Raw genomic sequence first — 230,686 nt, forward strand, 5'->3', positions numbered from 1 at the left:
TCGGGTGAACTATGGTTAAGGAACTCGGCAAAATGCCCCCGTAACTTCGGGAGAAGGGGGGCCATTTCTGGTGATCCGATTTACTCGGTGAGCTGGGGGTGGCCGCAGAGACCAGCGAGAAGCGACTGTTTACTAAAAACACAGGTCCGTGCGAAGCCGTAAGGCGATGTATACGGACTGACGCCTGCCCGGTGCTGGAACGTTAAGGGGACCGGTTAGTCACATTTCGGTGTGGCGAAGCTGAGAACTTAAGCGCCAGTAAACGGCGGTGGTAACTATAACCATCCTAAGGTAGCGAAATTCCTTGTCGGGTAAGTTCCGACCTGCACGAATGGCGTAACGACTTCTCGACTGTCTCAACCATAGGCCCGGTGAAATTGCACTACGAGTAAAGATGCTCGTTTCGCGCAGAAGGACGGAAAGACCCCGGGACCTTTACTACAGTTTGATATTGGTGTTCGGTTCGGCTTGTGTAGGATAGGTGGGAGACTTTGAAGCGGCCACGCCAGTGGTTGTGGAGTCGTCGTTGAAATACCACTCTGGTCGTGCTGGATGTCTAACCTCGGTCCGTGATCCGGATCAGGGACAGTGTCTGATGGGTAGTTTAACTGGGGCGGTTGCCTCCTAAAGAGTAACGGAGGCGCCCAAAGGTTCCCTCAGCCTGGTTGGCAATCAGGTGTTGAGTGTAAGTGCACAAGGGAGCTTGACTGTGAGACCGACGGGTCGAGCAGGGACGAAAGTCGGGACTAGTGATCCGGCAGTGGCTTGTGGAAGCGCTGTCGCTCAACGGATAAAAGGTACCCCGGGGATAACAGGCTGATCTTCCCCAAGAGTCCATATCGACGGGATGGTTTGGCACCTCGATGTCGGCTCGTCGCATCCTGGGGCTGGAGTCGGTCCCAAGGGTTGGGCTGTTCGCCCATTAAAGCGGTACGCGAGCTGGGTTTAGAACGTCGTGAGACAGTTCGGTCCCTATCCTCTGCGCGCGTAGGAATATTGAGAAGGGCTGTCCCTAGTACGAGAGGACCGGGACGGACGAACCTCTGGTGTGCCAGTTGTCCTGCCAAGGGCATGGCTGGTTGGCTACGTTCGGAAAGGATAACCGCTGAAAGCATCTAAGCGGGAAGCCTGCTTCGAGATGAGTATTCCCACCCCCTTTGAGGGGTTAAGGCTCCCAGTAGACGACTGGGTTGATAGGCCAGATGTGGAAGCCCGGTAACGGGTGGAGCTGACTGGTACTAATAGGCCGAGGGCTTGTCCTCAGTTGCTCGCGTCCACTGTGTTAGTTCTGAAATAACGAACGACCGTGTTGTATCCGGTGTTGGTTAATTTCATAGTGTTTCGGTGGTCATTGCGTTAGGGAAACGCCCGGTTACATTCCGAACCCGGAAGCTAAGCCTTTCAGCGCCGATGGTACTGCAGGGGGGACCCTGTGGGAGAGTAGGACGCCGCCGAACAATTTTTAGCCTCAGTCCCGGACCGTTATGGTCCGGGACTGAGGCATTTTTGCGTTCAGATGCTGTCCGGGGCCCTTACCGCTGCCCCTGTGACTTGGCCGGCGGCCGCTGAGGGTAAGGTCAGGGAGCATCGTTCGTACGTTCCTCACAGGAGGCCCCCGGGTGGAGGTCCAGGAGACCCGTGTTCAGACGGACCGGGTACTCACCATCCCCAACATCCTCAGCATGGCCCGCCTGGTCGGTGTGCCCGTTTTCCTGTGGTTGATTCTCCGACCCGAGTTCGGCGGGCCAAAGAGCGATGGCTGGGCGTTGCTCGTGCTCATGCTCAGTGGCATCAGCGATTATCTCGACGGCAAGCTTGCCCGCCGCTGGAACCAGATCAGCAACCTGGGGCGGCTGCTGGACCCCGCCGCGGACCGTCTCTTCATTCTCTCCACCCTGGTCGGTCTGACCTGGCGGGAGATTCTGCCGATTTGGTTGACCGCCGCACTGCTGGCCCGTGAGCTGATGCTTCTGGTCATGGTGGGGATCCTGCGCCGGCACGGCTATCCGCCGCCCCAGGTGAACTTTCTGGGCAAGGCGGCTACCTTCAACTTGATGTACGCGTTCCCGTTGCTCCTGCTCAGCGACGGCAGCGGCTGGCTGAGCACCCTGGCGTCGATTCTCGGATGGGCGTTCGCAGGGTGGGGTACAACGCTCTATTGGTGGGCAGGAATCCTGTATGTAGTACAAGTCCGCCGACTCGTGAAGGCGGACGTAGCAGCCGATTGAACTCGTCGATGCGCACCGTGCAGCGTGGCCGGATTGCGTATGACGCCCGAGTGTCATCACCGGACGGGTGAAGTCGGCTGAACTGTCGACATCTCCAAGGAGGGCGCTTCCGACATGAAGGCCGTCGTGATGGCTGGTGGCGAAGGCACACGTCTTCGTCCAATGACCTCGAGTATGCCCAAGCCGCTCCTGCCGGTCGTCAACCGACCAATCATGGAACACGTGCTGCGGTTGTTGAAGCGGCACGGGCTCAGTGAAACCGTCGTCACCGTGCAGTTCCTGGCATCCCTCGTCAAGAATTACTTCGGCGACGGTGAAGAGCTCGGCATGGAGCTTACGTATGCCAATGAGGAGAAGCCGCTCGGCACGGCGGGAAGCGTCAAGAATGCGGAAGAGGCACTGAAGGACGACACCTTTCTGGTGATCTCCGGAGATGCGCTCACCGACTTCGATCTGACCGACCTCATCAATTTCCACAAGGAGAAGGGCGCACTCGTCACGGTGTGCCTGACTCGGGTACCGAATCCTCTGGAGTTCGGTATCACCATCGTGGACGAAGAAGGAAAGGTCGAGCGCTTCCTGGAGAAGCCGACGTGGGGGCAGGTCTTCTCGGACACGGTGAACACGGGCATCTATGTCATGGAGCCCGAGGTCTTCAATTACGTCGAAGCAGACGTATCGGTCGACTGGTCAGGCGATGTCTTCCCTCAGCTCATGAAGGAGGGGAAGCCGGTCTACGGCTACATCGCCGAGGGCTACTGGGAGGACGTGGGCACACACGAGAGTTATGTGAAGGCCCAGGCGGACGTCCTCGAGGGCAAGGTCGAGGTGGACATCGACGGCTTCGAGATCTCTCCCGGTGTATGGGTCGCCGAGGGCGCCGAGGTGCACCCCGACGCCGTGCTCAGGGGGCCGCTCTACATCGGCGACTACGCCAAGGTGGAAGAGGGCGTGGAGATCCGGGAACACACCGTCGTCGGGTCCAACGTGGTCGTCAAGACCGGAGCCTTCCTGCACAAGGCTGTCGTGCACGACAACGTGTACATCGGGCAGCAGTGCAACCTGCGTGGCTGTGTGATCGGGAAGAACACCGACATCATGCGTGCGGCGCGCATCGAGGACGGCGCCGTCATCGGTGACGAGTGCCTCGTCGGTGAGGAATCCATCATCCAGGGCAACGTCCGGGTGTATCCGTTCAAGACCATCGAGGCCGGTGCTTTCGTCAACACCTCGGTGATCTGGGAATCCCGTGGACAGGCGCACCTCTTCGGCGCACGTGGAGTCTCCGGGATCCTGAACGTCGAAATCACCCCGGAACTGGCGGTCCGGCTGGCCGGTGCCTACGCCACCACGCTCAAGAAGGGCTCCACCGTCACGACCGCGCGTGACCACTCGCGTGGTGCACGTGCCCTGAAACGGGCTGTGATCTCCGCCCTTCAGGCCAGCGCCATCGATGTACGTGACCTGGAGAATGTGCCGCTCCCGGTGGCCAGGCAGCAGACGGCCCGCGGCAGCGCCGGCGGCATCATGATCCGGACATCGCCCGGCGTACCCGACTCCGTGGACATCATGTTCTTCGACGAGCGCGGGGCTGATCTCTCCCAGGGCAGGCAGCGCAAGCTGGACCGGGTGTACGCGCGACAGGAGTACCGGCGTGCCTTCCCCGGTGAGATCGGGGACCTGCACTTCCCGGCGAGCGTCTTCGATTCGTACACCGGGTCCCTGCTTCGCAACGTGGACACCACGGGTATCGCCGAAGCCGGGCTGAAGGTCGTGGTCGACGCGTCCAACGGCAGTGCCGGACTCGTTCTTCCCAGCCTGCTGGGGCGGCTCGGTGTGGACGCGCTTGTCATCAACCCCGGCCTCGACGAGTCGAGGCCGACCGAGACCGCGGACACCCGGCGCTCCGGACTCGTCAGGCTCGGCGAGATCGTCGCATCGGCGAGGGCGGCCTTCGGAGTCCGCTTCGACCCGGTCGGCGAGAGGCTCTCCCTCGTTGACGAGCGGGGACGGATCATCGAGGACGACCGGGCGCTTCTCGTCATGCTGGACCTGATCGCCGCCGAGCGGCGCAGCGGGCGCGTCGCGCTCCCGGTGACGACCACGAGGATCGCCGAGCAGGTCGCCGCGTATCACGGGACGCAGGTCGAGTGGACGACCACGTCGCCCGACGACCTGACACGGGTCGGCCGCGACGAGTCCACCATCTTCGGCGGTGACGGGCGCGGGGGATTCATCATCCCGGAGTCCAGCAGCGTCTTCGACGGTACCGCGGCGTTCGTCAGGCTCATCGGGCTTGTCTCACGTACGCAGTTGACGCTCAGTCAGATCGACGCACGCATCCCGAGCGCCCATGTGCTCCGCCGCGACCTTGCGACCCCTTGGGCGGTCAAGGGACTGGTGATGCGCCGTGTGGTGGAAGCGGCCGCCGACAGGGCCGTGGACACCACGGACGGCGTGCGGGTGGTCGAATCCGACGGTCGTTGGGTGATGGTGCTGCCGGCCCCGGCCGAAGCGGTCACTCATCTGTGGGCGGAAGGACCGGACGACGCGTCCGCGCAGGTACTGCTCGACGAGTGGTCGTCGATCGTTGACGGCGCAGGTCAGTGAGGTCGTAGTGGTGTGCCGGGCGGCATGATCGCGAGCCGCCCGGCACACGGACGGGGCCATTGGGAGCAGGGGCCCGCGGCGTGCGACGATGTGCGGCATGCCGAAGCAGCCCCCCGATCGGAGCGCAGCCTCCCCACCCTCGCGCCCCGATGCGTCGATGTCGCTGCTGAACAACGTGATGGAGCACAGCCTCGACGACGGCTACGCCGAGGCGACCGCCCGGCGCAAGGCCGATGGCAGTGCGGGTATGCCCCGGTCACTCCGGGCCAAGATCGGCCTCGCCGCCGGTCTGGTGCTGGCCGCGGTCGTGGTCACGGTCGGTGCGGCGCAGGCCAGAGTGACGGCGCCGGTGGCCGCGAAGGAACGCCAGGAACTCATCGACCGTATCGACTCGGAGACTTCGTCCGCGGACACGGAGCAGAAGAAGGTCGACGGACTGCGCGACGCGGTCGGTGAGCAGCAGAGCAGGGCCCTGCAGAAGCACGGCGGCGATCAGGGGGGACTTGTGGCGCTGCTGTCCGGTGCGACAGCGGTGCACGGCCCCGGAGTGAAGCTGGTCATCGACGACGCCAAGGACAGCGACCAGAACGACGGCGGCGGACCGCGCGAGAGCCCCGGATTCTCCGACACGGGGCGGGTGCGGGACCGCGACATGCAGCAGTTCGTCAACGCGCTGTGGCAGTCGGGCGCCGAAGCGATCGCCATCAACGGGCAGCGTCTGACGGCTCTGTCGGCGATCCGCGCCGCCGGTGACGCCATACTGGTCGACAACAGGCCGCTGGTGCCGCCGTACACGGTCCTGGCGGTGGGGGACGGGAAGAACTTGCTCAGCCAATTCCAGGACAGCGTCGGCGGGCAGTATCTGAAGGTGCTGAAGGACAGCTACTCCATCCGCACCAGCAGTTCGGACCAGGCCGACGTACGTCTTCCTGCGGCCGCGAGCCTGATCGTACGCACAGCAAAGCCGAAGGCCGCCGGAACCGACCCGAGCGCGGCCGACACAGGGAAGGGCACATCGTGATCGCCGTACTGGGCCTCGTCGTGGGAGTGGTGGTCGGACTGTTGGTCCGGCCGGAAGTGCCGGCGATGGTCGAGCCCTACCTGCCCATTGCTGTCGTGGCTGCCCTGGACGCGGTCTTCGGCGGCCTGCGGGCCATGCTCGACGGTATTTTCGTCGACAAGGTCTTCGTCGTGTCCTTCCTTTCCAACGTGGTGGTGGCCGCGTTGATCGTGTTCCTCGGTGACAAGCTCGGGGTCGGCGCGCAGTTGTCCACCGGCGTCGTCGTCGTCTTCGGTATCCGTATCTTCTCCAACGCCGCGGCCATTCGCCGGCATGTGTTCCGGGCGTGAGGCCGATGGGTGACGAGCCGATGAGCAACGAAGAGAAGCCACCGCTGGGTCCCGCTGCCACGCCGGGCGGGCGTCCCGGCAGACTGCCTGACGAGGAGCCCGCGAAGCCACCGCGCGAAGAGCCTTCAGGGGCGACGCCCGCCGTGCAGCCGAAGCCGGCCGGCCGGCAGCGTCTCATCGCAGCCCTCTGGCCGCCGCGTGTCACCAGAGCGCAACTCGTCGTGGCCCTGCTGCTGTTCGTGCTGGGGCTGGGACTCGCCATCCAGGTTCGCTCCAACAGCGACAACAGTCCGCTGCGGGGTGCACGCCAGGAGGACCTGGTGCGGATCCTCGACGAGCTCGACAACCGCACGCAGCGCCTCGACGACGAGAAGCAGCGCCTGCAGAGCCAGCGCACCGAGCTGGAGAGCAGCTCGGACCAGGCCGAGGAGGCGCGCAAGCAGACGGACGAGAAGGCACGTCAGCTCGGCATCCTGGCCGGGACGGTGGCCGCCCAGGGGCCGGGCATCACCCTCCTCATCAACGACCCGCACCGGGCGGTCAAGTCGGACATGCTGCTCGACACGATCCAGGAGCTGCGGGCGGCCGGAGCCGAGGCGATTCAGGTCAACGGTGTCCGTGTGGTGGGGGACACGTACTTCTCCGACGAGGGCGGCGGGATCCGGGTGGACACGGAGAAGATCAGCGCGCCGTACACCTTCAAGGTGATCGGGAAGCCCGCCGACTTGGAGCCTGCGCTGAATATTCCGGGCGGAGTGGTGCAGACTCTTGAGAAGGAGCAGGCCACAGCCACTGTGACGCCTGCACAGAAGATCGTTGTGGACGCCTTGCGACCGGCGAAGCGGCCTGACTACGCTCGGTCCTCCTCGCAGTGAGGCGGGGGAGTGCGAGGGGCGCGGGACACGGCCATGAGGTTGCGGGGGGTCGGCGCAGCGATAGCGGGGTGCGTGGTGGAAACTGTCTGGGGGATACGGACGTTGTAAGGATGTCCGGTTCGGCAGGTGTGTTCATCGAGAGTTCGTCCTGCCCCACGGGCGGGTCTGTTTCGGTCAAGGGGAATCGCCCGTGAAGTTGTTTGGGAAGTTGTTCGGCAAGAGTGCACGTGAGGACAGCGCACGGCACCGCGCCCCACGTCATGTGGAGGGCGAGGACCAGGGCGGTGACCGCCCGCTGTTCCGGGACGAGGTGGGTCGGCCCGGTCGCGACATTTCGGGTGATCAGGGTGCGTCATCTGTTGACCCCGCGGGTCAGGGCCGCATAGGTTTTGGGGAAGCGTCAACCTCAAGTTCGGGTCGAGGGTTGTCCTCCGATCCGTACGCAACCAACGCTCACGCAGGGCAGTCGCGGCAGGAGGATGTGTCCATGCCGGTTTGCACGAGGTGCGGCCACCGCAATGCCGAGGACAGCCGGTTCTGCTCCAACTGCGGAGCGCCGCTGCGGGCCGGAGTGCCCGAACGGCCCTCGGAGACCACTTCGACGATCTCCATCTCCGGCCTTGAGGCGTACGAGGCGGAGGCGACCGGTCAGACCGCTTCGCCCTCGCTCTCCCCCGAGGCACAGGCGGCCGTCGATGCCCTGCCCCTCGGCTCGGCGCTCCTCGTGGTCAGGCGCGGTCCGAACTCGGGAAGCCGCTTCCTGCTGGACGGCGATCTGACCACAGCCGGCCGTCATCCGCAGAGCGACATCTTCCTCGACGACGTCACCGTGTCGAGGCGCCATGTGGAGTTCCGCAGGGGCGCCGACGGCGGTTTCACCGTCTCGGACGTCGGCAGCCTGAACGGTACGTACGTCAACCGTGAGCGCATCGACGCCGTCGTGCTCTCGAACGGTGACGAGGTGCAGATCGGGAAGTACCGGCTGGTCTTCTACGCGAGCCAGCGGGGCGTGTGACCCTTCAGGGAAGATCCATGCTGCAATCATCGACGGGCGGTGCCGGCGACGGCACCGCCACCGAGGACGACCGGCTGGTCAGCATCGGCACGGTCCTGAATCTGCTCCGGGAAGAGTTCCCCGAGGTCACGATCTCCAAGATCCGTTTCCTGGAGGCCGAAGGCCTTGTCGAGCCGCAGCGCACGTCGTCCGGCTACCGGAAGTTCGGTGCCGCGGACGTCGAGCGCCTCGCTCAGGTCCTGAGGATGCAGCGTGACCACTATCTGCCGTTGAAGGTCATCAGGGACCACCTTGAAGCGCTGGGCCGCGGGGAGCAGATCCAGCTCCCCGCACCCGGTGGCCTCCGCGAGTCCGCGGAGGGGGCGCCGGACGGGGACGCCGATGGCCCGACGGCGTCTAGGGTGGGCCGCGACGAGCTCCTGGCGGCCGCCGGGATCACCGCGGAGGACCTCGCCGAGTGGGAGTCCTACGGGCTGCTCTCGGCGCTCCCGGAGGGCGGGTACGACGCCGAGGCCGTGAATGTGGCGGGTCTGGTGGCGGACCTGGGCCGGTTCGGCCTGGAGCCCAGGCATCTGCGCGCCATGAAAGCGGCCGCCGATCGTGAGTCCGGGCTCATCGAACAGGTCGTCGCCCCCCTTCGGCTGAACCGTAACCCGCAGACCAGAGCGGATGCGGATACGACCACGAAGGACCTGGCAGCGCTGACTGTGCGGCTGCACGCGGCGCTCGTTCAGACCTCCCTGCGGGTCCGGTTGTACTGATCAAGGGGGTGCCCGACTACCCAAACCTGCCGGGCACGTCCTAGGGTTGCTGTGTGAACGAGCTCGACGTTGTGGGTGTCCGGGTGGAAATGCCCTCCAACCAGCCGATCGTGCTCCTGCGTGAAGTGGGAGGCGACCGGTATCTCCCTATCTGGATCGGCCCTGGTGAAGCGACTGCGATCGCCTTCGCCCAGCAGGGCATGGCTCCGGCCAGGCCGCTGACCCATGACCTCTTCAAGGATGTCCTCGAAGCGGTCGGCCAGGAGCTCACGGAAGTACGCATCACCGACCTGCGCGACGGGGTCTTCTTCGCGGAGCTGGTCTTCGCGAGCGGGGTCGAGGTGAGTGCCAGGCCGTCCGACGCCATAGCGCTCGCCCTGCGCACCGGGACTCCGATCTACGGCAGTGACGGGGTGCTCGACGATGCGGGAATCGCCATCCCGGACGAGCAGGAGGACGAGGTGGAGAAGTTCCGCGAGTTCCTCGACCAGATCTCCCCGGAGGACTTCGGGACGAACAGCCAGTGACGCTCCGGCCGACGGCGTCAGCGCATCCGGCAAGCCTTTCCCCGGTGAGAGGTGCGCGAAACCACTCTTAGGGTGATTATCACTCGGCGTGCCGAGTGTGGCGATCGTTGACGCACCTCAAGTGACTGCCTACCGTCGAGTGGGCAGTTCAAGGACGGAGGTCGGCGTGAGAAGCACCGGCGAAGATATGGCAGGGGATCTCCCCGGACTGGTTCCGGGGGACGGCATGCCGTATCCGCTTCACGGCTCAACGGCCGAACCATCGACCGACACCGTCGGCTACCGGGGGCCGACCGCCTGCGCGGCGGCCGGCATCACCTACCGGCAGCTCGACTACTGGGCGCGTACGGGGCTGGTCGAGCCGAGTGTGCGGCCCGCGCAGGGCTCCGGCACCCAGCGCCTCTACAGCTTCCGGGACGTCGTCGTCCTCAAGATCGTCAAGCGGTTCCTGGACACCGGTGTGGCGCTGCAGAACATCCGGACGGCGGTCCACCACCTCAGAGACCGCGGAGCCCGCGATCTCGACCGCATGACGCTGATGAGCGACGGAGCGACGGTGTACGAGTGCACCTCGCCCGACGAGGTGGTCGGACTCCTGCAGGGAGGCCAGGGGATCTTCGGCATCGCCGTGGGAGTCGTGTGGCGTGACGTGGAGCGCGCCCTCTCGCAGCTGCACGGCGAGCGGATCGACACCGGCGAAACCCTGGTGGGGCACAACCCCGCTGACGAGCTGGCCCGGCGGCGGAACCGCGCCGTCTGACGGGGCCCAGCGCCGCAGGGCCCGATTGTCAGTGCGGTGAGGCAGCATCGGTGGTGTGAGAGCTGCGCCCACCATCCTGCATCTGGACATGGATGCCTTCTTCGCCGCCGCGGAACAGGCGGCGAAGCCGAGCCTGCGCGGGAAGCCGGTGGTGGTCGGCGGTCTCGGGCCGCGCGGAGTGGTGTCGACGGCCTCGTACGAGGCCCGGCGGTTCGGGATCCATTCGGCGATGCCGATGGCGCAGGCCCGGAGGCTCTGTCCGAACGCCGCGTACCTCGTACCGCGCTTCGCTCTCTATCGCGAGGTGAGCCTCCAGGTCATGGAGCTGCTCGGGAGGCTCTCGCCGCTGATGGAGCCACTGAGCCTGGACGAGGCCTTCGTGGACCTGGAGGCGGGCGGGGTGGCCGACGGCACCCGGTCGGCCCGGCGCGCCGGTGAGCGGCTGCGCAGGGACATCCGTGAGGTCACCGGGCTCAGCGGGTCGGTGGGGCTCGCCGGCTCCAAGATGCTCGCGAAGATCGGCTCGGAGCGGGCCAAACCGGACGGTCTCGTCCTGATCGAGCCGGGGACCGAGCGAGAGCTCCTGGCGCCGCTCTCCGTACGGACACTGCCCGGTGTGGGGCCCGCGACGGGTGAGCATCTGCGCAGAGCCGGGATGACCACGGTGTCCCATCTGGCCGAGGCCGGTGAGGACGAGCTCGTCCGGCTGCTGGGCAAGGCGCACGGCGCCTCCCTCCACCGGATGGCACTCGGGCACGACGACCGGCCGGTCGTCGCCGAGCGGGACGCCAAATCGGTCTCGGTGGAGGACACCTTCGATGTGGACCTGCACGACCGGGTGCGGGTGCGGGCGGAAGTGGTGCGGCTGGCCGGGCGCTGCGTGGAGCGGCTGCGGGCCGCCGGCCGGTCCGGCCGGACCGTGGTGCTGAAGGTACGGCGCTACGACTTCTCGACGCTGACCCGCTCCGAGACGCTCCGGGGACCCACGGACGACCCGGAGGTCGTACGGGAGGCCGCAGGCAGGCTGCTGGAGTCCGTGGACACCACCGGCGGGGTGAGGCTCCTCGGGGTGGGCGTCACTGGCCTGGCGGACTTCACGCAGGAGGACCTCTTCGCGCAGGCGGCCACCGAGCGGGCCGCAGCCGTGCTGGAGTCATCGGCGGACGAGGCGCCGCCCGAACCTGTGGCGGTACCGGCGGACGAGGCGCACGTCGTGCCCGGCGGACGCCGCTGGCTCGCCGGGCACGACGTGCGCCACGACGAGTACGGCGCCGGATGGGTGCAGGGAAGTGGCATCGGCCGGGTCACCGTGCGGTTCGAGGATCCGTACGCGACGGAGCCCGGCCGGGTGCGGACCTTCAGCGTCGACGATCCCGCACTGGAGCCGGCGGACCCGCTGCCACTGGTCCGGGCGGCCGGGTCTGGACCGGACGTGACGGACGGGCGACAGGAGCACGGCACCGGCGGACACACCGCGGAAGCGGGCCGGGCAGGGGAGGCGGATCCGGGCGGGGAGGGGCCGGATGCTCAGGTGCGTTCCTCGTCGCCCGCGAGCCGGCCGAAGTCCCGGTCGGGGGGCGGAGGCGCGGGGGCCGAGATGCCGAGCCCGTAGTGGTGGTAGAGCTGGAGCTCCTGCTCGGGCGAGAGATGACGGCCGACACCGAAGTCCGGAGCCTCTTTGATCAGAGTGCGGTCGAACGGCACCAGCAGGGTCTCCCGGACCACTTCGCTCGGCTTCAGGGGAACGAACGCATCCCGGCTGAACAGCCCGGTGCGTACCGCGGCCCACTCAGGCACCCCGGTGGCGTCGTCGAGGTAGACCTCGTCGACCGTGCCTATCTTGTGGCCGTTGCGGTCGAACGCCTTGCGGCCTATCAGGCTGCGCGGATCGATGTCGCTCTGCACGGTCCCTCCAACTGATCCCAGCGAATCACGACGTATCCGCCCCTGCGAAGGTCTCTCCCCCCACAGAAGTGCAGAACCGCGGCATCGGCCACTCGAACGCCGTGCCAAGTGGCTCGCTGGTACGCTGGCCCGTGGCTGCTGACCCCGCGCGGGAGAGCCCTTCGGACAGGTGTCCGGGGGCGCCGAAGGAGCAAATCCTCCCCGGAATCTCTCAGGCACACGTACCGCGCGGACGAGGTCACTCTGGAAAGCAGGGCGGGCGTCGGGCGGGCACGCCCGGATCCCTTCCTCACCGACGGTGCAAGCCGGTGCGTCGAGCAGACGGACCGGTGAAGCTCTCAGGTTGAGATGACAGAGGGGGAGGCCGTCCGGGTACCCGTGCCGTGGTACCCCTCGCAGGTCGCATCGACCAGGAGGCCTCTGCCATGACCGCCCACCGCATTCCGCTCTCCCAGCTGGAGCGTGGCACCCCCTTCGAGCAGCGCCACATCGGGCCCGACGCCGGGGCGCAGGCCAAGATGCTCGCCCACGTCGGTTACGGCTCGCTGGACGAGCTCACCTCGGCCGCCGTGCCCGAGGTGATCAAGAGTGCCGGGGCGCTGAACCTCCCGGAGGCGCGCTCCGAGGCCGAGGTCCTCGCCGAGCTGCGGACGCTCGCCGACCGCAACCAGGTCCTGGCGCCGATGATCGGGCTCGGCTACTACGGCACGTTCACCCCGCCGGTCATCCTCCGCAACGTCATGGAGAATCCCGCCTGGTACACGGCGTACACGCCCTACCAGCCGGAGATCTCCCAGGGGCGCCTGGAGGCGCTGCTGAACTTCCAGACCGTTGTCGCCGACCTGACGGGCCTGCCCACATCGGGCGCTTCGCTGCTCGACGAGGGCACCGCGGCAGCCGAGGCGATGTCTCTCGCCCGCCGGGTCGGGAAGGTCAAGAACGGTGTCTTCCTGGTCGACGCCGACGCCCTTCCGCAGACCGTCGCGGTGATCGAGACGCGTGCCGAGCCCGCGGGCGTCGAGGTCGTCGTAGCCGATCTCAGCGACGGCATCCCGGCCGAGGTGGCCGAGCGCGGCGTCTTCGGCGTACTGCTCCAGTACCCGGGCGCCTCCGGACGGGTGCGGAACATCGCCCCCGTCATCGAGCAGGCGCACGAGCTGGGTGCGATCGTCACGGTGGCCGCCGACCTGCTGGCGCTGACGCTGCTCACCTCACCCGGCGAACTGGGCGCGGACATCGCGGTCGGCACGACCCAGCGGTTCGGCGTCCCGATGGGCTTCGGCGGCCCGCACGCCGGTTTCATGGCCGTACGCGAGAAGTTCGCGCGCAGCCTTCCGGGGCGGCTCGTCGGCGTATCCGTCGACGCCGACGGCAACAAGGCGTACCGGCTGGCCCTCCAGACACGTGAACAGCACATCCGCCGTGAGAAGGCCACCAGCAACATCTGCACCGCCCAGGTGCTCCTCGCCGTGATGGCCGGTATGTACGCCGTCTACCACGGCCCGGACGGCCTGCGCGAGATCGCCCGGCGCACCCACCGGTACGCGGCTGTACTGGCCGCGGGGCTGCGCGCCGCGGGCGTCGACGTCGTGCACGGCGAGTACTTCGACACGCTCACCGTCCGGACCGCGGGGAAGGCCGCCGAGGCCGTCGCCGCCGCACGTGAGGGCGGGGTGAACCTGCACCAGGTCGACGCGGACCTGGTCTCCGTCTCCTGCGACGAGACGACCACGCGCACCCAGCTGGCCGCCGTCTGGGCCGCGTTCGGCGCCGACGGCGACGTCGACGCCCTCGACGAGCGGACCCCCGACGCGCTGCCCGGAGCGCTGCTGCGCGAGGACAGCGTCCTCACCCACCCGGTCTTCCACCAGCACCGGTCCGAGACCGCGATGCTGCGCTACCTGCGCAAGCTCGCCGACCGTGACTACGCGCTGGACCGCGGCATGATCCCGCTCGGCTCCTGCACCATGAAGCTCAACGCGACCACCGAGATGGAGCCGGTCACCTGGCCCGAGTTCGGCGCGATCCACCCCTTCGCCCCGGTCGAGCAGGCGCAGGGCTATCTGACGCTCATCCATGAGCTGGAGGACCAGCTCGCCGAGGTCACCGGCTACGACAAGGTCTCGCTCCAGCCCAACGCCGGCTCGCAGGGCGAGCTGGCCGGTCTGCTGGCCGTACGCGCCTACCACCGGGCCAACGGCGACACCGCGCGCACCGTCTGCCTCATCCCCTCCTCCGCTCACGGCACCAACGCTGCCAGCGCCGTGATGGCCGGTATGAAGGTCGTCGTCGTGAAGACCCGCGAGGACGGCGACGTCGACGTCGAGGACCTGAACGCCAAGATCGAGCAGTACCGCGACGAGCTGTCCGTGCTGATGGTCACCTACCCCTCGACCCACGGTGTCTTCGAGGAGCACATCACCGACATCTGCGCCGCCGTGCACGACGCGGGCGGGCAGGTGTACGTGGACGGCGCGAACCTGAACGCGCTCGTCGGGCTCGCCAAGCCCGGCAAGTTCGGCTCGGACGTCTCGCACCTCAACCTGCACAAGACGTTCTGCATCCCGCACGGCGGCGGCGGCCCCGGCGTCGGTCCTGTCGGCGTACGGGCCCATCTGGCGCCGTACCTCCCCAACCACCCGCTCCAGCCGAGCGCCGGCCCCGCGACGGGCGTCGGCCCGGTGTCGGCCGCGCCGTGGGGCTCGGCCGGGATCCTGCCGATCTCCTGGGCGTACGTACGTCTCATGGGTGGCGAGGGGCTGAAGCGGGCGACGCAGGTGGCCGTGCTGGCCGCCAACTACATCGCCAAGCGTCTCGAACCTCACTACCCCGTGCTGTACACCGGCCCCCACGGGCTGGTCGCCCACGAGTGCATCGTCGATCTGCGGCCGCTCTCGAAGGCGACGGGCGTGACCGTCGATGACATCGCCAAGCGCCTCATCGACTACGGCTTCCACGCGCCGACGATGTCCTTCCCGGTGGCCGGCACGCTGATGATCGAGCCCACCGAGAGCGAGGACCTGGCGGAACTCGACCGGTTCTGCGACACGATGATCGCGATCCGCGCGGAGATCGAGAAGGTCGCCGCGGGTGAATGGGCGGCGGACGACAACCCGCTGTGCAACGCGCCGCACACCGCGGCCGCACTGGGCGGTGACTGGGACCACGCGTACACCCGCGAGGAAGCCGTCTTCCCGGCCGGTGTCTCGTCCGCCGACAAGTACTGGCCGCCGGTGCGCCGGATCGACGGCGCCTTCGGTGACCGCAACCTCGTCTGCTCCTGCCCGCCACTGGACGCGTACGACAGCTGACGGACATGCGGGAGGGCCGGTTCGGGGAGATCACCCGGGCCGGCCCTTCGTCGTCTGTGCCAGATCTTCCGGTCAGGACCGTCGGCCTGTAGCGCCGATTCGTTCCGCCGGTCTTCGGAGCGGAGTGTCCCGGTGCGGTCGGCACCGGAACCGGGATCAGGCGGCGGTCGCCAGCCCGGAACCCAACGGGCGGTGCGGAGCGATGATCTGTCCGTCGGGCAGCAGTTCACCGGTGTCCTCGAAGGCGAGAACGCCGTTGCACAGCAGACTCCAGCCCTGCTCCGGGTGGTGCGCCACGAGGAGCGCGGCCTCCCGGTCGGCGGAGGCGGCTGACGGACAGGATGGCTGGTGCTGGCACATGGATGCGTTCTTTCGCTGCGTTGTAGTGAGTGTCCTGCGGCTCGGTGCGGACTTCATGGCCGCCCCCCGTATCAGTCGGTGATCCCAGTGTTGCCCCACGGACGTCGATCCGCAGGGATTTCACGGCAGCACTTGCTACAGCATAAGGACGCATCACCCGTGCGGGCGGTTCACTTCAACTTGACTGTCCCTTCGGGTGGTTCGGGGATGGCCCGGCCGGGCTAGGCCGGAAGGGGGAGAGCGCGCCGCGCCCCGTGACCTGAGTACGGTCACGGGGCACGCGATGCCGGTGTACGCGGTTCGTCAGGCGGGAGAGCCCAGCAGTGGGGGAGAGAGCCGCATCGTCATCACCGGCAGCAGATCCGCAACCCGGTGCGGCCGGTGCGCGGCGATTCCGGGCGGCGCGGGGGCCAGCGGCACGAGCAGGTCGGTGGGGGCCGGCATCGTGCCGGACACCGAGGCGTCGGCCTCGGTGTCACCGTGCAGCCACAGCGTCAGCATGTAGAGCTCCGGCACGGACAGCAGCCGTGGCTGGAACGGCGTGTTCATCGCCTCCGCGTGGCGCAGCGCGCGTCCGGTGGAGGTGAGGTACGGACCCTCGAAGAAGTGCGAGAAGGTCCAGCCGTCGGGGGTGAGCGCCGTGTCCGCGCCGGCCACGACGCGGTCGCCGCTGCGGATCAGGAAGCGCCAGCCGGTGAGCCGGGTGCGGGGGGTTCCGCCGCTCGGCACGATCTGGTCCAGGACGTGGACGGGAAGGGCCAGTTCCGGGGTGAGCGGACCTGAGGCGGCGCGGAGAGCAGGGGTTCGGGCCTCGCGTACGGCAGTGGGGGAGCCGAGGGCCGCGAGGACGCTGCGCAGGGCCGGCGCGGGAGCCGGAGGGACAAACAGCGGCATGATATGGGTCGCCTCTCACTTCGGAGACACGTTGATGCGTGGGCGGTGCGGACGGCGCTGTCAGCAGGCAGGCGCGGAGGGGGCCATGGGGCGTGGAGGGTGCTGCACTCTCCGGGGGCCGGGGCGCCAACTCTCTGCCTCGTTTGCGGAGTTTATACGACACGTGTTCACACGATGTTTCAGCTAGCTGACGCGGATATTGCGATCAAGTCGGTATTCGGTCTTTCTCCTGCGGAGATTATCCCGATTTATCGCGCGCGCGGCCCTGTGGCCTCGCAGACCTCCGCTTGAACGGTCGGCCGAAATTCGCCGTTCCTTTTCACCGCGTCCACAGAGCTGAACGGGAGCTGGAAACTGCTTCAGGCGTCATGCCTGGTGAATGTGCCACACGACACCTTCGGTCACCCTACTCGCTCCGGACTCCGGGTGGGGAGTTACGGATCACTCAGTCTGGGCATTATCGACCGTGACCCGAGCGGCAGCAGTGGCGGCCGCGCAGTCGTGGAGGGGCGCATCGATGGGTGAGAAGGTCGAGGCAGACGGAATTGGCCCGTCCGGTCGGCAGATGCACCGGAGGAAGCTCCAGCGGTGTCTGGAGGGGCTGGAGCGACTGCTGGAGGAGAAGAGGTTCGACCGGCCGAGGAATCTGATGGGGATGGAGATCGAACTCAATCTCGCGGGTGCCGACGGCATGCCGCGGATGATGAATGCGGAGGTTCTCGACCGGATCGCGAGCCGCGATTTCCAGATGGAACTCGGAATGTTCAATCTGGAAGTGAATATTATCCCGCACCGGCTGGGCGGCCGGGTCTTCGATCAGCTGGCCGAGGAGCTGCGTACGGGTCTCGCGTACGCGCACAGAAAGGCCACCGAAGTCGACGCGGGGATCGTGATGATCGGAATCCTGCCGACACTTGCCCAGCAGGACCTGGTCACATCGAACCTTTCCGCGGCCGACCGCTACACCCTGCTCAACGACGAGATGCGCGCGGCCCGCGGGGAGGACTTCGACCTCGACATCGACGGCGTGGAGCGTCTGACCTGCACGTCCGCCTCGATCGCGCCCGAAGCGGCCTGCACTTCGGTGCAGTTGCACCTTCAGGTCACACCGTCGCGTTTCGCCGATGTGTGGAACGCGGCGCAGGCGGTCTCCGCGGTGCAGGTCGCTCTCGGGGCCAACTCGCCCTTCCTGTTCGGCAAGGAGCTGTGGCGGGAGTCGAGGCCGCCGCTCTTCCTCCAGGCGACCGATGTGCGTCCGCCCGAGTTCCGGACCCAGGGGGTGCGGCCGCGGACCTGGTTCGGGGAGCGCTGGATCGACTCGGCGTACGACCTCTTCGAGGAGAACGTCCGCTACTTCCCACCTCTGCTGCCGCTGTGCGACGACGAGGACCCGTTCCGGGTGCTCGACGAAGGTGGAGTGCCGGGCCTTCCGGAGCTGGTCCTGCACAACGGCACCGTCTACCGCTGGAACCGGCCGGTCTACGACGTGGCCGGCGGGGTGCCGCATCTGCGGGTGGAGAACAGGGTGCTGCCCGCCGGACCCACCGTGACGGATGTGATGGCCAACGCGGCCCTGTACTACGGCCTTGTGCGGGCGCTCGCCGACGATCCCCGTCCGGTGTGGAAGCGGCTGCCCTTCGAAGCCGCGGCGCGCAACTTCGACACGGCCTGCCGGTACGGAATCGACGCCGAGCTGGAGTGGCCCAGGGCGGGGCGTTCCGGGGGTGTCGCGAGAGTGCCCGCGGTGCGGCTCGTCAGGGACGAGCTGCTGCCGCTGGCCGCCGCGGGGCTCGACGCGTGGGGGATCGACCCCGCCGACCGTGACCACTACCTCGGGGTCATCGAGGACCGGTGCAGGCGCCGGACGAACGGCGCCTCCTGGCAGGTGGACACGTTTCACCGGGCACTCGGCACGGGGCTCGGCCGGCATGAGGCGCTCGCGCTCACCACCCGGCGCTATGCCGAACTCATGGTGAGCGGCGAACCGGTGCACTCCTGGCCGGAGGGCATTCCTGCGGTCGCGACTGCCCGGAGGCCGTGAACGTACGGACGCGCGGTTCCTCCCGGGGTGCGCTCCGGGAGGCCGTAACCGCACCTTCGGCGGCCACCCCGGGCACGGTCTCAGAGTCGAGCAGGCAACGGCCGCAACCCGCCGGACCACCGACGGCGTCACATCCGCCGCGGCGATCCTAGCCCTGGCCCACGCCCACGGCGTGGAGATGCCGATCACGGGAGTGGTCTCGGCCCTGCTGAGCGAGAAGGTCCCCCTCGAACAGGCCGCGGGCAGGGTGCGTCGGACCTGTCGTGGTTCATATGGAATGCCACGTACATCCGAAACGCATCGGGCCCCGGCTCGCATCGGTCGTCGGCTCGCATCGGTCGTCGGGCCGAATCGTCGGTCACCGTCAGCCGTGCCCTCGCCCGCCGCCACTCCGCGGTCGAGAACGGAGGCGATGGCGGCCGTACGGCGACGCCTTGCGCCGGAACGGGGCCGGGTGACAGATGGCGCGAGGTCATCGGGCAAGCTGTGACGTCCCAGGCGATGGTGCCCCTCCCTTGAAGGGTGAACAAGGACAAGGGGGAGCGTGCCATCGGATTGGCGGCCGTCCCCCGGCCTGTCGTGCGCGATCTTCGTACCTGTATTCGAGACCCTGGCGGCACGGTGGTGGGCATGAGATGCGATTGGCCAACTGGAGGCAGGTGTGCAGACGGAGAGCGAACGCGTGGCTGATTCTCTTCCCGCAGCGGGGGGTTCGCAGCGGTTCTTGCGGTCCGAAACGGTGCTGGTACTCGCGCTCTCGCTCGGCGCGAGCGGCGTTTCGGCGCTGATCAGCTTTGTCGGGTCACTGACGAAACCAGGAGGGCTCAAGCACCAGGCCGCGAATCTCAACGGGTCGTACGCGCCGGGGCGGCCATGGCTGGATCTCGCCTGGCAGCTCTTCGGTATCGCGACCGCTCTGGTTCCGGTCGCGCTGGTGGTGCATCTGCTGCTGCGCGAGGGTTCCGGCTTGCGGGCGCTCGGGCTCGACCGGACGCGGCTGCGGGCCGACGCGGGGCGTGGGGTGCTGGTCGCCGCCGGCATCGGCAGTGTGGGCCTCGCCTTCTATCTGGGCGCTCGGGCCACCGGTTTCAACTTGACCGTGGTGCCCGAATCGCTGCCCGACGTGTGGTGGAAGATCCCGGTGCTGATCCTCTCGGCGGTGCAGAACGCCGTCCTGGAGGAAGTCATCGTCGTCGGGTATCTGCTGCGCAGACTGGGGCAGTTCGGCTGGTCCCCGATGGCGGCCCTGGCGGCGAGCGCGGTGCTGCGCGGCTCGTACCACCTGTATCAGGGGGTCGGCGGGTTCATCGGGAACGTCGCGATGGGTGTGGTGTTCGTGCTTCTCTACCGGCGGTGGGGGCGGGTCGGGCCGCTCGTCGTGGCGCACTCCCTGCTCGACATCGGCGCGTTCGTCGGATACGCGCTGCTGGCCGGGAAGGTGGGGTGGCTGCCCACCGGGTGAGTGTCGGCCGGTGGAGTGCTGGGGCTGCCCCGGGCAGGGGGCGTACGGGACCGCCGTACGCCCCCTGCCCGGGGCCCTGTTCTCCTCAGGCGAGCAGTTCGCCGTCGATGACGGTGACCGCGCTGCCGGTGAGCAGGGTGCGATCACCGCGCAACGACGTGTGGACCAGACCGGAGCGGGCCGATGCCTGGAGGCCCGTCAGGTCGTCGCGGCCCAGGCGGGCGGACCAGAACGGGGCCAGTGCGGTGTGGGCGCTGCCGGTCACCGGGTCCTCGTCGATGCCGACGCCGGGGAAGAAGCAGCGTGACACGTAGTCGTAGCCGAGTGAGGGGTCCTCGGCCTCGGCCGTCGCGATGACGCCCCTCCGGGAGTGGGCCTTCAGCGCCGCCAGGTCGGGTGAGAGCGAGCGGACCGTCCGTTCGTCGGCGACCTCGACGAGCAGGTCGCCGATGTGCGGCCCGGTGCCCAGGACCCCGGTGACCGTGGTGCCCAGAGCCTCGCCGAGCCCCGCGGGTACGGCCTCCTCCGTGAGCGGGGATGTGGGGAAGTCGAGGGTGATCGCACCGCACTTCCCGGCTGTCGCACTGAGGAGCCCGCAGCGCGCCGCGAAGCGGATCGTGCCCGTGGACGCACCCGTCGTGTGCAGCACGTGGGCGGTGGCGAGGGTGGCATGGCCGCACATGTCGACCTCCGTGGCCGGGGTGAACCAGCGCAGCGCCCAGTCCGCCTCGCCACCGGGGGGCAGCGGGTGGGCGAAGGCGGTCTCGGAGAGGTTGACCTCCGTCGCCACGCTCTGGAGCCATCCGTCGTCCGGGAAGGACGGGGACGAGTCGAGGAGCAGGACCCCGGCCGGGTTGCCCTTGAAGGGGCGGTCGGTGAAGGCGTCGACGATTCGTATGCGCATGGCTCCGACCGTAGGTGCGAGACAACGCCGCAGGCCAAGGCCACTTTGACGGACGTGGCCGTGGAAAGGATTGCCAAACGAACAGTACCGATATATCGTTGACGCATCGCGACAGATCAACGATGGAAGGAAGTGAGTGCGATGCGCACCCATGGATATGGACACGGACGAGGACATGGCGGCCCGGGGCGGCCCGGCGGGGGAGACTTCGAGGAGCGTCGGGGTGCATTCGGCTCGTTCGGCCCTCCGTTCGGCGGCCCGTTCGGCGGGCGCGGCGGCAGAGGCGGACCACGGGGGAGGGCGCGCCGCGGCGACGTACGCGCGTCGATCCTGGCGCTGCTCAAGGATCGCCCGATGCACGGCTACGAAATGATCCAGGAGATCGGTGAGCGCAGCGGTGGGGCCTGGAGTCCCAGCCCCGGCTCCGTCTACCCGACCCTCCAGCTCCTGGAGGACGAGGGCTTGATCGTCAGCCAGAGTGAAGGCGGCAAGAAGCTGTTCACGCTCACCGAACCGGGCCGTACGGCCGCCGACGAGGGGCCTGACGCCCCTTGGGAGGAAGCCGGGCGGGGCGGGGACTGGGAGACGATGAACGAGATCCGGCAGGCCGGCTTCGGTCTGATGGAAGCGTTCAGCCAGGTGTGGCGGACCGGTACGCCGGACCAGCGGAAGAAGGCGGTCGCCACGATCGGCGAGGCCCGGAAGAAGCTCTATCTCATCCTGGCCGACGAGGACTGAGGTCCTGGTACGGCGGCGGCGCCCCCAACGGATATCCGTTGGGGGCGCCGCCGCCGTACCAGGAACCTTCAGGCCACCAGGCCGGCGAGTCTGCGCAGGGACTCCTGGAGTGCGGCGGTCGCCGAGTCCTTGAGCTTGCCGGCCATCAGTGACACGGCTGCACCCGTGAACTCCCCGTCGATGCGGGCCACGGTGGCATCGCCGTCCGGGGTGAGCGAATAGCGCATCGCGAGGCTGACCCCCATGGGGCCCTTGCCGCGGGTGATCAGGAGGGCTCCCGGAGTGAGCTCGTCGACCGTCCAGTTCACCTCCGCGGGGAAGCCCATGAGCTTCATGTTCTCCTCGAAGGTGGCTCCTACGGCGAGCGTGGCGGGGCCGCCCTCGGGGAAGCTGGTGTGGGTCGCGTTCCACTCGCCGTACGCGCTGAAGTCGGTCAGCTGGGACCAGACCTTCTCGGCCGGTGCTGCGATCCGAGCCTCGGCGCTGACTTCGGCCATGCGACCACCCCTTCTCGTCGGGTTGTGACGTCGCGGAACGTAGCTCCTGGACCGTGAACATTCAATACTGATGAACCGTCAGGTCGCGTGCGGCCCGCATTCCGGCAGTCGGTGGGAGCCGGGGTGCCCGGCCGCGTGCGGAGGGTGGGCGATGGTTGCCCGGGGGAGCGCGTGCAGGAGGGTGTGCCCGTTTCGGGTGCAATCACCGTCTCATCCGTAAGGAGGAGGACCCGGCCGGGTGTGCCCACCTTCCGTCGGACGGGTAAATGCTCCCCGCCGGGGATGTTCCGGGCGTGCGTGGCTGATGAGCTGGGAGATGTGCGAAGCCCTACCCAGCCGGACGGCCGGCCCGCCCCGTCGCGTGCGGACATCGAAGCCAGGCTCACCGTGGAGCTGGCGACGGTCGTGGCGGGCGCGCGCCGGCGTGCATTGCGCGACGGCGACCGCCAGATCGACACGGCCCATCTGCTCCACTCGGTGATCGAGACGGATCCTGAGGTGCGGGCGGCCTTCGGCGACGGTCCTCAGGTCGCCAAGGTGCTCGGTTATCTCGTCCAGCGGAGCATCGGCTACGGACTGCGCTGGCAGGGCTCGGTGGAGGACTCGGGGGCCGTGCCGGTGGTGACCGAGTCCGGCGTGGCCGGCTGGTCGCCCGCCGCGGTCACGGCCATGGAAGGCGCTCTGGAACGAGCGGTGCAGCGCGGGAACCGCAGGGCGAGCGGGCTCGACCTGCTGGCAGCACTCGCACGCGACCGTGAATGCCGCGCGGTGGAGGTGCTCGGCCGCGCAGGGGCCGACGCGGAGCTCCTCGCGAGGCGTCTGGAGGCCGGTACCTGACAGGCCCGTCGGTGGTGAAGCCCCTGACGCCACCTGTCATGATGTGCCGATGCATGCGTCTCGGGTGAAGAGCGTCGGCCTGGGACTCGCCCTGGTGTCGGCCTTCGCGTTCGGTGGATCAGGGGTCGCGGCCAAGCCGCTGATCGAGGCGGGGCTCGACCCGCTGCACGTGGTCTGGCTGAGGGTGGCCGGCGCCGCCCTGGTGATGCTGCCCGTCGCCTGGCGGCACCGCGGCCTCGTACGGCGCAGACCCGCGCTGCTCCTCGGCTTCGGGCTGTTCGCCGTCGCGGGCGTCCAGGCCTGCTACTTCGCGGCACTCTCCCGTATCCCCGTCGGTGTAGCCCTGCTGATCGAGTACCTCGCCCCCGCGCTCGTGCTGTGCTGGGTCCGGTTCGTGCAGCGCAGGGCGGTGACGCGTGCGGCGGCGGTCGGCGTCGTGCTCGCCGCCGGGGGTCTCGCCTGCGTGGTCGAGGTCTGGTCCGGGCTCAGCTTCGACGCTTTCGGCCTGCTGCTCGCGCTGGGCGCCGCCTGCTGCCAGGTCGGCTACTTCGTCCTGGCCGACCACGGCGGCGGCGACGGCGCCGACCGTCCCGACCCGCTGGGTGTCATCGCGTACGGGCTGCTCGTCGGGACCGCCCTGCTGACGGTCGTCGCACGGCCATGGCGGATGGACTGGTCGCTGCTCGCGGGCCAGGCGGAGATGAACGGGACACAGGTACCCGCCTGGCTGCTGCTCGGCTGGATCGTGCTGATCGCCACCGTCGTCGCGTACGTCTTCGGGGTGGTCTCGGTCCGCAGGCTCTCCCCGCAGGTGGCCGGGGTGGTCGCCTGTCTCGAAGCGGTCATCGCGACCGTGCTCGCCTGGGTGCTTCTCGGGGAGCACCTCTCCGCACCGCAGATCGCGGGCGGAGCTGTCGTGCTGTTCGGCGCGTTCGTCGCCCAGTCGTCGGCGCCGAAGCCGCCGTCCGGCCCGGTGGCGGGCGCGACTCCGCCCGTCGCGGCAGAGCTGCCCGCCGGACGGACCGCGACCTGACGAGTGGCGCAAGGGCGGTCCCTTCCCCGGGCGGGCGCACGACGGGACAGCCGCTGTGTCTCGCCGCGCTGCCGGAACTCCCGGGCGCATCCAGCCGGCGAATGTCCCTCCGCCTTGCGGCGCACCGCATCCGGGCCGTGCGCCGATGAACAGGGGCTGCAGGACTGCCCGTAGACTCCGGGCATGCATCTCACCGTACTGCCGCCCCCCGCTGCGTAACGCGGGCGGCCGCACCCCCTGACGGAGACCGGGCTCGGGATGTTCCCGAGCGGCTCGTCGCTGCCCGCGCACGGAGTTCAGCGACCACCCTTCCCTGTCTTCCTCATGGAGAAGCACGTGACGTATGCGCCGAACCCTGCCGCCGGGCTGTCCGTCCGCCGGAGTCTCGTCCAGCTGGCCGTAGCCGGCGCCGCATGGGGCACCGCCGGTGCCGCGGCCTCGCTGCTCTACCTGGCCAGTGATCTGGGCCCTGTCTCCCTCACCTTCTGGCGCTGCGCCGGCGGCCTCGTGCTGCTGCTCGCCGCGCAGGCCGTGCGCCGCCCGCGCCGCGAGGGCCGCCCCGCCGAGCCACGCGCACGCCGGGCGCTGCGGATCGCTGCCACCGGCGTCGCGTTCACGGTCTTCCAGGCCGCCTACTTCGCCGCCGTCCAGCTCACCGGCCTCGCGGTGGCCACCGTCGTCACTCTCGGCGCCGGGCCGGTACTCATCGCGGTCGGCGCCCGGCTGGCCATGGGGGAGCGGCTGGGCGCGGGCGGGATCGCCGCCGTCGCCGGGGCTCCGGTTGGCCTCGTGGTGCTCGTGTTCGGCAGCGGCGGGGGCGCGGTGCGCCCCGCGGGCATCGGCTGGGCGCTGGTCTCCGCCGCCGGATACGCGGCGATGACGCTGCTGACCCGGTGGCTCGGCCGGGACGGCGGGGGTGACCCGCTGTCGACGACTGCCTGGTCCCTCGCCGTCGGCACCGTCTGCCTGCTGCCCTTCGCCGCGGTCGAGGGGCTCCTGCCGCACACCGTTCACCTGGCCTGGGTGGTGGGCCTGCTGACCTATGTGGCCCTGGTGCCCACGGCGCTCGCCTACGTCCTGTACTTCGCGGGCGCCGCGGTGGTCCGTTCCGCCACGGTCTCGGTGATCATGCTGCTCGAACCGGTGAGCGCCGCGGTCATCGCCGTCGTACTGCTCGGCGAGCGGCTCACCACGGCCACGGTCCTCGGGACGCTTCTGCTGCTCGCGGCCGTCATCGGTCTCGTGTACGGGGAGCTGCGGGCTGCGGCTGCCCGACGCCGGCCGGTACCGGTCTGAGCGGGCCGAAGAGCGCGGAACCGCTCCCGTCCCTCCACCGGCCGCCGGCGCCCGGTCCCGCTGCCTCAGAGTTCCGCGAGGTATCCGGGCAGGGCGACGGCCGGGTCGAGATCGTCCGATGCGACCGGCGCGCCGTATCCGCGGGTCAGCGGTACGACACCCGACCAGTAGGGCAGGGCGAGGTCCTCGGGATCGTCGCTGGGGCCGCCGGTACGGACCTTGGCGGACACCTCTTCGAGTTCCAGACGCACCACGGCGGTCGCCGCCAGTTCCTTGGGGCTGGCCGGGCGGGAGTCGTGCGACCGGCCCGGCACGACGTGTTCGACTATCGCGTCGAGCGCGGTGCGCCGCTCGTCGGCGCCGGTGACCTGACGGGCTGTGCCGTGCACCACCACCGAGCGGTAGTTGATCGAGTGGTGGAAGGCCGACCGGGCGAGGACCAGTCCGTCGACATGGGTGACCGTCAGGCAGACGGGGATGCCGGGGTCCGTCTCCCCTGCTGCCCGCAGGGGGCGGGAGCCCGTCGAGCCGTGGATGTAGAGGCGCTCGCCGATCCGGGCGTACAGCGTCGGCAGCACGACGGGCGCGCCGTCGCGGACGAATCCGAGATGGCAGACGTACCCCTCGTCGAGCACCGAGTGCACCAGCTCGCGGTCGTACGAGGCGCGCTCCCGCGCCCGGGTGGGCTCGGTCCGCGGGGTCGGCTCGTAGGGCGCGGCCGGCTGCCGGGCAGCGGCGGGAGAGGTCTCGGACATTGCTTTCTCCATTGCATTAGTGCATAGTGTCGTTTGTGCTAGGAGAATATGGGATCGAAGGGCGCCGTGCAACGGACATTGCCGCGAGCGTGGAGCGGGCGGTCGGTTCCGGCGTGCTCTCCCCGGGGCAACTGCTGCCTCCGATGCGGGAGTTGGCGGTCCAGCTGGGGGTCAATCCGAATACCGTCGGCTCCGCGTACCGCATGCTCCGCGACCGTGGTGTGATCGCGACGGCGGGGCGCCGGGGGAGCAGGGTGCGGCCCCGGCCGGCCAGTACGGCCCGTGGGTCCGTCAGGGCCGACGTCCCGGCCGGTGTGCGGGACCTGGCTTCCGGCAATCCGGACCGCGCTCTGCTGCCGCCGCTGGCCGATGCGCTGGCGGTCGCAGCCGCGCGCAACGACGAGCGGGCCGTGCTGTACGGGCAGGCGGGTGTCGACCCCGAGCTCGAACGGTTCGCGCGGGCGGCTCTGGCGGCCGACGGTGTGCCGGACGGGCCGGTCGCCGTGGTCTCGGGATCTCTCGACGGGATCGAGCGGGTACTGGCCGCACACCTCAGGCCGGGCGACTCCGTCGCCATCGAGGATCCGGGCTGGGGCGCCCTGCTGGACCTCGTGCCCGCGCTGGGGCTGCGCGCGGTGCCGATGGGGCTCGACGACGAGGGGCCGCTGCCGGGGGAGGTGCAGCGGGTGCTGCGGGAGGGTGCCCGCGCTCTGGTGGTCACCGCCCGCGCCCAGAACCCCACGGGCGCGGTGGTGAGTCCGCCGCGCGCTCGGGCGCTGCGGGCCGTCCTGCGGGACGTGCCCGGCGTCCTGCTCATCGAGGACGACCACGGTCACGGCATCGTCGACCTGCCGCTGAGCCCGCTGGCCGCGGCCACGGACAACTGGGCTCTCGTGCGGTCCACTTCGAAGGCGTACGGGCCCGACCTGCGTCTCGCGGTGCTGACCGGTGACCCGGTCACCGTCGACCGGGTGCTGGGCCGCCAGCGGCTCGGCCCCGGCTGGGTCAGTCATCTGCTCCAGCGCGCGGTCGTCCAGCTGTGGACCTCGGGGGCCGTCGACGTCCGTGAGGTCTCCCTCTCGTACGGGCGGCGCCGGGAGTCGCTGGTGCGGGCGCTGCGCGAGCGGGGCATCGAGGCGCACGGCAGCAACGGGATGAACGTGTGGGTGCCCGTGCCGGACGAGACCGGGGCGGTCGCACGGCTGCTGCACTCCGGTTGGGCGGTCGCCCCCGGGGCCCGCTTCCGGATGGCGGCGCCGCCCGGTGTACGCGTCACGGTCTCCACGCTCGGCGCCGAGGACATCGTCCCCGTCGCCGACGCCGTCGCGTCGGCGGTGGGAACCCTGCCCGGCAGACGCTACGACTGACCGGCCCCGCTGCCCGTACCTGGTCCGACGGGGCCCGCAGTCAGCCCAGTTTGCGGAAGTCCCAGGACACCACGGCGTCCGGGGTCAGCCGCAGCCAGGCGTGCCGCCCGTCGTACGGCATGACGTCCATTCCGAAGTTCTTCCGCGCGAACAGCTTCTCCGGTGCTTCGAGTTCGGGGCAGGGCTCGCCCGTACGGGGTGCCTCGCCGACCATGACGGCGGTGCCCGACAGTTCCACGCCGCGCAGTTCGCCGTACTCCTCGCCGTCGTCGACCACCACGGCCAGGCGCGGGTCCGCGGACAGCTGGGCCCAGCGGCGGCTGCGGGTCAGTGAGTACAGCCAGAGCGACGAGCCGTCCCACAGGAACCAGAGGGCGCCGACGTGCGGCCGGCCGTCGCGCGAGACGGTGGCGACCCGGCAGGTGCGCTGCTCGCCGAGGAAACCGTCGCGCTCCGCGTCCGTCATCATGATCCTTCGGCCGCGGCGCTGGGTGTCGGTCATCGGGGCGTCTCCTCTGCTTGCCGGTCCGGCGTTCCGTCTCAGTGTCCTGACTGGGTGTCAGGAATCATGGGGTGTCTTCCTTCATGACGCAATGGGCGTTAGCCTCGCGCGCCCGGCCCGGCCAGACGGCCGGCTCCATGAGAGGTGTGGGCCCATGCCGACGTCCGAACAGCTCGCGCAGCAGCTCGATCCCGCCAGGGCTGCCCTGCTCACCGTCGAATGCCAGGAGGGTGTGGTCGGCCGGGAGAGCGCCCTGCCCGAACTGGCCGCGGAGGCACGGTCGTCGGGCGCGCTGCGGTGCGTCGCCCGGCTGGTCGCCTGCGCGCACCTGGCAGGGGTACAGGTGCTGCACGCGGTGGCGGAACGGCGCCCCGACGGGCGCGGCGCCAACCGGAACGCCCGGCTCTTCAGGGCGGCCGGACGCCTGCCCGTGCAGCAGCACCCGGGCTCGGCTGCGGTCCGGATCGCCGCGCCGGTCGAGGTGGCGGACGGGGACCTCGTCGTACGGAGACTCCACGGCCTGTCACCCATCGCGGGTACGGATGTCGACGCGCTGTTGCGCAACCTGGGCTGCCGCACACTGGTCGTCGCCGGGGTTTCGGCGAATGTCGCCATCCCCAACGCTGTCTTCGACGCGGTCAACCTCGGCTACACGGTGGTGGTGCCGTCGGACGCCATCGCGGGGGTGCCCGCCGACTACACACCCGCGATGGTCCGCAACACCCTCGCACTCGTCGCGACGATCACCACGACGGACGCCGTCATCGCCGCCTGGAAGACGTCCGAAACGCCGACCGGGGACTGACAGGTCCGCTCAGCCCCGCCGGGCGCATCCGCCGGCCCGCGCGCTCACCGCGCCAGTGCCCGCTCGAGGAAGTCGAGTTCCAGCAGCAGAAGCCGGTCCGCCACGCCCTCGGCGTCGACGCGGTGTCCGGCACCGGGCAGCGGCAGGACGGTGTGCGGACGGCCCGCTGCCAGCAGTGCGGCCGACAGGCGCAGCGTGTGGGCGGGCGCCACATTGCCGTCGGCCAGCCCGTGCACCAGCATCAGCGGCCGGGAGAGCCGGTGCGCGTGCGGGAGCAGCGAGGACAGCTCGTACCCCTCGGGCTGGACATCCGGGTGGCCCAGGTAGCGCTCCTCCCAGTAACTGTCGTACAGCCGCCGGTCGGTCGGCGCCGCGCCCGCGACCGCCGCGTGGAACACGTCGGGGCGGTGCAGTACGGCCCCCGCCGCGAGATAGCCGCTGAACGACCAGCCCCGGATCGCCACCCGCCCCAGATCCAGGGCGTCGTACCGCTCCGCTGCCGCGTGCAGTGCGTCGACCTGATCGTCGAGCACGGGCCCGAGGCGGTCGCCGGCTACGGCCTGCTCCCAGGCGATGCCCCGGCCGGGGGTGCCGCGCCCGTCCGCGGCCAGCACGGCGAAGCCCTGTTCGGCGTACCACTGGCAGACGGCGGTGTACCAGCCGCGCGCCCTGTTCACGATCTGCATGCCCGGCCCGGCGTACGGGCTGAGCAGTACCGGCAACCGCTCCTGGCCCGGCTCGTACCACGAGGGCAGATGCAGGCGGCTGCGCAACTCCCTTGCTCCGAGCCGGAGATGGACCGGCGCCGGGGCGACGAGGGGCTCCTCGGTGAGTACCGCGATCCGCCCGTCGGGCCGGCCGGCCCGGCGGACGGTCACGGACTGGCCGTCCCCGGTCCTGCTGTCGATGACGAGTGTGCGGCCCCCGGCCGCCGCCGTGTGCACACCGGGGGCCCGCGTCAGCCTGACGAAGCCCGGTCCCTCCTCGTACGACCAGACGTGGGTCTCCGTGGGTTCCCCGCTCGCCGTGAACAGGACCCGCCCGTCCACCGAACCCAGCACTTCACGGACGTACAGCCCGTCGGGGCTGGTGGCCTCGCCTATCCGGATCCCGCGCACATCACCGCACACGGTCGGCAGGACCGGAACGCCCGCGGAAGTGTGCAGCGGTGTGCCGGGCTGGAACGCCACCCACTTCTCGTCGGACATCCGGGCCAGCCGCTCGTACCCACGGCCCGCGGGGTCGATGGCGACGACCCACGCCGTGCGCTGGTCCCGTGTCTGGAGAACGGCGACGGGCCCCGCGCTCCCCCATGACGCGGAGACGAGGTACTCGAAGGCTGGGGCGTTCCACGTGCCGCGCGGCGCCTGGTCCTCGGGGGCCGAGCGGGGGAGCGGTACGGGGGTGCGGTCTCCCCCGACCGTGATCAGCAGCAGCTCGGTCTCGGCGTTGGGTGTGCCGGCCGCCGGATAGCGGATGACTGCGGGCGGCCTCTCCGGGTCGGCGAGGTCGGCGATGTAGCGCCGCCGGACCATCGAGGTGTCCACCCGGGCGACGAGCAGCGCGTCGCTGTCCGGGGACCACCAGTACCCCCGCGACCTGCCGATGGATTCCTGCGCGCAGTGGTCGGCGAGACCGTAGGTCACATCGGCTTCCTCGGGTGCCGCGAGCGGCCTGTCACCGGTGCCGTCGGTCCGCACCACGTGCAGGGCGCCGCCGGTGACGTACGCGATCAGGGCGCCGTCGGGCGAGGGGCGGGGGTCTGTGACCGGGCCCGCGGTGGGGATCCGGCGAGGCGCAGCGGCATCGGGCGCACCGTGGCCCGGTGCGGCGCCGGGGTGGTGCTCATCGGGGGATCCGGTGCGGACGGACCAGAGCTCTCCGTCCACGGCGTAGGCGACGACCCGTACGTCCCGGTCGGCCGCGTACGCGGTCACCCCCCGCGAGGGCGCCGGATGAGCTGCCAGAAGGCGCTCCTGTCCGTCCTCGTACACCCACAGCAGGCCGCGTGCGTCGGTACCGGAAGCGGAGCGTACGAACAGCACGCGCTCGCCGTCCGGTGAGACGGTGAACTGCCCTGGCGTACCCAGTGCGAACCGGCGGGTCCTGGCGAACTGGCGGGGGAATCCGTTGATGTCCATGGCTCCATGTTTTCCGTAGGGGTCACCGGTCGGGGAACACAGAAGGACCGTCGTCCTCTCGCCCCGAGGCGGCCCGGCGGGAATCCACCGGATCCGCAGCGCCCCGCCGCCTCACGACCGGGCGTGGGAGGGGAAGCGTCGGGGACCGTCGAGGCCGGCGGTCCTGGTCGTACGTGATGGCCCGCGCCCCCGCGTCGGACGGGACGGCCGGCGGATGCCTGCTGCCCGGACGGCAGGCGGTCACCTTCGCGACCGTGCGCCCGGCCCGTGTGCCGCGCGCTGTCCGGCGGGCCCCTGTGCGGGCGGTGGGCCGCGACGGCGGGGTGAACCGGGCCGAAGGGCCGCGATAATGAGCTGAGGCATTATCGCAGGCCGCGAGGGCCACTCACCCGCATCGCCATGGAAGCTGCGGGTGCGTGGCCCTCACGGTGTCACCGCCGGCAGCGGCGCGGGCCGGCTGCCCTGCGGGGGACGGGTCAGCTGAGGGTCTTCAGGGCCGCGGGGTCGTAGGCGGCCAGCTCTTCGAACCGCCGGCCCAGCACCTTGGCGGCCCACTGGGGGTCGTGGAGCAGCGCACGGCCCACCGCGACCATGTCGAACTCGTCGCGCTCCAGCCGGTCGAGGAGATTGTCGATGCCCTTGACCTGTGAGCCCTCGCCGCGGAAGGCGCCGATGAAGTCGTCGTCCAGGCCGACCGAACCGACCGTGATGACCGGCTTGCCCGTGAGCTTCTTCGTCCAGCCCGCGAGGTTGAGGTCCGAGTCTTCGAACTCCGGGAGCCAGTAACGGCGCGTGGAGGCGTGAAAGGCATCCACCCCGGCGGTGGCCAGCGGGGTCAGGAGGGCTTCCAGCTCCTCGGGGGTCCCGGCGAGCTTCGTGTCGTAGTCCTGCATCTTCCACTGCGAGAAGCGGAAGATCACCGGGAACGAAGGAGAGACCGCGGCGCGCACCGCGGCCACGATCTCCGTGGCGAACCTGGTGCGGGCCACCGGGTCACCGCCGTACCCGTCGGTCCGCCGGTTGGTCCCCTGCCACAGGAACTGGTCGATGAGATAGCCGTGGGCGCCGTGGAGTTCGACCCCGTCGAAGCCGATGCGCTCGGCCGCGGCCGCGGCCTCCGCGAACGCGCTGATCACGTCGTCGAGGTCCTGCTGTGTCATGGCTTTGCCGTGGTCCCCGGTGCCTTCCGGGAGGCGGAGGCCGGACGGGCCCATGGCAGGCGCGTCGGCGAACGGGGGGCTCCCGGCGGCGCGGGCCATGCCGATGTGCCACAGCTGCGGCACGATCGTGCCGCCGGCCGCATGCACGGCGTCGGCTACCTTCGCCCAGCCCGCCAGCTGCTCCTCGCCGTGGAAGCGCGGGACCCGGTCGCTGTCCCCGGCGGACGCGTGATCCACGTAGGTGCCTTCGGTCACGATCAGGCCGACACCGGCCGCGGCCCGGCGCGCGTAGTACGACACCACGTCCTCACCCGGTATGCCGCCCGGGGAGAACTGCCGGGTCATGGGCGCCATCGCGATGCGGTTCGGAACGGTCAGACCGTTCAGGACGACGGGCCGGGAAAGGATCCGGGCCGCACGGTCGGCGGAAGCGGTGGAGGTCACTTGGCAGGCTCCTCGGGAAAACAGCTGGCAGGAATGGGCACTTCTGTGCCGTCGGGGTCAACCGGGGACCGTCTCCGTTGATTCCGTCCGTCCGGTGTGACCCCGGATACGCCCTGCCGCTCGCGACGCGGCCGCCGGTGGGGGCGGGCGGGCCGCGGTGGGGCGGGCCGGCGCTGCCGCCGCGTCAGATCGTGGTGCGGCCGCTCACGAGCGCGCTCGCCAGCAGGGACAGCCGGACGCGCTGAGCGTCGTCGAGGTCCGAGGTGAGGGCGAGGATCCGCCGGCCGGCGTCGGCCGTCGTCGCACGGGCCAGTTCGTGACCCTGTTCCGTCAGCGACACCTGCACGGCGCGTCCGTCGTGGGGTGCGGCGGCGCGGCGCACCAGGTCACGGCGCTCCGCCCGGTCGACCAGGCCGGTCATGCTGGATTTGTCCAGTCCCAGGTGCCGGGCGAGCTCCTGCATACCGGGCTTGCGGTCGCGCAGCACACCCAGCAGGCGCAGCTGAATGACCGACAGCCCGCGTTCGGCCGCCACGCTCGCCAGCACGCCCTGAACGAGGAACGACAGCTGGACCAGGCTGTCGACGATTCCCAGGTCACCGGCCTCGGGTGCGCTGCCGGTCCCGCTGCCGTCCGGCACCCGGCGCGGGTCTGCGGCAGGGGCGCCGGGGTGGGCGGGGGCAGATGGGGCTGCGGCGCGCGTGGCGCCGGCGTCGTCGGTCATGACCTCACCATAGTTGACATAGTACGTGACCCAAATTAATTTGGTTTTGGTCACGTACTAAGTCACGTACTACACCCGCAGGGAGGCAGGGCCGACGCCCTCCGTGCGACCAGGGAGCCGTCATGCACGCCGCTGTCGTCCGTTCGTTCGACCGTCCGCCCCGCTACGAGGAGTTCGCCACCCCGAAGGAGACCGCCGGGCACGACCTGCTGGACGTCCTGGCCGCCGGCCTGCACCCCAGGGTCCGCTCCGGCGCCAACGGCACGCACTACACGAGCGACGCACAGCTGCCCCTGATCCCCGGCGTCGACGGGGTGGGCAGACATCCCGACGGGCGGTGTGTGTACTTCGTGGCGGGTGACGACGTGCCGGGCACGATGGCCGAACAGGCCCTGGTCGACCCGCGCCGCGCAGTCCCGCTGCCGGAGCACGCCGACCCTGTGGTCATCGCGGCAGCGATGAACCCCGCGATGTCCTCGTGGGTTGCGCTGCGCCGCCGGGTCCCGTTCCGGCGCGGGCAGAGCGTGCTGGTCCTCGGTGCGACCGGCAACGCGGGGCGGATGGCCGTGCAGATCGCCCGCCACCTCGGCGCCGCCCGCATCGTCGCCGCCGGGCGGGACCGGCGGCGCCTGGACCTGCTCACCGGCCTCGGTGCCACCGACGTGGTCGCTCTGACCGGAGACCCGGCAGCGGCCGCGGACCGGCTGGGCACGGCCGCCGCCGACGTCGACGTAGTGATCGACTACACCTGGGGCGCCCCCAGCGCACTGGCGATCCCCGCCCTCGTCACCCGGCGCGCCGAGCGCAGCGCTCCGCTGGACTGGATCCAGATCGGTTCCACGGCCGGGCAGGACATCACCCTGCCCTCCTACGTGCTGCGCGCGGCCAATCTGCGGATCATGGGCAGCGGCCAGGGTTCCGTGACCGCCGCGGGAATCGTCGCCGAACTGCCGTCCCTGATCGCCGAACTCGCGGCGGGCACCCTCACGGCCGACGCGCATCCGGTGCCGCTGGCCCAGGTCGAGCAGGCCTGGGCCGCCCACGCCGAACCGGGCCGGCGCATCGTGCTCACCCCGGCCCCGCACTGACGCGGCGGGCAGCCGGACGCCCTCACCTCCGTGCCCCGGACCCCGCCCCGAGCACGGTACCGAGCGCCCTCCGGTCGACCTTGCCGTTGCCGTTGAGCGGCAGGTCGTCCAGGTGCGTGAGCACGGCCGGCACCATATACGCGGGGAGGCGGCCGCGGAGCGCCACGCGGAGATCGTTCTCGCTGCCCGGTGCTCCGGTGTATGCGGCGGCGATCTCGGTGCCCGCCCGGGTCGCCAGTGGGACGACGGCCGCCTCGCTCACTCCGGGCTGAGCGCGCAGCGCCGCTTCGACCTCGCCCAGCTCGACCCGGTATCCGTGCACCTGGACCTGCTGGTCGCCGCGTCCGATGTGCACCAGCGGCAGTTCGCGGGAGCCGGCGAGCTCGTCGGGCGGCAGGAGGCTCACCCGGTCGCCGGTCCGGTACCAGTGCGCGTCGGTCAGCGCGGCCGCCGGATCGTACGGGGCGCCGTCGGCTTCGAGGAACCGGCCGGCATTGTCGGCGGGGTCCAGATAGCCGGGGAAGCGCTGTGGGCCGCGCACGAACAGTTCGCTCCCGAAGAGCCGGTGTTCCATGCGGGGGTTCAGAGTGCCGATGGGCACCGTGCCGTTGGCGGGGGACGGCCAGTGCGCCGGGTCGGCGGGCAGCCGGTACGCGGTGCAGGTGACGGTGAGTTCGGTCGGGCCGTACGCGTTCTCCAGTGAACTGCCGGGCGCGGCCTGTCGCCACGCCTGCGCCTGCTGGAGCGTGAGCGGCTCCCCGCAGAACACGCTCGCCCGCACGGTCGGCATGCTGCCGGGGCCGAGCGCGCGCAGCCGCTTCGCCAGTGAGATGACGGACGGCACGGAGTTCCAGTGCGTGATGGCACGCGTGTTGACGAAGCGGACGGGCGACAGGAGATCGTCGCGGCTCGGCACGACCAGGGTGGCACCGCTTCCCCACGCGGTGTACATGTCGAAGACCGACGGATCGAAGGTCAGGTCGAACGTCTGGGAGAACCGGTCGCCGGGAGACGCCGCGCGGTGCGGGACGGCGTGCGTGAGATAGGCGCAGATGTTCCGCTGCTGGATCGGGACGCCCTTGGGCACACCGGTCGACCCCGAGGTGAACATGATGTAGGCGAGGTCATCGGGCGCCGGCCCGCGACGGGGCGGCGCGGGCGCCGGTGCGTGGACATGGGAGAGCAGTTCACCCTCCGTCATCTCGATCACCGGGGGGCCCGGCCGCCCCGCATGGCCGGCGGTCCCGTCGCTCAGGACCGCGTCCAGCGACGCCTGCCGTGCGATCCCGGCGTTGCGTTCGGCGGGAAACGCCGGGCCGAGAGGCACGGCGGCGGCGCCGATGCGCTGGATGGCGAGATACCCCGCGTAGGCGACGACCGTGCGCCCGGCCAGCAGCCCCACTCTGCGTGGGGGTGTGCCGTCCCGCAGGCGGACGAGCGCCGATGCCAAGTGGTCCGCGAGACCGGAGAGTTCGGTGTACGTCAGCCGGGTGTCGCCGGTCTCCAGCGCCGTACGGTCGCCGTGGACGGCCGCCGAGGCCGCGAACCAGTCGTCGAGGGTGTGCCGTCGGACGGAGATGCTCACGGTCTGTCCTTCTCGGGTGTCGGGGTCCTGCCTGCCACTTCGGTGCCGCACGCGGGAGGTGCGGATGGTGCGGAGTACGCCGAGTACGCGCAGCTGAACGGGGTGCGCGACCGGTCGCGAAGGCTGATCCAGCGGTACGCCCCCCAGCGGCCCGACCGGGAGCCCGGCCGCACCTCGATGGCCCAGGGGCGGCCGGCGAGGCCAGCGCCGCTGGCCTTCACACACGCCTCCTGGACGGTCCACACCCAGGCGACCTCCTCGGCCGTGCGCTCCGGGGACAGCGCGGCGACCCGGTCGGCGTGCCCGTGCAGTATCCGGCGGGCCAGCGAAGCCGGAACGCAGCCCGCGGGGTGCTGGAGATCCACCCCGACAGCCCGTCCCACGGCGACGCCTGCGGCGACCGAGCCCCCGCTGTGCGAAACACTGACACCCACGTCGGGCAGTCCGGCCAGCCCGGGTTTCCCGCGCGTGTCCGCGGTGACGCCGGCCCCGGCGGCAACCGGGTGGACAGCGGCGAGCAGCTCCCGCAACAGGCCCCGCCCGGCGAGGAATTCAACGGTGCGCCACTCGGGCAGGCGGGCGGCCGCGCGCAGATCACCCCGGTGGGCGCTCGGCCTCACCCCGGCGGCGGCCGTCTCGGCCACCCAGACCCGGTCCGCGACCTGGAACAGGGCGGTCACCGCAGTACGTCCGGCAGCGCGGGCTCCGCCAGCAGGGTCCCGGCGGCATCCGCCAGCACGTCGAGGACGACCTCATTCGCACCGCCGCCGATGCCGAACAGCGCCGCCTGGGCCCGTACTTCCTGGATCCCACCGGTGGTGAAACCGGCCGCCCCCCACAGCTGCCCGCACCCGCCCAGCACCTCACTGACGGTGGCGCCGGCGGCTGCCTTGAGGGTGGCGGCGGCTGTCGCGTCGTGCGCCGCCACCACCGAATCACCGGACTCTGCCACCAGCGCCTGGAGTTCGCGCAGGCGCAGCAGGCAGAGCGCGAAGCGCTGGCGTACGGAGTCCAGGTCCCAGAGGGTGCCGTCCCCGTGCGCGCGGGCCGTCAGATGGCGGTGGGTGTCCCGCAGGGTGCGGCGGCACAGGGCCACGGCCCACTGCGCTCCGGCGAGCCGCTCGGTGCCGATGTGGCGGGCGAAGAGCGGGAGCCCGAAGCCGACCCGGCCCAGTACGTGGTCCCGCCCGACCCGTACGCCGTCGAATGTGATGTGGCCGACGCCTGAATCGGCGAAGAGCGCCGAGTCGGCGGCGGTCACCTCCACGCCCGGCGCGTCGGCGGGTACCAGGACCCAGGTGAAGTGGGTGAAGTGCCGGCCCGGCCGGTGCCGGGCGAGGACGAGGTGGTGGCCGGCGGTGGTCGCATTGGTGATCCAGTTCTTCCCGCCGGTCACCTCCAGCGCGTCGTCCTCGATCCGCACCTGGGTGCGCAGCGCCGTGAGGTCGGTCCCCGCCGTCACGTCGGTGGCCGCCAGGGCGATCGTCGCCCGGCCCGCCAGCGCACGCTCCAGGGCGGACCGTGCGGCCGGTGCGGCGCCCGCCGCGAGGACGGGCAGCGCGGTGGCGAGCTGCACGCTCACCGACAGCGTGGCAGCGACCGAGAAGCGGGCGTCCACGGCGGTGAGCAGCCCTCCGAGCCCGTCGATGTCGGCTCCCGCGCCGACGGCGCCGCCACGGTAGGCGCGAGCGGTCAGGCCGCCCTCGCCGAGTGCGGCCCATATCCGGGCGCCGCTCGCCGTGGCGGGCAGCGCGTCGAGCGCGGCCCAGTCGGGACCGGCCTGCCGCTCCCGGTGCGGAGTGTCAGGCAAAGTTCACCCCCTGGTCGCGGAGCGCCAGCCGGCCGTCCGCCAGGTGAAGCCGGTCGTTGCTGTAGTTCAGTGCGGCCGAACGCAGGTCCCGCAGGGCGGATTCGAGACGGGTGGGGGAGTCCTTCAGATAGCCGTGCCGCAGCCCGAGCGCGGTGACCAGGTCGTCGACGGCCGCGTGGCACTCATCGGCGGCCGTGATCTTCAGCGAGTTGAGCAGGAGCTGACGGGCCGGGACCGAGAGATCGTCCCCCGACTCCACCACCCCGAGAGCCCGTACCAGCAGCGCGTGCACCGTCTCCAGGCGCTGCCGTGACCGGGAGATCCGGGTGAGCAGCAGCTCCGATGTCAGGTCGAAGCGCTCACGCCCCGCCGGGCTGCGCAGCAGGCGCAGAACACGGGAGAGGGCCCCGGCCGCCGTACCGAGCCATACGGCCGACCAGCCCAGGTGGGCCAGCGGGCCGAAGACCTGGGCGGCGATCTCGTGGAACCCGCCCTGTCCGCCTACCACTTGGCCGGCCGGGACGGTCCCGCGCAGCCTGAGCGAGCCGCTGTGGCTGGCTCGCATGCCCATCGGCTGCCATTCCCCCGGCCCGCCGATGTCGAGCTGGCTCCGGTGCGCGTACACCAGGGACACTTCGTTGCCGGCGACGGCGTCCGGGCTGCGCATTGTGATGAGGAACCCGTCGGCGTACCCGCCGCCGGTCACGACCGGTGCGAACCTGTCGACCGACAGCAGCCCGTCGCTGTCGGTCAACTGAGCCTGTGCGCTCAGCAGATGACCGCCCTTGCCGACCTCGGTCGTCACCGACGCCAGATAGATCTCACCCTTGGCGATGCCCGGCAGCAGCTCGTCGCGGAGCGCCTCGCTTCCGTATCTGACGATGGCCTCGGCCTGCTGGCAGTGCATCGCGAAGATCATTCCTACCGACATGTCGCTGCGCCCGATCGCCTGCGCCGCTGCCACCAGGTCCGCCGCGGTGCCCCCGAGGCCGCCGTGGGCGGCGGGTACCAGGAGCCCGAGCAGGCCGGTGCTGCGCAGCGCTGCGAGAGCCTCGGCGGGAAACTCCGCCGACCGGTCGGTCCGCGCGGCGTGCTCCTCGGTCACCGCGGCGACCTCCGCGAGCGCCACGGAAAGATCGAGCGGCGCGGGGGCCGCGGGGGCCGTGCTCACGCGCCGGTCCCGTCGGCCGACCCGTCGGAGAGCTGGGCGGAGATCACGTGCCAGAGGCTGCCGGCGGTCGCGAACGTCGTGTCGTTGAGCTCCTCGTCCGGCAGGGATATCCCGAAGGTGTCCTCGACGGAGAACAGCAGCTCGATGGCCTGCATCGAATCGACGCCGAGCCTGCGCAGATCCGTTTCCGGGGTGATGACGATCCCGTCGGGCCCGGCGTTCTTGAGGAACGGACGCAGCAGTTCGGTGAATCGGGAGTCCATGGCGGGAGCCTCTCGTGGATGCGTGGCGGCGGACGGTACGTACGGGGGCGCGGTCAGCGCGCGATGCGGCACAGGTCGTCGACCCGGCGAAGGTTCTCCGGAACGAGGTCGGCGGCGGCGAACTCCGCCCCGAGTTCGTCCTCGAGGCGTTCGATGATCTCGATCAGCCGGAACGAGCCGAACGAGGCGAAGGAGTCGAAGGGCGCGCCTGCGAGCAGTTCGGCGTCGGCCACGCCGAGCACGGCGCCGGCCACGGCCGCGACCCGGCGCCGCAGCGCCTCGTCCTGCTCCACGCGCGCGGGCCCGGCGTGCAGTTCCAGGTCGGCTGCCAGCACTTCGCGCAGGCGCTCCACGAGCAGGGGCGGTTCGGCACGGCCGCGCGAGACCCGGCGGTGGGCGAGGTACGTCTGCTCGACGACCTTGTCCCAGGCACGCAGATGTGCCTCCTGGGCCTCGCTCCCCTCCGGCCGGCCGGAGAGGAACTCGCGGTACTTCGCGTGCAGTCTGCGGCCGCGGGCCAGCAGCCAGGTCTCGACGGTGAGCTGCTCGACGGCGCGCGCACGGTCCGGCCAGCTCTCGTACGCCCGGAGATACTCCCGTACCGCCGACGGGTCGGCCGTGAGTGTGGGAGGCAGGGTGCCGAGCGGCGGCAGGTCTCCCACGCCGATCTCCACGGCGCGGGCGGACCCGATACCCGCGAGGTCGGCGTCGGAGAGGACCCAGCGGCCGGGCACCGCGGGCCCCCAGGACGTCTCGCTGCGGTAGGCGTCCGTGACGTGCCACCCGTCGGGTCCGGCGGCCAGCAGGAAACTGTGCTCCATGTGCGCGTGCCCGTGGTACGGCAGCCAGGGCAGCCGGAAGGAGTCCGCGACGACGTAGTGCGTTCCACCGCGCCGGGCGACCGCCGCCGGCAGCTCCGCCCCCGTCAGCCGCTCACTGTGCGCCGTGCGCAGCCCGAGGAGGCCCGGCAGGGTGCTGAGTTGCTCGTCCGGAGGGGGTTCGACGGTCGGGAGGCCGTCGGGCCGCGTCCAGGTCCGGAAGCCGAGGGCCGCTCCCGTCCGCAGATGGGTCCCGGCGCCGTGGTGGTGGTCCGCCAGTACGGCCAGATTGACCTGGATGCAGTCCAGCAGGCCGGTATGGACCGGTCCGATGTCGAAGTGCTCCGGCTCACCGGGGCGCGCCGTGCCCGCATTCGGTGTCTCCGTGTCCGCCATGTCCGCTTGCCTTCCTTGCCTCATCGGTCCCTGGTCCATCGGCCCCGTCCCCGTCCCCCGTCCCCCGCCACGCTCAGAGCCAGGGCGGGAGCGCGGGAAGCGCGGCAGCCGGTCCGAGGCCCGTCCCGCCGGAGCGGCCCGCCAGCCAGGCGAGCGCGTTCGCTGCCGTCCCGGTGACGACCGGGCCGCCCGCACCGATCCGACCGAGCAGCTCGCCCTCGCTGTCGCGCAGGGTGAAGTCCGGTACGCCGCCGGCCTCGGCGTAGTAACTGAGGACGTCGGCCAGGATGATGTGCCGTGCCGACGCGGGGATGTCGTGCCACCCGTAGCCGATGTCCAGGTCCACGTGGTGGAGTTCGAGTTCGCGCAGCCGGATCACCAGAATCCGCTGCGGGGTGCAGAGCTCACCGGTGAAGGGCCTGACCGTCGCCTGCCACGCCGGGCCGGGCAGTGTCTCGATCACGTGCTGGAAGTGCGCGGCGCGTTCCCGGACGTCGGACAGCTGCACGGCCGCGGGGCGGCCGGCGCCCGCGGCGATCTCCGCGTCCCGGGCCCCGCGGTCCGCGTACTGGGGTGTCTCCACACCGGTCCTCGCCCACTCGAGCAGCCGCTCCAGCGCGGGGGCCTGGCGTGCCAGATGGCTCAGGACATGGCCGCGGGTCCACCCGGGGAGCCGGGACGGCCCGTGCACGTCCGCGTCGCGGAGCCCGGTCAGTCCGGTCAGCAGCCGGTCCGTCGCGGCGCCGATCTCCGCGAACGACTCCCGGGTGGGGGCGATCTCCTTCAACGGGACTCCTTCGGATCGTGGTTCCTGGCTCAAGTGCTTCCTGGCCCGGCCCGGTCGGTGGTCCGGCCCGGCGTCAGGTGCGGCGCGATCGCCGGTCACCGCCCGCCTGACCCCGGCCGGGTGAGCCGGGCGAAACCTTCGGCGATGGCCGACAGCGCGCCCGCGATGTGCGGGAGACGCACCGGGTCCGCGGCGAGAAGCGCTTCCTCCTGCTGGCGCTCGTCGCCGTACAGCAGGCTGGTGGCCGCCTTGAACCGCAGCGCCTCAGGGCGGTCTCCGAGGAGATGGCCGCCCAGCACGACGATGCCGGACTGTTCGAGCAGCCGCCCCGCGAGAGAGGCCGAGTCCGTGATGCCGTGTGCGGCCAGCCGGCCGCGCAGCGGCCCGAAGTCCGGATAGACGTAGAACCCGGCGGTGGGCGGGCGGCACTCGGCCCCCGCTTCGACCGCGATCCGGTGCACGGCCCGCGCCACCGCACCGTGCAGCCGGGCGCTCGCCCGCACTCTGGAGACGATCGCCGGGGGCTCGGCGAACGCGTACTCCGCGACCTGCTGCATCGGACCGGCGAGCGTCGACCACAGTTCGCTGGCCGCAGCGACCACGGCGTGCCGCAGCACGTCACCCGCGTCACCGGCCGGGAACCGTGCGGCGCCGATGCGCCAGCCGCCGATCCCCAGCGTCTTGGAGAGCCCGGTGGTGACGACGGTGCGCTCCGGGGCCACTTCGGCCGGGCTGAGGAAGGGGGTGGCCGACGGGTCGTGGACGATGTCCCGGTAGATCTCGTCCGAGACGATCAGCAGGTCCTCGGCGCGAGCGACGGCACAGATCTCGCGGACGGCCGATGGCGGGGCCAGGGTCCCGGTCGGGTTGTCCGGCAGGGTCAGGACGAGGAGCCGCGGGTCGCCGCCCGCCTGTCTGGCCCGTCGGACCGCCTCGCGCAGCGCACCCGGCTCCGGTACACCGCCGTGCCCCTGGGGTATCGGCACCCCGAAGACCTGCTTGCCCGCGTAAGCGGCCTGCGGGGCGTAGGTGTTCCAGGCGGGCTGCGGAAGCAGCACATCGCCGGGGACAGCGAGTTGAACGGCCATGAGCAGCGGTTTGCTGCCAGGGCCGACCACGATCCGGTCAGGATCGGTCGGCAGGCCCCGGCGGCCGAAGTACCCGGCGACGACCCCGCGTACGCTCTCGGCACCCGCCACCGGGCCGTATGCGGAGCGGGCTGCGCCGATCGCCAGCTGTTCGGCCAGCTCGGGCATGACCGGCAGCCTGGCCTCACCGAACGCGAGGTGGATCAGCGCATCCCCCTGGGCTCTGCGCCGGTCGACCAGCTGGTTCAGCGCCAGGTTCGGGGAAGGCGGTGCGAACGCGACGGCGGTCATGTGCTGTTCCTCTCGGGCCGGGCATGCGCGGGGGCAGCGGCGGAGCCGGCCCCGTCAGGGGCGCCGCCACGCAGGGCTGCCGCGATGTCTGCGGGGGTCGTGGGGTCGGGTTCGAGCTCGTCGAGCCAGGCGGCGTCCGGCGAGTAGCGGGCCCGGAACGGCCGGCCCACCAGTGCCGGATCGCGCGCCTGCAGCATCCGCAGCCGGAAGAACGCGCCCTCGGCCGTCTCCTCCACCCCGTCGACCACGACCTTGCCGGGCGTCGCCGACATGACCGGGCCGCGCACCGTGCGGGCGAGTCCCGGGAGCGTGCGGTACGCATCGGCGAAGATGTCCACCGCCCTGGCGAGCGGCACCTTGAAGTAGTCGTACGGTCCGGTGTCCCGCTCCACGAACAGGTAGTACGGCACCGCCCCGGCAGCCAGCTCCGCGCGCCACAGCTCGCTCCAGACGCGGGCGTCGTCATTGACGTGCCCGATCAGCGGGGCCTGGCAGTAGACGACCGCGCCGGTCGCCCTGATCCGGGCCACCGCCCGGCGAGCGAGGTCGCTCTCCAGCTCGCGCGGATGGCTGAAGTGCGCCATCACGGCGAGCTGCCGCCCGGACGCCACCACGGACTCGAAGAGACGGAGTACGTCGTCGGCGTCCGGATCCGTGACGAACCGCTGCGGCCAGTAGGCCACGGACTTGGTGCCGATCCGGATCGTGCGGACCGACTCGACACCCAGCAGGGGTTCGATGTGGCCGCGCAACCGCTCGGTCGACATCACCATCGGGTCGCCGCCCGTCACCAGGACGTCGTGGACCTCGGGGTGGCCGCCGAGGTACTCGATCAGCCCGGACGGGTCGGGAGCGGCGAAGCGCAGATCCGCGTCACCGATGAACTGCGCCCAGCGGAAGCAGTATGTGCAGTAGGCGTGGCAGGTCTGCCCCTGGCCGGGGAAGTAGAGCACCGTCTCCCGGTACTTGTGCTGGAGGCCGGGGAGCTGGACGCCTTCCTGGCTGGGAACGTTGAGCTGCTGCTGCCCCGACGGGTGCGGGTTGAGCCGCTCGCGTATGTCCCGTACGGCCTGGCGCAGCAGGAGCTTGTCGGACGGGTCGCGGGAGAGCTTGGCGAGCTGGTCCTCGTCGGACCGCGCCAGCATGCCGCTCTGCGGGAACGTCAGCTGGAACATGGGGTCTTCGGGTACGCGGTCCCAGTCGATCAGGTGGGTCAGCACATACTCGTTGACCCGGAAAGGCAGGACGAGCGAGACCCTGCGCACGGTCTCCGTGATGTGCTCGGGCAGCCCGAACCGCCGCGCGATGTCGTCGATATGGCGCGGGCCGAACGCCCGGAACCTGTCCGTGTCCTGCCGGCCGGCCGCCATCAGCCGGTACCTCCCGCCCGGTTGGGTTTGCGGTAGAGCTCGTCGCCCAGCACCAGGAAGTCGAGGTCCATGGCGCGGAAGGCCTTCAACGCGTCGCTCGCGGTGTTGACGACGGGTTCGCCCTTGCCGTTGAAGGAGGTGTTGAGCAGCACGGGTGGTGCGCCCTCCCGCCGCAGGGCGTCGAGCGCCGCTCCCACCGCCGGTGCCTCGTCGCCGTGCAGCACCTGCGGGCGGGTGGTGCCGTCGACGTGCACGACACCGGGTGCGACGCTCCGGCCCAGCTCGGTGGCTCGGGCCGCACCGAGCATGTAGCGGCTCAGATGCTCCTGCTGTTCCCAGAGCAGAGCGCCGTAGTCCGGCCGGGTGACGCCTGCGAAGGGGCGCCACTGCTCGCGGTTCTTGATGGAGTTCACACGGGCGTGCACAGCGGCGGTGTCGGGCACCGCGATGATCGACCGGCGGCACAGTGCGCGCGGCCCCACCTCGGCCCGGCCCTGGGCGACGGCGCCGACCCGGCCGCCGAGGAGCAGCGCGGTCAGCTCGTCGATGTCGAGGTCGCTGCGGAGCAACCCCGAAGTGTCGGGCGCGCCGGGGCCGTTGGTGTGGTCGTAGCCGTGGATGCCGGTACCCAGATAGGGGCTGAGCGCCCCGGTCCGATTCCTCGGCGGCCGTACGGTCCACGCGGCGCCGAGAGCGACGCCCGCGTCGTGCGGCACCGGCGGGACGTACAGCGGTCCGGGCAGCATGCCGTTGGTGCTGCAGTTCAGCGCCACGCCGCCGCTCATGCAGAGCTGCTCGACCCCGGACGCCTTCCGGGTCAGCGACGCGAGATGGCTGACGGTCTCCTCGATGAGCCGCTGCGCGGTGTAGGCGACCAGGACCGCGCCCGGGTCGTCGGTGAGTGCCTCCTCGGGGGCGCTCGGCGCGTCCGCGCCGGCTATGCGCGTGTAGCGCTCCCGCCACCGGGCGACCGTCGACTCGTACTGCTCCCTGACCTCGTCCGCTGTGGCTCGCCCCGCGCTCTCGGCCAGTGGCTCGACGGCCAGCCGGAAGTCGTCGGCCCCGATCTCGACCAGGGATTCCACATCCAGCCCCGCCGCGCGGCCGTACGCGGCCAGGCCCATGGTCTTGCCGGCGTTGAGGAAGGAGAAGCCGAGCCAGGTGGACGCGGCGTCGTAGGCGTATCCCAGGGAGGCGGTCCGCTGCCAGGTCCGCTCCAGGCGCGGTTCGGCGCCGTCCTCGTACGTCCAGATGGTCGTTGACTCGTTCTCGCCGTGTCCGTCGACGACCAGGACCCCGGCCTTGGAGAAGGGCGATGCGTAGAAGGACGACGCGGCGTGCGCCTGGTGGTGGGGGACGCGTACGACGTCGGGGGTGCGGTCGCCGAAGTCCAGGCCGACGGCGTACTCCAGGAATTCCGCGTCGCTCGCGAACCGGCGCGGGTAGAGCTGCTCGCTGTCCCAGCCGAGCGCGACCACATCGATGTCAGCGGCGGAGATTCCGGCCTGCTCCAGGCAGAACCTGGCCGCACCCAGGGGTTTGCGGTAGAGCGAGTGCCGGCGCCGGTTGCAGCGCTCCTCCTCGGAGAAGGCGACGATCTCGCCGTTCCCGTCGATGAGGCAGGCGGCGCTGTCGTGCCACCCGGCGGGAGGTGCGTTGACTCCAAGAATCCACGTCATGCGCGTCTCTCCTCAAGGGCCTGTGGTCGGTCACGGAAGGGGGGTGAGGGTGTGCCGCACGGCACGCTGGGAGCGGTCGAGGGCGGCGGCGCACTCGGCCGGGCTGTCGCCGACGGCGATCAGGGCTGCGAGCCGCGGGACGATGCCGCGCGGCGGCAGCAGCAGTTCGGTGCCGGGCGCGGCGAGCGGGACCGCCTCGACGATGCCGGGTTCGGCCGCTGCGGCGGTCAGGTCCAGGGAGCGCACGGTGCCGTCGTGTCCGGGGTAGACGAAGCGGACCTCGGCGCAGCGGTCGCGGGTGGGGTCGAGGTCCGGGGTGCGGCCGAGCGCGATGTCCACGGCGGCCGTCACCGGGTCGACGCCGGTGGCGAGCGTGCCGAGCAGCGGAATGAAGTCGCCGCCGAGGCGGCCGTTCACCTCCACCACTCGCGGACCGGTCCTGGTGAGGCGCAGCTCGGTGTGGGTGAGGCCGGTCCGGATTCCGAGGACCGTGTGGGCCCGCGCCACCACGGACCGCACCTCGTCGGCCCACGGCTCGTCGCGCCAGGGGGCGACCCGGTGGCCGGTCTCCTCGAAGTACGGCGCGAATCCGAGCTGCTTGTGCGCGACGTTCACAACACGCACCGCGCCGTCGGACACAGCGCAGTCCACGCTGATTTCCGGGCCCTCCAGATACTCCTCGACGATGGCCCCTTCGAGGGCGCTGATGCCGGGGAACGAGGAGGAGCGCGCCTCGTCGAACGCTCGGGCCAGCTGGTCGGGACCGTCCACGAGGCTGACGCCGATACTGCCGGCCAGGCCGCGCGGTTTGACCACGACCGGCCAGCCGATCGCCTGGGCCGCCTCCGCCGCTTCCGCGTGGCTGTGTACGTGGCGGTAGGCGGCCGAGGGGACTTGGGCAGCGCCGAGCAGCCGCCGGGTGGCGAGTTTGTCGCGGCACCGGCGTGCCGCCTCCGGGCTCATGTGCGGCAGCCGCAGCAGCCTGGCGGCCTCGGCGGTGGTCTCCAGGAGGGTCTCGTCCCAGGTCAGCAGGGCCCCGGGGCCGGGATGGCCGTCGAGCAGCGCCGCCACGGCCCGAGCGGTCGCCGCGGCGTCGGTGGTGTCCGCCACCCGGAACCTGTCGTCGACGTAGGGCCGTTGCCAGTCGACCTCGGTGCTCTGGACGAGGGCGGTGCCGACCCGTGCGGCGACCGCGCTGAGCGCGTAGGCGCGGTAGGGAGGATTGCCGCAGCCCACGACGGTGAGCCGGCCCGGACGATCGGCGTCGACAGGAGTGCACACCAGTTCCGCGTCCCCGGTGGTGCGGCGGACGGCCTCCGTCACGGCGGCGCTGTCGTGCCCGCGGAACCGGAACCGCATCCCGGAATTCTCGTAGCCGCTCTCGTTCAGCAACGCCCCGGCGAACGGGCTCACTTCGGCGTACGGGCCAGTGGTCGCGGACGATTCCCGGTGGCCGGTGGCGGAGACCACACGGCAGGGCATCGGCACCGACGGCGGCACGAGCAGCCACCCCGCCACCTGGGCGGGCGCTTCGAAGGGGGGCGGGGAGCAGTCCCCCAGACCGGTCTGCTGGGCGACGGCCACCGCCATCAGATCGATGCCGTGCACCTCCCGCCAGATGAAGGGGACTTCGGCGCCGCCCGGCCGCGCGCCGATCTCCAGGACGGTCAGTGCGCCGCTCCCGCTCTCGAAGAGCTCCAGGTGGAAGACCGAGGGCCCCCCGAAGAGTGCACCGGCCGCGGCGGCCGTGACCTCCTCGACCCGGGCGAGGAGCATGGGGTCGTCGATCTCGACGGAGCCCAGGGCGGCGCCCGCGGTGAACTCCAGGCAGGTGCTCAGATAGCGCGAGGCCCGCCAGGCGCCGAGGCCGTCACCCGTGAAGACGCCGTCGACGTGCAGCACTTGATCGGGCAGCCACGGCTGTACGAGCATCTCGGTGTCGCGCGGGAACTCGTATGCACGGAGCGCGTCGGGGGAGTCGAGGCGCCGGATGCCCGCACTGGCCGTGCCCCGACGCGGTTTGACCAGCACGGGCCAGCCGTGCCGGGCCGCGAAGGCCCCGACGGCGCTGTGATCCGGTGCGTCGGCGGTCGCGGGAACGGCGACGCCGGCTGCTGTGAGCCGCTGGGCCATCAGCAGCTTGTCGCGCAGCGGTTCCAGATCCGCGCTGCGCTGTCCCGGCAGCCCGAACTCGTCCCGGAGGTCGGCTGCAAGGTCGAGATCGGTCTCCTGGAGCGCCACGATCCGGGTCGGCGGTCCGATCTCATCGGCCAGCGAGCCGATCGCGTCACGGACCTGCTTGACGTTCTCCGTGCTGTCCACGAGCCGTACGCCCGCGGCCTGTTCGTACGGCAGGTGACGGGAAGCGGTGCCGGTGGTGACATAGCTGACGCGGTGGACGCTGTGGTCCAGGTACGCGGCGTAGTCGGCATACCGGTCGGTCCAGCGGTGGATGACCATCACGTGTTCGGGCACTGAGATGCCTCCGGGGGCGGGAACGAGCACGGGCGGGAGCAGGGTGAAAATCGCGTACGGACTCGGATACGGGGCCGGGGAGCCGCCGCGGCGGTGGGGCGGACCGCGGCGGTGCGCTCCGGGAGGGCCGCCTCCGGCGGAATCGGCTTCGGGTGGGTTCCCCGGCGCCCGGTCAGCACTCTCCGGCGGTGGACAGGAGTGCGTCGTGCATGTCCCGGAGCAGTGCGGTGCACTGCTCGCGGCTGACGTCCTTGGCGGTGAGCCGCACGGACATCTCGTGCGGGCTCTCCACGGCGCGGGCGTAACAGCGCGGGCCGATGGTGGTGAAGGGCTCCTCCCAGGTGATGGCGGTCTCGATGACGGGCGCGTGTTCGCCCGCTTCGGGAGAGGGCTGATCCGACTGCCCCGGCACCGCCACGTAGTTGAACGCGCAGACAGGTTCGGGTGCGTCCGGCCTGCGGGCGCGCAGCGCGGCGACGGCGGTGACGTCGTGTGCCCCGTGCCGGAACGCGCCGAGACTGCTCCAGTGCGCGGCTGCCGCCAGCGCGCGCAGGTCGTTCCGCAGGGCGCCCTCGATGAGCGCGGGGACCCACTGGTTCATCGACGTGACCACGTTCTGCCAGCGGGCGGTGAAGCGGTTGGCGCTCATCAGCTGTACCAGAAGGGTGTCGGTGCCGCAGATCCGGGCCACGCTGCGGGCGTAGGCCGCGAGTACGACACTCGGTACCGACACGCCCGCCGCGGCAGCGACCGTGCGGGCGGCCGTGACCGCGGGCCCGGAGCGCAGAGTGGCCTGAAGGACGCTCCCCGTCCCGCCGGCCGGGGCCGGCAGCGCGGCGGAAGGCGCCCGGTCGAGGAGCCGTTCCCAGTGGCCGAGGGCGGCGGACTGCCGCCGCAGGCCGGCGGGGGCGTGCTGTACGGCGGCCAGTTCGGCGGGGCCGGGCGCGACGGTGGGCCCGAGCCCCGACGGGTCGGTGAGCGCCCGGGTGAACTCCTGCCGCAGCACCTCCTGCGCCCAGGCGTCGGCGGCGATGTGGTGTTTGACGAACAGCAGGTGCGAGGGGGCCCCCGCGCGGGTCAGCAGGGTGGCCCGCCAGCCGTGTTCACTGCCGAGACGGAAGGGTTCGGCGGCCGGGCCCGCGACGAGGCCGGCGGGCGGCCGGTCGTCCGCGTCGGCGACCGGCAGCGCGTCGGAGAATTCCGTGTCCGGAGCCAACTGGCCGGGGGAGCCGGGGTCGTGAATGTCGTAGCGCGTCCGCAGTGACGGATGGCGGGCGACGACGGCGCGTACCGCCGTGCGCACCTCGGCGGTGCCGACGCCGTGGGGGAGTGCCCAGAGCGCGGCGTTGTTCGCCTCGTGCCACCGGGTGGGCGGCAGATCCCGGATGTCCTGCCAGACCGAGAGCTGACCAAGTGAAAGCGGTACCGCCACAGACACGCACCCCTCCCTCAAGATGATCCTTAATTCCGCATCATGGAATATGACTTCCATGCGCCACTGACGCTGCCACAGAATGTTGAAGCCTGTCCAGGTCGGCCGGGCTTGCGATGCCGCTTCCGGTGCCGCCCGTGGACCGGTAACTGGGCCCGATGGCGCGGGAATTGGGTGCTCGCGAAATATGACCGGCGGATTCGACCGGCGCGCGGGGCGCAATCACGACGGCAGTGCGAGTGATCCACATCACATGCCATCTCCGGTAGCTGCGTGAGAGTCTGACTTCACCTTCGGAAGTCAATTTCCGCCATCCGGAATTCACGGACAGATACGAGAAGAGCTCGACGGCAACTGCCCGGCCGGTCGGAGCCCGGCTCGGCTCCGGCCCCGGCATCTGCCGGTGGTCACGGGCGCCCCGGACGCGCCGGGTCCGCCCCCGGGCCATCGTTACCGCACCCGACGAGGGGTCTCATCAACGTGACGCAACAGCCGCACCTCCAGGCCGGTTCCGCCGGGGAGTTCCTGCACGACTTCCTGCTCGGCGCGGTACGGCACACCCCGGACCGGCCGGCCGTCGTCGAGTCCGTCCGGGCCGGGCACACCGCGGTCACCACCTACCGCGAACTCGACTCCCTGGTTCACGCCTACGCCACGGCGCTGGAGGGGCTCGGCATCGAGACCGGCGCCCGGGTGATCCTGGAGGCGGAGACGACCGCGCTGTCCATCGCGATGCTCCTCGCCTGCTCAAGGGCGGGACTCACCTTCATCCCGGTGAGCCCCGAGACGCCCGGCCTGCGGCTGCTGGCCATCGTCGGAGCCGCCCGGCCCGCCCTCCACCTCCAGGCGGTGGACGGTGCGCGTGACGACATCCCCCAAGACGTCGGAACGGCCAGGTTCGGACCGGAGGGGCTGCACATGGAACGCGCGCCGGCGCGACGCCCTCCCTGTCGGCGGACCGCCTGTGTCACCGACCCCGCCTACATCATCTTCACGTCCGGAACCACGGGGCGGCCCAAGGGCGTGGTGATGAGCCACCGCGCCGTCGTCGCGTTCTACCGGGGCATGCTGGCCTGTCGCCTCGCCGGCCCCGACGACCGGATCGCCAGCACCTCACCCCTGCAGTTCGACTTCTCCCTGCTCAACATCGGTCTGGCGCTGGGCAGCGGCGCTGCCGTTGTCCCTGTCGCGCCGCGACTGGTGCGCTGGCCGAGGCACTTTCTGCGGGTGCTCCGCGAGACCGCGGCGACCCAGGTCAACGGCGTACCTTCGATCTGGCGGCAGTCGCTGAGGTTCGAACCGGAGCGGCTCGCCGCGCTCCAGGGGCTGCGCCGTGTCCTGTTCTGCGGCGAGGTGTTCCCGCCGGCAGAGCTGCGCCTGCTCCAGGAGCTGCTGGAGCAGGCACAGTTCACCAACTGCTACGGCGCCACCGAGTCCATGGCCTGCTCGTTCGAGCTGGTCCCGAAGCCGCTCCCCGCCACCGCGGAGCGCCTCTCCATCGGCATCGCCCACCCCGGCGCCGAACTGTTCCTCGTCGACGACTTGGGGCGGATCGTCGAGGAACCCGGGATGCCCGGTGAACTCCATCTGCGCAGCCCCGCGCTCTTCACGGGTTACTGGGACGACCCCGTGGCCACCCGGTCGGCGCTGGTGCCCGATCCGCTGTCCCCGCAGTCGGGTCAGCAGGTCCTGCGCACCGGCGACCTCGGAGTACGGGGCGAGAACGGTGAGTTCTACTTCTGCGGCCGGACCGACTCCCAGGTGCAGATCAACGGCAACAGGGTCGAACTGGGCGAGGTGGAGCAGCAGCTGCTCTCCCACCCGGGCGTCTCCGCCGCCGCCGCGATGGCCCTTCCCGGACCCGGCGGCGGGACGCGGCTGACGGCGTTCGCCGTACTGACCGGCGCCGTGGACGGCTCCGCGATGCACGGCTCGGACAGCGACGGGGGTTCGGCGGACGGCGGCCTGCGGGACTTCTGCGCCCGGACCCTGCCCCCGTACATGGTCCCGCAGGAGGTCCAGTTGGTGGATACGCTGCCCACGACCGCGAACGGCAAGGTCGACCGCGCGGCGCTGGCAGCCGGCGCCGACGCCGTACCCGACCCTCCGGGCACGCCGCCAGGTGCCGCGTCCGACAGCCGTGGGCAACAGACGCCGGTCCCTCCGGGCCCCGGTGCGGCCCCCGGCCCGGCCGTCCTGCGCGGCTGCGGCCGCTGAGCCCGCGTGGTCCGCCCCGGAAGGCCCGAGCGCCGACCGGGCGGGGGCGCCCCTGCCTGAATCCGTGCCGTACATCCGCAGTCCGGCAGGCCCAGCAGCGACCGGAAGGGCCGTATTCCAGCGGCCCGTAGGAGAGAGCCTTGAGCAGAACCGACACGCCTGCACCACACCCGGCCGCGCACGCGGAGAGCCGCCTGCGCTCGTTCGTACGGGTCCGCGCGGGCGGGCTGCCGGGCGCGTTCTGGGTGCTGTGGTCCGGGTCCCTGGTCAACCGGCTCGGCGCCATGGTCAATCCGTTTCTGAGCCTGTATCTGACGGGCGTGCGCGGCGTCTCCATCGGCACCACCGGGCTCATCCTCGCCACGGTCGGCGTCGGATCGGTCATCTCGCAGCCGCTCGGCGGATTCATCGCCGACCGCTTCGGCCGCCGGGTGGCCCTGAGCGGCGGCATGCTGGCGAACGGTGCGACCCTTCTGACGCTCGGACATGCCCGTGGCCTCGGCGTGCTCGTCCCGGCCTGTTTCGTACTGGGCGTCACCATCGATCTCTTCCGCCCGGCCGCCCAGGCACTCGTCGCGGACACCGTGCCCACCGCCGACAGGACCCGCGCGTTCGGCCTGCTGCTGTGGGCGATCAACCTCGGGTTCTCGGTGGCCATGGTGCTGGGTGGCTACCTCGCGTCCCACGGCTACCGGCTGATCTTCTGGCTGGACGCCGGGGCCTGCTCGTTCTTCGCGGTACTGGTGTGGCTGGCCGTGTCCGAAACCCGGCCACCCGGCGGCGAGCACGGCGCCGGTGGCTTCCTCACCCCGGTGCGGGACCGCGCGATGCTGGCCTTCACGGGCATCATCGTCGTCTACGCGACCGTCTTCCAGCAGGCCTTCGCCACACTGCCCCTGGCGATGCGGGGTGCTGGGCTGTCCAGCGCCGCGTACGGAGCTGTCATGGCGGTCAACGGGGTGGTGGTCATCGCCGCGCAACCGCTGATCGGCCACCGGCTGGGGGCCTTCGACAAGAGCCGGGTGCTCGCCACCGGCTTCGCCGTGGCCGCCTTCGGCACGACCGTGATGGCGTTCGCCTCGACGACCGTCGTGTACGGCCTGGCCATCGCCGTATGGACCCTGGGCGAGATCCTGGTCTTCGCGATGACATCGACCGTCGTCGCCGACCTGGCGCCGCCCCATCTCCGGGGGCGTTACAACGGGATGATCGGCATGGCCTGGGGGACGGGTTTCCTGCTGGCACCCGTCGCCGGCACCCGCCTGCTGCTCGTCGGCACCACGACACTCTGGCTGACCTGCGCCTGCCTGTGCCTCACCGCGACACTGGGCCAGCTCTCGCTGGCTCCGGCCCTGCGCCGCAGAGCAGCGCACTGAGCCGCCCGCCCGGACCCGCACCACCGGTCGCGCAGCCGCCCGCACCGGGCCGTCGACGCTCCACCTCACCGAAGGGAACCCCACCGTGCAGAAAGTCCTGCTGATCGAGGCCGACGTATCCGCGGGCGAGGACGTACTGACCGCGGCGGCGGAGCTCGGCGTCGAGGCCCATGTGGCCACCCATGAGGACGTATACCGGGGCTACCGGCCCGAGTTGAAGGCGAAGATCAGCGGCACGGTCTTCACCGACTTCTCCGATCCGCGTACCGCCCTCGACGACCTGACCCGCTTCTGCCGGGAGACGCGGATCGACGGCGTCGTCGCCTGCTGGGAATTCCTCTCACCCCTGGCCACCCGCCTCGCGGACCGGCTCGGGCTCCCCGGCCACCGACCGGAACTCGCCGATGCCTGCCGTAACAAGCGGCTCATGGCTGAGGCGTTCGCCGCCCACGAGGTCCCCGCCCCACGCACCGTGGTGGCCGCGGGACCGGACGAACTGGTCCGGCGTATGGCGCAGAGCGGCCTGGACTACCCCGTTGTCGTCAAACCCGCCGAGAACGCCGCGTCCATCGGTGTCTCGGTCGTGGACTCGGCGGCGGAACTGCGCGGAGCGGCCCGGCTGGCCCAGTCGCAGACCCACAAGACCTCGCACGGTCTGGCTCTCGACATCACAGTGCTCGCTCAGGAGCACGTGGACGGCGACGAGTTCAGCATCGAGTCCGTCATCTCCGGTGGCGAGATCCACCATCTGGCGATCACCGAAAAGTTCACCACCGCGGGAACGAGCCGCGCCGAGCTGGGCCACACCGTGCCGGCGGAGACCACTCCGGCCGCCGGCACGGCGCTGTATGCGGCGGCCACGGCGGCCATCAGGGCGCTGGGGCTGCGCAACGGTGTCGCGCACACCGAGGTGAAGCTCAGCGCCCAGGGCGTCCCGAAGGTCATCGAGGTGGGCGCACGTCCGCCGGGCGACCACATCATGCGGCTCGTCAGGGAGGCGCTCGGTATCGACGAGGCGCGCGCCTTCCTGCAGACGGCACTGGGCCGGCGACCGGACATCGCGCCACGGCGCGACGCGGCCGCCGCCATCCGCTTCATCACCGCGCCGGAGGCAGGAGTCCTGCGCTGGACCAGCGCGCTGCCCTGCGGGGACCACGTGATCGCGACCGCCATGTCGAAGATGCCCGGCGACGAAGTGGGCGCCCCGCACGACAACATGGGCCGGATCGGTCAGGTCATGCTGCGTGGAGCCAGCGCCCAGGAGGTCAACAGGGCCGCTGCCGAGGTCATGGAGTCGATCACGGTGGAGATGGCCACGCAGTGGTGAGCGGCCGCGGCCATGAGCCCGGTTCCGGCCCGGGGCCGCCACGACCCGGCGCCGGACATCGAGCGGGCGTCATGGGCGACCGACGTGAAGCTCTGGTGGTCGCCCGGTCCGAGCTTGTGGTGAGACCTGTCGTACCGGGGGATCCACGTGCGTCCCCGGCCGCATGCGGCCCTTCCGCATCGTCGCCGGGCGATTGCTCGGCGGGCAGCCCTCAGCGCGCCACCCGGTAGCGGAAGTGGACGACTCGTGAGCCCAGGGCACGGGACTCGACGAGTTCGAGATCCACCCGGCGCTCACGCTGGGGAAAGAACGGAGTGCCACCGCCGACCAGCACCGGGTAGACCCTGGCCCGGTACTCGTCGATGAGATCCAACGAGGCGGCCTCGGCGGCGAGAGTGGCGCCGCCGATCGCGATGTCGCTCTCCTCCGGCGCGGCCCGCAACCGCTCGATCTCCTCCGCGAGGCCGCCGGAGGCCAGGCGGGCATTGCCCTGCACCGCCGGCAGCGTGGTGGAGAACACCACCTTGGGGAGCGGCTTCCAGATCGCGGCGAACTCGAGCATCGAGCCGCCGAGCGATGGGTCCTGGTCGGCGGTCTCCCAGTACAGCATTGTCTCGTACAGCCGTCGTCCCAACAGGTGGGCACCGACCTCCCGCACCTCGTCGGTGGCGAGGCGAAGGACCTCCTCGTCGGGTGCCGTCCAGTCGAATCCGCCGTCCGGCCCGACGATATAGCCGTCGAGCGAGATGCTCATCGAATAGGTCACGCTGCGCATCAGACGTCCTCCTCGGTGACGGGTCCGGCAGTATGACCGCCGGACGCCGCAGAATTCATCGCGGCTCGCAAGATCCCTTCGGACCGGGTCACCTCAAAAGACCGTTCGGTCGCCGGCGGACAGGTGACGAAGTCGCCGTCATTCGGCCGAACCAATGAGGGGCCCCTCATCTCTCACCCGTCCCCCACGCCGTTGCGGGAGTGCCGGGACAACGGAGCCCGACAGGCCGTCACCCAGCGTGAAGCGTCGGCCGGCTTTATTTCCACCGAATGTGGGACCGTCAACCTCGCGCGTTCCTCGTCGCTCGCGACGCGAATTGCCGGACCTTCGCAGTAATGGCGGACGAGCATGAGGCCGCCACCGGGGAAGTGAACACCGATGCGGGTGTTCGGCGGTCCGTCCCGGCTGCCGCGGAGAAGAAGCCCTCGAAGGCTCACCGTGTACTGCCGCACTTTGAAGAACCGGTCCGAGTGGTATATCTCTGACATTTAATTGTCTCTCCAACCGGTCATCACACGGCATCCTGCCCCGGACCGGGAGAGCGGGCCCCGCGAGCTCCACGCACTGCCGACAGGCATGGCGAAGCCGTGAGCGGGTACCGCTTCCATCGATGGGTCCACGGACCATACTGGTCGGGCCCCCGTCCTCTACAGAACGACTCCATGGCCAAAAAGAGCATCTCCTCGACCACCGTCCCCGACACCGTGTGGCTGGGGCAGGGGCGTCACCTCGGGCCCGAGCCCGAGCAGGACGTCCGCCGCAACCTGATCGCCCTGAAGGCGGCCGGGGTGCTCGACGGATTCCTGGACCTCGACCCCGTCGAGGCGGCCCGCTCGACCGCCCTGCATCCGCGGGACGAGTCCGCCGACCCGGGCCCGTCGGCCCGCCGCCTCTTCGAGGCCCGCTGGCGCGTGGCCGACGACGTCACGGTGCGCGCGCAGCTGACCACGTACGACCCCGAGGGCCGCCGCAAGGACGGCGAAGGCGTCGCCTGGGTCCTCGCCGCCGAGGCCGAGCGGGCATGGGCGGAGCACTGGCCGTCGCCCGCCACGATGTTCTGGCCCGACAGCGACCGGGTCGCCTGGGACCACGACACGGTGCCGGGCGTGCGCCTGCGGACGACGAACCACCTGCCGAAGGACGACGACGAGCTGCGCCGCCTCCTGCGGGACTGCACCCGGCAGAGCTGGTACATCCACGTCGTGGTGCACGAGGCGATGACTCCCGACGCGCGGGGCCAGCAGCCGGTCTCGGATTTCCTTCCGCCGAGCCTGCGGCACCGGGTGGTCGAGCACCGGGGCACGCCCGACCAGGCACAGATCGCCGACTTCGCGATGAAGCGGGAGCTGAGCGTGCGGATGCCGCGCGGTGGCGCCGTCGTCCTGCCGATGGCGGGGCAGAGCCCCGCTTACGACGCGGAGCGCTTCACGGTGCGCAATGTCTTCCTGGACGGGTCGGCACCGACCGAACTCCTCGAAAGGATCAAGGACTTCGCCGCGCTGCCGCGCCCTCTGCCCGCCGATGCCGAGCCGGCCCTGACCCGGCTGCGCAAGGGATGGCACCTGCTCACCCCGGACGAGGAGCTGGTCCACGCCCAGGCCATGGTCACCGAGTACGCCAACGCGCTCGACGCGATGACGAACTCCCGTGACCTCTACCGGGAGGCGGCCGAGACCGCGCACGCCGCCCTGGCCGAGGCGACCGGTGACGACGGTGTGCCCGGCTCGCCCGCACTGGGCCCGGCCAAGGAGGACGGCTCAGCGCTGAGCGCCCTCACCAAGGCGTTCGGCCGCTTCCGGGGCCCGAACAAGTAGGGACACGCGCGTTCGCGCCGGGCAGCAGCAGAACCCGGCCCCTCTTCGTGTGGCCCCCGCCTTTCTCCGCGCGACCCCACTGCGGTCCAGGGACCGGCAGCCGGGAGCCCCCGTGTCCACCTGATCCCGCACCTGCGGGCCGGGCCTCTTGGCATGTGCCTCATGCCGGATGTCCTGCCCCACCCCGCGCAGTTCGCCCGCCGGGCGGCCCACACTGAGTTCCAGGACCTCCGAGCGCGGCCGCGCGCGACACGCTGGCCGGACGCTCCCGAGGACGCCGGATGGTCACTCGGGACCGGCCTCGCCCGCCTCCGTGACCTCGTCGCCTACCGGGCGGGACGGGTTCGACTGACTGGCGCAGGAGGAGGCGCTCGCCGGACTCCTTCGTATCCGCGCCCCGCGAACGCGGCAATCCCCGCAGCACAGCACAGCACGCCCGCCGCGTAGAAGTCCCGTCCGGCTTCTCGCTCTTCCCCGGTGACATCGTCCGCCCGCCGCGGGCGTGGCTGGAGCGCACCGCGAACGTCGTGCGCGAGGCGGAGCCCGAGCGGCGGGCACTTCGCTCCGTTCGAGGAGCCCGAGCTGTACGCGCGGGAACTGCGGGACTGCGTCCGCTCCTACTGGGTGACGTAGGCGCGCTGCGGACACCGGCGGCCACGACACACCGGTCTCCGGTGCCGGTGCGCACCGGCGGTGCCGCACGGGCAGGCACCGCTCGCACGGACCAACACCCGTCGGCGGTCACCCGACTGTTCCCTGGACGCCGGGGGCGACCGGTCGCCCGCCCCCGAAAAGCGGGCGGGCAGGGCGACATGGCAGGCTCCCCCTCTTGAGCTGCTGCCGCTTCGGGGAAGAGCCCCGAAGGCCGGAGGGTGCCGCCGGAGGCGCCGTGGTGCGTCACCGCGGCGGGCCGGGACACCGACCAGGGCTCGTCGGGACTACGGAGAGAAGGACGATGAGACTCTGCTTCCTGGTTGAGGAGCGGTACCGGAACGACGGCATGCCCAATGAGGTGATCGGGCAACTCACCTCCTGGGGGCACCACGTCGATGTCCTTCGGCCGGGTACGTCGCTGCTCGGACTGTCCGGAGCGGTCCAGGCGGGCAGCCACGACGCCTGGGTTCTCAAGACGGTGTCCGGAGGACCGGGACTCTCACTCCTGGAGGCCGCGGCTGTGGTCGGGCTGACAACCGTCAACGACGCACGGTCGATACGAGGAGTACGGGACAAGGTCCTGGCCTCCGTTGTCGCGCAGAGCCGCGGGCTGCCGGTGCCCCGTACATACGCGGCGCCGGGCCCCGAGGTTTTGGCGCAAGTGCCGGAAACCGACTACCCCCTGGTCGTCAAGCCCGCCGACGGGAGCTCGGGCCGGGGAGTCCGCCTCGTGCGCTCGCCCGGCCGGCTGGCCCAGGTGCGGAAGGAGCTGGCAGGTGAGGGCGTGCTGATCGCCCAGCCCTATGTGCCCAATTCGGGGATCGATCTGAAGGTGTACTGCATCGGCGGAGAGATATTCGCGACGGAACGATCGTCACCGCTTCATCCGGGGCGGCCACATCACGAACGTCCCGTACCCCTGTCGTCCGAGGTCGCGCAGCTGGCAGTCGAGGTGGGAAGGGCGTTCGGGCTCGACCTGTACGGCGTGGACGTAGTGGTCGGTACGGACGGCCCGGTGATCGTCGATGTCAACGACTTCCCCAGCTTCCGCTGTGTACCGGACGCCCCCGCCCGGGTGGCACGCGCCGTGCTGCGCCTCGCTGCCCGGGACGACGTCGCCCTGCCGGACGCGCCGGTGCCGGCGCTCCAGCGTGAACGCGTGCATGTTCCGGCGCAGCTGGTGACGGCGGCGGAGAGCGAGGCACGATGAGGATCTCATTCCTCACGCACGGGGCCGATCACCCGCTGGTCACCGCTACGGCAGCCTTGCTGCGGCCCGAACACCACGTGGACGTCGTCGACCTGGGGACAGCCGGTGCCCCGTCGGCGTCCTCGCCTCCACCCGAGCGGGTGGATGTCTGCTTGCTGAAGGCGCGAACTCCGGCAGCGCTGCGGCTGGCGCGTTCGTACCAGGAGTCAGGGGCCGTGGTGCTGAACTCCGTGACGGCGACCGCCCGGTGTCAGGACCGCCGGGAGATGGCTCGGCTGGCCCGGCAGGCCGGGCTGCCCTTTGCGGCCACCCGGACGATGGAGAGTCCCGGGCATCTCCTCGAAGAACAGGCCTTCGTTCGCCCTCTGGTGATCAAGAGCCTGCACAGCCGCCGCGGCGACCTCGTCTCCCGTGTGCAGGACGTGGAGGCGCTCCGCGAACTCTCCCGTACGTGGCCGCACGAGCCCATCGTGGTTCAGGACTTCGCCGAGAACAGCGGGTGGGATCAGAAGCTGTGGGTGGTCGGGGATCAGGTGTTCGCCGGTCTGCGCCGTTCTGAACTGGCCAGCCCCGGCACGACGGGGACAGGTCCCCGCATCGGGGCCGGTGTACTCCACGAGTGGCGGGAGCTGGCCCGCGGTGTCGGCGCCGTGTTCGGACTCGAGGTGTACGGCGTGGACGTGATCGAGACGGCCGACGGGTCTCCGCTGATCGTGGACGTCAACGCCTTTCCCGGCATGCGCGGCGCGGACGGAGCGCCCGGCGCACTCGCAGCGCTGGCGCGGAAGGCGTTGCTGAACCGGACGGTGGAGAGTGCCGAAGGGGGCCTGCGCCACCCGGAGCACGCGGAATCCGTCGAGTCGACGGCTCCGCAGCAGCAGTTGGGCGACGGCTTGCCGTCCGTGCACGGCTGACGCCTCCGGGGACCGCGCCGTACGGCTCTCGACGACGGCCGGCCACAGCATGGCCGCCCTGTGGAGGATGGCCTCTTCTGCCACGGCGCGACCGCCTCGGGAGCGCGAGGGCCGCACATCAGGCGTCACCGCCCGTACCGGTCACGATGCCGAATCCCTCACGCGGCAGGGGCTGTTGGGGGAGCATTTCACCGCCTTCACCCGTGCCACCGGCAGGGTGAAGGCGCGGGCTGCCTTCGCTAAGGGGTCGCCACCACCGGCTCGTCCTGGCGGCGCCGCTCGGCCTCGCGGAAGGGCGGGTGGACCGGTGGCCCCGCCACGCGGCGCCGCGGGCTCAAGCGGCACCGTACACCTGGTTCGGCCCCATCATCACACGATGGATGTGAGACGGAAAACGACCCCCTGATACCCGGGAAAGTAGCTGATCAGGGCGGAAGAGACAGGTACCGCACGGAGACCGCCGGGCGTCCGGGCTGCCAATTCGTAACACGCAGCGGTGTTCTCTTCTCGTTCACTTTGTTGGTATTCCTAGGGCCGGCACTGCGCCCAGCCGGGGGCGCTGTACGTTCCACCGGAAGGACAACGCTGTCTTGACGACCGACTTGATGCAGGACGGCAGAGCCGCCGCGCCAAGTCCGGCGACTGCCGGTGCGGCAGGGCCCCGGACCCGCGCACGGCGCCGGCGGCGCGAGTACCTGCTGTTCGCCGCCTTCGCCGCACCCAACTTCTTCTTCCTGCTGGTTTTCGCCTACTGGCCGGTGATCTACAACGGCTATCTGAGCCTCACCGACTGGGACATGGTTTCCTCGTCGTGGCACATGATCGGCCTGGACAACTACACGTCGTTGTTCGCCGACCCCGACTTCCGCGGCAGCCTGTGGACGACGGTGCTGTTCGTCGTCGGAATCGTCGCGGGCGGACTGGTACTCGGCCTGGCCACCGCCCTGTTGCTCAACCAGCGGCTGCGCGGGCGGAACGTCGTGCGGACGCTGGCATTCGCCCCGTACGTGCTCTCCGGAGCCGCGGTCGGCACCCTGTGGCTGTTCATCTTCGATCCCAACTACGGACTCATACGCCCGTTGCTCGCCCCCCTCGGCCTGGCCGCGCCTGCGATGATGACCGACTCCAAGTGGGCGCTGTCCGGCCTCGTCCTGGTCTACCTCTGGAAGAACACCGGCTTCGTCGCCGTGGTCTACCTCGCCGGTCTGCAGGGCTTGCCCAGGGACGTGTTCGAGGCGGCGGCTCTGGACGGGGCGGGAGCGTGGACGCGGTTGCGCCGCATCATCCTGCCGCTGCTCTCGCCCGTCACCTTCTTCCTGCTGGTGACCTGCACCATCACCACCTTCCAGGCGTTCGATGTGATCGCCGTGATGACCAACGGCGGGCCCGGCACCTCCACATCGATCCTCAGCTGGTTCATCTACGACCAGGGCTTCCGCACCTTCGACGCGGGCCGTGCATCGGCCTCCGCGATGATCATGTTCTTGGTGCTGCTGCTGATCACTGGTTTCCAGGCGCGCTTCCTCCAGCGAAAGGTGCACTACCAGTGACCGTCGCCGACTCCCTGCCGGATGCCCTGCCGGACGCCCGCCCGGTCGCCACGGGCAGCCGACCCGGTGCCCGCTCAGGCAGCCGCCGCGCCCAGCGCTTCGGCCTGTACGCGCTGCTCGTCCTGGTCGCCGTCATCGCGGGCGGCCCGCTGTACTGGCTGATCTCCTCGGCGCTGAAGACCAACCCGCAGATCTACAGCTACCCCCCGCACTGGATCCCCACGGATTTGCGCTGGTCCAACTTCTCCGACGCCTGGAGTGCCGCGCCGTTCGGCCGGTTCTTCCTCAACTCCTTGATCGTGTCAGTGACCGGCACCGCGATCGAGCTGGTCGCCGCGCTGCTGTGTGCCTACGCATTCGTGTTCCTGCCGTTCCCCGGCAAGAAGGTCCTTTTCCTGTTCCTGCTGGGCGCGATGATGGTGCCCGGCCACGTCACGCTGCTGCCGAACTTTCTGACCATCGCCCAGCTCGGCTGGGTCAACTCCTATGCGGGCCTGATAGCTCCGGGCCTCGGCTCGGTCTTCGGCACCTTCCTGCTGCGCCAGCACATGCTGACACTGCCTCAGGAGATCATGGACGCGGCGAAGATCGACGGGGCGGGGCACCTGCGCATCCTCTTCCGGGTCGTGCTGCCGATGTCGCGTCCGATGGTGATCACCGTCGCCCTGGTCGTCATGGTCGGCAAGTGGAACGACTTCATCTGGCCTCTGATCGTCACCAGCAGCGCGGACATGCGGACCCTCCCCATCGGTCTGCTCTTCCTCAAGAACACCGAGACCTTCGCCAACTGGGGAGCGATCCTCGCCGGCGCCGTCATGGTGATCGTGCCGGTACTCGTCATGTTCTTCTTCGCCCAGCGCTACATCATCGCCGGGCTGACCCAGGGAGCCGGAAAATGACGCGGACTTCGCTGCGGGAGTTCGCGGGGCCCGTGCTCGACAGGCGCAGGATGCTCGGGGCAGGCGCGGGGCTGGGACTGGCCGCGGCGCTCAGTGCCTGCGGTCAGACCACGGGGACCGTCACACAGCCCGGAGGTTCGGTACCCGATGCGTTCCGCGGGCGCACCAGGGTGGTGCTCTGGTCGACGTTCGCGGATCCGGTGGGTCCGGCTCTGCAGAAACTCGTCGACGCCTTCAACCGCGAGCAGCGGGACGTGTACGTGGAGGTGCAGTTCCAGGGCACCTACGACGAGTGCGCCCAGAAGGCGGTCATCAGTCTTCTCGGCGCCCAGGCCCCCGACTTGTGCGTGCTGTCCGACGTCAAGTGGTACAAGTTCTACTTCGGTGACGCCCTGGAACCCTGGGACAGTTACTTCACACGGGGTGAGCTGGAGCGGATCTACAATCCCCGGCTGCTCGGCGAGGGCGTCCGCAAGGGGCACACGTGGTGGCTGCCGCTGGCCCGTTCGACGCCGCTCTTCTACTACAACAAGACCCTCTTCAAGAAGGCGGGCGTCCCGGTACGCCCCCCGGAGACCTACGACGAGCTCTACGACTGGTCGCGCCACATCACCCGGCAGAGCGTGGGCGGCAAGCGGGTGGCCCTGGAGGCCTACCAGGCGGTCGACGGGGACTGGCAGTTCCAGTGCAGTGCCTGGCAGTGGGGCGGAGCGTACTCCAAGGGCCTGGACGTCACCATCGACGAGGGCGGCGCCGTGGCGGCGGGGGAGTGGCAGCGCAAGCTGGTCTTCAAGGACAGGATCGCCTACATGGCGACCGAGCCGACCGCCGACCTGGGAAACCAGCTGATCGCCACGCTCGTCACCTCGACCGGTGGGCTGAAGAAGATCAACGAGATGGCGAAGGCGAACGGCTGGGAGCTGGGTACCGGTTTCCTGCCGAAGAAGGAGAAGTTCGCGGTCAACACCGGCGGTGGCGGCCTGGGCATATTCAAGCGAGTGCCGCGGGAACGCAAGGAGGCGGCCGTCCAGTTCGTGCGCTTCCTGGCCCGCCCTGAGAACGCCGCGCAGTGGGCCGTCGAAACCGGCTACATGCCCGTGGTGCCGGCTGCGGTCAAGGAGCCCGCCCTCGCCAAGCTGATGAAGGACGAACCGGCCTTCGCCACGGCCGTCAGGCAGTTGGACCTTACACGCCCCTGTGACCAGGTGCGCATGACGATTCCGAATGCGAATGTACGTATCTACACCGCTCTGCAGCGCATATGGTCGGCGAATACCCCCGCACAGCAGGCCTTCGCGGAGGTCGCCGATCAGCTGCGCAAGGGCGTCGACCGTTACGGCCCCATGATTGAGGAGCACTTGTGAACCACCCCCTGAGGCGTCCCGTGGTGTACGCACACCGTGGAGCCCGGGCCGAAGAGCCGGAGAACACCCTGCGGTCCTTCCGGCGGGCTCTCGCGCTCGGCGCCGACGGCATCGAACTCGACATCCGCCTCACCTCCGACGGCCACCTCGTCGTCATCCACGACAAGGCGGTGGACCGTACGACCGACGGCACCGGCCTCGTCGCCGACTTCACCCTGGCCGGCCTGCAGGCCTTGGATGCCGGAGACGGGGAGCGCATACCCAGCTTCGACGAGGCGATGGAAGTCTGCGGGGACATCGTTCAGATCGAGATCAAGGCCCTGGAGGCGGTGCAGGCGCTTGCCGAACGGGAGCGCCGCACCCCGCTGCCCGGATCGGTGGTGCTGACCTCCTTCAGCAAGGCCGCGGTGGAAGAGGCCGCCCGGTGGCTGCCGCACGTCCCCCGAGGCCTGATCACCCACCATCCGGGCGCCGAGATGATCAAGGATGCGCTCGATCTCAAGGCCACCTGGGTGTGCCCGGAGCTGAAGCCAGAGCTCACCCGGGACCTCGTGGACCGCTGTCACGAGACCGGCATCCAGGTGGATGCCTGGCCCACCGCCGAACGCGCCCAGCTGCTCCGCTGGGTGGAGATCGGAGCGGACGCCGTGACCACGGACTATCCGGGGCGGATCGGCGAGTGGCTGGCCGCATCCGGCGGCTGACGACCGGTCCCGGTCTTCTCTGCGGTGGGAGGAGGAGGCCGGGCCCGTGCGGCCACCGAGCGGACCCGGCCGCCGGGACCTGCACGGCTCCCGGCCGGCCACGGGCCTCCCGAGGGGCCCGGCCCTTGGCCCCGCACGGTCCGGCACATGCACAACCCGGGCCGCGAGTACGGAACTTCCACGAACGAATCCCGCAGGGTGCTCCGACGCGCTTCGCGGTGGCCGAGAGGATCAGGAGCGGCATCCATGCCGGATGAGATCACCGGGCAACCCGCCACCTGGCCACCTGACCCGATCAGCACCGAGCGGCTCGTGCTCCGTGAGTCCGAGGCCCGGGACCGGCCGGCGGTCATCGAGCTGTTCACGTCGGCGGAGGTGGGTACCTACATCGGTGGCCCCCGACCGCGTGCCGAGTTCGAGCGCGCGCTGCCCGGCACACCCGGACGACGCCCCGGTCTCTTCGTGGTCGAGCTCGACGGAGCGATGATCGGCACCATCGAGCTCAACCGGCGTGACGCGGAGCATCGGAGCCATGTCCGCCCGGATTCCGGGGAGGCCGAACTCGGCTATCTGTTCCTGCCGGAGGTATGGGGGCACGGGTACGCAGCCGAGGCGTGTGCGGCTGCGCTCGACTGGTTCGCCGGTGCGTTTCCCGGTGAGCCGGTGGTGCTCTGCACGCAGACCGCCAACCTCCGCTCGATGCGGCTCGCTGCGAAGCTGGGGTTCACCGAGGTGCAACGGTTCAAGGAGTGGGGCGCCGAACAGTGGTTCGGCGTGCGGTCTCCAAGAGCGCCGGACGGTTGAGTCCGTTCCGGCAGCGCCCCTGTTCGTGCGTGCCGACGTGATTTGCGGTCCAGCCCTTCACCACCGGTGGGCATCTGCCCGGGGGATCTTCGCGCCTGCCTGCCGCCGGGGGAGTCATCACCGGCTCCCCGCCCCATGCCCAGGCCATCCTCACGGCGCGGGGTTGCTGGGCACCTTCACGTTCATCTCGCCGCAGCCGACGCGCTTCGCCTCCGCCTTGACGTACGACGGCAGAACGGCAAGGGCGAGTGACTTGTCGTCGTGCGACTCGCTTTCCTTCCCCGGCTCATACGCCACGAACGCGACCCGCCCGGACCGGCAGTCCGCCGTGTAGACGCTCAGGCCGCCCGCGTAGGCGCCCTGCCCGTCACCACCCAGACGCGTGGCCCGGTTTCCGAGCACCCGGGAGACAACGCCGGCCAGCTCCGGTTCCGCCACGGTCATCAGCCGGAGCCTGTCCGGGCCGAACGGCTGGCGCACGTCGCACGCCCGTATTCCGTCTGCGGGGGACGCGCCCGGCTTTGTGCCCGGCGTGGTGCCTACGACCTTCGCCTCGGGCCCCTGAGCCCACCTGGGCAGTCGGACGCCCTGGATCCCGCAGAGCCGGTCGGCGTCGACGTCCGGCAGCTCGTTGCCCTCCGGGGCGCGGCGGAGCTTCGGCGGGTCGGAGTACGTGCCGTCGCAGCCGTATCGCTCCATGACCCCGTTGGCCAACCGCACGACCGCGCGGGACATCGCGTCGAGGCCCCGCCGCGCGTCGACCACGTTCTGGCCCTCGGGGTCAGCCTCGTCCGAGGCGAGGGTGACCACCCGCAACGGCGGCTTCTCGCCCGGCTCGTACGGTCGTTCCTCACAGCTCGCGGGGAGCGCCACCCAAGCCCGGGTGGAGGAAGCCATACCGGTGATCCCCTCGCCGAGCGGCGTCATACGGGAGGAGAGGTACTCCTCGGTCCAGCTCCATGCCTGCGCGCCCCGCAACCCGCCCAGCGTCCGCACCGACGCCGTGACCTCCGACTCCAGCTCGTCGGCCCCGAACCCCTGCATGCTGCACTCCGTGTGCATGGGGTCCTCTGTGGCCCGGCGCAGCGGCAGCTCACGGCTGCGGACGTCCGTGTCCGAGAACAGCGCGTGCTCGACATCGGGCGAGAGCGAACCCCAGCACACGTCCCGCGCCACGAAGGGCAGTTCATCGGAGCGCCACGCCATGACGCCTGACCCCAGCAGCGCCCCGACGAGCGCGCCGGTGACAGCGATGCCACTCCGGCTACGGGACAACCGGCGCATCCGGCCCGAGCGCTCCAGCGCGTCGGGCCGGGGGGCGGGAGCCTGCCGTAGGCGCCCATCCCCCTCGGGGGCCGCCGGCCCAGGGTTGACCATCCTGGAGCTCTCCGGCCCGGTGCTCTCCATCTCTGGAGCTTCCGGCCCGGTGCTCTCCGGTTCGTCCGGCATCTCGTCCTTCCTCTCGGGGGCTGTCCTGGCGATTCGCGCGACCCCGTGGCCGGCAACCGAGGCGTTGGGCAACGGTGGCGGACCGCCTCGCCGCTCGCTGTCGACGGTCCGAGGAGGTTATCTGTCGGGCACACGCGTTCGGGGAGCAGGGCAGCCTCGCGGAGATGGAGCCCCCGCGCCACGTCGGCTGCGCGAACTCCGTCGGGCTCGTGCGTCGGGCCCGTGAAGGCATCACCGAAGGCCAAGGACCCTCACCACCACTGCCTGCTGTCTGATCCGACGCCCCCGATCAACAGCAACCGGCAATTACCCGCGGTGCTCCGGCGCGAGCGGATCTGCTCGACTCGCGAAAATGATCGTCATTGGCCCAACGGCAATGTGGATCCTCCATGACCTCACTGGCAACCTGATGACCGGCCACCGTCAGAGACGTCCCACTCCATCGGCATACGCACGCTTCCGTCACGCAGGCGCCCCGGTGTTCTGGCTCACGATGTGCTCGAAGAGAGGCCTGACGAAGCCCTTGTGGGGGCGTCGCGCGGTGGGTGATGACGCTGTCCGGATCGAGGCAGGGCACGGGCAACGCCGTTTTCCTCCGGGCCCGCGCCTCTGTCCCTCCTGGCTCAGTCAAGCGCGTTCAGCAGGGCGGAAACGTAGTCCTCCAGCCGCTTCTCCACGGCTCCCGTCGTCAGTTCTGTCCTCCCTGCCTCCCGCCATGGCTGTGACACCTGCCGCACTTCTTCCGAGAGCGCCAGCCCGTCCCGCACCTGCCAGTACTGCCGCTCGCCCGCGGTTGCTGCCAGCACCCCGCCGGCCTCCTCGTATGCCCCGGTGAACCGCAGACCCCACGTCGGACCGTGCAGCACGGCGAGATTGGTGGAGCAGTGCGCGACATCGAGGTCCGCCGGACCCCAGGAGGCACCTGCCCAGTCGACGACGCCGGTGAGCCGGGGGCCTGTCGGGCTTGAGGGCGGTGCGTCGAACAGCACGTTGCCGGGTTGGAAGTCCCGGTGCAGGAAACGCCCCTCGTAGGGAGGCGCGGGCCGTCGGATCACATCGATCGCTGCCTCCCATACCGCCGCGTCGGCGTCCTTCGGAACGACGACGGTGTCAGCGGTCGTCCACGCCACATACCTTCGGGGCCGCTCGGGTGGCCGCAGGGCGTGGATCGAGACGAGTTGACGTGCCAGCAGAGGGACCCGCGACTCCAGTCCCTCGTCGTCGAGGACCGTCCGGCCCGCCAGATGTGTCATGAGGAGCGAGGGATACTCGCAATGCGCGGCGGCAGGATCAACGGCGACCAGTTCGGGAGCGGGCACGCCGGTCCCCTTGAGGAAGGTCAGGGCGCCGGCTTCCCTGTTCAGCCAGTCCTCGGCGCTCTCCTCGTCGACGAAGGTCCGCAGCACCAGGTCACGAGTGCCTCCGTCCCGCGTGCCGATGGTCAGCCGCCGCACTTCGGCGGTGATGCCGCCGTGCAGCGCCTCGGCCCCGGCGATCCGTTCACCGGGCTCCAGGTACCGGCTCACCCAAGCCAGGGTCAACGGGCGTACTGCCGCCACTTCGTCGTGGTTGATCACCGTGCCACCCCACCATCCGGACGACGGCATGCGCAAAGCCATTTGTCGGCAGCGACGGCAAGCCTGCTCCAACCTCCGGCTCTCGGGCCCACGTTGATCCAGGCAGGGGAGGAGCGATGCCCAGGCGGCATCCAAGGTCCACGCCAGAACGTCTCGCGTCCTTGGGGGGATATAGCTTCGGTTCATGAAACCCCCGAGGGACACCTTCACCGATCAGGCACCGGCCGATCCGGCCGCCTCCGACGACATGCTGGCCACCCAGCCCGTCGGGTACTGGAGCGGTCTCGCCCACGCGGTCGTCACCCGGCATCTGCGTGACGCCATGGCCAGGATCGACGCCACACAACCGCAGTACTGGGTGTTGAACCGCGTGAACGACGGGTCCCTGGCGCCGAGCCGCGAGGAGATCGTCAGCCAGCTGCAGCCTCTCGCGGACGGGCCGCATGACATCGGGCGGGTCGTCGACCAGCTGGTCCACCGTGGCTGGCTGCGCATCGACGCCGCGCACCTGCTGCACCTCACGGATGCCGGGGAGGCTGCCAGGGAGAGGCTGCGTGAGCTGGTGACCGAGCTGCGCGCCGTGGTCCATGAGGGCGTAAGCGACGAGGAGTACGTGGCCACGCTCAAGGTCCTGCGCAGGATGGTGGCCAACATCGGGGATGCCAAGGGCTCCTGACGGAGCCGGGGTACGTACTCGACCGGACGCCTCTCATCCTGGTTCGTCCGCGTCACCGGTTACCGACCTGTGAAGTCCCGGGGTGCGGCCCCTCACGGGAGAGACCGCACCCCCCCCGGACCCTACGGTCGGGCTATCGCCGGAGGGGCGGCGTCGGCTCCCCAACTCGTCGGCTTGTCGGAGAGTTTGATGTCGATCGTGCCGGAGCGGAGCAAGTCCTTGTGGGACAGCCAGCTTTGGCGCAGCCTTCCCTTGCCGGTGTCCACGGATGACACGTACTGGAGCTTCGAAGCATTGGCGCCCGGGGCGTCGATGCTGATCGTGCGCCCGTGTTCGGGCCGGACCTCGACCTTCTCGAACATGGGCGCGGTGAGCACGTAGGTGGCGGAGCCTGGCTGGGCCTCGAAGATGCCGGCCATGGCGAAGACGAGCAGCGAAGAGGTGGCGCCGAGGTCGTCATTGCCGGGCATTCCGTACACGTTGTCGGTGAAGAGGGTCCGCATCGCGCGCAGTACCGCGGACGTCTTCCATGGCGCGCCGGTCCATGTGTACATCCATGGTGCGTGGAAGTCGGGCTCGTTGTTCGGGTTGAACGCGAAGTTGTTGTGGTAGTCGTACGCGCCGGTCACCCACGAGTCCGAAGCCGCCTTCGCCGGATCGGTGAGCACGGTCGGCATGTCGAAGAACTTGTCGAGCCGCTGCTCGGCCTGCGAGGGGCCGCCCATGAGTCCGAAGAGCGTCTGCGGGTCCTGCTGGGCAAGCCATTCGTACTGCCAAGCGGTGCCCTCGTGGAACGCGCCGGCCTGTGCGGGGTCGGGGTCGCCTGCGACGGTGCCGTCCGCGTTCTTGGCTACCGGGAACCCGGAGAATCCCTGCGAGGTGACGGTGGGGTCCCACAGCTTGGTGAAGTTGTCGCAGCGAGAGGAGAGCGTCGCGGCCTTGTCCTTGTAGCCGAGGCCGTCGGCCATCGTGGAAAGCGCGCAGTCGGCGAGCGAGTACTCCAGGGTGGCCGAGCCCGACTGGCGGCTGTCTCCGTACTTGTAACCCGGCAGATTCTGGTAGCCGACCCAGCCGTTCTTGACATACGTGGGGTTGCCGTCGCGGCCGCGGAAGATCGACTGGTCAGCGGGCACATCGTTGGCGTTCTTCCACAGTGCGCCGAAGAGCTGACGCGCGGTCCGTTTGTCGAGCAGACCACGGTTGTAGATGTCGACGATCCACGGCGTGACGGGGTCCCCGCTCATCACGTTGGTCTCGCTGTTGCCGAGAGCCCAGCGCGGCAGCCAACCGCCGTCCTGGTAGATGTGCAGCACCGACTTGGCCATGTCAGTGGCCTTGTCCGGGTTCAGCAGGTCCACCAGCTGGTTCTGCGAGCGGTAGGTGTCCCAGAGCGAGAACATCTGGTAGTAGGTGGAATCTGCGCGGTGCACTTGGTCGTCGAAGCCGCGGTAGCGGTTGTCCACATCGGACCCGACCGACGGGTGCAGCAGCGAATGGTAGAGCGCGCTGTAGTACGTGCGCTGGTCCGAGGTGCTGCCGCCGGCCACGCGCATCCGGTTCAGCTCCTCCTGCCAGGTGTTGTGCGCGGCGGTGCGAGCCTTGTCGAACGACTTCGGCTGCTCCGCCCTGCGGTTCAGGCGCGCGCCGTCGATCGATGTGTAGGACAGGCCCACCGAAGTGCCGACCTGCTTGCCCTTGGACGGGTCGAATGTCGCGTAGGCGCCGGCCCGCTTGGTGCCGCGCGACGCGTCGCGCTTGTTCGGGGTGATGGTGCCGTCGGTCCAGGTGCCGAAGCTCGAGAACGTGCGGTCGAACTTGGCACTGAAATAGATCCGGTAGCGCTCCTTGCCGGTCTCACCACAGAAGTTGCCGCCCTGGAGCCAGCCTTCGACAGTGTCATTGCCGACGACGTGGACGTCGCCGGCATAGGTGCTGCCGTTGCTCTCTCCGGTCTCGATGAGCACGTTCTCGGGGCCTGACCCGGCGGGGTATGTGTAGCGGTGCTGGCCGGTTCGCTGTGTCGCGGAGAGCTCGGCCTGGATACCGTTGTCGAACTTCACCCCGTAGTAACCCGGCGCGCGGGTCTCGTTCGCGTGGCTGAACTTCGCACCGTACTGGGCCGGGTCCGATGACGTGACCGCACCGGTGGTCGGCATGAAACGGAAGTTGCCCATCGTCTGGCAGCCGACGCCCGAGAGGTGCGTGTGGCTGAAGCCGAGGATCGTGTCCTGCTTGTAGTCATAGGAGGCGTACTGGTTGAGCTGAGTGTCCGGGCTCAGCTGCACCATGCCGAACGGGACGGTGGCGCCCGGGAAGGTGGTCCCGTCGCCGTTGTTGCCGATCGACGTGTCCACCAGCCTGGTGGGGTCACCGGCGAACTGCGGTCCCCGCTCCTTGGCGTCAGCGACGCCGGGCGTGGCGGATGCCGCGGCCATCGTGGTGGCGAGCAACAGGGCGGCGAACACGCGTTTCCATGGTCTCATCGCGATCCTTCGTGTGACAACGTTGTCAATTCCTGTGATCTTTGCCCTTCAAGTACTGCTCCGTCAATCCGGTTGACCGCAAGGGTCGATTTGCCCCGGCCTCAGCGGGCAGCCTGCCGCAAATCCTGCTGCTACGCGACGATTCGGGAGCCAATTGCGGCAGCCGCACTGCTGGCCGCTGCTGTGGTCAGCGAGCTGCGTGGGGCTCGGCCGGTTCCGCTGTCAGTCCCTCGTAGGCCTCGGCGAGGCCCTTCTGGTTTTCTGCGGCGGATCCGGCGCCGCGGGTGATCCCGCTCTCCAGGCGTGCGGCGAAGTAGACGGCATTGCACATCCACCGCAGTTTGACGAACGCATCGAGATGGACGAGTTCGCCGGAGGCGTCGGGGAGCACGCGCAGGTAGCCGTCCAGAGCCCATGGCAGCAGGTGCGGTTCGTGGCGCGTGATCACTGACAGGCAGCCCAGGTCGTAGAGCAGAGGTGCCTGCATCGCGGCTGACCAGTCGACCAGGCCGTCCAGGCGGTCGGCTCGCTCCTCCCGCAGCCGGAATCCGTCCAGCCCTGGATCGCCGTGGACCACGCCCACGCGCAGCTGCGCGTGGTCCGGGATGTTGCGGGCCTGTTCCAGGGCGCGGGCCGCCGCGGCACGGACCTTCGCCGGCATGGGGATCTCCTGCAGACAGTGATTGGCCCACGGCCACGGCCAAGCGAACCGCTCACCCAGCTCGTCGTCCTCACCCCGCAGTACCAGGTGCGCGCGAGCCAGTGTCTCTCCCACCCGCCGGACGTCCGCCATTGACGCGGTGTCGGGCGGGCGGCCGGGAAGGTATTCGAGCAGCGCGAGAATCCCTTCGGGCAGCTCCACGGCCATGGTCCCGTCCCGCGCCGGAATGGGCGGGCCGCTGGGAAAGCCGTGGGAGGAAGCAGCACGGGCCACGCGCAGTCCTCCGCGGAACGCGTCGGCGTCTCCGGAGTCGGCGAGTTTGGCCACGTACCGGGCGGAGGCGCTGTCCCTGCCGGCCAGATGGACCAGCCAGGTGGTGGAGTTCCAACCGCCCGCAAGGTTTTCGATCGAGGCCACGCGACCGTCCCAGCGAGCGAGCACGGCTCTCAACCGGTCAGTGTCCATGCCTGTTCCTCTCCGGAGGAGCCCGACCCACAACAGTAGTGGGAGCAGGACGCCGGTCAGTTGGCAGCGCGGTGATACCGGTCCTGGGTGATCGCCCGGGACCGGTGGGTCCGGAAGATTCGGGCAAGGCCGTCCGGTTGTTCCTGTACGGCGAAGAATTCCCCGGGGGCTGGTGGAGCGCAGTCACGGCTGGAACGCCGGCCTGTGCGGGGAGCCGGTTGGTCGAGCGAGGTGGCGGACGGAAGCGGCCCGATCGGGGTCGTGTCCACGGCCGAACCGGTTTCCTCAAGGGGATCCTCGCAGCGCGTCGTCTCAGTAGGGTCGGGTCATGGTCAGTGACGGCGTAGTCGTGGATGGGGCGATCCGTGCAGCATGGGATTCGTACCGGGTCCTGGAGAAAAGCACTCCCACCGAGGAGCGCGGGCAGGCGCAGCAGCGGGTCCGGGCCGCGACGGACGCCTACGGGCATGAGGAGGTGTCCCGGGGCACCGTCTTCCTGGTGGGCGTGCTGACCGGATACCTGTTGGTCGAGCAGGACGGTGGTGAGGATCGTCTTGATCCGCTCAGTGATCTGATCCCCGCTGTGATCCGCAGGCTCCCCTCCTTCGAGATGGCCGATCCGGCTCAGGTGCCGATGGTCACCGGTGTTCTCATGGCCGCGGCGATGGGCATGGACACCGTGGCGTGGCGGGATCAGTTCGGACGGATCCCTCCGCAGGAAGCCCTGGTACACACATTCGTGCTGTGGCTGCTGGCTGACCTCTTCGACTCCATGACCGAACAGCCAGGCACCATCGACCGGCGCATGCGGGAGACCTTCGACTCCATGGCCGCCGAACACAGCTGACGCGCTGCGGAGTCCGTCGCTCCGTGTACGGCCTGGTCCGTGCGTGCCCGTGCCCGTACGTGCCCGTGCTGCCCGTCTCGCGTGGGCTGGCACCGCGTCTCGCGCCGTTGCCGAAAAGCCCAGATAGCTCCTCCCCAAGGCCTTGAGGGCCAGGGGGAACCCCCATCCTGGACTCTCCGGCGCCTTGCGATACACGGCACCAGCCCACGCGACCTCATCGGGCGCTCATAGTGCAAGGACCCCTAATGCGACCCGGCGAACCTCGGCGGGTCCCGAGCGGCCCGGTCGTCGTGGGGCTTCGGGGGCCGCGAAGTCCCGTTGCGCCGGTGAACGGAGGGACAGGCTCACAGCCCTGCCCGGAACTCCCGGGCCCGACGATCTTACGAATAACCGTGTCGGACCACGCTTGGAAGGTAGGACAAGTGGAGCCCGTGCATGGGATGCAGGCGCGCAGCCTGGTCTCATCAGTACCCAATCGAACAACATCACATTCGTGAGCGCCAGATCGGTGTCAGCACCCGATACGCGCGAATACCGCCCGATCCCCGAAGTCGGCCACCGGTTCATGGTGCGCACGAAGGAGACATCCGTACGGCCGAGCAGGAGGAAGCGGTACCACGATGGCACTGAGGGTCCATTTCACGGCTGAGGACCTGACCCGGGTGCGGGTGCTCGACGCGCCTGACCCGCTGTGGGAAATCGTCCTCAGCCTGAACCTGCTCTTCGGCGGCCGGGGCCGTGCCGCCTTCGGGAGGCCCTGGTCATCCGGGGCGCGCGATCCTCTGCTGAGCGGTGTGTCCGGACGTCACCTGTCGCTGCTGCGCCATCTGGCCCCACCGGTAGGGGACTTCCCCGACTTCCTCACTCCGCAGAGAACCGATCGCGATCCCGAGACCGCGATCGAGACCATTCTGGGCACGCCCAAGTCCCGTCTCCGGCAGGGCGTTTCGGTACTCCCCACGGTGCCGGCCTCTCTCTGGCCGCTGGCAAACGGGGAAGTGGATGCCCTGCGTGAACTGGGGTCCGCGCTACGTGCCTACTACCGGGCGGCTCTGGCCTGCCGATGGGAACGGATCAGCGCGCTGAGCGCCGCTGACCGGGCTCTGCGGGCGCGCGCGGTCTCCGACCGGGGGATCGACGGACTGCTGGGCAGTCTCCGACCCGCCCTCGGCTGGTCCTCGCCCGTCCTGACAGCGCAATACCCGGTGGACCGCGACCTGTACCTGGACGGGCGAGGGATTCTCCTGATCCCCTCGGTCTTCTGCAGGCGTACTCCCGTCACCCACATCGACGCTGAACTCCCGCCGGTCCTTGTCTATCCGGCGGTGCACCCCGCGGACCTGTGGAACAAGGGCACGGACCAGTCTCTGGCCGCCTTGCTGGGAGCAGGCCGGGCGGCGGTCCTTCATGCCCTCGAGGAGGGCTGCACCACTGGTGAGCTGGCGCGACGGGTCGGCGTCGCGGCGCCCACCGTCAGCCTCCACACCTCTGTCCTGCGGAACGCCGGTCTGATCGTCTCCGTGCGCCACGGCAATCTCGTCCTGCACACTCCCACACCCCTGGGGACAGCGCTCCTCCGCTCGAACTCCTGATGTGCGGCGCGTGTGCGGCCGTTGCCACCGGCCCGGACGGGTGTGTGAGTTGCCGCTACGGGCCGGGGCTGTACTGCGTGCCCGGATCGGCGGTGACAGCAGTCGAGGACGGCCCTCAGGTGACACTGAGCCCCTGCGTATCAGGGCCCGGACCTGGCAGTTTCGGGCTGGGCCGAAATTCCTGGCCCGCGAGGAAGCTCTCATGAAGACTCGGTGTCCCGGCATCCGCACGGGTGCCAGGTAGTACGTCGAAAGGGAGATGCTGTGCACAAGACCGCGAAGTCTGCGGTGGCGCTCATTTTTTCCGCGAGCGCAATCCTGGGTGGCATCGCGAGCGCGGGGCCCGCGAGCGCCGGCTCCACCCCGCCTCCGTTCCCCGTCGCGGCAGACTGCGGTGGTGGTCTCGGGGACGTGGGCACGCACGTGCTCACACTCAAGAACAACACGGTCATGCGCAAGTACAACAACAGCACGGCGCAAGTCGTGGCCACCCTCCGGAAGGGAAAGCGGCTGCACCTTTTCTACTGGGAGCAGAACAACAACTTCAAGCAGGTGTGGGCCGCTCGCGCGTATACGGACAGCGGGAAGTATGTGTGTGGATACGTCTATCCCGACTACATCGCCTGGAACACACACTGGTAGCACGTCACTGGGTCTCACGCTGACCAGCAGGGCGGTGGCGCAGGGAGCGACCACAGCGGTGCCCGCTCCCCGCGCGCGATCCGGCTCAGTCGGCTGCCCGGCCCGGCCACCTGGTGAAGCGCCGCAAACCCCTTCGGGTGGGCTTGAGAGGCGTGTCCTCGGGGGCGGCCGGGCCCTGCGCCGTGGTCAGGGCCGCCGCCGGTGCGCGACTCGGACCCTCCACGTACTGGCTGCCCCGTTCGAGCCGGCTCCGTACCGCCTGGGCCATGGCGCGATGGGACGGCTCCTGCAGGAGGCCCTCCGCGGACAGCCGCTCCCACATGTGCAGCAGTTCCTGTCCCCGCGCCGCCACCTGGCCCTGGTCCCACAGCCGTTGCCACGCCGCGGTGGCACGGGCGACCTCGGGGGCGGCCCGGTTCAGGTCGGTGCGGCAGCGGATACGCGCGACGGTCAGTGCGAGGACGGTGGAGACCATGTACTCCCCGCGCAGATACGCGATGTACGCCTCGATCGCCCGTGCTTCCATGGAGAGTTCGTCCTCCGCGCCCCTGCGCAGAGTCAGGTGCTCCCGCAGCGCGCCGGCGAGGACGAACGCGGCGTGCAGCTCCTCGCGCTGCGCGTGCTGGATGATCCGTTCGACGCGGGCGAGCGGAGGGAACGCCTCTTCCTCCGCAGCGGTTCGCTCGCGTCCGGGCGGCAGGTCCTCCTCCTCGCCGATGGTCCGGCTGGAGCCGTCGGGGTACACCCGAAGCCGCGCCACCTGCTGCACGCTGCGGTCGATGACGGTCGCCGCCACCGGGGCCCCCAGAGTGCGGGCGAACATGGTTATGGCGTCGAGAATCGCCTCGTTGGGCGGCCGCATGCCGCCCATCTCCAGGAGATGACCGTTGATCACCGTCGACCCGTCCTCGGCCACGTATGCGTCGAGACGGATCAGCGGTGGTGCGCTGAGCGCGGGCAGGTTCCCCTCATCACGGGGTATCGGCGAGTGGGACATCGGCTCAGACTCCGGGTCGGACAACGCCGAGGATGGGCATGGAAGCGGCCGGTGCGGTCGTGACCGTGCGTCCGGGCCGTGGGGCGTGGATTATTTGTCCGCCTCCTATGTACATGCCCACGTGCGTGGCGTCGTTGAAGTAGATGATCAGGTCGCCGGGCCGGGCGGACGAGAGGCTGACGCGGGTCAGTCCCTGCCACTGTGCCTGTGAAGTACGGGGGATGGGGTGCCCGGCTGCCGCCCACGCCGTTGAGGTGAGTCCCGAGCAGTCGTACGACGAAGGGCCAACGGCGCCCCACACGTACGGCTTGCCGATCTGAGCCGTGGCGAAGGCGACGGCCTTCCCGGCCGCTCCGCTCACCGCCGTCCCGTGGCCCGCTCCGCTCCCGCCTGCCGAACCGCCGCCCCGCCACTTGGACTTGGCCTCGTCCGTCCGCTGCCTCTCCAACTGGGCCAGCTTACGGGCGTCTTCCTTCTGCAGCCCCGACTCGATCCGCTCGGCCGCGGCGATCTTCTTCTCGATCTTGTCCTTCGCGCCGGCCTTGACCACGCGGGTGCGGTTCAGCTCGCGCAGGTCCTTCGCGGCGGCCTTGGTACGCCCGTCGAGCTCCGCACGGACGGACCTCTGGGTCTTGGAGAAGTTGACTATGCCGAGCATGGCCTGACGGGCCTGGGCGGCCTCGTCCAGAGCGTGGTCGGAATGGTCGCCGAGCAGGAGCTGGAGACCAGTGGAAGAGAGATCGCCCCTGCGGTACTGCGTCCGGGCCGCCGCACCCGCAAGGTCGTGCAGGTTGTTCACCCGGTCCTTGGTGCGGGCGAGGTCATCCTGCAACGACGCCAGCCGTTTCGCTTGCCCGGTCGCCTTCTCGTTGGCGGCGTCGTACGCCTCGGTGGCCACCTCCGCCTGGCGGTAGAGGCCGTCCAGTTCGCGACGGATCTGCTCGACAGACTCGGCGCCCCGCGAGCCGGGGTCGTTCGGAGCCGCGTAACTCGGCCCGGGTATCAGGGCGATCGCGCAGACAAGGGCTACTAGGGAGACCTGGCCTCGCAGGCGTCCTCCGCCGGTCGACACGTTCATCAGCTCCACTTTCAGAGGCCGCGTGCGGGCAGCTCGAACGGACGACCTGCCATCCGGTCGCCACCACGGTCATACGGAGATCTGTTCGACCTATGAACACACTACCCTCACTCGAACGGCGGGTCCGGGTATCCTCGCGCGTGTCAACGTCCCCGCAGGCAACTGGCCCGCCGAACTCGGCCGGTGCCCGGTGCTCTTACGCCGTCCCCACTCCGCCCTGCACCACCGGGAAATCCCGATCCCCCCGTGAGCCCTGCCGTCACCAGCCCGGCCCGGCGATTGCTGTGCGGGCGATCACCGGCAAGGTGCCCTGCGTGTCATCCTGCCGCCTGCGTGCCGCGTTGTCCCGGTCACTCCCGACCGCGGCCGCCGTCCGCCGTACGGCGTATCGGGTGACGTGAGCCGCTCCTTCCGCGCGCCTAACGGTGTGTCCCCCCGGGCTCCACGCAGGCTGAGATCGACCCTTGGAGGCGTCTCATGTCTGTGCCCGCCTGTACACCTCGCCGGATGTCGACTGTCCTAGCCGCTCTGGGTGTGGGTATTCCCGCCCTTGCTCTCGTGTTGTCCGGTACGGCCGCTGCCGCCCCTGACGCACCCGTGCCCTCCCACCCGGGGGATGACTTCGCGGGCTCCCAGATCCTCAGGCATGAGGGCACGAGCAAGAGCGGCGTCACCCTCACCCCAGTCAGGGGCACGGAGGGTGCCGACGTCAGCAGCCACCAGGGCAGCGTCGCATGGGCCTCGCTGCGGAAGTCCGGCGTGAGGTTCACCTACATCAAGGCGACGGAGTCCACCAGTTACAAGAACCCGTCCTTCACGCAGCAGTACAACGGGTCGTACAAAGCCGGCATCATCCGGGGCTCCTACCATTTCGCCACTCCCAACACCTCCAGCGGCGCCGTCCAGGCCCGGTACTTCGTCGCTCATGGCGGTGGCTGGTCCAAGGACGGCAAGACCCTCCCCGGCGCTCTGGACATGGAGTACAACCCTTACGGCGCCACCTGCTACGGACTGAGCCGCCAGGGCATGGTCAATTGGGTCAGGGACTTCGCCAGGACCTACAAGGCGAAGACCGGCCGGGATGTCGTCCTGTACACCTCCACCAGTTGGTGGAAGACCTGTACGGGGAACAACTCCGGTTTCAGCAGGACCAATCCGCTGTGGGTGCCGCACTACGGTTCGACCGTCGGGGCCTTGCCAGCGGGCTGGAAGTACCAGACCGTATGGCAGTACACGTCCAAGGGCGCGACGGTCGGCGACCACAACCGGTTCAACGGGAGTCTCGCCCGCCTGAAGGCCCTCGCAAACGGCTGACCGGCCTTCTCGCAACACGGCAACACGGCAACACGGCAACACGGCAACACGGCGACACCGAAGCGCGGACGGCCCCTGCCGGATTCCGTACGTCTCAACGAGCTTCGGAAGCGAGTCCGGAGCTGACAGCGGTCACGGGGCCCTGCCGGGAGTCGGTACGGCTGGTGCTGTCAGCCGGCTGCCGTCACTTGCTGGGGAGTGACGAGACAGAAGGGGTGGCCCACGGGGTCGGCGTACACCCGGTATCCGATGGGTTTGTCCGACCCGTCGAGGAGAGTGGCGCCCAGCGCGAGTACCTGTGCTTCGGCCACGTCCAGATCGCTGACCATGACATCGACGTGCATCTGCTGAGGCCGCTCCGGGTTGGACCACTGCGGCCGTCCGAAGTCCTCGACCTTCTGGAATGCCACGACTTCCGCACCCGTCGGGCTGCCGAGCACCACGAAATCGGGAGCGTCCTCCAGCCGCGAGAGCGACAGGAGCTTCTCGTAGAAGGCGGCGAGCTCCGATGGGTCGGGGCAGTCGATGACCGTGGCGTACAGATGTCCGATCACTGCGCCTACTGTGCCGGGCGACGCCGGGAATCGCCACTGTTCTGCGGCTGGTCGGGCTGAGCCCGGATCCACCGGCTTGATTCCCGGTTGATCGTTTCGGGGTCGTGCCGGCCGTGTTGGGGCTGAGTTGCGGATTCGGGCATGGGGCGGCCGCTGGTCTGCCCAGCTCTTCCACTCTGGCCACAGGTCTCGGGCCCTTTCGGGCAGGTCGGTCAGGGAGTGTCAGAGGGCCGGTGGTGCATGCACCATGCTGAACAGTTGGGTGAAGTCCTCGCTCCAGGGCCAGCGCGCGGGCAGGTGCAGGGTGAAGCGGGCCAGGCGGGCGGGCACGTTGATCAGGCGATCACGGATGGTGGCGGTGGTCGCCCTGGCAAGGAACGCGGAGGCCAGGGCGCCAGCGGCGCGGGTCAGGTTGTGTGCCAGGCCGCCAGGCCGCCAGGCCGCCAGGGCGAGCCACGCGGCATTGGTCTGGAAATGGCCGGACGGCGCGTGGGCGAAGCCGCTGTTCGTGCAGGAACCGGCGGGCCACGGCATGCAGTTGCTTCACATGCCCGTGGGTGAAGGAGCGCAGGAACGACCCCAACGTAGACGGGGCCCGCACTCCGGAGAACAGGCGGCCCATGGCGCCGTGCCGCAGCCGGTCCATGTCGTCGATGCTGTCGGCGCCCGCGGCCATGCCGCCCACCAGCGACATCAGTTTCGCCGCTGGGAAGGCGCCGGTGCCGTCCTGCGAATCGGGCAGCCGGACGTGCTCGCCGGCCAGCTTGGGCAGACCGCACCGCTCGGCCAGCCGCACCACCGGCTCCAGCCCGCCGTACGCGATCAGGTTCGGATCATCGAACGCGGATGAGACTGCCGCCGCGGCATGGGAACTTTGCATCTCGGAAGTGCCTTGCCGATCGTGCCTGATGTGGTCCTAGACAAACCACATCATCGCAGGTCGCAAGGCACTTCTTCGTTTCTGGGTGAACCATCCACCGGCATCGAGCCGGGGTGATCCGCACTCAGCGCACCAGGCAAGGGGGGTTCTGACAGTGCCTGTATCACCAGGGTCTCCCCGACGTTCCAAACCCCTGTCAACCTGGCGTGGGTCGAAAGCGCCGACAGCACTCCATGGAAACGCGCTGCAGCTTTACCTCCATCAGCTCGAAGCAGCTGCTGACCCGAGTGCGTGACCGTGTCGGCGCATTCTGATACGACAGAAGGAACGGATACCAATGACGGAAAACCAATTCACCACTCACACAGAACTTTTCGATCTGAGTGGGAAGTACGCACTTGTCACTGGCGGCACCAAGGGCATTGGGATGATGATAGCGCGCGGCCTTCTCCAGGCGGGCGCCCGCGTTGTCATCAGCTCACGCGACGCAGACACGTGCGCGGAGGCACAGCAGCTGCTATCCGAATTCGGCGACGTCCAAGCAATTCCCGCCGACCTGTCCAGGCACGACGAGTGCCAGCGCCTCGCTGATCTTGTCCAGGCCGACTCGGAACGCCTGGACATCCTCGTCAACAACGCGGGAGCGATGCGTAGCGAGCCGCTGGAGACGTTTCCGGACGAGGCCTGGGATGCAGTGCTCGACCTCAACCTCAAGTCGCCGTTCTGGCTGGTGCAGGCACTGCTCCCGGCACTTCGTAAGGCGGGCACCGCCGATGATCCGGCACGGATCATCAACATCGGCAGTATCGCCGCCATCCACGTCGCCCAGGCGCCCACCTACTCGTACGCCAGCAGCAAAGCGGCACTCCACCAACTCACCAGAGTGCTTGCCCGGGAGCTGGGCCCACAGCACGTCACGGTGAACGCGGTAGCACCGGGAGTCTTCCCGTCGCAGATGATGGGGGCCACGCTCGATGCCATCGGCGACAAGATCGCGGCGGCTGCCCCACTGCGCCGGCTCGGCCGCGACGACGACATGGCGGGTATCGCCGTGTTTCTCGCCAGCCGGGCTGGGGCCTACCTCACGGGTGCCATCATCCCGGTAGATGGCGGCACCGCGACGACTGCAACGGGTACTCCCCCCGTCGTGGGCCACTGACCAGTACGGCTGAACTGGCCTATTGTAGGGAGATGGCCACGATGGATCCACGCACCGAGATCCGGGAGTTTCTCAGCTCGCGTCGCGCCCGCATCGCACCCGAGCAGGCGGGCCTGCCCGCTTACGGCGGCAACCGCCGGGTCAAAGGTCTGCGCCGCGAGGAGGTCGCGCTCCTGGCGGGGGTATCGGTCGACTACTACGTGCGCATGGAGCGCGGCAGCCTCGCCGGTGCCTCCGACGGCGTGCTCGAGGCTTTGGCCTCTGCCTTGCAGCTCGACGAAGCCGAGCGCGACCACCTGTTCCACCTCGCGCGCCAATCCAGGGCGCCCCGCAGCCCACGCCGGCGCAGGCCTGCCGTGACGGTGCGCTCGACACTGCAGCAGGTGCTCGAAGCCATCTCCGATGCGCCGGCCTGGATCGGTAACGGCCGTTATGACGTGCTCGCTATGAATCAACTCGCTCGCGCGCTGTATTCACCGGTGCTGGCCGACCCGCGACGACCCGCGAACACAGCGCGGTTCGTCTATCTGAACCCTGAGGCGGCCCGGGATCTCTTCGTCGATTACGACCAAGTTGCCGGGGCCGTGGCCGCGAAGCTACGCATGGAAGCCGGTCGCAATCCGCACGACAAGGAGCTGATTGCCCTAGTCGGCGAACTGTCAACGTGCAGTGAGCTATTTCGGCAGCGGTGGGCATCGCAGGACGTGCGGCTGCACCGGTCCGGCCGCAAGCGTATGCACCATCCGATCGTGGGCCAACTCGACTTGGACGTCGAATCCCTGGAACTGCCCGCGGAACCCGGCCTGCACCTCAACATCTACACCGCACCCGCGGGCACACCGACCGCCGACAAATTGGCGCTCCTGGCGTCGTGGGCGGCCACCCAACAGACGCTGGCGACCGAACTCGAACCACACAACGGATAGTCCAACCCCTTCAGCCGTACTAGGGTCCATCTCCCCGACCAGCGCGGGCAGACTGCACCGCTCGGCCAGCCGCACCACCGGCTCCAGCCCGCAGTACGCGATCAGGTTCGGATCACCGAACGCGGATGAGACTGCCGCCGCGGCATGGGGAGATTGCATCTCCGAAGTGCCTTGTCGACCACCAGTTCCGCGTTCTCGCCGGTCATGCCGGGGGCCTTGCGGCCCCGGCGGGGCGAGCCCTGTCGGCCCGCGCGCCAGGCTCCGGGTCTATCGGGTCGCGGCGCCTCGGAGCCGAGAATCACAACGAGGATCAGGGAAGGTTTCACCCAAATTGATCTCCCTCACGGGGGTAATGGGGCGGTGGCCAACGGCCACCCCATTACCCGTCAGGTCGAATCCGTCCCTTTCCTGCGAGCTCGCAGTCGATCGTGAGTAAACCTCATTGGGCTCCGGGAACTCGACGGCTGGCGACAGGCGCGTCTTCCCGTTGTCTCCGTAGTGGTAATAGAGGCCGAATTCGCCCGGACCGGAGAATCGGGGGCGACTGGGACCAGCACATGTCGTAAGTCAGGGCCCGCTCGGCCCCGTTGCCCGACGACCTTGCAGCGCTCCTCGATCAGGTGGGGGAGCGCCTCGTTGCTCTTGCTGCTGATGTGCCACTGGCTGCGCTGAGAGCGGTGGCCGCCCTGGAGCGAAGAACCCGCGAGGCCGGGGGAGATGGCGGCCCAGTATGTGCGGGCCGACGCGGTCTCGAACGAGGCCGTCGCAGAAGCCCTGGGACTGACGAGGAAGGCGCCCGCTCACGTCTGTTCCAGTACACCCACCGCCGTGAACCCGTGGCAGCGCGGATGCTGCGCCGCGCAGGGCGGGCGCGCCCGCGGCGGTCTCCGACGTGGTTCTGTGTGCAGGGTTCAGCTATCTCCACCGTGTTCCACGGGTAACGTGGTGGCATGGGCCTAGCGATGCGTGTGATCGAAATTGAGTGCTCTGATCCTCTGGAGTTGGGCAAGTTCTGGAGCGGCGTATTGAAAGCTCCGATCGGCCCCGGTACAGACGGCGTCCATATTGCGTCGCCCGGTGACGAACACTCGATGTCGCTCTACCTTGTCGAAGAGCGGGCCTCTGACCGGCCGCGAAACCGGGTGCGGCTGTGGCTGAATCCCATGCAAGGGTCGCTCGCAGACGAGGTTTCCAGGCTGACGGGGCTCGGGGCGGTTGTCATCGAAAAGCGTTGGGCTATGGAAAGTTACAGTCTTGGCGTGGTTGTAATGGCCGATCCTGAAGGTAACGAGTTTTGCATTGAGTCCAGCGACCGTGAGGTTTCCGAGGTGGTTAAGCGGCTCGAAGGCGATTCCGATGGTCCGGATGGATCGACGGCCGAGGGCCTCAGCGATCGGGTTTCCGAGTCGTTCTCCGGGATTAAGCGGTAAGCAAGTACGTGAGGTCCGGCTCCTCGTGGAAGGAGCTGGACCCCACGTCGTGGTGGCTAACCGCAGTAGACGGTCTCCTTCTTGCTGTGCAGAATCTTCGAGGCGTGCTGGCCCTTGTACTCAACCTGAAGTATGTATTCGGTGTAGTACACGACCTTGAACACCAGGTTTGAGCACTTGTGCGTGGGTCCCAGGGTCTTCTTGCAGGATCCCCAGCCGCCGTCCTTGTGGGCGATAGTGCTCACGCCCTTCATGATGCTCACTTGAAGACGGCACGAGCCTGGCTTCGGCGTCGTACACATCTTGATCCTGCCGACCGACCATTGCTGCTCGTCAACCCACGACCCAACCCTTAGGTAATGGCAGCAACTTAACAAGCGCATCCACGCTAAATGATCAACCAGTTAATGGGCGGCAATCGCGACACGGCACAGATTGATCACTATTGAGGGTAATTCGCCAATGCCTCGCGTGCGCTAGGTATGGGCGCCCTGGCTGTAGAAGTCGAGTCGCGGGTGGCGGAATGCGCCCCTAATCCATATTTACTCGTTTGTGTGATGTGGCCGGAAGATCTGCTCGTTACGGGTGGCGCAGCACGCCGAGGGGCACGGAGGTCGCCGCGCCACGCCGTGGCGACGGAAGGGCTTGACCCGTCGGGTGGCTTTATCGATGCCTACGACGTGAACAGAGCCAGCCGGGCGTCCCGACCTGTTGAGCCCGTCCCCCCGCGTGAGCTGAACGTCGATAGTCCGAAGTTCAGAAGGGTGCACCCCCCTACATGCCGCGGCTCAGGATCAGCGCGCCCAGAGTGAGTTGTACACCCCACTGCAGCACCACGACCGCGGCCCTGGCCCGCACCCACCGGGGCCAGGGCCACTCCAGCGCCAGGAGACCGGCTGCGACGGCAACCCAGAAGCACACGTAGAGAGCCGAACCTGGGACCGTAGAGCACCGCTCGCTGTACTCAATGCAGTCAGTGCCACGAGCGGTGGCGAGTACGGCGACCCACGCACCGACGGTAATCGGCACGAGCAGAACGAGCCCGGCGACGCAGTACCTGGTGACGGGGCGAGGCGGGGCAGGCTGTGGAGCAGCAGACAGTTGCGGGGCGGAGTTCATGTCCTTATCCCAGCGCGTCCGCCCGCATCCGTTAATCCGTCCCCGCACTCAGCCCCTCTGAGCAGCCATGCTCACGCCGCGCGAAGCATCACATGTCAGTGTTGAACGCGGCCGGACACGCCATTCCGCTTCCAGCTCCGGGCGTCGCACCTTCCGCTTGACGGCTTCCTCGGTCTCCAGCTGCGCTGACCACATCACGGGTGCGGAGGATCAGCAATGGGACCCTGGCACGGAGGATGGGGGCATGCGAATCGACGTGCTCGGTGTGGTGCAGGCCTTCCACGACGACGGCAGTCCGGTTGACCTGGGCGGACCCCGCCATCGTGAGGTACTCGCCCGGCTCGTCGTCGCCGAGGGACGGATGGTCACCACCGACAGCCTTGTCAATGACCTGTGGAGCGATCCGCCTGCCCGCGCCGTTGGTGCTTTGCGTACGTTTGTCGCCGCGCTGCGCCGAGCACTTGAACCCGACCGGCCGCCCCGCAATTCGCCGCGCGTACTCGTCACCGAAGGTCCCGGCTACGCGCTGCGCCTGCCACGCGAGGACGTGGACGTCCATCGGTTCCAGGACACCCTGGCCCGAGTCCGGCGCAACCCCGCCGCGGTGACCGACCTCGGCACGGTACTCGCGGACTGGCGTGGACCCGCCTACGCCGATGTGACCGGCTCCGCATGGGCGCAGCGCGAGCGGACCCGGCTGGAGGAGCTGAGGCTGGAGGGGGTGGAACTGCGCGCCCGCATCCTCCTTGACTCCGGGGAAGGGGCGGATCTCGTCGCCGAACTGGGTGCCCATGTCACCGAACATCCGTGGCGCGAGCCGGCCTGGGGGCTGCTTGCCCGCGCGCTGTACCGCGCGGGCCGCCAGGCCGATGCGCTTGCCACCCTCCGCCGTGCCCGCGCGATGCTCGTTGACCAACTCGGGCTCGACCCCGGTGGCGACCTTCAGCGCCTGGAGGCGGACATTCTCAATGGGTCCGCGCCCCTCGAAGGAGCACGCACCGCGTGGACCGGCCCTGGTGTCCGGCTCGGCCCGCGCACCACCGTGGATCTGGCCCGCACCCTCGCACTGGCGGGCGGCGACGCCCTCGTCCGATCGCGGCGCGACCGCCTCGCCGCCGTCCAGGCGGCGGAACGCACGGGAGACCTCTCCCTGACCGCCCGGATCATCGGCGCCTACGACGTGCCCGCCATCTGGAATCGGGCCGACGACCCCGAGCAGTCCCGCGCCGTCGTCGCGGCTGCCGAGCGCACGCTCACCGGGCTCGGCCCAGACGGCCCCGCCGACCTGCGCGCCCGCCTCCTGGCCACGGTCGCCGTTGAGAGCCGCAGCGCCGATCTGTCCGGGACCGAGCTGAAGCGCGCGCAGCAGGCGGCGCGTCAGGCCGAAGCGCTGGCACGGGACCTGGCCGATCCCGCCCTGTTGGCGTTCGCCCTCAACGGGGTGTACCTGCAGTCCTTCAGCAGCCCCGGGCTCGCGGCGGTACGGGACCGGATCGGCGCCGAGATCCTCGACTTGTCCACCCGGCACGAGCTGCCGAACTTCGCAGTACTCGGTCGACTCGTCCGCCTGCAATCCGCCTCGGCCCTCGGTGACCTCGACGCCGCGACCTCGCACGCCAAGGCAGCCGAACAGCTCGCCGCCACCACCGAGGCGCCCCTCGTCTCCGTCCTCACCGGGTGGTTCCGGGCACGGGCCACGGCCGCCCGCAGCGCCGAACCCGGCGGACCGGCCGCCGCCACGGCCGCAGCGCACTACCGCGCTGCCGAGGATGCCCTCCGGACGGCCGGAATGCCGGGGCTGCACCGCGGCCTGTTCCCGCTCGCCCTACTGGGGCTGCGCCTGCTGCACGACCGGCCCGCGCCCACGGACCCGCACCTCGACTGGGGCCCGTACCGACCCTGGGCGCGCCCCCTCGTACTGCTCGCCCAGGACCGGGGCGAGCAGGCCCGTACCGCCCTCGCTGCGGCACCCGAACCACCGCGTGACCACATGCAGGAGGCGCTGTGGTGCCTGACCGCCCGCGCTGCCGTACGCCTCGGTGAGCGCGGAATCGCCGCGCACGCCGCGGCTGCCCTGCGTGATGCGTGTGCAGAACATGCCGGCGCCGCTAGCGGAATGCTGACCCTGGGCCCCGTGGCGCGCTACCTGGCTGAGGCGCAGGCATGCGCCGGGGCGGGGTAAGCGACTGCAATACGCGAACCCCGAGCCCGTGGCGATCCACTGCCCGTAAGCGTTCGCTTCTCATGAATGAACAGTTGAGACAGTTGTGTCACTCACGTCGTGCGCGGTGACCCTCCGTACCGGAATGCCGTCCGGCGGAAGCATCGGGCGGAGTCGGCCATACGCATTGGTCCGGGCCTCCGCCGTACGCCGGACACCACGACCCGTGAGGCGAAGAAAAATGGACAGAGATTACGTGGCCATGCAGCGGAGCGTCCCCGGCAGCCACGGGGTCAACGCGCCGGCACGCTCCTGAATGCAGGCACGGAGAGGAGCGGCCCCGCAGGCGAGGCGGCGCCACCCTGAGAGCCCAGGCCTGGCAATCCGCCTGTCCGGCCCTCCGAATGGGGCGGCGGGACGCTCTCAGCACACACCAAGGTGTCGAATCCCGGTTCGTCCCTGGCCAGTAGAGCAGTACCCGCACACCGGGATCCGGCGAACCTCGTCGGCAGATTCAGCCGGTCGGCGCAGTCCCATCCCCGGCCGACTGCAGATCGGTGACTGTCACAATCCCGCGCTGGACAGGGAAAGCTGCACAACAACGTGGGGCAATAGCTACTGGGATGAGTCCGCGAAGGCGGCGAACCAGCTCAGCATCTCGGGGTGAGTGATGGAACCTGCGCTGCTCACCTCGGCGATGTCGGCACCCTGGATGATCCGCTTGACCGGAACCTCCAGCCGCTTGCCCGTGAGTGTGCGCGGCAACGCCGGCACCTCCGTGATGACGTCCGGCACATGGCGGGGGGAGAGTTCACCGCGAATTGCCCCGGCGATCAGTGCACCGAGCCCGTCATCGAGAGTCGCGCCGTCCGCGAGGACCACGAACAGCGGCATGAAGTACCGGCCATCCGGCATCTCCGCCCCGATCACCAGGCTGTCGGCCACCTCGGGGAACTGCTCCACGACGGCGTAGATGTCGGCCGAGCCCATCCGGACGCCCATGCGGTTGAGCGTCGAGTCCGAACGCCCCGCCACCACTACTGTCAGGTCCTGGTCGACCGTGACCCAGTCGCCGTGCCGCCAGACGCCCGGGTACATGTCGAAGTAGCTAGCCCGGTAGCGCGAGCCGTCCGGGTCGTCAACGAAGTGCAGGGGCATCGACGGCAGCGGTGCGGTCACCACAAGCTCGCCCTGCTCACCGACGAGCGGCCGACCCGAGGGGTCCCAGGCGTCCAGGGCGACGCCGAGGGCCGGGCATTGGATCCGGCCTGCCCGTACCGGAAGCAGGGCGCTGCCGCCTGCGAGTACCGAGCAGATGTCGGTGCCGCCGCAGACCGACTGCAGCCAGACCCCGGGACCGAGGCGGTTCTGGGCCCAGTGCCAGGTACTCGGGGGCAGCGAAGAGCCGGTCTGGAGGACGGTGCGCAGCGCGCTCAGGCCGAGCTCGGCCGCCGGATGTGCGTCGGCTTTCTCACCCGAGATCAGATAGGCCGCCCCCACACCGACCACACTCGCGCGGGTCTGCTCGGCGACCCTCCAGACTCCGTTGACGTCGGGCTGGGTGGGGCTGCCGTCGTAGAGGATGATCGTCGAGCCGTGCATCAGGCCCGCGACCATGAGGTTCCAGACCATCCAGCTGGTCGAGGTGTGGAAGAAATAGCGGTCGTGGGCGCGAAGGTCGGCGCCCAGACCGAGCGCCTTGAGCAGCTCGACGACGATGCCCCCGTGGCTCTGCACGATCCCCTTGGGCAGTCCGGTGGTGCCTGAGGACCACAGGATCCACAGCGGGTGGTTGAAGGGGACGTCGGCGAAGACCAAGGGGGCGTCCTGCTCGAGCAGGACGGACCAGGTGTGCTGTGCCACGTCGTCGCGGGTCGTCCAGCTGGCCTCGGCCGAGGACGGCCGCAGGTGTCCGACGGTCACCAGATGCCGCAGTGTGGGCAGCCCGGCCGCGATCTCCTCGACTGCGGGGAGCCGGTCGTACTCCTTGCCTCCGTGGCGGTAGCCGTCCACGGCGAGCAGGACCGTCGGGCGGGCCTGGCGCAGCCGCGCCAGCACGCTGGGTGTACCGAAGTCAGGTGAGCACACGGTCCACACTGCGCCCACCGCAGCGGCCGCCAGGACCGCGACCACGGCGTGCGGGGTGTTCGGGAGATAGCCGGCGATCGTGTCGCCGGGCTCCACTCCCATCCGCCGCAACGAGGCGGCCAGCGCCGCGACTTCGCGGCCCAGCTGCGTCCAGGTGGTCTCCACCGGTACGCCGCCCTCGCCGAGGCTGATCAGGGCCGGGCGCTCATCGGACGCATGGGCGAGACAGCGCTCGGCGAAGTTCAGACGTGCGCCCGGGAACCAGGAGGCGCCCGGCATCGAAGCGTCCGCGAGTACCTCGTCGTACGGGGAACAGGCGTCCAGGCCGTAGTAGTCCCACAGCGCTGACCAGAACCCCAGAACATCGGTGGTGCTCCACCGCCACAGTGCCGTGTAGTCGGCGAATCGCAGTTCCCGGGTTCTGTCCAGCCAGCGCATGAAGTCTGCGACGTTGGAGGCCTCTGCCTGGGCTTGGGTCGGGGACCACAGCACGTCGGTGGCATGATTCATCGCTGTTTCCTTGACACGTAGTTGGAGTGGGGCCGCTGCGGGCTTCAGCCCTGTTCGATCTCCCGTATGAGTTCCTCGGCCTGCGGCCACGGTCCGTAGCCAGAGGCCGGGTTGAGATGCCCGACCTTGCCGAGCCGGACAAGACGGCTGCCCCAGCACTCGGCGAGCCGGGCGATGCGCACCGCACTGCCCAGCGAGTCGTCGCTGCTCGCCGCGACGACGCTGGGAAACGGCAACACCGTCCGCGGGGTGGGCGTCCAGCCGTTGCTGCTGAGCACATCGGGGGTCGGGTGACCCTCCGGTAGTGGTGTGTCGAAGTCCGGAGGGGTCGCCAGCAGTGCGCCCACTACCGGACGGCTGCTGCTCCGTGCCCAGTGCACGGTGGTCATCACGCCGGCACTGTGGGCGACCAGCACCACCGGACCGGAGACTGCCGCGACCACCGACTCCAACGCTGCGACCCGTGCCGCGCGATCGAGTTGATTCACCGTCAGGGGCGGGACGGTGTGCACCGTACGCCCGGTGGCAGTGAGCCGTTCGGCCAGGATGGTCTGCCAGTGCTCGGGGACGTGGTCGCGCAGTCCTGGTACGACCACGATCGAGGCCTCGGTGTGGGTGTTCATGGGGTCACTGCCCTTGTTCGGGTGGCCGCGGGGGTGGCCCGTGCGGCCAGTCGGATGATGTCGCGGTCGTAGTGTCGGCGCCCGACGACGAAGGCCAGCGCGGCAACCGCCGCGATCAGCGGCATCAGCCGCAGCGCACCGAGCAGGCCGAGGTGGTCCGCGGCCATGCCGGTCACCGCGGATCCCGGGGCCAGCCCGAGCAGGCTGTTGGCCAGCGTGAGAGTGCCGAAGGCCGTACCGGAGATGGCTCCGGGGGTCAGGTTGGCCACCATCGCGGCGGCCGGGCCCGCGGTCGCTCCCGACACCAGGGCCCCTCCCGCCAGTAGGAGCATCTGTGCCGTGCCGGTCGGTGCGCCGAAGGCGGCCGACAGCAGGACGAGGGACAGGAGGCTGCAGACGATCGCCGTGGCCCACTTTCGGATGTGGAGCGTCCGGCCCATGCGGTCGGCGACGACGCCGCCGAGGACCATGCCGATCCCGATGAGCAGCGCGAACAGTCCTGCTGCAACGCCCGCCTTGGCGGTGGACATGTGGTAATAGCGGTTGAAGAAGCTGGGCAGCCAGGCCAGCAGCGCCCCGGGTATGAACAGTTGGAGGCCGCTGCCGACATAGGCGCTGACCACCGAGACCGAGGAGAAGAGCTGCGGCAGGAGGAACCGCAGCGGGGCCGGGGCACGCTCCTCGCGGCGGTCGCCGGTGGCATCCCGCCGCGGGGCGAGCCGCTTCTCGGTCACCACTACGGCGAAGGTGGTGGCCAGGGCGAGTCCGAAGAACCCCATGATGCCGAACGCCCAGCGCCAGCCGAAGTGCTGTGCGATCACGCCGCTGACTGCCACGCCCAGCACCGAGCCGAACGAGCCTCCCCCCATGAACGCCCCGGAGAGGGTGGCCCGGAGGCGGGCCGGGAAGACGCTGACGACGAGCGCGATACCGACGCTGCCGTACGCGGCCTCACCGATACCGACGAACAGCCGGCCGAGGAACATCTGCCCGTAGCCGGCCGCCACCGCGCAGGCGAGGGTGGCCAGGCTCCACGCCACCGCGGCGAGCACCAGGCTGCGTACCCGGCCCCAGCGGTCCGCCAGGAGGGACATCGGGAAGGTCAGGACGCCGACCGCCAGGGCCACGATGCCGCTGAGCGAACCCAGCTTCGCGTCGGTGAGGCCCCAGTCTGCCTTCAACAGCGGAAAGACGGCATTGAGCACCTGCCGCGACATGTAGTCGGACAGCAGCAGCCCGAAACTCAGGGCGAAGACGATCCAGGCGTAGCGCCGGGAGACGGCCGGTGCGGGCGAACCGGTCCCGGGCGCCGGATCCGCAGTGGCGGGAAGACCCATCGGTACCACCTCTTCCGATCCTGGTCCGCGTCTCAGAAGGGCCGGTCTCCGACGATTCCGGTGCGCTCCATCTTGCGGACGGCCGGCCAGTAGTCCTGGACGGCGTAGTGCTGCGTGGAGCGGTTGTCCCAGATGGCGAAGCTGTTCGGCTGCCAGCGCCAGCGGACCTGGTACTCGGGCACCGATGCCTGGCTGAGCAGATAGGTCAGCAGGTTGCTCGCCCCCGGCGCGTAGTCGATGCCGAAGCGCACGTTCCGCGGTGTGTGGTAGTTGGTGAAATGCGTGGTGAAACTGTTGACGAAGAGGATCTCCTCGCCCGTCTCCGGGTGGGTCCGCACCACGGGGTGCTCCGCGTCCGGGTACTGGGCCTTCAGGGCGTGGCGCCGCTCCTCGGGCATCACCGCGCCGAACGACGCCTCGATGCTGTGCCGGGCCCGCAGACCCCGGATCTGCGTCTTGATGTGCTCAGGCAGCCTGCGGTACGCCTCGGCCATGTTGATCCAGATGGTGTCCCCGCCCACCGGCGGTGACTCAACACAGCGCAGTACGGCGCCCATCGGCGGGTTCTCCCGCCATGTCGCGTCGGTGTGCAGGGCGTTCTCGTAGTGGTCGGGCGCACTGTCAAGGTCCTTGTAGATGCGGACCAGCCCGGGATACTCGGGGTCGCTGCCGGCCACCGGGTGATCCTCCAGCGGGCCGAACCGGGTGCCGAGGGCGACGTGCTCGGCGCGGGTGATGTTCTGGTCCCGCAGGAACAGCACCTTGTACTTCAGGAGCAGTTCCCGGAGCTCCGCGAACAGGTCGTCGTCATGCGCGGCGTCCGCGAGGCTCACCCCGGACAGCTCGGCCCCGATGGTGCAGGTCAGTGGCTCGGCCTTGATCGAGTGACGGACTTCCGGCCGGACAAGAGCCGGGGCGGCCGGGCTCGGGGTGTTGGTCTGGGTCATGGTGGTACCTCCTGTGCAGGCTCGTGATCGGTGTGGTGTTCGGCGGCGCTGAGGGCACCCGGCTGGGGCTGAGCGGTGCCTGGGCGGTGGTCAGACGACGAAGACGGAGGACCCCGTCGTCCGGCCGCTCTCCAAGTCCCGGTGCGCCTGGGGCGCGTCCTTGAGGGAGTAACGCTGATTGATCTCGATCTTGATGCGCCCCGAGACGACATGTCCGAACAGTTCACCGGCCAGTTCCGCGCGCTCCGCCGGATCGGCTATGTAGTCGGCCAGCGCCGGGCGGGTCACGAAGACCGATCCGTGCATCGCCAGCTGCGGAGCGTCGATCGGCGGCACGGGGCCGGAGGAAGTGCCGAAGCACACCAGCAGGCCACGCCGCCGCAACGAGGCGAGCGAACCGGCGTAGGTGGTCGCTCCGACGCTGTCGAACACCACGGGCACGCCCGCGCCACCGGTCAGCTCGCGCACCCGCTCGGCCACGTTCTCCCGCCGGTAGTACACGATGTGGTCGCAGCCGTGGGCGCGAGCGAGCTCCGCTTTGTCCTCGGTGGACACCGTGCCGATCACGGTGAGGCCCAGAAGCTTGGCCCACTGGCAGACGATGAGGCCCACGCCGCCTGCCGCCGCGTGCAGCAGTACGGTGTCGCCGGGCTTCAGCGGGTGGATCCTGCGCAGCAGGTACGAGGAGGTGAGGCCTCGCATGGTCATCGCGGCGGCCGTCTCGGAGCTGATCCCGTCCGGCAGCTTGATCAGCGAACCTGTGGGCATGACCCGTTCGGTGCTGTAGGCCCCGAGCGGGCTGCCGGTGTAGGTCACCCGGTCGCCCTCGGTGAAGCCGGTCACGCCCTGGCCGACCGCCTCGATCACGCCCGCGGCCTCCACGCCGAGCCCGGCGGGCAGCGGGGCCGGATAGAGCCCGGTGCGGAAGTAGGTGTCGGCGAAGTTCAGCCCGACCGCTTCGTGGCGGATCCGCACCTCGCCGGGTCCGGGGTCTTTGACGGTGACCTCCTCCCAGCGCAGTACCTCGGGCCCGCCGGTCTCGTGGAAGCGGATGATGTGTGCCACGGAGAACTCCAGTGCTGTCTTGGGGGCGATGGCGCCCGCGGGAGCCCCCAGGGGACTCCCGCGGCTGCCGCCAGTGCATGGGGCGGAGAGGATCAGGCCTTGGGGTCGCGCAGCATGAATCCACGCTGCCCCGGGCGCCGGTTCGGCACCATGCCGAGCTGCGCGAGGGTCTCGTCGGCATCCGTGTAGTACTCGCCGAGCCGGTAGATCTTCCTGGCTTCGAGCCCGGTCGCGATGGAACGGCCGACGCTCTTCGAGATCCTGACCATCTGCTCCACCTGTGCGACAGAGGTCATGCGTTCGCCCTTGCGGCCCCACAGGTTGTCCTCGTTACCGACCCGCACATGGGCGCCGAGCGCGATCCCGACCGTGTTCATCGGTGCCACGGCGCGCATCGAACTCTCGATGGTGAGGACGGCGCCGTCCGGGCTACGGCGGATGAACTCGATCAGATCGGCAGGGTGCCGGCCGGCGAAACCGCCACCGATCGCCACGTAGTTGAGGACCAGCGGACCGGTGTGGATCCCGGCCCTGATCAACCGCTCCACGGTCTCCAGCTGCGCCAGCGTGGCGAGTTGGAAGTGCGGCTGGATGCCCTTCGCTTGCAGCCGCTTGAGGTGCTCCAGGTAGAAGTCCGGTCCGGCCTCAACGACCATGTCGCGGTACGCCGTGTACATCGCTGGGTTCGCGATCGACGTTCCCTGAAGGTCGTCGTCGGTCATGATCTCGACGATGTTCATCTGGCTGGTGTTGATGGCGATCGTCACCTGGTCGGGCTTGGGATCGAGATCGGCCAGCAGGTGGCGGGTGTCGTAGCTGAGCCACTTCGCCTCGTCCCCCTCGCCCTCAGGGGCGAAGGAGATCGATCCGCCGATCTGCAGGACCATGTCCGGCACGGCCTCGCGCAGCCGGCCGATCAGCTCGTTGAACATGGACATCCGCTTGGAGCCGTGGCCGTCGAGCTCGCGCACATGGATGTGCAGCACAGTGGCGCCGGCGTTGTAGCAGTCGACGGCGGCCTGGACGTGCTCCTCCATGCTGAGGGGGAGGTCGTCGGCGTCACCGGGCAGCCACTCGGGTCCGTAGGGCGCCACCTGGATGACCAGCGGTTCCTGGTTCTCGGGGTAGAGCGAGTCGTCGTGGAAGTGCACGGTCCGTCTCCTTCGTCGGTTGGGTGGGGCCCGCCCTGCGTCCGGCGGGCCGGGACCGCACGAGCCCGGTGGCGAGGACGGGTGCGAGGCCGTGACGACCCCGGCCCGCGCATCGGTGGCTCGGCTGGGAAGCAGTACCGGCGTCCTCGCGGGACCGTCCTCGTGGAACGCGGCTACGTGGCGGTGAACCCAAGGTAGGAGCCGGTGGACGCTCTTGCTTAACCCTGTGGGACGGGAGACTTGCCGTTTGGGGACAACACCCTCTGTCAGTGGCCGGGCAGCCCGGCGGCAGGTGCCTGAGGATTCCGTAGCAGCCCGACGAAGAGTCCGGGAACGGGCGTGCGGTCAGCGGGAGTCGGACCTCGTGAGGTCGGATCCGGTCGTCGCCCGGCCGCGCCACTCCCTGGGGCTGCACCCGAACTGCTCCCGGAACCAGCGGGAGAAGGCACTGGCCGTGGAGAAGCCGAGCAGATCGGAGATCTCGGTGAGGGAGCGGCGCGGGTTCACCACGAACTGCTCGGCCAGCTGGAGGCGTACCGAGTTGACGAGCGACGAGAACGTCTCGCCCGAGCGCGTGAGGCGCCTGTGGACGCTGCGCCGGTCCACGTTCAGGCTGCGGGCGATCCGGTCCACCGAGCACCGCCCGGTCGGCAACAGGATCTCGATCAGCTCGCGCACCTGGTCCACCGTGCCGGTGCCCTTCGGGACCGCGACAGCCTCGAAGTACTGCCGGGCATAGGTCCTGAGCAGTGGGTCGGACATCGTGTTGGCCGAATCGAGATCGCTCGCGCGGAAGTTGATTCCGTTGCACTCCCGGCCGAATTCAACCGCAGGACCGAAAACCCGCTGATGCGTACTGCGATCCGCCGGTGCGCCGTGCGCGAAGTCCACGGAGAGCGGTAGCCATTGCGGTCCGAGGAACATGCGCAGCACCAGGTGGAACGCGCCCACCGCCAGCTCGGTGGCCTGCCGGACGTCCAACGCCTCACCGAAGTCGAGCCCCACGTTGAGGGTGACCAGGCCGTCCCGCTCGGAGAGCCGGGCATGGAGTGCCTCGTTGTACATGTGTTCATGGTGCAGCAGCAGCTCCAGCACGCTGCGGACGTCCGGTTCCTCGCGGAGGGCGATGCTGATGGGGCCGAGACTGCCAAGGCGCCGGAACCCGGACATCCGCAGGCCGAAGTCCTCACGGCCGGATTCGGCCGCCGAGATCGCCAGCAGTCTGGCCACAGCCGCACCGGAGATCCACCGGTCCTGCAGGGTGAGGGCGGCGGCTTCCAAGCCCACGCGCTGCATCAGCACCTGCGGGTCCATGCCCAGCGAACGACTCAACTCCACATATCCGTTGAGTGCCGCAGTGCGAACCAGAGGTCTCATCGCGCTCCTCACCGACCTGTCCCCGAAAGGTAAGTAGCCCGTCCCGCCACGTCAAGCGCCCGGATGCCGCGCGATCTACCGTTGTCGCTCCGCAGGCTGCACCGCAGGTGACCTCGGAACTTCCTGGCGTCCGGCCGCGAGCAGGGCATGCGGCACCGGGTACGCGGGGAGACCGCCGGCGGTCCCGACCCAAGGAGGCAACGACATGACCAACCTCGCCACGTTCCTGGTGCACGCCGCCCAGGAGCACGGAGGCCGAGTCGCCGTACGCGAGTCCGATGCCGTCCTGACGTACGCGGAACTGGACGACGCGAGCGCACGAGTGGCGACGCTGCTCCGCGCCGACGGTGTCCAGCCCGGCGACCGGGTCGCGCTGGTCATGCCCAACATCATCTCGTTCCCGGTCGCCTACTACGGCATCCTTCGCGCCGGAGCCGTCGTGGTGCCGATGAATCCGCTGCTCAAGGCACGGGAGATCGCGTACCTGCTCTGCGACTCCGGTGCGCGGACGGTACTGACGTCCCCGATGTCCGAGCAGGAGGCGGTCCAGGCCGCCGTGGAGACTGGGGTCGGAAGCCGGGTCATGGGCTCGGGGGCGTTCACTGACGTGCTGCAGGCCGTGTCGCCGATGCCCGGGGCCGACGGCCGGGCGACGGGCGACACAGCGGTGATCCTCTACACGTCCGGCACGACCGGCGCACCGAAGGGCGCGGAGCTCACGCACGGCAATCTGATCAGCAACACCGTCACCACGGTCGAGACGCTGCTGATGGTGGGTCCGGACGATGTGCTCTTCGGCGGGCTTCCCCTGTTTCACGCGTTCGGACAGACCTGCGCCCTCAACGCCACGATCGCGGCGGGGGCTGCCCTGACCCTGCTGCCGCGGTTCGATCCACTCCAGGCGCTGGAGATCATTCACCGGGACCGGGTCACCGTCTTCCTCGGCGTGCCCACCATGTACACCGCCCTGCTCAGGACCGGGATCTCCGACGGCTCGAGCCCCTCCCGGCTGCGGCTGGCTGTGTCCGGAGGCTCGGCGCTCCCTGTCGAGATCCTGCACGCGTTCGAGCGGGACTTCGACGTCGTCGTGCTGGAGGGGTACGGGCTGTCGGAGACTTCCCCGGTGGCCGCGTTCAACCACCCGGGCCGGCCTCGTAAGCCCGGGTCGATCGGGCTGCCCGTCCGCGGAGTCGAGATGACCCTCGTGTCGCCGAACGGAGCTCCGGTGATGCCCGGCGAGGTCGGCGAGATCGCGATCCGTGGCGAGAACGTCATGACGGGGTACTGGAACCGGCCCGAGGCGACTGCCGAGGCACTCCACGACGGGTGGTTCCACAGCGGCGACCTCGCACGCGTCGACGAGGAGGGCTTCTACTTCATTGTCGATCGCAAGAAGGACCTCATCATCCGCGGCGGGTACAACGTCTACCCACGGGAGATCGAGGAAGTGTTGTACGAGCACCCTGCCGTGGCCGAAGCGGCGGTCGTCGGTGTGCGCCACGACCTGCACGGTGAGGAGGTGGCCGCCGTCGTCGCTCTGCGGGACGGCAGCCGGGCCACGGCGGACCAGATCCGTGACTTCGTCAGTGCGCGGGTGGCCGCCTACAAGTACCCCAGGATCGTCACGTTCACCGATCGGCTCCCCAAGGGCGCCACGGGCAAGATCCTCAAGCGCGAGATCACGGTCGAGCGCCTGGAGGCCTCCGGGGGGTCCAGCGAGTGGGTGGCGACGACCGCGGGGGCGGAGTCCAGCTCCGACGTCAGTGGCCGATAGGCACCGCAGTTGCTTCGGGTGGTTGTCAGTCTTGGGCGCGATCAGTCGGCATGGCTTGAAACCGCAGGCATGTGGGAGTTCAGAACGGCGAGCAGCCACTTCGGTTCCCGGTTCATCCCCTCCCGGAGGTGCCTGAGCACCGAGGGCCCAGCCGTCATCCGTTGGGCACGAGGCAGGAGCAGCCCGGACAGGCCTTTCCGTCCGTTTGCGTGCCGAGCCGCAGCCATCTTCCTCGGTTGGTGTCGTCGGCCCACTGCGCAAGGGGACAGCGACTGTTTCCTTGCGCGTTGACCTGGAGCGTGCAGGGCGTCCGGCGTGACTGCCACGACCTCGCGTTGAAGCGTTCCCGCCGGTAGAGGTGGAGCTGTCGTGGGGGAAGCCGGAGGGGGAGAGGAAGAAGTTCTCCCTGCCGCTCACCACGCGCTTCGGGCAACGCCGTGGCGGTGGACACATGGAACACCTATACCTCGAAGCCTGCCTTGGCCAAGGCGGGAGTTGTCCCGCCGCGTGCCGAGGGGGCGAAAGCCTGGCAGTGGGCGGCGGCCTCGAAGGACGGATTCCACCTACTGCGGCACACCCACGCCTCGATCATGTTGGAAGCCGGACGGTCCATCGTGTCCCTGGCTCGGTGATTCTCCCCAGGAAGTGCCGTTGCGGCGGGCCTGGTGGCGCGGGACGTCATGCCACCGGAGGTGCTTCCAAGGGCACGTTGAGTGACTGCCTGTGAGGGCAGGGCAGGGCAGGGCAGAAGCTGGCGCCGAGCGTATGAGCGCAAGGCGTGAGTCTGACTCTGCCTGAGCAGGGCTCAAGTTCGAACCCGCCGTCGGAAGTCGACGTCTTTCCGATGACCCACCACGTCGAATGTGTCGCGATCCTTGAACCTGCTGAAAAGGGCCGCTGACCTGCCATTTTGGCGAGTGTGCATTATGTGCGCTGTGTGCGTTACGGGCGATATCTTGACGCATGGGTGACGCACGCGGAGCCCTCGTGACGCACGTTTGACGCACGTTCTGATGGGGCGTCAGGCGTGTGTCCTCGCAGATGGCAGGTGTCGGGCGTGAAGTCCTGCGGCCCCGTCTTTGCCGTTTCTTGGTGCGCCTCTGTCAGTTATGGCCTCATTTGCGAATGAGGGGAAGTGCGGTTTGCAAACGCCTTCTGGGCGAGGAGCGTTGCGAGATCGGCGCTGCTGGGTGTTGGCGGCGTGGGCAGTGTCGGCGTCGTGGCGGTGTCGATGAGCTCTTGAAGGTGGGCTTCGGCGAATGTGAGCCACTCCTTGATCTCAGTCCGTTCGTGTCCGGGGGTTAGGGGTGTGGCGCGTTCGCGTACCGCTGTGACGTACTCGGACAGACGCTTGGCTTCGTGCCAGGTTGCTGTCTGTTCTTCGAGGCGCTTGACGCGGTAGGCGTGGGTGTACGCGGCGTGGGCGTTGCGCCGGGCGTTTTCCTGGTACTGCAGTGCCGCTTCCTCGGCTTGCACCTCTGCTCGGCGGTTGCGTTCGGCGGCTTCGCCGCGGAGGTTAACTTCTTGGATGATTTCGGGGAGTTGGTCTTCCAGCGGCCGGCTGTCGAGGTCGGCCCATTCGGTTCCGCGGTGTGGGGTGCCGCCTCGGAGGATGAATCGCAGTCTGTTGGCGGGGGTGTAGTCGAAGCGGGGGATGCGCATCCATGTGTGCTTTGTGGCGTCGGCGCGTTCTTTGTCGGTGGGGATGTGTTTGCTGTGGTCGTGTTCCTGTAGGACGAGGATGTGGACGGATTCGTCTTGCGCGGTGATGGTGAAATGCGGTGGTGCCTGTCGGCGGTGGCGTGGCGGGGGAGTGTCTGGAGTGGGGCCGAGTGCGGTCGTGTGGCCCTTTGATTCGGCGGCGGTAACAAGGGCTTGGATGAGGCGTAGAGCTCGGTTGTGCACGGATTTGGTCAGCCCCATGCCCTGGGGGCGTTTTTGGAGGGCTGCGACCACTGCATGGGGTTTGGTGAGCCTGGCGGGCACGGTGATGGGGGTGAGTTCGGTGAGCCGCCAGGCGGGGATGTCGACGAGCTTGATTTCGTAGCCGCTGTAGGTCTGCTTTCCGCGCAGTTCCTGTGAGTGCGGGATCTTGCCGGACTGGCGTGCGGCGCTGATCCGCGATGCCCAGTTCACTGCGTGTGGGCCGGATTCGTTTGCCTTGACGAGGCGGTTGTTGTTGGCTGTCAGTTCTTCGAGGAGCTGGTCGGTGTAGTTCGTTCGGGTCTTCGGCGTGGTTTGGGGGTGTCGTGTCGCCAGATCCTCCGGCGCCTCAGGTGCTTCGGCGTCGTGGTCCCGTGGGCCGATACCGGTATCGGCGGCGAGATACTGTCGTCCCTTTTCGGTGAGCTCGGCGTTCCAATAACCACGCCGTTTGGTGACTTTGATCAGTCCTCGGCATTGCAGAGCCTGAGCGCTCACCTTGTACGTACTGTCCGGCCAAAACCCGGAGGGGCACCCTTGACTCACCCAGGAGAGCACGGCGTGCTGCCGCTCGTTCAGGTCCCCGCGCACGCGGCCCTCCCACGGTTGTGTACCTGAGCTGTCCCGCTCACGATGCCCGTTCCTGTTACGGGAATTCAGGCAGTCTGAAGGACAGTGCTTCGTTCAGATGACATCTACGGGTGAGGGCCCGTGAGTTCGGCCAGTGTCGGGTACGGTGTCGGCGGCCGGGGCCGCTCACCCGTGGAATGGGCGGGGCGGGCGGGCCTGTCACGGATCCTTCGGCGGTCCTCAACGCGCCGCTTCGCACACCTAGACAACTCGTTGCCTTTTAGCGGCCCCCGATTGGCAAGTGCGATCATGCTGGTATCCAGCACCGGGAGTGCCCTGGTCTTCCCCAACGAACACCAGGGTTACAGTCTCTGCGTTGCCGCGCGGACCCCGGTGTGGGATCTCAGATTCCGTGTCGGAATCTCACGGTCGCTGTCGGGTGGCAGTAGGCAAGAAAGAGCGCGGTCAGTGGGTTGCTGCTTTTCTACACTGGTGCCCACGTTTACTCGTTGGGGGACTCCGTTGCCAGCGGGATGCTGCACTGCAGACAGCCGTTCGCGTGGTCGTCCCGGCAGACGTAGCCGATGGCACCATCCACGCACCATTCGGCGGCCTCCTCGGACAGCAGGTCGGGCCCGGCCAGGAGCAGTCGACGAAATTCCGGGGTGTCCGCAATGTCGACCGGGCGGTTGGTGAACCACTCGTCGAACCAAGGCTTGTCTCGGTGCACGTGCCAGTGCGCACTCTCCCGGTCGTCGACAGCCGTAGTGAACCGATCGACGATGCGCCCCCAACTCGGTGTTCCGAACCAGCCGTTGTCGGACGCGCAGAAGGATTCGATCAGGGTTCGCAGGCCGAACGTCTTCTCGCGAAAGCAGTACGCTCGGCCCCAAGCGATCGCGTTCTGTGCCATCTCCGCGAGTTCTTCGCGCGGATCAGCCTCGTGCGCCGGGTCGTCAGGATTGTGGCAGGCCAGCCCGAGCTCGAGAACAGACTGCCCGGTCGGTAGAACCCGGGACGGGTTGACGATCGCGAGACCGAGACCGATCCAGTCGACATGGTCGAACGACAGCAGCGAGCGCACGAGTCGGGTGGTTGCCGTGTTGATCCGCATCATTGTGCCGTCGTGGAGCGGACTCTTCCCGGCATGCCAGTTCTCGACGGGTGTGCTGCGCCACACCGCGAGCGTGATGCGGGTGGCAGCGAGCCACAGCAGGGCGTCGTCGTCGAGGTGCCCGAACCGCTTGGCGCACTCCTGGGCGCCGTAGGTGATCAACTCTTCCGGTTTCGGCCACCTGTGGCTGTCGGGCCCTTCAGGCGCGTACTCGTAGTCGTCGGCGTACTCGTCGAGGATCGCGCTCAACTCGGCAGCGCTGTAAGCCTGGCTGTACTCGGAGCTGTCCGGCTCCTCGACGGTGTACATGTCGTGGTCCCAGGAGACGTACACGTCGCGCCAGAGCACTACGTCATCGCACTCGCCGGCGTTGTCCGTCACAACCGGCCTGATGGTGATCGGGGCAGTACGCCCGTCGGTTCGCTCGCCGTCTTTCTCGGCGGCCCATGCGGTGATGACCCCGAGCGGCTTCGGAAGGAGAGGACCGACCTCGGTGATACTGAACGGCTCGTCGTCGTCATCGGTGTCGAACCGGCTGTTGACGAACGCGACCGCCTCGGAGGGCGTGCTGACGATGGACTGGCTACCACTCTCGTTGTCAACCACTCGCCACAACGGGCTGTTCTTCACGATGCTCTCCGATCGCGGTGAGTGCACCCGGGGCGGGTGCGATGCGCCGGGTCGCTCGGCACTGACTCCAATTATGGGCTGATCAACCCATCCGTAGTCCCGAAGACGCTTGTCGGCGACAACGTTCGGTACGTTCGCGTGCAATCTGCTTTTCGCGACCGCGGCAACACAGCAGAGTCTCACAGCGGAGGAGGCGAAGATGGCGCTGAATAAGAAGGTTTCCCGGCGCATAACCGTTGACGGGATCGAGTACCGCTGGCGGATCCGCAGGAAGCCCTCCTACATGCAGGGCCTCTGCTGGACACCGCTCACCTATGCGGTGGAAGCAGCCAGCGGCAGCCAGCCAGGCACGACCTTGATCGTCACCAGCGGCCAGGCCCATCCCAGCAACTGGGTGGGCGTCGAGGCGGAGCCCATTCATCCGGCTCACGTTGTTGTCAGCATTCGAGAGGCACGGGATCGAGGCTGGGATCCAACCCGGGTCGGTTCTCCTTTCCAGCTCGACCGATCCGCAGGATTCATCGCCCAGTCATGAGACAGAGCGGAGTAGGGCGGCGCCTCTGGCCCGGCATCATGGCCTGGTGACCACATGGGTGCGCTGCTACTGGGACGAGGAAGACATCTGGTTCTACTTCGAGGTCGACGCCGAAGGCTGGGTGATCCGGCAGGTCGAACTCGAAGGGCCAGAACTGATCCCGCTCGCAGCTGCTTCCCTCGCCGAGTGGCAGCGGACCCGCGACGCAGGCCGCCTCGGTGATTACGACAGCAGATTCGGGATCACCGCCGAGCTGCCCGTCTCGGAATGGGAAGGCCACGACCCCGAACAACTCACCTTCGAGGAGTTCGAGGACGTCTGGGGCCTTGCCCGTCAGCAGATCGCATCCCGGCCCAGCTGACCTGTCGGCGCCGCACTGGCTTCTTGGCATCATCGCGACATGACCCCGACCCTTCCCCGCACCGTCCGAGCCGTCGACACCGCTCAGCTCCTGGACCTGGCCCAGGAGGCCGCCATGCATGGCTTCAGCCAGCGAGGCTCCCGGTCGACTGGCTACGAGAGCACCTCGCCGCAGAAGCGACGCACTACCTGTTCCCGACACTCGTGCAGCGCCTCACGCACCGTCCCGAGGGGCCGCTGCAGTCGAGGTGCCAGCAACTGCTGACCGTCAGCACCGGCGAGCAGATCTGGGGTCTCCTCGATGTCCTTCCCGACACCTTCGACAAGATCTCGGAGACCTTGGACACGGCGTCCAAGAAGGACATCGTCAACCGCATCGAGCAAGCAGTGAAGGTGCGGAAGTGGATGGAACGGACGGCCGCCGATGCAGGCTCATTAGGCTGGGCAGTCTGAGGAAAAGACATCGATCTGAGACAGCCGCCTGCCGACACGTCCTGAGACTGGAGGGGAGAACGTCCAGGCCATAGCGCCGGCGCCTGACATCGAAAGTGAGAACCTACACCCATGAAGGCCGACGCCGTGTTCCATGGCGTCGGCCTTCTCATGCGTGGGGCGGGTGGGACAAGGGCCGGGATTCAGAGCCGAGTCGCCGGCCCGCGCCGGGACGGTTTGCGCGGTGCAGGCAGCAGCTCCCATAAAGGCCGGCGACCCCTGGCCCACTGCTCCAGCAGGTGCCGGTCGACCAGGTGCAGGCGCTGCTGGCGGGCAAACTGCTGCGCCGGGGCCGAGACCCGGCCGTTGGTCACCAGCACGACGACGTCGCCCTTGTGCACGGGCCGTCCGGTGCCGTTAAGGGTTTGCAGATCCGGTGTGCCGACTGCCGATCCGGTCAGTCCGTTGCGTCGGTGCTTGCACTGGATCACCCAGTAGCGGCCTTGCGGGTCGTGCCCTTTCACGTCGGCGCCGAGGTCACCCCAGCCGCCGCAGCGCAGAGCGTCGCGTGACCCGTCGCGTGCCAGCAGATCGCGTATGGCGTGCTCGAAGGCACTGTGGTGCATCGCGTCGATCTGGCCGAGCGAGTAGGTCAGGCCATCTACACGCAGCTGCGCGGAACGGATCTGGTCGATCCTCCGGTAGCACCACGCGGCCAGCGTCGCGGCGGCCACCAGACCGAGGACCACCAGCACCCACCAGTGCGCCCACACCCACTGGCCGACCTTGACCAGGACCAGACCGACCACGACCAGCAGGCCCAGGGCGACCAGCAGCTCCTCATCGCCGCCGCGGCGCCGGCGGCTCACTGCGCCTCCCCCGACCGTTGGCGCCCTCGCGGCAGGTCCCTGCCATCTTCCCGGTGTCCGGGCACAGCTCCCCCTCACTGTCGCAGATCCTCGCTACACCTTTATGAGAGCACCTGGCACTGACAGCCCGACGCACCACGAGATCAACCGGCCGAAAATGGCCCTGCGGCCTTAACCCGCTTGCATTGTGAGCGAGTTGGCTGCGACCGGATTGTCAGTGGGCGCCGCTAACGTCGAATGTTGCGCCGAGGAACACCCGGCCCCGCCCGGGGGTTTGACCACCCCCCTCTCACAGCGAGGACTCCTCACCGTGCCCCGTGTCCGCTCATACGTCCGCAAGGACGGCGTCGTCGTCCGCGCCCACAACCGCAAGGCCCGCCCGCGTACAGCCGCGCCGGTTACCACCCCCCGACGTCGCACTACGGCCCCGCGCCGTCGCCCCGTCCGGCACATCCCCGCCGGCACCCCGACCGCCTACGTCCGTCCCCACTACCGAGCCGACGGGACTCGCGTACGCGGCCACCGCCGGATCATCACGCCCCTGACCGCCGTCGCGGCGGCCGGCGCAGGCACGACATTCTTCATCATCCTGCTGGTGCTGATAGCCCTCTCCGGCCACCACTGATCCCACTCAGGTAGGCCAGCAAACTGGTTCCTGCCATTTCTGACAGGGACCAGTTTGCTTGGCCTTCAGTGATTGTTGAAGCGAATCGGGTAGGACACCGTCGGCGAGGGCCGCTTCGGTTCTCCCAGGCCGGATAATGCACCGAGTAGACACCCGTTTGGTGCGGCTGGGGACGCCCGGCACCAGGACCCGTGGTCCCCCCGTTGGGAGCAGAGTACCGACGCCGAGCACCACCGCGCACGTCGACTAAGAGCGTCATCTGCTGCGCGCGCCCCCGGCGGCCAGCGCGGGTGGGCAGCAACGACTGTGCCGTCCCCATTCGCGTGTGCTCTCACCCGCACGAGCGGCATGCGCTCCTCAGCTCCCCCAGGACTGCTCGGCGCTGTCGGCACCGAGCACTAATGTCGGCGCGGTGACGAGCACATGGTTCGGGGACCCTGGTGATCCCGGCAGCTGCCGGATATGCGACGAGTTCATGTACAAGGGCGAGCGGTACAGCAAGACTTTGTGCCTGGAGTGCGGCCCGGCCGTGGCCCAGGCGCGGCGCTTCCGGCTCTCTTTAGCACGTGTCAATGCGATCCTGCGCATCCAAGACGACTACTGCGCGATATGCGGCGACAGTCCGGGAGACAGTGCGGCCGACGGCCCAATCTGGTGGCAGGTCGATCACGACCACTCGTGCTGCACCGGCTGTCCGAAGTGTGTGCGCGGACTGCTATGCCTGCCTTGCAACGTGAGGCTTGGCCACTACGAGAACCAGTTGCGGCGCGGCCGCCTGGATGGGTGGCGCGTGCAGAACGTCGACGATTATCTCAAGAACCCACCAGCACAAAGCACCGAGGTGCGCAAGCTCCATCCTGACGACGAAGGATGGGCGCGCGTCAGGTACACGGCCTTCACATGGCGAACCCTCACCTGGATGAGGCAGGACTAAAGCCTCACGCCCTACTCGTAATTGGCAGTGGCGAGAACAGCCGCAGACTGCTCCTCGGGCGAGCGCTCGTGCTGCTCAGAGCCAGGCGAGGCCGCGGGGCACAGACTGGACTTCGCCGTCCTTGTGCTCGCGGCGACGGGCCAGGTCAGCTTCACGGTCGGGTACGGGGCCAGGCACGGTGCACCTCGCTGGCCTGTTGGTGGCCACCGTTACGATCAACATGTGTCCATAGAGGCGATCACTTCCAGCGTCACGGCAGCTGTCGCCCTTGTCGGCGTACCTGCGGTCTACATTCAAGCCCGCGCGGCTCGTCTCTCGGCAGTCGCCGCAGGCCGAGCGCAACTCGAGCACGCGCGGCGGACCAGCCAGCACGCGGCGTGCGTTGAAGTGTTGGCTACCGCGGACGAGTTGAAGCGATCATGCGATGTCAGCGGCAGCGCGGCATCATGGCTGGGCATGATCTACGAAGGTCAAGCGGATGAGGATGAGTCGGTCAGGGCGCGGGCCGCCGCGGGGCGACAGGAAGCTGAGCAGCGACAGGACGAAGCATTTGATCACGCCTTTGAGGCGTATGAGCGTCTACGCAAGGCGGTGGCACGCCTGGAACTGGAAGGGCCAGATCGGCTCATAGCGCCGGCGGCTCGGTTGGCCGACATGGGGGACCTGCTTCAGCTACCTGGTGGGACCCCCACGTTTGACGAGGATGAGCCCGTCTGGGTAACCGAGCACGATCAGCGGCCTTTTACGTGGGTCGTGAGCCAGTTCCAACAAGCTCGCACCGAGTTTGTTCAAGGCACTCGTACCTACTTCAACAGCATCTGACGGCGGAGTTCTAGAACGTGCGTCCGGCCAGGAAGTGCGCCGGCAGGTGATGGTGGACGGTCTCCTCAGCGAGCGCGCAGGGGGTGCCCCTGGAGCGTGGGCCGTGGTGCGAGGTTTTCGCGTACATCGTGTGCCCGCACTCGACGCAGGACAGAGGGGCTGGTGGGCGGGCTCTCCAGATGGCGGCCCAGTCGTGCCCGCAACCGAGATCTGCCAGGTGGGTGAAGACGGTTCCCCACTGTGCGTGCAGTGCCCTGAACGCCATCATCCCTCCTGCTGCCCTCAGTGACTCCGGTGCGTAAGGCGTCGAAGACACTGGTCTCGGTGGAGAGGACGCTCCTCGGCCGGGGACTGGTCCGCCGCGGTGGTCCCGGGAGATTCCCATCGCGGTTCGAGGTGGCCACGTCCTGCGCCGTCATCTAGCGCGCACGCCGTCGACAGTCGGCGCAGGCATGCGCGGACCCTGGGCCGTATCGATGAATTGGTGTGCCGCAGCCGGCACAGGGACCGACCTGCCAGACGCGACAGCCGCAGCGTCGTGATGCTTCGGCGCGCTGTTCGGGGCTGACGTTGAGGCGCTGAGGTTGGCGGGGGATACGGAAGATCCGCTGAGGTACCTCGGGGAAGGTGTGCAAGCCGGATGCGTCAGCATGGTCGCGGCGCGGTCGCCGGTCGTCGAAGACCCGAGTGTCCTCACCGTAGCGACAGGTGGAGTCGAGATCTTCCTCGGTGAACGTCAGAGTCGCCTGCGCCGGAGGTTCCGCGTCGGGAAGCGCCTCGTCCTCGCCGATGATGTTGCGCCAGCGGTCCCGGTCGGCTGCCGGGGCCCACAGCCGGGTCGAGGCCCGGGGGTTGTGCTGGGCAGGGATCTTCATGGGCACGTAGTCGCCTTCGGCACTCGCTGCGACGAGGGCGTCGACCCCGGTGTGGGGCTTGGGTGGCAGGCAGAGCGCCGACAAACTCCAGGCGACGTGTAGCCCACCGCACGAACTGCCGTTGAGCGGGCAGGGTCTCTGAGCGGTTGGCGTGCAGGCCCAGTCCTGTAAATGTCGCACCCCGCCGCGTACGAGCATCGCGCGGTCGGAGGCAATGGCCCGCCAGGGCAGGTCATCCACGCGCACCCAGGGCGCCCGGTCGATCAGGGCCGCCCGGTCATCGTTGGTCACCCATAAGGGCATGATCCCCCGGTCTGCAGCGGCAGTTGAACGCCGTCGAACGGTCGATGCCGTGATCGGCGAGTATTGGGCCTCCCATCCGATATGCCCTGCACTCCCTGATACCAGGACATCATTGCGTATCTTGCCGTCCGTGCTGCGGGCTTCAATCTGCGCGGAAAGGCCGTGACGGTGCGCGGCGCGCGCGATCCGCTCCTTGAGCGCCTTGTGCTTGTCGCTCTCATCGGCTGTCGGTTTGGTGCGCACCGGCAGATGCGCGGCCACCAGGGTCGTGACCCCGTCGACAGTGCGCCGACGAATCGTCATCCACGGAGAACGGTCTTCCTCCTCGGCCCGGCAGATGCCGGTTCCGTGATGCTGCAGACACTGCAGCAACTCACGGTCGCGATGTTCGATCGGCAGGGTGATCTCGTCGAGCAAGTCGGGACGGTCCGGGTGTCCGAGGTCCGCATGCGTTAACTCGATCTTGATGTGATAGCCGGTGTGCCACACGCCGTTCGCCATAACTCAACAGGTTAGGAACCGCCACTGACACTGCACCAGATCGCGTAATCACTAGGACTTTTCCGGCCGATCATGGTTGTGGGCAGTCAACGCGTCAGTTTGAGGCGTGCCGTCTCTGCGGCATGGGACGCGGCTTCGATCAGCCCAAGTTCCCCAGCGAGCGTTCCCACGAAGGCATCGACCGCCTCGATCGCACGGCCCTCTATGGTGTCGGGCTCTGTGAAGCACGCCGCGAACTCTCCTGCACCCATGGTCGCCATGGCGGGTCGACGGGCCTGGTAGTCAGCCCACTCCGGCCTGAAGACGGCGCGCACCCTGTCGAGCTCGGTCTCGTCGATCTCCTCGTGCCGGAGGAGGCGAATTGCTTGCTCGCGGGCCTTCCACGCAGCGATGCGGTGCTGGACGGGGACAGGACCGAAGGGGCCAGGAAGGGCTCGCTCGATCCTCGGTTTGCCCGGATGGCCGATCCACGGCGAGGTCAGCTCCGTGAGAACCGCCGTCAGCCTGGCGATGTCGATCCGCCCAGTCCGCTCGCCCTCCTCGAGGACGAGCTGGGCGGCGCGCCGTTGCTTGAGGGTGGCTGAGGGGTGGGCAAGTTGCTCGACGATGGCGCGGACGTTCTCGCCGCGCCGAATGGCGGTCGTCTGGCCGGCGGCGCGCGCATGGGTACGCCAGGCTCGCCGAGCCTGAGAGGTGAGCACGATCGAGTCGTCGATCAGCCACAGGTACAACACGACGCGGACCAGGCAGCGTTGCGGTATACGTCCCAACGGAGAGCGCTCCCGGGCCTCAAGAAGTCGGGTGAACAACTCGCGTTGCTCGGGCGGAAAGGCTCGCGGATCGCTGCCGTGCGCGCTGGTCTTGCGCGGCTCGGGACTGGCAAGCAGGCCGTCCTCGATCCAGGAGATCACCATCCTCGGACTTGCTTTCACGCCCAGCGCGAGCGCGTCCGCAACCAGATCGGCTGAGGTTCCCTCGACCCACGTGGTGGTCCGATTCCCGTTCACGGAGCCGAACTTACATCGAGATTCGAACCCCGGAAGCTGCATTGAGCGCACGTCCCCCATGAGGCTAGTGGCCAGCAGAAAATGCGCCCCCGCACTGTGGCTCTGCCAGGAACACGCGGTGCGGGGGCAGTTGACCCATCCCCTGAACGGAGACTGTCATGTCCCACCGTACGCAGCGTCCCGTCCCGAAGCGGCGACGCGCACGCCGCCTACTTATCCAGGGCCTCGGGCAGGCGGCGTTCTACGCCGCTTCTGCCACGTTGGCCGGCGGGCTGGTCCGCGAGCTGCTCCACCTGGCCCACATGTCCGCCGCCTCGTGCTGACCTGAACACCACAGAGATGCCGCGTCCGGGCCTGCCGGGCACGGCATCTCCGTGGCGGCCCGGCTACGAGTAGAGGGCTGCAGCTTCGTGGCGAGGAGACACGGAGCGCGCACTCCACAGCGCAGGGCAGTTCCGGCGTAGCGGGGTCTGGGGGCTACTCGGGGTAGAACCCGGTGATGCGGTAGGGCTGTTGCTGATAGTGGACTCGGAAGCCCATGACCCACTCCTCGGACAGGTCATCTACGACGATCAGCCGCGGGTCGGTGCGTGCGGTGGGACGGTGTAGAGGTATGGCTACGGGTACGGGGCACTCACCGAACGGGGACTTGGCATGGAAGGCCGGGGCGGTAACCATGTGCCCTACGAGCGGACCGGTTGGGTGGTACTCGGCGGGCAACTGGTGCAGGAGACCGTCGAGTTCAATGGTGACGGTGCGATGACGCGGGCGGGGGAGTGGGTACGGGTTCATCGCGCTGCGGCCCGGTCGCCGGTGGAAGTGAGGCCGTAGCGCATCCAGGACCGGAGCGCGGCGGCGGTGTGGATCCGTCCGGTGCCTGTGGCCCGGTGCCCGTTGAAGGCCCAGCCGGTGACCTCCAGGAAGGTGCCGTGACCCGTACGGAGATCGAGCGCGAGATTGAGGATGACGGGCCTCTTGGCCACGGCGAATCCCTGCCAGGCCCGCTCCCAACGCAACAACGTGCCGAACTGCGGGTCGTCCCAGACTGTCAGGCGGTGCGCGCGATGAGCGTCACGGCAGTCCAGGATCCACAGGTCGGCGTGGGCCTCTCGGCCGGCGACTTCAGCGTCTGGCAGCGGGCGGGCCTGCACTTCAGCCCTTTTGCCGCAACGCAGTTGACAGTCGGCGCGGCGGTTGGCAACTGGAATCTCGGTGGCCACACCCCACCCTTTGATCTCTTTGTGCCACGCGGATTCGGTCACAGGGCGCCTGCGTAGCGTAGGAGTTCAGCTTCGTCCTCGTCCAGGCCGAGAGCTTGCGGTCCGACTTCGGTGAGCAGGTCGGCGACGGTGAAGATGCCCGGGAGGTTGTCGATGCCGGCGACCAGGCGGTCGTAGCGTTTGACCAGGGCGAGGATGCGGTTGCCGCGGGCCCGGTGCCTCTTTGCTCCTTGGGTGGACTCTTTGGCCTGCTGGTCGAGCCGGTCGGCCTCCCTGAAGTCGCGTTCGGCAAGAGGGGGCAGGACCTCGATGATGCGGTCGAGGTCGTGCAGTACGAGCTGCCGGGCGGTCTTCTCCGTCAGTTCGCCGCCCTCGCCGAGGACGACCTTCGCGACGACCTGGTCGTCGGTGGCGCCCGCGCGTGGGCCCGGAACGCTGGGATCGTCCGGGGCGGTGGGAGTGGTTCCGCAGCTGGGGCCCTGGAGGGTTGGTTCGGTGTGCGTGGCGCCGGGTGGTCCGGCCAGGGCGGCGAGTCGGATCTCTTTGGTGACCTTGTTGAAGGAGGTGGTGCACATCGTCTTGACCGCGCGGTCGAACACCGCGTGGTAGTCAGCGGACAGCACTTTGATTTTCGATCGGACGGCCTTCTGGAGGCGGGTGAACTGCTCGCTCTCGTTCCCGCCGGCGAGAATGCAGCGGAGGGCTTCACGGTCGAGGACGTCGCGCACGGTGTTGGAGTAGCGGCCAGCTGAACTGGGCATGGGTTTCTACTTTCCCGTCAGGAGTCGGATGGTGCGGGGACGCTGCTGCAAGACCCGGTCGGCCCAGGAAGTGACCGAGTCGCGGATGGACTCGACGGACTCCCACACGTCGGGGTCGTTCACGTCTACGAAGTCCTCGGGGCCGAGTAGCAAGATCTCCCTGGCCTTGTGGACCAGCCCGAAGTAGCGGATGGTCCAGTCCGCGTGCGGGTCGCGTTCCTCACGGCCGACGAGCTCGTCGAGCAGGGCTTCGTCCGCACTGGGGGCCGGGCGCATTTGTGCGCGGACGTAGCGCGCGACGTCTTGGTCCTTGAGGACTTCCCGCACGGCCGGTTCCCGCAGCACGGCCAGCACTGCCGCCGGACTCTTGGTCAGCTCGGCTAGGACGGCCTCGCGGACCTCATCTCGGTCGAGCTGGACCACAATCTCTGCGGGAGGCTCAGTCCCGCCCGCCAGGCCCAGTGCCAGGCGGAACTGTGACGCATCCAGCGAAACGGGCCACCCGGCCCGCTCGGCACTGTCGAGCCGTTCGGTCAGCATTTGGACGCGGCGGGCTCGCTCTTGGGCGTCGGTGACGCAAGCGGTGGTCACGCACTTCCACGGGACATGAACGGCGGAGGCAAGCAGCCGTTCGCGAAGCGCGGTTCCTGCAAGGCGCGTCACCCGCAGGTATGTCTCCAGCGTCTCCGTTGCGTACCCGAGCTGCTGGGCCAGCTGTTCCAGGGCGGCGGCTGCGTCCAACGGCGCACGGTCGGCGATCTCGGCACAGATGTCACCGAGACCGAAGCGGGCCGTGAGCTGTGCCCGGGATGCCCGGAGGTCCGTCTCGGCGCAGGCTCTCGCGCGTCTGAGCTGATCCTCGGTGTAGCCGGGATCGGTGGTCCTGTCCGGCTCGATCCATACGTTCTCCATGGCCGGGGACCGTAGGCGGCCCCTGCTGCCGTGCGCGCGGTCTCTCGCCGGATCGGACCAGGCGAAATGCCTGCGACGACGAATCTTGCAGAACCGTGTACTAAGCGCTGAACCGCTGGCGCAGCCGTTTGACTGGCCGTACCGCATGCCTTGAATCTGCACGTAGTTGTAGTCGGATTTGCAGTGAGGCGTACAAGATGAGCACCAGCACGAGCTTTCCCCTGGGCCGGGATTACCCGTCAATTCCCGAGGGAGATCTGCCGGAGGGCCTGCTAGCTCTCTTTGACCTCACCGAGTCCGAGGTCGAGCTGACCCTGACCAAACGCGGGCCGCAGAACCGCTTGGGCTTCGCCATCCAGCTCACCTGCCTGCGGGCCCTGGGCTGGCTCCCCAAACCGCAGGAGATCGCTTCTCTGCCGCGGCCGGTCGTAGAACATGTGGCGGCACAGCTCGACATCAGCGACGGCATGGCCGTCCTGGCCACGTATGGCACGCACGACGGGCTGACGCGGCGTCATGCACAGGAGATCAGGTCGGCCTGTCGCTGGAAGCCGTACGACAAGGGCGAGACAGCGCTGACAAGCATGCTGGTGTCGCGCGCCACATACACGGAGGAGGGAGTCAGGGCGCTCCTGCGGCGCGCAGTCGCCTGGCTGCGGGAAGAGCGTGTCGAGTTGCCCAGCGAGCGCACCCTCACCGACCTAGTCCGAACGGTACGAGGGGAAGCCGACCTCAAGATGTGGCAGGCGCTCCTGGCCCCGCACGCGGACCGGCTGTCCGAACTCGATGGCCTGACCGCAGTCCCGGACGAGGGGCGAAAGTCACTGCTGGCTGAACTGCAGCGCGGGCCGGGCAAGCCAGCCTGGGCGAACCTCGAGCGTGCCTTCGAGCGGAACAATGCGGTGCAGTTGCTGAGGCTGCCTCCTGTGGACCCCCGGGCCTTCTCCCCGCGACGCCTGGCGCACCTCGCCCGGTTCGCCGCGGACCACGAGGCGCAGAGGACGAAGCGACGCGCGGCGACGGTGGCCGCAGTTGGCCGCCTGACCGAGACCGCCGCAGACGACGCCGTCGACATGCTGGTGCACCTGATCGCCAATGACCTCATCGGCAGGGCGCGACGCAAGACCGACAAGGAACGATCGGCGAGCTTCCCCGACCTCGCCTACGCTGCGGCCGTTATGAGGGAGGTCGGCAAGGATCTGCTTGCCGCGCGACACGAACAGGTTGACACCGCCACAGGCGAGATCAACCCTCCCGTGGCGGACACCATGACGCTGAGCGAATTCCTCAACCAGCGTGAGGACCTGGCCGCGTTCGAGGCGGCCGTCACGGTGGCCGGCGAACTGGCGCCGGCGATGGGATCGGACTCGGAAGAGGCGCGTCGCGCCAAAATGATCGAACGGATCGATCTCCTCAAGACATACCTGCCGCACATCGTCCAGGGACTGGCGTACCGGCCTGGCACGCCGGAAGCCAGTCGAGTCCTGGATGCGCTGTGGTCGTTGACCGAACTGATCGACCGCCCCGCCATTAGCCGCGCCGAGGTCGACGAGAGCCTGTTGACCGGGTCGTGGAAAGAGCTGGCACTCCGTGCGCCGCACCTGGCGCCCGACACAGTCGACACCGCCGCCTACGCCTTCTGCGTGGTGGAGCGGTTCTACTCCCGCATCATCCGCCGCGAAATCTTCGTCGAAGGTGCATCGAAGTGGGGCAACCCGGAAGCGGGTTTGCCGTCGGCGGAGGAGTGGGCGGCGCTGCGGGCCTCGGTAGCAAGGAGCCTGGGGCTGCCACTGGGCGCTGCCGATCACCTGAAGCGGCTGGGCCACGAACTCCACACCAAGACCCGTGCGATCGCTGAGCGCCTGCCGAAAGACCGGCAGTTCCAAATCGGCGACGGCGGCCGACTCGTCCTGTCCACCGCGCCTCTTCCGCCAGACCCCCGACTGCGCAAGGTGAGCACGGAACTCACGAGCTGGTTGCCCAAGGGCGACCTTCCCCAACTCATCCTGGAAGTTCTCACGTGGACCCGGGGCGCCGAGGTGTTCACCACACCGCGCGGTGAGACCCCACGCCAACGCGACTTCGATATCACCCTGTCCGCCGCCCTGGTCGCTCTTGGCTGCAACGTCGGCGTCGAGGCCGTCGCCGGCAATGTCCCGGCACTGCACAGAAGGCACATCACCTATGTCATCGATAACTTCCTGCGACCTGATCGCCTGGAAGCACTGAACAACCGCCTGCTGGCACGGCAGTCACAGCTGGCGGTCGCCGCGGCATGGAACGGCGGCCACATGGCATCCGTGGAGGGCCAGCGCATGGTCGCGCCCCCGGGCGCCATCCAGGCCCGCCTGTCTCCCCACGGCGCCGCGTACGTCACCCACCTCACCCTCCTGTCGGGGCAGGCCATGGGCCTCAGGAGCGAGGTCGTCGCCGGATCCGCCCACACCTGCCTGCACGTACTCGACGTCCTCAACGACCGCCGCACCAGCGCCCTCAAGGCGACCAGCACCCGGAGCCAGCACCCCCAGAAGATCGTTGCGGAGGGCGGCCCGCACCAAGAGATCATCTTCGGTCTGCTCGCGCTCTCCGGCTACACCTACGCCCCCACGGCCGCCGACATCACCGACATGACCCTCGCCCGCATGGACACCGCCTCCGGCGAGGACTACGGCCCCCTGCAGCACGCCACTCGCAACAAGATCGACACCGCGCTCATCGCACGGCACTGGGACGAGATGCTCCGTCTCGTCGGGGCGGTCCACCTCGGGCGCGTGCGATCCGCTGACGCGATCCGCATGGTGGTCCGCAACGGCACCCCCACGTCCTTGGGCAAGGCCCTCGCCCACTACGGGAAGATCTTCAAGACCGCACACATCCTGGACCTCATCGACAATCCCGAATACCGCCGTCAGATCGAAACGCAGAGCAGCCGCCACGGCCAGCGTCACGAATTGGCCGCGAAGATCTACCACGGCACCGAAGACCGCATCCACCGGTACCAGACCGGGATGGAGGAACAACTCAGCGCACTCGGGCTGATCGTCAACATGGTCGTACTCTTCAACACCGCCTACATCGACCTGTTCCTCGCGAAGAAGGCCGACCACCTGCGGCCCGTTCCCGACGAAGTCGTCCGGAGTCTGTCTCCCTTCCTCTATCGGCACATCCATATGAAGGGCCGCTACGCCTTCGAGATGCCCGAACTCTCCGACAGCTCCATGCGGGCCGTGGAGGACCTTGACGACGGACCCGACGACACGACAGGCGAGAACACCAACGCCACCTGACCCGCAGCCGCGCCCACCACACTTCACGCAGCCCTGCCACAGCTGCGTGAAGTGCCAAGGAAACGGCGTCAGCTTCCGTGGGTTCTCGGTCACCACAGCGTAGGAAACATGACGGAGGCGGACGAGGGACCCCTCTGACCTGCAGCGAAAGGCGCTATCACACGGTTCAGCAATTTTCGTCGTCGCAGCCTCGGCTGCCCCACCGGTGTCCTCTGGATCGAACAACTCGGGCACGAAGAGCCTTCGCACGGTGCGGGCTGCCGCCGCGGAGGATGAGGCGCAGGTGGTTCGGGCGGGGGGTAGTCGAAGCGGGCGAATCGCGTCTCCCAGTCCCGGAGGTCCGCGCGACTGTATTGCCGTGTACCGCGTGATCCGACTCACGTAATGAGATAGGAACTCTTTGATTCCCGTGTCCGACTACTGAAAGACACCGCGCGACGCAAGCACTCTCTCGGTGACTTGGGAGCGGTGGTCGGCGTGAGCGAAGTCTCCGGAGGCCGGCGCGCCTTCACGTCGGCGTCCGCCGCCAGCCGGGAGCCCCCTTGCCGGCGCCCACGCTGCTCGGGCTCGTGCTGCTGCTCGGCGCGATGTTTGGCGTCTCCTACACGGTGGGGCACGCGGTCGGTCCCGTAGTTCCCGGGATGCACGTGTCGGGCAGCAGTGGCGGAGGCGGCGGGCACGGCGGTGAGCCGGACCCCGGTGACATCGAGATGGATCACGGGAGTGGTCGCTTATGGGCCCTCTTCGTTATGCCCGCCTGCTACGCCCTCTGGCTGGCGGCGACGCCGGGACGCACCGTGGCCGACCGCGTGGGCCACGCCCTGCACGCGGTCATGGGGGCCGCGATGGCCTGGCCGTGGGGGATGGATCTCCCCGCGTGCCCACAGGTGGTCGTCTTCTCGGCGGCAGCGCTGTGGTTCGCGGGTGCCGCGCTTGCCCGCTCCGCGCGAGCGGCGACCGGCACGGCGGCGCTGGTGAGCACCCTGCCCCATGTCGTGATGATGGCTTCCATGGTCTGGATGGCAGCGGCGATGAACGGCTCCGGGATGGCAGGGAGCAGGGGAGGCGCGGCCGAGGATATGCCGGGAATGGACATGTCCGGGACCGATGCCACCAGCGCCATGACGCTCTCGCAGCCCGGCGACCAGTGGACGGCCGCGCTGTTCGCCTGGTCCTCCTGGGGTTCGAGCTGCGCTGGCTGGCCCAGGCGCTCGACGAGCAGCGGCGTACGGGTTCGGCACCTGCGGGGCATTCGCTCGCGAAAGGTGGGCGCGCGAGGCGATCTCGGGCACGACCCCGCCGAAGCGGGCGTGCTCGTCCATGCTCGACGCCTGACCGGACTTTGCCATGACCCGGTTGTACCTGCACATGATGCGCAGGAGTGTGAAGGTGTAGCAGATCCCGAGGTGGCTTCAACCCGCCATTTTGTGTCCAAGTGCACCGAAGGCGTCGTCCGCGAAGATCAGCGAGTCGGGAAGAGTAGTCGACCGAGATCTTCGCGGATCCGTTCTTTCAACTCGCCGGGATTGCTGGTGTGCTCATGGGCGATCCGGATGGTGTGGACGCCGCAGCGCGTCCAATGCCGGTCGCGATCCTCGTCGTCGGCCTTGCGGGTTCGGCCGTATTGGTGTGGTCCGTCAACCTCGATGATGACGGCTCGGCCGTTTCCCAGAACGGTGAAGTCCGGGCTGCGTACGCCGGCATCCCGCAGCTTGGCGGAGGCCAGCGGCAGGATCGCGATGCCGCTCTGGACGGGGCGCTCTCGTTGGAGATCTTGGAGGACCTGGTAGACGGCGAGTTCGGCTCGACTGCCGAACACCAGGTCGTCCGCAGTCGGGTATCCCTGGTCGCTTCGCCTCTCGCGGCGGCCTTGGTTGGTTGGACCGCTGCCTTGATGCCGCCAGTCCTGCGTGATCTCCGGGAGCGGGCGCACGGCAGCTTCGACCACGAGGGACTGCACGTCCTCGCGCTCCAGCAGCTTGAGGACGGTCTCTAGCCTTTGCCAAATCGCCTCGACCATTGCTGTCGTGAACTCTGGCACGAACGCGCGGTCCACGGCGAGGACAGCCTCGTAAGTGGCATCCGTCCAGTTGTCGTTGGGCATCGGATGGAAATAGCCACCGTCGCGGCGCAGCGTGAGTTTCGCCGAGCGGACGAGGTCCCGAGCCAACCCTTCGCCGTCGTCATCAAGCAGATGGTGCGTCTGTCCGAGGACCAGATCGAGCTTGCTCGCGTCGTCGTCCCTGAGCGGCAATGGGATCGTTGGAGTAACGGCGCTCTCTGGGAACGGCGCATAGATGGGCCGCCCGGACATGGAGCCTCGGGGTCGCAGGGCCCAACCGTCCGCCGCCAGGAGCCGGTTCAGCTCGTCGACACGCCTGGCCGCCTCATCGGCATCGGGGCGTACCTCGGGATGCACCAGCCGCGCGAGGAAGGCCAACAACACCTCGTCCGGGCCATCAAGAAGCCGGAACCGCGGATCCTCGAAGACCCAATCGTCCTCCCAGTCGTAGTTGTTGAACCGGTGCTGGATGATGTCGCCGCGGGCGGTCGGGTGGCGCGAGTCGGTCGATGGGAGGGCATCCAGGTCGTACAAGGTGCCCAGAAGGGCGACTTCGTCCAGGCGTCCCCACCAGTCGCCCTGCGCAGCGCGTAGCAAATCGAAGACATCGCGCCGTGTCACCGCTGTGATCCTTGCTGCGTTGTCCTGGTCGGAGTGCGTCATGACACCAGAATGGCTTGCCAGCGGCGCGTCTGCCGAGCCTTCATGGCGGTTGTGGGGTCGCACGAGAGGCGCCGTGGTTGGCGCCAGGCTTCTGTCTGCTCTTCGAGCCGCATCATGCGATAGGCGTGGGTGCATGCGGCGTGGGGCACGTGCCGGGCGCCCCCGGTCGCCCACTCGACCTTGCAGGGGACGTCGGGATTGTGTCGGTGCGTGCTGCGGTCCGTGCGCCCGTCAGCATCCGGACCGCGACAATGTTCAGAAGCCGTTGTACGCAAGGTGTGACGAGTGGCTCCTGGCGGCACATGACGTGCGGGTCCCAGGCCCCGGCGGCCGCCGTCATCCCCTACGGCCTCGTGCGTCAAGATATCGCTCGTAGCGCACACAGTGCCCGTAGCGCACAAAGGCTGGTCGTCCCGCTTGTCCCGGCCGAACCGCTGACCTGCGATTTCTTTCACGTGTTTCTGTTCCACATGTTTCGCGATGACGCATCATGTGGAGTGCGTGGCTATCCTTGAGCCGGTCACGAAGGGCTCCTGACCTGCGGTTTTGCCCGTGCGCATTATGTGCGATGTGGGCGTTACAGGCGATATCTTGACGCTGAAATGACGCTCGTGACGCTCATCTGACGCTCGTTCTGATGGGGTGTCAGGCGAGTCGTCGGGCAGGTCAGGACCTGTCGGGTGGCGTATGTCGAAGGGGCGCCGAGGGCGGGCGACGCTTTGTGAGGAGCTGCTGGTTCCTGATGGTCAGTTGTTCCGGAAGAGACCATTCGCTCAGCTGACCTGCAGGAACGATCGAACACCTGTCGCTGACCTGCGAAAATGGCCTTTCGGCTGTTTCCCGCTCGTGCCCCTTAATGCAGTTGAAAGTCCCAGGAAAGTCCCAGAGGACTCCCAAGGAGACAAGACGTTCTTTCCAGGTCATGCGGGCTGTGCAGGGCGTGCTGGAGCTCAGCGGTTGGGGCCTCTTCGCGGATGACGGGGGGCAGGCCCAGGAGACTGTCGATGGTGTAGTTGTCGAGATGCAGTGCGCCGGATGAGGTGGTCCCCTGCGGACGCGGTGACGACGCGCCCGCAGTTGTAGAGGGAGCGACCTGAGTGGAGCAATCCTCGCGGGAGCAGGGACGACCTGCAGATCGCACGGTTTGCCAGAAGCCTGGCGGGTGTCGGCCGGGTGCTGCGCGACCACACAGCGTTCCGTCGTGCCTGGAGGCGCTGTCCGGATCGCCGTTTCGTGCCAAGGGCAATGTGATAGTGGTAGCGGTTGACGGTGGACCGAATGGGGGAGTCGGAGACATGCGCGATCCGTTGGAGAACGTGGAACTCACGGCGGCCGTACAGGGCTTGCGGGATCAGCTGATGGACGCTGTGCACGCCGCGGACGGCCAGCGCGTCAGGTTCGAGGTCGACGAGATCACTCTGGACTTCTCGGTCGAGCTGCGGCGCGACGCGACGGCCAAAGCGGGGTTCAAGGCATGGGTGGTCTCCAGCGACGCCCAGGTGGGGGTGGCGCAGAGCTCCGTCCATAAGGTGTCCGTAAAGCTGAAGCCTAAGGATTCGGCCAACGGCGGGCCGATCGAGATCGGAAATCAGGCTGAAGTTGACATGGGTGACTTCGGGCATCCGTCCGGACTGCGCGAGGGATGAGCACCCGGTCCGTCGAACGCATCGCCATCGTTCAGGGAGCGCGGCAGGGCAGCGGCTTCCTGCTGGACTCCCGCCTGGTGCTCACTTCGGCGCACCTGTTCGAAGGGGAGGGTGAGGTTGCTCGCGTCGCGGTACCCGGAGGGACAGGGACGCACAGCTGCCGCCTCGTGTGGCGTCGCTACGACGAGTCGTGCGACGCAGCCCTGCTCGAAGCGGACGAAGACCTGGTCAGGGGAGGCACGACGTGCCGGTTGCTCGACGTTCGGTGGGGGCGGGTTTCCGGCCTGGCCGCCTGGGAGAACTGCGAAGCGGTAGGCTTCCCGCGGATCTCGCTCCGCGACGGCATGCGGCCGGACACCGAGCAAATCGTGGGCACGCTGAAGCCGGGATCATCCGTCCTGCGCGGCCGCTATGTCCTGGACAGTTCCCACGCCCCGCCGCCTGCGGTCGGCACCTCCGGCACATCGCCGTGGCAGGGAATGTCGGGTGCCGCGCTCTTCGTCGACGAATACCTGATCGGCGTGGTATCTGGGGATCCCGCACAGTGGGGTCACGCGCGGGTGGAAGCGGTTCCCATCTTTGTCGTCGTGGCTGATGTCGGATTTCGACGGGCGGTGGAGGCAGCAGCAGGACTCTGTCCCGAGGTGGTGGAGATCGGCAGGCCCGCGCCGCAGGTGGTGAACGAGGCCGCCGCATCGTGTGAAGGCGACTGGGTCCCTGCCGCCGACGCCGACCCAGTCTCCTTCGGTGTTCATCGCGCGCCGGATGCCTTCGGCCATCCGGACGTTGTGCAATACGTGCCACGCTGCGTCGACGTGCAGGTGGACGCCCGACTCGAAGCGCTGGCGGAAACGGGCGGCATGCTGCTGCTTACAGGGGATTCGGCCGCAGGCAAGTCGAGGGCCCTGTTCGAAGGAATGGTCCGCAATCTTGGGGACTGGTCGGTCTGCAAGCCGGACCCCGACGCAGACCTGTCCTCCCTGCATTCCTCCTCTGGAAGTGATCACCAGAAGGTCGTATGGCTCGATGACCTGCACAATTACCTGCGGTCCGACGGGCTGACGCCGTCCCTGCTGGACCAGCTCGTCCGGCGCGGCATGGTCGTGCTTGCCACGCTGCGCACCGAGTTCCACGAGCATTACACGGACGAGGAGGACGGCCCGTCGCTGTCGCGGAGCACCGGGCCGAGACTGCCGTCCTCGCCGGGCAGAGTGATCCGCGCAGCGCATCACATCACCCTGGACCGGATCTGGACCGAAGACGAGCGGTCGGCTGCGTCGTCGGGCGAGGATCCGCGTGTCGTTGCGGCACTGAACGCCGACAGGGCGCACGGGGTGGCGGAGTACCTTGCGGCCGGACCGCAGGTCCTCAAGCGGTGGAAGGCCGCTTCCCGGGCGAAAGGCAACCCCCGGGGCGCCGCGCTCGTCGCAGCCGCTGTCGCCCTCGCCCGCACAGGTGTGGACACCGCGCTGCCGCCGGAGTCCCTGGAGCGCCTCCACGCGCACTTCCTCGACCGGGCGGGCGGCCCGGCGTTGCGGCCGGAAGGCATGGAGGAAGCCTGGGATTGGGCGTCCAGGATCGTGCTTGGCGTCACCAGCCCCCTGGTACCGGGCCGGGGAGGAACGTGGAAGCCGTTCGACTACCTCGTGTCCGACACCGCGCGAATGTCCCGGCCGAGTGAGCTCCCGGGACAGGTGTGGGACGAGGCCCTGCGCATCGTGGACGACTCGCGCCGTGTACTGGTGGCGACCGTCGCCAAAGTGGCGGGACGGCCGGAAGTGGCCAAGGAGGTGCTCGGCCCGCTCGCGGAACGGGACGTACCCGACGGCCTGATCAACCTCGGGGCGCTGCTGGCCGAGGAGATGGACTATGCCGGTGCCGCCCGCTGCTTCGAGCGCGCTTTCTACCTGGGTGACTCCAGTGGGGCTCACAACATGGGTGCCCTGTCCTACGCGAGGGGGTGTCTGGAAGCGGCACGAGAGTGGTACGAGCGTGCGATCGAGGGCGGGGAACGCGAGTCGATTGGCGCCCTCGGCCTGGTGCACGAAAAGCTGGGGAACCAGGACGAGGCGGCAGCGCTGTGGAAGCGCGGTACCGAGGCTGGCGATCCCGGGAGCGCACTGCATTATTCGGACTGGCTGAGGTCGAAGTGGCAGTCGGACGAAGCCGTAGAAGCCCTGAGAGTCGCTGCGGACGGTGAGATCCCGTTCGCCGCGCTCTCGTACGCCGGCGCCCTCCTGCGGAGGAAGGACCATGAAACGGCGAATGCTTATGTCGCGCGTGCCTACGATGCGGCGGTCAAGCAGGGGAGTCTGGGTGACTCGATCGGCTGCCTGATGGCCGGCGTGACCGCGTACTCCTTCGGCAACGTCCGGCTGGGGGAGGAATGGTGGAGCCGGGCACGGGAGCACGGCCAGCCGTCGGACTGGGTGATCCTGGAAGCCGCGGACGGCTCGGTCGGACTCCCGCACCTAGCCTTCAGCCAGAATTGCCTGGACAGACTCGGGCACGAGGAAGCCCGTTCCCTCATGCAGTTGCTCTGGGCCGGTGACTGCCAGGACTGCGGATACCCACTGGGCGACGGAGTTCCGGCACTCTATGTGGACGACCAGCACTGGGCTGACGCTCGGCTCTTCCACTTCGGACTGTGCCGTTATCCGCACTGGAACGATTCGGCCCTGCTCAGTGTGTCGAAAGAGGCGGGTATCAGCTGGACGGCCTTCACCGCCGGAGTGCCTGTAGGGGAGCGCAACGATGTGGTCGTTCCCGCTTTCGTGATCAATCCCTCTCTCGAGGTGGCGCAGTTGATCCGGAGCGGGGACCGCTGGACGGCCACGTCTGCTTTCGGGCCCCGGTCGGCCCGCGCTGAAGCGCTCAACGTTCGCCCGCTGTGGTCCGGATTGCCGCCCAGGTCGTCCGACGGGCGTGCTTGGGCACTCACCGGTCCCGGTGAGGTCGCGGTGGCATCGTTCGGCCAGCTCTGGACCGCTCCTGCGACCGAGGAGTTCATCGCACTGGTGGAGCAGGACGAAGGAATGCTACTCATCCTGGCGAGCGCTGTCGGGCCGGAGGCCCCGGCCACGATGGAAGTCCTGATGGACGCCCTGGAGTCCTGGGACTCGATGACGAGGTGGGTGCCTCTGAAATCCGAAACCGCGGGTCGGGCCTCCCGAACCACCGCGAGGCGCCCGATGGTTCGGGAGGCGGTCCTTCGGGGACAGAATCTCTAGATGTCGTGGAAGAGACCAAGCGGCCCTGTGGCCTGGGACGCTGGGCGGATTCGCTCCGCTGACCTGCGCAGATGGCCTTCCGGCTGTTTCACGCTCGCGCTCGTTGACGCGGCCGACAACGGCCGAAGGAGAACCGGATCCGGTTCCCGTTCCCTCACGACTGGGGAACCTCCATCCGACCGTGTCAGCGCTCAGAGACGACGAGCGCCAACTCGCCCTGCCGTCTGGGCTCCGCCGAAGGTCGATTCTGCTGCTGCAGAGACTGCCAGCTGAGGCGGTCCGGCGCGGGTACGAGATGCGGAAGGCCCACTCGTTATCTCAGGGGATGGAGCCCTGACGGGCCGGAACGGCGGGACGGTCGGTGAGGCGCGCATGAGCAGTTCGCCGACCTGCTGCCGGTGACGCATCATGTGGAGTGCGTTGCGATCCTGGCCGGTAGAGTGGCGCTCAATCCATTGCCCTCCTGCCGGACCCCCACTGACCTACGTGGGCTTCGCCACCCGAGACCGTGGCGAGACAGTCAGCGGCTTCCTCCATGACGCACGCCATGCCGTCGGGGTCATCGGCGAGCAGCGCGACCGTCTGTTCGTAGCAGCTCAGGGCTTCTGCGCAGCGGCCCTGTGCGCACAGGCACCGGGCTTTCCAGAGGAGGACCGTCCACAGGGGCACCGTGCCGACGTCGGCTGCGGTCGCGGCTTTCTCGGCCAGCTCCAGCTGTTCGTGGGCCTGAGCGAAGTCTTCCTGTGCGATGAACAGGCGGGCGAGCGCGATGTGCAACTCGACGATGAGCAAGCTGATGCCCCCGCTCACGCGCAGCTGATCGCGCAGCAACCCCCGCAGCTCGTCCTCGGTGCTGCTGCACTCCGCCAGTTCCAGCTGAAGGTCGAGCCGGGTCTGGATGAGGTCGACGAGACTCGCGGGGCTTGCCGGGGAGTCGTTCCCGACCGGCATGTAGAGACTGAGGAGACGGCTGATCAACGTGATGGCCGCGCGTTCACGTCCCCCGTGCAGAAGCAGGCCGAGCAGTTGCAGGGAAATGTCGTGGTAGAGGGGGGAGAGCTGTTCGTCCGCTTCATCGAGTCGGGAGAGGAGCGCACCGTACACGCTCTCTGCCTGTTCCGTCTGACGCGTTTCCGTGAGCGCGTGACCCACCTGGTGAAGCAGAGGGATGCCCAGTTCGGCCGGTTCCGTCTCGATGGCGGACATCAGCGCCTGCGCCTCCGCGGCCGCCCTCTCGTCCTTGCCCTGTGCCGCGAGCACCAGGACAAGGACCGAGTGGATCAGCAACCTGTTGCTCACGGAGCCGCTCGAGCGCAGGCCGCCCAGAATCGCGCGCAGCTGTTCTTCAGCGGCGGGCAGCTGTCCGGTCGACTGCAGGGCGCGCGCCCATCGGAACTGGAATTGCAGTGTTTCCGCGTCCTGCGGCCCTCGCTCAGCGCGGCTCTCTTCGAAGAGCCGGCGAGCCTCGTCCACATTGCCGATGGCCTCGTAGTACTGGCCACGAATCGCGCCGACCACGGGGCGGTTTTCCGGCAGGGCGGCGGCACGCTCCATCATCAACCTGAGCAGTTCATGGGCCTGGCCCCGGTGGTTGGAGGCCAGGCAGTAGCCGTAGGAGGCCCATCCGACTTCGACGAACCAGGCCAACGACTCCACGTCGTTCGCGGGAGCGGAGCGCAGGGCAGCCAGAACATGGGGGACCAGGACCTGCCACCTTCGCCATTGATCAGGCGTATCCGTACCTCCTCCCATCCATCGCACGACGCGGGCGGCGGCCCGCCACACCTCGGCGGTTTCGTCTCCGCCGCGCACCTGTGCCGCGTTGGTCTCCAGTACCAGCGGGTGGGCTGTGAGGCACAAGTTTGCCGCGTTCGCCGTGCCGCTTCCGCCGACCGAGACGTCCACGTCGGCCAGGTTCAACAAGCCCACGTCGACGAGTGCGTCGATGGCCGCCTCGCCCTCTTCGAATCCTTCCGGGAACCCGTCCTCCGGAGCGAGGAGACCGTAGGCGAGCAGCACGGTGGGGAAGGGGGTCGGGGCGAAACACGACAGGACCCGCATGAGCAATCTGGCTTCAGGCAACCCTTGTCGGGTGAGCAGGTCGAGGCTGATCTCCCAGGTGTGGCTCACCAGTCGGCGAAGCCGCTGGTCGTCCGTGCCCGACGTGAATGATCCACCCGCGTCGAGCAGTGGGGCGCCCAGCCGGTCGAGTTCGGCCGTGTACCCGGCGAAGTCCCCCACGGGCCGGACATCTATGACGCCGCGCGCGAAGCCCAGGCTCCTTCGTGTCTTCGCCAGATATGAGCCTGCCAAGTGCAGTCCCAGGGGCAGTCCGCCCAGTCTCGCGGCGAGTGTACGAGCGTCCTCCACCGGCCCGGCGTCTCTCGCCAGGTCAGTGAGGACCTTCGCCCCGTCCTCGGCGGACAGCATGTCCACCGCTCGGCACACTGCTTCCGTTCCCCACAGCAGGGGGTTGCCGACGCGACTCGTCACCACGGTGAGGCCGGAACGACTCGGCCGGATCCACCCTGTGCCGTCCCCCGGCGAGCCGTGCTCCGAAGCGACGACCGAGAGGTCGTCCACGGCGTCGACGACGAGCAGCCAGCGCTCGCCCGCACGGTCCAGACAACGCCACACCAGATCCAGCGCGCTTGAGTGCCCCGCCCATGCGCGACTGAGGCCGTCTTCGGCCACGCCCAGTTCACGGGCCACCTGAGACATACCCGTCAGCAACCGCTCGTTCGTCGTCGCCGACACCCAGAACACCTGATGTCCGAGGTCCCGGGCGTGCCGGGCAAGCCGCAGCGCCGCTGTTGTCTTTCCGCATCCGCCGAGCCCGTGCAGAACCTGCACCTGCTCGTGCCCCTCGGCCAGCGCCCGTTCCAGATCGGCCAACAGGCTGTCCCGGCCATGAAGGCGGGCGGGCAGCTCTCCGTACGGAGGACGCACCGAGTAGGTGCCCGGCGTCGGCCCGGAGGCGGACGGGCCGTCCCCGGCCGAACGGCGAGGGAGGCCCTTGGTCTCACGGCGTCGTTCCCGGTCCGCCGCTGTCCGTCTCATCTGCCATGCGGCCACCCCGCGCCGAGGTGTGCCGGACCTCTGCTGGGCCCTTGCTTCGAGCAGTTCCACGAGGACGGCGAAGGGGCGGCCGTCCTCGGGAACGCTTTTGCCGCTGAACCACAGGCTGAGCTTGCTCTTGCCGAGACTGACCGGAGGACTCTGCTGGCTTCCCCACCGTGCGATCTGGGCGTACGTAGGGGATCCGGCGTTCGTGCGCAGCTGCCCCAGCTCCGTCGCGAGCCGCTTGGCCGCGGACTGGTCGTCCATCCGTCACCCGTTCAGTCCGAACTTTCGTTGAACATCCATTTCACCAGGTCTGGCCTGCGGCGATGTCGGGTTCAGCAGGAAAACGACCCGCTGAACACCGCAGGGATCCGGATCAATGGCCGACGACCGGCTGAAGAGGCCGGACCTTGAGAGAGGACGTGCGGTGAAGGAATTCGCAGCGAAGTGGCGTGACCAGGCTTGGCGGTTCGAGGCGCTGAAAACAGCGGGAGGGTGGGTGGTGTCAGGGCTTGTCCGTGAACTCGTCAGCCGCGGCCTGTCCTTCTGGTGGGGGCCATGAGCCGCAGCCTTCGGAAGGACGCACGGAGGAGGGAGTCGGCCTCAACTCGTTCCGGTCCTCGACGCATGTGGCGAGTGCAGGGTGGAAGATCTCGTGGATCTGGCTAGGTCGCGGGCTACCGCGTGCCTGCTATCCGACGGGGAGCAGCCCCCTGTCCCGCACTATCCGCCCCACTCCATACGCCACACCTGCGCCTCGTGGCTCGTCCAGAAGGGAGTCTCCTCTACGAGGTCCAGCACCTCCTCGGCCTCGAGAGCTTCGAGACCACCCAGCGCTACGCGAACCCTCGGGAATTGCATCAGACGGGCGAGAAGTCGCAGGTCGCCAGGTCACGGCGAGGGCTTGAAGGACTCCGAGGCTACTACGACCTAGCTGCCTGACCAGGCATATTGCCGATCGTGTCCCTTCTGATGCATGATCCTCTCTCCAGAAGGGATGGTCTGGAGTGGTGCATCAGCGCAAGGTGGCCCTGGCCGGGTCAGCTCAACTGGAGCTCGTCTCCGGGGTGGTCCAATTGCGTCCCGAGGACGCAATGTTCGACGCGATGCTGCGGGGCTGGCGTGCTCAGCAGAAGTCGCGGGGGTTGAGGGACGACACGATCGATCCGAGGGAACGACTCATACGCCGGTTCCTGGAGTTCGCGAACGACTACCCGTGGCAGTGGACGCCGGCTCACATGGACGAGTGGTCGGTCTCGTTGACCGGTGAGAGACATCTGGCGCCGTCGACGATCCGCAGCTACCAGGGCACCGTGCGACTGTTCAGCGAGTTCCTCATCGACGGCCGCTACGGCTGGGGCCCTGCCTGCGAGGAAGCCTTCGGCACCTTTCCGATGGCGGTCTGTCACGAGTGGAACACCATCGCCCACCTCAACGACTACGAGGGCGACCCGGAGGCGAAGCCGTTCACCCGCGAACAGCTGCAGCTCTTCCTCGACTATGCCGACGACCAGGTCGAACGAGCGCTACGGGCGAAACGCAAAGGCGCTCTGGCGGCCTACCGCGACGCCACCCTCTTCAAGGTGATCTACGGGTGGGGACTCCGCCGGACCGAGACCTCCAAGCTCGATGTGGTCGACTTCGGGCGCAACCCGCAGGCCCGGCAGTTCGGCCGGTACGGCACGCTCAACGTCCGCTACGGCAAGGCCAAGAAGGGCCAGCCGCCCCGGCGCCGGAACGTCTTGTCGGTGATGGACTGGGCCGTCGAGGCCGTCGCCGACTATGTCGAGAACGTCCGGCCGCGCTTCGGATTCCCCGACCACCCCGCTCTGTGGCTCACCGAACGCGGTGGACGCCTGCGGCCCGGCTCGATCAACGACCGGTTCGAGGCATACCGCGACGCCCTTGGCCTGCCGAAAGAGCTGGTCCCGCACTCCTTGAGGCATTCGTACGTCACGCACCTGACCGAGGACGGGGTGGACCGCCGCTTCATCCAGCAGCAGGTCGGCCACGAGAGCGACAGCTCCCTGGCCATCTACACGCACGTCAGCGACGACTTCATGAACACTTCCCTGCACAAGGCACTGGCCCCGGCATTCGCCGGGGCCCGATGAGGAGGGATCCGGCGATGGCCGCCAAGCTCGACTACCACTGGCACCTGCGCAAAGTCATGGCCGACCGCGGGATGTTCTCCACCACCGACCTCATCCCTCCGCTCGCCGAACGCGGCATCACCCTGTCCTCGAGCCAGGTCTACCGGCTCGTCGTGGAGCGACCCGAGCGACTGAGCCTGAAGATCCTCATGGCCCTGCTCGACATCCTGGACTGCACCATGGACGACCTCATCGAGCCCATCGGGGTGGCCGGGGCCGTGAAGAAGCCGAAGAAGGCAGCCGTCGGCGGCACGGCCCCCGACACGGAAGGACTCGGCGGACTGCGGCCAAAGCGGGCCCGGATCAGGGGTGTTGACCGGCTGTGACTACCACCGGCTCTCTCGATCGCTCCGTCACGGATCCGATCGGCCTGATCACGGACCTGGTCGCGGAGGCCGAGAGCAAACTCGGCTCCGAGACCATCCGGACCGTGGTCACGGCGGTTGCGGGCGGCCGCGCGAAATCACGGAACCTGGCCAAGTTCCTGGTGACGCGATCCGCCGTCTTGACCGATGGCCGGTCCCCCGCGCCGCGGGCCGTCGGTGATCTCCTCATCGCCCTTCGCAGGGCCGGCGCCTCGGCGGTCTCGCCGCCGGTCTGCGCGGACTGCGGGAAGGGGCTGCGAAGCCTCCAGCGGCAGGGCCAGGACTGGTACTGCTCGGTCTGCATCAAGGAGACCACCGAGTGCGCCGCCTGCGGCAACACCCGTCGCGTCACCTTCCGGGACCGCAAGGGCCTGCCACGCTGTTCGATGTGTCCCGACCGCGATGACCGTGACCCGGCCGCGGTCATCCACACGGTGATCAATGCGATCGCCCCGGGCGCCGATCGCGACGTTGTCGCCGAGGCTCTGCGCCGGTCGGCGCCCCACCGTCCCCACTATCGCCAGCGAGTGGTCTGGGCCCTGGAGGAGAACCCTCGCCTGCTGACCGGCGAGGCCCATCTCGCCCCGCACCGCGCCATCTTGAGGTTCATTGACCTGCTGCACGAGGCCGGTGTCGCCGGGATCGTCCGACCGTCCTGCCCTCGGTGCCACCGAGTGGTTCGCATCGACAAGCCGCTCGACGGTCAGCGGGTCTGCCGCAACTGCATCGCCAAGTCCCGCGTCGAAGAATGCGTACGCTGCGGAGCCCGCCGCGAGCCGGCCACCCGCGACGAGCAGGGGCGACCGCTGTGTCCGAACTGCTTGGTCACCGACCCCGCGAACGTCGAGGTCTGCATCACCTGCGGCAAGCGGAAGCGAGTACAGAACCGCACCTCCGACGGTCCTCTCTGCTCGAACTGTTGCCCTCTGCCCGTCCTCGTTTGCTCGATCTGCGGCCGCACCGCACCCGGCACCCACTCCCGTCTGACCGGCCTGCCCCGCTGCGGCGGCTGCGACCGACGCCAGGCTCACTGCACCGCATGCGGGCGGCTTCGAGGCATTCACTCCGGGACCGCCGAAGCACCGGTCTGCGGCCCCTGCACGGCACCGGACGCCGAGCTCTGGCGCCCGTGTCCCACCTGCGGGGAAGCGGAGCGACTGCGAGCCGCCGGCCCGTGCCCTCGCTGCATTCTCAGGCAACGGCTCCACGAGCTTCTCGCTGACGCCTCGGGCTCCATACCCCCGAAGCTGCAGGCCCTCAACGACGCCTTGGCCGAGACGGAACGGGCCGGCACGGCGATGCGCTGGCTGGCCGGCGGCATCGTCTCCACCGTCCTGTCCGATCTCGGCTCCGGCCGTCGGCCCCTGACGCATGAGGCCCTGGACGAACTCCCGGCGGGCAAGTTCGTCGAGCACATCCGCAGCGTGCTCGTGGCCACCGGCACGCTGCCCCAGCGCGACGAGCAGATGGTCCGTCTGGAACGGCACGTGAACGATCTCGTCACCTCCCACACCGCCGCCGAGGGACGGAAAGTCCTGCACCGGTACGCGACCTGGCACCTCCTGCGACGGCTTCGCCGACGCAGCCGCGGCAACGACATCACGCACACCCAGCTCACCGTCGTCCGCCAGCATCTGCGGGCAGCCGTCCATCTCCTCGACTGGCTCGACGGCCAAGGGCTGGCCCTCGCGACCTGCCGTCAGGCCGACCTTGAACGCTGGATGACCAGCGACGACGTCCGCCACCGCCGGGAGGCGGGCCACTTCGTGCGCTGGGCTCTCGCCCAGAAGATCGCACGCGATCTCAGCTTCCCGGCCGTCAGATGGAACGGCCCCACCCAGGCGATAGACGACGAGGCCCGCTGGGCCACCGCCCGCCGTCTGCTGCACGACGACACTCTCAAGTCCGAAGACCGCTTCGCCGGCCTGCTGCTGCTCCTCTATGCCCAGTGGCCCGCGGCGATCTCCCGGCTCACCGTCGACCACATCGAGGAGAGCGACGGAGCTGTCCGCATCCGCCTCGGCGCCGTCCCCGTCGACTTGCCCGGCCCGGTCGCTGAACTCGCCCTCCACCAGGTCGCGGTTCGCCGGAGTCATGCCGTCCTCGCCCGGACAGACTCACCCTGGCTCTTCCCCGGCGGCCAGCCCGGCCGCCCGATCAGCGTCTGGGCCATGGGCGAACGACTCCGCAAACTCGGCATCCGGCTCGCCGAGACCCGGTCGACCGCCCTGTTCCAGCTCGCCACCGAGCTGCCCGCCGCAGTCCTCGCCCGCACCCTCGGCATCGACATCACCGTCGCCGTCAAATGGCAGCGAGCCGCCGCCGGAGACTGGGCCTCCTACGCCGCCGATGTCAGCCGCCGCGTCCCGGAGAACCAATGAAGCTACCCATCACCATCCACCAAGCACGGCTCGGATCCACGGAGTTCAAGGTCATCCGACCAGCCCGGCCCCTGGTCCACGCAGTGCTCATCGACCACGATCGGCACCTGGACACCTACCTCGATCAGGACGCCGCCCAGCGAATCGGTGGGCTATGGAAGCTCGCTGCCTCTTCACCGCGTTCGCTGGTCCACCTGCCGATGCGGGGGAACCGTGGCCCCTCCCGCGAGCTGCCAGAAGACGGCACGCGGCAGCTTGATCTCGTGCTGCTGCACCACTCGCTCCAGTTCGCCCCCTCACGCTGGAAGGAAATACGAGGACGGCTCGGCCCAGGGCGTCCGCAGACCGTGACGCTGCCCGGCCCAGGACACACCGACGAAGCCGTGATTGATCACGAGGCACGGCACTACCAGGAGAACCGGGATCTGTTCCACCAGCATCTCCACGCCGAGACCCTGTTCATGACCGGCAGCGCGAAGGTGTTCAGGGACACCGCCCGGCACTTCTTCGACGTCGCCCGAAACGGCCCCGGATACGTCCCCGTCCATCCGAGCTACCCGCACTTCTGCACCGAGCTTCACTCCAACGACGGCATTCTCGGCGACGCGCGCGAGATCCACATCGAGTACTGCGACCAGTGGGACTCATGACCCTGACCGACAGGACCCCGCCGACCATGACGTTCAACGATCACCTCCAGCATCTCGTCGAGAGGGCCCTCGCATCCATCCCGGCCGCCGACGCCGGCGACATCTACGCTGTCTCCTTCCTCATCGACAACGAGGACGACGACCCTCGTCAGCCGACCTTGACGATCGGCTACAACACTGAAGCTCAGGCCCGACGCAGCATCCAGGACGCCTCTGACCAGGTAGAAGCCCGCTGGAACTACGCTTTCTGGATCCAGAACGAGCTGACTGTGGTCGGCGACCTGACCAGCGACCCCGCCGGGGCCACAGCTCGCCAGGAGTGGATCACCGAACTCGGACTTTGGTACGACGAGCCGACCGACCTCGCCGACTGGGATTCAGTCATCGGGCCACTCGCCGCGCAGATCGAGGCCCGCTTCAACCAGACCTGCTGCCAGCTCGCCCGAACCCTCCACACGACCGGCGTCATCGAAAGATCTGTCGGCCGAACCGTGCCGGTGATCGTCCACGAGCTGGAGTACTACGAGGCGATCGCCTGGCAGACCGAGGCCGCCAACCCGCCCGGCCTCGCCGACGAGTTCACCTCATGGGTCCGCAATGGCTGAGGCATTCGGACAGTTCCAATACCCGACTCCACCATTACACCTGCAGCCGGACGCGCACAAGGCCGTGCTCGGCGCGTGGGAGCGTATGGAAGTCCCGCTCACCATCGCTGTATAAGCGATCCTTCGCCCCGTTCCCTGTGGACGGGGCGAAGCTATTTGCGGACGAAGTGGGCGCGAGTTACGGGGCTTCCTCGGCCTGCTGGTCCTGCGGCAGGGTCCAATGGCCGTCGGCATCGAACGGCCACGGATAGACGTAGCCATCCACCTGGGCCATTTTGCGGAGCGCCTCCCGCGTCGCTGGCGGGTCCGGCGGAGTGTTCAGCCGACGTCGCAGCGGATCGAGTTGTGCAGCGTACGACTCAGCCCACTCCAGCCAGGCCGTTTCCGGAGCTAGGGCGCTCTCGGTTCTGGCGCGGGCGGCCTGGCAGAAGGCGCGGATCTCGGCGGCCCGATGCCAGGCTCCGACCTGTGCGTTGAGGAACTCGGCCCGGTACTGCTCGATCTGCCCCTCACGGGCTTGTTTGATGGCCGCGTACCACCGGCGCCGCCGCTCGGCTTCGAGGAGTTCTTGCTCCCGGTCTCGGCGTTCCGCTTCCGCAGCGCGGTGTTCGAGATCCTGGAGAAGGAGCCCCAGCCGAGACTCCAGGGTCCATCGCGCTCCGTCGCTGTACGAGTAGGAGTACCAGCTCTTGGCGGGTGCACCCAGAGCAAGGCGGCCGTTGAACTCCTCGTCGCACTTGGGTAGTCGGATCCACGGATCGCGCTCTTGCTGATGGAGCTCCTTCGGGGTCGGCTCATGCGGGACTTTGGTCGTCCTCTCGGTGAGGGCCAGGGGAAAAGCGCGACCCCGGATCACGACGGCCAGGGCGTGTACGGTCTCACCGCGTTCCAGGTCGGTGTGGGCCTCGGTGGAGTACCCGCGGCTTTCGGCTTCGGTCAGAAACGCATGCATGATCCGTAGACCGCGGTCGGCGAGCGGACGCGACACATGCAGCGGGATGACCTCGGCCATGCCCCGCGTATCGACCGTGCCTTGAGAGCGCCCCATCGCCTTGCGCGTCGCGCGGACCAATGAATGCGGACGCTCCAGAACCTTTGGCACCTCGATCGCCGGCACCGGAGAAGGCTGAGCAGCCTTCTCGGCCACCTCGTCGGTCAGAGTGAAGATGCAGTCGCCGCGCTGGCGACCGTTCCACCGCAGCTTGTGGCCTTCGGGTATGTGACCGTGATGAAGCGCGTTGTAGTAGGCGGCTCGCCAGCGGCCTCGGGTCCGAGGCGCGGGATCAGCGACTGTGATCTTTCCTGAGGAGGACAGCAGCCGGGAGACCAGCTCGGCTCCGCCGGCCGGGGCCAGCGCGGCTTGGGCCGCATCACCCCCCAATCGATCCTTCTCTTCCTGCACCTGTCGGGGGTGAACGCCGTGCTTGAGGTAGTAGCGGCCGTCCGCCGTCACCACGGCGACCTGACCGCCGTCACCCCAGGTCCTCTTGACCAGTCCGCGCTGTTCCAGCGCCCAAGCCGTCTGGGTACGTGTCGGCGGGATCGGCATCGCCTCGGAAGTCGCCGCGATCTCGCGGAGCAAGGCGTCCTGTGGCGCGGACACTGCGTACTTCATGGCTCCGACTCCGCTCGAGGGGTGGCAAGGTGGCCAACGTAGAACGGGCCGTCCGCTGCCGAACCCCATGGGTCGCTCGTACGAGTGCCTCACGGCGATCCCGCCTACCGCCAACTGGAGTCGGTGTAATGGCACCTGGTGCGGTTCTCAGCCGAGGTCCGGAATCATCGGACTCTTCGAGCTCGGCATTGGACCAGCGGCGGGAGGTTGCGAACACGTCAATCAGGCCGCGGGGCCGCGGTCGTCGAGGGCGCGGACCTTGGTCTCGATCACGTCCTCCTCCGCGGGGACAGGCTCGTACGGACTCCGGGCGACGGGCCGCCAGAAGATTCTCTTGAGGATGTCGACCTCGTACTTCTGGCCGTGGCCGGGTCGGTCACGGCGAATCGGGCGGACCACGGGGCGGTCTTCAATGACCGTACTGACCAGCCGCGGGCTTCCAAGCCAGTGCGGATGGTGGCTGCGATGTCGGTCATGGGTGCCGGGGGTTCGGTGGCGACATCGAGGTCCTGGCTGGGGCGGTCGACGAGACGACGTGCCCGCACGGCGTATGCGATTTCCGCTTACCGTTTTGGACGACGTACATCGTCCGCGACGTGCGACAGGGCGTCTCGGCAACTTCCGAAGCGGGTGAAGTGGTTGTTGAGCCGGGAGAAGGCTGGCTGTGAGAGCAACGGCCGTGGTTCAGCGAGCAGTTCCAGGAGCGCTCGGCTGCCATCCCCGGCCCCAGTCTTCTGGGCCTCTGCGATCCGAAGGCCCGGTCCCGCACCCGACGCCGCCACGCCGGTTGCTGAGCCTCGCCCCGCCGCTACTCGGGCGGGCCGTACGTCATCCCCAGCGAATGCTCCTCCAGGCTGCGGAACGTCAGTTGGTCGTCCCGGACCTCATTGAGCAGGAAGAGCTCCCGGGTCCGACACTCCTCGCACAGGCTGACGACTGCGAAGGGCCAGAGGTCCACCGGTGCCCCGTACGGGGCGCTGTCCACGTAGATGCGGTCGGGCCGCAGCGGCTGGGTACTCGACCGCTCGAACGGCTCCCAGCTCGGATGGCTGCCCCTCAGCCGGAGCCCGACTATCCGGTACGAGCCCTCATCGAGGTACTCGCACCGCTCCACCCAGTCCCAGTGCGTCCCAGAGAGCCAGCTGACCGCACTGATCGCGCGCACAACATGGGGTTCCAACCGCTCGACGTCTTCTGCCAGTTGGTGACTGGCGCGGACGCCGTGTGCGTGGTGCGAGGTATTCCTGAAGTCCTTGATGTGGCCCAGGAAAACGCGTGCGTTGCCCCGGTCGCGCACAGTGGCGAGCTGTTGGATGCGGGGCGTGATTCCCTCCGCCTCCAGCCGATCGAGGATCCAAAGCCATGTGCCGAAGGTGGCACCGGTCCGGAACTGCTTGCGCAGGTTCCGGGAGAAGCCGTTCGAGGTGGCCAACTCGGTGAGTGCCAGCACGCCCAGCACCCGGGCCAGACCCTCGCCCAGCTTGAGTAGTCCGTCCTTCCGCTCCGCCGGATGCGTGCTTACCCGGTACCGACGGGACAGCGCGGCGGCGTGGTAAGGAAAGCTCCACTCAGCGCGCGAGATCGGGTCGTCTAGCGGCCGCACGAGTTCGCCGATTAGGCCAGCCTCGTGGGCAGCGGCCCTGATCTCGTTCCGAACCCCCTGGACGTCCCGTTCGCCGCTACCGAAGACGTTGGGCAGGATTCCCGACATCGTGGTCCGCAGTGCGCGTCGTCCCTCCTGCACTGTCTCCAGGAGACTCTCCACCTCGCTGTCAGTCACCAGGTCGACGGGGACGTGCGTGTCCAGCAGATCGCGAGCGCTGGGGTACAGACCGTTGTCCTTGCGGGAGTTCAACCACTCACAGAGCGCCTGGCCGCTGCCGCGGAGCGGCTGCAACACGAAAAGCGAGGTCGCCGCCTCGCCGAATCCCTGTGGTAGCAGGCGCCAGTTCCCCGGCCGTCCGACGAGCATGCCGCCCGAGCACAGGGTCAGCGTCAGCCCGTCCTCCGGCGCGTCAGGGAGCTCAACGGCTGAGTCCGCCTCGTGGAGATCTTGGGCACGCAGGTGCTTGGGCCGGTCGGTGCCATCCTCCTGCTCCTCACCGCGCTGAGGTGGGTGAACCCGGGTGGTCTCCAACCGGGCAAGGTTGCGCAGAAATTCGAATTCGCCGTCGAGTTCCGGCCGGTAGAAGAGCGCGGGTGGGATCTCGCAACCCACCCGCGTCTTGCTGTCGTCGATCCAAGCGTCCGGGGCGGTCGGGTGTACTTCGCGTCGGAGATGGTCGCTCGGATCCACCTGCAGCGGCAGGTGGACGAACTCGCGCAGCTCGGGATCCGGCTCATACGCCTCGCCGATCCGCTGCGGCTCTCCGTCGCGATCGCGCATGCCGACGGCCTTGCGGACCGCCGCCTCGAAGACCTTCCCGCGCGGCCAGCTGACGCCGGCCGAGGCGACCGCCCGGCGCAGCGCCGTGACGGCCTCCTGGCCCCTTGTCCACGTTGAGCCGACCAGCGGACGAAGGGCGGCCACCAGGGCAGCAGGATCACGGGTCTTCTGGATCACGCGCGATTCGGCGAGTCGAGTCAGGACCTCCTCGGACAGCTCGTACCGGAGCCGAAGTGGTTGATCGACTGTGACGCGCTGGTACATCAGTTCGTGGGTGGAGACCACGCGGACCCGGTCATCCGGATGCTGGGCCGGTTCGGCGGACAAGGCGTCCAGGTAGAGCCCGGTGATCTCGGCGATCTGGTCCGACGTGATGTATTTGCGCTTCGAGCCGACGGAACGGCGCAACTTTTGCCACTGGTCCTGAGCATTCAGCAGCAGTACCTGGCCCCTGCGCTGTGCTGGCTTGCGGTTGCTGAGGACCCACAGATAGGTGTTGATACCGGTATTGGGGAAGAGGAGATCGGGCAGCGCGACCACGGCCTCAAGCCAGTCGTTCTCCACGATCCACCGCCGGATGTCCGATTCGCCGGAGCCTGCCCCCCCGACGTACATCGGGGAGCCGTTGAAAATGACCGCGATTCGGCTGCCACCCTCGCCCGAGGCGCTCACCGGCTTCATTTTTGCCAGCATGTGCTGCAGGAAGAGCAGCGAGCCGTCGTTAATCCGCGGAAGACCGGCACCGAAGCGGCCCGCGAAACCGAGCTCCTCATGCTCCGACCGGACCGCGTACTCGCTCTTCTTCCAACTGACGCCGAACGGCGGATTGGCGAGGAGGTAGTCGAAGGCGGTTCCCTGGTGCCCGTCCTCTGCGAAGACGTTCCCGAAGGCGATCGTCGAGGCCCGGCGGCCGCTGGTCATCATGGTGGCACGGGAGATTGCCCATGACTCCCGGTTGATCTCCTGGCCGTACAGAGTGACATCCGCCCGCGGGTTCATCGACGCGATGTACGAGGCCGCCTCGGTCAACAGGCCGGCCGTCCCGCAGGTTGGATCCAGGATGGAGCGGAAGGCATGCGGCGTCGTCAGGACGTCCGAGTCGGCTGAGACGAGGAAGCCGGCCATCAGGTGGGCGACATCCCGGGGGGTGTAATGCTCACCGCTCACCTCATTGCCGCTCTCCGCGAACCGCCGGACTAGCTCCTCAAAGAGGCCCTCCATGTGGTCGTCGGTGATCGTCTGCCCAAGGTCGATCGCAACGAACTGCGCGACGATGCCGTAGAGGAGTCCGGCCTGGGATAGGCGCGTGACGGTCCGCTCGAACTCGAAGCCTTCCAGCAGCTCCCTGGCGTTCTGGGAGTACCCGTTGACATACGCTAGGAGCGACTGGTCGACGTTCTCCGGATCGCTGAGCACGCTTTCCATGGAGAACCGGCTGGAGTTGTAGAAGGGCCAACCCGAGGCGGCCGCCAGGCGGTGGTCCCGCTCCTCCTCGCCGACAGTGCGCTCGGCCTCATCGCGTACTGCCTGCCGGCTCGGGGCCAGAAGGCAGTCCAGCCGGCGCAGCACCGTGAACGGCAGGATCACCCGCCCGTACTCGGAAGACTTGAAGTCGCCGCGCAGCAAGTCGGCCACCGACCAGACGAGCTTGGACAGATGCCCGGTGCCGTCACTCATACTGTCCTCCGCAGGCTGGCGCCCTCCATGGGACTGATCATCCTATAGCGGTGGCCAGGCCGGTCCAGGCGGAACACGGGAGCTGACCTGCCGGTGACGGTATCTGGGACCTGGGCGTCGCCACCCGTCTTCGGTCGGCCCTCCCCAACTCTCGATCTGCCGACCGGACATCAGCCGTCATTCTCTTTCAGCGAAGCCGCTCCACTTGCTCAGACTTCATATCTGCAATGTGTTCCGCACCAGACATGAATGCCAGACGTGACGAAGTGCTGCTCGGTTCACTCCAGTCAGTTTCTCTCGTCCGTCGCAGCTGGCGCGTCGTCGGTTCGGGCGTAGGCGGCCCGTCGCGAAGCGAGACGATAGATTGTTTGGCGTGACGCTCGTTTGACGCTCCGAGTTCTCGCACGCCGGACAACGGGCGGACAGACTGCATCTGACCTGGTACTTTTCGTGCCCCGTCCAGGCTGACACCTTTCCGATGACGCATCATGTGGAGTGCGTGGCGATCCTCCTTTCGCCTCGGCTCCTGCGCGGAGCAGCCCGACAGGCACAGCAGCGCGTGCTGCCGGATCACCTGCGTTCGCGCACCCTCACGGGTTCGGCGTTGTTGTTCCCAGAGTCGGAGGGGGAGGTGTCGGGCCTGCAACTGTTTCGCACGGACACGACACATGGCGGGGTAACTGAAGTCACGCCGCATTCTGCTGAGGTCGAGGCCGATGTACAGGGCCTCGTCGAGGCGCACATGGAGACCCTGCTGGGCGTTCGCTTCCTTGCGAGCGAGTACGGCACGGGGCTCGTGCAGGGGAATGGATCGACTCGCTCGGCACCCTGAATCGCAGATCGTCGCCGCGGCGAAGCGCGCTCGTTCGGGATCGAGCCCTCCAACCCCTACGAGGACAAGGGCATGTGGGCGGACTTCTTGGATGCCGTGATCTTGTCGGAGCTGGAGGGCGTACGGAAGCCGTCGCCGCGAGAGGGTCGCCTTCCGTCTCACCTGGGTCGTCTCGCCCGAGGGCGACGACCTGAAAGCCCCCATCAGCGTGGCCGTCATCCGTCACGGGTCCAACTTGGCTGTTCGCAAAGCCATTCCCGCCAGTCCGCCGGCCTGGGATGTCATCCCGAGCGACCTCGTCAACGCCCAGTCGAAAGTGCTGGACGCTGCCGGCCGAAGCGCGGCGGACTGGCGGGCCGATGGAGCAGAAGCTCCGACCGCCACCGAAACGGTGCGGGCGTCAGCCCCGGTCCGGACGCGTCACCCGGTCATAGCGCGCCCGCCCCACCCCCGCCGCGACCGTCAGCGGGATCGTGAGGAGGGCGGCCGTCAGGAACAGGCCCCTGTACGCGTGGTGTTCCGCGGGGCCGGCGGCGATGGCGCTCGCCAGGGCGCTGCCGACGTAAAGGGCCAGGCCGAACATCGCCACACCGGTGGCCCGGGCCGCCGGGGACAGTCCGGTGGCCCAGGACTGGATCGTGGAGTGCATGAACGACCAGCCGCCGCCGAGCAGCAGCGTGCACACCACCAGCGCGGGCAGCGACCGGCTGGCCGCCGCGAGGCCGAAGGCCAGGGCCATCTGCACCCCGCCGACCACCATCAGCCGCACCGGCGTCCATCGCCCCACCAGCCGCTTCACCGTCTGGGCCGCAGCCATGGAGCCCACCCCGTACAGCGCGGACACCGCGCCGGCCAGCGTCGCCGACGCCCCCTGGGCCTCCAGGGCGGGCGCGATGTACGTCAAAAAGCCCAGCAGGACCGCGCCTTCGAGCATGGCCACCGCCATCACGTACCACTGCCAGCGCGAGCGCAGGACGACCTTGAACGGGGCGAGCAGCGCCCCCGGCGCCGCACGCGGCGGCTCCGGCAGGCGGCGCAGGGCGAAGGCCAGGTAGGCGGCGATTACGCCGGGCAGCGCGAAGACGAGACGCCAGCTCACGAAGTGCGCCAGGGCGCCGGCGACGACGGTCGCCACGGCCGTGCCCAGGGCGAACGCGGTCATCAGCTCGCTCAGCGGGCGCTGGCGGACCGCCGCGGGCACGGTGTCCCCGATGTAGGTGATGGACGCGGCGATGGACGCCGCGAAGAACGCGCCGGCCGCGGCCCGCGCCACGATCAGCACCGTCGCGTCGGGCGCGAGCACCGAGCAGAACGCGGCGACCGCGGCGCCGGCCAGGGAGATCCGCATGACGCGCACCCGGCCGAGCCGGTCGCTGGCCAGTCCCCACACCGGCTGCATCAGACCGTAGGCGAGGAAGTAGCCGCTGGCCGCGAGCATCACCGTCGGCAGCGGAACGCCCAGCTGGGCGCCGATGAGCAGCAGCATCGGGGTGATGCAGAAGCGGTCGAAGTTGCTGACAAACCCGGCGGCCCGCAGCAGCCGTAATGAGGCGGCAGGCAGGGCCGGCAGCGCGGGCGGCACGGGCAGCGCGGGCAGCGCGGGTGCCTCCGGCGGCGATACGGGAGCCTCCCCGGGCGCAGGGGCTGCCGCGCCACGCGCCGCCGAAGGGGCGGCGGCGTGCCCGGCTCCCTCGGCGGACCCGGACGGGGCAGCGGACCCGGACGGGGCAGCGGGCCCGGATACGGCGGCTGGCCCGGCCGAGTCCGCGGACCCGGCCGAGTCCGCGGACCCGGCCGAGTCCGCGGACCCGGCCGAGTCCGCGGGCCTCGCCGGGCCGGCGGGCCCCGCTGAGTCGGTGGTTTCCGTATGGGCGTCCATGACGGCTCTCCTTTGTGGCAATCCTGCGGTGGTCGCTCGGTCCCGCACCAGACCCGGCCTGGCTGGTGGTTCCACCCCATCACCGCCGGTGAGCGGCGCGGCCCCGCAGCCGATTACCCTTGCTCACACCCTGGGGGTGCGGGGCGAGGGGGGATCATGAACGGCGGCGCGGGCAGCGTCCGGGACCGGGAACTGGGCGCGTTCCTGCGCTCGCGGCGTGAGCGGCTGACGCCCGCCGAGCTGGGGCTGCCCGGGTCCGCACGGCGGCGCACCCCGGGGCTGCGGCGCGAGGAGGTCGCGGAGCTCGCCGGGATCAGCAGCTCCTGGTACGCGTGGCTGGAGCAGGGCCGGGTGCGCACGTCGGAACAGGTGCTCCGGTCGGTGGCGCGGGCGCTGCGCCTGGACGCGGACGAGACCGCGCACGTGCTGTCGTTCCTGGAGCACGCCGCGCCGGACGAACACCCGCCGGGATGGGTCTCGCGCAACCTGCTGACCCTGGTGGAGGCGCTGACGCCCAACCCGGCCGTGGTGCTCGACCCGCACTGGGACCTGCTGGCCTGGAACTCGGGGTACGCAGCCCTGCTCACCGATCCGGCCAGGCTCGCGCCCAAGCAGCGCAACCTGCTGTGGCTGGTGTTCCGCTGGGCGCCCGCCCGTACGCTGCTGGCCAGTTGGGAGCCCGAGGCGCGGAGCCTGCTGGGTCAGTTCCGGGCGAAGGCGGCCCGACATCCCGAGGACGGCCGGTACGCCGAGATCACCGCGGAACTGCTCGCCGACCCGGACGCGGCGCGCTGGTACGGCCGCCGGGAGACCTCGGCGTTCCATCCCGCCGTACGCCACTTCCGGCATCCGGCCGCCGGCGATCTGCGGCTGCGCTACGTCAAGCTCGCCGCCGTCGACGAGCCGGGCCACCATCTGCTCGCCTACCTGCCCGACGACCCGGCGACGCAACAGGCCCTGGGAACGCTGGGGGCGCCGGGCCGCTGAGCGGGGTGCGGCGCCGCCCCGCGTACCGACGGCACGCGGGGCGGCGGGGCGAGGAGGGGCGGGCCCGGGCACCCCCCGCCCGGCGCCCTCAGGTGCGCGACCCGCTCAGGAGGTGAGCACCGCCTTCATCACCGACCCGTCCGCGACCGCCCCGAGCGCGTCGGCGTGCCGCTCCAGCGGGAACGGCGTGACCAGGCTCGCCAGGTCGAAGCGGGCGGTGAGCGCGGGCAACAGGCTTACGTACTCGACGAGATGGGCTCCGGTGAAGGCCCAGGAGCCGATGACGTCCAGCTGCCGGTGCACGATCTGGTGCGGGTTGATCAGGGTGTCGCCGGCGTCGGTGTACTGGCCGATGATCAGGTAGCTACCGCCCCGGCGGGGCAGGCTCAGCCCCTGGCCGACCGCGGCCGGCACCCCGGCGCACTCGATGACCAGGTCGGCTCCGTCTCCCCCGGTGGCGTCCTTGACCTGGCGCAGGACGTCCGCGGGGTCGGCCGCCCCGGCGATGTCCAGGTGGATGTCACCGATGTCGGCCGCCGCCGCCCGTTCGAGCCGCGAGGCCGGGCCGCCCACGACAACGACCTTGGCCGCACCGGCCAGTTGGGCGAACGCCGCCGCCGCGAGACCGACCGGGCCGCTGCCCTGCACCACCACGGTCTCGCCCAGACGCACCGGCCGCCGCTCGTACAGGGCGTGCGCCACCGTGGGCCCGGCGCAGGCCAGCGACATGGCGGCGAGCGGATCGATGCCCTCGGGCACCTTGATGACGGCGGTGCCGGGCTGCAGCACGATGTGGTCGGCCCAGGCGCCGGAGAGCTCGGGGCCGCTGTCCAGGGCGCGGTTGACGCCGTAGGTGCGGCGCTGCTCGCACAGGGTCGGTTCACGGTGCAGCCGGCAGGGCGGGCAGACGCCGCAGGCGATGGAGGAAGCCCACATCACCGTGTCACCGGTCGCGAGCGGCGCCCCGGTGGCGTCGCGGTGCGTCCCGGCCCCCAACTCCCTTACAGTGCCCAGGCCTTCGTGGCCGAGGACCAGCGGGACGGGGATGTCGAGGTGCCCCTGCCTCAGGTGCAGGTCGGTGCCGCAGACGCCGCCGTATCCACAGGCGACGATCATGCCGCCGTCGGGAGCGGGCGGGATCTCGAACTCCCGCAGTGCAAGAGGCGAGTTGAACTTTTCCAGGACGACGGCGCGTCCGGTGCGGGGCGTCACGACGCCACCGTAGGCAGGGCGAGTGTCTCGGAGAAGGGCGCGTCCAGGGGGCGCAGCGGCTCGGTGGCGCGGCACACCACGTAGTCCGGACGCGGCTCGCCCACGGGCTGCGGCAGGTTGGCCGTGTCGTTGTAGGTGGCGATCAGCAGGCGGCGGGCGAACGGCGACATGTTGGGGGCCGAGCCGTGCACGATCTCCGGCGAGAACAGCACCACGGAGCCGGCCGGCCCCTTGGGGCTGGTCATACCGTGCCCGGTCGACGAGCGTGGCGAGCTGCTCCGGGGTTAGTGAGATGTCGTCGGGGTCGAGGTGCTGGTCGGACTTGGCGGTGGCCGAACGGCCCTCGCGGACGAGCCCCTCGCGGTGCGAACCCGGCAGGAAGATGACGGGACCGTTGAACTCGGTGACGTCGTCGAGGAAGACGCCGATGCTGATTTGACGCGGCGCGGGCAGCCCGTCGGACAGCCGCCAGGCGAGGTAGTCCTGGTGCCAGGCCCACTTGTCGCCGCCGAAGGCCGGCTTGGCGTTGATCTTGAACTGGTAGATGTACACGTCGTCGGTGAGCAGCTGCTGCACGGCCGGCAGGATGCGCGGATCGCGGACCAGGCCGGCGTACTCGGGCTGGCGCTGGTGCGAGGAGTAGACCTCGCGCACCTCGGTGCCGCCGTCCTCGGTCACCAGCTGCGGTCCGGGCCCATTGCGTTGCTGCGGCTCCTTCGCGTGCTGGACGCCGCCGGGTTCGAGGACCAGATCACGCACCTGGGGTGCGCGGTCTGCGGTCGGACCGATGTCTTGCTGCGGGTCAACTCTGCGGCGGGGCGGTGCTGCCCGCCGTGCGCAGCCAAGGCCCGGCTCAAGGAATGCTCGGGCTGCGGCCGTACCCAACGCGTCGTCACCCGCGGTGCTTTGTGCCGACGCTGCTACCTGGCGGACACCAGTAGGTGGGAGACATGCGCTGACTGCGATCGCAGGCGACCCGTGCACACCCGACGCGACGACGGGTCTGTCCTGTGCGAGCGATGCGCACCGAGGCCGGAGCGAGCTTGCGTGCATTGCGGCAGGATCTCGAGGAGGGCCAGAGTCCAGCGAGGGGTTGGGGCGGTGTGCCGCCCCTGCTACGCCGCCCGCCAGGCGCCACGGCGGACTTGCGGCCGTTGCGGGGAGACCCGTCCCGTGCATGTCCGCAGCCTCAATGGCGAAATCGACCTCTGTCCGGACTGCTACAAGCAGGCCCATGTCGGGTGGTGCCACCTTTGCGGGCGGCACCGACCGGGCTACGGCCAGGGAGCGACGTTCCGCTGCGACGCCTGCCGGCCCCGCCATCGAGCGCTGTGCACCGACTGTGGCCGCGACCGCCCTGTCGAAGCCACCTACCCAGTTGGCCCCTTGTGCGGAGCCTGTCACCAGCGCCGCCGCCGGTACCCTATGCCGTGCGGGACGTGCGGGGCCACGCGCGTCATGGGCGGCCGTTCGCCGGACGGGGCTGATCAGTGCGGCCCTTGCTCCGGTGTGGATTCCATCGACTTCACATGTCGCCGTTGCGGTTATCCCGGCGACATCTACACCGACAAGAGTTGCAGCCGGTGTGTTGCCCGCGACCGTGTCACCCAGCTCCTCTCCGGACCCGCCGATGCGGTCCCCGAGCAGTTGCAGTCTCTGGTCGAAGCCCTCGGCAACGCGGAGGATCCCTGGTCGGTCCTCGCCTGGATCCGAGGTCGAGGCGGGCGCCTGTTGGCCCAGCTCGCCGCACAGGGACGCGAGATCACCCACGACACTCTCGATGCGCTTCCCCCCAGCGGAGCCGTCCACCGCGTCCGCGCCATCCTCGTCTCCACCGGCGCACTTCCCTGGAGGAACGAGAATCTGGCCAGCCTGGAACTGTGGGTCGCCCGCACTGCCAGCCAACTGGACGCCCACCATGCCCAGGTGATCAAGCCCTTCGCTGAGTGGCAGATCATCCGTGATGCCCGTCGGCGCGCCGCGCGCGGCCACTACAGCGCACCACCTCGAACAAGGCACCCGCGAAAAGCCGTTGACGGCGACAGCCACCTCGGACGGCCACCGGTACCGCGCCAGGAGCGCTCACAACCCAGCCGCCGCGTGGCCGGCCCGGCTCGGCCTGAAGTCCCTGGACCGGCCGCCCAACTCTCCGCCCGCTCCCATACGGCCACATCACCCTCGGCGGTTACTCCTTCAACCTGGCCCTTCGACTCGTCCCTCCGCCAGTCGTCTCCGAGTGGCTTCGGAGCAATGGCTTCACAGCGCCGGGCCCATGCGTCGAAGGCCAGGGAAGGCGGCGGGGGTTGCCCAGCCCCGCAGCACGGCATCAATGGTTGATCTGAACGCGGCATCGGCTGCAGTGCCGTCGAGGCTCCCGGCGAGTTCGAGGGTCACGAGCCCGTGCAGCGAGACCCACAACGATACGGCGATCTGTGTGACGTCGCCCGCGAGGACGCTGTCCGCCACAGCGCGGTCGATCGCCGCGACGAGCGGTTGCACCGGATCCCGGTCGCCGACCCGGGTCGACGGGACGAAGGACTGTGCGCCACCGAACAAGGCCGTATACAGGTAGCGGTGTTCGCGTCCCCAATGGCGATACGCCGCGGCCAGCGCGTACAGATCATCCAGGGCGGCCTCCGAGCAGGGAACAGCCGTCAGGTCCCGGAACAGGCCGGCGACCGCCCGGTCGCGCACTTCGCGGAGCAGTCCGTCCTTTCCCTGGAACAACGTGTACACCGCCGCCGTCGAAGTTCCGGCGGCGGCGGCCAGCGCGCGCACGGTGACCGCCTCCTGAGGACGGGTGGCGAACATCTCGGTCGCGCATGCCACGAGCCGTTCTCTGACGGCGGCGTCATTCGTTCTCGGCCTTCCCATGGGAAAGCAGTTTACCCGTTCTGCTAACATCGTTTCAAAACAGTGTTTTAAAATACTGGGGGGATCACCATGTCACCAACCGTCATACGTCGCTTGCGCCTTGCTGGCCGCCTGCTCGCGGCTGTCGCCGCGGTGGTGGGGCTGGTCGCCCTCTTCCTGGCGTTGATCGCCGCCACCGACGGCTCGGGATCGGGATTCGTCGCATGGTCCGCGGCTGTCGGGATCGCGGTTCTCGCAGCGCTGTGGCGGGGCCGCCGTCGCTCCTGGCAGGGACGGCTGGTCCCGTTCCTGCCGGTGCTTGTCGCAGCGGCCCTGACGCTGTCGGTGTGCGTCCCCACGGTCTCCACGACGCGCCGCCACCCGGCCGACCTGTCGTTCGTCACCACCGAGCACTGGCGCCTGTCCACCGGCAGCCGGGTCGCGGTCTACCACTACCCGCCCACTGGCAACAGCCCCCGCCACCGCGTTCCGCTCGTCTACCTCAACGGCGGACCTGTGCGCGGCATCTCGGTGCTCGACCACCGCTTCCTCCAGCAACTCGCGGGACAGGGCTACGACGTGTACGCCTACGAGCAGGCCGGCGGTGGACGCAGCGACCTGCTCCCCATGGACCAATACTCGATCACCCGGTCCGTCCATGACCTCGGCGCCTTCGTCGACAAGCTCGGTAAGGGCCACGCCGACGTGCTGGGATTCTCCTCGGGCGCGATCGTGCTCACCCGCGCGCTGGCCGACCCGGCGACGGCCGCCCACCTGCACCGGGCGGTCATCGCCGAGCCAGGCCCGATGGACGGCCCGACCGCCCGGATCGCGGGGCACAAAGGCCGGCCGTCGGCCCGCGGCATCGCACCAGCCATGACCGGCCCGCGCTCCACCCACGTCCCGCGGTACGGGGTCGCCTTCGGCCTCATGCGGCTCGGACTGCTCAGCCCTGACAGCGGGCTGGTAGGACAGGCAGAAGGCGCCAACGCCTTCACCGCCGCCGATCTCGGCAGCGACACCGCGTCCGCCTATTGCGCGCGGGACGCGCACCGCATTCCGGTCGAGGACACAAAGCAGAACTTCTCCTTCAGCGCCGCCGCCAGCCTCCGCATCCAGCAAACGATCGAAGACTCACCCTCCCTCGCCCCACAGCTCAAGCGCTCCCGGACACCCGCGATGCTGATGATCGCCGAGTGCTCCTCCCAGATCCGGCAGTGGGAGACGACCGTGCTCGCAGACAACCCCGCCATCCAGCGCACCCAGTACATGCCCGGCGTCGGCCACCACATGTGGAACGGTCTGGGTGACAACGACCAACGGGCAGCAGCCGTCATCACCGCATTCCTCCAGGACAAGCCCGCACCGCTGCCTGACTACCCGACCCGGGCCGACATCCCGGCCTTTCTCCACGATCACAAGTAAGGGCAGGGAGCCTGTCCGAAGTGCGGCGTACAAGCTGGCTCGCCGTGCCGCTCGCGGGGCGGCACGGCCGCCGCGGATGGTGCCGTCCGCCAGCCCTGCCGAAGCCCGCGCGAGGACGAACCCGGCGAGGACGTCGGTCTCGAACTGCTCCAGTTCCTCAGCCGAGGCCGGATCGCGGAACTCGCGCAGATCGCGTACGGCTGCCAGTGCCAACCCGAGCCCCCTCGCCTTCACCCCGATCACAGATCGATCGGACGAAGCGTGAACGCTTCAATAATCCTGAAGTTGCGTCACTGGCTCGCAGGACACTCCAAGGAGACAGAACACCCTGGCCACGGGGACGAGGTCTCAGCAGGGCTCAGAGGACCTCGGGATGTCGCACAGACTGTGCGACGTGGCCGGCGTTCAGTTCCACGCGCCTGCCAGTGAAGCGGGTTCGCATGCGGCGGTCGTGGGTGACGACGACGACTGCGCCTCGGTAGCAGGCCAGGGCTCCTTCCAGTTCTTCGACCAGGACGGGGGAGAGATGGTTGGTGGGCTCGTCCAGCAGCAACAGGTCGATGGGTTCGCTGACAAGGCGGGCCAGTTCGATCCGGCGCCTTTGTCCGTAGGACAGTTCGCTCACTTTCAGGCGCAGGTCGGCAGGGCTGAACAGTCCGAGGGACAACAGACGGGCGATGTGCTCGTCCAGTTCACCTCCGCGGCCGTGGGCGAACGCCTGTGGGATGGTCAGACCAGGCGACCACGGTGTCTCCTCCTGTCTCAAGTGCCCGACCCGGCCTCGCGTGCGTACCGTCCCCTCATCCGGCTGCAACTCACCGGCCAGCACCCGCATGAGCGTCGTCTTGCCGGCCCCGTTGGGCCCGGTGACCAACAGCCGCTCCTCGGCGCCGATCCGCAGCGACGGCACGTGCAGCCGGTCCTCGACACGGATGCCGGTGAGTTCCGCCGCGGCCTGCGACGTCTGCCCCTCTGCGGTGGTCATCCGAGCGGCGAAGACCAGCGGTTCGGACGGCGGCACGACAGGATTGTCCGTCAGCCGTTCGACTCGCTCTTTCGCATTGCGGATACGGACCATCGCCCCGTGGCCACGGCCGCGGGCACGGAAGCCGCCGTGGCCGACCACGGCAAGCGGCACCTTGCGAGGGATCGCCTCCAGCCGTGCCACATTCGTGGCCGCCAGCTTCTGGTTGCGGGCCAACTCCGCGCACCAGTCCGCGTATTCCTGCAGACGGCGCCGCCGCTCAGCGGCCTTGGCGGCCAGGTAGCCGTGGTAGCCGTCGCCGTGACGCGTCACCTTGCCCTCGCCGACCTCCAGGATCGTGGTGGTGACCCGTTCCAGAAACACCCGGTCATGGGTGACCGCGAGCACCGTGCCGCGATGCGTCCGCAGGTGTGTCTCCAGCCAGTTCACCGCCTGGTCGTCCAGATCGTTGGTTGGTTCGTCCAGCAGTAGCAGCTCCGGCTGGGACGACAAGGTCGCGGCCAGCGCCAGTCGTGATCGCTCACCACCCGACAGCGTGCCCAGGGCCCGATCCCGAGCCAGACCCGGCAAGCCGAGCCCGTGCAAGGCGATTTCCACCCGAGCGTCGGCCTCGTAGCCGGCGCGCGCCTCGTACTGGGCGACCATGCGAGCGTAGGCGTCCAGCGCGGCGATAAGCTCCGCCCCCGCCAAACCCGTGAGTCCGGCTTCGGCATGGTGCATCCGCGCTTCGAGTTCACGCAGGTCGGCAAGAGCCATATCCACCGCGTCCTGGACGGTGGCCTCGGAGGGCAGGGCCAACGACTGGGCCAGATAGCCCGAGCCGCCTGGTGCGATCACAGCCAGTTCGCCGTTGTCGGGCCGGTCCTGCCCGGCGATCAGTCGCAACAGGGTGGATTTACCGGCTCCGTTGTCGCCGATGATGCCGGCCCTCTCGCCCGGCTTGACGCTGAAGGACACGTCGTCCAGCACGACGCGGTCGTCGTAGCGGCGGGTGACGTTCTGAAGAGATAGCTGTGCGGTAAGCATGGAGTCCCCTGTTCTCGGCCGGGCCGATCGGCACGGGTGGACGGACGCATCCGCGCATGCCGGAAACACTCCGCGGCATGCCAGACAGGCGGCATCACGGGAGAAACGGAAGCACGGATGTGAACGCGCGACAACGGAGCCAAGCTCAACGCAGCCGCACGGGGACTATCACAGAGAACCCATGCGCAAGACCGTAAGCGGGGAGTCCCTGGGGCTGCAAGCTATTTTCTTCGGCGAGATGACAGAAAGGGGCAACAGGGGCGGGCGAGTCCCTGCGGCCGGCCGGCCGACGACGAGTACGCGTACAGCACCGGCGCGGACGGCACCGCGGCCTCGAAGTACATGTGCTGACCCGTACTGACGAAGAACACGAACACCCGGAGACGGGACTGCGCCCTGACGGTCGTCCGACACCGGGGTTCAGGGCCCCAGACGACCTGACCGGCTACGGTGTCACGGCAGCCAGATGATCCAAGCCCAGGCATCAACCAGCCAACGCCGTAGCCAGATCCGTCGAAGATGCCCGGCACTCGGCCGCCTGTGATCCCGGATCCGCGCTCACTTTTGCGGGCGCTCTGCGGGGACTGCTTCCCCGTCCGCGAGGGTGACGGGTCGCGGGACGATGGCCGTCAGGACGCCACGGAGGCCGGTGACGCGGCGGGGGCGCGATCGATCGCGGCGCCGGAAGGCTGTGGCACCCGGCCGGTGTCGCCGCTCCGGCGCAGCCCCAGAACCACGCCTACCGCAACGAGCAGCACGCCGGCGATGTCGGCGGGGCCCGGCCTGTCCAGGCCGAGGGCGACGGTCGTGAGCAGGGCGCCCACGGGGACGAGGCCGGCGAAGAGGCCCGCGCGGTCGGCGCCGAGGCGGCGCAGGGCGTCGTACCAGAGGAAGAAGGCCGCCGCGGTCACGATCGCGCCGAGGTAGCCGAAGGCGGCTGCCTCGCCGGACGTGGGGAGGCGCAGCGCGGACGTGCCGTCCAGGGCGAGGCTCGCGGCCAGCAGCATGGGGACGGACAGCGCGGCGGGATACGCGGCGACCCTCAGTGGGCCCAGTTTGGGCAGGAGCGGGACGGCGAGCAGGGAGAACGCCACCTCGCAGGCGAGGGCGCCCAGCGAGAGGAGCAGGCCCGGCAGGCTGCCCGAACCGAGGCCGGCCGCGACGGCCGCGCCGACCGCGACCACGAGCGCGGCGCCGACCGTACGCGGGGACGGTCGCCGGCGTGCAAGGAGCGGGCCGACGAGGGCGAGGACGAGGGGGACGGCCCCGACCACGCTGCCGATCATCGCGGGTCCGGCGTGCCGGGTGGCCTCGACGAGGAAGAGGTTGAAGCCGGCCAGACCGGTGGCGGCCAGCGCCACCAGGAGCAGGAGTTCACGCGGCGTCAGACGGACGCGGGGCAGCCGCCGGTGGCGTACCACGGCGAGCAGGATCACCGCGGCGAGCGCGTAGCGCAACGCTTGCCCGGCGAAGACGGGATAGCCGGCGACGGTGGCGGAGACGGCTGTGGACGTGCCGACGAGAAGCATCGCCGAGGCGGCGCCGGCGGGGGCGGATTTCATGCGGTGCGCTCCTGAAGGGTCGGGGCGGCGGGTGTGGTCAGTACCTTGCGGGTGACGCGTTCGGCGATGGCGGCGACCACGGTGCGGGGGCGGCGCGGCGTCAGGTGTGCGGCGAGAGCGTTGCCGAACCCGGGGGCGACATAGCCGCGGTCGCGGTCCAGCGCCCGTAGCGCGGCACGTACGACGGGCTCCGGAGTGGTCATCGAGCCCATGACGGCAGCCTTGCGGGTGCCGATGGTGTCGAAGAAGGCGGTCTCGACCGGGCCGGGGCACAAGGTGAGCACCCGGATGCCGCGCCGCCGGTACTCCTGGCGCAGGGCGAGCCCGAAGTTGAGGACGAACGCCTTCGCCGCGCCGTAGACGGCGAAGTACGGGGAGGGCTGGAAGGCGGCGTTGGACGCTACGTTGACGACCGCGCCGCGGCCGCGCTCCAGCATGGCGGGCAGCAGTTCATGGGTGAGGTCGACGAGGGCGACGACGTTGACCATCAGCTGGTCGTGGTCGCGGGCGCCGGACAGTTCCTCGAAGCGGCCGCAGGTACCGAAGCCGGCGTTGTTGACCAACAGGTCGACGCTCAGCCCGCGGGCCGTCAACCGTTCTGCGACGCGGCGGGCCGCGTCCGGCTCCGCGAGGTCCTGGACCAGTACGTGCGCGCGGACTCCGTACTCGGTGACCAGACGCTCGGCGAGCGCGGCGAGCCGGTCGCCGGACCGTGCGACCAGGATCATCTCGTGCCCCTGGGAAGCGAGTTGCGCGGCGAACTCCGCGCCGAGCCCCGACGACGCTCCCGTGACGAGGGCGGTGCGGTGCATGAGGGAAATGTCGTGCATGAAATCCTCCTCGGCTGACATCAACTGAGTGCTGAGCGTACCGATATTGCCATGAACTGCAACAGGCTTGATGCAACTAGTGCGTGGAGAGAACCGATGCCGTACCCTTTTAAGGGTCAAGTGGGCTGACTGGAGGCGTCATGGGCGAGACAGCGGCACGAACGTTGCGGGCGGACGCAGAGCGCAGTGTGCGCGCGATCCTGGAAGCGGCCGAGCGGCTTCTCGCCGAGGATCCCGGTGCGTCCATGGAGCAGATCGCCGCGGCGGCGGGAGTGGCTCGGACGACGATCCATCGACGGTTCGCCAACCGGCAGTCGTTGATCGAGGCGCTGGCGTCGTCCGCGGCCCGCCAGCTCGCCCAGGCAGTGGACGACGGCAGGCCCGACACCGCACCACCCCTGGTGGCGATGCACCGGATCACGGCCAACGTGCTCCAGGTGAAGAGTGCTTGGGCATTCGCCCTGGAACTGCCGGCCGACCCGGACAGCGAGGCCGCCGCCCTCCATCGGGACATCGACGACCGCTGCACCGCCGTACTGAAGCGGGCCAGGGCCGACGGCCTCATCGACGAAGCGGCCGACCTCGACTGGGTACGCCGCGTCTACTACGCGCTCATCGGCGAGTCCCTGCGTGAGAGTGCGACGGCCATCGGCCCAGACGCCGCCCACTCGGGGATCAACGAGCCGGATGCCCTCGCCGCCCGAATCATCGACACCCTGCTGCGTGGGGCGGGCCCGCGCGCCTGACAGTGCACTTGAGGACCCCACGAGACGGCACGTCCGTGCTCCTGGCGCCGCCTGGGGACCGACTGTTCTACGACGAAGCGGACGCAGGAGTCCATGGCTTCGGTCACATCGCGCAGTTGAGCCGAAGGGAAAGCGGCACCGTCCGGGGCGGGACGGGATCACCTCCGCCGGACGACGTCTTGCCGCGGAGAGCGGGAAGCCGCGAGTGTTCAGCGCTACGTGGACGGGCGGACGGATAGTTTGCATCATCCGGGCTCTTGCGGGCCGTGTCCCTGACGGCGCGGCGCGGGAGACCCCGGTCTTGTACGGACGCTCCTTCGCCGCACGTCACAGAAGGTGATCATCCGACGTGCGCAGTCTGGCCGGGCGAACGTGCTCCTGGCCGTTTTGCCCCCCCCGAAGGCTCACGAGCTCTATGCGAGCTGGGGCTACGAGAAGGTGGGCGAGCGCGCCCGCCCCGCCGTACGCGGTCATAGTCAAGTAACTGCACGCGTGAGCGCGTCCGCTGCGCGCCGGCGCAGCGGCGCACACCTGGCAGCCTGGTGCTGGCGGGCGAGGGCCTTGACGGCGGTGCCTTCGCCGAACGCCTCGACCACCTGCGCCGCCTGGTCCGGGTCGAGCGCGGCGGGGCGGCCGAGCGTCTTGCCGGCGGCTTCGGCCGCGGCGACTCCTTCGCGGGTGTTCTCGCTGATCATGTCGCGCTGGAACTCCAGCATGGCAACGAGGACGTTGACCATCATCTTGGTGCCGGGGTCGTCGGAGGGCGAGGTCGATGCCACCGGGCGGAAGAGCCGGGCGGCGTCGGCTATGCGGATGGTGTCGCCGACGCCGGCCTCGTTCAGGAGCCGGGTGAATCCGGCGCGGTCAAGGGAGAGCTGCCGGGTGGAGGTGGCGGGGGCCTCGTAGACGGGGCGCCGGCGGTCAGCAGCGGGGCCAGGGCATGGCGCTGGCGGGCGTGGGTCGCTTGTCGGTGGAGTGTCGCAGGTAGCCGGTCGGCCATGTGGTCTTCGCCTTCCCTGGGTGGGCCTGGCGGTGTCCGCGGCCCACCCGAGCGGGGAGCGAAATGGGGAGGCGGAACAGTGGACCGGATTCGATTGGATCTGCGGCCGGTTCCGGCAGGTCTGCGGGCCGAACCGGTTGGATCTGCGCGCGGCAGGCGTGCCTGGGCAGGCCGCACATCGGCGCATATCGCCGTGCTCGGCTTGCCCGGCCGGCCACGCCCTTGACGATAGGCAGGTGAATGCCTGCATAATCGCAGGCGTGAGCCTCGAAGCAACAGCGATGGACTTGGTGTTCAAGGCGCTGGCCGATCCCACACGGCGGCTCCTGCTCGACCGGCTGCGCGAGCACAACGGGCAGACCCTCCGCGAAATGTGTGAGCGCCTCGGCATGGCACGCCAGTCGGCGACACAGCACCTGGACATCCTCGTGCGGTCCGGCCTCGTCACCGTGGTACGGCGCGGCCGGGAGCGGCTGCACTACCTCAACCCGGCCCCGATCCACGAGATCGAGGAGCGCTGGATCTCCGGTTTCGACAAGCCCCGCCTGCAAGCGATCAGCGCAATCAAGCACCAGGCAGAGGAGTACGCCATGACCAACGCACCCGCACCGGTGCCGGACTACGTATACGTCACCTACATCCGCGCCAGTGCGCAGCAGGTGTGGCAAGCCCTGACCGATGCCGACTTGACGGCGCGCTACTGGGGACACGCCAATGTCTCCGACTGGCAGCCGGGCTCGGCCTGGGAGCACCGGCGAGCCGACGGCTCAGGCAAGGTCGACGTGGTGGGCCATGTCCTGAAGGCCGAGCCCCCGACCCGGCTGGTCATCACCTTCGAAGACGCCCCCGATGTCGAATCGCCGAGACAGCCGTCGGTCGTCACCTTCCTCGTCGAACCGCATCAGGACATCGTCCGCCTCACCGTGACCCACGAGAACCTTCCCAACCAGGAGATGCTGGGCGGCATCTCGGCCGGCTGGCCGGCCGTGATGGCGAACCTCAAGTCGATGCTGGAAACCGGCGAGGTCCTGCCGCAGGCCCCCTGGGATATGTCCCGCGCCCACACCTGAGCGGTGCCTCTCCGCCCCTCGTCTTCATTCCGCTCAACGCCCACACAGAGAGGTGCAACCCATGCTGGACACCGCCCCGCTCCAGGACGCCTACCGCTCACTGCTCGACGCCGCCGCCACCGTGGCCGACGCCCCCAGCCCCGCCCCGCCGGACGGCGAGTGGAACGCCGACCAGATCCTCGCGCACGTCTCCCTCGTCAGCGCCGCCACCATCGCCGCCGTCGCGGGTATCGCAGCGGGGGCCCATACGACGTACGACAACCGGATCGCCCTCGATGCCTGGACCATCGAGCACACCATCGCGCACGCCGGCGGCAACGCTGGGCTCCGGGACCGCATCAGTAGCCAGGCAACTGCCCTGTGCGCACTCGCCGGAGGTGCGGCGCTCAGCGACGCCGAACTCGGCACCCCGGTGCCCGCCCGGCTCCTGTCCCACGACACCCTCCTGGTCGATCGGCCCATGCCGCTGCACGACATCGTCACCGGATTGGCGGAGGCAGAACTGCCCGGCCACACGAAACAGCTCCTCGCCCTGTTCCCCGACCAGGCCGTGGCCGAGGCCACGCGGTGACCAGGTCACAGCGATCCCGACTTCGGCTCGTCAGGGAGATGTTCGTGGAACCTGCCCATGCTGATGGGCTGTTGGCTGCAGTCCCCGGTGCGTGAGATATGCGACGGGGGCGGGTTGACGCCTGAGGCACGTCGACGCCGAGAGACGGTGCGGATGGCGGAATACCGCAGGGATCGAATACTGACTCTGCGCCAGTCGGCCCGTCGTGCTCGTCACGTACGTACAGGCAGCCGTACACCGTGTGGTGCGGGACGGTCTGCGCGTACTGGAAGGGTGTCATCGGCATGGGGTGGCCAGGCCGAGCGGGGCGGTGGTCGAACTCGAAGGCGAGGAGGCCAAGAGGCTCCTTGCCCGCCGGACAGTTGGTCCGCAGGCTGGTCAGTAGTTCCTCGTGCGGTCCGTCTGGATCGATGCGGGCGGGGTCCTCCGCGCTGAGCAGGTCCTCTAATGAGGCGTACGGGGTGACCCGCTTCACGATGATGTCGAGCTCCCGACCGCTGTCCCGGTCGTGGAAGACGACCGTGTCCCCGACTTCGACAGCAGCCGTCGTGGGAGCGGGGACGTGTACCTCGATGGTCTTTCGGCCCGACTCCACCTGCCCGTAGCGGCGCCCCAGGAGGTGGAAGTCATGCCGCCGCGACGACGCGGTCCCGGCTGCCCCAAGACTGTTGGTGCCGGGCAGGCTGCTCTGCGCTCCGGCGGCCCCGGCCGGGCAGCGGGCCTCCGAACAGTTCCCGCTCTGCCTCCGACACCTTCGGCTCAGCCATCCGTACACGGCTTAGAAACCTTTTCACGAAGCACCTCCACCAGTGGCTGCCGGTACCTGGGCGTAGAGCACTCCGGCGGCGAAGTTCTGCAGGACCGCCTCGGTGAACGGGTGGCAGTCGTTGGGGGGATTGCCGGGGTCGACCCAGACCAGCGCGGTGTGCTTGCCCTGCTCGCGGTTGTACGGCTCGCCCTCCCACCGCTGTGCGGTGAACGCCACACCGATAACGAGATCGTCCTTGGTGCGGAAGTGCGCAAGCTGACAGAACTCCAATGCCCCTTCGTCGACGTACACTCCGCTCTCCTCCAAGAGCTCGCGAGCCGCGCCCTCGTCGCAGAACTCTCCTTCTTCCAGGTGTCCGCCGATCACAGTGAGCCGCCCTGCTGAGTAGGAGGATGCCGGTCCGTGCCGCACGGTCAGGACCCTTCCGTCGCTGGGACGCTGGAGCAGGGCCATGACGATCGCGATGCTGCGGTGCCGCTCAGTCACGGGTGGTCCCTCCGCATCAGTCGGTCAAGGGTGCGTTGTCCCCGTGCTGTGACCTCGTCATCCCCGTGTGGCGGGCCCCAGGCCAGGCAGCTCACTGCGTCGAGAACGACCAGGCACTGCAGCACATGTCGCTCCTGGCTGGTCAGTTGGCGGCCGTAGCCGTGGAAGAAGGCCCGTTCGAGGGCGGGGGCCTCAAGCCATGCGGTCGCGGCCAGGATCACGAAATCTTTGACGAGCGGGGCGAACTGCGCGCGCTCGAAGTCGATGACCGCGAGCCCGGACCGGCTCTCCCAGAGCCAGTTGCGTTCCTGAGCGTCGCCCTGGATGAAGCCCAGGGGCACCGGGCCCGCGCTCCGCAGCTGCACGGCGTAGCAGAGGACGAGTTCTCGTTCGGCCGCCGTGAGGCGGTCCGCTGCAGCGGCCAGGTGCTTGCCGACGCCGTTGGCAGTGGCCGTCAGGACGTCTTCGGCCTCACTGCGGGCCTCTCGGTCGAGGCCACCGGCTTCGTGGAGCCGTGCGTAGAGGGCTCCGGCCTGGCAGTGTACGGCGCGCTGCCCGGCGTCGACCAGCCGCAGCTGGGTGACAGGGCTGCCGGGGACGGCGGTGAGAAGGAGGGCCAGGGCCTCTGCGCGGCTGTCGACCAGCTGCGGTGCCCGGTTGCGGAGCAGGGCGGGGACGGCGTGGCGGTAGGCGAAGGTCTCGCGCCGGTAGAAGGTGGCACTGGGGCTGATCTTGATGAAGTGGCGGGCGTCGGCGGTGCTGTGGAGCTCCCACACCTGCGAGTTCGGCCGGGGCTGCGAGGCGTCACGCACCCTGATGATCTCGCCGACTCGGTGCTGGGCCCAGATGCGCAGCGAGGGCGGGAGGGTCTTCGGCTCTGTCATGCCCTCCACCTCGTATCCAGGCGGGCTGAGCGGCGGACGACGGCGTCAACACGGTGCACGGCCAGCTTTGTGGACGTCGCGGCAGACTGGAGTCGTTCGATTACGGCAAGCGTATGCACAGGGGCAGGGGTGGGATTCACGGTGTCCTCCGGAAGCGCGGGTAAGGGGTACTGGTGCTCTAAGAACGGTGCCCGGGAGGACCCGTAACGGCCCATGTGGGGGCAGATTGTGGACGCATGTTCTAGGAACCTGCTGGGGTCAAGTGCGGCCTTCGCTGAGGGATTCGGCGTTCGCTCGAACAGGTCGGCTCACTCCTTCGGGGGGTTGCCGCGAGGGGAGGTGACCGCCGGTCAGGTACCGGAGCTCGGCGGAATACTGGGACGTGCTGTTGCCAGCCCCTCGGGGCGGCCGGTCGCGCGTCAGTGCTCGGGAGCCAGCTCAAGGCGGCCCGGGGTGCTGTCGCACGGGAAGCTCTGCTCGGGGCCGGGTGTTCGCTGCTTGGTGTGTCCGCGTGCGGACACCTGGTTCCGGGGGCCGGGATCGATGGGTTGCATCTCGACGTGGTGTGCGGTGCCGGCTTCGGGGCCGGTCCAGCCAGCTCCGGGGCGGCTTCGCCGACCGGCTCGGTGGTGATGCGGATGAAGCGGGCGTTCTGGGGGAGAAGGCGGATGGTCACACGCGGGCAGGCCGGCGTCAGACTTCCCGTGCATGGCGGCCTGCGCGAGGGCTATTTGGTGGCGACGACGTAGATGCTGCCCCACTGCCGTTTCGGGTTAGCGATGCTGGGATTGAAATCCCACGGTTCCACTGTCCGGAATCCTGCCTCTGTGAACAGCTGTGTGAGCTTGCTTTGGTCGTAAGACCACAGGTGAGGTGTGTAGTTGGGAGTCTCGTCCTGAGTGGCTGATCCGGTCGCGGACGAAGGCGCGGGCGTGTCCGGGATGCAGGGTGGTATATCCACCCTGTGGAGGAGCGCGTCGAAATCCCCGGGGGCGGGTCGGAACTTCGGAGGTCGAACTTCCCGGCCATGGCCGGGAAGCTGAGGATGACCTTGGCGCGATGGCCCCGGCATTCCTCGCCGGCGATCACCCTCGGTTACTATGCTCACTTCATGCCGGAGGCCGGCAACAAGGGGCGGGGCACCATCGACGGACTGCTTGGGAAGCGGGGAGAGCGGCACGCCAGTCGAAACTCCCCAGATTCTCCCCAGCATCGGTGACGGCCGATTGTCGCCCTCGCGCCTCGGAGCGGTCGTCCGTGGATTGCAAGGCTGAAGAGATGGGTGGCCTGGGAAAGTGCTGGAAGAAGTCGTAGCGACCCGCTATGTCACGCCTTTGCGTGAGGGTGGTTCGCTCCCGGGGATCGTCGAAGCCGATGATCTCGGTACGTACGTCATGAAATTCACCGGCGCCGGACAGGGCCCCAAGACGCTCGTGGCCGAGGTCATCTGCGGTCAGCTCGGTCGCAGGCTCGGGCTGCGCGTACCCGAGCTGGTGCAGATGCAGCTGGACCCCGTCATCGGGCTCTCCGAGCCCGACCAGGAGGTGCAGGAGCTTCTGAAGGCGAGCGGTGGGCTGAATCTCGGGATGGACTACCTGCCGGGATCGCTCGGGTTCGACCCGCTCGCCTATCGGGTCGGGCCCGAGGAGGCCGGACGGATCGTCTGGTTCGACGCCGTGATCAACAACGTCGACCGCTCCTGGCGTAACCCCAACCTGCTCGTCTGGCACGGTGACCTCTGGCTCATCGACCACGGGGCCACCATGATCTGGCACCACAACTGGCCGTCCGCGCACAACTACGGCACCAAGCCGTACGACGCCTCCGACCACGTCCTGGCCTCCTTCGGCCCCGATGTGGCCTCCGCCGCCGCCGAACTGGCCCCGCTGGTCACCGAGGAACTGCTGACCGAGGTCGCCGCCGACGTCCCCGAAGCCTGGCTGGCGGACGAGGCCGGATTCGGCACCCCCGAAGAGCTGCGCCGGGCCTATGTGGAGGTCCTGCTGGAGCGGGCCGCCACCGTGCACACCCGGATCACCCTCGGGCCGCAGACCCCCACCGGTCCGTCCCGCGCCCCGGGCTGGCTGTCCGAACGCCTCGCTCCCCGCACGGGCGCCGCCCAGGAGAAGGACGGTCTCCGGTGAGCGGGCGTGATCCCGTTCGCCGGGACATCTACGAGTACGCGCTGGTGCGTGTGATGCCCAGGGTCGAGCGCGGCGAGATGTTCAACGCCGGGGTCCTGGTCTACTGCCGGGCCAGGTCCTTCGTCGTGGCGCGTACGCATCTGGACGAGGCGAAGCTGAGGATGCTCGACCCGCACGCCGACGTGGCAGGCGTCCGGGCCGCCCTGCGCGCTGTCGAAGGCGTCTGCGAGGGCGGAGAAGCGGCGGGGCAGGCCGGCCCGGACGATGCGGGGCGCCGGTTCCGCTGGCTCATCGCGCCTCGTTCGACCGTGGTGCAGCCGGGTCCCGTGCACACCGGACTGACCGCCGACCCGGCCGCGGAGGCCGAGCGGCTGCTCAAGCTGCTGGTGCGCTGAGAGGGTGGCACCCGGTGTGAGGTTCACTGCTGATCCCGTGTGCCGTTGACACCGCGTGCCAGGCCTTCTAGCGTCTCGACTGCTGAAGGTACTAAGCGGTTGCTCAGTGATCGAGGGCCGCCATCCGAGGGCGAGGAGAGCCAGTATGTCCACCACCGAGCAGCGCGTTGCCATCGTGACCGGGGCCGCACGCGGCATTGGCGCAGCCACGGCCGTACGTCTGGCGGCCGAAGGCCGTGCTGTCGCTGTACTCGACCTCGACGAGGCGGCCTGCAAGGACACCGTCGAGAAGATCACCTCGGCGGGCGGCCGCGCCATCGCCGTGAGCTGTGACGTCTCGGACAGTGCCCAGGTCGAAGCGGCGGTCGCCCGGGTCGCCGCCGAGCTCGGCGCCCCGACCATCCTGGTCAACAACGCCGGTGTCCTGCGCGACAACCTGCTCTTCAAGATGAGCGAGTCCGACTGGGACACGGTCATGAACGTCCATCTCAAGGGCGCCTTCCTGATGTCCAAGGCGGTCCAGAAGCACATGGTGGACGCCAAGTTCGGCAGGATCGTCAGCCTGTCCTCCAGCTCCGCGCTGGGCAACCGCGGACAGGCGAACTACTCCGCCGTCAAGGCAGGGCTCCAGGGCTTCACCAAGACCCTCGCCAAGGAGCTCGGAAAGTTCGGCGTCACCGCCAACGCTGTAGCCCCCGGCTTCATCGTCACCGAAATGACCGCGCAGACCGCGGAGCGGGTCGGCATGGGCTTCGAGGAGTTCCAGGCCGCCGCGGCCACCCAGATCCCGGTGCAGCGTGTCGGCAGGCCCGAGGACATCGCCAACGCCATCGCCTTCTTCACCGGCGAGGACGCGGGCTTCGTCTCGGGCCAGGTCATGTACGTCGCCGGCGGACCGCTCAACTGAACAGGGAATCAACGGACATGACTGCACAGGACAGCGGGAAGGTCGCGCTCATCACCGGCGCGAGCCGTGGAATCGGATACGGCATCGCGGAGGCGTTCGTCGCCCGCGGCGACCGGGTCTGCATCACCGGACGCAATGAGGAGGCGCTCAAGGCGGCGGTGGAGAAGCTCGGGGCCGACCGCGCGATCGGTGTCGCGGGCAAGGCCCATGACGAGGGGCACCAGGCGGCGGCCGTCGCGCGTGTCATGGAGGTGTTCGGCCGGGTCGACCACCTGGTCAACAACGCGGGCACCAACCCGGTGTTCGGCCCGATGGCCGAGCTGGACCTCAATGTGGCGCGCAAGGTCTACGAGACCAATGTGATCTCGGCGCTCGGCTTCGCCCAGCAGACCTGGAGGGCGTGGCAGAAGGACAACGGCGGCGCGATCGTGAACATCGCATCCGTTGCCGGGGTCTCCGCCTCGCCGTTCATCGGCGCGTACGGCATGAGCAAGGCGGCGATGGTCAATCTCACCCTCCAGCTGGCGCACGAGTTCGCGCCGGCCGTACGGGTCAATGCCATCGCGCCCGCGGTGGTGAAGACCAAGTTCGCCCAGGCGCTCTACGAAGGCCGGGAGGAGGAGGCTGCCGCCGCGTACCCGCTGGGCAGGCTCGGCGTCCCGGCGGACATCGGGGGCGCTGCGGCCTTCCTCACGTCGGACCAGTCGGGCTGGGTCACCGGCCAGACCCTGGTGGTCGACGGCGGGATCTTCCTCAACGCCGGCGTCGGCTGAACCCGGATCCACCCGCCACCGCACGGCCCCGGGCATCCGTCCGGGGCCGTTGTCAGTGGCCGCCGGTAGGTTCTGTGGGGAGAACGGATCGTACACCGGAGGTTGTTGACGTGACCGGAACCGACATGCTGCCCGCATCCTGGAGCGGCGTCCTCGGCGAAGAGCTGCAGAAGCCCTATTTCGCGGAGCTCACGGCGTTCGTCGAGGAGGAGCGGGCCAGGGGGCCGGTCTACCCGCCGCGTGAGGAGGTCTTCGCCGCGCTGGACGCCACCCCGTACGACCGGGTGAAGGTACTGATCCTCGGCCAGGACCCGTACCACGGCGAAGGCCAGGGCCATGGGCTGTGCTTCTCGGTGCGTCCCGGTGTCCGGACGCCCCCCTCCTTGCGGAACATCTACAAGGAGATGAAGGAGGAGCTCGGCCACCCCGTGCCGGACAACGGCTATCTGATGCCGTGGGCCGAGCAGGGTGTCCTCCTGCTGAACGCGGTGCTCACGGTGCGCGCATCGGAAGCCAACTCGCACAAGGGCAAAGGCTGGGAGAGGTTCACGGACGCGGTGATCAGCGCGGTGGCCTCGCGGCCAGATCCCGCCGTCTTCGTCCTCTGGGGCAACTACGCGCAGAAGAAGCTGCCGCTGATCGACGAGGAGCGTCATGTGGTGGTGAGGGGCGCACACCCCTCGCCGCTCTCCGCGAAGAGGTTCTTCGGTTCGCGGCCCTTCACCCAGATCGACAAGGCGGTCGCCGGGCAGGGCCACGCGCCGATCGACTGGCGGATCCCCGACCTGGGCTGACCGGAGGCGCCCGTACAGGCCCGCGGCAGCAGCGGGGGCCCGGTCCGTACGGCCCGGAGTCGGCTGTGAGATTCGGCCAACGCGGCACATGTGCGCGCCGGGCGGCTGGTGCCCGGCACGTTCGGCCGGAGACCGCCTAGCGTCGGCCGTACGCCGGGAGGACCGGACGGCCACAGGTGTTGACGGGTACAGGAGGCAGCGGTGACGGAGTCGCAGCAGGAGACGTCGGGAGACGTCGTCATGGGCAGGATCGGCCAGGTCATCATGCTGCTGCACGGCGGAGACCGGGAGGAGGCCCGCAACCGGTTCGCCGGGCTGTGGGACGAGATCGGCGAGACCGGAGACACACTGCACCGCTGCACCCTCGCGCACTACATGGCGGACACCCAGGACGACCCCGAGGACGAGCTGCTCTGGGACCTGCGGGCGCTCGCAGCGGCGGAGGGCCTCGACGAGGACGAAGGCCGCCACCCCTCCGCTACCGCCGTCCGCGGCTTCTATCCCTCCCTGCACCTCAACCTCGCCGCCGACTACCTGAAACTGCACCGCAGAGAGGCCGCGCGCGTGCATCTGGAGCGCGCCCGGTCCACTACCGGCGCGCTGGCCGAAGACGGCTACGGAGACGGCGTCCGGGCGGCGATCGAGCGGCTGGAGTGGCGCCTGGGGGAGGGGTGAGCCGCGTACCCGTACGCCAATGTCCGCAGATCGCCGCGGTGCGTCAACGCCCGTACGTCTGTCGGCAGATCCGCGCCTGCGGGCTGTCCGGCGGCCAGCCTCCGTACCCTTCACCGAGCGAGCAGACATCCGTCCTGGCGCCGGGTGCTGGAGCCACGCGTACCGGATGACGCTGCGGGGCCGGCGGCGCGGGGCGCACTGGACCGGGGCGCACTGGACCGGGGCGCACTGGACCGGGGTGTACGGGCCGGCCCGCGTTACCGGCCCGCGCACCACCGGTATCCGCTCCGTGCTCCGCTCGGGCGCCGCTGCCGGAGCGGAGCCCCTGAGGGGCGGTCGTGGCACGCCTCCCGGTCTCGGGTCCAGGGAGTACGGTCTCCAGCACCTCGATCGGCGGACTCTGTACGGCCTGCGGGCCGGCCCCCCGCGCGTGGTGGGCCGGCAGTCCGGAAGCCCCTGGTGCCGGCGTGGATCCCGCAGGGACGGCCACACAGCCGGAGACGGCCGAGACAGCTGCGCCCAGGAGGGCCAGGGTCAAGATCCTTGATCGGTGCACCCGCCCAACTCTGCTGCCCGCCGGGGCCGTTCCGGAGGCACAACGGAAGACTGGCCCCGTAAGAGTGAGGCGCGTGGCGTCCCTGCCCGGATCATTCGGGGTGATCCGGACGGATGACCACGGGCCCTGTCCGGCCGTTCCTCGTGGGCCAAGCCTGTTCTATGACCTCCGGGCCGGCAGACCAGCACGATGGTCATGAACACTTGGTGGTGGGGCACAAGCCACTCCTGAACGCGGTCCCACCGTTGCCGGCCACCCAGCTCGGACAACACCTGGGTGCAGACAGGGTCACCGGCTGCGGCTCCGGGCATGATTGCTGTCAGGAGGGGTTCAGCACTGCCAGAGAAACGCTGCCTCGCCGCACGGCCGGCAGCTGAAGACATAACCACGCCCCCCGCCGCCGAAGTTGGCGGAGGCGGCGAAGTCGTCGCCCTCCTCCAGTTCCGCGGTGAACGCCATCAGGGCACTGCAAGAGGAGCAGACGGGGGTCTCGTCATCCTGGAGCCAGTCCGGTTCGCCGCCCAGCCGTCCCAATACCGGTTCGTCGGTGGGCGTGCTCTCGGGATGAAGCCGCAAGGCGGTGACCGCGCCGAGATGCGTCTCTCCCTCGGCCGGAGCGGCAGCCGGGGAGAGCTTGCCACTGAAGAGGAAGGCGGCGTTGCCTCCGGCAGTAGCGTTCCAGTCGTCACACATACCGGGGTCGTTCTGGCAGAAGAACACTGCCACCACGCCGAACGGCAGTGGAAGATGGACGAGAAACTGCATGGGGCCATGGCATTCGCGGCACACTGGCCAGACGAATCCGTCCGGAACGCGCGGGACGCCACCGGTGCGCAGGACGGGCGCGTCGGCGGCCGCTTTCCCGTCGTGGATCAGCAACATCCCGCCATCCTACGGTCGGCCTCACGCCTTAGGGGTCCTTGCACTATGAGCGCCAGCCCGCGCGACCCGGGCGGGCTGGCGCTCATAGTGCAAGGACCCCTTGCGGCAGGGAGCCAGGAGCGTCCTCGAACAAGAGCCGCAGGGCATCAGCTGTCGGCCACGCTCAGCGTGCGCGTGGGCGTCGGCGAGCTTCTCCAGGGGGTAGCTCTCTTCGATGCGGGGTGTGTAGCGGCCTTCCCTGCCCAGTTCGGCCGCCGCGGACAGGAGGGTCGAGTCGTTCTCCGCGTTGACCACCTGCGTGCCCAGGCGCTCCCCTCGCGCGTGGTCGGCGACTGTCGCGACCCGCGTCGGGTCGCCCGTGATCGCGATGAGGTCGTCCAGGGAGCCGGAGGCCGTGGTGTCGAGGGCGATGTCGACGCCGTGCGGAGTCAGCCCGGCGAGGCGCTGTGCGAGGTCCGGGCCGTACGTCGTGTGAGTGGCGCCGAGCGAGGTGAGGAACTCGTGGTTGCGTTCGCTCGCTGTCCCGATCACGGTGGCTCCCTGCTCCACAGCGATCTCGACAGCGGCACTGCCCACGCCTCCCGCCGCGCCCTCGACGAGGAGGGTCCGCCCCGCAAGAGAGCCGAGCGCGTTCAGCCCACCCATTGCGGTCACCGAAGCGAGACCGGCGCCCGCGGCCTGCTCGTCGCTCCACTCGGCGGAGGCCGGGGCCCAGGTCGAGAGAACGACCAGCTCGGCAGCGGCCCCGGTGACACCACCCAGCCCGAAGACACGGTCACCGGTGCTCACTCCCGCCACGTCGTCACCGATCTCGTCGACCACGCCAACGGCGTCACGACCGGGAATGGCAGGCAACTCCAGCGGAAGGAACGGGCGCAGAGCGCCGCGCGCAGTTTCCAGTCGATGGGCTTGACGTTGGCCGCCGCGACGCGGACCCGGATCTCGCGAGGTCCGGGATGCGGGTCGGGTGCCTGCTCAACCACCAAGTTGTCCACGCCGCCGTACTCGTGGAAGCGAACTGCGCGCATAGTGGCGCCGGACTGATCGCTCTGATCGGGGAGACAGGCCTCAGTCGCCGGTGACGCCGTCGATCCGCTCGCGGACGAGATCGGCGTGACCGTTGTGGCGGGCGTACTCCTCGATCATGTGTGTGTAGATCCACCGCACGCTGAACTGCTCGCCCCGCCGGCCGCGGCCCACGGAGAGGTCGTCCAGCGAGAAGCGGGCGGCCACTTCGCGCGCGTGGGCTATCGCCTGCTGCCAGGTGCTGTACGCCTCGTCCCAGGTGTCCGAATCGGTCAGGTGGAACTCTCCGTCCGGATCCTCCTCGCTGAAATACAGCGGCGGGGTGTCCTCACCCTTGAGCACCTCGAGGAACCAGCCCCGCTCCACCTCCGCCAGATGCCGTACGAGCCCGAGCAGCGACAGTTCCGAAGGCGGCACGGACGCCTCGCGCAGCTGCTTCTCGTCGAGTCCTGCGCATTTGAGGGCCAGCGTGGCGCGGTGGTAGTCCAGCCATCCTTCGAGCATGGTGCGTTCGTCGGCGGTGAGCGAGGGTTCCTGGCGTTCCGGTGCTGTCATGTGGGGGATCATCACCCACGCGTCGGCCGCGGCGCCACTGATATGCGGCTGAGGGTCCGGGGCTGCGGACATCCCCGCCGTCCCGTTCTGCGCCACCGGCATCTCCACCGGCATCTCCTGCGGGGAGTGGGACACCTGCTGACTCGCCCACGGGCCGGGCCGTGGGCCGACCCGACGGGGGCCCTCGCGTCGCAACACGGTGGAGCGGCCGCCGAGTACGACGGCGATGGCCCGTCAGGCAGCCGGCACCGTCCGGCCGCCGACCCTGCGCAGCGCACCGGCGGTGGTGGCGGTACGAAACTCTCGGTGGTGGCGGTACGAAACTCTCTGATCAGCGCCTTCTCCATCCTCGGGCCCGATCCGGTGCTGCGCTCCCTCGCGGACATGGCCGGTCGGCAGCCGCCCCGGCGCACGTATGCTGCCCAGGCACGGAATCCAGGACACGCGGGACACGACGGACCGCTGAACGGGCCGGCCGTCGGACCGGTGACAAGTCGGACCGGTAAAAAGAGCGACACATCGACAGATGGATAGGGAGACCCTGTGAAGGTCGGCTGCATCGGGCTCGGGGACATCGCGCAGAAGGCGTATCTGCCGGTACTGACCTCCGGACCCGGGATCGAACTGCATCTCCAGACCCGGACACCGGCCACTCTCGCCCGCGTCGCCGAGACCTTCCACATCCCGGCGGACCGGTGCCACACCGACCTGGACTCCCTGCTGGCTGAGGGCCTCGACGCGGCCTTCGTCCACGCGCCGACCGCAGTCCACCCCGAGATCGTCAGCAGACTGCTCCACGCGGGCGTCGCGACCTATGTCGACAAGCCGCTCTCGTACGAACTCGCCGAGTCCGAACGTCTTGTGGCCCTCGCCGAAGAGCGCGGGGTGAGCCTCGCCGTCGGCTTCAACCGGCGGCTGGCCCCGGGCTACGCCCAGTGCGCCGAGCATCCCCGCGACCTGATCCTGATGCAGAAGAACCGGACGGATCTCGCCGAGAAGCCACGCACGCTCGTCCTCGACGACTTCATCCATGTCGTCGACACGCTCCGCTTCCTGGCTCCGGGACCGGTCGAGCACGTGGAGGTGCGGGCCCGGATCCGCGAAGGGCTGATGCACCATGTGGTGCTCCACCTCTCCGGTGACGGCTTCTCCGCGATCGGTTCGATGAACCGGGTGAGCGGCTCCACCGAGGAGATCCTCGAAGTCTCGGGCCACGGGACCAAGCGCCAGATCGTCAACCTCGCGGAGATCATCGACCACAAGGGGCAGCCGACGGTGCGCCGTCGCGGCGACTGGGTTCCGGTGGCCCGCCAGCGCGGTATCGAGCAGGCCGTCACCGGCTTCGTCGAAGCGGTCGCGGCCGGGAAGCTGCTCAGCGCCCGGGACGCCCTGCTGACCCATGAACTCTGCGAGCGGGTCGTCCTGCGGGCTGAGGCGCAGGCCTTCTGACCGAGCGCAGGCCCTCGACGGCGCACAACAGGGCGAGGACGGCCAGGGCGCCGTGCACCGGCCAGTCGCCGAATCTGACGTACAGCGTCGTGCCGTGGGCCAGCGGGATGTCGTACACCTGGGCGGCGCTGCTACCGGTGCCCAGCCGGGGGCCGACCTGATCGCCTCCAGGGCCGTACACCGCGCTCATCCCGGTGAGTGTCGCGTGCACCATCGGGCGGCCGCTCTCGGCCGCCCGCAGCGCGGCCAGCGAAGCGTGCTGCTCGGGCGCCCAGCTGTGCTGGAACGACGAGGTCGACGACTGGGCGACGAGGAGCTGGGAGCCGTCCCTCGTCAGCTGTCTGCCCATGTCGGGGAACGCCGATTCGAAGCAGATCAGCGGGCCCACCCGGAGCCCGCCGGGCAGTTTCATGATGACCTGGTGCGTGCCGTGCCTGCGGTCCTCGGCGGCGGCGCGGCCCACCGATGTCGCCCAGCCGAGGAGCGAGCGTGCCGGGATGTACTCACCGAACGGTACAAGCCGCATCTTGTCGTAGCGGTCGCCGGTCAGCCCCTTCGGGCCGACGAGTACGGAACTCTTGTAGATGCCCGGTGCGTCCGAACGCCGGGCATCCACATTGACCAGGATGTCCGCCCCCGTCTGCCGGGACAGCCTGGTGATACGCGCCGTCAGATCCGGGCGGCCCGCCAGATCGTGGCCGACGCTGCTCTCGCCCCACACCACCAGGTCGATGTGGCGGCCGGTCAGCTGCCTGGTCAGGGCCTCACTCCGGTTGAAGCGGTCTTTGATCTGCCGGGTGACGCCCGGCTGGACCACGGCGACGCGGGTCCCGCCGGCCGTCTCGGGGCGCGGCGCCCATACCCACACGGCCGCGGTGAGCGCGGCGCAGGCCAGCACCCCGGCGACCGCGGTCGTACGAGCGGAATCCGCAACCACCAGTGCCACGGCGCCGGTGTTCACCGCCACCACGAGCAGGCTCACCAGCCAGACGCCGCCCACCGAGGCCAGCCGCAGGGCCGGCGTGAACTGCCACTGACTGGAGCCGAGTAGCCCCCAGGGGCCGCCGAGCCCCTGCCAGGACCTCACCAACTCGGCCATCAGCCACCCGGAGGGGACCACGACCAGAGACGCCGCCACCCGTGCGGGAGCCGCGGCGCCGCCCAGCATCCAGCGGACCAGCCACCCCCACGGGGCCCAGAGCAGCCCCAGCAGCGCTGCCAGGACCACGATGAAGACGTTCAGGCTGGGGATGAGCCAGTGATGAACGGAGATCATGAACCCGGTACCGCCCAGCCAGCTGTCCAGCGCCGCCCGCCGCGCCGTGGGCGCCGAGCGCGCCAGCAGCATCCAGGGCACCAGGGCCACATAGGCGAACCACCAGAGGGACGGCGCCGGGAAGGCCAGCGCCGGCAGCGCCCCGGCCAGCAGCGCGGCGGCGCCGCGCCACCACGGCGAGCGGCCGGCCCTCCGCAGTCGCTCCAGCGGCATCCGCATCCCGCGCCTCCTCGCTCCCGCCCCCGTGAGCAGCTCCGTGCGGACGGTCTCCGCCGAGTGGCCGCTTCCCACAGTGTGAGGTAGCCGGACGGCCACGGACAGTGCGCCCGCGCGCGCTCGGCGTGTCAGGCCCCACCGGGCGCGCCGGGAACACGCCGCCACTTCTCACGCACGACGACCTTGCTCAGCCGCCATCCGCTGTCCGTCCGCACCACGCTGAAGTCGTAGCGGCCGCCGGAGACGAAGTCCGGCGCTGCCGGCCCGGTTGCGGCTGCCGCGTCCGCAGCCGGACCGCCGCCGCCCCCACCGGACGGCCGGGACTCCAGCCGCATCGGGTTGAGGTAGTCGGCCTGCAGTTCCGCCCGGTCTCCCGGGTAGCCGCCCAGATCCTGCAGCCGCAGCCGCCGGTTGACGATCAGGTGCTGGCGTACGGGGAAGAGCCGCATCATCTCCGCGAGCCAGTCGGCGACCTCCGCGGCGGGGCCCTCCACGCCGCCCGCCGTGCGGTAGTCGGCCCGGCCCTCCGGCTCGAACAGGGCGCGGTAGTCGGCCCATTCGCCGTCGTCCACCGCCACCGCGTATCCGGTGATCAGTTCATCGATGTCCAGCCGGTCCATCACGGTAGCGAGTTCCACGCGCTGAGTCATCGGCTCAGTCTCCGGCAGCCGGCGCCCCGGGCCAAGGGGTCTGCACCATCGCCCCGGGCGGCCCCGGCGGCGCTTGTGGGCCTGTCGGCCGCCGTGCTACTGCTGCGGCACCAGAGCTGCTCGCCCGGGTGCGACCCGGCCGGAACCGAGGAGAGTCACCCGGATGCCCGTACGCAGTGAACGCAACGGCCCCGTCACCACCGTGGTGCTCGCACGGCCGGAGGCGCGCAACGCCGTCGACGGACCCACCGCTCTGGCGCTGGCGGACGCCTTCCGGGCCTTCGACGCCGACCCCGGTGCGGCGGTGGCCGTGCTCTGGGGCGAGGGCGGGACCTTCTGCGCCGGGGCGGACCTCAAAGCCGTCGGCACGCCGCGCGGCAACACCGTCACCGCGACCGCCGGTGAGGGGGACGGCCCGATGGGGCCGACCCGGATGCGGCTCGGCAAGCCGGTGATCGCCGCCGTCTCCGGCCACGCGGTGGCCGGCGGACTGGAACTCGCGCTCTGGTGCGACCTGCGGGTGGCCGATGAGGACGCCGTGTTCGGGGTGTTCTGCCGCCGCTGGGGAGTACCGCTGATCGACGGGGGGACGGTAAGGCTGCCCCGCCTGATCGGCGAGAGCCGGGCGATGGACCTGATACTGACCGGCCGCCCGGTCGGCGCGGCCGAGGCTCACGCGATCGGGCTTGCCAACCGGGTGGTCCCGGCGGGTACCGCTCGGGCCGCCGCCGAGGAACTCGCCGCCTCCATCGCCGCGTTCCCGCAGACCTGCCTGCGGGAGGACCGTCTCGCACTGCTGGAGCAGAGCGGCCTGCCGGAGGCCGACGCGCTGGAGGGCGAACTGCGGCACGGCCTGACCTCGCTCACGCAGGCGCAGCGCGGGGCGGACGAGTTCGCCGCCGGAGCGGGGCGGCACGGATCGTTCGGCCGCCCGCCGGCCGACCGCCGCTGACCTGGACGCACCTGACGCGCTGGCAGTTATCCGCCATGGCACCTATCCGCCAGCGCATTCGCCCCACCGGCGCCGCGAGCGCCCCGAGACTCTTCGCAGTGCCCGGGGCCACCCCCTTCATCCCGGGCCCCCGGAGAGAGGGGCACCATGACCAGAGCACCTGCGTGGCGGAGAGCCAGATGGCTCTCCGCCGGACTCGCGCTCGTACTGCTCCCGGCAGGCCAGGCGCTCGCGGCGACAGGAGCGGGCAGGACCACCGCGCCGTCCCGCACGGCGCCGTCCGCCACCGCTCACGCGACGCACACCGTCACGCTGATCACCGGTGACCGGGTGACCGTCACCGACATCGGCGGCGGTCACAGCACGGTCTCCGTCGAGCGCCCGAAAGGCGCGAGCGGGGCCGTCCGCAGCCAGACGTCCAACGGCCGGGTGACCGTGCTGCCCGACGAGGTCCTGCCCTACCTCCGCTCGGGCGCACTCGACAAGCGGCTCTTCGACGTCACCGGCCTCATCGAGCAGGGCATCGGCGCGGGCAAGGCCGACGCGCTGCCCCTGATCGTCACGTACGGCAAGGGGGTCCGCAGCGCCGCACCGCGCGGCGCCACGACCGTACGGTCGCTGCCGAGCGTGGGCGGAGCCGCCGTGCACGCCGCACCGTCCGGCGCCCTCTGGAAGACGCTCACCGACTCCCGTACCCGGCAGGCCGGTTCCTTCGGCGACGGAGTGGCCAAGGTCTGGCTCGACGGCAAGGTCGAGGCCGACATGGCCGAGAGCAACGCGCAGATCGGCACCCCCGAGGCGTGGCAGGCCGGACTCACGGGCAAGGGGGTCAAGGTGGCCGTCCTCGACACCGGAGTGGACGCCGACCACCCCGACCTCAAGGGCCGGATCAGCGCGTCCAAGTCGTTCATCGCGGGCGAGGAGACAACCGACCGCAACGGCCACGGCACCCACACCACATCGACCGTGGGCGGCAGCGGCGCGGCGTCCGACGGCAAGGAGAAAGGTGTCGCCCCGGACGCCGACCTGGCCATCGGCAAGGTCCTCTCCGACGAGGGCTCCGGCACCGACTCCCAGATCATCGCGGGCATGGAGTGGGCCGCCAAGGACATCCACGCCAGGATCATCAGCATGAGCCTGGGCTCCCAGGAGGCCAGCGACGGCACCGACCCCATGGCCGCCGCGGTCAACACCCTGTCCAAGGACACCGGCGCCCTGTTCGTCGTCGCCGCCGGCAACACCGGTGCCCCCACTTCCATCGGCTCGCCCGGTGCCGCGGACTCGGCTCTCACCATCGGCGCCGTGGACTCCGCGGACCAGCCCGCTGACTTCACCAGCCAGGGCCCGCGGCTCGGCGACAACGCGCTCAAGCCCGACCTGTCGGCGCCCGGCGTGGACATCCTCGCCGCACGTTCCCAGTACGCCGAGGGAACCGGCTCGTACCAGACCATGAGCGGCACGTCGATGGCCACCCCGCATGTCGCAGGCGTCGCCGCACTCCTCGCCCAGAAGCACCCCGACTGGACAGGGCAGCAGCTCAAGGACGCGCTGATGTCGACGTCGAAGACGCTGCCCGACCCGGTGTACACGCTGGGCGCGGGCCGGGTCGACGTCCCCGCGGCCACCACAGCGAGCATCACCGCCACCGGCAGCGCCGACCTCGGCTTCTACTCCTGGCCCTACCAGGACGACAAGCCCGTCACCCGCACGCTGACCTACGCCAACTCCTCGGACACACCGGTGACCCTTTCGCTCGCCGCCGACGGGGCGGCCGACGGCGTCGTGAAGCTCGCCGACACGAGCCTGACCGTACCCGCGCACTCCACCGCGCAGACCACCGTCACCGGCGACGGCGCCGGAGCGCCCGTCGGCAGCACATCCGGGCAGATCACCGCGAGCGCCGGCGGCAAGACCGTCGCGCACACCGCCTTCGGCCTGGTCAAGGAGGAGGAGCGGTACAGCCTCACCATCCATGTGAAGGACCGCGACGGCGCGCCGACCGCCGCCGGTCTCGCCGTCCAGGAACTCGCCCCGGGGACCGACCCGTACAACGCGGCCGTCGGCGACTCCGGCACCCTCACCCTGCGGCTGAAGCCCGGCAGCTACTCGGTGGCGTCCTTCCTCGACGTACGCGGCGCCGCAGGCAAGGACTCGCTCGGTCTCGGATTCCTCGCCGATCCGCAGATCGTCCTCGACGGCAACCGTGAGATCACCCTCGACGGACGGCAGTTGCACCAGATCAAGGCCCAGGTGCCGCGGCGCACGGAGACCCGTCAGCTGCTGATGGAGTTCGACCGGAAGGCGAACGGCGCGGACTTCGGGGGAGCGGTACAGGTGCCCCTCACCTACGACAGCATCTTCGCCGCGCCCACCCGGAAGGTCACCGACGGAAGCTTCGAATACCGCACCGTCTGGCGCCTCGGCAAGCCGCTCCTCGAAGCGGTCGCCGGTGGCAAGCGGCTGAGCGGAACGGTCGTACAGGGCGGTTCCACCCTGCTCGACGGCAAGCACCGCGTGGGGATGGCCGACCTCGGCACCGGCACAGCGGCCGAGTACGAGGGAAAGAACGTGCGCGGCAAGGCCGTGCTGGTGCGCGCCACAGCCGATGTCACCCCGCAGCAGCTCGCGGCCGCCGCACAGCAGGCCGGAGCGGTCTCGCTCTTCGTCACCGATGACACGCCGGGTCGGCTGAGTACCTGGTTCGGCGCGGACGACGGCTCGGACACCCCGCTTCAGGTGGCGTCCGTGAACGCAGCCGACGGCGCCCTGCTGGCCGCCACCGCACGCGGCCACGGCACGGTGCAGCTCACCGGAACCCGCTACACGCCCTATGTCTACGACCTCTCCGAAGGACACCCGGGCGCCGTCCCGAAGAACCTGACGTTCAAGCCGGGCAAGAAGGACCTCGCCACCCTCGACACCAAGTTCCACGCCGCCGAGCCCGTCGACGGCGGTGAGTTCCGCTACTCGATCACCGGGACCTTCCCGATCGGCTACGGATTCGCGGAGAGGACCCACTACCCGGCCGAGCGCACCGACTACGTCAGCACCGGCAATGGCCAGACGTGGATGCAGTCCGTCACCGCGGGCCCGACCTCGCTGGAGGAGCGCAGCGGCCTCGTCACCTACAAGGGAGGCAGCCGCACCGGACTCGACTGGTTCAAGCCCGTGCTGCACCCCTGGCTCGGCACCGGCCTGGGCTGGGGCCAGCAGCGCACAGGCAACGATCTGCAGTTCAACACCCCGGGCTGGGGCGACTCCGGCCCCGACCACACCGGATTCGGCGATGTGTGGAGCGACAGCTCCATGACCCAGACCACCGACGTGTACGCGAACGGGGTCCAGGTCGACCACGCGACCAGCTCGGGAGCGTACGCGTGGGACGCCGACCCGGCCGAGGCCACGTACAAGGTGGTCACCGACACCACCCGGGACCCGGGAACCTGGGTGCTCTCCACGAAGGGGCACTCCGAGTGGACCTTCAGGTCCGCCGAGACGCCGTCGGACCGCGCCACCTATCTGCCGCTGCTCAACCTCGGCTTCGACGTGAACACCGACCTGGCCGGTGACGTCCGTGCCGGGCGGACCCTGCCCATCGGGATCAGCGCCGAGTACGTCAAGGGCGCCGCGGGCACCGGAACGGTCAAGTCCGGGACGCTGGAGGTCTCGTACGACGACGGCAAGACCTGGAAGTCCGTCGGGCTCAGCGGGGTCCACGGCGACTCCGCCGCCTGGAAGGGGTCGCTCCGGGTGCCGGCGGACGCCGGCTACATCTCGCTGCGCGCCTCCGCCGCCGACGACCGGGGCGGCTCCGTGAAGCAGGAGATCATCCGTGCGGTGGGGGTGAAGTAACGCCGGAGAGCCGTTCCTCCGGCCGTTCGGTCCGGACCAGGAGCCCGGTTGCGGTGCACGCCGTGACCGGGCTCCCGCGTATCCGAGAGAGTCCAAGGTCACAGTGGTTCCCCCGACTGCCCACCTGTCCGTCTCGCCTAGCATCTGAGCATGACGGTCCTGCCCGACAACGGGTTCCCCCTGGCCGCCGGATTCCCGCGTGCGACCCATGAGCAGTGGCAGAGCCTTGTGGAAGGTGTGCTGCGCAAATCGGGTAAGGATGTCCCGGGTACGGCGGCGGAAGCAGCGCTCTCCACCGAACTGGACGACGGTCTGGTCGTCCAGCCGCTCTACACCGCCCCGGACGGTGGCGGGCCCCCCGGATCGGCGGGGTTCCCGGGCGCCGCCCCGTTCACCCGCGGCAGCACCGCGGCAGGCGGCGCGGCAGCCGGCTGGGACGTACGCCAGCAGCACAGCCGGCCCGACGCGGCTCGCACGAACGAGGCGGTGCTCGCCGACCTGGAGAACGGTGTGTCCTCCGTATGGCTCACCGTGGGCGGTGCCGGTGTCCCGGTGGCCGCTCTCGGCAGGGCCGTCGAAGGCGTCCACCTCGACCTGGCGCCGGTCGTCCTCGACGCGGGCGGCGAATTCGACAGCGCGGCGAGGGAGTTGCTGCGGCTCTACGAGGAACGCGGCGTGGCCCCGGAGGCCGCGCTCGGCACCCTCGGCGCGGACCCGCTGGGCCACGCGGCCCGCACCGGCGTGCACGACGCCGTCGCCGGACACACCGCGCAAGCCGTCGCCCTCGCGGAGCTGTGCCACCGGCAGTACCCGCGGCTGCGGGCACTCGTCGTGGACGCGCTGCCCTACCACGGGGCGGGCGGCTCGGCGGCCCAGGAGCTCGGGTGCTCGCTCGCCACAGCGGTGGCGTACCTCCGTGACCTGACCGCGGCCGGACTCGGCGTCGAGGCGGCCTGCGGGCAGCTGGAGTTCCGCTACGCGGCCACCGCCGACCAGTTCCTGACCATCGCGAAACTGCGCGCCGCGCGCCGTCTCTGGGCCCGGGTCGCCGAGGCCAGCGGCGCTCCGGCGGCCGGCGCGCAGCACCAGCACGCGGTGACGTCGCCCGTCATGATGGCGCGGCGCGACCCGTGGGTGAACATGCTCCGCACGACGGTCGCCTGCCTGGCCGCGGGGACGGGCGGCGCGGACGCCGTGACCGTGCTGCCCTTCGACCACACGCTGGGACTGCCGGACGACTTCGCCCGCCGCATCGCCCGCAACACGTCGACGATCCTCGTCGAGGAGTCCCACCTGGCACGGGTGATCGACCCCGCGGGCGGGTCCTGGTACGTGGAGCAGCTCACCGACGAACTGGCCAGGGCGGCCTGGGAATGGTTCCAGGAAATCGAAAGGGCCGGAGGGCAGGAACAGGCCCTGCGGTCCGGGCTGGTCGCCGGACGGCTCGCGGCCACCTGGGAACTGCGCCGCGCGAAGCTGGCGGAGCGCCGTGAACCGGTCACCGGTGTCAGCGAGTTCCCCCAGCTCGTCGAGCGTGCCGTGGTGCGGGACCCAGCGCCCGCCGCCCCCGCGGGCGGCCTGCCCGTCGTGCACCGCGACGACGCCTTCGAAGCGCTGCGCGCCCGCTCGGACGCCCATCTGGCGGCGACCGGCGCCCGCCCGCGGGTCTTCCTGGCCGCACTCGGACCGGCCGCCGCGCACACCGCGCGCGCCACCTTCGCCGCCAACCTCTTCCAGGCAGGCGGCATCGAGCCGGTCCACGGCCCGGTGCCGGGCGCCCCCGGCACCGCCGCTGCGGCCTTCACCACATCGGGCACCACCCTGGCGTGCATCTGTTCCAGCGACGCGGTCTACGCCGAGCAGGCGCAGGAAACCGCCACCGCACTGAAGGCCGCCGGAGCGCGGCAGGTGTTCCTCGCCGGCCGCCCCGGGGACCGCCGGGACGCATATGTGGACTCCGGGGTCGACTCGTTCGTCTTCGCCGGAGGAGACGTGGTGGCCGTGCTGACCTCCGTCCTCGACCGTATGGGAGTGGCGTAATGCAGATCCCGGACTTCACAGAGACCGAACTGGGGCCGGGTGCCTCCACCGGGGCCACCGAGGAGCAGTGGCGGGCGGCCGTGAAGGAATCCACGGGCCACAGCGTCGACGAGCTCATCTGGCAGACCCCCGAGGGCATCCCCGTCAAACCCCTCTACACCGGCCAGGACACCGAGGGGCTCGACTTCCTCGCCACGTACCCGGGGATCGCGCCGTACCTCCGCGGTCCGTACCCGACGATGTACGTCAACCAGCCCTGGACGATCAGGCAGTACGCCGGATTCTCCACCGCCGAGGAGTCGAACGCCTTTTACCGCCGCAACCTGGCGGCCGGTCAGAAGGGCCTCTCGGTCGCCTTCGACCTGCCGACGCACCGCGGTTACGACAGCGACCACCCGCGCGTCACGGGCGACGTCGGCATGGCGGGCGTCGCCATCGACTCGATCTACGACATGCGACAGCTCTTCGACGGCATCCCGCTGGACAAAATGTCGGTGTCCATGACGATGAACGGGGCGGTGCTGCCCGTGCTGGCGCTGTACATCGTCGCCGCCGAGGAGCAGGGCGTACCGCCGGAGAAGCTGGCGGGGACCATCCAGAACGACATCCTCAAGGAGTTCATGGTCCGCAACACCTACATCTATCCGCCGAAGCCCTCCATGCGGATCATCTCCGACATCTTCGCGTACACCTCGCAGAAGATGCCGCGCTACAACTCCATCTCCATCTCCGGCTACCACATCCAGGAAGCGGGCGCGACGGCCGATCTGGAGCTCGCCTACACCCTCGCCGACGGGGTGGAGTACCTGCGCGCCGGGATCGCCGCGGGGATGGACGTCGACTCCTTCGCGCCGCGGCTCTCCTTCTTCTGGGCGATCGGCATGAACTTCTTCATGGAGATCGCGAAGCTGCGTGCGGCCCGGCTGCTCTGGGCCAGGCTGGTCGGGGAGTTCGACCCGAAGAACGCCAAGTCGCTCTCACTGCGCACCCATTCACAGACCTCCGGCTGGTCCCTGACCGCGCAGGACGTCTTCAACAACGTGACCCGCACCTGCGTCGAGGCGATGGCCGCGACCCAGGGCCACACCCAGTCGCTGCACACCAACGCGCTCGACGAGGCACTGGCCCTGCCGACCGACTTCTCCGCCCGGATCGCCCGCAACACCCAGTTGCTGCTCCAGCAGGAATCGGGGACCTGCCGGGTCATCGACCCCTGGGGCGGCAGCGCGTACGTCGAGAAGCTCACCCATGACCTGGCCCAGCGGGCCTGGCAGCACATCGAGGAGGTCGAGGCGGCAGGCGGCATGGCGCAGGCCATCGACGCGGGCATCCCCAAGCTCCGTGTGGAGGAGGCGGCCGCCCGTACCCAGGCCCGTATCGACTCCGGGCGCCAGCCCGTCGTGGGCATCAACAAGTACCGGGTGGAGACCGACGAGGAGATCGACGTACTCAAGGTCGACAACTCCTCGGTGCGCACCCAGCAGGTCGCCAAACTGAAGCGGTTGCGCGAGGAGCGGGACGAAACAGCCTGCCAGGAGGCGCTGCGGGCGCTGACCGACGCCGCCGGCCGTGCCCCCGGCCCGGACCTCGAAGGCAATCTGCTGGCGCTCGCGGTCGACGCGGCGCGGGCCATGGCCACCGTCGGCGAGATCTCCGACGCCCTGGAGAAGGTCTACGGGCGGCACGCCGGACAGATCCGTACGATCTCCGGTGTGTACCGGACCGAAGCAGGGGAGTCGCCCTCCGTGGAGCGCACACGCCGCCTCGTGGACTCCTTCGAGGAGGCCGAGGGGCGCCGTCCGCGCATCCTGGTCGCCAAAATGGGCCAGGACGGCCATGACCGGGGCCAGAAGGTGATCGCCACCGCCTTCGCCGACCTGGGCTTCGACGTGGACGTCGGCCCGCTCTTCCAGACGCCGGGCGAGGTGGCACGGCAGGCGGTCGAGGCCGACGTGCACATTGTGGGGGTCTCCTCACTCGCCGCGGGGCACCTCACGCTCGTGCCCGCGCTGCGGGAGGAGCTGGCTGCCGAGGGCCGGGAGGACATCATGATCGTCGTCGGTGGGGTCATTCCGCCCCAGGACATCCCGGCGCTGCACGAGGCCGGGGCCGCCGCGGTCTTCCCGCCGGGGACCGTGATCCCGGACGCGGCGTACGACCTGGTGAACCGGCTCGCCACCGCACTCGGTCACGAGCTGTAGATGGCAGCCCACATCGACCCGGACCGCTACGCCCAGGGCGTCCTCGACGGGTCGCGTGCCACGGTCGCCCGCGCCATCACGCTGGTGGAGTCCACCCGCGGGGACCACCGCGCCCTCGCTCAGGAGCTCCTGACCGCCCTGCTCCCGCACTCGGGGAAGGCACGCCGGATCGGGATCAGCGGGGTGCCCGGTGTCGGGAAGTCCACCTTCATCGATGCCTTCGGCACCCTGCTCACCGGCCTGGGCCACCGGGTGGCGGTGCTCGCCGTCGACCCCTCGTCCAGCAGGACCGGTGGCTCCATCCTGGGCGACAAGACCCGGATGGAGCGGCTGGCCGTGGACCCGGCGGCCTTCGTCAGGCCCTCACCGACCGCGGGAACCCTGGGCGGGGTCGCCAGAGCCACCAGGGAGGCCATGGTCGTGGTGGAGGCGGCCGGTTACGACGTCGTACTGGTGGAGACCGTCGGCGTCGGCCAGTCCGAGACCGCCGTGTCGGACATGGTGGACTCGTTCCTGCTGCTCACCCTGGCCCGCACGGGCGACCAGCTGCAGGGCATCAAGAAGGGTGTGCTGGAGCTCGCCGACGTCATCGCGGTCAACAAGGCGGACGGCCCGCACGAGCGTGACGCGCGCTCGGCCGCCCGTGAACTCTCCGGGGCGCTGCGGCTGATGTACCCGTCCGATGCCGCCTGGACGCCACCGGTACTCAGTTGCAGTGCCCGGGAGTCGCTCGGTCTCGACGCGGTGTGGGAGCGGCTCGAACAGCACCGGAAGGTCCTGGACGCATCCGGCGGACTGGCCGCCAAACGACGTGACCAGCAGGTCGACTGGGCCTGGACCATGGTGCGCGAGGGGCTGTTGAAGGAGTTGCACGACCACCCGGACGTCAGGCGCATCACCCCCCAGCTCGAACAGGAGCTGAGGGGCGGGACGCTGACCCCGACGCTCGCCGCTGAGCGGATCCTCGGCGCGTTCCGGGGGACACCGCCGGCCTGAGCGGGTACGGCCGGTGCCAAGCGGGCACCGGCCGTACCCGCTGCCGCCGGTCACCACGTGGTGAGCAGCAGGTGGTTGACGAGCAGGGCGAGCGCCGCTTGCAGGGTGAGCCAGCGCCGCCGGTCCGCGCCGGGCAGCAGAGCCGCCGCCGGCAGCATCCAGAGCGCGAAGGGAATCCAGATCCGTTCCGTCTCCGCCTTGCTCATGCCCGAGAGATCGGCGACGAGCATGGCGAGCAGTACGGCGACGACGAGCAGCCCGAGGCGGTCGCCGGCGCCGTCGTGCGCGCCGCGCCACCGGCGGACCGCACCGGGGACCGAGGCTCCCGCGCGCCGCAGTCCCGCCACCGTGGCCGGCCCGGAGATGACCACGGCGCAGGCGAGGTTGCCCCACACCCAGTAGCTCTGCGGCCGGTCTCCCCCCACGCCCTGGTAGTAGCGCTCCACCAGCAGGTGGTACGCGTCCCACCAGTTGAAGCCCGCGAGCGTGAACGCGAGCGCGACGAGCGCCACTCCGGCCAGTGCCGGCGCCAACGGGCGGGCGGTACGGGCCAGGAGGAGCACGGCCACGGCCGGTACGGCGAAGAGCGTCAGCCCGTACGAGAGGTAGAGGGCCCAGCCGAAGAGGAGACCGGCGGCCAGCGAGACGAGTGCGGGGCGGCGGACCGTGCGCGTGGCCGCCAGAGCGAGCAGCGCGACCGCCCAGGCGGCGACCGCCGCGAAGTAGCCGTCGGCCGAGGTCCCGATCCAGACGGCGGCAGGTGCCAGGACGAGGAAGGGTGCCGCCCGGCGCGCGGTCCTCTCACAGGTCAGCGCGCGCAGGGCCACGAGCACCGCGACCGCCGCCGACCCGCCGACGGTGATGCACCAGACGCCGGCCCATCCGCCGCCGCCCAGGCCGATCCGGTCGAGCCAGACGAAGGTCAGAGTGGCCCCCGGTGGATGCCCCGCCACGTGCGCGGGCCAGTTGTGCGGGTGCCCGATCAGGATGTGCTGGTTGAAGCTCCGCAGCGTCGGGCCGATGTGCGTGAACCGCTGGATGACCTGGAGGTACTCGTTCCGGTTCGTCAACCGGTCGGCGATGCCCCGCTGCCAGCCGTCGACCAGGGCCAGCGACCAGATCCAGGCCAACGACGCGGCCCAGACCGTCAGGGTGAGCGACCGCCAGGACAGCCGGGCGGCGAGCACGGGCCCGTAGACGACGGCCCCTGCCGCGACGGCCGTCGCGGCAGGGGTGCCGGGCCCCACGTGCGGGAGCCAGGTGGCCAGCAGCGGCGGCCACCCGACGTGCAGGGTGCCGTCGGCGTTCTGGATGACGGTGCCGGCCACCGCAGCAGCAGCGACGAGCAGCGCTCCGGCGACCGCGGCGATGACGTCCGGGCGCCGTCCGCGGCCCGCCGCGTGCACGGGTCCGGCGGATTTCCGGTCGGTGGGGGCAGGGGCTGTCACACACCCACGCTAGGCCGCCGGCCCGGCGGAAGGGCCGAGGCGGCACCGCCCGTCACCGAACCGTCAGATCTCCGCGCCCGCGCCGTCCGACGTCAGAGTTTCGTCATCGGTTCCGGGGCCCGCGGGACCGCGCACCGGCCTAACGTCGGGGCGCGGCGGTGGACGACCACGGCCGGAACCGTCCGGGAAGTGCCATGCGCGTCAAGCAGAACGTCCCGCAGATCCTTTCACCCGCCGCACCCGGGTTCTGGCGCAGTCCGCTGCGCGGCCCATGGCTGACGGCACTGCTCGGCCTCGTCCTGCTGGCCGGTATCTCCGTGATGACCGTGACCGGCCTGCTCTCCTACGCCGCCTACAACCCGGATCTCGCCGCGGTCAACGACAAGACCCCGGGCAAGGGGCTGCTCGGCTTCTACCTCTTCTCGTGGCCCACCGATCCGCACTGGCTCTACCGCCTCACGCAGGGTGTGCATGTCACGCTCGGCGTCGTGCTCGTTCCGGTGCTGCTGGCCAAACTCTGGTCCGTCGTGCCGAAGCTCTTCGCAATGCCGCCCGTCCGGTCGGTGGCCCACGCGCTGGAGCGGATCTCACTGCTTCTGCTGGTCGGCGGGGTGCTCTTCGAGTTCGCCACCGGCCTGCTCAATGTCCAGCTCGACTATCTCTTTCCCGGGTCCTTCTACACGCTGCACTTCTACGGGGCGTGGGTGTTCACCGGCGCGTTCGCCGCTCATGTGGTCCTCCGCTTCCCGATGGCCCTGCGTGTGGTGCGCGAGCGGGGGCTGCGGGCACCCCTGCGGGAGCCGGCGGCCCGGCAGCAGGAGCCACCGGACGATTCCGGCCTTGTCGCACCCCGCCCGGACGCGATGACGCTCTCCCGGCGCGGCCTCGTCGGGCTGGTCGGCGGCGGTTCGCTCCTGCTGCTCGCGGTGACGGCCGGCCAGAGTGTCGGCGGGCCGCTGCGCAGGGTCGCCCTGCTCGCACCGCACGGGGGCGCGGACCCCGGGCGCGGCCCGAACGGCTTCCAGATCAACAAGACAGCCGCGCTGGCGGGCATCAGGATCCGGGACACCGGCGACACCTGGCGGCTGGAGGTTCGGGGCCCCGGTCGCTCGGTACACCTGACCCGCGGTGAACTGCTGCGCCTCCCGCAGGGCGGCGCACACCTGCCCATCGCCTGCGTGGAGGGGTGGTCGACACCGGACCAGGGCTGGGAGGGGGTGCGGCTGCGGGACCTGGCCGCACTGGTCGGCGCGGGGGACCGGCCGCCGGGAGCCGTCGTACGGTCCCTCCAGCGGCACGGCTCGTTCCGGGAGGCCGCGCTGCGGGACAACCAGGTGCGCGATCCGCGCTCGCTGCTGGCACTGCGGGTCAACGGCGCGGAGCTGTCGCCCGACCACGGATATCCGGCACGGATCATCGTCCCTGCCGCTCCGGGCGTGCTCAACACCAAATGGGTGGCCTCCGTGACGTTCGGGGAGCTGTGATGCGGCGGCTCAGGCGCTGGTACGGGGCGGGCCCCCTGCAACTCGTCGTGCTGCTGACGTCCTTCGCGGTGGCGGGATACGCGGGGGTGCGGCTGCTGGCGGGCGACTGGTTCCTGATCGCCCTGTGGTTCGCCGGAGCCGCGCTGGTACAGGATCTGGTCCTGATCCCGCTCTATTCGCTGGCCGACCGGGCGCTGCGGGCACTGCCCGGTGTGGCCCGCGGGGGGTGGACCAACACGGTCCGAGTGCCCGCAGCGCTCTCCGGACTGATGCTGCTCGTCTGGTTCCCCCTGATCCTCGGCCCGCCGGAGCGCTACGGGCGTGCGACGGGCCTGCCCGGTGGGGTGTTCCTGACCCGGTGGCTGCTGATCACGGCGGCGCTTTTCGTATGCGCGGTCCTGTGGAGAACAACGAGGCCGCTGCGGCGATCGCCGATTACGCTATTTAGGGCATATCGTGGGAAAGGTAAACGACTCGGGCGCTAGGGGGTCGTGATGGTGACAGTCCTGCTGACAGCAGTAGTGGTGATCCTTTGTCTCGCCGCGGTGTACGGCCTCTCGGCAGCCCGCGTGGTCAAGCAGTACGAACGGGGAGTGGTCTTCCGGTTCGGGCGGCTGCGGGAAGCCGAGCGGAAGCCTGGATTCACCACGGTGATTCCCGGAGTGGACCGGCTGCGCAAGGTGAACCTGCAGATCGTCACGATGCCGGTTCCCGCCCAGGAGGGCATCACCCGCGACAACGTGACCGTGCGGGTCGACGCCGTCGTCTACTTCAAGGTGGTCAACGCGGCGGACGCGATCATCGCCGTCGAGGACTATCAGTTCGCGGTCTCGCAGATGGCACAGACGTCGCTGCGTTCGATCATCGGCAAGAGCGATCTGGACGATCTGCTGTCCAACCGCGAGAAGCTGAACCAGGGCCTGGAGCTGATGATCGACAGCCCGGCCATCGGCTGGGGCGTCCAGATCGACCGGGTGGAGATCAAGGATGTGTCCCTGCCCGAGACGATGAAGCGGTCGATGGCACGGCAGGCCGAGGCGGACCGTGAGCGGCGGGCCCGCGTGATCAACGCAGACGCGGAGCTCCAGGCATCGAAGAAACTGGCCCAGGCCGCGGAAGCGATGTCCGAGCATCCGGCCGCCCTCCAGCTTCGTCTGCTGCAGACCGTGGCCGAGGTCGCGTCCGAGAAGAACTCCACACTGGTCCTGCCGTTCCCGGTCGAGCTGCTCCGGTTCCTGGAGCGGGCGCAGCGCTTCCCGGCGATGCCCGGGTCGGAGCCCGCGGACGATACGGCGAAGGCCGGCACCGGGAGTCCCGCCACGCCGGCGGCCGACGCGGCGGAGGCCGCTGTTCCCGGCCTCTCCGCGCAAGAGGTCGAGGCGGCGAAGCTGGACCTGTCCTCGCTCGGGATACCGCTGCCGGGGCTGGAGGCGCTGGAACAGTCCCCGGCCGGTTCCGATCCGGCCACGGAGACCGAGGCGGACCCGCCCGAACCGGAGGCCGATCCGCCGGGGCAGCAGCCCCCCGGGCCGGGCGCCGGGCCCGGAACCGGGAAGTGACCGCGGTCCACCGCGCTACCGCCGGCCCGTCCAGCGGACAGCGGGGGCGGCTCCGGCCGTAGCCTCACCCCCCTGCCGGACCCGCGTCCGGGCTCAGCGCCCCCGTACCGACCAGGAAGAACAGGGCGATGCCCAGCAGGATCCGGTAGACCACGAACGGCATGAAGCTCCTCGACGAGATGAACTTCATGAACCAGGCGACGACCACGTACCCCACGGCGAACGCCACGACCGTCGCGAGCAGCGTCGGGCCCCATGCCACCTGACCGCTCCCGCCCGCGTCCTTCAGCTCGAAGGCGCCGGATGCGAGGACCGCCGGGACGGCGAGCAGGAACGAGTACCGGGCGGCGGCCCCGCGGGTGTACCCCATGAGCAGGCCGCCGCTGATCGTGGCGCCCGACCGCGAGACACCGGGGACCAGCGCGAGCGCCTGGCAGAGCCCGTACACCAGCCCGTCCCGGACACTCAGCTCCTGGAGGGACTTGCGTTCCCGGCCCGCCCGGTGCCTGCCGCCCCTCTCGTCGCGGGCGGCCAGCCGGTCGGCGGTGCCGAGCACGACACCCATCGCGATGAGAGTGAAGGCGATGACCCGCAAGTCACGGAAGGACGTGTCGATCTGGTCCTTCAGTACGATCCCCAGCACCCCGATCGGTACCGTCCCGACGATGACGAGCCAGCCCGTCCGGGCGTCCTGGTCGCCGCGCAGCGAGCGGTCGGTGAGCGAGCGGAACCACATCGAGACGATCCTGGCTATGTCCTTGCGGAAGTAGATGATGACCGCGGCTTCGGTGCCGATCTGCGTGATCGCGGTGAAGGCCGCCCCCGCGTCCGGCCATCCCGCGAACGCCGAGGCCAGTCGCAGATGGGCGCTCGAGGACACCGGCAGGAACTCGGTCAGCCCCTGTACGAAACCGAGGACGAACGCTTCGAACCAAGACATGGGTGGGGGCCGTCCAAAGGATCAAGGGGCTGGGGCGCAGGGGGAACCTAACCGCCGAAGGTGTACGGCCGATGGCCCTCTCGCGTACGGGCGGCCAACTGCCGCCGCCGCAGCCCCCGATACCGTCAGCGACCGCGCAGCCGGTGCCGCTTGCGCCAGGCGATCCACGCGGCGCCCGCCCCCGGGACCACGATGAAGCCCATCGAGATCAGGAAGGCGGGGGAGGTCGGGGACGACGCCTGGCTGCCCGCCACCACGTACGCCGCGGTGTTCGGGACCGACCCGAGCCCCGTCGCCAGCAGGAACGGCAGCCAGCCCATACGGGACACCGCCGCGCAGTAGTTGGCGGCGGCGAACGGCACCCCGGGGACGAGCCGCAGCGCGAGCATCGAACGGAAGCCGTGGTTGCTCAACTGGGTGTCCGCGGCCTTCAGCCAGCGCCCCTTCAGCATCGGCCGCAGCGCGCTCTGGCCGAGCACCCGGCCCAGACCGAACGAGACTCCGGCACCCAGCACCGTACCTGCGACGGCGGCGCCGATCCCGACCTGTCCGCCGAACAGGGCGCCCGCCGCCAGGTTCAGCAGCGGGCGGGGCACGAAAGCCGCCGTGCACGCGCCGTACGCGGCGGAGAACAGCACCACGGCCGAGACCCCGCTGAGCTGCGGCGGCCAGCCCGCCGCGAGCAGGTGCTGCGGCTGGAAGAGCAGCATCAGTGTCGCGGCGGCCACCAGCAGCACCACGAGCAGGGAGAGCCGGGACCACGGCGAGGCAAGTGCCCTGACGCAGCGGGCGGTCAGGCCGGCGGACGGTCGGGCAGCGGGCTCCAGCATCCCGGGAGACTAACCGACACCCGTGTGTGATCGCTGTAATGGCTCCGGACTCCCCACCCCCGGCTGCCGGTTCGGGAGCCACCGGACGGGAAAACCGGTCGACGCGGCCAGGGCCGTGCGGGCAGGATCAGCCGCATGTTCCGGTACGCCTTCCTCGCAGCGCCGTCCGCAGTCGCGGACGCGCCGAAGGCTGCCGGTCCCGCCGAGTCCGCCGCGCACAGCGCGGCCGGCGGCGCAGCGCTCTTCGGCGGCGCCCGAAGCTGACCCTTCCCGGATTGTCCGGCGGACCCCGCAGGGGGAGGGTCGGCCGGCCCCGGGGGTCCCGCCACGCTTCGACACTCTCCGAGGAAGAAAACCATGCCCAAGACGGCATACGTGCGCACCAAGCCCCACCTCAACATCGGCACGATGGGCCACGTCGACCACGGCAAGACCACCCTTACGGCCGCCATCACCAAAGTCCTCAGCGACCGCGCGGACAGCAGTACCTCCTTCGTCTCCTTCGACCGGATCGACCGGGCTCCGGAGGAGGCGCAGCGCGGCATCACCATCAACATCGCGCACGTCGAGTACGAGACCGACACCCGTCACTACGCCCACGTGGACATGCCCGGACACGCGGACTACATCAAGAACATGGTGACCGGCGCCGCGCAGCTCGACGGGGCGATCCTCGTCGTATCCGCGCTCGACGGGATCATGCCGCAGACCGCCGAGCACGTGCTGCTGGCCCGTCAGGTCGGCGTCGACCACATCGTCGTCGCCCTGAACAAGGCGGACGCGGGCGACCAGGAGCTGGCCGACCTGGTCGAGCTGGAGGTCCGTGAGCTGCTCACGGCCCACGGTTACGGCGGGGACGCGGCCCCTGTCGTCCGGGTGTCGGGGCTGAAGGCGCTGGAGGGCGACCCGCGCTGGACGGCCTCGGTGGAGGCGCTGCTCGACGCGGTGGACACATATGTGCCGACGCCCGAGCGGTACACGGACGCGCCGTTCCTGCTCCCGGTGGAGAACGTGCTCACCATCACCGGGCGCGGCACGGTCGTCACCGGTGCCGTCGAGCGCGGCCGGATCCGCGTCGGCGACCGGGTGCACGTGCTCGGCGCGGGGTCCGGCACGCACGGAACGGTCGTCACCGGTCTGGAGACCTTCGGCAAGCCGATGTCGGAGGCCGAGGCGGGCGACAACGTGGCGTTGCTGCTGCGCGGGGTGCCACGGGACGCGGTGCGCCGCGGCCACGTGGTGGCGGCCCCGGACAGCGTCACACCGCAACGCCGCTTCTCCGCGCGGGTGTACGTCCTTTCGGCGGCCGAGGGCGGCCGTACCACCCCGGTCTCCACCGGGTACCGGCCGCAGTTCTACATCCGTACCGCGGACGTGGTCGGCGATGTCGACCTGGGCGGCCCGGCGGTCGCCCGCCCAGGTGAGACGGTCACCATGACGGTCGAGCTCGGCCGGGCCGTGCCGCTGGAGCCGGGCCTCGGCTTCGCCGTCCGCGAGGGCGGCCGCACGGTCGGCGCCGGCACCGTCTCCGAGGTCCTCGACGGGGCGCCCGGGACGTAGAAACCTCCGGGAGCCCGGCGTCCGTCTCCTGCCCACCGAGCGGGAGACGGACGCCGGGCGCCCGTACGGACGGCACAATGGGACGGTGAACGAGGCGATACCGGTGATCCGGGACGTGGACCAGGGCACCGCGCGACTGCTGCCCGACATCGACCGGGAACGGGCCTGGCTGCTCACGGTCGACGGCGCACCGCAGTCGTACGTGGACCTCGACGACCCCGCGCACCTGGAGTTCGAGTACGCCCGCAGACTCGGCCACGTCGTGGACTGCGCGGCGAGTCCGGGCGAGCCGCTCGACGTGGTGCACCTCGGCGGGGGAGCCCTCACACTGCCCCGCTACGTCGCCGCGCTCCGCCCCGGATCGCGGCAGGAGGTGGTGGAGGCGGACCTGGGGCTGCTCGCACTCGTCACCGAGGAACTGCCGCTCCCGGACGAGTCCGGCATCACCGTCCACGCAATGGACGCACGGGCCTGGCTGGACGACAGGACCGCGGCGTCGGCGGACGTACTGATCGCCGACGTCTTCGGTGGCTCGCGGGTGCCGGCCCATCTCACATCGGTCGAGTACGCGCGGTCGGCCGCCCGGGTGCTGCGCAACGGGGGCGTCTACGCGGCGAATCTCGCCGACGGGGCCCCGTTCGGCTTCCTGCGTACCCAACTCGCGGCTTTCGCTGAGGCCTTCGACGAGGTCGCGCTGATCGCCGAGCCCTCGGTGCTGCGCGGCCGGCGCTTCGGCAACGCGGTCCTCGTCGCCGCGCACACCGGGCTCGACACAGCGGCGCTGAGCCGCCGCACGGCATCGGACGCCTTTCCGGCGCGGGTCGAGTACGGTGCGGCGCTGACCCGGTTCAGGAGAGGGGCCAGGCCCGTCACGGACGCGGAAGCGGTCGCCTCACCCGAGCCGCCCGACGGAGCCTTCGGCATCGGCTGATCCCCCGGCGCCGTGCGCGCCCGGCACGGCAGCGGGGCTGCCGGCAGCAACGGGGCTCCCGGTGCCCGTACCTGTCGCGGGCGCGCTGTCCGCGGCAGTGCGGCGGGTCAGATTCCGTACCGCGGGCACACACAGCACGGCGCCGGTCAGCAGTGCCACCAGCGCCGCGCACCCCCACAGGGAGGCCGTCAGGCCGAAGGCGTGCTCGGTGGGGCCCGCGAGCGCGGTCGCCAGAGGAAGCATCGCGAGCGAACCGAGCCAGTCGTAGGCGGAGACGCGCGAGAACTTGTCCTCCGGGATCTCCTGGTGCAGCGCCGTCATCCAGGAGACACCGAACACCTCGACCAGCACGCCGCTGAAGAACATCACGCCCACCAGGGCGGCGAGGGGGACCGGCACGGCGAGCGCGGCCGATGGCAGGGCCAGCGGAAACAGGCACAGCATCCCGGTCAGCAGCAGCCGGCGCGGCTTCCAGCGCGTCATGATCAGCGCCCCACCGACCGTGCCCGCCCCGAAGGCTGCCAGCGCAAGTCCCCACGGCCCGGCGCCGCCCAGTGAATCCCGCGCGACGAGCGGCCCGTAGACCGCCTCCGCCGCACCGATCACAGCGTTGACGACCGCGAACTGCAGGATGACGCTCCACAGCCAGGGCCGGCCCGTGACCTCCCGCCAGCCGTCCCGCAGATCGGCGAGCATCCCGCCGCCGGGTGCACGCGGTGCGATATGACCGACGTCGAGAAAGGCCCGGAGCGAACCGGCGACCGCGAAGGCCGCCGCGTCGACCGCGAGCACCCAGCCGGGTCCGACGGCCGCGATGAGCGCGCCACCCACCGCGGCGCCGCCGATCCCGGCCCCCTGCATGGCCATCCGGTAGAAAGCGAAGGCCCGGCCGGCTTCCTCGCCCTGGACGCTGGAGAGCAGCATGCCCTCGGATGCGGGTGAGAAGAAGGCCTGGCCGGTACCGCACAGCGCGGTGAGCACCATCATCTGCCAGAGCCGCGGGTGACCGGTCAGGACCAGGACGGCGAACGCGGCCTGGGACACGCAGTTCAGGACGTTGGCCGCGACCATCACCCGGTGGCGCGGCAGCCGGTCGCCCAGTGCTCCACCGATCAGCAGGAAGAGCACGAGTGGCAGGGTCCGGGCCGCCGCGAGCAGGCCGACGTCGCTGCTGTCGCCCCCCGAGTCCAGCACCGCGAACGCCGAAGCGATCATGGCGCCGCCACTGCCCAGGCTCGTCACGACGGCGGCTGCCGTCAGCAGGCTGTAGTTGCGCCCGGCCCAGACCGGGCGGCGGCTGTGCGCGGGGGCGGCGGCAGGAGACGTCACTCAGGGACTATCGCTGCCGCCGCCCTTTCCTGCCAAACGCCTGGGCGACGGCAATGCGCGAGAAACCGCATGGGATCGGAACAAAACGGTCGGATTCCGTCAGGAATCGGTTCCTGTCGGCTTGCCCGCCAGACGCACCGTGCTGAGGATCTTGTCGACGGTCGACTGGGGGAGCGCCCCTGGCACGCCCGTGCTGTTGTAGAGCGAGAACGCCACGAAGTCGCCCGAGGAGTTCTTGAAGCCGAAGGTGATGGCCTGGCCGTCCGTGGTGCACTTGGACTTCTTCGGCACCCCGGTCGCCCAGGCGCGGGCGAGACTGCCGGTGATCCCGGACTTGGTCGTGTACGGCTTCGCCTTGGCGGTCTTGATCAGCTTCCTGTTGGGCTGGGTGTAAGCGCCGTAGACCCACCAGGGCACCTGGTTGTTGGCGACCTCCTGAGTGTTCTTCGCACCGTCCGCGCCCTTGGTGCCGGCCCCGCCGAGCCCGGTGTCCTCGGTGTAGCCGTCCTTGTCGGAGTCCTCCGTGCACCATTTCGACTTGTAGAACGCGGGCGCCGACTGGCCGACCAGCGTCTTGCCCTTGTCGTCCTCGAAGCCGCTGAAGGTGCCCGACGAGGCGACTTCCCACTCCGGCGGGACATCGAAGGCGGTGCCCCACTTCGGGTTCACGACAACCTTCCACCCGGCGACGACCGGCTTGGCCGCCTCGCCCCCGCCCCGCGGGTTGACCGCGGGCGCGGAGCTCGCGGGTGCCGGGGACTTGGACGCGGTGGGCGACTTCTTGCCGGCCTGGACCGTGCCGCCCTTCCCGCCGTCGTCCTTGAACACGACCACGCCGGTGATCACCGCCGCGGCCACGACGGCCGTCGCGGAGACGATCGCGATGATCGTCGTCTTCTTCTTGTCCTCGGGCGAGCGGGGCGCGCCGGGTGGCGTCCCCACCGTGTACTGCGGCACCGTCGGCTGCTGGTACGGATTGGGCTGCTGGTAACCCTGCGGGGCTCCCTGCTGCGGAGGTCCTGGCTGAGGTTGGCCCTGCTGGTAAGGGTTCGGCTGCTGGTACCCCGGCTGCTGATAGGGATTCGGATTCTGGTCCTGCGGGTTCTGCTCGCCCCCGGGCGGCTGCTGTCCTGGCCACATGGCGAGTAACCATAGAGGTGACAGGGGCACGTCGCTACGGCCGCCCCCGGCAGGGGATGGCCAAGTTGACCTACTCGCGGGTAACCTTTCGTTCCATGACCGCAGATCAGATGTCCGCAGGCGAACTGCTCGCTGCCACAGTCCCCATGGCCAGGACCCTCAACCTGGAGTTCGTCGAGACGACGCCGGAGCGGGCCGTAGTGCGCCTGCCGGACCAGGCCGAGTACCACAACCACGTCGGCGGACCGCACGCCGGTGCGATGTTCACGCTCGCGGAGTCCGCGAGCGGCGCGATCGTCATCGCCGCGTTCGGCGACCAGATGCAGCGCGCCGTGCCGCTCGCGGTCCGGGCCGAGATCGACTACAAGAAGCTCGCGATGGGTGAGGTCACCGCGACCGCCACCCTGGGCCGCCCGGCAGCCGATGTCGTGGCGGAGCTGGACGCCGGGGAGCGTCCGGAGTTCCCGGTCCACATCGCCATCCGCCGTGCGGACGACGCTGTCACCGGTGAGATGACGGTGGTCTGGACGCTGCGTCCCCACTCCTGAAGGACCGGGCCGGTCCGCTGCCGTGCGGGGTTCACGGCCCCGCCCGGCAGCCCTGCTCCCTTGCTGCCGTGCGGGGGCGCCTTGCGCTGTCGGCGGGCGTCTCGGGCCGACCGGGTAGGCTTCCCTGAAGGCGTGCCGGGGGGTGCGCCTCCCGGCAGACGGGCACTTCGAAGGGCAGGGGCCGGCGTTGCACATCCAGGCGTGGCTGGAGACGATTCCGGCAGTCAGCATCTATGTCCTGGTCGCGGTGGTCATCGGGGTGGAGAGCCTCGGGATTCCGTTCCCGGGCGAGATCGTCCTGGTGAGCGCCGCCCTGCTGTCCTCCCAGCAGGGCCATGTCGATCCGCTCGTGCTGGGCATCTGCGCATCGGCGGGCGCGGTCGTCGGCGATTCGATCGGGTATCTCATCGGGCGCAAGGGCGGACGCCCGCTGCTCGCCTGGCTCGGCCGTAAATTCCCCGGACACTTCAGCGCGCCCAACGTCGCCATGGCGGAGCGGTCGTTCGAGAAGTGGGGCATGTGGGCGGTGTTCTTCGGCCGCTTCATCGCCCTGCTGCGGATCTTCGCCGGGCCGCTGGCCGGCGTACTGCACATGCCGTACTGGAAGTTCCTCACCGCCAACATGCTCGGCGGCATCCTGTGGGCCGGAGGGACGACCGCCGCTGTCTACTACGTGGGGGTCGTCGCGGAATCGTGGTTCAAGAACTTCTCGTACGCGGGCCTGGCCGTGGCCGCTCTGATCGGTGTGGGCTCGATGCTCTTCGTCAAGAACCGGGCGAAGAAGGCGCACGCCAAGGCCGAAGCGGCTGCTGAGACGCCGGATTCCGTACCCGTCGACTGACCCGCGGGCGGCCCGGACCGCCCAGGGCCGGAAGTGCATCAGCCGTGGTGGCGCAGTGGCTCACGGTGCTGTGCTCACGGTGCTGTGGTCCCACGCTCCGGGTAGTGGATGACCTCGCAGTCGTCGAGGGTCACCATCCCCTCGGTGATCAGCTCGTCCAGCTGGGGCAGGAACGCCCGGATCCGGTCGGCGGTATCCACGATCACGACCGCCACCGGCAGATCCTCGCTCAAGGACAGCAGCCGCTGGGTGTGGATGAGTGACGAAGAGCCGAAGCCCTCGATGCCGCGGAAGACACTCGCGCCCGCCAGCCCCGCGCGGTGGGCACGGTGCACGATCTCCGCGAACACCGGTTTGTGGTGCCAGAGGTCCGATTCCCCGACGAAGACGGTCGCCCGAAGGGCGGCGGTACCGCTCGGCCCGTTCATGACTGCCTCCATGCGACTGCGCGGCGTGTCACCCACACCGCGCTCCACACCGCCGCGAGGGCCGCGAGCAGTGTCAGTCCGAGATATGCCAGGCCGACGGGGGCATGACCGCGGTCCACCAGCCGCTGGATATCCACCGCGTAGGTGGAGAAGGTGGTGAATCCGCCGAGCACCCCGGTGCCGAAGAACGGGCGCACCAGCCGGTGCGCCGTCCACACCTCGCTGATCACCACCATGAAGACGCCGATCACCGCACATCCCACGGCGTTCACCAGGAGTGTCGTCCAGGGGAAGCCGTCGGGCGCGGTGGGCCAGAGCAGTGCGGCGCCGTACCGGGCGGACGCCCCGATGGCGCCGCCGAGGGACACGACCGCCAGAACCGGCCACGGGCCGAGCAGCGGACCGTGCCGCCGCGCGGTCCGGCCCGCCGCGGCCGGCGGCCTGCCGCGGGGACCGGGCCCGGCCGGTTCGTCGACTGCGCGCTCTGCTGCACCCACGGACATCCGTCTCCTGGTCACAGGGGCCCCGCGCACGGCGCGGGCGCGCTCCCAGGCTAGCGCCGCCCAGCCCGGAGCCGCCATCCGGCCGGGTCTCAGCCCACCTCGCGGTGGCCCTTGACCAGCTCCAGATACATCGCCGCGTTGAGCTTGATGCCCTCGCGCTCCTCGTCCGTCAGCTCGCGCTTCACCTTCGCCGGTACCCCCGCGACCAGGGAGCCGGGGGGTACCCGCATTCCCTGCGGAACCAGCGCCTGGGCGGCGATCAGCGAACCGGCGCCGATGTGCGCGCCGTTGAGCACGGTGGCACCCATCCCGATGAGCACATCGTCCTCGACGGTGCACCCGTGCAGTACCGCGTTGTGGCCGACGGACACCCTCTCGCCGAGCGTGACCGGGAACCCCGGGTCCACATGGACCGTGCTGTTGTCCTGGATGTTGCTGTCCGCGCCGACCGTGATCGGTCCGCAGTCGGCCCGAAGGACCGTGTGGTACCAGACGCTGGAACCGGCGGCCAGCGTCACGTCACCGAGTACGACGGATGTCGGCGCCGCGAAGGACTCCGGGTCGATTACCGGCTCACTGCCACCGACGCCACTGATCAACGCCTGCTCCGCCATCACTGTCTCCTTGTTTCCGCGTGTGCCACATGTGCGGCGTGTTGAGCGCCACATGTCACGCCCTCAGGCACCGTAGGTGACGTTGGGTCGAAGATCACAGCCCGCCCCTCTGACCGCCGGCCGGCGTGCTGAGTACGGTGTGGTGGTGCCCCGGAACAGAAACACGTTCTCCTCGCTGACATCCCGTGCGCTGCACGCCGGATGGCAGTGGGCGCAGCGGGCGGGCGCGGTGACGGCGGAGCGGCCGGGAAAGCTGCGCTTCCGCCGCATAGGCACTGGAACCAGGCTCGCCTTCCCCCAGGGCGCGGTCTTCGGCGAGCCCTGGATCGAGCTGGGCGACCACTGCATCATCGGCGAGCAGGTCACGCTCACCGCCGGGATGATGCCCGGTCTCGACCTCGGCACGGAGCCGATCCTCACCCTGGGCAACGGCGTCGTGCTGGGGCGCGGCAGCCATGTCATCGCCGATACGAAGGTCACCATCGGGTCCGACACCTACTGCGGCCCGTACGTCTACATCACGTCCACGAACCACAGTTACGACGATCCGTACGAACCGGTCGGCAAACAGTGGCCGCGCACCGAGCCGGTCGAGATCGGCACCGGCTGCTGGCTCGGTACCGGAGCGGTCATCCTCCCCGGTGCGCGGCTCGGCTCCAACGTCGTGGTGGCGGCGGGCGCGGTCGTACGCGGCGAGGTGCCGGACCACGCGGTGGTGGCCGGAGCGCCCGCGCGGATCGTACGGACCTGGGACGCGGAGAACGGGTGGCAGCCCCCGCTGCGTACGCCGGCCCCCGTCCCCATCCCGGAAGGCGTCACGCCGGAGCAGCTCATCGCCCTCGGTGGTCCGGAGACCCACGGCTCCTGACGCTCGCGCACCTGACAGCGCGGGCCCGGGGTCCGGACCGCGCGGGCCCGGCCGTCTCCGTCAGCCGGTCGCGAGCAGTACGGTTCCCGCCAGCGCGAGCCCCGCACCCGCTGCCTGGACGGCGCGCAGCCGCTCCTTGAGGAATCCGCGTGCGGCGAGCGCGGTGATCACCGGGTAGAGCGAGGCCAGGACAGCGGCGACAGTGACCGGCCCGGAGTGGGCGGCGAGCGAATAGGTGCCGTTGGCAGCGACATCGGCGAGGCCGACGAAGGCGAGGGCCGGCAGCGACCATAGGATCAGCTGCGCCCCGCCGCCCTCGGGCAGCGCGGGCACCCCGCGCCGGGAAGAGACGCAGAGCGCCGCCCCGCCGACGGCGACATTCGCGACGCGCTGGACGAACAGCGCGAGAAAGAGGCCGGTGACGTCGGTGGACGCCTCGGAGATCAGGGACATCACCGCGCCGAAGCCCACGGCGGCCACCAGCGTCAGCGTGACCGTCCGGCGCTGTACCGGCGCGCCCCGCAACTCGGGCCCGCCCGCGAGCACCACCCCCGCGACGGCCACCGCGATCCCCGCGAACTGCGGCAGGCCGGGCCGTTCGCCGAGCGTCAGGCCCACGCCGACCGGCACGACGACACCGAGCGAGCCGAGAGGCGACACCACGCCCATCGGGCCGAGCGCGAGAGCCTTGTAGAAGCTGAGCATCGCCACCGGCCCCACCACACCCGCCGCGACGGCGAACCAGAGCTGCGGGCCGAACTCGCTCCAGGCACCGGTGGCCGCCACGACCGAGCCCAGCACCACCACAGCCACCGCCTGCGATACGACGACCACCGTCAACGCGGGTATCCGCCGGGTGAGGAGGCTCCCGCCGAAGTCGGCCAGCCCCCAGAGCAGGCTGGTGGCCAGGGCGAAAAGGGCGGTCATCGCGGCCTCGCAGTACAGTGTGATGAATCAGTGAGTGCAGCACACCGTAGTGCAAGATATTGGATTCTGTCATCCAGGATAATGGACGGAACGTGTCGGACTTCGATCAGCTCACCCAGTCGCTCGCCCGTAACCTCAAGCGCTGGCGCGGAGACCGGGGTTTCACACTCGACGCTCTGGCCGCGCGGGCAGGTGTCAGCCGAGGCATGATCATTCAGATCGAACAGGCCAGGACGAACCCCAGCGTCGGCATCACGGTGAAGCTCGCGGACGCCCTCGGGGTCAGCATCACCACGCTCCTCGACTACGAACAGGGGCCCCAGGTCAGGCTGGTCCCGCCGGACCAGGCGGTCCGGATGTGGGGGACGGACGCGGGCAGCCGCACGACCCTGCTCGTCGGGAACGAGACGCGTGGGCCACTGGAGATGTGGTCGTGGCGGCTGATGCCCGGCGAGGGCAGCGCGTCGGACGCGCACCCACCGGGCACGGTGGAGCTGATCCACGTCACCGCGGGCGAACTCACGCTGGTCGCCGACGGGGTGGCGCACGCCGTACCGGCCGGGACCTCGGCGACTTTCGAGGCCAATGTGCCGCACGCCTACCGCAACAAGGGGCCGGAGCCGGTCGAGATGACGATGGCGGTCTCCATCCCGCCGGTCGGCTGAGACTCGCGGCCGCGCCGGCAACGGCCGTTTTCCTGGCGCGGCCGGCTCCGGCTGCGGGCTGCTGGTCGGCAGCGGCCGCCGCCGGGGCAAGCTCATCGCTCCCGGGAAGGCCTCCGCCGGGCTGCCGGGAGCAGTCGTCATCGACGGGCTGGCCGGCTGAGACGGCGGACCCCGCCCGACCGGCCCCGCACGGAGGGGCCAGGTCAGAGGGCGGGGATCTCGATCGCCGGACAACGGTCCATGATCATTTCGCGGCCCGCCGCCCGCACCCTGCCGTACGCCGCCTCGTCGACGACCCCGAGCTGGAACCAGACGGCCCTGGCGCCGATGGCCACCGCCTCGTCCGCGACAGCTCCGGCCAGCCCGCTGTTGACGAAGACATCGACGACGTCGACCGGGAACGGGATGTCCGAGAGCGAGGCGTACCCCTGCTCGCCGTGGACCGTCTCCGCCTTGGGGTGGACCGGCACGATGCGCTTGCCGAAGCGCTTGAGCACGCCGGCCACGCCGAACGCGGCTCGCCCCCTGTTGCTCGACAGGCCCACGACCGCCCAGGTGTCGCCGGTCGAGGTGAGAATCCTGCGGATGGTGTCCGTGTCTGCGTACATGCCTCTGTCAACGGAGCACCCGCCGGGACCGTTCCCGGCCGGCCGCATAGGCTGGCCCGATGCAGGAGCAGTACCGGACACTCGCCCGCGAGGGTGTGCACGAGACCGAGGTCAGCAGATCGCGCTTCATCTGCGCACTGGCTCCCGCCGCGAGTGAAGAGGAGGCGCAGGCCTTCCTCGCACGGGTCCGCAGGGAACATCCCGGCGCGTCCCACAACTGCTTCGCCTATGTCATCGGCGCCGACGCGTCCGTACAGAAGGCCGGTGACGACGGGGAGCCGGGCGGGACCGCGGGGGTCCCGATGCTGCAGATGCTGCTGCGGCGTGAGGTGCGGTACGCCGTCGCCGTCGTGACCCGCTACTTCGGCGGGGTGAAACTCGGTGCGGGCGGGCTGATCAGGGCCTACGGCGGTGCCGTCGGTGAGGCCCTGGACGAGCTGGGCACCATCGTCAGACAGCGCTACCGGCTGGCCACCGTCACCGTCGACCACCAGCGCGCGGGCAAGCTGGAGAACGACCTGAGGGCCACCGGCCGCCTCGTGCGGGAAGTCCGTTACGCCGAGGCCGTGACCATCGAGATCGGACTGCCGGACGCGGACGTCGAGAGTTTCCGGTCCTGGCTCGCCGACAGCACGGCCGGGGCCGCGGTGCTGGAGCTGGGCAGCGAGGCCTACGGCGACGCATGACCCGGATGCTCCCGCGCCCGGACGGGACAACGGGGCGGCGACGGGTCGATGTCAGGGTGCCCGGCGGCTCCTGCCGGAGAAGGGCGCGGTGTGCGCTGCCGTGCCGCCGGGCGGCGTCCTCAGTGCGGTGTCCCCATTGCGCCAGGCGGCCAGGAGATGGTCCGCGAGACGGTCCTCGAGGTGGCCGGTGGCCTCGACCCCGAGGACGATGTCCGCCGCCAGCTGCGGCTCGTCCTCCAGCAGCCCACCGATCACCTCCCGGCGGACCACCTGCTCATGGACCGCGTCGGCCTCCACGTGCTCGTCGTAGAACCGCTGCGCCGCGGCGCCCGCCCCTGCACGGCGCAGCGCCTTGGCCAGCCTCCGTGAACCCGGGGACGACGTCACCTCGACGGCCGTGAAATGCCCGACCAGGGCGCCGCGCAGAGACCGGTGAAGCCCGAACAGCGACATCAGGTTCACCGTGGCCAGCACCTCGGCGGGAGCGAGATCCAGGTAGGTCCCGTAGGCGGGGTCCAGACCGAGGTCCACCATCAGGTCGGCGAACAGCTGCGCATGGATGTTCTCGGCCCTGCCGGCGCCGAACTCGTCGAACTCGATGGCCACCATGGCCGCCTTCGCCCGGCCCCTGAGCCTCGGCACCACCCACAGATGCGGGTCCGCCTCCTTGAGGTGGTAGAGCGAGCGCAGCGCCGCGTATTCGCGCAGCTGCCACAGCTCGCCCTCGTGCCGCAGGTAGCGGCTCACGCTGCGTCCGTCGTCGCCGACCGGCTCCACCAGCAGTGCGCCCACAGTGCGCTGAACGTCGTCACCGCCCGCTGTGGCGTCGCGCAGCGCCCGCAGGAAGGCGGCCTCGGCGGCGGCGCGAACCCGCAGCAGACCGGGGTCCCATTCCAGTTCCTCGTCCGTCCCCCGGAACCCGCGGTAATGGAGTTCGTAGAGGACGTACAGGAGTATCTGCAGGTCGTCGCCGTAGGGATCGGCCCGGCGCACGTCCTCGTCGGACGGCAATCCGGACTCCCGGCCGCCCAGAACAGCGATGACGGCGTCCGACAGCGCTCCCCGTGCCTGCGGGAGGCCGGGGGACATAACGGTGCGGCGGGCGTCTTCAGCCGGCGATGCGGTCACGATTCGCTGTCCTTCGCTTCTGCTGCTTCCACGCCCCCGGCGCCGTGCGTGACGGCCCCCGCGGCGTCTCCGGCCGTACGGCTGCTGTCGGCTGCCGCGGGAGCGGACCCCGGCTCCCGGCGGCGATGGCTGGTGTCGCACCAGGGGTAGGTGCGGCTGCGGCCGCAGGCGCAGACCGCGACGACGAAGCGCTCGGAAACGACTACATCCCCTTCGGCTGTCGTCGCCTCGACCGGGCCCTCCACGAGGATCGGCCCTTCGCGGTCCACCACCATCCGGCACGGACCCTCATTCTTTCTGCGCACGGATCATCACCAGCTCTTCCCTGCTCATATCGGGTGGCATCAGGCCCCGCTCGCGGAGCCAGGACAGACGTCTCGACGTCACGGGCCCGAAAGGGATGGTCATGCGGTCGCTGACCGATGCGTTCATCCCGGCGCGGCTCAGCCGGCGAACCGTCTCCTCGGGGCAGGTGAGGCCGGAGTGGACCATGAGCATCAGTCCGCCGGGGCGCAGGGCGCCGGGAGCGGCGTCACAGATCCGGTCGACGAGAATCCGGCCGTCCAGCCCCGCGTCCCAGGCCCGGCTCGCGCCTCTCCGCGGCAGCGAGAGACTCGGCGCAGGCACATACGGAGGGTTGCTGACCAGCACGTCGAACGAGCGGCCCGGCAGCGACGACATCAAGTCTCCGCGGTGTACGCGGACCGGGAGCCGGGCGATGGCGGCGTTCAGCCTGGCCGATGCCACCGCGCGCCGGCTGATGTCCACCGCGGTGACCCGCGCCCCCAGCCGGGCGGCCTGCAGAGCCACAGCTCCCGTACCCGTGCAGAGGTCCAGGAGCTCCGTCCCCGGCAGGATGAGCTCACTGTGCATGGCGGCCGTGAGGAACGAGCTGTCCGCCTGCGGGGCGTATACGCCGGGAAGCCGCAGGATTCTGCCTTCCCACAGCTTCGCGCCGGTACGTGCTGTGTCGTTCGTCGTGACCACGGTGCCTCTCGCGTCGGACGGCTCCGGTGTCAGACTCGCCCAGCCGGTGCGGTGCCGCCACTTCTGCGCCGGCCGTCCGTTCCAGGACCGGCCCGTCAGAAGCGGCGACGGGACCATCAGCGCTTCCGGCTGAGCTGTCCCGGTCAGCTGGTGCCCCGCCACACCTGTCCCACACGTCACCACACGGATGCGGCCCCTCTCCCCTTGCCGCGCGGCCCTGTCGAATTGCCGCGCGGCCCTGTCGAACAGCCTCTGCGCGGTGCGGACGAGGCAGTATCGCTGTCATGAGCGAACCCGAGGAGGACCGGAACCCGGTGGCCGGGCATGTGCGGCCCGAAGGAGTAAGTGACGCGACGGTCGAAGCCCTGGGCGCCTTGTCGGAGGCCTTGGAGACGGTGGAGCGGGCCCGGGGACACCTCTACGCCTTCCATCAGCTGACCGGGGGAGCCGACCTGGCGCTGGACAAGGCCGTGGAGCAACTGCGTGCGGCGGGCCACGCACCGCAGGCGGAGCTGGTGGAGCGGGAGATCGTGGGGCGCAATGTCATCCCCGGCTGCTGGACCTTCCAGATCGTCGAGGCGTACGACACCACCTACTACCGGCCGTTCACCGGCGTGGAGACGCAGGTGCGGGGGGAACTCGCCGCGGGTCGTTCCCACCTGTTCGAGGCGGAGATGAAGGAAGCCCGCCGCACCCGGGGCCACCCCGACCACACCGCCCGCCCCTGAGCCGCACGCCGGGGTGGCAGGGCATCGGGAACACCGGCAAATCCCGGTCCGTGCCGGATCAGGGGACGGCAGGCGTTAGCGTGGTGAGCCATGACTACGGGCCCGTGCTGGTCCGTGCGGGGCGAAAAGGCAAGTAGGGGCATCACGTGCGGGTCAGAGCTGTTTCATGAGGTTGCTGCACACATCGGACTGGCACCTGGGCCGGTCGTTCCACCGCGTCGGACTGCTCGACGCCCAGGCCGCGTACCTCGACCACCTGGTGGCCACCGTGCGGGAGCGCGAAGTGGACGCTGTCCTGGTGGCCGGGGACATCTACGACAGGGCGGTGCCCCCGCTCGCCGCGGTGGACCTCTTCGACCGGGCCCTGCACCGGCTCGCCGACGCGGGAGTCGCAACGGTGATGATCTCGGGCAACCACGACTCGGCGCGCAGACTCGGAGTCGGGGCGGGCCTCATCCGGCTGGCCGGGATACATCTGAGGACCGATCCAGCGGGCTGCGCCACACCGGTGATCCTTACCGACCGGCACGGCGATGTCGCGCTCTACGGCCTGCCGTACCTGGAACCCGCTCTGGTCCGCGACGAGCTGAACGCGGCCAGGACAGGGCACGAAGCCGTACTGGCCGCCGCGATGGACCGGGTACGCGCGGACCTCGCGGAACGGACGCCCGGCACCCGCTCCGTCGTCCTGGCACACGCCTTCGTCGCCGGCGGAGAGCCCAGTGACAGTGAGCGCGACATCACCGTCGGCGGGGTCGCCGCCGTGCCCGCCGGGATCTTCTCCGGTGTCGACTACGTGGCGCTCGGCCATCTGCACGGAAGCCAGGCCCTCACCGAGCGGGTGCGCTACTCGGGTTCCCCGCTCGCCTACTCCTTCTCCGAGGCCGCCCACCGCAAGACGATGTGGCTGATCGACCTCGGTCCGGCAGGGGAGATCGCCGCCGAGCGGATCGACTGCCCCGTCCCGCGGCGGCTCGCCAGAATCCGTGGCCCGCTCGCGACCCTGCTGGAGGATCCGGCACTGGAGCGGCACGAGGAATCCTGGGTGGAAGCCACCCTCACCGACCCGGTCCGGCCGGCCGAGCCGATGGCCAGGCTGACCGCGCGCTTCCCGCACACGCTCAGCCTGGTCTTCGAGCCGGAACGGACCACCGCCGACCCGCTCGCCTCCTACGCCCAGCGTCTCAAGGGGCGCACCGACCAGCAGATCGCGGAGGACTTCGTGGCGCACGTAAGGGGCGGGGCAGGCCCCGATGCGGCGGAGCGGGACGTCATCTCCGGCGCCATCGACGACGTGCGGGTGGACGCGGGCGCGAACGAGGTGGCGCGATGAGGCTGCACACTCTGCGCATCACCGCCTTCGGTCCTTTCGCCGGTCGCCAGGAAGTCGACTTCGACGCGCTCTCCGCAGCCGGGCTCTTCCTCCTGCACGGTCCGACGGGCGCAGGCAAGACCTCGGTACTCGACGCCGTCTGCTACGCGCTCTACGGGGCGGTACCCGGCGTCCGGCAGAGCCCCGGAGCGACACTGCGCAGTGATCACGCGCCGGTCGGTGAGCCCACCGAGATCTCGCTGGAACTGACCGTCGGTGACCGCCGTCTGGAGATCACCCGGCTGCCCGCTCAGCCGCGCCCCAAGAAGCGCGGAGAGGGTTTCGTCACGGAGAAGGCACAGAGCAGGCTGCGCGAATACGACCGGCAGAGCGGAGGGTGGCGGTCGCTGAGCAAGTCCCACCAGGAGATCGGCGAGGAGATCACCCAGCTCGTCGGGATGAGCAGGGAGCAGTTCTGCCAGGTGGTGCTGCTGCCGCAGGGTGACTTCGCCCGCTTCCTGCGGGCTGACGCGGAAGCGCGCGGGAAACTTCTCGGCCGGCTCTTCGACACCCGGCGCTTCGCCGCCGTCGAAGAGCGTCTCGCCGTACTGCGCCGGGCGGCGGAGACACAAGTACTCGCGGGTGACGAACGGCTGCTGACCCTCGCACACCGGATGGCGGAGGCCGCGGGCTCGGCTGCCGGGGACTGGCCGCTGCCCGGCGACCGGCCGGGTGAGCCGGGGCTCGCCGAAGCCGTCCTCGAATGGGCCGCGGTGGCCCGAAGCGGAGCCCGTGAGCGGCTCGACATCGCACAGGCGTCGCTGTCCGCCGCGGAGTCCAGGCAGTCGGCGGCCAGGTCCGCTCTGGAGGACCAGCGCGAACTGGCCCGGCTTCAGGAGCGGTTCGAGCAGACGCGCCGGCGAGCCGATGAGCTGGAGAACCGCCGGGGCGAGCGTGAGGAGGTACGCGCGGGACTGGACCGGGCGCGCCGGGCCGAGCGGATCGCCGACGCGCTGGCGCAGCGAGACCAGGCCGCACACGCCCACCGTGAAGCCGTCGGTGCCAGGGAGAGTGCCCGGCGCGGCCTTCCCGCCGAACTGGCCGAGGCGGGCGCCGACCAGCTCTCCGCCCTTGAGCGCCGGCTGAGCCAGGACCTCGGTGCGCTGGACGCCGCGCGAAGGGCCGAGCGGCGCAGCACCGACATCACCGCCGAGCTCGCAGGTCTGGACCGCCAGGCCGGCGCCGACGACGAGCTGATCCGGGAAGCCGCCGAGTGGCTGGCCGGCTGGGACACGGAGCTCCGTCGCTGCCAGGACCGTATCGACGCCGCTCAGGAAGCGTCGACGCACGCCGAGCAGCTGGCCGGCCAACTCGACCCGGCCCGCCGCCGGCTGGAGGCGGCGCGTACCCGCGACCGGCTCGCGACCGATGCCGAAACCGCGGAACGGCGGCTGAGCGCGGCGCGTGAGCGGGCCAACGCCGCACATGAGACCTGGCTGGATCTGCGGGAGCGCCGACTGCGCGGCATCGCAGCCGAGCTGGCGGCGGGCTTGCGGGAGGGAGAGCCCTGCACGGTCTGCGGTGCGGCCGAACACCCCGCGCCCGCACGGGCAGGTGCGGGTCATGTGGACCGGGCAGCTGAGGAAGAGGCGTACGGGACGCACACCCGCGCCGTACAGGAGCGCACCGATGCCGAACACGCCCTGGGGGCGGTGCGCGAGGCTGTCGCGGAAGCACGGGCGGGGGCGGGCGGCTCCACCACCGCTGAAGTCGCCGAGCTGGTGGACCGGTTGGAGCGTGAACACACCGAGGCCCACGGCACGGCCGCCGGGATGCACGACGCTCGGCAGGAGCGCTCACGGGCGGAACGCGAACACAGCGAGCGCACCGCCGCCCAGCAGCTGGCCGAGCGCCGCTCAGCCGCCCGGACCTCGCAGCGCGAGGCACTGGAGCGTGAGCGGTCAGTGATCGAGGAAGAGCTGGCGCGGGCGCGGGGCGGCGCGGCCAGCGTCGCCGAACACGCCACGCTGCTGGAGCGCCGGATGCGGTTCCTGGAGCAGGCGGCCGAAGCGGTGCAAGCCGTCGATGCCACCGCTCAGCGGCTCAAGGAGGCCGACGACCGGCTCTCCGACGCCGCTTTCCGCGCCGGGTTCGACACGCCGCAGGCCGCCGCGGCCGAACTGACCGGCGAAAGCGAACAACGCCGTCTGCAGCAGCGCCTGGACACCTGGCAGGCGGAGGAGGCCGCCCTCGCGGAGCGCCTCGCCGAGCGGGACGCGGCCGCCGCCGCCGGGCGCCCGCCTGCCGACCCGGCGGCAGCCGCGAGCGAGTCCGACAGCGCTGAGCGGGCGTTCCTCGACGCGTCGTCGGGGCTGGACGCGGCCGGTAAGCGCTGCACAGCGCTCCGGCGGCTCTCGCAGCAGGCCGCCGACGAGCTGACCGGCCTCGGGCCGTTGCGCGCGGAGTACGACAGGCTGGCCCGCCTCGCCACGCTCACCGCGGGCACATCCGCCGACAACGAACGGAAGATGCGCCTCGAGTCGTACGTTCTGGCCGCCCGCCTGGAGCAGGTGGCAGCCGCTGCCACCGTACGTCTCCAGAGCATGTCCTCCGGGCGCTACACCCTGGTCCACTCCGATGCGAGAGGCGGCGGCCGGGGCCGGTCCGGGCTCGGGCTGCATGTCCTGGACTCCTGGACGGGGCGGGAGCGTGCCACCGCGACGCTGTCCGGAGGCGAGACGTTCTTCGCCTCACTCGCCCTCGCGCTGGGCCTTGCCGACGTGGTCACCGACGAGGCGGGCGGGGTGCGGCTGGACACCCTCTTCATCGACGAGGGCTTCGGAAGCCTCGACGACCAGACCCTGGACGACGTGCTCGACGTCCTGGACTCCCTCCGCGAACGGGACCGCAGCGTCGGCATCGTCAGCCATGTGGCCGACCTGCGCCGCCGGATCCCGGCCCAGCTGGAGGTCGTCAAGGAGCAGAGCGGCTCGGCGGTCCGCCACCGTTCGGCTGGATCCGCCGGCTGAGCACCGCCCGGTGCGCTCCGGGCACCGGCCCGCTGACGTCGCCGGGTGCGCGGACGGCTGCGGTTCCTGACGGTGGCCGGGCCCGCGCGGCTGCGTGCGGACCCGGCCACCGGCGTACGCGTGCCGGACGTACTCCGGCACGCGGCACCTACAGCTTCGAGATCTCGTCCACCAGATCGTCGAGCCCCAGCGAACCCTGGGACAGCGCGGCCATGTGCCAGGACTTCGCGTCGAAGGAATCGCCGTGCGCCTTGCGGGCGTTCTCCCTGCCCAGCAGCCAGGCGCGTTCGCCCAGCTTGTACCCGATGGCCTGGCCCGGCATCGACAGATAGCGGATGAGCTCGCTCTCCACGAAATCGGCGGGCCGCCCACTGTGCTTCCCGAAGAACTCCTGGGCCAGCTCCGGTGTCCAGCGCTCGCCGGGGTGGAAGGGCGAGTCGGCCGGGATCTCCAGCTCCAGGTGCATGCCGATGTCCACGATCACCCGGCAGGCACGCATCATCTGCGCGTCCAGGTAACCGATCCTGCGCTCCGCGTCGGGCAGGAAGCCCAACTCGTCCATGAGGCGCTCGGCGTACAGCGCCCAGCCCTCCGCGTTGGCGCTCACCATGCCGACGCTCGCCTGGTAGCGGGAGAGCTGGTCCGAGACGTGCACCCACTGTGCGAGCTGCAGATGGTGGCCCGGAACGCCCTCGTGGTACCAGGTGGAAACCAGGTCGTACACCGGGAAGCGGGTCTCGCCCATGGTCGGCAGCCAGGTGCAGCCCGGCCGTGAGAAGTCCTCGGACGGCGGCGTGTAGTAAGGCGCGGCGGCGCCGCCGGGGGGTGCGATCCGGGACTCGACCTTCCGTACCCGGTCGGCGAGTTCGAAGTGGGTCCCGTCGAGGGCGTCCATCGCCTCCGTCATCAGCCCCTGGAGCCACTTCTGGACCTCGTCCACGCCCTCGATGTGCGTACCGTGCACATCGAGGTGCGCCAGCGCCTCCCAGGGCCCGGCGCCCGGCAGGATCTTCTCGGCCTCGGCCTTCATCTCGGCCAGCAGCCGGTGGTATTCGGACCAGCCGTACGCGTAGGCCTCGTCGAGGTCCAGATCGGTGCCGTTGAAGTAGCGCGACCAGCGGGCGTAGCGCTCGCGGCCCACCGTGTCGGGGGCGTCCTCGACCGCGGGCGCGTAGACATCGCGCATCCAGTCGCGCAGCGATGCCACCGCACCGGTCGCGGAACGGGCCGCGGTATCCAGTTCCTTGCGGAGCGAGGCCGGGCCCGCCGCCGCGAACTCCTCGAACCAGCCGGTGCCGGGTTCGCCCGGCCCCGCCCACTCGGTGAGCTGGGCGATGAAGGTCTCGGTGGGCCGCGGGCCCCCGAGCAGCCCCCGTTCAAGACCGAGGGCGAGGGACCGACAGTACCCGTCGAGGGCGGCGGGCACCGCGCCGAGCCGTTCGGCGACAGCCGCCCAGTCCTCGTCGGACTCCGTCGGTGTCACCGTGAAAACCTCACGCACGGCATGAGCGGGGGAGTGGATATTGCTGACGGCGCGGAGCGGCTCGTCGGCTTCGTGCACGGCGAGTTCGGCGTTGAGCCGCTCACGCAGCAGCCTGCCGCACCGCCGCTCGGCATCGCTGTCGCCGCCCGGCCGGCGCTCCGCCTCGTCGAGTTCCGCCAGTGTTGTGCGTGCGAGCGCGGCGAGGGCCGCCTGCCCTGCGGGGGAGAAGTCCGGGAGGCTGCCCGAACTCGCCCGCACTCCGAGGTAGGTGCCGGTGATCGGGTCGAGAGCGATCAGGGCGTCGACGTAGGCGTCGGCGACCTGACGGGGCAGTGGGTCGTTGGGAGTCTGTGACATGCGGACATCTTCGTACGGCGGTGAGCTCTGCGCCATCACGCCCGCCTCTCCCGTACCGCCCGCCCTTCTCACCCGGGCGGCAGCATCGGACCGCAGTCCCACTGCTGGAAGATCAACCGGGTCTCCACCCGCGCCACCTCACGGTGGGCCGTGAACTCGTCCAGGACCAGGCGCTGCAGGTCCGCGGTGTCCGCCACCGCCACATGTACCAGGTAGTCGTCGGGCCCCGCCAGATGGAAGAGCGCCCGGGACTCGGGCAGCGCCCGTATCCGTTCCACGAACGGGCCGACCAGCTCCCGGCGGTGCGGGCGTACCTGTACCGAGAGCAGCGCTTCGAGACCGCGGCCCAGTTTCGCCGGGTCGAGCCGCAGCTGATGCCCGAGTATCACTCCGGAGCGGCGCAGTCTCGCCACCCGGTCGAGACAGGTCGACGCGGCCACCCCGACCTCGGCGGCCAGCTCCCGGTAGGTGATCCGTGCATCGTTCTGCAGGAGGCGCAGGAGATGCAGATCCACCGGGTCCAGTACGACGGATTCGGACATCAGCCGAACGTAACACGGGATTGGACCCGAACTGCCCGTCAGGTGTTCAGATTCCGTCCATGGAAACCGAAGCCTCGACCACATCCAGGGCCCTGGCCACAGAGGCCGTGCACGCCGGCCGCGAAGACCTCGCCGGCCTCGGCCTGCACGCAGTCCCGATCGATCTGTCGACGACCTACCCCTCGTACGACAGCAGGCAGGAGGCGGCCAGGATCGACGAGTTCGCGGCCACCGGCGCCCGCCCGCAGGGTCCGCCCGTGTACGCGCGGCTCGACAACCCCACCACCGCCCGTTTCGAGACGGCACTCGCACGGCTGGAGGGGGCCGAAAGCGCGGTCGCCTTCGCCAGCGGAATGGCCGCGCTCAGCGCGGTTCTGCTCGGCCGTGCGAGTCAGGGCCTGCGTCATGTCGTTGCCGTCCGCCCGCTGTACGGGTGCAGTGACCATCTGCTCACCGCGGGACTCCTCGGCACCGAGGTCACCTGGACCGACCCGGCGGGTGTCGCCGACGCGATCCGTCCGGGGACCGGGCTCGTAATGGTCGAGACGCCCGCCAATCCGACGCTCGCCGAAGTGGACATCCGGGCACTGGCGCACTCCTGCGGATCGGTGCCGCTGCTCGTCGACAGCACCTTCGCGACCCCCGTGCTCCAGCGGCCGCTGGAGCACGGGGCACGGATCGTCCTGCACAGCGCCACGAAGTATCTGGGCGGGCACGGAGACGTACTGGCCGGTGTGGTGGCCTGTGACGAGGAGTTCGCGCGGGCCCTGCGGCAGATACGGTTCGCGACGGGTGGTGTACTGCACCCGCTGTCCGGCTATCTGCTGCTGCGTGGGCTGTCGACGCTTCCGGTACGGATGCGGGCCGCGGCCGGAACGGCCGCCGAGCTGGCCCGCAGGCTGTCCGCCGACCCGAGGATCCGGGTGGTCCACTATCCGAAGCTGGGCGGCGCCATGGTGGCCTTCGAGGTGCACGGCGATCCGCACGCGGTGATTGCGGACGTACGCCTGATCACTCCGGCTGTCAGCCTCGGCAGTGTCGACAGTCTCATCCAGCACCCTGCCTCCATCAGCCACCGCATTGTGGCCGAGGGAGACCGGCGGTCCGCCGGTGTGAGTGAACAGTTGCTCAGGATGTCGGTGGGCCTGGAGGACGTCGAAGACCTGTGGGAGGACCTGGACCGGGCGCTCAGCGGCCGCTCTGCTCGCTCGGCCCGTACGGCAGTTCGCTCGGAGGGCCGTACGGCAGATCGTGCGAGGGACGGGAGTGCGTGGGCGCCGTCGCCAGCCGGGCGGTGATCACCAGAGTGCCTTCCTCGATCTGGTAGTCGAGGGGCAGGCCGAGGCCGCGCATGGCCGCCACCATCCCGGTGTTGGAGGCCTGCGTCACCGCGTACACGCTCGCGCAGCCGGTCTCCTCCGCCAGTGCGACCAGCCGGCCGAGCAGCTCGGAGCCGATGCCACGGCGCTGCCAGGCGTCCTCGACGAGCAGGGCGACCTCGGTCTCGTCGCCGTCCCACAGGAGATGGCCGAGGCCGACGACGCGCCCCGACGCGGTCTGCACGGCGAGAGTGCGGCCGAAGCGCGGGCTCAGCAGGTGGCCGAGATAGCGGTCCGCGTCGCCCAGCGGCCCGTGGTAACGCAGGCCCAGGGTCCGGTCGCTGCACCGGTCGTGCATCGCTCTGGCCGCCGGTGCGTCGTCGGGACCGGCCCTGCGCACGGTGATCTCGTTCCCCTCGGGGAGGGTGAGGACATCATGGCTGCGGGGCATCCTCGGCCCCAGGCGCGCGTCCAGCTCGATGAGAGCGCGGGCGCGGGCGAACTCCGTCGGTGTGAAAGGCAGGTGGGGCCGCTCAACGGTGATCGTGCCGCCGGAGGGGTCGCGCAGACGCATCACCCGCTCCTCCAGGACGCCTTCCGCGGGCGTGGACTCGCCGGTGGGCGCGCCGCCTGCGGAGACGGCGGGCAGCGAGTGGATGGTGCAGCGGCCGAGCAACTGGCGCAGGGCCAGAGGCAGTTCCGAGGCATCCAGGGCGGTACGGGTGGCGAGGCCGAGGACGCGGGTCGGTGTGTCGACGAGGTCGTGGGCGTCCGCGCGTTCGATCCAGGTGTCGTGCCCGCCCGCCGCGGCGACCTCGTGGCCGAGCTGCCGGCCCTGGAAGGCGGCCGGTGCGCGCAGCAGGAACTCGTCGACCGTACCGTCGGCGAGCGGATGGGTCTGGAGCGTCAGGATGTCGACATGGTGGCGGGCCAGCGCCGTGCACAGCGCCGCGAGGCTGCCGGGCTCGTCCCGCACGGTCGTCCGCATACGCCACAGGGCGGTCTCCGGCCGCTCCATCCCGTCCCCGTCGCGGGACGTCGTGGTCGTGGGGTCGGGAGCGCCGCCGCTCGCGGGCGCCCGCCCGGACGGCGGCGCGTGGCTGTGGCGTTGGGCCCACCAGAGGTGGAAGGCAGCCGTGCCGATGAGAGCCACGGCGGCGGCGACCAGCAGCACGGGGCCGTCGGGGCCGTGCGCCACGAGATTGGCTACGGCGTCGGCGAGAGCCACGGCGGTGAACAGGGCGGCGAGCTCGATGAGGTCCCGGCGCCAGTGGTGCGGGCGGCGGGCACTCTTCGCGGAATTCACATTGGTCATGCCATCACTGTGACCCAGCGGTGTTGCGCGATCACAAACGCGCTGTGACCGATGGGTTAAGTGTGGTTTTGGTTGATTGGGAACCTTTTTCCGCTGAAAGAGACGCAGAGCGTCCAGCCCCGTACCCCATGGTGATGCAGCTGCCATCGAACGTACCCCCTCACCCCAAGTGAACCGATACGGGCCTCAATTGGTTCCTGCCGGCGGCCGGATACTGCGGCCGGTCTCCGGCGGTGCCCGAATCCCGTGTCCGGCTACCGGAGGGAGGACGCGATCCGGGGGCGGGTGGTTCCGCGGCGGGGCATCGCAGGGGCACACGGTGGCGGGCGCTGCACGGTCCCGCGCGGTGGTGCTCCGGGCCCGGAATCCGGGGGTACGGGGGCTCCGGGTCCGGGCAGGGCTCAGCGGCTGGTGTCGAGGATGACGCGAGCCACCAGGGCGGGGTCGTCGTTCATCGGCACGTGCCCGCAGCCGGGCAGTCGGACCAGGCGGGCGCCGGGGATCGTCCGCTTGGCCCGTACGCCCTGGCGGCGCAGGAGGAGGCGGTCCTTGGTGCCCCAGGCCACGGTGACCGGAACCGCGCTCACGTCGGAGGTGAACAGGACGTCCCGCCCGGCGGTGAGCGTCTCGCCGAAGCCGGTCGCGGACCGCAGCGCCAGGGTCTCCGACACGACGGCCTCCGGTGAACGGCGGCCCGGCCGGGCGTAGATGGTGCCGGTGAGGGCCGCCCGCCCGGCCGCCGATCGCGACAGCCGTTCGACTGCCGGGAGCGGCAGCAGCCGGGCGCCCTGTCGCATCGCGGCCAGGGCCGAGAACGCATAGCGGCGCTCGGCGGGCGTCCAGAACCCGGCCGGTGAGAGGGCGGTGACCGACTTCGCGAGCTTCCTGCTGCCCAGCTCCAGCGCGAGCAGCCCGCCGAGCGAGTTCCCCGCCACGTGGGGCCGCTCGACGCCGAGGGCCTCGCACATCGCGGCGAGTACGGGGACCACCGATGCGAGGTCGTACGGCACGCCGTCGGGCAGTGCGGGCGACGCGCCGAACCCGGGCAGATCGACCGCGATCACCTCACGTTCGGTGGCCAGGATGTGCACAACGGGGTCCCAGGCCTGGCGGTGGTGGCCGATGCCGTGCAGCAGCAGGAGCGGAGCCCCGGACCCGGTGCGCTCGTACGCGACCGAGACCGGCTTCTTTCCCGTCGGGGTGTCGATCGTGAAGGAGACCTGGGCGGCCATGCTGTTGCTCCCTGTGGAGGGGCCCCTGGGGCGAGAGGCCGGCACTTAGACGTTGCGTCAGTAACAATTACCCTCCAGTAGCTTCCACTTCAAGGGGGCGGCGGCCTTCAGTTGAAGGAGCGGTGGCCTTCCGTTGGACGAGGAGCAGCCGGCGGTTCGGGAATGCGGTGTGGCGCGGAGCCGTCCACCGGCGCAGCAGGCCTCCCCGGCGCTCGCCCGGCGGGTTCTTCTGGACAGCGGCGGGCCAGTGGGCTGGGATGGGGGAGTGGCGACCGATACGGTGAACAACCTTTTCGAAGAACACCGCTCCGTACTGACCGGTGTGGCGTACCGCATGCTCGGCCGGGTTGCCGACGCCGAGGACATCGTGCAGGAGGCGTGGCTGCGGTGGTCGGCGGACGACCGCGGGAACGTGCGTGAGCCGCGCGCCTTCCTCGTGCGCATCACCACCCGGCTGGCCATCGACCGGCTCAGGCAGGCGCAGGCGCGTCGTGAGGCTTACGTGGGGCCATGGCTCCCCGAACCCCTCGTCACGGACTTCGGTCCGACCGTTCCCGACACCGCCGAGAGGGCAGTGCTCGCCGAGTCCGTGTCGTTCGCTGTGCTGGTCGTGCTGGAATCGCTTTCTCCGCTGGAGCGTGCGGTGTTCGTGCTGCGGGAGGCCTTCGGATTCCCGTACGCGGAGATCGCCGCCGTACTCGACCGTGGCGAGCCCGCAGTGCGCCAGCTCGCCGGGCGGGCGCGGCGGCATGTGGAGGAACGTAAGCCGAGATACGACGTGGATCCCACCGAGCGCAGGGATCTGACCGAACGGTTCCTCGCGGCGGCGTCGGGCGGGGACCTGGACGAGCTGCTGGCCCTTCTCGCGCCCGGAGTGCGCCTGGTGGGCGACAGCGGCGGCAAGTCCAAGGCGCCGCTGCGCGTCATCGAGACCGCGGACAAGGTGGGCCGCTTCCTGGTCGGCATCGCCGAGAAGGGTGTGGAGGGCGCGGAGTTCCGGATCAGGGAACTCAACGGGGCCCCGGCTGTCGTGGTACTTGCGGACGGCGTCGTGGACTCCGTGTTCCAGGCGGAGATCAGGGACGGCCGGATCGCTGAAATCTACATCGTGCGCAATCCCGACAAACTGGCCCTGCTCTCCGCGGAGTAGAACGCGCGGCTCGCTCCGCTCAGGAGCGCGACCGGCCTCGGCCCCCCTGAACTCCCGGCCCCGAGCCTCAACCCCGGAATCCCCGAGCCCCGCGGCACCGACGGTGCCGCGGGGCTCCTCGCTGTGCGGCTCTGCGGCTGTGCGGTGGTTCGCCCTGTGCGGACGTCAGGCCAAGAACATCCTGTGAACGCTCTGCGTCAGGATTCGACTCCGCTCCGCAATCGAGACAGGATTGGTCTTGACCAAGCGGGGGCGTCGTCCTACTCTCGCAGAGTTAGTGCAGGAACCTTTAATAAACAAGGGCACAGAAAAGCCGCCGGGGATACGGCGATTGCGGAGGATCAGGGTGGGGACCACGCAGCTGGAATCGGTGCCGGAGCCGAAGTACTGGCACCTCAAGACCGTTCTCACTGACGCGCTGGACTCGGAATTCGCGGTGGGGGAGATCCTGCCGAACGAGCGTGAACTGGCCGCCCGCTTCGGCGTCGCGCGTGCCACGCTGCGTCAGGCGCTGGAGCAGCTGGAGCTCGAAGGCCGTCTGCAGCGACGCCGGGGCGTGGGCACCACCGTTGCCCCGCCGCGCGTCGGTGTCGATGTGTCGACTTCGCAGCAGACCTGGCCCGGTGCGTCGGACGACGCCTGGCAGCCCGTCGAGTGCGGCAGCGCGGTGCCGTCGGCGGCTGTGGCCCGGCTGCTCGACGCGAACGGCGAGGAGCCGGTGCACACCGTCCGCAGGATCCGTGTGACGCACGGTCAGTCCGTCGCCGCGGAGCTGCTGTACGTTCCGGCGGGGTCGGTGCCCGGCCTGTCCGCCATAGACGCCCCGTCGGGCCCGGCACGCGCGCGCGCCGTTCTGCGTGAACTGCAGCACCTGGACCTCGATGGCCAGGACCGCGCCGTCGAACTCGGGTCGGCCCGCGCCGACGACGCCAAGGAACTCGACCGGCTGCCCGGCGCTCCCGTGCTCGTCGTCACTACCCGGTACATCACCGGCGGCAGGACGGTCGCGGCATCGGTGGCCACCTACCGGGCGGATACCTGCCGGCTCACCTTCGGGGACTCCGGCGATCTGGAGATCAGCGACGAGCTGCCCGGCGGCAAGAAGGCCTCCTGATCCGGGCGCCCCGCGGGGCGCCCGGCCTGACGACCCCCGCCGCTGTGGTCAGCGGCGGGCCGTCACTGTCCCCTCCACAGCGAAGAGCTGCTCCTCCACATGGTCGAGGGCCAGCCGCAGTGCACCGGTCGCCACGGCGGCCTCACCGAGGAGCGACAGCGCCACCCTGGGCGGACGCAGGCAGTAGCGCGCCAACTCGCCGCGCAGTGGCTCCAGTACCCCGTCGAGCCCCGCCGCCCAGCCGCCGATCACCACTAGTTCCGGGTCGAGAGCCAGAACCAGCGCGGCCACGTCGTGGACCAGCCGCTGAATGAAGCGCTCCACCGCGGCCGTGGCCCGGGAGTCACCCTCCCTGGCGTGTGCGAAGACCTCGGCCACGGCTCGTTCGTCCAGCGGGTGCAGCGGCTCGTCCGTCGTGGAGAGCAGTTTCTCCGGGGTCACCCCGCGGCCCAGCAGATGCAGCGCGCCGATCTCACCGGCCGCGCCGCCGAACCCGCGGTGCAGCCGGCCACCGATCAGCGACCCGGCCCCCGGGCTCAGTCCTGCGAGTACGAAGACGATGTCGTCGGAATCGGTCGCCGTGCCTTTCCAGTGCTCGGCCACAGCTGCCGCGTTGGCATCGTTCTCGACGAGGACGGGGCAACGGAACGACCGCCGCAGCCTCTCGCCCAAGGCGAGCCCGGTCCACTGGGGGAGCGCGGTGCCCAGCCGGACGGTTCCGTCAGCCTCAACGATGCCGGGGCTGCCGACTCCGACGGCGCGCAGTGTGCTGCGCGCGACCCCCGCCCGGCGCAGGACGTCGGCCACCGTGCTCCGTACCCGCTCCAGCCGCTCGTCCGCGGGCGCCGTCTCCGACACCACGCGGGAACCGGAGCCGATGATCTGCCCGTCCAGGCCGGAGACCATCGCGGCGACCCGGTGCGGCCCGATCTCGATGCCGAGCAGATGCCCGGCCTCCGCCCGGAACCGGAATCGTCGCGCCGGACGCCCCTGGCGCCGGGTCTCGCCCCCCTCGTCGGGAGCGTCCTCGACAACGAGCCCGGCGGACATGAGGCCTTCGATCACGCCCTCGACCGTCGGCCTGGAAAGGCCGGTGATGCGGGTGAGATCCGTCAGGGTCGGGAACACCTCGCCGCGCAGTGCGTGCAGCACCACGGAGGAGTTGATCCGTCGCAGCAACGAGGGATCCCCGCCGGTCAGCTGCCCCAACGTCTGTCCTCCCAGCTCAGCTCATGCGCGTGTGTGCCGGATGGTACCGGGTGACCGGTCGGGCGGCGAGTGGGTGCCGGGGTGTTGGCGGTCAGGCGGGCGCGACGAACCCCGACTCGTACGCGGCGATCACCGCCTGTGTGCGGTCGCGGGCACCCAGTTTCGCCAGCACGGCGCTGACGTGGGACTTCACCGTCTCGGTGCCTACGATCAGCTGACCGGCGATCTCCGCGTTCGTCAGGCCGCGTGCCATCAGCCGGAGCACCGCGGCCTCCCGTTCGGTGAGGGCCGCGCGGTCCAGCGCCTTACGCGCCGCGTTGTTGCCGTACTCCGCGGCCAGCGAACGGACCGCTGCCGGGAACAGCAGCGACTCGCCCTCGGCGATGAGCCGCACCGCATGGACGATCTCGGCCGGCCGCGCCCGCTTCAGCAGAAATCCGTCCGCACCTGCACGCAGCGCCCGGTAGACGTACTCGTCGTTCTCGAAGGTGGTGACCACGAGGATCTTCGGCGGCTGCCGTACGGTCCGCAGGACCGCTCTGGTTGCTTCGATGCCGTCCAGCAGGGGCATTCGTACGTCCATGGCGATGACGTCAGGGCGCAGCTGCCGCACCAGCGGCACCACGGCCGCCCCGTCGGACGCCTCGCCGACCACCTGGATGTCTCCCTGGGTCTCGAGGACGGCGCGCAGGCCGGCCCGTACGAGCGGTTCGTCGTCCACGAGCAGCACAGAGATGGGCACCCGGTCAGCCTAGGCCGTCCAGCGGCAACCGCGCGTATACCCTCCAATCGCCTTCGTGCGGCCCGGCCTCCGCAGTCCCGCCGAGCAGGGCCGCCCGCTCCCGGATCCCGCGCAGTCCGCTTCCGCCCAGGGCCGCAGCCGCGGCGCCGTCCAGCGGATTGGTCACCTCCAGGCTGAGCTGCCCGGCGACGACAGCGATGCGTACCCGTACCGGAACGGGGCCCGAGTGACGCAGCACGTTGGTCAGTGCCTCCTGCAGCATGCGGTAGCCCTCGCGGGAGATCGGGCCGGGCACCAGCTCCACCGGTCCGCTCACTTCGGCATCCACCTTCGCACCCGAACTGCGTGCCGACTCCAGAAGCCGGTCCGCCTCGCTGAGCGAAGGGCGCTGCCCCAGCGGGGTGGGCGACTCGCGCAGAATGAGCAGCACCCGCTCCAGATCGTCCAGCGCCTCCCGCCCGGTCTCCTCGATGGCGGCCAGCGCATGGTCGGTGAAGGCCGGGTCGTTCGCGGCCCGTGCGGCCCCGGCCTGCACCACGGCCACAGTCAGGGCGTGCCCGATGGAGTCGTGCAGCTCCCTCGCGATGCGGTTGCGTTCGAGGAGCTGCTCCGTCCGCTCCTCCAGCTCGGTCAGCCGCTCCGCCTGCGAAGGGCCGAGCAGCCGACGGGCGGCTTGGGTGATCAGCAGGCCGGAGGTGACAACACACACCGGTATCGCCAGCAACGGCAGTGGTGCGAGGAATGAGAGCCACCAGGGCGCCGTATGCAGGAGCCGGATCCCCAGGAGGAGCAACTGCACGGGGGCGAGGGCGCCGAGAAGCCCGGAGGCAAGCCGTGCTTCGAGCCAGAGCACGGTACGCCAGCGGTCCGCCCAGGTCAGGGACGGGGCAACCAAGATGGAGGCGCGGGGCCGCCCGCGTTCATCAGGAGTCAGCAGCAACTGGGCCTGGACTGCCTCCTCCAGCCGTACCGCGGGGACCAGGCCCACCGGGATGACGAGGAACGCCGGTACGTAGAAGTGCTTCATGTCGATGAACAGCCACACGGCGACGAACGCGAGAGGGACGCAGACGTGCAGCCATCGCGTGTAGGTGACCGGGCGGAACAACGGCCGGATGAGGCGGTGCATGCCGTCATCGTCGCAGTCGGCCCGGCCCCTGCGGCTCCCCCGTGCGGGGGAGCCGATCCCCCCGGCAGGGGGAGGCCACCGACAGGGGTGGACGGGGAGGGTGGAGCCATGACCAGCATCGAAGTCCGTGAACTGAGCAAGGATTACGGAACGAACCGGGCGGTGGACCGGCTCTCGTTCACTGTGCGGCCCGGCCGGGTCACCGGATTCCTCGGACCGAACGGCGCGGGCAAGTCCACCACCATGCGGCTCCTTCTCGGGCTCGACCGGCCCACCGCCGGTGCTGCCACGATCGGCGGAGCGCGCTATGAATGTGCCGCGCGGCCGCTGAGGCTCGCCGGAGCGCTTCTCGACGCGAACGCGGCACACGGAGCGCGGACCGCCCGTGACCATCTGCGCGCCCTGGCCGCGAGCAATCGCATCAGGGAGCGCCGGGTGACCGAGGTACTTGAGGAAGCCGGCATCGCGAGCGTGGCGTCCCGCCGGATCAGGTCGTTCTCGCTGGGGATGAGGCAGCGACTGGGCATAGCCGCCGCGCTGCTAGGAGATCCACCCGTGCTGATGCTGGACGAACCGTCGAACGGACTGGACCCAGAGGGGATCATCTGGATACGGGAGCTGATGCGGCGGCTGGCGGCGGAAGGCAGAACCGTCCTGGTGTCCAGCCATCTCATGAAGGAGACGGCCTCGTTCGCAGACCACCTCGTCGTCCTGGGCCGGGGCAGGCTGCTCGCCGACACCCCGATGCAGGACTTCATCGACTCGCGTATCCGGCCACGGGTACGCCTGCGCAGCACCGAGGGGGAGCGGCTTCGTGACGCCCTGCTCGGCAAGGGCTTCACAGCGGTCGAAAGGGAGGGCAGCGTCTGGGTTGTCGAAGGCGCACGCGTCGAGGACATCGGGCCTGTCGCGGCTGAGGAGGGCATCACGGTTCTTGAACTGGCCACTGAAGAAGCCACGTTGGAGGAGGCATACCTCGACCTCACCGTGGACCAGACACAGTTCCGGTCTCTCCGTGTCCCTCTCGTCCCGGAGGTGTGAGTCATGACGTTCTCCGCTGTTCTCCGCTCGGAGTGGATCAAGATCCGTTCGGTGCGTGCAGTGGTCGGTTCGCTGCTGGCCGTCCTGCTGTCCACTGCTGCCTTCTCATTGCTCGGCAGCGCGACCATCGGCCATGAAGAGGCAGGCAGGCGAGACTTCGATCCGGTGCTCGCCTCGTTCTTCGGCCTCAACTTCGGTCAGATCGCGGCCATCTGCTTCGGTGCGACGGCTGTCACGAGTGAATACGGAAGCGGCGCCATCCGTGTCTCGCTCACGGCCGTACCGCGCAGAGGTCTGTTCTACGCTGCGAAACTCGCCGTCGTCGGCGCCCTCTCGTGTGTGGTCGGCCTGATCACCGGCCTTACCTGCTGGTTCGCCGGACAGGCTCTGATCGGTGGTCCGGGTATCGGAGCAGCCGATCCCACGGGGCTGCGTGCCGTGGTTGGCTGTGCCGCCTACCTGACGCTGGTCACGCTGTTCGCAGCAGGCCTGGCGACCGTGCTCCGGAGTGGTCCTGCCGTTATGGGGATCCTCATACCCTTCCTCCTTCTGGTGTCTTTCGTGATCGGCGACGTGAACCGGGGCGCGGGGTTTGCCGACTTCCTGCCGGACCGGGCCGGGCAGCAGGTCCTGCTCCAGCACCCCGCTGGTTCACTGGGACCGTGGAGCGGACTCGCTGTGACGGCGGGGTGGGTGGCTGTCGCGCTCGGTGCCGGCTGGACGGTGCTGCGGCGCCGTGATGCCTGACCGGCGGTGAACTGTCAGTGGAGGAGGGTTTACTGAAGGGATGACCACCGCTCAGTACGTCGCCACCATCGACCGGCTGCGGGCCCTGGCGTTCCCCGCGCGGCGCGGACGGCCGGACACCGGAACTGGGGGGTCCGGGTATCACCTGGTGGTATTGGGCGGCGGGGAGGTGTTCCCGGTCCATGGCGATGCCGGCGCCCCGGAGGCGGAGGGGGACCAGCTCGGGGCCGAGCACGAGGCCCTGGTGTCCGTGCTCGACGCACGGTGGGGTGAGGCGCAGATGTTCAGCCTGTGGAGCATGCTGACACGGCGTATGTCCGGGGAGGAGATACCGGACCCCTGGGGTGAGTTGTGTGCCATCGTGCCGTCCCTCTCCCTCTGGCGGGCGGAGGGCCGCTGGATCGCGGTCGGGGTGCAGGGCGAACAGGGCGAGGGGCCGGGGCTGATAGTCGTGGTGACCGACGTCGATCCCCCGTGACGGGCAGCGCGAACCGTCCGCGGTGAAGGGCAGTTCCAGCCGCGGCACTGCACCGGAACATGCGGGGCGCCCGGTGCGGGCGGCACTCCGGAACCGACGGCCCACGGCGCCGGCCGCCCCAGCCGGCGCCGTGGGCACCGAGTCCGCCGACGTCCGTTCGAGCTGGGCTACGCGCCGTCCCCGGCAGTGCTCTGCACGGCCGCACGGAGTCTGCCGTACTCCTCAGCCATGGTCTGCACGGTCCAGTGTGCGTTGAGGCCACTCGGGTTGGGCAGCGCCCAGACCCGGGTGGAGCCGATCGTCAGTGTCTGGGCGCCGATCTGCGCCTTGGGTTCACGGAAGGCCGTGCGGTAGGCGGTGACCCCCACGACGGCGAGCCACCGGGGCCTCAGCTTTTCCACCTTCGCTGTCAGGAGCCGTCCACCTTCCCGGTACTCCTCGGAGCTCAGTTCATCGGCGCGGGCCGACGCCCGTGCCACCACATTAGTGATGCCGAGGCCGAGGGCCGGCAGCTCGCCCTGTTCCGACGGGGCCAGCCTGCGGGGTGTGAACCCCGACAGATGCAGCACCGGCCAGAAGCGGTTGCCCGGACGGGCGAAGTGATGACCCGTCGCAGCTGTCATCAGGCCCGGGTTGATACCGCAGAACAGCACGCTCAGGCCCTCCGTGACCACATCGGGAACGATGCGGTCACGGGCGGCTTCCAGCTCTTCGGGTTTCACCGGCGGGTCAGAGGATCGAGCCGGGGGTGTAGGCGGCGGCCTCCGGGTGCTGCTTGGTGATTTCGTCGATCCGCGAGATCACCGCGGCCACCTGAGCTCCTGCGGCACCGGTGAACGACAGCTTGTCGGCCATCAGCGTGTCCAACTGCGCGCGGTCCAGGGGCATCCGCGCGTCGGCCGCCAGCTTGTCCAGGAGTTCATTGCGCTCGGCGCCCTGTTCGCGCATGGCGAGCGCGGAGGCGACCGCGTGCTCCTTGATGACCTCGTGCGCCGCCTCACGGCCGACGCCCGCCCGCACGGCGCCCATCAGTACCTTGGTGGTGGCCAGGAACGGCAGATACCGGTCCAGCTCACGGGCGACGACCGCGGGGAACGCGCCGAACTCGTCGAGCACCGTCAGGAAGGTCTCCAGCAGGCCGTCGAACGCGAAGAACGCGTCGGGCAGGGCGACACGGCGGACGACCGAGCACGAGACGTCGCCCTCATTCCACTGGTCACCGGCCAGCTCGCCCGTCATCGAGGCGTAACCGCGCAGGATCACCATGAGGCCGTTGACGCGTTCGCAGGAACGGGTGTTCATCTTGTGCGGCATCGCGGAGGACCCGACCTGCCCCGGCTTGAAGCCTTCCGTGACCAGCTCGTGGCCGGCCATCAGGCGGATCGTCTTCGCCAGGGACGACGGAGCGCCGGCCAGCTGCACCAGCGCGGTCACCACGTCGTAGTCGAGCGAGCGCGGATACACCTGACCGACCGATGTGAAGGCGTGCGCGAAACCGAGGTGACCGGCGATCCGCTGTTCGAGGTCGGCCAGTTTCGCCTCGTCCCCGCCCAGCAGGTCGAGCATGTCCTGGGCGGTCCCGACCGGTCCCTTGATCCCGCGCAGCGGGTAGCGCCCCAGCAGGTCCTCCAGCCGCCCGTATGCCACCAGCAGCTCGTCCGCGGTTGTGGCGAACCGCTTGCCGAGGGTCGTCGCCTGGGCGGCCACATTGTGCGAGCGTCCGGCCATCACCAGCTCGGCGTGCTCGCCGGCCAGCTTGCCCAGCCGGGCGAGCACGGCCACGGTCCGGTCCCGCGCCAGCTCCAGCGAGAGACGGATCTGGAGCTGCTCCACATTCTCCGTGAGGTCGCGCGACGTCATGCCCTTGTGGACCTGCTCGTGGCCCGCCAGAGCGTTGAACTCCTCGATGCGCGCCTTCACATCGTGCCGGGTGATCTTCTCGCGCTCGGCGATCGACGCCAGGTCCACCTGGTCGAGCACTCGCTCGTAGTCGGCGAGCGCGGATTCGGGCACCTCGATCCCGAGGTCCTTCTGGGCACGCAGCACGGCGAGCCAGAGCTGACGCTCCAGCTTCACCTTCTGCTCGGGGGACCAGAGGACGGCGAGCTCCGTGGAGGCGTAGCGGCCGGCCAGAACGTTGGGGATGCGAGGCTTTGCAGTCACATGACGTGAGTCTACTGGCGGTTTCTGCAGGCCGGTGCGCCGGTCCTCTTCGTAGGTTGCTACGGGGCCGCCACGTGGTCGCCGGGGCGTCTCCGAGGACACGCGGACCGGAATCCTGAATTCGAATATGAGTTCGGGTATTCTGTGCGGTATGGCTGTCCACCTGCAGAGTTCACTTTTCGACCAGGACGACGCAAGCGGTCTGCGCCCGCTGGCCGGGCTGCGCCGCAGGCACCTCGGCCGGGGTGCCTGGATCGACGTGCTGCCGCAGTGGCTCGCCGGAGCGGATGCCCTCTTCGACATGCTGGTCAGGGATGTCCCCTGGCACGCCGAACGACGTGTGATGTACGAGCGGGTGGTGGAGGTACCGAGGCTGCTGTCGTTCTTCGGCGACGGCGCCACCCTGCCGCACCCCGTGCTCGGTGAAGCCCGTGACGCGCTGGGCGCGCACTACGCGGAGGAACTCGCAGAGCCCTTCACCACGGCAGGACTGTGTTTCTACCGTGACGGGAGGGACGGCGTCGCCTGGCACGGGGACACCATCGGCCGGGGTGGCAGAGAGGACACGATGGTGGCGATCCTCTCGCTCGGCGCGCCCCGGAGCCTGGTGCTGCGGCCGCGCGGCGGAGGCAGCACAGTCCGCACACCCCTCGGTCACGGAGATCTCATCGTGATGGGCGGCAGCTGCCAGCGGACCTGGGAGCACGCGATTCTGAAGACCGCGCGACCGGTGGGGCCCCGCATCAGCGTGCAGTTCCGCCCGCACGGGGTGCGCTGAGCCCGCTGCCGGAGTGCCCCGCCCCCACGCCGCGGCGGGACGGTGCGTCGAAAACGGGTACGGATCGTCCACCGTCGTCCACCGGCCGGAGCCCCGCCATGCTGCTTGATGAACTCGCCGCCACCTCCCGCGCCGTCGGTTCGGAATCCGGCAGGAACGCGAAGACCGCCCTGCTGGCCGAGTACCTCAGGAGCCTCGGACCGGACGAGCTCCCCGCGGCGGTGGCGCTGCTCTCCGGTGAATCCCGGCGGATGCGGATCGGGGTGGGACCTGCGGCACTGCGCGACCTCCCGGAACCTGCGGCCGCCCCGTCGCTCGGTGTGCGGGAGACCCAGGACACTCTGGCCGCACTGGCTGCCGTGCACGGCCCCGGCTCGCAGCACGAGCGGCAGGCACTGCTGCAAGGGCTGTTCGCCAGGGCCACCGCTTCGGAGCAGTCGTTCCTTGCCGCTGTCCTCGTCGGCGAGCTGCGGCAGGGCGCGCTCGACGCCGTGGTCGCCGACGCGGTGGCGAAGGCCGCCGGAGTGGCGGCGGCGGACGTCCGGCGTGCGCTGATGTTCCGGGGGTCGGCCCGCGCCGTGGCGGCCGCCGCCCTGGCCGGCGGACAGGAAGCACTCAGGGCCTTCGGCCTGGAGCTGGGAAGGCCCGTGCGCCCGATGCTCGCTGCTGCGGCGCCCGATGTGGCCACCGCCCTGGAGCGGGTAGGGCCCGCCGCTCTGGAGTGGAAGCTGGACGGAATCCGCGTGCAGGTGCACCGGAACGGCGGGGAGGTGGCCGTCTTCACGCGGAGTCTCGACGACATCACCTCGCGGGTGCCCGAAGTGGTCGAGGCGGCGGCGCAGCTCCCCGTGCGATCCGCGGTGCTCGACGGAGAGGCCATCGCGGTGGGCCCGGACGAACGCCCGCTGCCCTTCCAGGTCACAGCGGCCCGCACCGCGTCCCGGCAGGATCCGGACCGTCTGCGTGCCGAGGTACCGCTGCGGGTTTACTTCTTCGACCTGCTGCACCGTGACGGCGCCGACCTCATCGACCTGCCCGCACGGTCCCGCTGGGAGGCCCTCGACGCGGTGGTGCCCGAGGATCTGCGTGTCCCGCGTGCGGTCACCGGCGACGCCGCCGAGGCGGGGCGGTTCTTCGCGGACGCCCTCGACCGGGGGCAGGAGGGTGTCGTCGTGAAGGACCCCGCCGCGCCCTACGCCGCGGGTCGCCGCGGGGCCGGGTGGATCAAGGTGAAACCCCGGCACACGCTGGACCTGGTGGTCACCGCTGCGGAGTGGGGGCACGGCAGGCGGCAGGGCGTGCTCAGCAATCTCCATCTGGCCGCTCGCGGGGAGGCGAAGGACCCGGGACCGTGGGTGATGCTCGGCAAGACCTTCAAGGGCCTCACCGATGAACTGCTGGCCTGGCAGACCCGCGCGCTGCTGGCGCGCGAGGTGAGCCGGGACGGGTATGTAGTGCGGGTCAGGCCCGAGCTGGTGGTCGAGGTGGCGTTCGACGGACTGCAGCGAAGCTCCCGCTACCCGGCCGGGCTCGCCCTGCGCTTCGCACGTGTTCTGCGCTACCGCGAGGACAAGAGTCCCGCCGAAGCCGACACGGTTTCCGCGGTCCGCGCCCTCGCCCCGGACACCCTGTGATCCGAGCGGGCGGCGGGTGCTCGCGCTGAGCGGGACACCCGGCCTACCGCACGTCGGGCACCCGGCCTACCGCACGTCGGGCGCGGACTCCAGCCGGCGCCATCCGGTCACAGGGCCGGGGGCGCTGTCGTCCGCGGGGGTGATCCAGAACGCCTTACCGGTCCTCGCGCAGAACTGGGCGCCGCTGCGCCCGTCACCCGATGAGCGCCCCGACAGCCGGCGCCCTATCCACGGGCCCAGGTGCTCGCGCGCGAACCGCAGGTCACTGCTCCGTCGCGTGGCCCAGCCGGCCAGCGTCGCGGGTGGCAGCGGGGCCTGCCAGTCGTCCTCGGCCGTCAGGCCCAGCGCCTGCCACACGGCCTCGGCCACCCGCCGGTGACCCTCGGCGGTCAGATGCAGCCGGTCCACGTCCCACAGCCGCTGGTCCCCGAGCACCGGAGCGCCGTAGAGGTCGACGACCAGCGCTCCGTGCCGGGCGGCCAGCTCGTCGATGAAGGTGAAGAGTTCCTCCATGCGCGGGCGGAACCGGTCCAGCACCGGTCCGTTACGTGCCGGACTGCGCATCAGTACCAGCTGCCCGCAGGCGGGAGCCAGCAGCCCGGCCGCCTCCTCGAGCCGCCCGCGCACCATCCCCATGTCGCACTTGGGGCGCAGGGTGTCGTTGAGCCCGCCGACCAGCGTCGCCACGCCGGGCCGGAGCTCTGCCGCCGCTTGCGCCTGCTCGTCGGCGATCTGGCCGATGAGCTTTCCGCGTACGGCGAGATTGGCGTACCGGAAACCGGGCGACCGTGCCGCGAGACGCGCTGCGAGAAGGTCGGCCCAGCCGCGGTACGACCCGTCCGGCAGGCCGTCCGACATTCCCTCGGTGAACGAGTCGCCGACCGCGACCAGACTTGTGTAGGAGGCATTCAGTTTCATCGCCGGGCGATCGTATCGCGGCGGAGCCCGCGGTCAGTCGCCCGTCCCGGCCGGGGCCGTCGGCCGCCCGACCAGTTCCCGCAGTACGTCCTCCATCGTCACCAGACCGGTGAGCGTGCCGTCGTCGCCCATCACCGCCGCCAGGTGTGTACGGCTGCGGCGCATCGCGGTCAGCACATCGTCCAGGGGGTCCGCGGCCCGCACCCGGGCGATCGCCCGCATCGCGGGGACCGTGAACGGCAGATCGCGGGGCATCGCGTCCAAGGCGTCCTTGACGTGCAGGTAGCCGAGAATCCGCCGGTCGTCGTCGACCACAGGGAAGCGCGAGAAACCGGACTCGACCGACAGCTGTTCCAGCTTCTCCGGGGTCGTGCCGAGACGCGCGTACACCACCTGCTTCAGTGGCACGATCACATCGCGCACCGGCCGCCGGCCCAGCTCCAGCGCGTCGTGCAGCCGTTCGCTCGCCCGGTCGTCGAGCAGCCCGGCCTCCGAGGCGTCGGTCACCATGCGGGCCAGCTCGTCGTCCGTGAACGTCGCAGCCACCTCGCTCTTCGCCTCGACCCGGAGCAGCCTCAGCAGGGCGTTGGCGAAGGAGTTGATCGCGAAGATCACCGGACGCAGCGCACGCGCCAGTGCGACCAGCGGCGGACCGAACAGCAGAGCTGTCCGTACAGGGCCTGCCAGAGCGATGTTCTTCGGGACCATCTCGCCGAAGAGCATGTGCAGATAGGTGGCCACGGTGAGGGCGATGACGAACGAGACCGGATGGATGACTCCGGTGGGGAGCCCCACGCCGTGGAAGACCGGCTCCAGCAGATGCGCGATGGCTGGTTCGGCGACCACACCGAGCACCAGCGTGCAGAGGGTGATGCCCAGCTGCGCCGCCGCCATCAGCGCCGACAGATGCTCCAGTCCCCACAGCACACTCCGCGCCCGCCGGTCGCCCTCCTCCGCCGCTGGTTCGATCTGGCTGCGCCGGACGGAGATCAGGGCGAATTCACCACCGACGAAGAAGGCGTTGGCGACGAGCGTCAGCAGCCCGATGAACAGCTGGACAAAGGTCATCGCGCGTCCTCTTCCTCGTCGCCCTCGGCCGCCGCCGGCGCGTGCAAGAGCAGCCGGGCAGCGCGCCGCCCGCTCGCGTCCAGCACATCGATCCGCCAGCCGGCCAGTTCGACACGGTCGCCCTCGGCCGGGATCCGTCCCAGCTCGGTGGCGACCAGACCCGCCAGCGTCTCGTACGGGCCATCGGCCACGCGCAGCCCGATCGACTCCAGCTGGTCGGTCCTGGCGGCCCCGTCGACGGAGTAGACCGGCCTGCCCTCCGCGTCCTCGCCCGCGCCGGCCAGGTCCGGCGTTTCGTGCGGGTCGTGCTCGTCGCGTACCTCGCCGACCACTTCCTCGACGATGTCCTCCAGCGTGACGACACCGGCCGTCCCGCCGTACTCGTCGATCACCACGGCCATCGTCCGCTTGCCGTACATACGGTCGAGCAGCCGGTCCACGGTGAGGGTCTCCGGCACGAGCAGTGGCTCGCGGAGCAGCTCGGAGACGGGAGAACGGGGCCTGCGCTCGCCAGGGAGGGCGAGGACGTCCTTGATGTCGGCGACCCCGACGACCTGGTCGAGGCTGCCGCGGTAGACCGGGAAGCGTGACAGGCCGGTGGCGCGGGTGGCGTTGGCGACGTCCTCCGCACAGGCCTGCACGTCGAGTGCCACCACCTGGACCCGGGGGGTCATCACGTTCTCCGCGGTCAGATCCGCCAGATTGAGTGTGCGGACGAACCGCTCGGCGGTGTCCTCCTCCAGCGCGCCCGCCTTCGCGGAGTGCCGGGCCAGTGCGACCAGCTCCTGGGGGGAACGGGCCGACGCCAGTTCCTCCTGCGGTTCCATGCCGAGCCGTCGCAGCAGCCGGTTGGCCGTGTTGTTCAGGTGGCTGATGAGCGGGCGGAACACGGCACTGAAGTACCGCTGCGGAGTGGCCACCACCTTGGCCACGGCCAGCGGCGAGGAGATGGCCCAGTTCTTCGGCACCAGCTCGCCGACGACCATCAGGAACACGGTGGAGAGCGCGGTACCGATCACCAGACCCACTGACGAGGCCGCGCCTGCCGAGAGGCCCGCTGATTCGATGGGTCCGCGCAGCAGTTTCCCGATCGAGGGTTCCGCGAGCATGCCGATCACCAGGTTCGTGACGGTGATGCCGAGCTGAGCACCGGACAACTGGAAGGTGAGGCCGCGCACCGCCCGCAGTGCGCTCGCCGCGCCGCGCTCACCCCGTTCGGCGGCCTGTTCGAGTTCCCCGCGCTCGACTGTCGTGAGCGAGAACTCCGCAGCGACAAAACCCGAGCAGGCCAGTGAGAGCAGCAGCGCCACGATGAGCAGAAGCACTTCGGTCATCGGTTCACCTCCGTCCCATGATCGGCCAGGGAGTGGAGGAACGCGCGATATCGGCTACTGGGGGCTCGCCCATGGGCGGACTCTCACACCTCTCGGTCGGTGAAGTGGCGGACAGCCATGGTAAAGGATCGGCAAAGTGTGAAGGCGTCGACGTATCGATGTATCGGACGGCAGGTGGCTGCCCTGCCAGTCACAGCGCTTTGACCCAGCGGCGCCAGTGGTCCTCGCGATGGTAGCCAGCCGCTGCCCACGTGTGATGAGCCCGTTCATTGGCCTCCAGGACCATGGCGTCGGCCCGCCGCCCGCCCAGCGCGGTGAACCGCTCTTCCGCCGCGTCCATCAGGGCGGCCGCAATGCCCTGCCGCCGGTGGTCCGGGCTCACGGCGAGCCGGTAGGCGGAACACCGCCAGCCGTCGAAGCCCGCTATCACGGTCCCCACGAGCAGACCGTCGCGCTCCGCGAGGAGCAGAGCTCCGGGGTCCCTCGTGATGAGCCGTGCGACCCCGTCGCGGTCGTCGCTGATGCTGGTTCCTTCAGCGGCGGTACGCCAGAAACGCAGCACCGCGTCGACGTCCCCGTGAGCGGCGCTGCGGATGTGAAGATCACTCATGGGGCGAGTCAACCAGAGCGCAGGGCTGTTCGGCCCGCGCTTTCCGCCCGCGTCCGGGAGCCTCACCCGCGGGCGGCGTAACGTCCGCCTCCGGAAACCGTGTTGGGACCGACCCCGACCCCGACCCGACCCGACCCGGCGCCGGCAGCCGCGCCCGCGTGGCAGGTCAGGCGGACGTCGGGCCGTAGGTCCCGCCGAGCCGCGGTGCGAGCCAGCTCCGGGCCCGGTCGCGGAAGACGGCGGGCGCCAGCCGGCCGGCGCCTTCCGGCACCGCGCCCAGCAGCGGGGCCCCGGCGGCCACCGGCAGGTCCAGCAGATTGCACCGGGCGTCCAGGCCGGGCTCGGCCGGCCAGCTGCCGATGACGACGCCCACGCAGTCCAGCCGCCGCGCACGCAGGGCCTCGGCGGTCAGCGCGGCCGAGTTCAGCGTGCCCAGGCCGGCGGGGGCGACCACCAGGACCGGCGCCCCCATCAGGCCGGCCGCGTCCGCCAGCGTGCCGCCCTCGTCGTCGAACCGTACGAGCAGCCCGCCCGCGCCCTCGACCAGCACCAGGTCGTGCTCGGTGGCCAGCTTCAGCGCGGCGTCCGCCACGTCCCGCGGGTTCAGCGGTGTGAGCCCCGCGCGCCGTGCGGCCGTCGCGGGGGCCAACGGGTCCGGGAAACGGGCGAGTTCGACTGCCGTCACCGCCCCGGCGAGCCGCGCCACCTCGGCCGCGTCGCCGTGCTCGCCGGGAAGCAGCCCGGTCTGCGCCGGCTTCAGCACGGCGACGGACCTGCCTCCGGCGGCGGCCGCCACCGCGGCGGTCACCACCGTCTTGCCGATCTCGGTACCGGTTCCCGTCACCACGAGAATCGTCATGTCGTGCCTCCCGCAGTCGTCATGTCATGCCTCCCGGGCCACCGCGATCACCGCACGGCAGATCCGGGCCACGTCCTGATCACCGGTGATGTAGGGCGGCATGGTGTAGACGAGATCGCGGAAGGGCCGCAGCCAGACGCCCTCTCGCACCGCCGCCCTGGTCGCCGCCGCCATGTCCACCTCGTGGTCGAGCTGGACGACCCCGATCGCGCCGAGCACCCGGACATCACGGACACCGGGCAGTTCCGCCGCCCCGGAGAGACCGTCCGTCAAGGCTGTCTCCAGACGCTTGATCTCACGCTCCCAGTCCTGCCCGAGCAGCAGCTCCACCGAGGCGCAGGCCACCGCGGCGGCCAGCGGATTGCCCATGAACGTCGGCCCGTGGGCCAGCACCGGCACCTCTCCCCGGGCAATCCCCTCGGCCACGCGCGAAGTGCAGAGCGTCGCCGCCATGGTCAGATAGCCCCCGGTCAGGGCCTTGCCCACACACATCACGTCCGGTGAGACGCCTGCGTGTCCCGCTGCGAAGAGTTTTCCCGTACGGCCGAATCCGGTGGCGATCTCATCAAAGACGAGGAGCACACCGTGCGCGTCGCATGCCTCGCGGAGCACCCTCAGATACGCGGGGGAGTGGAAGCGCATCCCGCCCGCACCCTGGACCACCGGTTCCACGATCACCGCTGCCAGCTCATGCGCATGCCGGCCGATCAGCTCCTGGAGGTGGTCGGCGTACCCCTGTTCGTAGTCGGCCGGGGGCGCGTCCGCGAAGATCTGCCGCGGCAGCACCCCCGACCACAGTTCGTGCATCCCGCCCTCGGGATCGCACACCGACATGGGCTGCCAGGTGTCCCCGTGGTAACCGCCCCGCCAGGTCAGCAGCCGCTGCTTGGCCGGGCGGCCCACCGAACGCCAGTACTGCAGACACATCTTGACCGCGACCTCGACCGACACCGAACCCGAGTCCGCGAGGAACACATGCTGGAGCGGTTCCGGGGTGATCTCGACCAGCTTCGCCGCGAGACGGACGGCGGGCTCATGGGTGAGCCCGCCGAACATCACATGGCTCATCCGGTCCAGCTGGCCGCGTGCCGCCTCGTTGAGCACCGGGTGGTTGTACCCGTGGATCGCCGACCACCAGGACGACATGCCGTCCACCAGGTCACCGGCACCGGCGACACGCAGCCGGACGCCGGACGCCGACTCGACGAGCAGTGGCTCCTGCCTGCCGGGCATCGGTCCGTAGGGGTGCCAGACGTGGCGCCGGTCGAGGTCGAGCAACGCGGCCGGGTCACGCATTGGGCGCGAGTTCCGTCCCGGCGCCCCTGCGGCGTACCGATACGAGCCCCTCACGGTGGCCGGGCAGCGTCGTCGTCCCCGAGCCCTCCACCTCGAATCCGGCATCGGCGATCATGTCCAGGTCGGCCCGGCCGGCCTGGCCCTCGCTGGTCAGGTAGTCGCCGAGGAAGATCGAGTTGACGAGGTGCAGGGCGAGCGGCTGCAACGAGCGCAGATGCACCTCGCGTCCTCCGGCGAGCCGTACTTCCGCGTCCGGGCAGACGAACCGCACCATCGCCAGGATGCGCAGGCACCGCTGCGGGGTCAGATGCCACTCCCCGGCCAGTGGGGTGCCCTCCATGGGGATCAGGAAGTTCACCGGTACCGAGTCGGGGTCGAGGGCCCGCAGCGCGAAGACCACGTCGACCAGGTCGGCGTCGCTCTCGCCCATGCCGGCGATCAGGCCCGAGCAGGCCGAGAGTCCGGCGGCCTGGGCGTGCTGGACCGTCTCGACCCGGTCCGAGAAGTCGTGGGTGGAGCAGATGTCGGCGTAGGTGGCTTCCGACGTATTTAGATTGTGGTTGTACGCGTCGGCCCCGGCCGCTCGCAGCCGTTCCGCCTGACCGTCCTTGAGCAGCCCGAGGCAGGCGCAGACCTCGACGTCCTCGTTCTGCTCCTTGATTGCCTCGATCGTCTCCGAAACGCGGTCGACATCGCGGTCCGTCGGTCCGCGGCCGCTGGCGACCAGACAGACCCGCTTCGCGCCGCCAGCCACTCCGGCGGCCGCCGCCTTCGACGCCTCGTCCGGCTTCAGCCAGGTGTACTTGAGGATCTCCGCCTTGGAGCCCAGCCGCTGTGAGCAGTAGGAGCAGTCCTCCGGGCAGAGGCCCGATTTGAGATTGACGAGGTAGTTGAGTTTCACCCGCCGCCCGAACCACTGGCGGCGCACTTTCCCGGCGGCCGCCACCACGTCCAGCAGTTCATCGTCGGTCGTCGCCAGTACGGCGAGCGCCTCTTCACGGCTCGGCAGTTCGCGCCGCAGCCCCTTGTCCACCAGCGTGTTCAGCAGGTCCATAGGGGTGATCCTGGCCTACGGCACCGTCTCCGGCCAAGGAGGAACCGAACAACACCGCCGACCTGAGGTGTGTGTATTGCCACACGCTGACCCCGCATCACCCCGGTTAGGGTCTGTGAACTGCCTACAAAAAGGGACCGATCATGCCCTCAGCCATGCCCCGAGCGGCCTTCGAGTGGACCGACACCGAGGCGCGCCGCCGGGCGGACGCCGGGCTCGTACGCACACTCACGCCACGGGCCGCGGCCCCCGACGTGCTGGACCTCGCGAGCAACGACTACCTGGGGCTGACCCGCCGGCCGGAGATCACCGGGGCCGCAGCCGAGGCCGCCCGCCGCTGGGGT

Annotated in this window: 194 protein-coding genes, 2 rRNA genes, 8 pseudogenes and 1 riboswitch (2 of these 205 only partly in view); of the genes and pseudogenes, 102 read left to right on the plus strand and 102 right to left on the minus strand. The window is 69.7% G+C overall.

All coding sequences use genetic code 11. The features are described from left to right. The 12 genes from OG584_RS30235 to OG584_RS30290 all read left to right on the plus strand — a co-directional run. A 23S ribosomal RNA gene (locus OG584_RS30235) occupies window positions 1-1,262 on the plus strand; it begins 1,862 nt to the left of the window's first position. Window positions 1,263-1,340: 78 nt separating this feature from the next. Next, window positions 1,341-1,457: ribosomal RNA gene (gene rrf, locus OG584_RS30240) — 5S ribosomal RNA — on the plus strand. Window positions 1,458-1,619: 162 nt separating this feature from the next. Continuing rightward, window positions 1,620-2,228: a CDP-alcohol phosphatidyltransferase family protein gene (locus OG584_RS30245; RefSeq protein WP_405782580.1), complete on the plus strand. Its 609-nt coding sequence runs from the start codon at window positions 1,620-1,622 to the stop codon at window positions 2,226-2,228. Between the two features lie 114 nt (window positions 2,229-2,342). Further along, window positions 2,343-4,838: a sugar phosphate nucleotidyltransferase gene (locus OG584_RS30250; protein WP_405782582.1), complete on the plus strand. Its 2,496-nt coding sequence runs from the start codon at window positions 2,343-2,345 to the stop codon at window positions 4,836-4,838. Window positions 4,839-4,935: 97 nt separating this feature from the next. Next, the gene (locus OG584_RS30255; protein ID WP_405782583.1) at window positions 4,936-5,859 is read left to right on the plus strand and encodes a DUF881 domain-containing protein; all 924 of its coding nucleotides are present in this window, start codon (window positions 4,936-4,938) and stop codon (window positions 5,857-5,859) included. Then, window positions 5,856-6,188, plus strand: a complete 333-nt coding sequence (locus tag OG584_RS30260; protein ID WP_164266945.1) for a small basic family protein — start codon at window positions 5,856-5,858, stop codon at window positions 6,186-6,188. Before OG584_RS30255 ends, OG584_RS30260 begins: the two co-directional genes overlap by 4 nt. Window positions 6,189-6,208: 20 nt before the next feature. Then, on the plus strand, window positions 6,209-7,063 hold the full coding sequence (locus tag OG584_RS30265) for a DUF881 domain-containing protein (protein ID WP_405782585.1): 855 nt from the start codon (window positions 6,209-6,211) through the stop codon (window positions 7,061-7,063). Between the two features lie 82 nt (window positions 7,064-7,145). After that, window positions 7,146-8,078, plus strand: a complete 933-nt coding sequence (locus OG584_RS30270) for an FHA domain-containing protein (protein ID WP_405784357.1) — start codon at window positions 7,146-7,148, stop codon at window positions 8,076-8,078. Between the two features lie 17 nt (window positions 8,079-8,095). Continuing rightward, a complete protein-coding gene (locus OG584_RS30275) occupies window positions 8,096-8,839 on the plus strand; it encodes a MerR family transcriptional regulator (RefSeq protein ID WP_405782586.1) in 744 nt (247 codons plus the stop codon). Between the two features lie 53 nt (window positions 8,840-8,892). After that, window positions 8,893-9,366 carry a bifunctional nuclease family protein gene (locus OG584_RS30280; RefSeq protein ID WP_164266948.1) on the plus strand — a complete coding sequence of 158 codons (474 nt, stop codon included), beginning with the start codon at window positions 8,893-8,895 and terminating at the stop codon, window positions 9,364-9,366. Window positions 9,367-9,553: 187 nt separating this feature from the next. Further along, a complete protein-coding gene (locus OG584_RS30285) occupies window positions 9,554-10,126 on the plus strand; it encodes a MerR family transcriptional regulator (protein ID WP_405784359.1) in 573 nt (190 codons plus the stop codon). Between the two features lie 55 nt (window positions 10,127-10,181). Further along, complete coding sequence (locus OG584_RS30290) at window positions 10,182-11,738, plus strand: DNA polymerase IV (RefSeq protein WP_405782588.1); 1,557 nt, start codon at window positions 10,182-10,184, stop codon at window positions 11,736-11,738. Here OG584_RS30290 and OG584_RS30295 read toward each other — a convergent pair. Next, window positions 11,654-12,031, minus strand: coding sequence for a PRC-barrel domain-containing protein (locus OG584_RS30295; protein WP_405782590.1), 378 nt, complete (start codon window positions 12,029-12,031; stop codon window positions 11,654-11,656). The genes OG584_RS30290 and OG584_RS30295 overlap by 85 nt on opposite strands. Window positions 12,032-12,170: 139 nt before the next feature. Continuing rightward, window positions 12,171-12,268, plus strand: a riboswitch (glycine riboswitch). 188 nt (window positions 12,269-12,456) lie between these two features. Here OG584_RS30295 and gcvP point away from each other — a divergent pair. Continuing rightward, window positions 12,457-15,342, plus strand: coding sequence for an aminomethyl-transferring glycine dehydrogenase (gene gcvP, locus OG584_RS30300; RefSeq protein WP_405782592.1), 2,886 nt, complete (start codon window positions 12,457-12,459; stop codon window positions 15,340-15,342). A 156-nt stretch (window positions 15,343-15,498) separates the two neighbouring features. Here the strand turns inward: gcvP and OG584_RS30305 are convergent, their stop codons facing one another. After that, entirely contained in the window at window positions 15,499-15,702 is a 204-nt protein-coding gene (locus tag OG584_RS30305; protein WP_405782594.1) for a DUF5999 family protein, read from the minus strand. Window positions 15,703-16,005: 303 nt separating this feature from the next. Beyond that, window positions 16,006-16,596, minus strand: coding sequence for a hypothetical protein (locus OG584_RS30310; protein WP_405782595.1), 591 nt, complete (start codon window positions 16,594-16,596; stop codon window positions 16,006-16,008). A gap of 517 nt (window positions 16,597-17,113) precedes the next feature. Here OG584_RS30310 and OG584_RS30315 point away from each other — a divergent pair. The 3 genes from OG584_RS30315 to OG584_RS30325 all read left to right on the plus strand — a co-directional run bounded on the left by OG584_RS30315 (window position 17,114) and on the right by OG584_RS30325 (window position 20,099). Further along, a complete protein-coding gene (locus OG584_RS30315) occupies window positions 17,114-18,637 on the plus strand; it encodes a glutamate--cysteine ligase (protein ID WP_405782597.1) in 1,524 nt (507 codons plus the stop codon). Next, entirely contained in the window at window positions 18,621-19,127 is a 507-nt protein-coding gene (locus tag OG584_RS30320; protein ID WP_405784360.1) for an NAD(P)H-dependent glycerol-3-phosphate dehydrogenase, read from the plus strand. Before OG584_RS30315 ends, OG584_RS30320 begins: the two co-directional genes overlap by 17 nt. 192 nt (window positions 19,128-19,319) lie before the next feature. Next, the gene (locus OG584_RS30325; RefSeq protein WP_405782599.1) at window positions 19,320-20,099 is read left to right on the plus strand and encodes a CPBP family intramembrane glutamic endopeptidase; all 780 of its coding nucleotides are present in this window, start codon (window positions 19,320-19,322) and stop codon (window positions 20,097-20,099) included. An 85-nt stretch (window positions 20,100-20,184) separates the two neighbouring features. Here the strand turns inward: OG584_RS30325 and OG584_RS30330 are convergent, their stop codons facing one another. Continuing rightward, window positions 20,185-21,003: a PhzF family phenazine biosynthesis protein gene (locus OG584_RS30330; protein WP_405782600.1), complete on the minus strand. Its 819-nt coding sequence runs from the start codon at window positions 21,001-21,003 to the stop codon at window positions 20,185-20,187. A 141-nt stretch (window positions 21,004-21,144) separates the two neighbouring features. On the opposite strand from OG584_RS30330, the gene OG584_RS30335 reads away from it, so the two are divergent. Beyond that, window positions 21,145-21,741, plus strand: a complete 597-nt coding sequence (locus OG584_RS30335) for a PadR family transcriptional regulator (protein ID WP_405782602.1) — start codon at window positions 21,145-21,147, stop codon at window positions 21,739-21,741. Window positions 21,742-21,809: 68 nt separating this feature from the next. Here the strand turns inward: OG584_RS30335 and OG584_RS30340 are convergent, their stop codons facing one another. Further along, a complete protein-coding gene (locus OG584_RS30340; RefSeq protein ID WP_405782603.1) occupies window positions 21,810-22,238 on the minus strand; it encodes an SRPBCC family protein in 429 nt (142 codons plus the stop codon). A 282-nt stretch (window positions 22,239-22,520) separates the two neighbouring features. Here OG584_RS30340 and OG584_RS30345 point away from each other — a divergent pair, with 282 nt between their 5' ends. From OG584_RS30345 to OG584_RS30355, 3 genes are all read left to right on the plus strand, one after another. Beyond that, on the plus strand, window positions 22,521-23,075 hold the full coding sequence (locus tag OG584_RS30345) for a Clp protease N-terminal domain-containing protein (RefSeq protein WP_405784362.1): 555 nt from the start codon (window positions 22,521-22,523) through the stop codon (window positions 23,073-23,075). Window positions 23,076-23,124: 49 nt separating this feature from the next. Beyond that, a complete protein-coding gene (locus OG584_RS30350) occupies window positions 23,125-24,108 on the plus strand; it encodes an EamA family transporter (RefSeq protein ID WP_405782605.1) in 984 nt (327 codons plus the stop codon). 324 nt (window positions 24,109-24,432) lie between these two features. Continuing rightward, window positions 24,433-25,404, plus strand: a complete 972-nt coding sequence (locus OG584_RS30355) for a DMT family transporter (protein WP_405782607.1) — start codon at window positions 24,433-24,435, stop codon at window positions 25,402-25,404. Window positions 25,405-25,469: 65 nt separating this feature from the next. On the opposite strand, the gene OG584_RS30360 is transcribed toward OG584_RS30355, so the two are convergent. After that, complete coding sequence (locus OG584_RS30360) at window positions 25,470-26,159, minus strand: pyridoxamine 5'-phosphate oxidase family protein (protein ID WP_405782609.1); 690 nt, start codon at window positions 26,157-26,159, stop codon at window positions 25,470-25,472. A gap of 35 nt (window positions 26,160-26,194) precedes the next feature. Here OG584_RS30360 and OG584_RS30365 point away from each other — a divergent pair, with 35 nt between their 5' ends. Further along, entirely contained in the window at window positions 26,195-27,526 is a 1,332-nt protein-coding gene (locus OG584_RS30365; RefSeq protein WP_405782611.1) for an aminotransferase class I/II-fold pyridoxal phosphate-dependent enzyme, read from the plus strand. Between the two features lie 40 nt (window positions 27,527-27,566). Here the strand turns inward: OG584_RS30365 and OG584_RS30370 are convergent, their stop codons facing one another. Further along, window positions 27,567-28,028: a pyridoxamine 5'-phosphate oxidase family protein gene (locus OG584_RS30370; RefSeq protein WP_405782612.1), complete on the minus strand. Its 462-nt coding sequence runs from the start codon at window positions 28,026-28,028 to the stop codon at window positions 27,567-27,569. Between the two features lie 154 nt (window positions 28,029-28,182). Here OG584_RS30370 and OG584_RS30375 point away from each other — a divergent pair, with 154 nt between their 5' ends. Continuing rightward, window positions 28,183-28,833 carry a cysteine hydrolase gene (locus OG584_RS30375; RefSeq protein ID WP_405782614.1) on the plus strand — a complete coding sequence of 217 codons (651 nt, stop codon included), beginning with the start codon at window positions 28,183-28,185 and terminating at the stop codon, window positions 28,831-28,833. Between the two features lie 44 nt (window positions 28,834-28,877). Here the strand turns inward: OG584_RS30375 and OG584_RS30380 are convergent, their stop codons facing one another. The 3 genes from OG584_RS30380 to OG584_RS30390 all read right to left on the minus strand — a co-directional run bounded on the left by OG584_RS30380 (window position 28,878) and on the right by OG584_RS30390 (window position 33,302). After that, window positions 28,878-30,974: a prolyl oligopeptidase family serine peptidase gene (locus OG584_RS30380; RefSeq protein ID WP_405782616.1), complete on the minus strand. Its 2,097-nt coding sequence runs from the start codon at window positions 30,972-30,974 to the stop codon at window positions 28,878-28,880. Window positions 30,975-31,450: 476 nt separating this feature from the next. Beyond that, window positions 31,451-32,578, minus strand: coding sequence for an NADH:flavin oxidoreductase (locus OG584_RS30385; RefSeq protein ID WP_405782618.1), 1,128 nt, complete (start codon window positions 32,576-32,578; stop codon window positions 31,451-31,453). Between the two features lie 184 nt (window positions 32,579-32,762). Further along, window positions 32,763-33,302 carry a MarR family winged helix-turn-helix transcriptional regulator gene (locus tag OG584_RS30390; protein ID WP_405782619.1) on the minus strand — a complete coding sequence of 180 codons (540 nt, stop codon included), beginning with the start codon at window positions 33,300-33,302 and terminating at the stop codon, window positions 32,763-32,765. 122 nt (window positions 33,303-33,424) lie between these two features. Between OG584_RS30390 and OG584_RS30395 the strand changes: the two genes are divergently transcribed. Next, the gene (locus tag OG584_RS30395) at window positions 33,425-34,390 is read left to right on the plus strand and encodes a zinc-binding alcohol dehydrogenase family protein (RefSeq protein ID WP_405782621.1); all 966 of its coding nucleotides are present in this window, start codon (window positions 33,425-33,427) and stop codon (window positions 34,388-34,390) included. Window positions 34,391-34,412: 22 nt separating this feature from the next. Here the strand turns inward: OG584_RS30395 and OG584_RS30400 are convergent, their stop codons facing one another. From OG584_RS30400 to OG584_RS30455, 12 genes are all read right to left on the minus strand, one after another. Further along, window positions 34,413-35,975 carry an AMP-binding protein gene (locus OG584_RS30400; protein ID WP_405782623.1) on the minus strand — a complete coding sequence of 521 codons (1,563 nt, stop codon included), beginning with the start codon at window positions 35,973-35,975 and terminating at the stop codon, window positions 34,413-34,415. Further along, window positions 35,972-36,655: a 4'-phosphopantetheinyl transferase family protein gene (locus OG584_RS30405; protein ID WP_405782625.1), complete on the minus strand. Its 684-nt coding sequence runs from the start codon at window positions 36,653-36,655 to the stop codon at window positions 35,972-35,974. The genes OG584_RS30400 and OG584_RS30405 overlap by 4 nt, the downstream gene beginning before the upstream one ends. Further along, window positions 36,652-37,785, minus strand: a complete 1,134-nt coding sequence (locus OG584_RS30410; protein WP_405782627.1) for an acyl-CoA dehydrogenase family protein — start codon at window positions 37,783-37,785, stop codon at window positions 36,652-36,654. The genes OG584_RS30405 and OG584_RS30410 overlap by 4 nt, the downstream gene beginning before the upstream one ends. Further along, a complete protein-coding gene (locus OG584_RS30415; RefSeq protein ID WP_405782628.1) occupies window positions 37,778-38,956 on the minus strand; it encodes an acyl-CoA dehydrogenase family protein in 1,179 nt (392 codons plus the stop codon). Before OG584_RS30415 ends, OG584_RS30410 begins: the two co-directional genes overlap by 8 nt. Then, entirely contained in the window at window positions 38,953-39,219 is a 267-nt protein-coding gene (locus OG584_RS30420; protein ID WP_405782629.1) for an acyl carrier protein, read from the minus strand. The genes OG584_RS30415 and OG584_RS30420 overlap by 4 nt, the downstream gene beginning before the upstream one ends. Window positions 39,220-39,272: 53 nt before the next feature. Beyond that, a complete protein-coding gene (locus tag OG584_RS30425) occupies window positions 39,273-40,433 on the minus strand; it encodes an acyl carrier protein (protein ID WP_405782630.1) in 1,161 nt (386 codons plus the stop codon). Window positions 40,434-40,506: 73 nt separating this feature from the next. Then, entirely contained in the window at window positions 40,507-41,220 is a 714-nt protein-coding gene (locus OG584_RS30430) for a maleylpyruvate isomerase family mycothiol-dependent enzyme (RefSeq protein WP_405782632.1), read from the minus strand. Window positions 41,221-41,315: 95 nt separating this feature from the next. Further along, window positions 41,316-42,599: a pyridoxal phosphate-dependent aminotransferase gene (locus OG584_RS30435; protein WP_405782634.1), complete on the minus strand. Its 1,284-nt coding sequence runs from the start codon at window positions 42,597-42,599 to the stop codon at window positions 41,316-41,318. Beyond that, a complete protein-coding gene (locus OG584_RS30440; protein ID WP_405782636.1) occupies window positions 42,596-43,969 on the minus strand; it encodes a KamA family radical SAM protein in 1,374 nt (457 codons plus the stop codon). Before OG584_RS30440 ends, OG584_RS30435 begins: the two co-directional genes overlap by 4 nt. After that, window positions 43,969-45,648, minus strand: a complete 1,680-nt coding sequence (locus OG584_RS30445; RefSeq protein ID WP_405782638.1) for a carbamoyltransferase C-terminal domain-containing protein — start codon at window positions 45,646-45,648, stop codon at window positions 43,969-43,971. The genes OG584_RS30440 and OG584_RS30445 overlap by 1 nt, the downstream gene beginning before the upstream one ends. Window positions 45,649-45,678: 30 nt before the next feature. Beyond that, a complete protein-coding gene (locus OG584_RS30450) occupies window positions 45,679-48,123 on the minus strand; it encodes an ATP-grasp domain-containing protein (protein ID WP_405782640.1) in 2,445 nt (814 codons plus the stop codon). A 172-nt stretch (window positions 48,124-48,295) separates the two neighbouring features. Next, window positions 48,296-49,561, minus strand: a complete 1,266-nt coding sequence (locus tag OG584_RS30455) for a condensation domain-containing protein (protein ID WP_405782642.1) — start codon at window positions 49,559-49,561, stop codon at window positions 48,296-48,298. A gap of 474 nt (window positions 49,562-50,035) precedes the next feature. Here OG584_RS30455 and OG584_RS30460 point away from each other — a divergent pair, with 474 nt between their 5' ends. The 3 genes from OG584_RS30460 to OG584_RS30470 all read left to right on the plus strand — a co-directional run bounded on the left by OG584_RS30460 (window position 50,036) and on the right by OG584_RS30470 (window position 54,475). Further along, the gene (locus OG584_RS30460) at window positions 50,036-51,772 is read left to right on the plus strand and encodes an AMP-binding protein (protein WP_405782644.1); all 1,737 of its coding nucleotides are present in this window, start codon (window positions 50,036-50,038) and stop codon (window positions 51,770-51,772) included. A gap of 140 nt (window positions 51,773-51,912) precedes the next feature. After that, window positions 51,913-53,148 carry an MDR family MFS transporter gene (locus OG584_RS30465; protein ID WP_405782646.1) on the plus strand — a complete coding sequence of 412 codons (1,236 nt, stop codon included), beginning with the start codon at window positions 51,913-51,915 and terminating at the stop codon, window positions 53,146-53,148. Window positions 53,149-53,233: 85 nt separating this feature from the next. After that, complete coding sequence (locus tag OG584_RS30470; protein ID WP_405782648.1) at window positions 53,234-54,475, plus strand: ATP-grasp domain-containing protein; 1,242 nt, start codon at window positions 53,234-53,236, stop codon at window positions 54,473-54,475. Between the two features lie 211 nt (window positions 54,476-54,686). On the opposite strand, the gene OG584_RS30475 is transcribed toward OG584_RS30470, so the two are convergent. Further along, on the minus strand, window positions 54,687-55,250 hold the full coding sequence (locus tag OG584_RS30475; RefSeq protein WP_405782650.1) for a dihydrofolate reductase family protein: 564 nt from the start codon (window positions 55,248-55,250) through the stop codon (window positions 54,687-54,689). A 662-nt stretch (window positions 55,251-55,912) separates the two neighbouring features. Here OG584_RS30475 and OG584_RS30480 point away from each other — a divergent pair. The 8 genes from OG584_RS30480 to OG584_RS30515 all read left to right on the plus strand — a co-directional run bounded on the left by OG584_RS30480 (window position 55,913) and on the right by OG584_RS30515 (window position 65,163). Continuing rightward, the gene (locus OG584_RS30480) at window positions 55,913-57,064 is read left to right on the plus strand and encodes a hypothetical protein (protein ID WP_405782652.1); all 1,152 of its coding nucleotides are present in this window, start codon (window positions 55,913-55,915) and stop codon (window positions 57,062-57,064) included. A gap of 955 nt (window positions 57,065-58,019) precedes the next feature. Continuing rightward, window positions 58,020-58,928, plus strand: coding sequence for a RimK family alpha-L-glutamate ligase (locus OG584_RS30485; RefSeq protein ID WP_405782654.1), 909 nt, complete (start codon window positions 58,020-58,022; stop codon window positions 58,926-58,928). Next, a complete protein-coding gene (locus OG584_RS30490) occupies window positions 58,925-59,842 on the plus strand; it encodes a RimK family alpha-L-glutamate ligase (protein WP_405782656.1) in 918 nt (305 codons plus the stop codon). Before OG584_RS30485 ends, OG584_RS30490 begins: the two co-directional genes overlap by 4 nt. Before the next feature lie 590 nt (window positions 59,843-60,432). Beyond that, entirely contained in the window at window positions 60,433-61,392 is a 960-nt protein-coding gene (locus OG584_RS30495) for a carbohydrate ABC transporter permease (protein ID WP_405782657.1), read from the plus strand. Continuing rightward, window positions 61,389-62,291, plus strand: a complete 903-nt coding sequence (locus OG584_RS30500; protein ID WP_405782659.1) for a carbohydrate ABC transporter permease — start codon at window positions 61,389-61,391, stop codon at window positions 62,289-62,291. The genes OG584_RS30495 and OG584_RS30500 overlap by 4 nt, the downstream gene beginning before the upstream one ends. Then, window positions 62,288-63,655 (plus strand): ABC transporter substrate-binding protein, encoded by a 1,368-nt coding sequence (locus OG584_RS30505; protein WP_405782660.1) that lies wholly within the window; start codon window positions 62,288-62,290, stop codon window positions 63,653-63,655. Before OG584_RS30500 ends, OG584_RS30505 begins: the two co-directional genes overlap by 4 nt. After that, entirely contained in the window at window positions 63,652-64,359 is a 708-nt protein-coding gene (locus OG584_RS30510) for a glycerophosphodiester phosphodiesterase (RefSeq protein WP_405782661.1), read from the plus strand. The genes OG584_RS30505 and OG584_RS30510 overlap by 4 nt, the downstream gene beginning before the upstream one ends. A 246-nt stretch (window positions 64,360-64,605) precedes the next feature. Then, window positions 64,606-65,163, plus strand: a complete 558-nt coding sequence (locus tag OG584_RS30515; protein WP_405782663.1) for a GNAT family N-acetyltransferase — start codon at window positions 64,606-64,608, stop codon at window positions 65,161-65,163. A gap of 150 nt (window positions 65,164-65,313) precedes the next feature. On the opposite strand, the gene OG584_RS30520 is transcribed toward OG584_RS30515, so the two are convergent. Then, window positions 65,314-66,612: a hypothetical protein gene (locus tag OG584_RS30520; RefSeq protein ID WP_405782665.1), complete on the minus strand. Its 1,299-nt coding sequence runs from the start codon at window positions 66,610-66,612 to the stop codon at window positions 65,314-65,316. A 623-nt stretch (window positions 66,613-67,235) separates the two neighbouring features. Beyond that, the gene (locus tag OG584_RS30525; RefSeq protein WP_405782666.1) at window positions 67,236-68,219 is read right to left on the minus strand and encodes a phosphotransferase family protein; all 984 of its coding nucleotides are present in this window, start codon (window positions 68,217-68,219) and stop codon (window positions 67,236-67,238) included. 154 nt (window positions 68,220-68,373) lie between these two features. On the opposite strand from OG584_RS30525, the gene OG584_RS30530 reads away from it, so the two are divergent. Next, window positions 68,374-68,865 carry a MarR family winged helix-turn-helix transcriptional regulator gene (locus OG584_RS30530; RefSeq protein ID WP_405782668.1) on the plus strand — a complete coding sequence of 164 codons (492 nt, stop codon included), beginning with the start codon at window positions 68,374-68,376 and terminating at the stop codon, window positions 68,863-68,865. A gap of 122 nt (window positions 68,866-68,987) precedes the next feature. On the opposite strand, the gene OG584_RS30535 is transcribed toward OG584_RS30530, so the two are convergent. Together OG584_RS30535 and OG584_RS30540 are read right to left on the minus strand one after the other, a co-directional pair. Next, entirely contained in the window at window positions 68,988-71,348 is a 2,361-nt protein-coding gene (locus OG584_RS30535) for a GH92 family glycosyl hydrolase (RefSeq protein ID WP_405782670.1), read from the minus strand. 187 nt (window positions 71,349-71,535) lie between these two features. Continuing rightward, window positions 71,536-72,474 carry a phosphotransferase enzyme family protein gene (locus OG584_RS30540; RefSeq protein WP_405782671.1) on the minus strand — a complete coding sequence of 313 codons (939 nt, stop codon included), beginning with the start codon at window positions 72,472-72,474 and terminating at the stop codon, window positions 71,536-71,538. A 328-nt stretch (window positions 72,475-72,802) separates the two neighbouring features. Between OG584_RS30540 and OG584_RS30545 the strand changes: the two genes are divergently transcribed. The 3 genes from OG584_RS30545 to OG584_RS30555 all read left to right on the plus strand — a co-directional run bounded on the left by OG584_RS30545 (window position 72,803) and on the right by OG584_RS30555 (window position 75,555). Further along, on the plus strand, window positions 72,803-73,321 hold the full coding sequence (locus tag OG584_RS30545; protein WP_405782673.1) for a hypothetical protein: 519 nt from the start codon (window positions 72,803-72,805) through the stop codon (window positions 73,319-73,321). A 620-nt stretch (window positions 73,322-73,941) separates the two neighbouring features. Continuing rightward, window positions 73,942-74,913: an ArsR/SmtB family transcription factor gene (locus OG584_RS30550; RefSeq protein ID WP_405782674.1), complete on the plus strand. Its 972-nt coding sequence runs from the start codon at window positions 73,942-73,944 to the stop codon at window positions 74,911-74,913. Window positions 74,914-75,177: 264 nt separating this feature from the next. Beyond that, the gene (locus tag OG584_RS30555) at window positions 75,178-75,555 is read left to right on the plus strand and encodes a hypothetical protein (protein ID WP_405782676.1); all 378 of its coding nucleotides are present in this window, start codon (window positions 75,178-75,180) and stop codon (window positions 75,553-75,555) included. Window positions 75,556-75,640: 85 nt separating this feature from the next. Here the strand turns inward: OG584_RS30555 and OG584_RS30560 are convergent, their stop codons facing one another. Continuing rightward, window positions 75,641-76,552, minus strand: coding sequence for a hypothetical protein (locus OG584_RS30560; protein ID WP_405782678.1), 912 nt, complete (start codon window positions 76,550-76,552; stop codon window positions 75,641-75,643). A gap of 4 nt (window positions 76,553-76,556) precedes the next feature. Further along, on the minus strand, window positions 76,557-77,630 hold the full coding sequence (locus OG584_RS30565; protein ID WP_405782679.1) for an NlpC/P60 family protein: 1,074 nt from the start codon (window positions 77,628-77,630) through the stop codon (window positions 76,557-76,559). A gap of 507 nt (window positions 77,631-78,137) precedes the next feature. Here OG584_RS30565 and OG584_RS30570 point away from each other — a divergent pair. Beyond that, window positions 78,138-78,944 carry a lysozyme gene (locus tag OG584_RS30570; protein WP_405782681.1) on the plus strand — a complete coding sequence of 269 codons (807 nt, stop codon included), beginning with the start codon at window positions 78,138-78,140 and terminating at the stop codon, window positions 78,942-78,944. A 170-nt stretch (window positions 78,945-79,114) separates the two neighbouring features. On the opposite strand, the gene OG584_RS30575 is transcribed toward OG584_RS30570, so the two are convergent. The 3 genes and pseudogenes from OG584_RS30575 to OG584_RS30585 form a co-directional block, all read right to left on the minus strand. Continuing rightward, a complete protein-coding gene (locus OG584_RS30575; protein WP_405782683.1) occupies window positions 79,115-79,498 on the minus strand; it encodes a VOC family protein in 384 nt (127 codons plus the stop codon). A 222-nt stretch (window positions 79,499-79,720) separates the two neighbouring features. Then, window positions 79,721-80,032 (minus strand): hypothetical protein, encoded by a 312-nt coding sequence (locus tag OG584_RS30580; protein ID WP_405784442.1) that lies wholly within the window; start codon window positions 80,030-80,032, stop codon window positions 79,721-79,723. Continuing rightward, window positions 80,010-80,378 (minus strand): annotated as a pseudogene (locus OG584_RS30585) (IS1380 family transposase); the annotation flags it as partial. The gene OG584_RS30580 and the pseudogene OG584_RS30585, both read right to left, overlap by 23 nt. 337 nt (window positions 80,379-80,715) lie before the next feature. Between OG584_RS30585 and OG584_RS30590 the strand changes: the two are divergent. The 3 genes from OG584_RS30590 to OG584_RS30600 all read left to right on the plus strand — a co-directional run bounded on the left by OG584_RS30590 (window position 80,716) and on the right by OG584_RS30600 (window position 83,893). Further along, complete coding sequence (locus OG584_RS30590; RefSeq protein WP_405782685.1) at window positions 80,716-81,537, plus strand: SDR family oxidoreductase; 822 nt, start codon at window positions 80,716-80,718, stop codon at window positions 81,535-81,537. Window positions 81,538-81,578: 41 nt separating this feature from the next. Continuing rightward, on the plus strand, window positions 81,579-82,463 hold the full coding sequence (locus OG584_RS30595; protein WP_405784364.1) for a helix-turn-helix transcriptional regulator: 885 nt from the start codon (window positions 81,579-81,581) through the stop codon (window positions 82,461-82,463). A gap of 950 nt (window positions 82,464-83,413) precedes the next feature. After that, a complete protein-coding gene (locus tag OG584_RS30600; protein WP_405782686.1) occupies window positions 83,414-83,893 on the plus strand; it encodes a VOC family protein in 480 nt (159 codons plus the stop codon). Window positions 83,894-83,949: 56 nt separating this feature from the next. Here OG584_RS30600 and OG584_RS30605 read toward each other — a convergent pair whose 3' ends face one another. Together OG584_RS30605 and OG584_RS30610 are read right to left on the minus strand one after the other, a co-directional pair. After that, window positions 83,950-84,138, minus strand: a complete 189-nt coding sequence (locus OG584_RS30605; protein ID WP_405782688.1) for a hypothetical protein — start codon at window positions 84,136-84,138, stop codon at window positions 83,950-83,952. Window positions 84,139-84,667: 529 nt separating this feature from the next. Beyond that, on the minus strand, window positions 84,668-84,814 hold the full coding sequence (locus tag OG584_RS30610; RefSeq protein ID WP_405782689.1) for a hypothetical protein: 147 nt from the start codon (window positions 84,812-84,814) through the stop codon (window positions 84,668-84,670). A 442-nt stretch (window positions 84,815-85,256) separates the two neighbouring features. Here OG584_RS30610 and OG584_RS30615 point away from each other — a divergent pair, with 442 nt between their 5' ends. Continuing rightward, on the plus strand, window positions 85,257-87,194 hold the full coding sequence (locus tag OG584_RS30615) for a BTAD domain-containing putative transcriptional regulator (protein WP_405782690.1): 1,938 nt from the start codon (window positions 85,257-85,259) through the stop codon (window positions 87,192-87,194). A 594-nt stretch (window positions 87,195-87,788) separates the two neighbouring features. Here OG584_RS30615 and OG584_RS30620 read toward each other — a convergent pair. The 7 genes from OG584_RS30620 to OG584_RS30650 form a co-directional block, all read right to left on the minus strand. Then, window positions 87,789-89,771 carry an acetoacetate--CoA ligase gene (locus tag OG584_RS30620; RefSeq protein WP_405782692.1) on the minus strand — a complete coding sequence of 661 codons (1,983 nt, stop codon included), beginning with the start codon at window positions 89,769-89,771 and terminating at the stop codon, window positions 87,789-87,791. Between the two features lie 44 nt (window positions 89,772-89,815). Beyond that, a complete protein-coding gene (locus OG584_RS30625; RefSeq protein ID WP_405782694.1) occupies window positions 89,816-90,394 on the minus strand; it encodes an RBBP9/YdeN family alpha/beta hydrolase in 579 nt (192 codons plus the stop codon). Then, the gene (locus tag OG584_RS30630; protein ID WP_405782695.1) at window positions 90,391-91,731 is read right to left on the minus strand and encodes an MFS transporter; all 1,341 of its coding nucleotides are present in this window, start codon (window positions 91,729-91,731) and stop codon (window positions 90,391-90,393) included. The genes OG584_RS30625 and OG584_RS30630 overlap by 4 nt, the downstream gene beginning before the upstream one ends. A gap of 32 nt (window positions 91,732-91,763) precedes the next feature. Next, the gene (locus tag OG584_RS30635; protein WP_405782697.1) at window positions 91,764-92,678 is read right to left on the minus strand and encodes a TauD/TfdA dioxygenase family protein; all 915 of its coding nucleotides are present in this window, start codon (window positions 92,676-92,678) and stop codon (window positions 91,764-91,766) included. A gap of 90 nt (window positions 92,679-92,768) precedes the next feature. Beyond that, the gene (locus OG584_RS30640) at window positions 92,769-93,743 is read right to left on the minus strand and encodes a quinone oxidoreductase family protein (RefSeq protein ID WP_405782698.1); all 975 of its coding nucleotides are present in this window, start codon (window positions 93,741-93,743) and stop codon (window positions 92,769-92,771) included. A 92-nt stretch (window positions 93,744-93,835) separates the two neighbouring features. Next, the gene (locus OG584_RS30645; protein ID WP_405782699.1) at window positions 93,836-94,894 is read right to left on the minus strand and encodes a 3-keto-5-aminohexanoate cleavage protein; all 1,059 of its coding nucleotides are present in this window, start codon (window positions 94,892-94,894) and stop codon (window positions 93,836-93,838) included. A 345-nt stretch (window positions 94,895-95,239) separates the two neighbouring features. Beyond that, window positions 95,240-96,271, minus strand: coding sequence for an AraC family transcriptional regulator (locus OG584_RS30650; protein WP_405782701.1), 1,032 nt, complete (start codon window positions 96,269-96,271; stop codon window positions 95,240-95,242). 205 nt (window positions 96,272-96,476) lie between these two features. Between OG584_RS30650 and OG584_RS30655 the strand changes: the two genes are divergently transcribed. Further along, window positions 96,477-98,045 carry a long-chain-fatty-acid--CoA ligase gene (locus tag OG584_RS30655; RefSeq protein ID WP_405782703.1) on the plus strand — a complete coding sequence of 523 codons (1,569 nt, stop codon included), beginning with the start codon at window positions 96,477-96,479 and terminating at the stop codon, window positions 98,043-98,045. Between the two features lie 1,107 nt (window positions 98,046-99,152). Here OG584_RS30655 and OG584_RS30660 read toward each other — a convergent pair. Then, complete coding sequence (locus OG584_RS30660) at window positions 99,153-100,466, minus strand: hypothetical protein (RefSeq protein ID WP_405782704.1); 1,314 nt, start codon at window positions 100,464-100,466, stop codon at window positions 99,153-99,155. A gap of 574 nt (window positions 100,467-101,040) precedes the next feature. Beyond that, entirely contained in the window at window positions 101,041-102,282 is a 1,242-nt protein-coding gene (locus OG584_RS30665; protein ID WP_405782706.1) for a hypothetical protein, read from the minus strand. 199 nt (window positions 102,283-102,481) lie between these two features. Between OG584_RS30665 and OG584_RS30670 the strand changes: the two genes are divergently transcribed. The 3 genes and pseudogenes from OG584_RS30670 (at window position 102,482) to OG584_RS30680 (ending at window position 103,630) form a co-directional block, all read left to right on the plus strand. Then, entirely contained in the window at window positions 102,482-102,817 is a 336-nt protein-coding gene (locus OG584_RS30670) for a hypothetical protein (protein ID WP_405782708.1), read from the plus strand. A 46-nt stretch (window positions 102,818-102,863) separates the two neighbouring features. Next, entirely contained in the window at window positions 102,864-103,178 is a 315-nt protein-coding gene (locus OG584_RS30675; protein ID WP_405782710.1) for a hypothetical protein, read from the plus strand. Window positions 103,179-103,217: 39 nt separating this feature from the next. Continuing rightward, window positions 103,218-103,630, plus strand: a pseudogene (locus tag OG584_RS30680) (hypothetical protein). Window positions 103,631-103,812: 182 nt separating this feature from the next. On the opposite strand, the gene OG584_RS30685 reads toward OG584_RS30680, so the two are convergent. Continuing rightward, a complete protein-coding gene (locus tag OG584_RS30685) occupies window positions 103,813-104,478 on the minus strand; it encodes a restriction endonuclease (RefSeq protein WP_405782712.1) in 666 nt (221 codons plus the stop codon). A 310-nt stretch (window positions 104,479-104,788) separates the two neighbouring features. Here OG584_RS30685 and OG584_RS30690 point away from each other — a divergent pair, with 310 nt between their 5' ends. The 3 genes from OG584_RS30690 to OG584_RS30700 all read left to right on the plus strand — a co-directional run bounded on the left by OG584_RS30690 (window position 104,789) and on the right by OG584_RS30700 (window position 106,859). Then, on the plus strand, window positions 104,789-105,103 hold the full coding sequence (locus OG584_RS30690; RefSeq protein WP_199583923.1) for a hypothetical protein: 315 nt from the start codon (window positions 104,789-104,791) through the stop codon (window positions 105,101-105,103). Window positions 105,104-105,515: 412 nt separating this feature from the next. Further along, a complete protein-coding gene (locus OG584_RS30695) occupies window positions 105,516-106,037 on the plus strand; it encodes an endonuclease domain-containing protein (protein ID WP_405782713.1) in 522 nt (173 codons plus the stop codon). A 222-nt stretch (window positions 106,038-106,259) separates the two neighbouring features. After that, entirely contained in the window at window positions 106,260-106,859 is a 600-nt protein-coding gene (locus OG584_RS30700; RefSeq protein ID WP_329325011.1) for a hypothetical protein, read from the plus strand. A gap of 10 nt (window positions 106,860-106,869) precedes the next feature. On the opposite strand, the gene OG584_RS30705 is transcribed toward OG584_RS30700, so the two are convergent. The 3 genes from OG584_RS30705 to OG584_RS30715 form a co-directional block, all read right to left on the minus strand. Continuing rightward, window positions 106,870-107,124, minus strand: coding sequence for a hypothetical protein (locus tag OG584_RS30705; RefSeq protein ID WP_405782714.1), 255 nt, complete (start codon window positions 107,122-107,124; stop codon window positions 106,870-106,872). A gap of 154 nt (window positions 107,125-107,278) precedes the next feature. After that, a complete protein-coding gene (locus OG584_RS30710; protein WP_405782715.1) occupies window positions 107,279-108,538 on the minus strand; it encodes a hypothetical protein in 1,260 nt (419 codons plus the stop codon). A gap of 86 nt (window positions 108,539-108,624) precedes the next feature. Continuing rightward, the gene (locus OG584_RS30715; RefSeq protein ID WP_405782716.1) at window positions 108,625-109,545 is read right to left on the minus strand and encodes a hypothetical protein; all 921 of its coding nucleotides are present in this window, start codon (window positions 109,543-109,545) and stop codon (window positions 108,625-108,627) included. Window positions 109,546-109,703: 158 nt separating this feature from the next. Between OG584_RS30715 and OG584_RS30720 the strand changes: the two genes are divergently transcribed. Then, window positions 109,704-109,868 (plus strand): hypothetical protein, encoded by a 165-nt coding sequence (locus tag OG584_RS30720; protein ID WP_405782717.1) that lies wholly within the window; start codon window positions 109,704-109,706, stop codon window positions 109,866-109,868. Window positions 109,869-110,022: 154 nt separating this feature from the next. On the opposite strand, the gene OG584_RS30725 is transcribed toward OG584_RS30720, so the two are convergent. The 4 genes from OG584_RS30725 to OG584_RS30740 all read right to left on the minus strand — a co-directional run bounded on the left by OG584_RS30725 (window position 110,023) and on the right by OG584_RS30740 (window position 112,438). Continuing rightward, complete coding sequence (locus OG584_RS30725) at window positions 110,023-110,223, minus strand: hypothetical protein (RefSeq protein ID WP_405782718.1); 201 nt, start codon at window positions 110,221-110,223, stop codon at window positions 110,023-110,025. A gap of 110 nt (window positions 110,224-110,333) precedes the next feature. Further along, window positions 110,334-110,807 carry a hypothetical protein gene (locus OG584_RS30730; protein ID WP_405782719.1) on the minus strand — a complete coding sequence of 158 codons (474 nt, stop codon included), beginning with the start codon at window positions 110,805-110,807 and terminating at the stop codon, window positions 110,334-110,336. Then, window positions 110,804-111,526 (minus strand): hypothetical protein, encoded by a 723-nt coding sequence (locus OG584_RS30735; protein ID WP_405782720.1) that lies wholly within the window; start codon window positions 111,524-111,526, stop codon window positions 110,804-110,806. Before OG584_RS30735 ends, OG584_RS30730 begins: the two co-directional genes overlap by 4 nt. A gap of 6 nt (window positions 111,527-111,532) precedes the next feature. Continuing rightward, complete coding sequence (locus tag OG584_RS30740) at window positions 111,533-112,438, minus strand: hypothetical protein (RefSeq protein ID WP_405782721.1); 906 nt, start codon at window positions 112,436-112,438, stop codon at window positions 111,533-111,535. A 128-nt stretch (window positions 112,439-112,566) separates the two neighbouring features. Here OG584_RS30740 and OG584_RS30745 point away from each other — a divergent pair, with 128 nt between their 5' ends. Together OG584_RS30745 and OG584_RS30750 are read left to right on the plus strand one after the other, a co-directional pair. Next, window positions 112,567-115,725, plus strand: a complete 3,159-nt coding sequence (locus OG584_RS30745) for a Tn3 family transposase (protein ID WP_405782722.1) — start codon at window positions 112,567-112,569, stop codon at window positions 115,723-115,725. Between the two features lie 863 nt (window positions 115,726-116,588). Next, a pseudogene (locus tag OG584_RS30750) lies at window positions 116,589-116,795 on the plus strand (DUF5134 domain-containing protein); the annotation flags it as partial. 392 nt (window positions 116,796-117,187) lie between these two features. Here OG584_RS30750 and OG584_RS30755 read toward each other — a convergent pair. After that, the gene (locus tag OG584_RS30755; RefSeq protein ID WP_405782723.1) at window positions 117,188-118,450 is read right to left on the minus strand and encodes a hypothetical protein; all 1,263 of its coding nucleotides are present in this window, start codon (window positions 118,448-118,450) and stop codon (window positions 117,188-117,190) included. Window positions 118,451-119,745: 1,295 nt separating this feature from the next. Here OG584_RS30755 and OG584_RS30760 point away from each other — a divergent pair. Both OG584_RS30760 and OG584_RS30765 read left to right on the plus strand, forming a co-directional pair. Continuing rightward, window positions 119,746-120,096 carry a trypco2 family protein gene (locus tag OG584_RS30760; RefSeq protein WP_018491710.1) on the plus strand — a complete coding sequence of 117 codons (351 nt, stop codon included), beginning with the start codon at window positions 119,746-119,748 and terminating at the stop codon, window positions 120,094-120,096. After that, window positions 120,093-123,326: a trypsin-like peptidase domain-containing protein gene (locus OG584_RS30765; protein WP_405782724.1), complete on the plus strand. Its 3,234-nt coding sequence runs from the start codon at window positions 120,093-120,095 to the stop codon at window positions 123,324-123,326. Before OG584_RS30760 ends, OG584_RS30765 begins: the two co-directional genes overlap by 4 nt. A gap of 447 nt (window positions 123,327-123,773) precedes the next feature. Here OG584_RS30765 and OG584_RS30770 read toward each other — a convergent pair whose 3' ends face one another. After that, window positions 123,774-126,653 (minus strand): hypothetical protein, encoded by a 2,880-nt coding sequence (locus OG584_RS30770; protein ID WP_405782725.1) that lies wholly within the window; start codon window positions 126,651-126,653, stop codon window positions 123,774-123,776. Window positions 126,654-126,768: 115 nt separating this feature from the next. On the opposite strand from OG584_RS30770, the gene OG584_RS30775 reads away from it, so the two are divergent. The 6 genes from OG584_RS30775 to OG584_RS30800 all read left to right on the plus strand — a co-directional run bounded on the left by OG584_RS30775 (window position 126,769) and on the right by OG584_RS30800 (window position 132,543). Further along, window positions 126,769-126,951 (plus strand): hypothetical protein, encoded by a 183-nt coding sequence (locus OG584_RS30775; RefSeq protein ID WP_129286745.1) that lies wholly within the window; start codon window positions 126,769-126,771, stop codon window positions 126,949-126,951. 445 nt (window positions 126,952-127,396) lie between these two features. Further along, window positions 127,397-128,503, plus strand: a complete 1,107-nt coding sequence (locus tag OG584_RS30780) for a tyrosine-type recombinase/integrase (RefSeq protein ID WP_405782726.1) — start codon at window positions 127,397-127,399, stop codon at window positions 128,501-128,503. Window positions 128,504-128,517: 14 nt separating this feature from the next. Next, on the plus strand, window positions 128,518-128,868 hold the full coding sequence (locus OG584_RS30785; protein ID WP_405782727.1) for a helix-turn-helix domain-containing protein: 351 nt from the start codon (window positions 128,518-128,520) through the stop codon (window positions 128,866-128,868). Then, on the plus strand, window positions 128,865-131,288 hold the full coding sequence (locus tag OG584_RS30790; protein WP_405782728.1) for a site-specific integrase: 2,424 nt from the start codon (window positions 128,865-128,867) through the stop codon (window positions 131,286-131,288). The genes OG584_RS30785 and OG584_RS30790 overlap by 4 nt, the downstream gene beginning before the upstream one ends. After that, on the plus strand, window positions 131,285-131,938 hold the full coding sequence (locus OG584_RS30795; protein WP_055605521.1) for a hypothetical protein: 654 nt from the start codon (window positions 131,285-131,287) through the stop codon (window positions 131,936-131,938). The genes OG584_RS30790 and OG584_RS30795 overlap by 4 nt, the downstream gene beginning before the upstream one ends. After that, window positions 131,935-132,543 carry a hypothetical protein gene (locus OG584_RS30800; protein WP_405782729.1) on the plus strand — a complete coding sequence of 203 codons (609 nt, stop codon included), beginning with the start codon at window positions 131,935-131,937 and terminating at the stop codon, window positions 132,541-132,543. The genes OG584_RS30795 and OG584_RS30800 overlap by 4 nt, the downstream gene beginning before the upstream one ends. Before the next feature lie 178 nt (window positions 132,544-132,721). On the opposite strand, the gene OG584_RS30805 is transcribed toward OG584_RS30800, so the two are convergent. From OG584_RS30805 to OG584_RS30815, 3 genes and pseudogenes are all read right to left on the minus strand, one after another. Then, the gene (locus OG584_RS30805; RefSeq protein WP_405782730.1) at window positions 132,722-134,158 is read right to left on the minus strand and encodes a hypothetical protein; all 1,437 of its coding nucleotides are present in this window, start codon (window positions 134,156-134,158) and stop codon (window positions 132,722-132,724) included. 172 nt (window positions 134,159-134,330) lie between these two features. Further along, window positions 134,331-134,709: pseudogene (locus OG584_RS30810) on the minus strand (hypothetical protein); the annotation flags it as partial. Between the two features lie 257 nt (window positions 134,710-134,966). Beyond that, a complete protein-coding gene (locus tag OG584_RS30815; protein WP_405782731.1) occupies window positions 134,967-138,221 on the minus strand; it encodes an N-6 DNA methylase in 3,255 nt (1,084 codons plus the stop codon). 631 nt (window positions 138,222-138,852) lie between these two features. Between OG584_RS30815 and OG584_RS30820 the strand changes: the two are divergent. Then, window positions 138,853-139,070, plus strand: a pseudogene (locus OG584_RS30820) (transporter); the annotation flags it as partial. Between the two features lie 383 nt (window positions 139,071-139,453). On the opposite strand, the gene OG584_RS30825 reads toward OG584_RS30820, so the two are convergent. Next, window positions 139,454-140,932: an MFS transporter gene (locus tag OG584_RS30825; RefSeq protein WP_405782733.1), complete on the minus strand. Its 1,479-nt coding sequence runs from the start codon at window positions 140,930-140,932 to the stop codon at window positions 139,454-139,456. A gap of 156 nt (window positions 140,933-141,088) precedes the next feature. On the opposite strand from OG584_RS30825, the gene OG584_RS30830 reads away from it, so the two are divergent. Further along, on the plus strand, window positions 141,089-141,919 hold the full coding sequence (locus OG584_RS30830) for a helix-turn-helix domain-containing protein (RefSeq protein ID WP_405782735.1): 831 nt from the start codon (window positions 141,089-141,091) through the stop codon (window positions 141,917-141,919). 105 nt (window positions 141,920-142,024) lie between these two features. Here the strand turns inward: OG584_RS30830 and OG584_RS30835 are convergent, their stop codons facing one another. From OG584_RS30835 to OG584_RS30850, 4 genes and pseudogenes are all read right to left on the minus strand, one after another. Then, window positions 142,025-143,035: a zinc-binding dehydrogenase gene (locus tag OG584_RS30835; protein ID WP_405784366.1), complete on the minus strand. Its 1,011-nt coding sequence runs from the start codon at window positions 143,033-143,035 to the stop codon at window positions 142,025-142,027. 92 nt (window positions 143,036-143,127) lie between these two features. After that, on the minus strand, window positions 143,128-143,376 hold the full coding sequence (locus OG584_RS30840) for a phytanoyl-CoA dioxygenase family protein (RefSeq protein ID WP_405784368.1): 249 nt from the start codon (window positions 143,374-143,376) through the stop codon (window positions 143,128-143,130). 82 nt (window positions 143,377-143,458) lie between these two features. Further along, window positions 143,459-145,051 (minus strand): annotated as a pseudogene (locus OG584_RS30845) (phytanoyl-CoA dioxygenase family protein); the annotation flags it as partial. A gap of 336 nt (window positions 145,052-145,387) precedes the next feature. Then, on the minus strand, window positions 145,388-146,005 hold the full coding sequence (locus OG584_RS30850) for a TetR/AcrR family transcriptional regulator (RefSeq protein WP_405784369.1): 618 nt from the start codon (window positions 146,003-146,005) through the stop codon (window positions 145,388-145,390). A gap of 93 nt (window positions 146,006-146,098) precedes the next feature. On the opposite strand from OG584_RS30850, the gene OG584_RS30855 reads away from it, so the two are divergent. Then, window positions 146,099-147,409 carry an alpha/beta fold hydrolase gene (locus OG584_RS30855; RefSeq protein ID WP_405782736.1) on the plus strand — a complete coding sequence of 437 codons (1,311 nt, stop codon included), beginning with the start codon at window positions 146,099-146,101 and terminating at the stop codon, window positions 147,407-147,409. 358 nt (window positions 147,410-147,767) lie between these two features. Here OG584_RS30855 and OG584_RS30860 read toward each other — a convergent pair whose 3' ends face one another. From OG584_RS30860 to OG584_RS30870, 3 genes are all read right to left on the minus strand, one after another. Further along, on the minus strand, window positions 147,768-149,420 hold the full coding sequence (locus OG584_RS30860) for a TlrC/CarA/OleB/SrmB family ABC-F type ribosomal protection protein (RefSeq protein ID WP_405782737.1): 1,653 nt from the start codon (window positions 149,418-149,420) through the stop codon (window positions 147,768-147,770). A 629-nt stretch (window positions 149,421-150,049) separates the two neighbouring features. Beyond that, complete coding sequence (locus OG584_RS30865; RefSeq protein WP_405782739.1) at window positions 150,050-150,982, minus strand: DMT family transporter; 933 nt, start codon at window positions 150,980-150,982, stop codon at window positions 150,050-150,052. Further along, a complete protein-coding gene (locus OG584_RS30870) occupies window positions 150,979-151,794 on the minus strand; it encodes an SDR family NAD(P)-dependent oxidoreductase (RefSeq protein ID WP_405784371.1) in 816 nt (271 codons plus the stop codon). The genes OG584_RS30865 and OG584_RS30870 overlap by 4 nt, the downstream gene beginning before the upstream one ends. Before the next feature lie 158 nt (window positions 151,795-151,952). Here OG584_RS30870 and OG584_RS30875 point away from each other — a divergent pair, with 158 nt between their 5' ends. Next, complete coding sequence (locus tag OG584_RS30875; protein ID WP_384779312.1) at window positions 151,953-152,558, plus strand: TetR/AcrR family transcriptional regulator; 606 nt, start codon at window positions 151,953-151,955, stop codon at window positions 152,556-152,558. 476 nt (window positions 152,559-153,034) lie between these two features. Here the strand turns inward: OG584_RS30875 and OG584_RS30880 are convergent, their stop codons facing one another. Beyond that, complete coding sequence (locus tag OG584_RS30880; RefSeq protein ID WP_405782741.1) at window positions 153,035-153,337, minus strand: recombinase family protein; 303 nt, start codon at window positions 153,335-153,337, stop codon at window positions 153,035-153,037. A 502-nt stretch (window positions 153,338-153,839) separates the two neighbouring features. Between OG584_RS30880 and OG584_RS30885 the strand changes: the two genes are divergently transcribed. Together OG584_RS30885 and OG584_RS30890 are read left to right on the plus strand one after the other, a co-directional pair. Next, window positions 153,840-154,628, plus strand: a complete 789-nt coding sequence (locus tag OG584_RS30885; protein ID WP_405784373.1) for an ArsR/SmtB family transcription factor — start codon at window positions 153,840-153,842, stop codon at window positions 154,626-154,628. A 61-nt stretch (window positions 154,629-154,689) separates the two neighbouring features. Continuing rightward, window positions 154,690-155,199, plus strand: coding sequence for a hypothetical protein (locus OG584_RS30890; protein ID WP_391787762.1), 510 nt, complete (start codon window positions 154,690-154,692; stop codon window positions 155,197-155,199). Window positions 155,200-155,989: 790 nt separating this feature from the next. On the opposite strand, the gene OG584_RS30895 is transcribed toward OG584_RS30890, so the two are convergent. The 3 genes and pseudogenes from OG584_RS30895 to OG584_RS30905 all read right to left on the minus strand — a co-directional run. After that, complete coding sequence (locus OG584_RS30895; protein ID WP_405782742.1) at window positions 155,990-156,454, minus strand: NUDIX domain-containing protein; 465 nt, start codon at window positions 156,452-156,454, stop codon at window positions 155,990-155,992. Then, entirely contained in the window at window positions 156,451-157,338 is an 888-nt protein-coding gene (locus OG584_RS30900) for a phosphotransferase (protein WP_405782743.1), read from the minus strand. The genes OG584_RS30895 and OG584_RS30900 overlap by 4 nt, the downstream gene beginning before the upstream one ends. A gap of 727 nt (window positions 157,339-158,065) precedes the next feature. Next, window positions 158,066-158,236, minus strand: a pseudogene (locus tag OG584_RS30905) (glycosyltransferase); the annotation flags it as partial. A 397-nt stretch (window positions 158,237-158,633) separates the two neighbouring features. Here OG584_RS30905 and OG584_RS30910 point away from each other — a divergent pair. From OG584_RS30910 to OG584_RS30935, 6 genes are all read left to right on the plus strand, one after another. Then, window positions 158,634-159,482 (plus strand): HipA family kinase, encoded by an 849-nt coding sequence (locus OG584_RS30910; protein ID WP_405782744.1) that lies wholly within the window; start codon window positions 158,634-158,636, stop codon window positions 159,480-159,482. Beyond that, window positions 159,479-159,877 carry a DUF3037 domain-containing protein gene (locus OG584_RS30915; RefSeq protein WP_405782745.1) on the plus strand — a complete coding sequence of 133 codons (399 nt, stop codon included), beginning with the start codon at window positions 159,479-159,481 and terminating at the stop codon, window positions 159,875-159,877. Before OG584_RS30910 ends, OG584_RS30915 begins: the two co-directional genes overlap by 4 nt. A gap of 145 nt (window positions 159,878-160,022) precedes the next feature. Beyond that, a complete protein-coding gene (gene fabG, locus OG584_RS30920) occupies window positions 160,023-160,784 on the plus strand; it encodes a 3-oxoacyl-ACP reductase FabG (RefSeq protein WP_164261595.1) in 762 nt (253 codons plus the stop codon). A gap of 17 nt (window positions 160,785-160,801) precedes the next feature. Further along, complete coding sequence (locus OG584_RS30925; RefSeq protein ID WP_405782746.1) at window positions 160,802-161,557, plus strand: SDR family oxidoreductase; 756 nt, start codon at window positions 160,802-160,804, stop codon at window positions 161,555-161,557. 110 nt (window positions 161,558-161,667) lie between these two features. Next, window positions 161,668-162,351 (plus strand): uracil-DNA glycosylase, encoded by a 684-nt coding sequence (ung, locus tag OG584_RS30930; RefSeq protein ID WP_405782748.1) that lies wholly within the window; start codon window positions 161,668-161,670, stop codon window positions 162,349-162,351. A gap of 240 nt (window positions 162,352-162,591) precedes the next feature. Further along, a complete protein-coding gene (locus tag OG584_RS30935) occupies window positions 162,592-163,026 on the plus strand; it encodes a hypothetical protein (RefSeq protein ID WP_405784374.1) in 435 nt (144 codons plus the stop codon). Window positions 163,027-163,912: 886 nt separating this feature from the next. Here OG584_RS30935 and OG584_RS30940 read toward each other — a convergent pair. The 3 genes and pseudogenes from OG584_RS30940 to OG584_RS30950 form a co-directional block, all read right to left on the minus strand. Next, window positions 163,913-164,464: a hypothetical protein gene (locus OG584_RS30940; protein WP_405782749.1), complete on the minus strand. Its 552-nt coding sequence runs from the start codon at window positions 164,462-164,464 to the stop codon at window positions 163,913-163,915. Between the two features lie 156 nt (window positions 164,465-164,620). After that, window positions 164,621-165,492 (minus strand): annotated as a pseudogene (locus OG584_RS30945) (NADP-dependent oxidoreductase); the annotation flags it as partial. A 40-nt stretch (window positions 165,493-165,532) separates the two neighbouring features. Further along, window positions 165,533-166,045, minus strand: a complete 513-nt coding sequence (locus OG584_RS30950) for a DinB family protein (RefSeq protein WP_405782750.1) — start codon at window positions 166,043-166,045, stop codon at window positions 165,533-165,535. Window positions 166,046-166,588: 543 nt separating this feature from the next. Here OG584_RS30950 and OG584_RS30955 point away from each other — a divergent pair. Next, window positions 166,589-167,494, plus strand: coding sequence for a Gfo/Idh/MocA family protein (locus OG584_RS30955; RefSeq protein WP_405782751.1), 906 nt, complete (start codon window positions 166,589-166,591; stop codon window positions 167,492-167,494). Here the strand turns inward: OG584_RS30955 and lnt are convergent. Both lnt and OG584_RS30965 read right to left on the minus strand, forming a co-directional pair. Continuing rightward, window positions 167,418-168,989 (minus strand): apolipoprotein N-acyltransferase, encoded by a 1,572-nt coding sequence (gene lnt, locus OG584_RS30960; protein ID WP_405782752.1) that lies wholly within the window; start codon window positions 168,987-168,989, stop codon window positions 167,418-167,420. The two genes, OG584_RS30955 and lnt, sit on opposite strands and share 77 nt — an antisense overlap. Before the next feature lie 125 nt (window positions 168,990-169,114). Then, a complete protein-coding gene (locus OG584_RS30965; protein WP_405782753.1) occupies window positions 169,115-169,636 on the minus strand; it encodes a nuclear transport factor 2 family protein in 522 nt (173 codons plus the stop codon). Between the two features lie 163 nt (window positions 169,637-169,799). On the opposite strand from OG584_RS30965, the gene OG584_RS30970 reads away from it, so the two are divergent. From OG584_RS30970 to meaB, 5 genes are all read left to right on the plus strand, one after another. After that, the gene (locus OG584_RS30970) at window positions 169,800-170,588 is read left to right on the plus strand and encodes a crotonase/enoyl-CoA hydratase family protein (RefSeq protein ID WP_405782755.1); all 789 of its coding nucleotides are present in this window, start codon (window positions 169,800-169,802) and stop codon (window positions 170,586-170,588) included. A 147-nt stretch (window positions 170,589-170,735) separates the two neighbouring features. After that, window positions 170,736-174,440 (plus strand): S8 family serine peptidase, encoded by a 3,705-nt coding sequence (locus OG584_RS30975; protein ID WP_405782756.1) that lies wholly within the window; start codon window positions 170,736-170,738, stop codon window positions 174,438-174,440. Window positions 174,441-174,590: 150 nt separating this feature from the next. Continuing rightward, complete coding sequence (locus tag OG584_RS30980) at window positions 174,591-176,480, plus strand: methylmalonyl-CoA mutase family protein (protein WP_405782757.1); 1,890 nt, start codon at window positions 174,591-174,593, stop codon at window positions 176,478-176,480. Continuing rightward, window positions 176,480-178,681 (plus strand): methylmalonyl-CoA mutase, encoded by a 2,202-nt coding sequence (gene scpA, locus OG584_RS30985; protein WP_405782758.1) that lies wholly within the window; start codon window positions 176,480-176,482, stop codon window positions 178,679-178,681. The genes OG584_RS30980 and scpA overlap by 1 nt, the downstream gene beginning before the upstream one ends. Beyond that, the gene (meaB, locus tag OG584_RS30990; protein WP_405782759.1) at window positions 178,682-179,677 is read left to right on the plus strand and encodes a methylmalonyl Co-A mutase-associated GTPase MeaB; all 996 of its coding nucleotides are present in this window, start codon (window positions 178,682-178,684) and stop codon (window positions 179,675-179,677) included. Window positions 179,678-179,727: 50 nt separating this feature from the next. Here meaB and OG584_RS30995 read toward each other — a convergent pair whose 3' ends face one another. Further along, window positions 179,728-181,125: a hypothetical protein gene (locus OG584_RS30995; RefSeq protein ID WP_405782760.1), complete on the minus strand. Its 1,398-nt coding sequence runs from the start codon at window positions 181,123-181,125 to the stop codon at window positions 179,728-179,730. A 194-nt stretch (window positions 181,126-181,319) separates the two neighbouring features. Between OG584_RS30995 and OG584_RS31000 the strand changes: the two genes are divergently transcribed. From OG584_RS31000 to OG584_RS31010, 3 genes are read left to right on the plus strand one after another with little or no spacing between them, the layout of a single operon-like run. Continuing rightward, window positions 181,320-182,609 carry a molybdopterin-dependent oxidoreductase gene (locus OG584_RS31000; RefSeq protein WP_405782762.1) on the plus strand — a complete coding sequence of 430 codons (1,290 nt, stop codon included), beginning with the start codon at window positions 181,320-181,322 and terminating at the stop codon, window positions 182,607-182,609. Continuing rightward, window positions 182,609-183,094: a hypothetical protein gene (locus OG584_RS31005; RefSeq protein WP_405782763.1), complete on the plus strand. Its 486-nt coding sequence runs from the start codon at window positions 182,609-182,611 to the stop codon at window positions 183,092-183,094. The genes OG584_RS31000 and OG584_RS31005 overlap by 1 nt, the downstream gene beginning before the upstream one ends. Window positions 183,095-183,103: 9 nt before the next feature. Next, complete coding sequence (locus tag OG584_RS31010; RefSeq protein ID WP_405782765.1) at window positions 183,104-184,168, plus strand: slipin family protein; 1,065 nt, start codon at window positions 183,104-183,106, stop codon at window positions 184,166-184,168. A 64-nt stretch (window positions 184,169-184,232) separates the two neighbouring features. Here the strand turns inward: OG584_RS31010 and OG584_RS31015 are convergent, their stop codons facing one another. Beyond that, window positions 184,233-185,108, minus strand: coding sequence for an undecaprenyl-diphosphate phosphatase (locus OG584_RS31015; RefSeq protein WP_405782766.1), 876 nt, complete (start codon window positions 185,106-185,108; stop codon window positions 184,233-184,235). 125 nt (window positions 185,109-185,233) lie between these two features. Then, window positions 185,234-185,938, minus strand: coding sequence for a TVP38/TMEM64 family protein (locus OG584_RS31020; protein ID WP_405782768.1), 705 nt, complete (start codon window positions 185,936-185,938; stop codon window positions 185,234-185,236). Between the two features lie 135 nt (window positions 185,939-186,073). On the opposite strand from OG584_RS31020, the gene OG584_RS31025 reads away from it, so the two are divergent. The 3 genes from OG584_RS31025 (at window position 186,074) to OG584_RS31035 (ending at window position 188,429) form a co-directional block, all read left to right on the plus strand. Next, window positions 186,074-186,202 carry a hypothetical protein gene (locus OG584_RS31025; protein WP_405782769.1) on the plus strand — a complete coding sequence of 43 codons (129 nt, stop codon included), beginning with the start codon at window positions 186,074-186,076 and terminating at the stop codon, window positions 186,200-186,202. 93 nt (window positions 186,203-186,295) lie between these two features. After that, window positions 186,296-187,498: an elongation factor Tu gene (tuf, locus tag OG584_RS31030; protein WP_405782770.1), complete on the plus strand. Its 1,203-nt coding sequence runs from the start codon at window positions 186,296-186,298 to the stop codon at window positions 187,496-187,498. 85 nt (window positions 187,499-187,583) lie between these two features. Further along, a complete protein-coding gene (locus OG584_RS31035) occupies window positions 187,584-188,429 on the plus strand; it encodes a spermidine synthase (RefSeq protein ID WP_405782771.1) in 846 nt (281 codons plus the stop codon). Here the strand turns inward: OG584_RS31035 and OG584_RS31040 are convergent. Together OG584_RS31040 and OG584_RS31045 are read right to left on the minus strand one after the other, a co-directional pair. Next, window positions 188,391-189,758, minus strand: a complete 1,368-nt coding sequence (locus OG584_RS31040; RefSeq protein WP_405782772.1) for an MFS transporter — start codon at window positions 189,756-189,758, stop codon at window positions 188,391-188,393. The two genes, OG584_RS31035 and OG584_RS31040, sit on opposite strands and share 39 nt — an antisense overlap. Before the next feature lie 99 nt (window positions 189,759-189,857). After that, a complete protein-coding gene (locus tag OG584_RS31045; RefSeq protein WP_405782773.1) occupies window positions 189,858-190,898 on the minus strand; it encodes a hypothetical protein in 1,041 nt (346 codons plus the stop codon). A 110-nt stretch (window positions 190,899-191,008) separates the two neighbouring features. Between OG584_RS31045 and OG584_RS31050 the strand changes: the two genes are divergently transcribed. Continuing rightward, on the plus strand, window positions 191,009-191,446 hold the full coding sequence (locus tag OG584_RS31050; protein ID WP_405784376.1) for a DUF4442 domain-containing protein: 438 nt from the start codon (window positions 191,009-191,011) through the stop codon (window positions 191,444-191,446). A 187-nt stretch (window positions 191,447-191,633) separates the two neighbouring features. Then, entirely contained in the window at window positions 191,634-192,287 is a 654-nt protein-coding gene (locus tag OG584_RS31055; RefSeq protein ID WP_405784378.1) for a DedA family protein, read from the plus strand. 74 nt (window positions 192,288-192,361) lie between these two features. On the opposite strand, the gene OG584_RS31060 is transcribed toward OG584_RS31055, so the two are convergent. From OG584_RS31060 to OG584_RS31070, 3 genes are all read right to left on the minus strand, one after another. After that, the gene (locus tag OG584_RS31060; RefSeq protein ID WP_405782774.1) at window positions 192,362-192,715 is read right to left on the minus strand and encodes a DUF190 domain-containing protein; all 354 of its coding nucleotides are present in this window, start codon (window positions 192,713-192,715) and stop codon (window positions 192,362-192,364) included. Further along, window positions 192,712-193,218, minus strand: a complete 507-nt coding sequence (locus OG584_RS31065) for a fluoride efflux transporter FluC (RefSeq protein ID WP_405782775.1) — start codon at window positions 193,216-193,218, stop codon at window positions 192,712-192,714. The genes OG584_RS31060 and OG584_RS31065 overlap by 4 nt, the downstream gene beginning before the upstream one ends. An 89-nt stretch (window positions 193,219-193,307) precedes the next feature. Beyond that, window positions 193,308-193,832, minus strand: a complete 525-nt coding sequence (locus OG584_RS31070) for a gamma carbonic anhydrase family protein (RefSeq protein WP_405782776.1) — start codon at window positions 193,830-193,832, stop codon at window positions 193,308-193,310. A 145-nt stretch (window positions 193,833-193,977) separates the two neighbouring features. Here OG584_RS31070 and OG584_RS31075 point away from each other — a divergent pair, with 145 nt between their 5' ends. Further along, entirely contained in the window at window positions 193,978-194,700 is a 723-nt protein-coding gene (locus OG584_RS31075) for an acyltransferase (protein WP_405782777.1), read from the plus strand. Between the two features lie 60 nt (window positions 194,701-194,760). Here OG584_RS31075 and OG584_RS31080 read toward each other — a convergent pair whose 3' ends face one another. Continuing rightward, entirely contained in the window at window positions 194,761-195,627 is an 867-nt protein-coding gene (locus tag OG584_RS31080; RefSeq protein WP_405782779.1) for an EamA family transporter, read from the minus strand. A 92-nt stretch (window positions 195,628-195,719) separates the two neighbouring features. Here OG584_RS31080 and OG584_RS31085 point away from each other — a divergent pair, with 92 nt between their 5' ends. Continuing rightward, window positions 195,720-196,292, plus strand: coding sequence for a helix-turn-helix domain-containing protein (locus tag OG584_RS31085; protein ID WP_405782780.1), 573 nt, complete (start codon window positions 195,720-195,722; stop codon window positions 196,290-196,292). Between the two features lie 203 nt (window positions 196,293-196,495). On the opposite strand, the gene OG584_RS31090 is transcribed toward OG584_RS31085, so the two are convergent. Beyond that, window positions 196,496-196,900, minus strand: coding sequence for a CoA-binding protein (locus OG584_RS31090; RefSeq protein ID WP_405782781.1), 405 nt, complete (start codon window positions 196,898-196,900; stop codon window positions 196,496-196,498). Between the two features lie 59 nt (window positions 196,901-196,959). Between OG584_RS31090 and OG584_RS31095 the strand changes: the two genes are divergently transcribed. Next, on the plus strand, window positions 196,960-197,586 hold the full coding sequence (locus OG584_RS31095) for a YigZ family protein (RefSeq protein WP_405782782.1): 627 nt from the start codon (window positions 196,960-196,962) through the stop codon (window positions 197,584-197,586). Window positions 197,587-197,637: 51 nt separating this feature from the next. Here the strand turns inward: OG584_RS31095 and OG584_RS31100 are convergent, their stop codons facing one another. From OG584_RS31100 to OG584_RS31110, 3 genes are read right to left on the minus strand one after another with little or no spacing between them, the layout of a single operon-like run. Next, complete coding sequence (locus OG584_RS31100) at window positions 197,638-198,675, minus strand: iron-containing redox enzyme family protein (protein ID WP_405782784.1); 1,038 nt, start codon at window positions 198,673-198,675, stop codon at window positions 197,638-197,640. A gap of 35 nt (window positions 198,676-198,710) precedes the next feature. After that, window positions 198,711-199,019, minus strand: coding sequence for a CDGSH iron-sulfur domain-containing protein (locus tag OG584_RS31105; RefSeq protein ID WP_405782785.1), 309 nt, complete (start codon window positions 199,017-199,019; stop codon window positions 198,711-198,713). Continuing rightward, window positions 199,003-199,863 (minus strand): HemK2/MTQ2 family protein methyltransferase, encoded by an 861-nt coding sequence (locus OG584_RS31110; RefSeq protein WP_405782786.1) that lies wholly within the window; start codon window positions 199,861-199,863, stop codon window positions 199,003-199,005. The genes OG584_RS31105 and OG584_RS31110 overlap by 17 nt, the downstream gene beginning before the upstream one ends. A gap of 122 nt (window positions 199,864-199,985) precedes the next feature. Between OG584_RS31110 and OG584_RS31115 the strand changes: the two genes are divergently transcribed. From OG584_RS31115 to OG584_RS31125, 3 genes are all read left to right on the plus strand, one after another. Beyond that, the gene (locus OG584_RS31115; RefSeq protein WP_405782787.1) at window positions 199,986-200,429 is read left to right on the plus strand and encodes a hypothetical protein; all 444 of its coding nucleotides are present in this window, start codon (window positions 199,986-199,988) and stop codon (window positions 200,427-200,429) included. Between the two features lie 166 nt (window positions 200,430-200,595). Continuing rightward, window positions 200,596-201,762: an exonuclease SbcCD subunit D gene (locus tag OG584_RS31120; RefSeq protein ID WP_405782788.1), complete on the plus strand. Its 1,167-nt coding sequence runs from the start codon at window positions 200,596-200,598 to the stop codon at window positions 201,760-201,762. Next, window positions 201,759-204,770 carry an AAA family ATPase gene (locus OG584_RS31125; protein WP_405782790.1) on the plus strand — a complete coding sequence of 1,004 codons (3,012 nt, stop codon included), beginning with the start codon at window positions 201,759-201,761 and terminating at the stop codon, window positions 204,768-204,770. The genes OG584_RS31120 and OG584_RS31125 overlap by 4 nt, the downstream gene beginning before the upstream one ends. Before the next feature lie 148 nt (window positions 204,771-204,918). On the opposite strand, the gene OG584_RS31130 is transcribed toward OG584_RS31125, so the two are convergent. Next, window positions 204,919-206,610 carry a DUF885 domain-containing protein gene (locus OG584_RS31130; RefSeq protein WP_405782791.1) on the minus strand — a complete coding sequence of 564 codons (1,692 nt, stop codon included), beginning with the start codon at window positions 206,608-206,610 and terminating at the stop codon, window positions 204,919-204,921. Between the two features lie 68 nt (window positions 206,611-206,678). Continuing rightward, entirely contained in the window at window positions 206,679-207,152 is a 474-nt protein-coding gene (locus OG584_RS31135) for an Lrp/AsnC family transcriptional regulator (protein ID WP_405782793.1), read from the minus strand. Window positions 207,153-207,211: 59 nt separating this feature from the next. Here OG584_RS31135 and OG584_RS31140 point away from each other — a divergent pair, with 59 nt between their 5' ends. Beyond that, a complete protein-coding gene (locus OG584_RS31140) occupies window positions 207,212-208,450 on the plus strand; it encodes a trans-sulfuration enzyme family protein (protein WP_405782794.1) in 1,239 nt (412 codons plus the stop codon). On the opposite strand, the gene OG584_RS31145 is transcribed toward OG584_RS31140, so the two are convergent. After that, window positions 208,341-209,786, minus strand: a complete 1,446-nt coding sequence (locus OG584_RS31145; RefSeq protein ID WP_405782795.1) for a GNAT family N-acetyltransferase — start codon at window positions 209,784-209,786, stop codon at window positions 208,341-208,343. The genes OG584_RS31140 and OG584_RS31145 overlap by 110 nt on opposite strands. Window positions 209,787-210,187: 401 nt before the next feature. After that, the gene (locus OG584_RS31150; RefSeq protein ID WP_405782797.1) at window positions 210,188-211,018 is read right to left on the minus strand and encodes an alpha/beta fold hydrolase; all 831 of its coding nucleotides are present in this window, start codon (window positions 211,016-211,018) and stop codon (window positions 210,188-210,190) included. Between the two features lie 265 nt (window positions 211,019-211,283). On the opposite strand from OG584_RS31150, the gene OG584_RS31155 reads away from it, so the two are divergent. Both OG584_RS31155 and OG584_RS31160 read left to right on the plus strand, forming a co-directional pair. Continuing rightward, window positions 211,284-212,168, plus strand: a complete 885-nt coding sequence (locus OG584_RS31155; RefSeq protein WP_405782798.1) for an RNA polymerase sigma-70 factor — start codon at window positions 211,284-211,286, stop codon at window positions 212,166-212,168. A 346-nt stretch (window positions 212,169-212,514) separates the two neighbouring features. Beyond that, complete coding sequence (locus OG584_RS31160) at window positions 212,515-213,282, plus strand: GntR family transcriptional regulator (RefSeq protein WP_405782799.1); 768 nt, start codon at window positions 212,515-212,517, stop codon at window positions 213,280-213,282. Between the two features lie 48 nt (window positions 213,283-213,330). Here OG584_RS31160 and OG584_RS31165 read toward each other — a convergent pair whose 3' ends face one another. The 3 genes from OG584_RS31165 to OG584_RS31175 form a co-directional block, all read right to left on the minus strand. Further along, the gene (locus OG584_RS31165; RefSeq protein ID WP_405782800.1) at window positions 213,331-214,491 is read right to left on the minus strand and encodes an ROK family protein; all 1,161 of its coding nucleotides are present in this window, start codon (window positions 214,489-214,491) and stop codon (window positions 213,331-213,333) included. A 91-nt stretch (window positions 214,492-214,582) separates the two neighbouring features. Further along, window positions 214,583-215,233 carry a response regulator gene (locus tag OG584_RS31170; protein WP_405782801.1) on the minus strand — a complete coding sequence of 217 codons (651 nt, stop codon included), beginning with the start codon at window positions 215,231-215,233 and terminating at the stop codon, window positions 214,583-214,585. Window positions 215,234-215,237: 4 nt separating this feature from the next. After that, window positions 215,238-216,362: a sensor histidine kinase gene (locus OG584_RS31175; protein ID WP_405782802.1), complete on the minus strand. Its 1,125-nt coding sequence runs from the start codon at window positions 216,360-216,362 to the stop codon at window positions 215,238-215,240. A gap of 108 nt (window positions 216,363-216,470) precedes the next feature. Here OG584_RS31175 and OG584_RS31180 point away from each other — a divergent pair, with 108 nt between their 5' ends. From OG584_RS31180 to OG584_RS31190, 3 genes are read left to right on the plus strand one after another with little or no spacing between them, the layout of a single operon-like run. Continuing rightward, window positions 216,471-217,403: an ATP-binding cassette domain-containing protein gene (locus OG584_RS31180; RefSeq protein ID WP_405782803.1), complete on the plus strand. Its 933-nt coding sequence runs from the start codon at window positions 216,471-216,473 to the stop codon at window positions 217,401-217,403. 3 nt (window positions 217,404-217,406) lie between these two features. Then, complete coding sequence (locus OG584_RS31185; RefSeq protein WP_405782805.1) at window positions 217,407-218,150, plus strand: ABC transporter permease; 744 nt, start codon at window positions 217,407-217,409, stop codon at window positions 218,148-218,150. A 40-nt stretch (window positions 218,151-218,190) separates the two neighbouring features. Next, window positions 218,191-218,628, plus strand: a complete 438-nt coding sequence (locus tag OG584_RS31190) for a hypothetical protein (RefSeq protein ID WP_405782806.1) — start codon at window positions 218,191-218,193, stop codon at window positions 218,626-218,628. A gap of 167 nt (window positions 218,629-218,795) precedes the next feature. Here the strand turns inward: OG584_RS31190 and mug are convergent, their stop codons facing one another. Then, a complete protein-coding gene (gene mug / locus OG584_RS31195) occupies window positions 218,796-219,350 on the minus strand; it encodes a G/U mismatch-specific DNA glycosylase (RefSeq protein ID WP_405782807.1) in 555 nt (184 codons plus the stop codon). Between the two features lie 7 nt (window positions 219,351-219,357). Next, window positions 219,358-220,791: an adenylosuccinate lyase gene (gene purB, locus OG584_RS31200; protein ID WP_405782808.1), complete on the minus strand. Its 1,434-nt coding sequence runs from the start codon at window positions 220,789-220,791 to the stop codon at window positions 219,358-219,360. A 151-nt stretch (window positions 220,792-220,942) separates the two neighbouring features. Between purB and OG584_RS31205 the strand changes: the two genes are divergently transcribed. After that, window positions 220,943-221,569, plus strand: coding sequence for an alpha-ketoglutarate-dependent dioxygenase AlkB (locus OG584_RS31205; RefSeq protein ID WP_405782810.1), 627 nt, complete (start codon window positions 220,943-220,945; stop codon window positions 221,567-221,569). Between the two features lie 98 nt (window positions 221,570-221,667). Beyond that, complete coding sequence (locus OG584_RS31210) at window positions 221,668-223,203, plus strand: ATP-dependent DNA ligase (protein ID WP_405782811.1); 1,536 nt, start codon at window positions 221,668-221,670, stop codon at window positions 223,201-223,203. Window positions 223,204-223,269: 66 nt separating this feature from the next. On the opposite strand, the gene OG584_RS31215 is transcribed toward OG584_RS31210, so the two are convergent. From OG584_RS31215 to bioB, 7 genes are all read right to left on the minus strand, one after another. Continuing rightward, window positions 223,270-224,121, minus strand: coding sequence for an SGNH/GDSL hydrolase family protein (locus OG584_RS31215; protein ID WP_405782813.1), 852 nt, complete (start codon window positions 224,119-224,121; stop codon window positions 223,270-223,272). 33 nt (window positions 224,122-224,154) lie between these two features. Beyond that, window positions 224,155-225,189 (minus strand): hemolysin family protein, encoded by a 1,035-nt coding sequence (locus tag OG584_RS31220; protein ID WP_405782814.1) that lies wholly within the window; start codon window positions 225,187-225,189, stop codon window positions 224,155-224,157. Further along, window positions 225,186-226,523, minus strand: coding sequence for a hemolysin family protein (locus OG584_RS31225; protein ID WP_405782815.1), 1,338 nt, complete (start codon window positions 226,521-226,523; stop codon window positions 225,186-225,188). Before OG584_RS31225 ends, OG584_RS31220 begins: the two co-directional genes overlap by 4 nt. Window positions 226,524-226,713: 190 nt before the next feature. Next, a complete protein-coding gene (locus tag OG584_RS31230; RefSeq protein ID WP_405782816.1) occupies window positions 226,714-227,133 on the minus strand; it encodes a GNAT family N-acetyltransferase in 420 nt (139 codons plus the stop codon). A gap of 166 nt (window positions 227,134-227,299) precedes the next feature. Then, window positions 227,300-227,992, minus strand: coding sequence for a dethiobiotin synthase (gene bioD / locus OG584_RS31235; protein ID WP_405782817.1), 693 nt, complete (start codon window positions 227,990-227,992; stop codon window positions 227,300-227,302). 24 nt (window positions 227,993-228,016) lie between these two features. After that, a complete protein-coding gene (locus tag OG584_RS31240) occupies window positions 228,017-229,288 on the minus strand; it encodes an adenosylmethionine--8-amino-7-oxononanoate transaminase (RefSeq protein WP_405782818.1) in 1,272 nt (423 codons plus the stop codon). Beyond that, a complete protein-coding gene (bioB, locus tag OG584_RS31245; RefSeq protein ID WP_405782819.1) occupies window positions 229,281-230,342 on the minus strand; it encodes a biotin synthase BioB in 1,062 nt (353 codons plus the stop codon). Before bioB ends, OG584_RS31240 begins: the two co-directional genes overlap by 8 nt. A gap of 155 nt (window positions 230,343-230,497) precedes the next feature. Here bioB and OG584_RS31250 point away from each other — a divergent pair, with 155 nt between their 5' ends. Further along, on the plus strand, window positions 230,498-230,686 hold the beginning of the coding sequence (locus OG584_RS31250; RefSeq protein ID WP_405784379.1) for an 8-amino-7-oxononanoate synthase. It continues 957 nt past the right edge of the window; only the first 189 of its 1,146 coding nucleotides appear in the window; its start codon is at window positions 230,498-230,500; the stop codon falls past the right edge of the window.

It is taken from the genome of Streptomyces sp. NBC_00859, assembly GCF_045161865.1.
Lineage (GTDB): Bacteria > Actinomycetota > Actinomycetes > Streptomycetales > Streptomycetaceae > Streptomyces.

Coding starts and splice junctions, on each gene's coding strand:
- OG584_RS30475 (WP_405782650.1), bottom strand. CDS start 55,250: ATGCGCAGCGTGACCTATTCGATGAGCATCTCGCTCGACGGCTATATC.
- OG584_RS30565 (WP_405782679.1), bottom strand. CDS start 77,630: ATGAACGTGTCGACCGGCGGAGGACGCCTGCGAGGCCAGGTCTCCCTA.
- OG584_RS30875 (WP_384779312.1), top strand. CDS start 151,953: ATGGGCGAGACAGCGGCACGAACGTTGCGGGCGGACGCAGAGCGCAGT.
- OG584_RS30435 (WP_405782634.1), bottom strand. CDS start 42,599: ATGACCGCCGTCGCGTTCGCACCGCCTTCCCCGAACCTGGCGCTGAAC.
- OG584_RS30390 (WP_405782619.1), bottom strand. CDS start 33,302: ATGACCGACGACGCCGGCGCCACGCGCGCCGCAGCCCCATCTGCCCCC.
- OG584_RS30345 (WP_405784362.1), top strand. CDS start 22,521: ATGTTCCGGGCGTGCGTGGCTGATGAGCTGGGAGATGTGCGAAGCCCT.
- OG584_RS30335 (WP_405782602.1), top strand. CDS start 21,145: ATGCGCACCCATGGATATGGACACGGACGAGGACATGGCGGCCCGGGG.
- OG584_RS30250 (WP_405782582.1), top strand. CDS start 2,343: ATGAAGGCCGTCGTGATGGCTGGTGGCGAAGGCACACGTCTTCGTCCA.
- OG584_RS31010 (WP_405782765.1), top strand. CDS start 183,104: ATGGTGACAGTCCTGCTGACAGCAGTAGTGGTGATCCTTTGTCTCGCC.
- OG584_RS30360 (WP_405782609.1), bottom strand. CDS start 26,159: ATGTCCGAGACCTCTCCCGCCGCTGCCCGGCAGCCGGCCGCGCCCTAC.
- OG584_RS30340 (WP_405782603.1), bottom strand. CDS start 22,238: ATGGCCGAAGTCAGCGCCGAGGCTCGGATCGCAGCACCGGCCGAGAAG.
- OG584_RS30635 (WP_405782697.1), bottom strand. CDS start 92,678: ATGACCCAGACCAACACCCCGAGCCCGGCCGCCCCGGCTCTTGTCCGG.
- OG584_RS30850 (WP_405784369.1), bottom strand. CDS start 146,005: ATGGGAAGGCCGAGAACGAATGACGCCGCCGTCAGAGAACGGCTCGTG.
- OG584_RS30595 (WP_405784364.1), top strand. CDS start 81,579: ATGGATCCACGCACCGAGATCCGGGAGTTTCTCAGCTCGCGTCGCGCC.
- OG584_RS30570 (WP_405782681.1), top strand. CDS start 78,138: ATGTCGACTGTCCTAGCCGCTCTGGGTGTGGGTATTCCCGCCCTTGCT.
- OG584_RS31140 (WP_405782794.1), top strand. CDS start 207,212: ATGGAAACCGAAGCCTCGACCACATCCAGGGCCCTGGCCACAGAGGCC.
- OG584_RS30980 (WP_405782757.1), top strand. CDS start 174,591: ATGACGGTCCTGCCCGACAACGGGTTCCCCCTGGCCGCCGGATTCCCG.
- OG584_RS30650 (WP_405782701.1), bottom strand. CDS start 96,271: ATGAGACCTCTGGTTCGCACTGCGGCACTCAACGGATATGTGGAGTTG.
- bioB (WP_405782819.1), bottom strand. CDS start 230,342: ATGGACCTGCTGAACACGCTGGTGGACAAGGGGCTGCGGCGCGAACTG.
- OG584_RS30785 (WP_405782727.1), top strand. CDS start 128,518: ATGGCCGCCAAGCTCGACTACCACTGGCACCTGCGCAAAGTCATGGCC.
- OG584_RS30795 (WP_055605521.1), top strand. CDS start 131,285: ATGAAGCTACCCATCACCATCCACCAAGCACGGCTCGGATCCACGGAG.
- OG584_RS31205 (WP_405782810.1), top strand. CDS start 220,943: ATGGCTGTCCACCTGCAGAGTTCACTTTTCGACCAGGACGACGCAAGC.
- OG584_RS31240 (WP_405782818.1), bottom strand. CDS start 229,288: ATGCGTGACCCGGCCGCGTTGCTCGACCTCGACCGGCGCCACGTCTGG.
- scpA (WP_405782758.1), top strand. CDS start 176,480: ATGCAGATCCCGGACTTCACAGAGACCGAACTGGGGCCGGGTGCCTCC.
- OG584_RS31210 (WP_405782811.1), top strand. CDS start 221,668: ATGCTGCTTGATGAACTCGCCGCCACCTCCCGCGCCGTCGGTTCGGAA.
- OG584_RS30255 (WP_405782583.1), top strand. CDS start 4,936: ATGCCGAAGCAGCCCCCCGATCGGAGCGCAGCCTCCCCACCCTCGCGC.
- OG584_RS31115 (WP_405782787.1), top strand. CDS start 199,986: ATGAGCGAACCCGAGGAGGACCGGAACCCGGTGGCCGGGCATGTGCGG.
- OG584_RS30520 (WP_405782665.1), bottom strand. CDS start 66,612: ATGCCGGACGAACCGGAGAGCACCGGGCCGGAAGCTCCAGAGATGGAG.
- OG584_RS30490 (WP_405782656.1), top strand. CDS start 58,925: ATGAGGATCTCATTCCTCACGCACGGGGCCGATCACCCGCTGGTCACC.
- OG584_RS30530 (WP_405782668.1), top strand. CDS start 68,374: ATGAAACCCCCGAGGGACACCTTCACCGATCAGGCACCGGCCGATCCG.
- OG584_RS30900 (WP_405782743.1), bottom strand. CDS start 157,338: ATGACAGAGCCGAAGACCCTCCCGCCCTCGCTGCGCATCTGGGCCCAG.
- OG584_RS30480 (WP_405782652.1), top strand. CDS start 55,913: ATGGCCAAAAAGAGCATCTCCTCGACCACCGTCCCCGACACCGTGTGG.
- OG584_RS30760 (WP_018491710.1), top strand. CDS start 119,746: ATGCGCGATCCGTTGGAGAACGTGGAACTCACGGCGGCCGTACAGGGC.
- OG584_RS30540 (WP_405782671.1), bottom strand. CDS start 72,474: ATGGACACTGACCGGTTGAGAGCCGTGCTCGCTCGCTGGGACGGTCGC.
- OG584_RS30770 (WP_405782725.1), bottom strand. CDS start 126,653: ATGGACGACCAGTCCGCGGCCAAGCGGCTCGCGACGGAGCTGGGGCAG.
- OG584_RS31145 (WP_405782795.1), bottom strand. CDS start 209,786: ATGACCAATGTGAATTCCGCGAAGAGTGCCCGCCGCCCGCACCACTGG.
- OG584_RS31220 (WP_405782814.1), bottom strand. CDS start 225,189: ATGACCTTTGTCCAGCTGTTCATCGGGCTGCTGACGCTCGTCGCCAAC.
- OG584_RS30395 (WP_405782621.1), top strand. CDS start 33,425: ATGCACGCCGCTGTCGTCCGTTCGTTCGACCGTCCGCCCCGCTACGAG.
- OG584_RS30380 (WP_405782616.1), bottom strand. CDS start 30,974: ATGGACATCAACGGATTCCCCCGCCAGTTCGCCAGGACCCGCCGGTTC.
- OG584_RS30265 (WP_405782585.1), top strand. CDS start 6,209: ATGAGCAACGAAGAGAAGCCACCGCTGGGTCCCGCTGCCACGCCGGGC.
- gcvP (WP_405782592.1), top strand. CDS start 12,457: ATGACCGCCCACCGCATTCCGCTCTCCCAGCTGGAGCGTGGCACCCCC.
- OG584_RS30755 (WP_405782723.1), bottom strand. CDS start 118,450: ATGACGCACTCCGACCAGGACAACGCAGCAAGGATCACAGCGGTGACA.
- OG584_RS30355 (WP_405782607.1), top strand. CDS start 24,433: ATGGAGAAGCACGTGACGTATGCGCCGAACCCTGCCGCCGGGCTGTCC.
- OG584_RS30965 (WP_405782753.1), bottom strand. CDS start 169,636: ATGACTCAGCGCGTGGAACTCGCTACCGTGATGGACCGGCTGGACATC.
- OG584_RS30310 (WP_405782595.1), bottom strand. CDS start 16,596: ATGCCGCTGTTTGTCCCTCCGGCTCCCGCGCCGGCCCTGCGCAGCGTC.
- OG584_RS30485 (WP_405782654.1), top strand. CDS start 58,020: ATGAGACTCTGCTTCCTGGTTGAGGAGCGGTACCGGAACGACGGCATG.
- OG584_RS30515 (WP_405782663.1), top strand. CDS start 64,606: ATGCCGGATGAGATCACCGGGCAACCCGCCACCTGGCCACCTGACCCG.
- OG584_RS30860 (WP_405782737.1), bottom strand. CDS start 149,420: ATGCTTACCGCACAGCTATCTCTTCAGAACGTCACCCGCCGCTACGAC.
- OG584_RS30590 (WP_405782685.1), top strand. CDS start 80,716: ATGACGGAAAACCAATTCACCACTCACACAGAACTTTTCGATCTGAGT.
- OG584_RS30655 (WP_405782703.1), top strand. CDS start 96,477: ATGACCAACCTCGCCACGTTCCTGGTGCACGCCGCCCAGGAGCACGGA.
- OG584_RS31175 (WP_405782802.1), bottom strand. CDS start 216,362: ATGCACCGCCTCATCCGGCCGTTGTTCCGCCCGGTCACCTACACGCGA.
- OG584_RS30975 (WP_405782756.1), top strand. CDS start 170,736: ATGACCAGAGCACCTGCGTGGCGGAGAGCCAGATGGCTCTCCGCCGGA.
- OG584_RS30890 (WP_391787762.1), top strand. CDS start 154,690: ATGCTGGACACCGCCCCGCTCCAGGACGCCTACCGCTCACTGCTCGAC.
- OG584_RS30670 (WP_405782708.1), top strand. CDS start 102,482: ATGGCGCTGAATAAGAAGGTTTCCCGGCGCATAACCGTTGACGGGATC.
- OG584_RS30950 (WP_405782750.1), bottom strand. CDS start 166,045: ATGACAGCACCGGAACGCCAGGAACCCTCGCTCACCGCCGACGAACGC.
- OG584_RS30525 (WP_405782666.1), bottom strand. CDS start 68,219: ATGCCGTCGTCCGGATGGTGGGGTGGCACGGTGATCAACCACGACGAA.
- OG584_RS31025 (WP_405782769.1), top strand. CDS start 186,074: ATGTTCCGGTACGCCTTCCTCGCAGCGCCGTCCGCAGTCGCGGACGCG.
- OG584_RS30350 (WP_405782605.1), top strand. CDS start 23,125: ATGCATGCGTCTCGGGTGAAGAGCGTCGGCCTGGGACTCGCCCTGGTG.
- OG584_RS30940 (WP_405782749.1), bottom strand. CDS start 164,464: ATGTTGCTGATCCACGACGGGAAAGCGGCCGCCGACGCGCCCGTCCTG.
- OG584_RS31120 (WP_405782788.1), top strand. CDS start 200,596: ATGAGGTTGCTGCACACATCGGACTGGCACCTGGGCCGGTCGTTCCAC.
- OG584_RS31015 (WP_405782766.1), bottom strand. CDS start 185,108: ATGTCTTGGTTCGAAGCGTTCGTCCTCGGTTTCGTACAGGGGCTGACC.
- OG584_RS30420 (WP_405782629.1), bottom strand. CDS start 39,219: ATGGACTCCCGATTCACCGAACTGCTGCGTCCGTTCCTCAAGAACGCC.
- OG584_RS30925 (WP_405782746.1), top strand. CDS start 160,802: ATGACTGCACAGGACAGCGGGAAGGTCGCGCTCATCACCGGCGCGAGC.
- OG584_RS31045 (WP_405782773.1), bottom strand. CDS start 190,898: ATGTGGCCAGGACAGCAGCCGCCCGGGGGCGAGCAGAACCCGCAGGAC.
- OG584_RS30735 (WP_405782720.1), bottom strand. CDS start 111,526: ATGCCCAGTTCAGCTGGCCGCTACTCCAACACCGTGCGCGACGTCCTC.
- OG584_RS30560 (WP_405782678.1), bottom strand. CDS start 76,552: ATGTCCCACTCGCCGATACCCCGTGATGAGGGGAACCTGCCCGCGCTC.
- OG584_RS30305 (WP_405782594.1), bottom strand. CDS start 15,702: ATGTGCCAGCACCAGCCATCCTGTCCGTCAGCCGCCTCCGCCGACCGG.
- OG584_RS30580 (WP_405784442.1), bottom strand. CDS start 80,032: ATGCCGTGGCCCGCCGGTTCCTGCACGAACAGCGGCTTCGCCCACGCG.
- OG584_RS30825 (WP_405782733.1), bottom strand. CDS start 140,932: ATGGACGCCCATACGGAAACCACCGACTCAGCGGGGCCCGCCGGCCCG.
- OG584_RS31225 (WP_405782815.1), bottom strand. CDS start 226,523: ATGACCGAAGTGCTTCTGCTCATCGTGGCGCTGCTGCTCTCACTGGCC.
- OG584_RS30710 (WP_405782715.1), bottom strand. CDS start 108,538: ATGGCGAACGGCGTGTGGCACACCGGCTATCACATCAAGATCGAGTTA.
- OG584_RS30550 (WP_405782674.1), top strand. CDS start 73,942: ATGGCACTGAGGGTCCATTTCACGGCTGAGGACCTGACCCGGGTGCGG.
- OG584_RS31090 (WP_405782781.1), bottom strand. CDS start 196,900: ATGTACGCAGACACGGACACCATCCGCAGGATTCTCACCTCGACCGGC.
- OG584_RS30765 (WP_405782724.1), top strand. CDS start 120,093: ATGAGCACCCGGTCCGTCGAACGCATCGCCATCGTTCAGGGAGCGCGG.
- OG584_RS31180 (WP_405782803.1), top strand. CDS start 216,471: ATGACCAGCATCGAAGTCCGTGAACTGAGCAAGGATTACGGAACGAAC.
- OG584_RS30440 (WP_405782636.1), bottom strand. CDS start 43,969: ATGGCGGCCGGCCGGCAGGACACGGACAGGTTCCGGGCGTTCGGCCCG.
- OG584_RS31020 (WP_405782768.1), bottom strand. CDS start 185,938: ATGCTGGAGCCCGCTGCCCGACCGTCCGCCGGCCTGACCGCCCGCTGC.
- OG584_RS30375 (WP_405782614.1), top strand. CDS start 28,183: ATGCCGACGTCCGAACAGCTCGCGCAGCAGCTCGATCCCGCCAGGGCT.
- OG584_RS30315 (WP_405782597.1), top strand. CDS start 17,114: ATGGGTGAGAAGGTCGAGGCAGACGGAATTGGCCCGTCCGGTCGGCAG.
- OG584_RS31050 (WP_405784376.1), top strand. CDS start 191,009: ATGTCCGCAGGCGAACTGCTCGCTGCCACAGTCCCCATGGCCAGGACC.
- OG584_RS31080 (WP_405782779.1), bottom strand. CDS start 195,627: ATGACCGCCCTTTTCGCCCTGGCCACCAGCCTGCTCTGGGGGCTGGCC.
- OG584_RS30840 (WP_405784368.1), bottom strand. CDS start 143,376: ATGACCAGCCCCAAGGGGCCGGCCGGCTCCGTGGTGCTGTTCTCGCCG.
- OG584_RS30705 (WP_405782714.1), bottom strand. CDS start 107,124: ATGGCGTTCAGGGCACTGCACGCACAGTGGGGAACCGTCTTCACCCAC.
- OG584_RS30630 (WP_405782695.1), bottom strand. CDS start 91,731: ATGGGTCTTCCCGCCACTGCGGATCCGGCGCCCGGGACCGGTTCGCCC.
- OG584_RS30815 (WP_405782731.1), bottom strand. CDS start 138,221: ATGAGTGACGGCACCGGGCATCTGTCCAAGCTCGTCTGGTCGGTGGCC.
- OG584_RS30625 (WP_405782694.1), bottom strand. CDS start 90,394: ATGAACACCCACACCGAGGCCTCGATCGTGGTCGTACCAGGACTGCGC.
- OG584_RS30445 (WP_405782638.1), bottom strand. CDS start 45,648: ATGACGTGGATTCTTGGAGTCAACGCACCTCCCGCCGGGTGGCACGAC.
- OG584_RS31190 (WP_405782806.1), top strand. CDS start 218,191: ATGACCACCGCTCAGTACGTCGCCACCATCGACCGGCTGCGGGCCCTG.
- fabG (WP_164261595.1), top strand. CDS start 160,023: ATGTCCACCACCGAGCAGCGCGTTGCCATCGTGACCGGGGCCGCACGC.
- OG584_RS30830 (WP_405782735.1), top strand. CDS start 141,089: ATGAACGGCGGCGCGGGCAGCGTCCGGGACCGGGAACTGGGCGCGTTC.
- OG584_RS30740 (WP_405782721.1), bottom strand. CDS start 112,438: ATGGAGAACGTATGGATCGAGCCGGACAGGACCACCGATCCCGGCTAC.
- OG584_RS30885 (WP_405784373.1), top strand. CDS start 153,840: ATGGACTTGGTGTTCAAGGCGCTGGCCGATCCCACACGGCGGCTCCTG.
- OG584_RS30285 (WP_405784359.1), top strand. CDS start 9,554: ATGGCAGGGGATCTCCCCGGACTGGTTCCGGGGGACGGCATGCCGTAT.
- OG584_RS30620 (WP_405782692.1), bottom strand. CDS start 89,771: ATGAATCATGCCACCGACGTGCTGTGGTCCCCGACCCAAGCCCAGGCA.
- OG584_RS30505 (WP_405782660.1), top strand. CDS start 62,288: ATGACGCGGACTTCGCTGCGGGAGTTCGCGGGGCCCGTGCTCGACAGG.
- OG584_RS31150 (WP_405782797.1), bottom strand. CDS start 211,018: ATGGCCGCCCAGGTCTCCTTCACGATCGACACCCCGACGGGAAAGAAG.
- OG584_RS30370 (WP_405782612.1), bottom strand. CDS start 28,028: ATGACCGACACCCAGCGCCGCGGCCGAAGGATCATGATGACGGACGCG.
- OG584_RS30870 (WP_405784371.1), bottom strand. CDS start 151,794: ATGCACCGCACCGCCCTCGTCACGGGAGCGTCGTCGGGGCTCGGCGCG.
- OG584_RS30725 (WP_405782718.1), bottom strand. CDS start 110,223: ATGGTTACCGCCCCGGCCTTCCATGCCAAGTCCCCGTTCGGTGAGTGC.
- OG584_RS31095 (WP_405782782.1), top strand. CDS start 196,960: ATGCAGGAGCAGTACCGGACACTCGCCCGCGAGGGTGTGCACGAGACC.
- OG584_RS31135 (WP_405782793.1), bottom strand. CDS start 207,152: ATGTCCGAATCCGTCGTACTGGACCCGGTGGATCTGCATCTCCTGCGC.
- OG584_RS30535 (WP_405782670.1), bottom strand. CDS start 71,348: ATGAGACCATGGAAACGCGTGTTCGCCGCCCTGTTGCTCGCCACCACG.
- OG584_RS30805 (WP_405782730.1), bottom strand. CDS start 134,158: ATGAAGTACGCAGTGTCCGCGCCACAGGACGCCTTGCTCCGCGAGATC.
- OG584_RS30330 (WP_405782600.1), bottom strand. CDS start 21,003: ATGCGCATACGAATCGTCGACGCCTTCACCGACCGCCCCTTCAAGGGC.
- OG584_RS30720 (WP_405782717.1), top strand. CDS start 109,704: ATGTCCCACCGTACGCAGCGTCCCGTCCCGAAGCGGCGACGCGCACGC.
- OG584_RS31100 (WP_405782784.1), bottom strand. CDS start 198,675: ATGTCCCCCGGCCTCCCGCAGGCACGGGGAGCGCTGTCGGACGCCGTC.
- OG584_RS31060 (WP_405782774.1), bottom strand. CDS start 192,715: ATGAACGGGCCGAGCGGTACCGCCGCCCTTCGGGCGACCGTCTTCGTC.
- OG584_RS30615 (WP_405782690.1), top strand. CDS start 85,257: ATGCGAATCGACGTGCTCGGTGTGGTGCAGGCCTTCCACGACGACGGC.
- OG584_RS30545 (WP_405782673.1), top strand. CDS start 72,803: ATGGTCAGTGACGGCGTAGTCGTGGATGGGGCGATCCGTGCAGCATGG.
- OG584_RS31230 (WP_405782816.1), bottom strand. CDS start 227,133: ATGAGTGATCTTCACATCCGCAGCGCCGCTCACGGGGACGTCGACGCG.
- OG584_RS30600 (WP_405782686.1), top strand. CDS start 83,414: ATGGGCCTAGCGATGCGTGTGATCGAAATTGAGTGCTCTGATCCTCTG.
- OG584_RS30425 (WP_405782630.1), bottom strand. CDS start 40,433: ATGGCGGACACGGAGACACCGAATGCGGGCACGGCGCGCCCCGGTGAG.
- OG584_RS31000 (WP_405782762.1), top strand. CDS start 181,320: ATGCGCGTCAAGCAGAACGTCCCGCAGATCCTTTCACCCGCCGCACCC.
- OG584_RS31185 (WP_405782805.1), top strand. CDS start 217,407: ATGACGTTCTCCGCTGTTCTCCGCTCGGAGTGGATCAAGATCCGTTCG.
- OG584_RS31130 (WP_405782791.1), bottom strand. CDS start 206,610: ATGTCACAGACTCCCAACGACCCACTGCCCCGTCAGGTCGCCGACGCC.
- tuf (WP_405782770.1), top strand. CDS start 186,296: ATGCCCAAGACGGCATACGTGCGCACCAAGCCCCACCTCAACATCGGC.
- meaB (WP_405782759.1), top strand. CDS start 178,682: ATGGCAGCCCACATCGACCCGGACCGCTACGCCCAGGGCGTCCTCGAC.
- OG584_RS31215 (WP_405782813.1), bottom strand. CDS start 224,121: ATGAAACTGAATGCCTCCTACACAAGTCTGGTCGCGGTCGGCGACTCG.
- OG584_RS30800 (WP_405782729.1), top strand. CDS start 131,935: ATGACCCTGACCGACAGGACCCCGCCGACCATGACGTTCAACGATCAC.
- bioD (WP_405782817.1), bottom strand. CDS start 227,992: ATGACGATTCTCGTGGTGACGGGAACCGGTACCGAGATCGGCAAGACG.
- OG584_RS30935 (WP_405784374.1), top strand. CDS start 162,592: ATGGGCAGGATCGGCCAGGTCATCATGCTGCTGCACGGCGGAGACCGG.
- OG584_RS31065 (WP_405782775.1), bottom strand. CDS start 193,218: ATGTCCGTGGGTGCAGCAGAGCGCGCAGTCGACGAACCGGCCGGGCCC.
- lnt (WP_405782752.1), bottom strand. CDS start 168,989: ATGCGGATGCCGCTGGAGCGACTGCGGAGGGCCGGCCGCTCGCCGTGG.
- OG584_RS30835 (WP_405784366.1), bottom strand. CDS start 143,035: ATGATCGTCGCCTGTGGATACGGCGGCGTCTGCGGCACCGACCTGCAC.
- OG584_RS31005 (WP_405782763.1), top strand. CDS start 182,609: ATGCGGCGGCTCAGGCGCTGGTACGGGGCGGGCCCCCTGCAACTCGTC.
- OG584_RS31070 (WP_405782776.1), bottom strand. CDS start 193,832: ATGGCGGAGCAGGCGTTGATCAGTGGCGTCGGTGGCAGTGAGCCGGTA.
- OG584_RS30775 (WP_129286745.1), top strand. CDS start 126,769: ATGGCCGACGACCGGCTGAAGAGGCCGGACCTTGAGAGAGGACGTGCG.
- OG584_RS30275 (WP_405782586.1), top strand. CDS start 8,096: ATGCTGCAATCATCGACGGGCGGTGCCGGCGACGGCACCGCCACCGAG.
- OG584_RS31125 (WP_405782790.1), top strand. CDS start 201,759: ATGAGGCTGCACACTCTGCGCATCACCGCCTTCGGTCCTTTCGCCGGT.
- OG584_RS30865 (WP_405782739.1), bottom strand. CDS start 150,982: ATGAAATCCGCCCCCGCCGGCGCCGCCTCGGCGATGCTTCTCGTCGGC.
- OG584_RS30970 (WP_405782755.1), top strand. CDS start 169,800: ATGCCCGTACGCAGTGAACGCAACGGCCCCGTCACCACCGTGGTGCTC.